At 45.9% G+C, this 230,686-nt stretch carries 197 protein-coding genes and 4 tRNA genes (2 of these 201 only partly in view); 67 read left to right on the forward strand and 134 right to left on the reverse strand.

Annotated features, from left to right (window positions below; translation table 11 throughout):
* Both MCG46_RS16035 and MCG46_RS16040 read right to left on the reverse strand, forming a co-directional pair.
* Positions 1 to 645 carry the 5' end (the start) of a peptidoglycan DD-metalloendopeptidase family protein gene (locus MCG46_RS16035; protein WP_240280867.1) on the reverse strand. The gene continues 1,827 nt to the left of window position 1, outside the view, so only the first 645 of its 2,472 coding nucleotides appear in the window; the start codon lies at positions 643 to 645; its stop codon lies off the left edge, out of view.
* Positions 646 to 664: 19 nt separating this feature from the next.
* A complete protein-coding gene (locus MCG46_RS16040; RefSeq protein WP_240280868.1) occupies positions 665 to 1,198 on the reverse strand; it encodes an FMN-binding protein in 534 nt (177 codons plus the stop codon).
* 326 nt (positions 1,199 to 1,524) lie between these two features.
* Here MCG46_RS16040 and MCG46_RS16045 point away from each other — a divergent pair, with 326 nt between their 5' ends.
* A complete protein-coding gene (locus MCG46_RS16045) occupies positions 1,525 to 2,238 on the forward strand; it encodes a hypothetical protein (RefSeq protein WP_240280869.1) in 714 nt (237 codons plus the stop codon).
* Between the two features lie 49 nt (positions 2,239 to 2,287).
* Entirely contained in the window at positions 2,288 to 3,001 is a 714-nt protein-coding gene (locus MCG46_RS16050) for a hypothetical protein (protein ID WP_240280870.1), read from the forward strand.
* 2,803 nt (positions 3,002 to 5,804) lie between these two features.
* On the opposite strand, the gene MCG46_RS16055 is transcribed toward MCG46_RS16050, so the two are convergent.
* The 15 genes from MCG46_RS16055 to MCG46_RS16125 all read right to left on the reverse strand — a co-directional run bounded on the left by MCG46_RS16055 (position 5,805) and on the right by MCG46_RS16125 (position 19,396).
* On the reverse strand, positions 5,805 to 7,589 hold the full coding sequence (locus MCG46_RS16055; protein WP_240280871.1) for an FAD-dependent oxidoreductase: 1,785 nt from the start codon (positions 7,587 to 7,589) through the stop codon (positions 5,805 to 5,807).
* Between the two features lie 348 nt (positions 7,590 to 7,937).
* Complete coding sequence (locus tag MCG46_RS16060) at positions 7,938 to 9,680, reverse strand: FAD-dependent oxidoreductase (protein ID WP_240280872.1); 1,743 nt, start codon at positions 9,678 to 9,680, stop codon at positions 7,938 to 7,940.
* Positions 9,681 to 10,010: 330 nt separating this feature from the next.
* A tRNA-Thr gene (locus MCG46_RS16065) sits at positions 10,011 to 10,086 on the reverse strand.
* A 104-nt stretch (positions 10,087 to 10,190) separates the two neighbouring features.
* Positions 10,191 to 10,895 carry a CBS domain-containing protein gene (locus MCG46_RS16070; protein WP_240280873.1) on the reverse strand — a complete coding sequence of 235 codons (705 nt, stop codon included), beginning with the start codon at positions 10,893 to 10,895 and terminating at the stop codon, positions 10,191 to 10,193.
* 45 nt (positions 10,896 to 10,940) lie between these two features.
* Positions 10,941 to 11,639 carry a 2,3,4,5-tetrahydropyridine-2,6-dicarboxylate N-acetyltransferase gene (dapD, locus tag MCG46_RS16075; protein ID WP_240280874.1) on the reverse strand — a complete coding sequence of 233 codons (699 nt, stop codon included), beginning with the start codon at positions 11,637 to 11,639 and terminating at the stop codon, positions 10,941 to 10,943.
* Positions 11,636 to 12,445, reverse strand: coding sequence for a diaminopimelate epimerase (dapF, locus tag MCG46_RS16080; RefSeq protein ID WP_240280875.1), 810 nt, complete (start codon positions 12,443 to 12,445; stop codon positions 11,636 to 11,638). Before dapF ends, dapD begins: the two co-directional genes overlap by 4 nt.
* A gap of 3 nt (positions 12,446 to 12,448) precedes the next feature.
* The gene (locus tag MCG46_RS16085) at positions 12,449 to 13,450 is read right to left on the reverse strand and encodes an aspartate-semialdehyde dehydrogenase (protein WP_240280876.1); all 1,002 of its coding nucleotides are present in this window, start codon (positions 13,448 to 13,450) and stop codon (positions 12,449 to 12,451) included.
* Positions 13,451 to 13,568: 118 nt separating this feature from the next.
* A complete protein-coding gene (locus tag MCG46_RS16090; protein WP_240280877.1) occupies positions 13,569 to 14,324 on the reverse strand; it encodes a carboxymuconolactone decarboxylase family protein in 756 nt (251 codons plus the stop codon).
* A gap of 235 nt (positions 14,325 to 14,559) precedes the next feature.
* Positions 14,560 to 15,729 (reverse strand): MalY/PatB family protein, encoded by a 1,170-nt coding sequence (locus tag MCG46_RS16095; protein ID WP_240280878.1) that lies wholly within the window; start codon positions 15,727 to 15,729, stop codon positions 14,560 to 14,562.
* Positions 15,730 to 15,787: 58 nt separating this feature from the next.
* Positions 15,788 to 16,141 carry a cyclophilin-like fold protein gene (locus MCG46_RS16100; protein WP_240280879.1) on the reverse strand — a complete coding sequence of 118 codons (354 nt, stop codon included), beginning with the start codon at positions 16,139 to 16,141 and terminating at the stop codon, positions 15,788 to 15,790.
* Between the two features lie 171 nt (positions 16,142 to 16,312).
* A complete protein-coding gene (locus MCG46_RS16105) occupies positions 16,313 to 16,855 on the reverse strand; it encodes a flavodoxin family protein (RefSeq protein WP_240280880.1) in 543 nt (180 codons plus the stop codon).
* Between the two features lie 42 nt (positions 16,856 to 16,897).
* Positions 16,898 to 17,137, reverse strand: coding sequence for a hypothetical protein (locus MCG46_RS16110; protein WP_206671285.1), 240 nt, complete (start codon positions 17,135 to 17,137; stop codon positions 16,898 to 16,900).
* 23 nt (positions 17,138 to 17,160) lie between these two features.
* Positions 17,161 to 17,901 carry an amino acid ABC transporter ATP-binding protein gene (locus tag MCG46_RS16115; protein WP_430622669.1) on the reverse strand — a complete coding sequence of 247 codons (741 nt, stop codon included), beginning with the start codon at positions 17,899 to 17,901 and terminating at the stop codon, positions 17,161 to 17,163.
* Between the two features lie 10 nt (positions 17,902 to 17,911).
* On the reverse strand, positions 17,912 to 18,571 hold the full coding sequence (locus MCG46_RS16120) for an amino acid ABC transporter permease (RefSeq protein WP_240280881.1): 660 nt from the start codon (positions 18,569 to 18,571) through the stop codon (positions 17,912 to 17,914).
* Positions 18,572 to 18,592: 21 nt separating this feature from the next.
* Positions 18,593 to 19,396 (reverse strand): amino acid ABC transporter substrate-binding protein, encoded by an 804-nt coding sequence (locus MCG46_RS16125; protein WP_240280882.1) that lies wholly within the window; start codon positions 19,394 to 19,396, stop codon positions 18,593 to 18,595.
* A gap of 229 nt (positions 19,397 to 19,625) precedes the next feature.
* Here MCG46_RS16125 and MCG46_RS16130 point away from each other — a divergent pair, with 229 nt between their 5' ends.
* The gene (locus tag MCG46_RS16130) at positions 19,626 to 20,513 is read left to right on the forward strand and encodes a LysR family transcriptional regulator (RefSeq protein WP_240280883.1); all 888 of its coding nucleotides are present in this window, start codon (positions 19,626 to 19,628) and stop codon (positions 20,511 to 20,513) included.
* Between the two features lie 92 nt (positions 20,514 to 20,605).
* Here MCG46_RS16130 and MCG46_RS16135 read toward each other — a convergent pair whose 3' ends face one another.
* From MCG46_RS16135 to MCG46_RS16145, 3 genes are all read right to left on the reverse strand, one after another.
* Positions 20,606 to 21,388 (reverse strand): helix-turn-helix domain-containing protein, encoded by a 783-nt coding sequence (locus MCG46_RS16135; protein WP_020225575.1) that lies wholly within the window; start codon positions 21,386 to 21,388, stop codon positions 20,606 to 20,608.
* 63 nt (positions 21,389 to 21,451) lie between these two features.
* The gene (locus MCG46_RS16140; protein ID WP_240280884.1) at positions 21,452 to 21,958 is read right to left on the reverse strand and encodes a GyrI-like domain-containing protein; all 507 of its coding nucleotides are present in this window, start codon (positions 21,956 to 21,958) and stop codon (positions 21,452 to 21,454) included.
* 20 nt (positions 21,959 to 21,978) lie between these two features.
* Entirely contained in the window at positions 21,979 to 22,698 is a 720-nt protein-coding gene (locus MCG46_RS16145; protein WP_240280885.1) for a GntR family transcriptional regulator, read from the reverse strand.
* Between the two features lie 155 nt (positions 22,699 to 22,853).
* Between MCG46_RS16145 and MCG46_RS16150 the strand changes: the two genes are divergently transcribed.
* Genes MCG46_RS16150 through MCG46_RS16160 form a run of 3 tightly spaced genes read left to right on the forward strand, consistent with a single transcriptional unit; the run spans position 22,854 to position 25,121 of the window.
* Positions 22,854 to 23,624 carry a PTS mannose/fructose/sorbose/N-acetylgalactosamine transporter subunit IIC gene (locus MCG46_RS16150; protein WP_240280886.1) on the forward strand — a complete coding sequence of 257 codons (771 nt, stop codon included), beginning with the start codon at positions 22,854 to 22,856 and terminating at the stop codon, positions 23,622 to 23,624.
* Entirely contained in the window at positions 23,617 to 24,414 is a 798-nt protein-coding gene (locus MCG46_RS16155; RefSeq protein WP_240280887.1) for a PTS system mannose/fructose/sorbose family transporter subunit IID, read from the forward strand. Before MCG46_RS16150 ends, MCG46_RS16155 begins: the two co-directional genes overlap by 8 nt.
* Complete coding sequence (locus tag MCG46_RS16160; RefSeq protein WP_240280888.1) at positions 24,411 to 25,121, forward strand: SIS domain-containing protein; 711 nt, start codon at positions 24,411 to 24,413, stop codon at positions 25,119 to 25,121. Before MCG46_RS16155 ends, MCG46_RS16160 begins: the two co-directional genes overlap by 4 nt.
* Positions 25,122 to 25,841: 720 nt before the next feature.
* On the opposite strand, the gene MCG46_RS16165 is transcribed toward MCG46_RS16160, so the two are convergent.
* The 3 genes from MCG46_RS16165 to MCG46_RS16175 form a co-directional block, all read right to left on the reverse strand.
* Positions 25,842 to 26,339 (reverse strand): hypothetical protein, encoded by a 498-nt coding sequence (locus MCG46_RS16165; RefSeq protein WP_240280889.1) that lies wholly within the window; start codon positions 26,337 to 26,339, stop codon positions 25,842 to 25,844.
* 709 nt (positions 26,340 to 27,048) lie between these two features.
* The gene (locus MCG46_RS16170) at positions 27,049 to 28,815 is read right to left on the reverse strand and encodes a flavocytochrome c (RefSeq protein WP_240280890.1); all 1,767 of its coding nucleotides are present in this window, start codon (positions 28,813 to 28,815) and stop codon (positions 27,049 to 27,051) included.
* Between the two features lie 75 nt (positions 28,816 to 28,890).
* Positions 28,891 to 30,522 (reverse strand): sensor histidine kinase, encoded by a 1,632-nt coding sequence (locus MCG46_RS16175; protein ID WP_240280891.1) that lies wholly within the window; start codon positions 30,520 to 30,522, stop codon positions 28,891 to 28,893.
* Positions 30,523 to 30,581: 59 nt separating this feature from the next.
* Here MCG46_RS16175 and MCG46_RS16180 point away from each other — a divergent pair, with 59 nt between their 5' ends.
* Positions 30,582 to 31,259 (forward strand): response regulator transcription factor, encoded by a 678-nt coding sequence (locus MCG46_RS16180; protein ID WP_240280892.1) that lies wholly within the window; start codon positions 30,582 to 30,584, stop codon positions 31,257 to 31,259.
* 381 nt (positions 31,260 to 31,640) lie between these two features.
* Here the strand turns inward: MCG46_RS16180 and MCG46_RS16185 are convergent, their stop codons facing one another.
* The 8 genes from MCG46_RS16185 to MCG46_RS16220 all read right to left on the reverse strand — a co-directional run bounded on the left by MCG46_RS16185 (position 31,641) and on the right by MCG46_RS16220 (position 55,119).
* Positions 31,641 to 32,816 carry a DNA glycosylase AlkZ-like family protein gene (locus tag MCG46_RS16185; RefSeq protein ID WP_240280893.1) on the reverse strand — a complete coding sequence of 392 codons (1,176 nt, stop codon included), beginning with the start codon at positions 32,814 to 32,816 and terminating at the stop codon, positions 31,641 to 31,643.
* A gap of 262 nt (positions 32,817 to 33,078) precedes the next feature.
* A complete protein-coding gene (locus MCG46_RS16190) occupies positions 33,079 to 34,155 on the reverse strand; it encodes a PD-(D/E)XK nuclease family transposase (RefSeq protein WP_240280894.1) in 1,077 nt (358 codons plus the stop codon).
* A gap of 406 nt (positions 34,156 to 34,561) precedes the next feature.
* Positions 34,562 to 35,413, reverse strand: coding sequence for an HAD family hydrolase (locus tag MCG46_RS16195; RefSeq protein ID WP_240280895.1), 852 nt, complete (start codon positions 35,411 to 35,413; stop codon positions 34,562 to 34,564).
* 159 nt (positions 35,414 to 35,572) lie between these two features.
* Complete coding sequence (locus MCG46_RS16200; RefSeq protein WP_240280896.1) at positions 35,573 to 49,414, reverse strand: S-layer homology domain-containing protein; 13,842 nt, start codon at positions 49,412 to 49,414, stop codon at positions 35,573 to 35,575.
* 320 nt (positions 49,415 to 49,734) lie between these two features.
* Positions 49,735 to 51,093 carry a dipeptidase PepV gene (gene pepV / locus MCG46_RS16205; RefSeq protein WP_240280897.1) on the reverse strand — a complete coding sequence of 453 codons (1,359 nt, stop codon included), beginning with the start codon at positions 51,091 to 51,093 and terminating at the stop codon, positions 49,735 to 49,737.
* Between the two features lie 159 nt (positions 51,094 to 51,252).
* Positions 51,253 to 51,840 (reverse strand): GNAT family N-acetyltransferase, encoded by a 588-nt coding sequence (locus MCG46_RS16210; RefSeq protein ID WP_240280898.1) that lies wholly within the window; start codon positions 51,838 to 51,840, stop codon positions 51,253 to 51,255.
* A 106-nt stretch (positions 51,841 to 51,946) separates the two neighbouring features.
* Positions 51,947 to 53,296, reverse strand: coding sequence for a hypothetical protein (locus MCG46_RS16215; protein WP_240280899.1), 1,350 nt, complete (start codon positions 53,294 to 53,296; stop codon positions 51,947 to 51,949).
* Between the two features lie 170 nt (positions 53,297 to 53,466).
* Positions 53,467 to 55,119 carry an FAD-dependent oxidoreductase gene (locus MCG46_RS16220; RefSeq protein WP_240280900.1) on the reverse strand — a complete coding sequence of 551 codons (1,653 nt, stop codon included), beginning with the start codon at positions 55,117 to 55,119 and terminating at the stop codon, positions 53,467 to 53,469.
* Positions 55,120 to 55,267: 148 nt separating this feature from the next.
* On the opposite strand from MCG46_RS16220, the gene MCG46_RS16225 reads away from it, so the two are divergent.
* Positions 55,268 to 56,140, forward strand: a complete 873-nt coding sequence (locus tag MCG46_RS16225; RefSeq protein WP_240280901.1) for a LysR family transcriptional regulator — start codon at positions 55,268 to 55,270, stop codon at positions 56,138 to 56,140.
* 99 nt (positions 56,141 to 56,239) lie between these two features.
* Here the strand turns inward: MCG46_RS16225 and MCG46_RS16230 are convergent, their stop codons facing one another.
* Positions 56,240 to 56,998, reverse strand: coding sequence for an exodeoxyribonuclease III (locus MCG46_RS16230; RefSeq protein WP_240280902.1), 759 nt, complete (start codon positions 56,996 to 56,998; stop codon positions 56,240 to 56,242).
* 168 nt (positions 56,999 to 57,166) lie between these two features.
* Between MCG46_RS16230 and MCG46_RS16235 the strand changes: the two genes are divergently transcribed.
* Positions 57,167 to 57,355, forward strand: coding sequence for a hypothetical protein (locus MCG46_RS16235; protein ID WP_240280903.1), 189 nt, complete (start codon positions 57,167 to 57,169; stop codon positions 57,353 to 57,355).
* Between the two features lie 113 nt (positions 57,356 to 57,468).
* Here the strand turns inward: MCG46_RS16235 and MCG46_RS16240 are convergent, their stop codons facing one another.
* The 4 genes from MCG46_RS16240 to MCG46_RS16255 all read right to left on the reverse strand — a co-directional run bounded on the left by MCG46_RS16240 (position 57,469) and on the right by MCG46_RS16255 (position 62,802).
* Positions 57,469 to 59,178, reverse strand: a complete 1,710-nt coding sequence (locus MCG46_RS16240) for an FAD-dependent oxidoreductase (RefSeq protein WP_240280904.1) — start codon at positions 59,176 to 59,178, stop codon at positions 57,469 to 57,471.
* A 91-nt stretch (positions 59,179 to 59,269) separates the two neighbouring features.
* Positions 59,270 to 60,136: a LysR family transcriptional regulator gene (locus MCG46_RS16245; RefSeq protein ID WP_240280905.1), complete on the reverse strand. Its 867-nt coding sequence runs from the start codon at positions 60,134 to 60,136 to the stop codon at positions 59,270 to 59,272.
* Between the two features lie 57 nt (positions 60,137 to 60,193).
* On the reverse strand, positions 60,194 to 61,051 hold the full coding sequence (locus MCG46_RS16250) for an HAD family hydrolase (protein WP_240280906.1): 858 nt from the start codon (positions 61,049 to 61,051) through the stop codon (positions 60,194 to 60,196).
* A complete protein-coding gene (locus MCG46_RS16255; protein ID WP_240280907.1) occupies positions 61,021 to 62,802 on the reverse strand; it encodes an aminopeptidase P family protein in 1,782 nt (593 codons plus the stop codon). The genes MCG46_RS16250 and MCG46_RS16255 overlap by 31 nt, the downstream gene beginning before the upstream one ends.
* Positions 62,803 to 62,990: 188 nt before the next feature.
* Here MCG46_RS16255 and MCG46_RS16260 point away from each other — a divergent pair, with 188 nt between their 5' ends.
* The gene (locus MCG46_RS16260) at positions 62,991 to 66,344 is read left to right on the forward strand and encodes a glycoside hydrolase family 2 TIM barrel-domain containing protein (RefSeq protein WP_240280908.1); all 3,354 of its coding nucleotides are present in this window, start codon (positions 62,991 to 62,993) and stop codon (positions 66,342 to 66,344) included.
* A 189-nt stretch (positions 66,345 to 66,533) separates the two neighbouring features.
* Here MCG46_RS16260 and MCG46_RS16265 read toward each other — a convergent pair whose 3' ends face one another.
* From MCG46_RS16265 to MCG46_RS16285, 5 genes are all read right to left on the reverse strand, one after another.
* Complete coding sequence (locus MCG46_RS16265; protein WP_240280909.1) at positions 66,534 to 66,998, reverse strand: GNAT family N-acetyltransferase; 465 nt, start codon at positions 66,996 to 66,998, stop codon at positions 66,534 to 66,536.
* Positions 66,999 to 67,386: 388 nt separating this feature from the next.
* Positions 67,387 to 68,754, reverse strand: a complete 1,368-nt coding sequence (locus MCG46_RS16270; protein WP_240280910.1) for a sulfatase family protein — start codon at positions 68,752 to 68,754, stop codon at positions 67,387 to 67,389.
* 2 nt (positions 68,755 to 68,756) lie between these two features.
* Positions 68,757 to 70,301, reverse strand: a complete 1,545-nt coding sequence (locus MCG46_RS16275; RefSeq protein WP_240280911.1) for a DUF3604 domain-containing protein — start codon at positions 70,299 to 70,301, stop codon at positions 68,757 to 68,759.
* 116 nt (positions 70,302 to 70,417) lie between these two features.
* Entirely contained in the window at positions 70,418 to 71,230 is an 813-nt protein-coding gene (locus MCG46_RS16280) for a PTS system mannose/fructose/sorbose family transporter subunit IID (protein WP_240280912.1), read from the reverse strand.
* The gene (locus MCG46_RS16285) at positions 71,223 to 72,017 is read right to left on the reverse strand and encodes a PTS mannose/fructose/sorbose/N-acetylgalactosamine transporter subunit IIC (protein WP_240280913.1); all 795 of its coding nucleotides are present in this window, start codon (positions 72,015 to 72,017) and stop codon (positions 71,223 to 71,225) included. The genes MCG46_RS16280 and MCG46_RS16285 overlap by 8 nt, the downstream gene beginning before the upstream one ends.
* Before the next feature lie 202 nt (positions 72,018 to 72,219).
* Here MCG46_RS16285 and MCG46_RS16290 point away from each other — a divergent pair, with 202 nt between their 5' ends.
* Positions 72,220 to 72,945 (forward strand): GntR family transcriptional regulator, encoded by a 726-nt coding sequence (locus tag MCG46_RS16290; protein ID WP_240280914.1) that lies wholly within the window; start codon positions 72,220 to 72,222, stop codon positions 72,943 to 72,945.
* A gap of 290 nt (positions 72,946 to 73,235) precedes the next feature.
* Here MCG46_RS16290 and MCG46_RS16295 read toward each other — a convergent pair whose 3' ends face one another.
* Complete coding sequence (locus tag MCG46_RS16295) at positions 73,236 to 74,051, reverse strand: TraX family protein (protein ID WP_240280915.1); 816 nt, start codon at positions 74,049 to 74,051, stop codon at positions 73,236 to 73,238.
* Positions 74,038 to 74,415 carry a helix-turn-helix transcriptional regulator gene (locus tag MCG46_RS16300; protein WP_240280916.1) on the reverse strand — a complete coding sequence of 126 codons (378 nt, stop codon included), beginning with the start codon at positions 74,413 to 74,415 and terminating at the stop codon, positions 74,038 to 74,040. The genes MCG46_RS16295 and MCG46_RS16300 overlap by 14 nt, the downstream gene beginning before the upstream one ends.
* Before the next feature lie 385 nt (positions 74,416 to 74,800).
* Between MCG46_RS16300 and MCG46_RS16305 the strand changes: the two genes are divergently transcribed.
* The 6 genes from MCG46_RS16305 to MCG46_RS16330 all read left to right on the forward strand — a co-directional run bounded on the left by MCG46_RS16305 (position 74,801) and on the right by MCG46_RS16330 (position 84,244).
* Complete coding sequence (locus tag MCG46_RS16305) at positions 74,801 to 75,358, forward strand: nitroreductase family protein (RefSeq protein ID WP_240280917.1); 558 nt, start codon at positions 74,801 to 74,803, stop codon at positions 75,356 to 75,358.
* A gap of 181 nt (positions 75,359 to 75,539) precedes the next feature.
* Entirely contained in the window at positions 75,540 to 78,098 is a 2,559-nt protein-coding gene (locus MCG46_RS16310; protein ID WP_240280918.1) for a heavy metal translocating P-type ATPase, read from the forward strand.
* On the forward strand, positions 78,099 to 78,365 hold the full coding sequence (locus MCG46_RS16315; RefSeq protein WP_020225536.1) for a metal-sensing transcriptional repressor: 267 nt from the start codon (positions 78,099 to 78,101) through the stop codon (positions 78,363 to 78,365). It begins immediately after the preceding gene.
* A 306-nt stretch (positions 78,366 to 78,671) separates the two neighbouring features.
* Positions 78,672 to 80,045, forward strand: a complete 1,374-nt coding sequence (gene trkA / locus MCG46_RS16320; RefSeq protein ID WP_240280919.1) for a Trk system potassium transporter TrkA — start codon at positions 78,672 to 78,674, stop codon at positions 80,043 to 80,045.
* Positions 80,042 to 81,511, forward strand: coding sequence for a TrkH family potassium uptake protein (locus tag MCG46_RS16325; protein ID WP_240280920.1), 1,470 nt, complete (start codon positions 80,042 to 80,044; stop codon positions 81,509 to 81,511). The genes trkA and MCG46_RS16325 overlap by 4 nt, the downstream gene beginning before the upstream one ends.
* 150 nt (positions 81,512 to 81,661) lie before the next feature.
* A complete protein-coding gene (locus MCG46_RS16330; protein ID WP_240280921.1) occupies positions 81,662 to 84,244 on the forward strand; it encodes an NYN domain-containing protein in 2,583 nt (860 codons plus the stop codon).
* A gap of 431 nt (positions 84,245 to 84,675) precedes the next feature.
* Here the strand turns inward: MCG46_RS16330 and MCG46_RS16335 are convergent, their stop codons facing one another.
* The 6 genes from MCG46_RS16335 to MCG46_RS16360 all read right to left on the reverse strand — a co-directional run bounded on the left by MCG46_RS16335 (position 84,676) and on the right by MCG46_RS16360 (position 91,948).
* On the reverse strand, positions 84,676 to 85,506 hold the full coding sequence (locus tag MCG46_RS16335) for a class I SAM-dependent methyltransferase (RefSeq protein WP_240280922.1): 831 nt from the start codon (positions 85,504 to 85,506) through the stop codon (positions 84,676 to 84,678).
* Between the two features lie 280 nt (positions 85,507 to 85,786).
* On the reverse strand, positions 85,787 to 86,278 hold the full coding sequence (locus MCG46_RS16340; protein WP_240280923.1) for a hypothetical protein: 492 nt from the start codon (positions 86,276 to 86,278) through the stop codon (positions 85,787 to 85,789).
* Between the two features lie 846 nt (positions 86,279 to 87,124).
* Complete coding sequence (locus MCG46_RS16345) at positions 87,125 to 87,910, reverse strand: hypothetical protein (protein WP_240280924.1); 786 nt, start codon at positions 87,908 to 87,910, stop codon at positions 87,125 to 87,127.
* Between the two features lie 277 nt (positions 87,911 to 88,187).
* Positions 88,188 to 89,930: an N-acyl-D-amino-acid deacylase family protein gene (locus MCG46_RS16350; protein WP_240280925.1), complete on the reverse strand. Its 1,743-nt coding sequence runs from the start codon at positions 89,928 to 89,930 to the stop codon at positions 88,188 to 88,190.
* 819 nt (positions 89,931 to 90,749) lie between these two features.
* Complete coding sequence (locus MCG46_RS16355; RefSeq protein ID WP_020225523.1) at positions 90,750 to 91,052, reverse strand: hypothetical protein; 303 nt, start codon at positions 91,050 to 91,052, stop codon at positions 90,750 to 90,752.
* Between the two features lie 164 nt (positions 91,053 to 91,216).
* Positions 91,217 to 91,948 carry a sugar isomerase domain-containing protein gene (locus tag MCG46_RS16360; RefSeq protein ID WP_240280926.1) on the reverse strand — a complete coding sequence of 244 codons (732 nt, stop codon included), beginning with the start codon at positions 91,946 to 91,948 and terminating at the stop codon, positions 91,217 to 91,219.
* 456 nt (positions 91,949 to 92,404) lie between these two features.
* Between MCG46_RS16360 and MCG46_RS16365 the strand changes: the two genes are divergently transcribed.
* Entirely contained in the window at positions 92,405 to 94,207 is a 1,803-nt protein-coding gene (locus MCG46_RS16365) for an FAD-dependent oxidoreductase (protein WP_240280927.1), read from the forward strand.
* A gap of 121 nt (positions 94,208 to 94,328) precedes the next feature.
* Positions 94,329 to 95,177: a MerR family transcriptional regulator gene (locus MCG46_RS16370; RefSeq protein ID WP_240280928.1), complete on the forward strand. Its 849-nt coding sequence runs from the start codon at positions 94,329 to 94,331 to the stop codon at positions 95,175 to 95,177.
* A gap of 122 nt (positions 95,178 to 95,299) precedes the next feature.
* On the opposite strand, the gene MCG46_RS16375 is transcribed toward MCG46_RS16370, so the two are convergent.
* From MCG46_RS16375 to MCG46_RS16385, 3 genes are read right to left on the reverse strand one after another with little or no spacing between them, the layout of a single operon-like run.
* Complete coding sequence (locus tag MCG46_RS16375) at positions 95,300 to 96,091, reverse strand: ABC transporter ATP-binding protein (protein WP_240280929.1); 792 nt, start codon at positions 96,089 to 96,091, stop codon at positions 95,300 to 95,302.
* Positions 96,084 to 96,962, reverse strand: coding sequence for an ABC transporter permease (locus tag MCG46_RS16380; protein ID WP_240280930.1), 879 nt, complete (start codon positions 96,960 to 96,962; stop codon positions 96,084 to 96,086). The genes MCG46_RS16375 and MCG46_RS16380 overlap by 8 nt, the downstream gene beginning before the upstream one ends.
* Before the next feature lie 26 nt (positions 96,963 to 96,988).
* Positions 96,989 to 97,978, reverse strand: a complete 990-nt coding sequence (locus MCG46_RS16385; RefSeq protein ID WP_240280931.1) for an ABC transporter substrate-binding protein — start codon at positions 97,976 to 97,978, stop codon at positions 96,989 to 96,991.
* Between the two features lie 668 nt (positions 97,979 to 98,646).
* On the opposite strand from MCG46_RS16385, the gene MCG46_RS16390 reads away from it, so the two are divergent.
* A complete protein-coding gene (locus MCG46_RS16390; protein WP_240280932.1) occupies positions 98,647 to 101,148 on the forward strand; it encodes a transglycosylase domain-containing protein in 2,502 nt (833 codons plus the stop codon).
* 161 nt (positions 101,149 to 101,309) lie between these two features.
* On the opposite strand, the gene MCG46_RS16395 is transcribed toward MCG46_RS16390, so the two are convergent.
* The 3 genes from MCG46_RS16395 to dapB form a co-directional block, all read right to left on the reverse strand.
* Positions 101,310 to 101,756, reverse strand: a complete 447-nt coding sequence (locus MCG46_RS16395; protein WP_240280933.1) for a GatB/YqeY domain-containing protein — start codon at positions 101,754 to 101,756, stop codon at positions 101,310 to 101,312.
* A 104-nt stretch (positions 101,757 to 101,860) separates the two neighbouring features.
* Positions 101,861 to 103,012, reverse strand: coding sequence for an AfsR/SARP family transcriptional regulator (locus tag MCG46_RS16400; RefSeq protein ID WP_240280934.1), 1,152 nt, complete (start codon positions 103,010 to 103,012; stop codon positions 101,861 to 101,863).
* Between the two features lie 195 nt (positions 103,013 to 103,207).
* Entirely contained in the window at positions 103,208 to 103,915 is a 708-nt protein-coding gene (gene dapB / locus MCG46_RS16405; protein ID WP_240280935.1) for a 4-hydroxy-tetrahydrodipicolinate reductase, read from the reverse strand.
* Between the two features lie 115 nt (positions 103,916 to 104,030).
* On the opposite strand from dapB, the gene MCG46_RS16410 reads away from it, so the two are divergent.
* The gene (locus MCG46_RS16410; protein ID WP_020225511.1) at positions 104,031 to 104,303 is read left to right on the forward strand and encodes a hypothetical protein; all 273 of its coding nucleotides are present in this window, start codon (positions 104,031 to 104,033) and stop codon (positions 104,301 to 104,303) included.
* A 172-nt stretch (positions 104,304 to 104,475) separates the two neighbouring features.
* Here the strand turns inward: MCG46_RS16410 and MCG46_RS16415 are convergent, their stop codons facing one another.
* A complete protein-coding gene (locus MCG46_RS16415; RefSeq protein WP_240280936.1) occupies positions 104,476 to 104,679 on the reverse strand; it encodes a hypothetical protein in 204 nt (67 codons plus the stop codon).
* A 195-nt stretch (positions 104,680 to 104,874) separates the two neighbouring features.
* On the opposite strand from MCG46_RS16415, the gene MCG46_RS16420 reads away from it, so the two are divergent.
* Both MCG46_RS16420 and MCG46_RS16425 read left to right on the forward strand, forming a co-directional pair.
* Positions 104,875 to 106,617 carry an ABC transporter ATP-binding protein gene (locus MCG46_RS16420; protein WP_240280937.1) on the forward strand — a complete coding sequence of 581 codons (1,743 nt, stop codon included), beginning with the start codon at positions 104,875 to 104,877 and terminating at the stop codon, positions 106,615 to 106,617.
* A gap of 48 nt (positions 106,618 to 106,665) precedes the next feature.
* A complete protein-coding gene (locus MCG46_RS16425; protein ID WP_240280938.1) occupies positions 106,666 to 107,418 on the forward strand; it encodes a TIGR02206 family membrane protein in 753 nt (250 codons plus the stop codon).
* A 49-nt stretch (positions 107,419 to 107,467) separates the two neighbouring features.
* Here MCG46_RS16425 and MCG46_RS16430 read toward each other — a convergent pair whose 3' ends face one another.
* The gene (locus MCG46_RS16430; protein WP_240280939.1) at positions 107,468 to 107,746 is read right to left on the reverse strand and encodes a chorismate mutase; all 279 of its coding nucleotides are present in this window, start codon (positions 107,744 to 107,746) and stop codon (positions 107,468 to 107,470) included.
* Between the two features lie 60 nt (positions 107,747 to 107,806).
* Here MCG46_RS16430 and MCG46_RS16435 point away from each other — a divergent pair.
* A tRNA-Ala gene (locus MCG46_RS16435) sits at positions 107,807 to 107,882 on the forward strand.
* Between the two features lie 185 nt (positions 107,883 to 108,067).
* Here the strand turns inward: MCG46_RS16435 and MCG46_RS16440 are convergent.
* The 6 genes from MCG46_RS16440 to mgtE form a co-directional block, all read right to left on the reverse strand.
* A complete protein-coding gene (locus MCG46_RS16440) occupies positions 108,068 to 111,088 on the reverse strand; it encodes a bifunctional diguanylate cyclase/phosphodiesterase (protein ID WP_240280940.1) in 3,021 nt (1,006 codons plus the stop codon).
* Positions 111,089 to 111,115: 27 nt separating this feature from the next.
* On the reverse strand, positions 111,116 to 112,576 hold the full coding sequence (locus MCG46_RS16445; RefSeq protein ID WP_240280941.1) for an extracellular solute-binding protein: 1,461 nt from the start codon (positions 112,574 to 112,576) through the stop codon (positions 111,116 to 111,118).
* 275 nt (positions 112,577 to 112,851) lie between these two features.
* Positions 112,852 to 113,448 (reverse strand): manganese catalase family protein, encoded by a 597-nt coding sequence (locus MCG46_RS16450; protein ID WP_240280942.1) that lies wholly within the window; start codon positions 113,446 to 113,448, stop codon positions 112,852 to 112,854.
* Between the two features lie 4 nt (positions 113,449 to 113,452).
* Complete coding sequence (locus MCG46_RS16455) at positions 113,453 to 113,698, reverse strand: spore coat protein CotJB (RefSeq protein ID WP_020225503.1); 246 nt, start codon at positions 113,696 to 113,698, stop codon at positions 113,453 to 113,455.
* Positions 113,691 to 114,317: a spore coat associated protein CotJA gene (locus MCG46_RS16460; protein ID WP_240280943.1), complete on the reverse strand. Its 627-nt coding sequence runs from the start codon at positions 114,315 to 114,317 to the stop codon at positions 113,691 to 113,693. Before MCG46_RS16460 ends, MCG46_RS16455 begins: the two co-directional genes overlap by 8 nt.
* Before the next feature lie 173 nt (positions 114,318 to 114,490).
* A complete protein-coding gene (mgtE, locus tag MCG46_RS16465; RefSeq protein WP_240280944.1) occupies positions 114,491 to 115,822 on the reverse strand; it encodes a magnesium transporter in 1,332 nt (443 codons plus the stop codon).
* A 444-nt stretch (positions 115,823 to 116,266) separates the two neighbouring features.
* Here mgtE and MCG46_RS16470 point away from each other — a divergent pair, with 444 nt between their 5' ends.
* From MCG46_RS16470 to MCG46_RS16480, 3 genes are all read left to right on the forward strand, one after another.
* Positions 116,267 to 116,776 carry a hypothetical protein gene (locus MCG46_RS16470; protein ID WP_240280945.1) on the forward strand — a complete coding sequence of 170 codons (510 nt, stop codon included), beginning with the start codon at positions 116,267 to 116,269 and terminating at the stop codon, positions 116,774 to 116,776.
* Positions 116,766 to 117,056: a hypothetical protein gene (locus MCG46_RS16475; protein ID WP_240280946.1), complete on the forward strand. Its 291-nt coding sequence runs from the start codon at positions 116,766 to 116,768 to the stop codon at positions 117,054 to 117,056. Before MCG46_RS16470 ends, MCG46_RS16475 begins: the two co-directional genes overlap by 11 nt.
* A gap of 495 nt (positions 117,057 to 117,551) precedes the next feature.
* On the forward strand, positions 117,552 to 117,731 hold the full coding sequence (locus MCG46_RS16480) for a DUF6440 family protein (RefSeq protein ID WP_240280947.1): 180 nt from the start codon (positions 117,552 to 117,554) through the stop codon (positions 117,729 to 117,731).
* Here the strand turns inward: MCG46_RS16480 and MCG46_RS16485 are convergent.
* The 10 genes from MCG46_RS16485 to MCG46_RS16530 all read right to left on the reverse strand — a co-directional run bounded on the left by MCG46_RS16485 (position 117,685) and on the right by MCG46_RS16530 (position 123,834).
* Entirely contained in the window at positions 117,685 to 117,978 is a 294-nt protein-coding gene (locus MCG46_RS16485; RefSeq protein WP_240280948.1) for a hypothetical protein, read from the reverse strand. The two genes, MCG46_RS16480 and MCG46_RS16485, sit on opposite strands and share 47 nt — an antisense overlap.
* A gap of 47 nt (positions 117,979 to 118,025) precedes the next feature.
* A complete protein-coding gene (locus MCG46_RS16490; RefSeq protein WP_240280949.1) occupies positions 118,026 to 118,550 on the reverse strand; it encodes an AAA family ATPase in 525 nt (174 codons plus the stop codon).
* A gap of 391 nt (positions 118,551 to 118,941) precedes the next feature.
* Positions 118,942 to 119,250, reverse strand: a complete 309-nt coding sequence (locus tag MCG46_RS16495; RefSeq protein ID WP_240280950.1) for a type II toxin-antitoxin system RelB/DinJ family antitoxin — start codon at positions 119,248 to 119,250, stop codon at positions 118,942 to 118,944.
* Positions 119,251 to 119,616: 366 nt separating this feature from the next.
* Positions 119,617 to 119,967, reverse strand: a complete 351-nt coding sequence (locus MCG46_RS16500; RefSeq protein ID WP_240280951.1) for a YobA family protein — start codon at positions 119,965 to 119,967, stop codon at positions 119,617 to 119,619.
* 64 nt (positions 119,968 to 120,031) lie between these two features.
* Positions 120,032 to 120,595 carry a YdeI/OmpD-associated family protein gene (locus tag MCG46_RS16505; RefSeq protein WP_240280952.1) on the reverse strand — a complete coding sequence of 188 codons (564 nt, stop codon included), beginning with the start codon at positions 120,593 to 120,595 and terminating at the stop codon, positions 120,032 to 120,034.
* Between the two features lie 202 nt (positions 120,596 to 120,797).
* Positions 120,798 to 121,376, reverse strand: a complete 579-nt coding sequence (locus MCG46_RS16510; RefSeq protein ID WP_240280953.1) for a flavodoxin family protein — start codon at positions 121,374 to 121,376, stop codon at positions 120,798 to 120,800.
* Positions 121,377 to 121,425: 49 nt separating this feature from the next.
* On the reverse strand, positions 121,426 to 121,875 hold the full coding sequence (locus MCG46_RS16515) for a GNAT family N-acetyltransferase (RefSeq protein WP_240280954.1): 450 nt from the start codon (positions 121,873 to 121,875) through the stop codon (positions 121,426 to 121,428).
* 67 nt (positions 121,876 to 121,942) lie between these two features.
* Positions 121,943 to 122,338 carry an iron chaperone gene (locus MCG46_RS16520; RefSeq protein WP_240280955.1) on the reverse strand — a complete coding sequence of 132 codons (396 nt, stop codon included), beginning with the start codon at positions 122,336 to 122,338 and terminating at the stop codon, positions 121,943 to 121,945.
* 375 nt (positions 122,339 to 122,713) lie between these two features.
* The gene (locus MCG46_RS16525; protein ID WP_240280956.1) at positions 122,714 to 123,697 is read right to left on the reverse strand and encodes an alpha/beta hydrolase family protein; all 984 of its coding nucleotides are present in this window, start codon (positions 123,695 to 123,697) and stop codon (positions 122,714 to 122,716) included.
* Positions 123,694 to 123,834, reverse strand: coding sequence for a hypothetical protein (locus tag MCG46_RS16530; protein ID WP_240280957.1), 141 nt, complete (start codon positions 123,832 to 123,834; stop codon positions 123,694 to 123,696). Before MCG46_RS16530 ends, MCG46_RS16525 begins: the two co-directional genes overlap by 4 nt.
* 142 nt (positions 123,835 to 123,976) lie before the next feature.
* Here MCG46_RS16530 and MCG46_RS16535 point away from each other — a divergent pair, with 142 nt between their 5' ends.
* Positions 123,977 to 124,480: a TetR/AcrR family transcriptional regulator gene (locus MCG46_RS16535; protein ID WP_240280958.1), complete on the forward strand. Its 504-nt coding sequence runs from the start codon at positions 123,977 to 123,979 to the stop codon at positions 124,478 to 124,480.
* Between the two features lie 449 nt (positions 124,481 to 124,929).
* On the opposite strand, the gene MCG46_RS16540 is transcribed toward MCG46_RS16535, so the two are convergent.
* From MCG46_RS16540 to MCG46_RS16560, 5 genes are all read right to left on the reverse strand, one after another.
* Positions 124,930 to 125,397, reverse strand: coding sequence for a hypothetical protein (locus MCG46_RS16540; RefSeq protein ID WP_240280959.1), 468 nt, complete (start codon positions 125,395 to 125,397; stop codon positions 124,930 to 124,932).
* Positions 125,398 to 125,424: 27 nt separating this feature from the next.
* On the reverse strand, positions 125,425 to 125,844 hold the full coding sequence (locus MCG46_RS16545; RefSeq protein ID WP_240280960.1) for a GNAT family N-acetyltransferase: 420 nt from the start codon (positions 125,842 to 125,844) through the stop codon (positions 125,425 to 125,427).
* A 149-nt stretch (positions 125,845 to 125,993) separates the two neighbouring features.
* Positions 125,994 to 127,106, reverse strand: coding sequence for an N-acetylglucosamine-6-phosphate deacetylase (locus MCG46_RS16550; protein ID WP_240280961.1), 1,113 nt, complete (start codon positions 127,104 to 127,106; stop codon positions 125,994 to 125,996).
* Complete coding sequence (locus MCG46_RS16555) at positions 127,103 to 128,053, reverse strand: sensor histidine kinase (RefSeq protein ID WP_240280962.1); 951 nt, start codon at positions 128,051 to 128,053, stop codon at positions 127,103 to 127,105. The genes MCG46_RS16550 and MCG46_RS16555 overlap by 4 nt, the downstream gene beginning before the upstream one ends.
* Positions 128,050 to 128,730 (reverse strand): response regulator transcription factor, encoded by a 681-nt coding sequence (locus MCG46_RS16560; protein WP_240280963.1) that lies wholly within the window; start codon positions 128,728 to 128,730, stop codon positions 128,050 to 128,052. Before MCG46_RS16560 ends, MCG46_RS16555 begins: the two co-directional genes overlap by 4 nt.
* A gap of 213 nt (positions 128,731 to 128,943) precedes the next feature.
* Between MCG46_RS16560 and MCG46_RS16565 the strand changes: the two genes are divergently transcribed.
* Both MCG46_RS16565 and MCG46_RS16570 read left to right on the forward strand, forming a co-directional pair.
* Entirely contained in the window at positions 128,944 to 129,750 is an 807-nt protein-coding gene (locus tag MCG46_RS16565; RefSeq protein ID WP_240280964.1) for a PTS sugar transporter subunit IIC, read from the forward strand.
* Positions 129,737 to 130,561, forward strand: a complete 825-nt coding sequence (locus MCG46_RS16570; RefSeq protein WP_240280965.1) for a PTS system mannose/fructose/sorbose family transporter subunit IID — start codon at positions 129,737 to 129,739, stop codon at positions 130,559 to 130,561. Before MCG46_RS16565 ends, MCG46_RS16570 begins: the two co-directional genes overlap by 14 nt.
* Positions 130,562 to 130,703: 142 nt before the next feature.
* Here MCG46_RS16570 and MCG46_RS16575 read toward each other — a convergent pair whose 3' ends face one another.
* The 15 genes from MCG46_RS16575 to MCG46_RS16645 form a co-directional block, all read right to left on the reverse strand.
* A complete protein-coding gene (locus tag MCG46_RS16575; protein ID WP_240280966.1) occupies positions 130,704 to 132,569 on the reverse strand; it encodes a metallophosphoesterase family protein in 1,866 nt (621 codons plus the stop codon).
* Between the two features lie 2 nt (positions 132,570 to 132,571).
* Positions 132,572 to 133,996 carry a glycosyltransferase family 2 protein gene (locus MCG46_RS16580; RefSeq protein ID WP_240280967.1) on the reverse strand — a complete coding sequence of 475 codons (1,425 nt, stop codon included), beginning with the start codon at positions 133,994 to 133,996 and terminating at the stop codon, positions 132,572 to 132,574.
* Complete coding sequence (locus tag MCG46_RS16585) at positions 133,996 to 135,240, reverse strand: HEAT repeat domain-containing protein (protein ID WP_240280968.1); 1,245 nt, start codon at positions 135,238 to 135,240, stop codon at positions 133,996 to 133,998. Before MCG46_RS16585 ends, MCG46_RS16580 begins: the two co-directional genes overlap by 1 nt.
* A 10-nt stretch (positions 135,241 to 135,250) precedes the next feature.
* A complete protein-coding gene (locus MCG46_RS16590) occupies positions 135,251 to 137,431 on the reverse strand; it encodes a hypothetical protein (protein WP_240280969.1) in 2,181 nt (726 codons plus the stop codon).
* A gap of 21 nt (positions 137,432 to 137,452) precedes the next feature.
* Complete coding sequence (locus tag MCG46_RS16595) at positions 137,453 to 139,000, reverse strand: CotH kinase family protein (protein WP_240280970.1); 1,548 nt, start codon at positions 138,998 to 139,000, stop codon at positions 137,453 to 137,455.
* A gap of 12 nt (positions 139,001 to 139,012) precedes the next feature.
* A complete protein-coding gene (locus tag MCG46_RS16600) occupies positions 139,013 to 139,690 on the reverse strand; it encodes a DUF4956 domain-containing protein (RefSeq protein ID WP_240280971.1) in 678 nt (225 codons plus the stop codon).
* Between the two features lie 15 nt (positions 139,691 to 139,705).
* Complete coding sequence (locus MCG46_RS16605; RefSeq protein WP_240280972.1) at positions 139,706 to 140,416, reverse strand: polyphosphate polymerase domain-containing protein; 711 nt, start codon at positions 140,414 to 140,416, stop codon at positions 139,706 to 139,708.
* Entirely contained in the window at positions 140,413 to 141,297 is an 885-nt protein-coding gene (locus tag MCG46_RS16610; RefSeq protein WP_240280973.1) for a hypothetical protein, read from the reverse strand. Before MCG46_RS16610 ends, MCG46_RS16605 begins: the two co-directional genes overlap by 4 nt.
* A 949-nt stretch (positions 141,298 to 142,246) precedes the next feature.
* Positions 142,247 to 143,035 (reverse strand): response regulator, encoded by a 789-nt coding sequence (locus tag MCG46_RS16615; RefSeq protein ID WP_240280974.1) that lies wholly within the window; start codon positions 143,033 to 143,035, stop codon positions 142,247 to 142,249.
* Positions 143,032 to 144,321: a sensor histidine kinase gene (locus MCG46_RS16620; RefSeq protein WP_240280975.1), complete on the reverse strand. Its 1,290-nt coding sequence runs from the start codon at positions 144,319 to 144,321 to the stop codon at positions 143,032 to 143,034. Before MCG46_RS16620 ends, MCG46_RS16615 begins: the two co-directional genes overlap by 4 nt.
* Before the next feature lie 254 nt (positions 144,322 to 144,575).
* Positions 144,576 to 147,449: a leucine-rich repeat protein gene (locus MCG46_RS16625; RefSeq protein WP_240280976.1), complete on the reverse strand. Its 2,874-nt coding sequence runs from the start codon at positions 147,447 to 147,449 to the stop codon at positions 144,576 to 144,578.
* A gap of 383 nt (positions 147,450 to 147,832) precedes the next feature.
* Positions 147,833 to 148,528, reverse strand: coding sequence for a metallophosphoesterase family protein (locus MCG46_RS16630; protein ID WP_240280977.1), 696 nt, complete (start codon positions 148,526 to 148,528; stop codon positions 147,833 to 147,835).
* A 139-nt stretch (positions 148,529 to 148,667) separates the two neighbouring features.
* The gene (locus MCG46_RS16635) at positions 148,668 to 150,542 is read right to left on the reverse strand and encodes an ABC transporter ATP-binding protein (protein ID WP_240280978.1); all 1,875 of its coding nucleotides are present in this window, start codon (positions 150,540 to 150,542) and stop codon (positions 148,668 to 148,670) included.
* On the reverse strand, positions 150,529 to 152,745 hold the full coding sequence (locus MCG46_RS16640) for an ABC transporter ATP-binding protein (protein ID WP_240280979.1): 2,217 nt from the start codon (positions 152,743 to 152,745) through the stop codon (positions 150,529 to 150,531). Before MCG46_RS16640 ends, MCG46_RS16635 begins: the two co-directional genes overlap by 14 nt.
* Positions 152,746 to 152,759: 14 nt before the next feature.
* Entirely contained in the window at positions 152,760 to 153,218 is a 459-nt protein-coding gene (locus tag MCG46_RS16645; protein WP_020225477.1) for a MarR family winged helix-turn-helix transcriptional regulator, read from the reverse strand.
* A gap of 345 nt (positions 153,219 to 153,563) precedes the next feature.
* Here MCG46_RS16645 and MCG46_RS16650 point away from each other — a divergent pair, with 345 nt between their 5' ends.
* From MCG46_RS16650 to MCG46_RS16690, 9 genes are all read left to right on the forward strand, one after another.
* Positions 153,564 to 155,564 (forward strand): HTH domain-containing protein, encoded by a 2,001-nt coding sequence (locus tag MCG46_RS16650; RefSeq protein WP_240280980.1) that lies wholly within the window; start codon positions 153,564 to 153,566, stop codon positions 155,562 to 155,564.
* Between the two features lie 460 nt (positions 155,565 to 156,024).
* Positions 156,025 to 156,819, forward strand: a complete 795-nt coding sequence (locus MCG46_RS16655) for a PTS mannose/fructose/sorbose/N-acetylgalactosamine transporter subunit IIC (RefSeq protein ID WP_240280981.1) — start codon at positions 156,025 to 156,027, stop codon at positions 156,817 to 156,819.
* Entirely contained in the window at positions 156,816 to 157,646 is an 831-nt protein-coding gene (locus MCG46_RS16660) for a PTS system mannose/fructose/sorbose family transporter subunit IID (RefSeq protein ID WP_240280982.1), read from the forward strand. The genes MCG46_RS16655 and MCG46_RS16660 overlap by 4 nt, the downstream gene beginning before the upstream one ends.
* Positions 157,647 to 157,659: 13 nt before the next feature.
* A complete protein-coding gene (locus MCG46_RS16665) occupies positions 157,660 to 158,097 on the forward strand; it encodes a PTS sugar transporter subunit IIA (RefSeq protein WP_240280983.1) in 438 nt (145 codons plus the stop codon).
* Complete coding sequence (locus tag MCG46_RS16670) at positions 158,094 to 158,606, forward strand: PTS system mannose/fructose/N-acetylgalactosamine-transporter subunit IIB (RefSeq protein ID WP_240280984.1); 513 nt, start codon at positions 158,094 to 158,096, stop codon at positions 158,604 to 158,606. The genes MCG46_RS16665 and MCG46_RS16670 overlap by 4 nt, the downstream gene beginning before the upstream one ends.
* Before the next feature lie 4 nt (positions 158,607 to 158,610).
* Positions 158,611 to 159,498 (forward strand): ChbG/HpnK family deacetylase, encoded by an 888-nt coding sequence (locus MCG46_RS16675; protein ID WP_240280985.1) that lies wholly within the window; start codon positions 158,611 to 158,613, stop codon positions 159,496 to 159,498.
* Complete coding sequence (locus MCG46_RS16680; RefSeq protein WP_240280986.1) at positions 159,488 to 160,342, forward strand: ChbG/HpnK family deacetylase; 855 nt, start codon at positions 159,488 to 159,490, stop codon at positions 160,340 to 160,342. The genes MCG46_RS16675 and MCG46_RS16680 overlap by 11 nt, the downstream gene beginning before the upstream one ends.
* 172 nt (positions 160,343 to 160,514) lie before the next feature.
* Positions 160,515 to 160,599: transfer RNA gene (locus MCG46_RS16685), tRNA-Leu, on the forward strand.
* A gap of 306 nt (positions 160,600 to 160,905) precedes the next feature.
* Complete coding sequence (locus MCG46_RS16690) at positions 160,906 to 161,880, forward strand: alpha/beta hydrolase (protein WP_240280987.1); 975 nt, start codon at positions 160,906 to 160,908, stop codon at positions 161,878 to 161,880.
* Between the two features lie 150 nt (positions 161,881 to 162,030).
* On the opposite strand, the gene MCG46_RS16695 is transcribed toward MCG46_RS16690, so the two are convergent.
* A complete protein-coding gene (locus MCG46_RS16695) occupies positions 162,031 to 162,267 on the reverse strand; it encodes a helix-turn-helix domain-containing protein (protein ID WP_020225474.1) in 237 nt (78 codons plus the stop codon).
* Between the two features lie 128 nt (positions 162,268 to 162,395).
* Here MCG46_RS16695 and MCG46_RS16700 point away from each other — a divergent pair, with 128 nt between their 5' ends.
* The 4 genes from MCG46_RS16700 to MCG46_RS16715 all read left to right on the forward strand — a co-directional run bounded on the left by MCG46_RS16700 (position 162,396) and on the right by MCG46_RS16715 (position 165,269).
* Entirely contained in the window at positions 162,396 to 162,644 is a 249-nt protein-coding gene (locus MCG46_RS16700; protein ID WP_240280988.1) for a helix-turn-helix domain-containing protein, read from the forward strand.
* Positions 162,645 to 162,899: 255 nt separating this feature from the next.
* The gene (locus tag MCG46_RS16705; RefSeq protein ID WP_240280989.1) at positions 162,900 to 164,126 is read left to right on the forward strand and encodes a helix-turn-helix domain-containing protein; all 1,227 of its coding nucleotides are present in this window, start codon (positions 162,900 to 162,902) and stop codon (positions 164,124 to 164,126) included.
* A 479-nt stretch (positions 164,127 to 164,605) separates the two neighbouring features.
* Positions 164,606 to 164,980 carry a DUF6809 family protein gene (locus tag MCG46_RS16710; protein ID WP_240280990.1) on the forward strand — a complete coding sequence of 125 codons (375 nt, stop codon included), beginning with the start codon at positions 164,606 to 164,608 and terminating at the stop codon, positions 164,978 to 164,980.
* 1 nt (position 164,981) lies between these two features.
* The gene (locus MCG46_RS16715) at positions 164,982 to 165,269 is read left to right on the forward strand and encodes a hypothetical protein (protein ID WP_240280991.1); all 288 of its coding nucleotides are present in this window, start codon (positions 164,982 to 164,984) and stop codon (positions 165,267 to 165,269) included.
* 554 nt (positions 165,270 to 165,823) lie between these two features.
* Here MCG46_RS16715 and MCG46_RS16720 read toward each other — a convergent pair.
* Positions 165,824 to 167,245 carry a 6-phospho-beta-glucosidase gene (locus MCG46_RS16720; protein ID WP_240280992.1) on the reverse strand — a complete coding sequence of 474 codons (1,422 nt, stop codon included), beginning with the start codon at positions 167,243 to 167,245 and terminating at the stop codon, positions 165,824 to 165,826.
* A gap of 573 nt (positions 167,246 to 167,818) precedes the next feature.
* Between MCG46_RS16720 and MCG46_RS16725 the strand changes: the two genes are divergently transcribed.
* Both MCG46_RS16725 and MCG46_RS16730 read left to right on the forward strand, forming a co-directional pair.
* Complete coding sequence (locus MCG46_RS16725) at positions 167,819 to 168,031, forward strand: hypothetical protein (RefSeq protein ID WP_240280993.1); 213 nt, start codon at positions 167,819 to 167,821, stop codon at positions 168,029 to 168,031.
* A gap of 3 nt (positions 168,032 to 168,034) precedes the next feature.
* Positions 168,035 to 168,751 (forward strand): hypothetical protein, encoded by a 717-nt coding sequence (locus MCG46_RS16730; RefSeq protein ID WP_240280994.1) that lies wholly within the window; start codon positions 168,035 to 168,037, stop codon positions 168,749 to 168,751.
* A 554-nt stretch (positions 168,752 to 169,305) separates the two neighbouring features.
* Here the strand turns inward: MCG46_RS16730 and MCG46_RS16735 are convergent.
* The 10 genes from MCG46_RS16735 to MCG46_RS16780 all read right to left on the reverse strand — a co-directional run bounded on the left by MCG46_RS16735 (position 169,306) and on the right by MCG46_RS16780 (position 178,246).
* Positions 169,306 to 169,752 carry a zinc-ribbon domain-containing protein gene (locus tag MCG46_RS16735; RefSeq protein WP_240280995.1) on the reverse strand — a complete coding sequence of 149 codons (447 nt, stop codon included), beginning with the start codon at positions 169,750 to 169,752 and terminating at the stop codon, positions 169,306 to 169,308.
* Positions 169,753 to 169,778: 26 nt separating this feature from the next.
* Entirely contained in the window at positions 169,779 to 171,104 is a 1,326-nt protein-coding gene (locus MCG46_RS16740) for a replication-associated recombination protein A (RefSeq protein WP_240280996.1), read from the reverse strand.
* A 79-nt stretch (positions 171,105 to 171,183) separates the two neighbouring features.
* Positions 171,184 to 172,212: a GGDEF domain-containing protein gene (locus tag MCG46_RS16745; RefSeq protein ID WP_240280997.1), complete on the reverse strand. Its 1,029-nt coding sequence runs from the start codon at positions 172,210 to 172,212 to the stop codon at positions 171,184 to 171,186.
* Positions 172,213 to 172,228: 16 nt separating this feature from the next.
* On the reverse strand, positions 172,229 to 172,792 hold the full coding sequence (locus MCG46_RS16750) for a DNA-3-methyladenine glycosylase I (protein WP_240280998.1): 564 nt from the start codon (positions 172,790 to 172,792) through the stop codon (positions 172,229 to 172,231).
* Between the two features lie 184 nt (positions 172,793 to 172,976).
* Positions 172,977 to 173,618 (reverse strand): CBS and ACT domain-containing protein, encoded by a 642-nt coding sequence (locus MCG46_RS16755; protein ID WP_240280999.1) that lies wholly within the window; start codon positions 173,616 to 173,618, stop codon positions 172,977 to 172,979.
* Between the two features lie 4 nt (positions 173,619 to 173,622).
* The gene (locus MCG46_RS16760; protein ID WP_240281000.1) at positions 173,623 to 174,327 is read right to left on the reverse strand and encodes an ABC transporter ATP-binding protein; all 705 of its coding nucleotides are present in this window, start codon (positions 174,325 to 174,327) and stop codon (positions 173,623 to 173,625) included.
* 1 nt (position 174,328) lies between these two features.
* The gene (locus MCG46_RS16765; protein ID WP_240281001.1) at positions 174,329 to 175,102 is read right to left on the reverse strand and encodes an ABC transporter ATP-binding protein; all 774 of its coding nucleotides are present in this window, start codon (positions 175,100 to 175,102) and stop codon (positions 174,329 to 174,331) included.
* Positions 175,099 to 176,061 carry a branched-chain amino acid ABC transporter permease gene (locus MCG46_RS16770; RefSeq protein WP_240281002.1) on the reverse strand — a complete coding sequence of 321 codons (963 nt, stop codon included), beginning with the start codon at positions 176,059 to 176,061 and terminating at the stop codon, positions 175,099 to 175,101. The genes MCG46_RS16765 and MCG46_RS16770 overlap by 4 nt, the downstream gene beginning before the upstream one ends.
* Before the next feature lie 4 nt (positions 176,062 to 176,065).
* The gene (locus tag MCG46_RS16775; RefSeq protein ID WP_020225455.1) at positions 176,066 to 176,944 is read right to left on the reverse strand and encodes a branched-chain amino acid ABC transporter permease; all 879 of its coding nucleotides are present in this window, start codon (positions 176,942 to 176,944) and stop codon (positions 176,066 to 176,068) included.
* A 78-nt stretch (positions 176,945 to 177,022) separates the two neighbouring features.
* Positions 177,023 to 178,246 carry an ABC transporter substrate-binding protein gene (locus MCG46_RS16780; RefSeq protein ID WP_240281003.1) on the reverse strand — a complete coding sequence of 408 codons (1,224 nt, stop codon included), beginning with the start codon at positions 178,244 to 178,246 and terminating at the stop codon, positions 177,023 to 177,025.
* Positions 178,247 to 178,451: 205 nt separating this feature from the next.
* On the opposite strand from MCG46_RS16780, the gene MCG46_RS16785 reads away from it, so the two are divergent.
* Both MCG46_RS16785 and MCG46_RS16790 read left to right on the forward strand, forming a co-directional pair.
* On the forward strand, positions 178,452 to 179,186 hold the full coding sequence (locus MCG46_RS16785; protein WP_240281004.1) for a hypothetical protein: 735 nt from the start codon (positions 178,452 to 178,454) through the stop codon (positions 179,184 to 179,186).
* 261 nt (positions 179,187 to 179,447) lie between these two features.
* A complete protein-coding gene (locus tag MCG46_RS16790) occupies positions 179,448 to 180,269 on the forward strand; it encodes an HAD-IIB family hydrolase (protein WP_240281005.1) in 822 nt (273 codons plus the stop codon).
* A gap of 192 nt (positions 180,270 to 180,461) precedes the next feature.
* On the opposite strand, the gene MCG46_RS16795 is transcribed toward MCG46_RS16790, so the two are convergent.
* From MCG46_RS16795 to MCG46_RS16820, 6 genes are all read right to left on the reverse strand, one after another.
* Positions 180,462 to 181,655, reverse strand: coding sequence for an N-acetylglucosamine-6-phosphate deacetylase (locus MCG46_RS16795; protein WP_240281006.1), 1,194 nt, complete (start codon positions 181,653 to 181,655; stop codon positions 180,462 to 180,464).
* 149 nt (positions 181,656 to 181,804) lie between these two features.
* Positions 181,805 to 182,608: a ChbG/HpnK family deacetylase gene (locus tag MCG46_RS16800; protein WP_240281007.1), complete on the reverse strand. Its 804-nt coding sequence runs from the start codon at positions 182,606 to 182,608 to the stop codon at positions 181,805 to 181,807.
* A 140-nt stretch (positions 182,609 to 182,748) separates the two neighbouring features.
* Positions 182,749 to 183,567, reverse strand: a complete 819-nt coding sequence (locus tag MCG46_RS16805; RefSeq protein ID WP_240281008.1) for a PTS system mannose/fructose/sorbose family transporter subunit IID — start codon at positions 183,565 to 183,567, stop codon at positions 182,749 to 182,751.
* A complete protein-coding gene (locus MCG46_RS16810) occupies positions 183,560 to 184,339 on the reverse strand; it encodes a PTS mannose/fructose/sorbose/N-acetylgalactosamine transporter subunit IIC (protein WP_240281009.1) in 780 nt (259 codons plus the stop codon). The genes MCG46_RS16805 and MCG46_RS16810 overlap by 8 nt, the downstream gene beginning before the upstream one ends.
* A 36-nt stretch (positions 184,340 to 184,375) precedes the next feature.
* Positions 184,376 to 184,873, reverse strand: coding sequence for a PTS system mannose/fructose/N-acetylgalactosamine-transporter subunit IIB (locus MCG46_RS16815; protein WP_240281010.1), 498 nt, complete (start codon positions 184,871 to 184,873; stop codon positions 184,376 to 184,378).
* 238 nt (positions 184,874 to 185,111) lie between these two features.
* Complete coding sequence (locus tag MCG46_RS16820) at positions 185,112 to 187,052, reverse strand: helix-turn-helix domain-containing protein (protein ID WP_240281011.1); 1,941 nt, start codon at positions 187,050 to 187,052, stop codon at positions 185,112 to 185,114.
* Positions 187,053 to 187,198: 146 nt separating this feature from the next.
* Here MCG46_RS16820 and MCG46_RS16825 point away from each other — a divergent pair, with 146 nt between their 5' ends.
* Together MCG46_RS16825 and MCG46_RS16830 are read left to right on the forward strand one after the other, a co-directional pair.
* On the forward strand, positions 187,199 to 187,588 hold the full coding sequence (locus MCG46_RS16825; RefSeq protein ID WP_240281012.1) for a PTS sugar transporter subunit IIA: 390 nt from the start codon (positions 187,199 to 187,201) through the stop codon (positions 187,586 to 187,588).
* Between the two features lie 186 nt (positions 187,589 to 187,774).
* Positions 187,775 to 187,858 (forward strand) — tRNA-Leu (locus tag MCG46_RS16830).
* 242 nt (positions 187,859 to 188,100) lie between these two features.
* Here the strand turns inward: MCG46_RS16830 and MCG46_RS16835 are convergent.
* The 8 genes from MCG46_RS16835 to MCG46_RS16870 form a co-directional block, all read right to left on the reverse strand.
* Entirely contained in the window at positions 188,101 to 188,763 is a 663-nt protein-coding gene (locus tag MCG46_RS16835; RefSeq protein WP_240281013.1) for an ABC transporter ATP-binding protein, read from the reverse strand.
* Positions 188,764 to 189,321, reverse strand: a complete 558-nt coding sequence (locus MCG46_RS16840; protein WP_240281014.1) for a hypothetical protein — start codon at positions 189,319 to 189,321, stop codon at positions 188,764 to 188,766.
* Between the two features lie 39 nt (positions 189,322 to 189,360).
* Positions 189,361 to 190,566 carry an ABC transporter permease gene (locus MCG46_RS16845; protein WP_240281015.1) on the reverse strand — a complete coding sequence of 402 codons (1,206 nt, stop codon included), beginning with the start codon at positions 190,564 to 190,566 and terminating at the stop codon, positions 189,361 to 189,363.
* A gap of 2 nt (positions 190,567 to 190,568) precedes the next feature.
* Positions 190,569 to 192,101, reverse strand: a complete 1,533-nt coding sequence (locus MCG46_RS16850) for an HlyD family efflux transporter periplasmic adaptor subunit (protein ID WP_240281016.1) — start codon at positions 192,099 to 192,101, stop codon at positions 190,569 to 190,571.
* Between the two features lie 101 nt (positions 192,102 to 192,202).
* Positions 192,203 to 193,345: a sensor histidine kinase gene (locus MCG46_RS16855; RefSeq protein WP_240281017.1), complete on the reverse strand. Its 1,143-nt coding sequence runs from the start codon at positions 193,343 to 193,345 to the stop codon at positions 192,203 to 192,205.
* Between the two features lies 1 nt (position 193,346).
* On the reverse strand, positions 193,347 to 194,021 hold the full coding sequence (locus MCG46_RS16860) for a response regulator transcription factor (protein WP_240281018.1): 675 nt from the start codon (positions 194,019 to 194,021) through the stop codon (positions 193,347 to 193,349).
* A gap of 466 nt (positions 194,022 to 194,487) precedes the next feature.
* Entirely contained in the window at positions 194,488 to 195,276 is a 789-nt protein-coding gene (locus MCG46_RS16865; protein WP_240281019.1) for a nitroreductase family protein, read from the reverse strand.
* Positions 195,269 to 195,709, reverse strand: a complete 441-nt coding sequence (locus MCG46_RS16870; protein WP_240281020.1) for a MarR family transcriptional regulator — start codon at positions 195,707 to 195,709, stop codon at positions 195,269 to 195,271. The genes MCG46_RS16865 and MCG46_RS16870 overlap by 8 nt, the downstream gene beginning before the upstream one ends.
* 282 nt (positions 195,710 to 195,991) lie before the next feature.
* Here MCG46_RS16870 and MCG46_RS16875 point away from each other — a divergent pair, with 282 nt between their 5' ends.
* Both MCG46_RS16875 and MCG46_RS16880 read left to right on the forward strand, forming a co-directional pair.
* The gene (locus tag MCG46_RS16875) at positions 195,992 to 198,559 is read left to right on the forward strand and encodes a bifunctional diguanylate cyclase/phosphodiesterase (protein ID WP_240281021.1); all 2,568 of its coding nucleotides are present in this window, start codon (positions 195,992 to 195,994) and stop codon (positions 198,557 to 198,559) included.
* Positions 198,546 to 200,144: a sensor domain-containing diguanylate cyclase gene (locus MCG46_RS16880; RefSeq protein ID WP_240281022.1), complete on the forward strand. Its 1,599-nt coding sequence runs from the start codon at positions 198,546 to 198,548 to the stop codon at positions 200,142 to 200,144. The genes MCG46_RS16875 and MCG46_RS16880 overlap by 14 nt, the downstream gene beginning before the upstream one ends.
* 150 nt (positions 200,145 to 200,294) lie before the next feature.
* Here MCG46_RS16880 and MCG46_RS16885 read toward each other — a convergent pair whose 3' ends face one another.
* From MCG46_RS16885 to MCG46_RS16895, 3 genes are all read right to left on the reverse strand, one after another.
* Positions 200,295 to 201,053: a glucosamine-6-phosphate deaminase gene (locus tag MCG46_RS16885; protein WP_240281023.1), complete on the reverse strand. Its 759-nt coding sequence runs from the start codon at positions 201,051 to 201,053 to the stop codon at positions 200,295 to 200,297.
* A gap of 1 nt (position 201,054) precedes the next feature.
* Positions 201,055 to 202,230, reverse strand: coding sequence for an N-acetylglucosamine-6-phosphate deacetylase (nagA, locus tag MCG46_RS16890; protein ID WP_240281024.1), 1,176 nt, complete (start codon positions 202,228 to 202,230; stop codon positions 201,055 to 201,057).
* A 137-nt stretch (positions 202,231 to 202,367) separates the two neighbouring features.
* Positions 202,368 to 202,733: a hypothetical protein gene (locus MCG46_RS16895; protein WP_240281025.1), complete on the reverse strand. Its 366-nt coding sequence runs from the start codon at positions 202,731 to 202,733 to the stop codon at positions 202,368 to 202,370.
* Between the two features lie 313 nt (positions 202,734 to 203,046).
* Here MCG46_RS16895 and MCG46_RS16900 point away from each other — a divergent pair, with 313 nt between their 5' ends.
* The 3 genes from MCG46_RS16900 (at position 203,047) to MCG46_RS16910 (ending at position 208,633) form a co-directional block, all read left to right on the forward strand.
* Entirely contained in the window at positions 203,047 to 204,417 is a 1,371-nt protein-coding gene (locus MCG46_RS16900) for an MATE family efflux transporter (protein ID WP_345893088.1), read from the forward strand.
* Between the two features lie 262 nt (positions 204,418 to 204,679).
* Positions 204,680 to 205,540 carry a DegV family protein gene (locus tag MCG46_RS16905; protein WP_240281026.1) on the forward strand — a complete coding sequence of 287 codons (861 nt, stop codon included), beginning with the start codon at positions 204,680 to 204,682 and terminating at the stop codon, positions 205,538 to 205,540.
* 354 nt (positions 205,541 to 205,894) lie between these two features.
* Complete coding sequence (locus MCG46_RS16910; protein ID WP_240281027.1) at positions 205,895 to 208,633, forward strand: putative bifunctional diguanylate cyclase/phosphodiesterase; 2,739 nt, start codon at positions 205,895 to 205,897, stop codon at positions 208,631 to 208,633.
* A 188-nt stretch (positions 208,634 to 208,821) separates the two neighbouring features.
* Here the strand turns inward: MCG46_RS16910 and MCG46_RS16915 are convergent, their stop codons facing one another.
* Entirely contained in the window at positions 208,822 to 209,169 is a 348-nt protein-coding gene (locus MCG46_RS16915) for a DUF1622 domain-containing protein (protein WP_240281028.1), read from the reverse strand.
* Between the two features lie 244 nt (positions 209,170 to 209,413).
* On the opposite strand from MCG46_RS16915, the gene MCG46_RS16920 reads away from it, so the two are divergent.
* Positions 209,414 to 211,231: a GGDEF domain-containing protein gene (locus tag MCG46_RS16920; RefSeq protein WP_240281029.1), complete on the forward strand. Its 1,818-nt coding sequence runs from the start codon at positions 209,414 to 209,416 to the stop codon at positions 211,229 to 211,231.
* Between the two features lie 87 nt (positions 211,232 to 211,318).
* Here the strand turns inward: MCG46_RS16920 and MCG46_RS16925 are convergent, their stop codons facing one another.
* Together MCG46_RS16925 and MCG46_RS16930 are read right to left on the reverse strand one after the other, a co-directional pair.
* On the reverse strand, positions 211,319 to 211,825 hold the full coding sequence (locus tag MCG46_RS16925; RefSeq protein WP_240281030.1) for an HIT family protein: 507 nt from the start codon (positions 211,823 to 211,825) through the stop codon (positions 211,319 to 211,321).
* A 100-nt stretch (positions 211,826 to 211,925) separates the two neighbouring features.
* Complete coding sequence (locus tag MCG46_RS16930) at positions 211,926 to 213,533, reverse strand: amidohydrolase (RefSeq protein ID WP_240281031.1); 1,608 nt, start codon at positions 213,531 to 213,533, stop codon at positions 211,926 to 211,928.
* A gap of 158 nt (positions 213,534 to 213,691) precedes the next feature.
* Between MCG46_RS16930 and MCG46_RS16935 the strand changes: the two genes are divergently transcribed.
* Complete coding sequence (locus MCG46_RS16935; RefSeq protein WP_240281032.1) at positions 213,692 to 215,032, forward strand: HdeD family acid-resistance protein; 1,341 nt, start codon at positions 213,692 to 213,694, stop codon at positions 215,030 to 215,032.
* A gap of 136 nt (positions 215,033 to 215,168) precedes the next feature.
* On the opposite strand, the gene MCG46_RS16940 is transcribed toward MCG46_RS16935, so the two are convergent.
* Positions 215,169 to 215,639, reverse strand: coding sequence for a hypothetical protein (locus MCG46_RS16940; protein ID WP_240281033.1), 471 nt, complete (start codon positions 215,637 to 215,639; stop codon positions 215,169 to 215,171).
* A gap of 120 nt (positions 215,640 to 215,759) precedes the next feature.
* Between MCG46_RS16940 and MCG46_RS16945 the strand changes: the two genes are divergently transcribed.
* The 7 genes from MCG46_RS16945 (at position 215,760) to MCG46_RS16970 (ending at position 219,905) form a co-directional block, all read left to right on the forward strand.
* Positions 215,760 to 216,188: a GNAT family N-acetyltransferase gene (locus tag MCG46_RS16945; RefSeq protein ID WP_240281034.1), complete on the forward strand. Its 429-nt coding sequence runs from the start codon at positions 215,760 to 215,762 to the stop codon at positions 216,186 to 216,188.
* A 95-nt stretch (positions 216,189 to 216,283) separates the two neighbouring features.
* Positions 216,284 to 216,679 carry a hypothetical protein gene (locus MCG46_RS16950; RefSeq protein ID WP_240281035.1) on the forward strand — a complete coding sequence of 132 codons (396 nt, stop codon included), beginning with the start codon at positions 216,284 to 216,286 and terminating at the stop codon, positions 216,677 to 216,679.
* A gap of 399 nt (positions 216,680 to 217,078) precedes the next feature.
* Complete coding sequence (locus MCG46_RS16955) at positions 217,079 to 217,528, forward strand: hypothetical protein (protein ID WP_240281036.1); 450 nt, start codon at positions 217,079 to 217,081, stop codon at positions 217,526 to 217,528.
* A gap of 91 nt (positions 217,529 to 217,619) precedes the next feature.
* Positions 217,620 to 217,796: a hypothetical protein gene (locus tag MCG46_RS19580; protein WP_345893100.1), complete on the forward strand. Its 177-nt coding sequence runs from the start codon at positions 217,620 to 217,622 to the stop codon at positions 217,794 to 217,796.
* Positions 217,797 to 217,843: 47 nt separating this feature from the next.
* Positions 217,844 to 218,374, forward strand: a complete 531-nt coding sequence (locus tag MCG46_RS16960) for a PadR family transcriptional regulator (RefSeq protein WP_240281037.1) — start codon at positions 217,844 to 217,846, stop codon at positions 218,372 to 218,374.
* A 96-nt stretch (positions 218,375 to 218,470) separates the two neighbouring features.
* Positions 218,471 to 219,184 carry an ABC transporter ATP-binding protein gene (locus tag MCG46_RS16965; protein WP_240281038.1) on the forward strand — a complete coding sequence of 238 codons (714 nt, stop codon included), beginning with the start codon at positions 218,471 to 218,473 and terminating at the stop codon, positions 219,182 to 219,184.
* A 4-nt stretch (positions 219,185 to 219,188) separates the two neighbouring features.
* Positions 219,189 to 219,905 carry an ABC transporter permease gene (locus tag MCG46_RS16970; protein WP_240281039.1) on the forward strand — a complete coding sequence of 239 codons (717 nt, stop codon included), beginning with the start codon at positions 219,189 to 219,191 and terminating at the stop codon, positions 219,903 to 219,905.
* 277 nt (positions 219,906 to 220,182) lie between these two features.
* Here MCG46_RS16970 and MCG46_RS16975 read toward each other — a convergent pair whose 3' ends face one another.
* From MCG46_RS16975 to MCG46_RS16985, 3 genes are all read right to left on the reverse strand, one after another.
* Positions 220,183 to 220,869 (reverse strand): hypothetical protein, encoded by a 687-nt coding sequence (locus MCG46_RS16975; RefSeq protein WP_240281040.1) that lies wholly within the window; start codon positions 220,867 to 220,869, stop codon positions 220,183 to 220,185.
* 50 nt (positions 220,870 to 220,919) lie between these two features.
* A complete protein-coding gene (locus MCG46_RS16980) occupies positions 220,920 to 222,083 on the reverse strand; it encodes an iron-containing alcohol dehydrogenase (protein ID WP_240281041.1) in 1,164 nt (387 codons plus the stop codon).
* Positions 222,084 to 222,251: 168 nt separating this feature from the next.
* Entirely contained in the window at positions 222,252 to 224,318 is a 2,067-nt protein-coding gene (locus tag MCG46_RS16985; protein ID WP_240281042.1) for a serine hydrolase domain-containing protein, read from the reverse strand.
* A gap of 287 nt (positions 224,319 to 224,605) precedes the next feature.
* Here MCG46_RS16985 and MCG46_RS16990 point away from each other — a divergent pair, with 287 nt between their 5' ends.
* The 3 genes from MCG46_RS16990 to MCG46_RS17000 all read left to right on the forward strand — a co-directional run bounded on the left by MCG46_RS16990 (position 224,606) and on the right by MCG46_RS17000 (position 226,333).
* A complete protein-coding gene (locus MCG46_RS16990; protein WP_240281043.1) occupies positions 224,606 to 224,908 on the forward strand; it encodes an ArsR/SmtB family transcription factor in 303 nt (100 codons plus the stop codon).
* Positions 224,909 to 224,987: 79 nt separating this feature from the next.
* Complete coding sequence (locus MCG46_RS16995; RefSeq protein WP_240281044.1) at positions 224,988 to 226,001, forward strand: permease; 1,014 nt, start codon at positions 224,988 to 224,990, stop codon at positions 225,999 to 226,001.
* A 17-nt stretch (positions 226,002 to 226,018) separates the two neighbouring features.
* Positions 226,019 to 226,333: a thioredoxin family protein gene (locus MCG46_RS17000; RefSeq protein ID WP_275890987.1), complete on the forward strand. Its 315-nt coding sequence runs from the start codon at positions 226,019 to 226,021 to the stop codon at positions 226,331 to 226,333.
* Positions 226,334 to 226,592: 259 nt separating this feature from the next.
* Here the strand turns inward: MCG46_RS17000 and MCG46_RS17005 are convergent, their stop codons facing one another.
* Positions 226,593 to 226,982 carry a hypothetical protein gene (locus tag MCG46_RS17005; protein WP_240281045.1) on the reverse strand — a complete coding sequence of 130 codons (390 nt, stop codon included), beginning with the start codon at positions 226,980 to 226,982 and terminating at the stop codon, positions 226,593 to 226,595.
* 102 nt (positions 226,983 to 227,084) lie between these two features.
* Between MCG46_RS17005 and MCG46_RS17010 the strand changes: the two genes are divergently transcribed.
* Entirely contained in the window at positions 227,085 to 227,417 is a 333-nt protein-coding gene (locus tag MCG46_RS17010) for a helix-turn-helix domain-containing protein (protein ID WP_240281046.1), read from the forward strand.
* A 488-nt stretch (positions 227,418 to 227,905) separates the two neighbouring features.
* On the opposite strand, the gene MCG46_RS17015 is transcribed toward MCG46_RS17010, so the two are convergent.
* The 4 genes from MCG46_RS17015 to MCG46_RS17030 all read right to left on the reverse strand — a co-directional run.
* Positions 227,906 to 228,403: a hypothetical protein gene (locus MCG46_RS17015; RefSeq protein WP_240281047.1), complete on the reverse strand. Its 498-nt coding sequence runs from the start codon at positions 228,401 to 228,403 to the stop codon at positions 227,906 to 227,908.
* Positions 228,404 to 228,503: 100 nt separating this feature from the next.
* A complete protein-coding gene (locus MCG46_RS17020; protein ID WP_240281048.1) occupies positions 228,504 to 229,151 on the reverse strand; it encodes an HAD family hydrolase in 648 nt (215 codons plus the stop codon).
* Positions 229,148 to 230,524 carry an MATE family efflux transporter gene (locus MCG46_RS17025; protein ID WP_240281049.1) on the reverse strand — a complete coding sequence of 459 codons (1,377 nt, stop codon included), beginning with the start codon at positions 230,522 to 230,524 and terminating at the stop codon, positions 229,148 to 229,150. Before MCG46_RS17025 ends, MCG46_RS17020 begins: the two co-directional genes overlap by 4 nt.
* 22 nt (positions 230,525 to 230,546) lie before the next feature.
* Positions 230,547 to 230,686, reverse strand: partial view of an SIS domain-containing protein gene (locus MCG46_RS17030; protein WP_240281050.1) — the 3' portion only. Its footprint extends 937 nt past the window's final position; the window shows 140 of its 1,077 coding nt (coding positions 938-1,077); its start codon lies beyond the right edge, outside the window — the gene reads right to left on this strand; its stop codon occupies positions 230,547 to 230,549.

Consider the following 230,686-nt stretch of genomic DNA (forward strand, 5'->3'; position numbering starts at 1 on the left):
CAGATCAGGTCTTTTCTTTTGATCGCTGAAGCCAAGTACAAAGAGGTTTGTTGATGTAGTGAGCTGGCGCTGCAGGTTTTGATACTTGATCCTTTCTGCAGCCGTCAATTCCTTTTCCACAGCCGCATTACAGCGCTGCTCTAAAATTTCAGTTCCAATGCTGTAAAGCAGATAAGCTCCCGGATTAAACCAGAAAAGCATTCTCAAAAGACCGAAAGCTAATTTTAGGTAATGGTGATTGTGTCTGATATGGTAGAGTTCATGGGCAAGAATCCAGCGCTTCTGGACTGCCTCAAGATCAGCTGGAAGAACAATTTTAGGCTGTTTTTCGCAGGTCACAAACGCCGTCGGCAAATTTGTCGCGTATACAGATGTCTGATCAATTCTTTCAGCTTTAATTCTATGCACAAGCCGTCTATCATGGAAGAAAAAACCAACGGATACCGCGATTCCCATGACCCACAGAGTAAAGATTGGCAGCCAGAAAAGACAAGGGATAAAACAGAGGAAAATGAAGGTGCTTTCCCCAATTAAAAGCCGACTGGAACTTTTTCTACGCAAAAATTCTGATTGAGCCAGCTTTGGATCCATCAGAATATAACTCAGAATTCCCAAAACTGCCGAAATGATAATAAATTGATTCATGTTCATGAGCTCCCTTCGCTTATTTCCCCTCCAACGACAACGCTTGGTTAACCGCGTTAATCATGGCATTAGAACTGATCGTCGCACCGCCTAAGATATCCACTTCTGTGGACTGCGATTCAATCATTCGTTTCCCAATTTCATCGCAGGCAACATCCCCAATCCCCTTGGTTTCATACTGATCCACAGCGATGTTGGTAATTAATCCGTTCTCTATTTTTACTGCTACTGAAATTTCTCCCCAGCGTCCGTCGGCAGAGCCATAGTAAAGACCATCATCCGGAAATTTAGAGACCATGCGGTTGATTTCATCTTCCGACATGATGACACGGTCTTCCTTCGGATTCTTCACCTGATCAAATTCAGGATCTGCCGGGATTGGCGTTTGTATTGTTTTATCTTCCTCTGTTTCTTTATCCGTTTTTACATTAACTTTCGATTCTGGCAAAGGTGTATCTGCATCCTTCGAGACACAGCCTGAAGCCATATATAGAACAAGCAGCGAAACTCCCATCCTCTGCATTGTCATTAAAACTTTCCGCTTTTTATCCATCTTCGGTTCCTCTTTCTTTATGATTAAAATGACACTGATACACTTTAAATCTACATCTATAGACCCAAGATGTCAAACTAAAATAAATAATAAAAAGTCTTAATATAAAACTAGATTTTTTAGCTAATGACGTTCTATCTTCTGTTTCATATTTTTCATTCTTCTCCTCTTTGATTTTAGAGATTAGACCTTCCATCACTTATTCTTTCGTGATATAGTATAAGCGAAGTCTAATATTGTAGACCTTAAGTTATATAGATAATGTGGAAAAATTAAAGAATCCAATTGTTCTATAGACCGTTATTTATACTTATCGAGGTGATCTCATGTTTCTTCGTAATCGCTCTTTTCGCTTTTTTAGCATTCTTCTCATTGTATTCTCGTCGCTTTTTAACCTGTTTCTTTCTGCTCCTCGCATTTATATGATTTATTTGTATTGGAAGTCTGAAAACATCCTTTATTATTTCAAGGAACCTTCTGATTGTTATTTCAATCCTGCTCTACCTGTTGCCCTTTGCTCATATGAAAAAGACACAAATACCGACATAAGTAAAATTCCTGATTATAACTACACGCATCATCCTAGCTGGACTTTATTTGATTTTCTGTCAAACACTCCCATTGAATGTACGCAGGAAAATATGATCTCCATTCAGACTGAAATCCTTTCCCATGTTTACTGTTCGGAAATAACGAGAGGCTACTCGGATATTGGCTGTTATCTGGAACGGTTTGGTGATTCTTCTGAGCCCAAAAATGTCTCTCCAACGCGCATCAAGAAAAATAAAACTGGGGTTTATCAAATCAACCTCGTTGTTCATGAAGGTACGTTTGATGAGAAAGATGAGATTATCATGATGGAAAGAATTATCAGGATTTTCCCTAGCCGTTTTCATACAAAAGCCTGTTTCTTTGATTATGTTGACAATAATACAATCATTGAACCTATTTTGAAAGAATTCGGAGCTTATAGAGAAAAGAGTATAAAACACTTAAGCTTAAGTTCCCGTGATTCCTATTTCAGTAATCGACAGCACTAAATCACCCGAATTCATTTCCTTTTTGTTATAAATTTTTAGAGGTGATCTCATGTTTCTTCGCAATCGCTCTTTTCGCTTTTTTAGCATTCTTCTCATTGTATTCTCGTCGCTTTTTAACCTGTTTCTTTCTGTTCCTCGCATTTATATGACTTATTTGTACTGGAAGTCTGAAAACATCCTTTATTATTTCAAGGAACCTTCTGATTGTTACTTCAATCCTGCTCTTCCTGTTGCCCTTTGCTCGTATGAAAAAGACACAAATACCGACAGAAGTAAAATTCCTGGTTATTTCTACACGCATCATCATAAGTGGACTTTATTTGATTTTCTGTCAAACACTCCCATTGAATGCACGCAGGAAAATATGATACCCATTCAGTCTGAAATCCTTTCCCATGTTTACTGTTCGGAAATAACGAGAGGTTACTCGGATATTGGCTGTATTATAAAGCGAGTTGGTGAGTCTGATGAGCAAAAAAACATCTCGCCGACACATATCAAAAAAAACAGAACTGGGGTTTATCTCATCAACCTGGTCGTTCCTGAAGATACGTTTGATGAGAAAGATGAGATTATCATGATGGAAAGAATCATCAGGATTTTCCCTAGCCGTTTTCATACAAAAGACTGTTTCTTTGATTATGTTGACAATAATACAATCATTGAACCTATTTTGAAAGAATTCGGAGCTTATAGAGAAAAGAGTATAAAACACTTAAGCTTAAGTTCCCGTGATTCCTATTTCAGTAATCGACAGCAGTAAATAAAGGCTCTTCAAAATAATCTATTTACTTATTCGTTCTTTTAGTCTAAATTGTTGAAGAATAAAAGAAGTTCCTTCTTTTTCGTTATTGTTTCATACTGTGGAAAAATACTTCATGCGTAAAGCTTAAATTACCTATCAATTATTAAGCAAAGAAATTTTTCAGTGAATATTACATTTCTGATTTTATAATTCATACTTTCCTAAATAAACTTTTCGCTTAGCAGGCCATATATTTTAATTATTGGTTTTCTAATATTTTTACACGATCTTATACATCTAAATAATATACCAATCAAAGCCGCCTCCAGCGTTAACTATATTCCAGAAAGTCCACCAAAATATAATTTTATATAATATGGATAGAAACCAGTTGTTTTCTGTTTTCAAAAAGATGATTGAAGAAGGAATTTCTGAAAACAAAATAAAAAAGTGCACATCTGTCAGTACTAAATTACTGAATATATTAATCTCCAGATGAGGCGAATATCCAATGGATGGAATACAATGCATCAATATAGGAATGATAGTTGGAAAGTATAAATATAGAAATACATTGATAAATTTATTACAAAAACTAGATTCTAATAAGTATTTTATGTAATATAGTGGGAAAATCAGAAAAACCACAGTAGTAAAAAAAGATAATAAAATACTATATAACAAAAACTCAAAAAAATGCCGACTAAGATTTTCGACAATATTTATGATTAAATATTTCAGAGACATAGAATCATAGAAAACCAATGTACATAATGAACTCAGAATAAATGAACTTATTAATATTAGGGGGATGAATTTATAAAAAGTCCTACTCCCTTTTTCTTTAAGCGAAATTTTCAATTTAATGCACGCTAGGAAAACAGGAAATAGAATTAAAGGGGCAAAAACATAAAAAGGATAGCATAATCTTGTAGGAAAAATGAAACGTAAACATATAAGCAAATAAAACAGAAAACAAATCATAGCATCAAAAATATAATAGAAAGTTTTTATTTTTATGTCTTTTAATTTAAATAAAATTGCTGCTGCACTTCCAACTATAAAGAGATTAACTAGTAAAATATTACCCTTTAACGCAGCCATTATACTAAAATGAAAAATGATTATAAGAGATAAGAGTTTACATCCTAGTATTGAATTCATATAATTTAGAACACCTTTCATTTATTAGAGTTAAACTGGTCAGGTTAGAAAACAGGTCATCATCCATTCCATGACACTTATATAATGAGTTAATAAAAATATTATAACATAATTACATTCTTTAGTTTTATGAATCTAATGGATTTAAAGCGTTTGACAACCTATTTTTAATTGCATATAATTATTTCAAATTTACTATTATATTTTTGCAAATTAAGCAGTTTTTTGGCGAACTTACTTTCAAACTATTTCACTGATACAACGCTTCGCAATTTTAACAGGAGTAAACAATGAAAAAGGCAGCACAATTTCTAGGCTTAATTTTGTTTCTTTCTTTATACAATAATTTTTTTTCTTACTCGATTATTGAAGGAACACATTTTTTCAATGTCTTTATGTTCTGTTTATCTATTTTCTTCTTGTTTAAGCTGCGTGCTATTAAAATCAAAAAAGGGCATTATCTATTTGCGATCTTCTTTTCTTTCGTTTTCATAATTTTAGTTTACCTTAAAGATGCAGTTTATTTTTCCGAAGATGGATTAGCCTATTTCAATCTTGCATTTATTTTCATTCCAATTTATATCGTATGTATTAAGTTAAGAATTAAATTCCAAATAAAGGAGTCTTATGTATATCGCGATTTTAAAATTACGTGTCTTGTTTATATTTTAGCTATTGTCTGCGGTTTTCTTATCTATTATCGACCAGATAGTAATATTTACCAATATATCCAATATCGTCTCTTATTTGTTCATTATACCTATGTGTTTTTAATTTATAGTTTTTTTATTTCTACTTTCCTCTTTTTCACATTTTTATTATTTCCAACCTTAATAATCAACGAAATAATGCCCGATTTTTATAACCATCGCTGGGTCAAGTTCATCTTCTATTTCTATTTCGCATGGATATCAACAGTAATGATGCATACCCGTCCCTTAGAGGGTTTTTGGGAGCATAATGACATACTTCAAGTTATGTTTTTCTCAGAGCTGCCGACGTCTTTAATTTATTCATTTTCAAAAAATAAGCTATTTAATCCGATCTTTTTTAAAACGATTATTTGGTGGGTTGTTTTCGGATTACGGGTTATGGGAACATGGTCTCATTGGATCATCTTGTAATTATTTCGGATGTTATGACATCCGAAATCCTTAACTGATCATATCCTGGCCTGTGTCGGCCAACCCTTTCAGACCATTTCAAATCATTACAACAGCCATGATCTCACTCCGTATCCATCAGTCAAAACATAGTAAATAACACCTTTCAAAAGCTTAGATATTCCTTGGTTAGTCGTCAACTGGTCATTACTCCCCGCAATCATTTCTGAAGTTTTCTATCTATTTTATCAAGCTTTCCTGTGTTCACTGCAGAATGGTTAAAATATACCCCATAATCAGAATCTTAGAAACATCGGTATTCCTATCATTATTATTACTTCAAGAATTCTACTTTCTCTATCATACAACTATCTTTAGAAAATTTTTGAATATCCATGGATCTACTTTAAATCCATCATTAAAGATCCGACATACCAATTTAAATTCAGTTCTAATCCTTATTAATTAACAGAAAAAGCCATAACCTTCCTTTTAATCCAATCGGATCAAAATTCCATTTATGACTTTTACTTTACATCAAATTGAATTGGTACTTATTTCGCAATCGCTTCAGAAGCCGCGTTGCCTGCGTTATAACCGCTGGTTACTGCCCAGCCGAACAGCGTCGCGCCCATGTAGACGTCGCCTTCCAGACCGCCGACGACTTCACCCGCTGCATATAAACCTTCAACCGGCTGCTTTTCAGCATTCAGAACCTGCATGCTGTCATTGATACGCAGACCGCCCAAGGTAGCATAGTAACGGATGTACTGCTGCAGAGCATAATAAGGACCTTCCGCACTCAACGGTGCAGTCAGTTCACGGCCGAATTCATCAGTTCCGCCCGCGGCTGCTGTTTCATTATACTTCGCTGCCGTTTCGGTTAAAACACCTTCCGGCAGATTCATCTTCTTTGCGAGATCTTCTAACGTATCTGCTTTAACCATAAATGGATTGCCTTCGCCGTCATTGGCCAGCCACTTCTCGACATCCTCTTCAGAATAAATCTTCGAGCCTGTCATGCCTTTATTGAAAGCATCAAAGGAAGCCTGATCCATGATCAGATACTGCGCTGTATTCTTTTTCATATCCTGCATCAGATCCCATGCGTTCCCCTTTTCATTCGAGAACCGCACTCCATCCTGATTGACCAAGAATGCTCCGGAAGCCGCATAAGCTCCGCCGACACCCGGGTTGCAATACTGACCTAAACCACTTGGCAGAATCATGGAGTTTGGCTGCGTATTGACAAATTCCATATTGAACGTATCTGCGTTAACCGCTTCCGCCATCTTCAGGCCATCGCCCGTAGCTCCAGCATGTCCGGCATAAACAAACTGTTTGTATTCTTCTGGAACCATCGTATCATTTGCACCAAATCCGCCGGTTGCCAGAATTACAGCTTTTGCATTGATCGTATAATTCTTTGTTTCATCACTGGCTTTTACGCCCTTAACAACGCCGTCTTCAACAATCAGCTCAGTCGCCGGGGTATTGGTCATCAATGTCCCTCCGCCCGTTGTAAAGCTTTCCGATAAGCTGGAAACCACGCCTGCACCGCGGCCTTCGCCGGAATAACTGCGGGTTGGCTTGCCATCTCTCTGATAAGGAACATTAGCACCGTCTTCCGATACCAGCCAGTCAAATGCCGCACCGGTTGTATTAACGTAAATATCCAATGTCGCTTCGTCATTGTTATTGTGTCCGTTTTTCAGCATATCTGCTTTCAGCTGTTCCGGAGAATCTTCATAACCGTCTTCCTTCTGCCACTGGCTCCCAGTGGCCATTGTTCCGGCTCCGGCCATGGCACTGGCACCGCCGACAACGCCTGTCTTTTCCAACAGAATTACACTGTTGCCGTTCTGCTGTGAAGACAGGGCTGCGGTCAGACCTGCAGCTCCGCCGCCGACAACGACGATATCCGCATCCAATGTAACTTCCTCTTTGGTTGCAGAAGAAGATTCTACAGGTTTTGTCATTTTATCCATATCTGCACCTGCCTGGGTTAAAGCATCTTCCATCGCTGTTTTGAAACCATTGGAAGTGACTGTCGCACCGGAAATTCCATCAATTCCAAGGGTCTGATTATCCAAAACCTTGGTAACCAACTCTGGTAAAGCGGCTGCGCCGATTCCTTCTGTTTCGGTCTGTTCAAGAATTTGAATGTCAGTAATCTTTTCTGCGTCAACCGTGACTTCCAGCGTAATATCGCCATGAAATCCCGCTGCCGTTGCTTTATAGGTTCCTGCTTTCATTCCGCCGGTGGCTTCCGGTGCTTTGGTCGAGCACCCTGTCATCAGCAGCATCGCCGCAAGAACGATGGCAACTAATTTTTTCATTTCTTCTTTCCTCCTTGATAGACGATCGTCTACCCTCTACTATTTTATTGATTCCTAAAGTTATGTCAATCCCTTTTTGTGAAAGTTTTATATTTTCAACAGTATACAGAAAAAGCACTGGAATTTTACAAACCTTTTCCAATGCTTTGCAAATCTATTCATAAGTAAGATTTATCCTGCCGCTTCCAGTTTAATGATTTGATCAAAGACTGCAGCAAGCTCGAAAGCCGCGTCTTCCTTCATTCTGTTTGACCTGACAGCTAATTTTATTTTCTAACCCAGCTCATCGCATTCAGCGTATTTAAAAAGACAGCGCCGCAGCACTGCCTTAAGTTTAAATCGTATTGTTTATTTCTGAATCAAAGACGCAGCCTGAGCCGCAGCCAGACGCCCGGAATTGGCCGCAAAAGAAATCCCGATGCCTACTCCCGGATAACGGGAATCAAAAGCATTTGATGCGATCAGTTCGCCTGAAGCAAACAATCCGGATACCGGCTGCCCTTCGCCACTAAGCACCTGAGCTTTGTCATTAACCTCAATACCAGGAATTGTTCCGAATGTTCTGACCACTGCAGTTTCCAGATAAAACGGTGCCGTTTCAATCTTGTTTGCCTGATCCGCTTTCAGACCAAAGCCAGGGCTGACCTGATCATCAATTGCTTTGTTGTATGCCGCAACCTCAGCTTTTAATGCCTCGGCATCCATCCCAGCGGCCGCTGCCAGATCATCCAACGTATCATACGCTACGGCCATGTTGGAATCCAACGCCTTCTGCAGTCCTTCCGCATCCGCGTATGTACTATCCGCAATCACAAAGGCCTGATGTTCCGGCAGATCCGCAACCGCACGCTGAATAACATATTTCGGAGCTTTTTCGTTGGTAAACCGCACGCCGGCTTTGCTGACCATGAACGTTGAAGCCAACAGATCGGAACGATCCGGATTTACGACTGAACCCATTGTTCCATCTCCGAAGACTTGGGTTCCAAACTGTTCGGTCAGCAGGATACCATCGCCTGTCGCTCCGGCATTGGTTGCGATGACCCCATCCGCATAGTTCGGAGCCAGTTTCTGCATCAGTTCCGGATTGCTGCCGAATCCCCCGGTAGCCAGGATGACCTGGCTGGCTTCGATCGTATATCGTTTGTTTTGATCTTCAACCTTGACGCCTTGAACTTCACCATTTTCTACAATCAGTTCTGTCACCGTGGTTTCCAGACGCAAGTCAAACGGCATTTTATCTTCGACTTCCGCCTTGATGAAATCATAGAAGCCCTTGCCCTTGTTTTCCATCCGCAGCGAGAACAGTTCATCGTTAGATGGATCTACCTTTTCGGTCTTGCCCGTGTAAGGTGCATTCAGGTTTTCCAGCACGTTCAGTGTATCCGCAGAGCTTTCATACACATTGCGGACCAGCTGTTCATTTGCCGGCTTGGAACCAGACGTCTGTTCAAAGAAATTCACAATCTGATCAATTGTACTCTTAACGCCATCGGCCTGATGAATGGAAGAATCCGTACCGAAGATTGCACCGCCGGTTGCCGGCAATGAACCGCCGACTGTCGGCAGCTTTTCAACAAGGATGAATTTGATTTCCGGATGATTCAGCGTCAGCTCATAAGAAGCCATAATGCCGGAGATGCCGGCACCGACAATAACAACATCTGTTGTTTCTGTTTCGCCTTCTGCAATTTCCTTTTCAGTGGAGGCTTTCAGCGCTTCCAGATCCCCGCCGGCTTCGGTCAGCGCTTTTTCTGCAGCCTCCAGAATGGCCTTGCTGGTAAAGGTAGCCCCGCTCACCGCATCCAGTGCCAAAGACTGCTGATCAACGATCATCTGCGGCAGCTTTTCAATCGCGCCGTCACTGATGCCCGGCGTTTCATTATGCTCATCGACCGTAACGCTGACGATTTTGTCCTGATCCACCGTTACCGTTACTTTGACTGCACCGTTCATGCCCTGAGCTTCAGCAGTATATGAGCCAGCCTTATAGCTGCCCGTTCCTGACTGCGGTGCCGGTGCCTTGGCACAGCCGCTCAGCAGCAGGACGGAAGCCAGAAGAACTGCCCCCAACTTTTTCCATGTGTTCATTCTTTCCCTCTTTTCTTTCTGCATAATATGCCTGTTTATTCTGCCGGATTCGGTCACGATTGTCAAGACTTTTACAAATGCAAATGCTCCGGATGCGAACTAAATTGGCAGTATTTTATATCCTTTATTTTTCAGCAAATTTTCTCTTTCGAGAGCTGGATGGATGCGCAGCAGAGCGGGTTCCTGATTGCTTCTCTGATTCAAGTTGGGAATCCTTTCCTTCTGCTGCCAATTGATTTTCTTTCCAGAAATTAACATGTTAATCCTGTGCTTTCTTGGGAATCAAAATAAAAAATTCCGCGGATCTCTCTGCGGAATGTTAATTTCTCATGGTGCCGACTATAGGACTTGAACCTACCACCTACGCGTTACGAGTGCGTTGCTCTACCGGATGAGCTAAGTCGGCGTAAATATAGTTTATAAAAACTGTGTGCTTCTGTCAAGTTTTTTTGTGCTTTTGCCGCAGTTTTTGCATCAAAAAAGGGAAATTCGTATTCCCCATTTTTTGCCTTATTTCTCCAGTTCATACAACAGCGGCAAATCAGCCACGGTAATGATTCCAATCGGCTTCTGATGAGCGTTGCCGGACTCGGTAATCAGAATCGCAGAAATGCTGACGCCGCGGTGCAGACTTTCCTCAAATAAATCCTGAGCTTCCGTGACATCAGCGGTCCGGGGCAGAAACAGCACGCGTTCCTTCTTATCCTTAAAATACAGACAGTCGTTGACACAGCCAGTCAGCGGTTTGTCGGTTCGGCTTTGATGCAGTGTCCAGCGGGCAATCATTTCCATCGTTAATAAAGCATGAAACCCGCCCTGAGCGTAAACCGGAAGCTTGGATGAACCCATCGTTTCCATAATCGTTACCGCTTCACGAATTTCCGTCTGAGGATCGCAGATCTTTACCGGTTTGAGAAAATGCGCGCTGATTTTCGGCGGTTCGCAGATCTTGCGGGCCAACTCCTCAATTTCCTCGACGACCTCGTCAATTGGGATCGCGATAATATGACCTTCATCGGACCGCTGATGCACAATCGCATTGCGCAGGTCGGCATATTCCTGCAGCTCCATTTCATATTTACGAACCAATTTACTGGTTCGGGACGCTTGGTTTAACAGCTGATAAAACCGTGAATACCGCGTAACACCGCTGATTTGTTTCAGCTGCTTTTCGATCATTGCGAACGCGTTGAGAAACCGCTGGGCATTGTCCATGAAAAAAACCTCCTGATGGATTCTATTATATCAGGTTTTCCGTTTTCACCGAGAACTATCCCTTAGCTTTTCCACAATTTTTGTTTTTTTCATCGTCTGTTCATCTTTCTGCTTGATTAACCGTGCCGGAACGCCTGCAGCCAGCCATCCGGCGGGAACATCCTGCGTCACGACCGATCCGGCGGCCACCACCGCTCCCCGGCCGATCCGTATTCCTTCCAGAACAACCGCATTCGCGCCGATCAATACTCCTTCTTCAATGATCACCTGCTGAGCACTGGCCGGCTCCAACACCCCGGCAATGACCGCGCCAGCCCCGATATGACAATGAGCTCCGATTTCCGCCCGCGCTCCCACGACGGCATTCATATCAATCATAGTTTCAGCACCGATGCTCGCTCCGACATTGATCACCGCTCCGCTTAGGATCACAGCATTTTTTCCGATCTCGACTTCATCCCGGATCCAGGCTCCCGGTTCAATCCGGCAGGGCAGATCCTGAATCGCCAGCTGCGGCCAGGCGCTTTGACGCTGCGGACAAACGATCCGCAGATCCCGTAACTGCCGGCGCTGATCCTCAAGCTGTGAACGCAGAATTTCCCATTCCCCAATCACCAGCTTAAACTGATCGCCATACACCGCCGCTTTCTGCCAATGGGTCGGCTGGATCTCGTTAAACATCAACAACACTTCTGTACTGCGTGAATGATCGTGCAGTTTTTGAATCAATTCCTCAGTCTTCATCCACAATCTCTCCCTTCCACCCTTCCTATAAACTGCGACGGTCCGCTCAGAAGACAAGCTTGATCCTCGGCTTGTTCTACACTCAGTAATCCGCCCGGACAGCGCACCTGCGCAGGCAGCGGACAAAGGCCGAAGATGGCTGCCGCTACTGCGCTGGCACAGGCGCCGGTGCCGCAGGCCAATGTCCAGCCTACACCGCGCTCCCACGTTCTGACCTGCAGTTCACCATTTTCCCGCCAGCGCACAAAATCCACGTTGGTGCCTTCCGAAAAGAAGGGATGCGTTCCGATGGAACGAGCTTGATCATCACTGATCCGATCAGGATCCGCTGTAAAAATAACAGTGTGCGGTACCCCCAGCCAGAAGCTGCAGGACTGCTGCTGAGATAAAAACGGCGCGTGAAGCAGGCCCGGAAGCAGCGGCTGCTGTGTAATCCGATGCGCATCAAAGTCCGGTTTCCCTGCCTCCACCTTACAGATAAACGGTTCGGTTGAACAAATCCAGGCTTGTCTGAGCCCATCGCCCGTTCCAATCACCCAGGTGTGATCGGCATCGATCCAGCCCTTGCGGTAAGCATAATGCACAAAACAGCGCAGACCATTGCCGCACATGTTGGCGCGCGACCCATCCTGATTCCACAGCTCCATGCTTAACGGATCACGGTGAGCAATGATCAGTCCGTCCGCCCCAAACCCACGATGGCGGTCACACAAAGCAGCCACTTGTGCGCAGTCCATAACTGGAGTTCGGCTACCGTCAACGATCAGGAAATCATTGCCGCACCCCTGATACTTTTCGAGAATCAAACGCTACACCCCTTTCTTCAATAACCCATTCTGCCACGCCCATTCTCCGATCTGCACGGCATTGGTCGCCGCGCCTTTGCGCAGCTGATCGCAGCAGCACCACAGATGCAGTCCTTTTTCACAAGCTCCATCCCGGCGCAGCCGTCCGATCATGACGATATCGCTGTCGGTGCATTCTTTCGGGGTCGGGTAGGGAGCTTCGTTCAGGACAATCCCAGAACAGTCTTCAGCAGCCTGACGAATAGTCTGCAAGCTCACCGCATCACGCGTTTCGACGTAAATCGATTCAGAATGACAGCGGTATACCGGCACCCGCACACATGTGCAGCAAACCTGCAGCGAAGCTTCATGCAGGATCCGCCGGCCTTCGTTCTGCATTTTCCACTCCTCACTGCTGATGCCTGCCTCATCGAACTCACCAATCTGCGGAATCACGTTAAAAGCGATCGGAAACGGAAAGACCTCCGGGGCGGCGGATGGATCGCGGATCTGCCGTTCCAGCTCATCCATCCCCTTCATTCCTGCCCCGCTGACAGCCTGATAGGTGCTGACGATCATCCGCGTGATCGGCGTCAGCTTCAAGATCGGCGAAAGGGCCATCATCGCCAGAATTGTCGCGCAGTTGGGATTGGCAACGATTCCATGATGCCAGCGGATATCCCGGGCGTTGATTTCAGGGATGACCAGCGGGACATCCGGATCCAGCCGAAACGCACTGCTGTTATCGACAAACAACGCGCCGCTGCGGCGAATCAGCGGAGCATATTCCGTTGCTAAATCATTGTCTACCGCCCCGAACACCAAATCCACATCTTTTAAGGCGGCGGCAGAAAATTCTTCAACCACACCGCTTTTTGATCCCAAATCAATCACCTTGCCGGCACTGTGGGGACTGGCCAGCAGCTTTAACGACCGCATTGGGAAATGGCGTTCCTGCAGGACCCGGATCATCGTCCGGCCGACCGCGCCGGTCGCTCCCAGTACGGCAACATTTACTTTTTCCACATTCTCACTCCTGTCTGTTCACTCTAAGATAGTAAAAAGCCCGGGTTTGACCTGGGCTTTTGTCCTTCCTTGTTGAATTTCGAGTCTTTCGTTGCAGGTTAAAGAAGCTGTTTCATCATCAGACTTTGTTTTCAAGTGAATCCGGCAAGGCTTTATAATGGGCCTCGTCCACCGGCTCGCACCATTGGGTTGAAGTTTTTGTGCCTGGTGCTTCGAAGGCTAGATGGGCAAACCAGCTGTCCTTGGCAGCGCCATGCCAATGCTTGACGCCGGCGGGAATCTCGACGATATCGCCCGGCTTTAAAGCTCTGGCCGGCTCACCCCATTGCTGATACCAGCCGTGCCCATCGGTACAGATCAGAATCTGACCTCCGCCCTGCTCAGCCTGATGGATATGCCAGTGATTCCGGCAGTCCGGCTCAAAAGTAACATTGGCCATCGCGATTCCCTGAGATACCACCGGATTCAGAAAGCTCTGGCCGATGAAATACGGTGCATACGCATCGTTGGTTTTGCCTAGTCCGAACATCGGGTTAAACACAGCGGAAACCGTTTCTTCCTTCCAGATTTCCTTTGCCATCCGAAATGCCGCCCAGGCCTTTGGCCATCCGCTGTAAAAGCCTAGCTGGGTCAGCACTTCAACAATTTCGGTTTGGGTAACTCCGTTCTCCTTCGCTTTGCGCAAATGAAATTCCAGAGATGAATCCAGAATTCCACCGGATAAAAGAGCTGTTACTGTGATCAGCGAACGATCGCGCGGGGATAACTGGGCTTCGCGGGCCCAGACTTCGCCAAACAAAACATCATCATTGTAGTGAGCGAACTGCGGAGCGAATTCACCTAAAGCTTCAAAACCGGCTGATACTTTTTCCATGGTTATATTCCTTCTTTCTTTTGTTTGTCATTCAGTGGGATTGGGAAGACCTGCGCAGGGGGGCCGGATTTTTGTGTGTCTGTAAAAGAAAGTTTTCCTTTGAAGAATCTGACTCGGAATTCCTTGCCGTGTCATTAACGAAAGACCGGTCTGGCGCAATATTCTTGCTTGTAATGATCATGGCCGTTCATTGGGGTAAAAGTCACTTCCCTGCAAATTTAGTTAATGCACGGCTTCATGCCTGCTTGTTTTCACAAAAGATCTGGATACCGCGGATCAGACGCTGCAAGCCCTCGTTCAGACGAGCTGGGGAAACGGCGACGTTCATGCGCAGAAACGCCTTGCCAGCTTTTCCATATTCGGAACCTTCGTTGAGGATCAGCCCTGTTTCCTGGCGGAGAAATTTCGCCAGCCCTGCGCTGTCATCACTGACCGCATGGCAGTCGAGCCATACCAAATACGTGGCCTTAGAAGGGATAACCTTAAGCTGCGGCAGGGCTTTGTGCAGCACTTCGATTAAATGCTGCTTGTTTGCATAAATCTGCAGCCGCAGGGCCTCCAGCCAGGCTTCCCCCTGATCAAACGCCGCAATCGCGGCTTCCACTGCAAAGACATTCGGTTCGGCAATTTCATCGGTATTGACCGCCCGCCATACCTTGTGGCGCAGATTGGGATTGGGAACCACGATCGCCGCCGTCTGCAGCCCAGCCAAATTGAATGTCTTGGTCGGCGCCAGACAGGTGACTGACAGGTTTTCGCAAGCGGAGGAAACCGAAGCAAACGGAATATACTCCGCATGCGGATCGGTCAGATCACAATGGATCTCATCGGCGATCACGGTAACCTGATATTTTGCGCACAGCTCGCCGATTCGTAAAAGTTCTTCACGGCTCCACAGCCTGCCGATCGGATTGTGCGGATTGCACAGGATCATCAGCGTTGTCTGCGGATCAGACAGCTTTGTTTCCAGATCCTTAAAATCAATCGCATACTGATCTTTATCATAGATTAACGGACTTTCCAGCACCTGCCGGCCATTGTTCACAATGGAGTTAAAGAAGATATTGTAGACCGGCGTCATCACCAGAACCTTTTCCGCCGGTGTGCTCAACTTGCGGATCACGCTGGAAATGGCCGGTACCACCCCGGTACAGAATAACAGCCAGTCTTTCTGTATCTGCCAGTGATGGCGCCGCTGCCACCAGCTTTGATACGCCTGCGCCCAGGCCTCCGGAACAACCGTATAGCCATAGGCACCATGCTGCGCGCGCTGCAGGATCGCGGCTTTGATTTCCGGCGCTGTTTCAAAATCCATATCCGCCAATCCCATCGGCAGCTCGCCCTCACGCACATCCCACTTCATCGAAAAGGTATTCCGGCGGTCCAATGTTTGATCAAAATTCATCATGTCCCCTCCTTATTCTCCACTTACTTTATAGCTTGTAACTTGCACAGAAGCAAGATCACTCCGCCCGTTCAATTGTCACCTCAGCCTGACCTGACCCCACCGCTTCCGCCAACCCGGAAACCTCGCTGATTGAGCCCAGCGCGGTGTAGGAATAATCCGTCGTAAAACTCTTGTAAAACAGCACCAGACAGCGGTTGCCGAACAACATCAGATCGCCAGCCGACACCGAACCAAAGGCGACGGAATTTGTTGCCAGCTTCTCATCAAGATCAATGTATTTTTCATTGCCGTTTAAGTCTTCCATCATGAAGGTCACCGGCAGCTGATACAGCAGGGCCTGAGCCGCCGCGCTGTTGTTAAGCGTTGCCGGGAAAGACTGACCGTTGATAGTAATTTGAATTTTTGTCATGATTTCCTCCTGTTCCTCCGAATTGTTTATTGGGTTTGTTGTCTTTACGGGGTCGAGTGTGGAAATGGGCGTTGCGGAAGGAAATGCAGCCGAAGGGGAAGTACAGCCGCTCAGAATGCACAGTAGGGTCAAAGCGCTGAATCCCCGATAAAAATTCACGTTCACCTCCCCTCAGCAATGAAGTCCCAGCTGATAGGCTTCCTGATAGGCTTTTGTATCAGGACTGACAGCCGAAGGTTCACTCAGTCCGCCCCCTGCAACAACCCCGGCCAGTTGGGCTTGTTCAAAGCAGGAAATCCAGCCTTCCAGCTCATGAACAATGGGCTGCAAAGCCTGCGGATCTTCTTCAGCAGCGCTCATCAACAAGTACACATCGCGAAAAGCACAGCTTTGCGTAAACAGCGGATTGGTACGATCCAGCAGTATTTTAAGCTGTCCGCTCATGGCGTAAAAATACACCGGGGTGGCAAAGACAACGACTTCCGCTTCTTTCAATTTGGCATTGATCGCGGCGCTGTCATCCTGCATCCAGCAGCGGGCAGTGCTTTGACAAGCCAGACATCCTGTGCAGAAGCGCAGGTCCTTTTCTTTCAAAGAAATCTCTTCTACGATATTTCCAGCCGCCTGCGCGCCTTGGACAAATGCTTGTGCCAAGACTTCGGAATTACTTCCTGAGCGCAGACTGGAGCTGATGACGACAACTTTTTTTCGCATTGTTTTTTCCTTCCTTCCTGATCAGGTCCGCTGACCTGACCGTTATTTCATTTTGTTTTTTGCTTTTTCCAGCTGATCGACGAGATAATCCAGACAGTCAATACGATGTTCATCATCGTGAATTTGTTCCAGCAAACATCGTCGATGCTGCTTCAGCAGCTTCATTGACTGGCGATCGCTGCCGCTTTGGCAGCAGGCAAGAAATTGGGAAATCGTTTCTTCATCACATCCGGCATCCTGTAAATTTCGGATCACTTCAGGATTCATGTTTTCCTTTTCCACTTTCTTTCACCTCACTTTATGAATCAGTGTTCCCGCAGTGTTTTCAAAAACTGTTGGGTCTGGACTTGTTGGGGAGCGTCGAAGAACAAGTCCGGCGGATTCTGCTCAACGATCACCCCTTCATCCATGAACAGAACCTGACTGGATACCTGCCGGGCAAAGTTCATTTCATGCGTTACGATCAACATCGTCATGCCTTCCTGAGCTAACTGCTTCATGACCTGCAGGACCTCGCCGATCAGCTCCGGATCCAGGGCTGAGGTCGGTTCGTCAAACAAGATCAGCTCAGGTTGGGTAGCGATCGCTCGGGCAATCCCAATCCGCTGCTGCTGACCGCCGGAAAGCTGATGCGGATAGGCCGCCGCCCGATCCCGAAGCCCCACCTTTTCCAATGCCTGCAAAGCGATGTCAACAGCTTGACTTTCAGGTGTTTTGCGGGCGATAATCAGTCCTTCCGTCACATTTTCCAAGGCCGTCTTATTGCGGAATAAATTGTAATTTTGAAATACAAACGCGGTTTTCCGGCGAATTCGGATTTTATCCTGGCGGCTCACACGGGCCAGCTCAAACGTTTCCTGATCCAAGGTCATCGTTCCCTGATCGGCCTGTTCCAAAAAATTAATACAGCGTAAGAGCGTCGTTTTCCCCGAACCGCTGCGGCCCAGGATCGTGACAACGTCGCCCTTGTTCACTTTCAGATCCACTCCTTTTAAGACCTCCCGGTCTGCAAAGGATTTATGGATATTGCGGACTTCCAGCATCATAACATCCCTCCTAATCCAGTTTCAGTTTCGCTTCCCAAGTGCGCTGCAGTCGGGTCAGCACTGTACAGAAAAGCAGATATACCAGTCCGACCTCGCAATATAAGGCGAATGGCTCATACGTCCGGGCGGCAATCCGCTGCGCGGCCATGAACATTTCCATGATCGTGATGTTGGCCGCTAGTGAAGTATCCTTAATCAAGCCGATCAGTGAATTGCTTAACGGCGGGAAGGCCGTGCGCAAGGCCTGCGGCAGAATAATCCGGCGCATGCATTGGGCATAGGTCAGACCGACACAGTAGCCGGCTTCCATTTGACCTGGCGGCACCGCTTCAATCGCAGCCCGGATTGTTTCCGACGCATACGCCCCGGTATTGATGGAAAAGACGATGATCGCTGAAGGAAATGCATCCAGCACAATCCCCAGACTGGGCAGACCATAGAACACGACGAACAGCTGAACCAATAACGGTGTGCCGCGGATGATCCAGATATACAGCCGGGCTAAGGGTTTAAGCATCGGTACCTCGGCAATTTGGACAATTGCGGTAAACAGTGCGATGACTAACGCAATCGCAAAGGAAATCACGGTCAGCGGTATTGTCATCGTTAATCCTGGCAGAAGAATCTGCCAGAAGGATTGAATAAAGATCGTAATCAGTCGTTCGCTCATGGTTGCCCACTCCTTTTTCGTTTACTGCGAATTGGTTATATCTGAACCAAAGTATTTTTCTGACAAGGCGGTCAGCTCACCGCTGCTTTTCATTTCATCCAGCGCTTTATCGATCGCTTCCAGCAGCTTCGCATTGCCCTTGCGAACCGGAATTAGCGAAGAAGTCGTGGAATCGCTCAGGGCTACAATTTTCACTGGTGCCTCCGGATGTTGATTCAAATAGTCGTAAAATGCGGTTTCGGCATTGAGGGTAGCGTCAGCTCGGCCGGTATTTAAAAGATCAATGCATTGCGCCAGCGTATCCACGCTGACTAGTTCAGCGCCGTAGCTTTCCGCCTGCAGACCCCAGCTGCTCGTCAGATTCTGGGCGCTGCGGCGACCCTTCAGATCGTCAAAGCCCTGAATTTCATCCTTGTCCGCAGCGACCAGCAGCGCGCCGTGAACATAGGTGTAGGGCTGAGAGAAATCATATTTCTGCGCCCGTTCTTCGGAGTATTCAACTTCATTGATCACCACATCGATCCGCCCGGAATCCATCCCGGCAAACAGTGAGTCCCATTCGGCTTCCACAAACTGAGCTTCCACCCCGAGTTTGGCAGCTACCGCCTGCGCGACTTCGACATCAAAGCCGACCAGCGCACCGCTTTCATCATGGTAGCTGTTGGGGGAATAGGTTCCCTCAGTCCCAATGATCAGTGTCCCGCGCTGTTGAATCTCATCCAGCAAATCCAGATCCGTGTCCGGCTGCGGCAATGTTGACGCACATCCCGTGAACAAGCCCAACATCAAAACCAGCGTCATTGTTTTGATCATAAATTTTTTCATCTGCTTTCCTCCATATCCTGATTTCAGTTTAGTCCTCGCTTCCACAAATATCAAATACCTATGTCTAATACCGTCCCATACCTAAAAACTATACGAAATGTGAATTGATCGATATTCTAGTTCTGCTTTTTGTTTTTTCAGCAATAGCATTCTTTTATATCTAAGCATCTTCCATGCTTGAAGACTATACTTAAACTGTGTTATAGTCAAAGCGTCAGGAGGGTTATTTATGGAAATTCGTGTTTTACAATACTTCCTTGCGGTCGCACGGGAACAGAGTATTTCCGCAGCCGCTGAAGCTCTTCATCTCTCCCAGCCAACGCTTTCCCGACAGCTCAAAGATCTGGAAGAGGAACTCGGCAAGCCGTTAATGATCCGCGGCAACCGCAGGATTACGTTAACAGAAGAAGGCATGCTTCTGCGCAAGCGAGCTCAGGAAATTGTGGACTTGGTTCTTAAAACCGAGAATGAGCTGACTGTGCCGGAGGAGATCATTTCCGGCGATATCTATATTGGTGCCGGAGAAACAGATTCCATGCGATTGTTAGTTCAGGCTGCTAAAAATCTGCAGCAGGATTTCCCGCAGATTCATTATCATTTATCCAGCGGCGATGCCTGCGATATCCTTGAGGATCTTGACAAAGGTCTTTTGGATTTTGCCCTAGTCTTAGGGGAGGTGGACTTGTCAAAATACAATACTCTCCCGCTGCCCATGCGGGATACTTGGGGTATATTAATGCGCTGCGACAGTCCTCTGGCTGAAAAAAAGACCCTCACCCTAGAAGATCTGTTTGATTTGCCGCTGATCGTTTCCCGACAGCTAAGCTGCAGCGGAGAATTGATCAAACTGCTGGGGGATCAGGCTGAACATCTGAATATCTTTGCCACTTACAATTTGATTTACAATGGCTCACTGATGGTTGATGAAGGTTTAGGTTATGCATTGACGCTGGATAAGTTGATCTCAATGACTGGCAACAGTTCACTCTGCTTCCGTCCCTTAATGCCAAAAAAAGAAATCGGCATGCGTTTAGTTTGGAAACGATATCAGGTCTTTTCCAAAGCGGCTGAGCAGTTTCTTAAAGCGATAACCCAACAGCTGGAAACATCGGAGTAGCACAATTAACGATCTTCTTTACTTCATCATTGAGAACATCAAAAAAAGCACTACTGTAAGTGCTTTTTATTAACTCGCTCTGGTATTTCCGATTATCTCAAATCCAGCTTCGCTTTGATTTTCCGTTTCAACTGAAACAAAAAACGTTTTGAAAATTGTTCATTTTCGGTCAGAAGCTCATAAGCCTCCATCATTGCAGCACTGCTAACAAAACCAAACAAGCCAACACCCCAGACCAGAAAAATGAAAATATGATAAATCGACCAAGGGATAACGTTTTGCCCAGTGAAAATTAATATCAAAAGCCCAAGAATAAACAGAATTGTGCTGGGAAGCGCAATGATTCTATATTTCTTTTTACGGATTGCATATTCTGCGGAGATTTCCTTCAGAAATGCATAATCGAATATCAAGGGCTCTTCGCGTAATTTCTTATATTGTTCTTGATCTGAAAACATGCCAATGACCCACACGCAAATCCCTAGAATACCAAATATGGCTATTCCCAACCACCGCTTTGGTGGATCAGCCTCAAATAAAACATAGGGAATTCCTGCCCAAGCAGCACATAAAAACCCCAGTCCCAGATATCGGCTAACTTTTCGTTCATTATCAAGGAAGCCGTTAGCCATTTCCCGACTTACATACAAACCTTCATCTTCCGTTCTTTGTACAGTTTTTTCTTCTTTCAGCAGGACATCGGTCGACACTTCAAAAATATGAGAGAGTAAAAGAATTTTATCTGTTTCGGGATACCCCTGATTATTTTCCCACTTGCTGACAGCCTGTCGCGTTGTTTTCAGCAGGACTGCAAGATCTTCCTGCGACATGCCCTTTCCTTTGCGCAATTGAACCAATTTTTCGCCAAAATTCATAACTTATTCCTCCTCGGTTTTACCAATCCTATCTTAACAAAGACATAGATAGCGGTCTATCTCTCACCGAATGCACTTACGCAACTTTTCGTTGCAGTTCTGTTTAATTGGAAAAAATAAATACATCGCACCATTTTCCTGGGGACAATAATATTCCTGGATTGCTCCGCTTAACGCTAATCCCTGCCGCTTAATTTCCTCCAACCCCAGCTGAACCGCAGTCTGCGGATCGCCATCAACCTGACCGTATAAATAATCAAAAGCTGGGACAATCCATTTCACCCAGCCTTTTGGTGCTTCAGTTTCAACCGGAATCTGCACTCCAGCCAGATACAAGCCTACGGACAAATGATTTTCCCAAGGCTGAAAAGTGCGATCCAAGCTGGTCATAGCGCCCCAAAAACCTGCCAAATTTCCCTGATCATCCCGCAGCGCCAGCTCCGTAATCTCATTAAAATGACTGTTGGCTTCTGTCCAAAGCTGTTTAATCCATTCTGGGTTGGAAGTGTGTGTGCTGCCCTCTTTTCCTAATACGGCAAATTCATCCATTGTGCAGTGTAGAAATTCCATCTTTATTCATCCTTTCTCATTTACCCTTCATTAAGAGTTCTGACCATCGACAATTTACATCGATCCGTTCGATAATAATTAAATGCCAGCTCATAAGGTCTGTCCGAAGCGTCATAAAAGACCATTAATGAACGCAGCAGCGGGAATTGTTCATGAACCTGCAGCGCTTCAGCAATTTGTCCGGCCGCGCCGATAGCATCCAACTCCTGCAGACTGTAGACCGGAATAATCCCTTTTTCTTTCTTTAAATATTCAAACAAGGACTCAGAAGCTTTAACTTGATCTAAAGTTCCCACAATTGAAGCAATCCAATACGATTCTTCGTAAATTAGCGGAAAACCATTAGTCAATCGCGTTCGCCGAATTTGAATTAGTTTTTCCTCTGCGCCAATCCTAAGATATTTCATTAGAAAAGGATCTGGTTTTACCTCATCAATGGAGTGAACGATCGTAGATGGGATATCGCCGCGCAGTAAGGCCGATTTAGTAAAGCTGACGATCTCGTTCATCTTCTTGTAAGTAATCCGCTCGCTGATGAACGTACCTTTGCGGTAATCGCGGACCACATACCCTTCATCGATCAATACATCGATGGCTTTGCGTACCGTCACCCGTGAAACACCAAATCGATCCTGCAGTTCCTTTTCTGAGGGCAAACGGTCACGTGCCTGCAGTATGCCTTGATCAATATCCTGAATGATGGCCCTCACAATTTCATTGTATTTACTTTGCTTTTCCACACAGAACACCTCTTGGATTATTTTACCATGTTTTGCACAACATTCCACAAAAACAAAAAACATTACAAAATAATTACATAATGTATTGATTTTATAATACATATAGTCTATTATGAAATTAGTTCATGGTCCCTGAGGACCGGAAAGGAGAGGTTATGATTCAACCTTGGCAAATCGCTTTAATCACATTGTATGCTTTCATTCAGCCGAACGAAACCCGCTCCTTCAACATCGGCTTAAGTATGCCGATTCTTGCCGGCTGGTTTACCGGCTTGCTTCTAGGCAACCCGCAGACTGGATTAATGTTGGGAGGCACACTTCAGCTGATGACGCTGGGTGTCAATACTTACGGCGGCACCTCAATTCCCAATACAACCGTCGGCGCCATCGTCGGCACTGCGCTCAGCCTGAATTCCACACCAGAGTTAGCGTTGGGCATTGCGATTCCCGTTGCTTTGTTGATGATTCAGCTGGATATCTTAGCCCGTTATGCTAATATCTTCTTTCTTCATCGGGCTGATCATTATATCTCAGAACGCAGTTATGATAAAGCTGCATTCCAAAACGTATTGGGCATGATTGCACCCGGCCTTTCCCGTGCCGTTCCAGTCTTTCTTGTCCTCTGCTTCGGACAGCCTTTCATTGAAGCCGTCATGGGGTGGATTCCGCAATGGTTTATGACTGGTTTGCAAGTAGCCGGCGGCGTCATTCCGGTAGTGGGTATCTGTATCCTTCTCAATTACCTCCCAACACGATCAAAACTGCCATTCTTAATTCTTGGTTTTCTGATGGCTGCTTATTTAAAAATTCCGCTGATTGGTGTTGCTGGTTTCGGACTCGTCATTACTTTATTGGATTTTATGTATACTCGGCAGGCTGATAAGCGATGGGCAGCCGCAAAAAATGGAGGTGATCTGGATGAATAAACGTTTAACCAAGAAAGAACTTCGCCGGATTAATCTGCGTCACATGTTTGGTCTGCAGTTGGGGCATAACTACGAAAGAATGCAGGGAATGGGTTACTTCTATGCGATCCTGCCAGCGCTTAAAAAATTCTATGGGGATGATCCCGAAGCCTTGGACCGAGCCTGCCGGGCTCATATTCAATTTTACAACACCACTCCGCAAATGTCTGAAATCATCATTGGCATGAATTTGGCCATTGAAGAGGAAGAAGGCATTGCCGCTCTGGAAACAGCGACTTCTCTGAAAACGGCTTTAATGGGTCCGTTTGCCGGGGTGGGCGATGTCATCTTCGGCGTCATTGCCGGAACCATTTTCGGAGCCATCGCGGGCAACATGGCCATTGCCGGCAGTACCGCAGGCATGTGGATTTGGGTGGCTTGGAATATCGCAGTCCTCTTCATGAGAACCAAGCTTTTCGACCTGGGCTATGCTCAAGGCGCCAAGCTGATTACTACAATGAAAGATCAATTAAATGCCATAACAAATGGTGCTTCGATTCTAGGTTTGATCGTGGTTGGCGCCTTAATCCCTTCGGTTGTCAAATTGAAAATTCCATATACTTTCCAATCCGGCGAAGTCACGTTATCCGTACAGGAAAATCTGGATAAAATTATGCCCTATTTACCACAGGTCGTCTTGGTCGTGCTGTGTTATCGGCTTTCCAAGGTGAAAGGCATGACGGCAGGAAAACTCATCTTTGTGGTGATGATCGGTGCAATTATCCTTTCTGCGCTGAAGGTGATCGGATGATGGAACGCAATCGTTACTTTGAAACTATTGAAAATTTGCTGCAGCGATTAGAAAACAGCCAGCGGGAATCCATTCATCAGGCTGCCGCTTTCATCGCCGATGCAATCATGGCCGGCGGAATCCTGCAATCCTTCGGCAGCGGTCATTCTTATGCCGCAGCGATTGAGGTTGCGGGCCGGGCCGGCGGATTATTTGCAGCAAAAGTGATTAAAGATCCGGCGATGGGCATCTATGAAGTTCTTGAAGGCTCAGGTTCTATATTAATGCGGAAAGTCGAAGTCCTGCCTGAAGATGTGGTCATCATCATTTCCAATTCTGGCCGCAATCCTTTACCGATTGAAATTGCAATGAAAGTAAAGGCGGTTGGCGCAAAACTGATCGTCGTTACTTCTCTGGATGCCTCCAAAAAACTAACCAGCCGTCATAGCAGCGGAAAGCGGTTATATGAATTCGCAGATGTAATCCTAGATAATCTGTCAGTCGAGGGTGACGCCGCTGTCGCTGTCGATGGGCTGCCGGTTAATATCTGCGGTACCTCTTCCATCGCTGCTGCCGCGTTGCTTCAGGCAACCATTTTGGAAGCTGTTGAATTGATGTTAAAGCGAGGCTATACGCCGCCAGTTCGCCTCAGCGCCAATGTTGACGGTGGTACAGAACGCAGTCTGGAGATAGAAAAGCAATATAAACAGCGCATTTATCACCTTTAAGCTATTCTATTTCCAAGAAACATCCGTCAGGATTATCCTAACGTGCTGAGTTCCTGTTAATCAGGATTTCAGCACTTTTTATTCATTTCTTTCGATTATCTCACATTCATGAAACCGCATAAATCGATCCAATGTCCGGTCTAAAACTGCTCGCAGCACCTGACACTCACGGATCCGCAGCTCCCATCAGAATTGCTTTACTATCAGTTTTTCTCTGTCAATTTGTTTTCCAGCATAATCCGGTCGACAAAGTGCTGCTCTATCAATCGTCGATCCCACAAGACATTGTTCAGCGGCCCTGAAATTCCATACGTTTCCAATACACGTGCGCTTTCCAGTAAGTATCATATTTCCCTCACTGCATAAAACGTTTGGTTCCATTCTTCAATGTTAACCTGAAAAATCCCTTCTTGTCCCAATAAGAGCTCAAACACTTTCTGGCATAATGTTTCCAGCTGCTATTTACAGTATCCGTAAACCTTAGTCTGCGGCGCTAAATCAGCATTACGTCCGCAGATATTCATCAGGCCCAGCTGCCAGATCATCGCAAAAACCATAGCTTGAATATGCCAGCGACATAGGGGCCTGAAAGTTCCTGCCCCAATACAAAGAATTATAAAATTTGTTTTCCGATTAGTGTAATTCCAGAATTCCGTCTTTTATTGCTTCCAGTTAATCACAATACAGAGTTTTTCCAAGTCCTATTTTAAAAAAAATTGCCTATAATAGTTCTTTCAGTTCCGCAATTCTCTTGTTGATGTCCTCCGATTCTTTCCGACAGTTCAGAAAATCTTCCTCAACCTCAACCTGTTTATCCCAAGCACCGATATGGAGTCCTTCGGCAATGACGGAATCGCCTTCTTCCAATAAGAAATTCGTGAACTTTAATTCCACATCTGTTTGTTGAACACGCACAACACAAACTGAAGTTGGACTTCCATAATGCATCAATCGAACGCCGGGTTTGATGTTCAGCGCTGCAGTCCAATTACCTTCTGCCAGCTGAACAGGCAGCCCCGAGGTACATTGCAGAACGTTTCCGGTTTCCAGTACGATTTGTATCCCTTGATTTTCATAAAAAGTGATGACATTACGAATCCGTGCAGCCTGCGAAAAAGTCATAATCCGATCTCCTATTCGAACATCACACGCTGCTCTTTGAGTGCCGTCTTCCATTTGAATTCGTGCTGAACAACTAAAGTTCCCTTGCATATTCATCTTCTATTTCTCCTTTACCTGTTTTTTTATCAAACTTTCCATCTGAATCCAAGGGTGTGCCGGTTAAGAACATTGTCGTTATTTTCCTTTTTCACTCCCTTGTTGATGCAGAAGATATTGCATTTTTATCGTGTCATTATCAATTGTAGCCGACCTGCCGCAACCCCATTGGCAAGGCAGCAATACTGATATGCATAAATCTTCTTAAATTCCTTTGCAATCAAAATCCCTTCAATGATTTCAGCCGAAACGGAAGAAATGATGAAATGCTCAGCTTCAATATGCTGCCAGCCCTATTCGCTAACTCACCAAACTCCCTCCCCTGCCAGGATACAGCTTTCCATTCTTGCCTGAATTGACAAAATCACTACAGCGAATCAGTTCCATTCGATTCGCCTTGTTAAGCATCATGTACATATGCGTCAGAATTCCGTCCCTCTTCTGACTTTCTGCCAAAACAGTGACTTCATTTCAGAACTGTACCGATTCAATATTCATGGATGGAATAAAACTGAATTCCTGCATATCCTTAAGTGATAGAGTTCTATCAAAATCACAAATGATTTCACGGTTCGTTATTCTCAAAAACCATCCCTCATTTCCTGCTTTTCATTGTAGCATTATTTTTAACATTTCTCCATGACCTCCTATATCACAAAAAAAAACGGTATACAATGAAATCAGTCTACCGTTCTTTCTTTATATTTCCTTATTTTCCAGCTATATAATCCAGAGCTGAAGCTGCAGCAATCCGACCGAAGACAACAACATCCGTTACTGCATTGCCGCCCAGACGGTTTCCACCATGAACGCCGCCAGTTACTTCTCCTGCTGCATACAATCCCGGAATGGCCTGTCCTTCAGCATTTAAGACCTCGGCCTGCGGATTGATCCGGACACCACCCATGCAATGATGGATTCCCGGCGCAATTTTCGCTGCATAATACGGACCTTCCGCCAGATCATATTGAGTCTGATCCAGACCTTCGCGCTGGAAATCCGAATCCTCAGCATTCTTAACATAGGTGCTCCAATTTGCAAGTGTCTCACTAAGGGCTGCCGGATCGACCTCCATCGCTGCTGCCAGTTCTTCCGCAGTTTCACCTTTGACCATATATCCCTTTTCCACGTATCCCTGCACAACCTTGGAATCATCATACATTGCCTGATCCACGATCAGCCAGGCGAACGAGCCTTCTTCTGCAATGACACCGGCTGAAACCACATCGCGTGTCAGCAGTTCGTTGATAAAACGCTTCCCGCCGGCATTGACCAAAATTGCCCCATCGCCGCGCAGACTTTCAGAAATCAGATAACCGTCAGCCTGAATGACCGTTGGATGAATCTGGATCTGATCCATATCCACAAAATCAGCGCCAATGGCAGTTAAGAATGCAATCGCATCCCCTTCCACTGTCGGAGAGCAAGTAGATACATAACCAGCCAGATCCGGACGGTACTGCGTAACCAGATCCAAATTTCCGCCGAAGCCGCCAGTGCTGACAACCACCGCATCCGCATGAAGGGTATACTCTGTGTTTTCACCCTTAGCCTGAACTCCGGTTACTACTCCATTATCCAAGATGAGCGTATCAACTTCAGCATTGTAAATCACTTCAATATTTAACGCTTTCAGCTGTTCCTGGAACTTTTCCACCAGATAAGTCCCAACCGGAATGACTTTGCCTTCCGCATCAACCGGACGATGAGACCGCATATTGGTTGCCCCACCGGCAAATTTAATACTGGTCAGATTGGCTCCGAATGAATCCAGCCAATCGATCGCCGCTGCAGAATTCTCCGCCAGCGTTTTGACCAATTCCGGATTGTTTAACTGATGTCCGCCTTCCATTGTATCCTGAATGAAGACTTCAACCGAATCCTCAATTCCCTGTTCCTTCTGATAATGCGTTTCAGCAGCGTTCATGCCGCCGGTAGCCCGTGAGGTATTGCCTCCCACTGCGGCACCTTTTTCTACCAGAATCACCTGATGACCAGCCTGGGCAATCGAAATGGCAGCGCTCATTCCGGCTCCGCCGGCACCGACAACGACAATTTCTGTCGTTTTTTCCACTGTGGATGTTTCCTTCTCTACTTGTTTTGGTGTTAAGGCTGTCGGATCTACACCGGCAGCCTGCAGAGCTGCATTCACAGCCTGAATCAGCCCCTCCGATGAACGGGTAGCGCCGGAAATCCCATCGACCTGAGTAGACTGAACTTCCAGCATGCGGCCGACCAGAACCTCAATCGCAGAACCACCGACCGTCGGTGTTTCCTTCTCGGCACTCACTTCAATCGATTCGATTTTCTCAGCTGACAAAGTCACGACGGCACTGATTTCCCCGCCGTATCCGTTGGCCTTGCCTTCGTAAGTTCCCGCAGGCATTCCTGTTGACGTCTGCGGCTTCTGTGTCTGACAGCCAAACAAACTCAGCATCAGCAAGAAGCCTAAAATCATTGAACACGCTTTCTTCATTTCTTCCCTCCATTTGTGAATTCTATCACACTGATTATTGTAACAGCGAGTTCTGAATAAATTGTGAATCAAATCTTAAAGTCTGTTCATAATTCCCGAGAGCGGCAGCCGAATGACAAACCGCGTCCCTTGTCCGAGCGCACTTTCACACTGAAGTGTTCCGCCTAGATTTTGTACAAGCCGCCAAACAACGGTTAGTCCAAGCCCGGTCCCTTCCTGTTCTGACTTTGTCGTAAAAAACGGTGTATAGATCTTTTCCAGCGTTTCCTCATCCATGCCTTTCCCATTATCCTGAATCTGCAAAACAGCCTCGTTGTCCAATCGAAATAAAGAAACAACAATCTCTCCGCGATCCGTAATGGCTTGAAAAGCATTATTCAGCAGATTGATTAAAATCTGACTGATCATACGCTTATTGCCCTCGATCAAGCATAATTCATTGGTTATTTCGGTGTATAGTACGATCCGTTTGGGGACCAAATGCTTCAGGAAACGAAGATTTTCTTGAATAGCTTCATTAAAATCAATCATTTCCAGACTATCTTGAACACTTTCCTGACGGACATAATCCTTAAGCTGATTAGAGAATTCGCCGCAGTTGATCAGTGTTTGTTTCAACTGCACAGCGATTTGACGGGATGTTTCATCTTCAAGCTCATCCACCAATACATCACTGTACAGCAGCGCTGGTGTCAACAAATTATTCAATTCGTGGGCAATTGTACCGCTGAGGACGCCCAGCGTCTGCAGCTTGTCATATTTTTGTATCTGCATTTCCTGAGCCTGGAATTTCTCATTCATGCGGGTAAATTCCTCCGTGTATTCCAGCACCAATTCGAGCTTTTCCTTCTTCCGTTTTTCCTGCTGCCAAAAGAAGATCAGTGCGGCAAAACTGACAGCAATCAGACCGGCCAACAGCGAAGAATAAAGCAACAGAAGCTGAATCGGCCGAACTACCTCACGATAATCCATCACATTGGTTCCGACGAAGCGATGACCGTCAATCGTTACAGAAGCATAGCTGATCAATTTCTTAGCTTTTCCTTCCTCCGGCCGATCCCACCAATAAGAAGTGACGATATCGCAGCCATTGGGCTGACTGTACTGGTGGATCAAAAGCTGTCCCACATCATCCGGATCCAGCTGCGGATATTGGCGTATCCGGCCTTTGAAAGAATCCAGACCGATCTGTGAAGGAGCGGGATGCATAATTAAAATCCCATTTTCATCCTTCATCGCACAGTAGCCATTTTTCCCCAACTGCACCGGCCTGAGAATTTGATCATACACCAAGGAAAGCCGGATGCTCATCTGGGCAGTTTTTCCCATCAGCGGTTTCTGAATTCTCAGCAGATAATCGCTGCCGGTCAAATCCCAGCCGGTAATCTCTGCCGGCCCTAATTGACTTTCCGTCTGAGTCTGGATCGTAATCTGTTCCTGCTCACAACTGTATTGCTTGGCAATGGTATCTGCTTCTTCTCTCGTCAATTCTTGATCCATAAAAAGCATATCCATCGCTTCCATCCTGGATTCGAAATAGTATTTCATCGCGGCCATGTTATTTTCGGCGATGATGATCATTTTGTCCATTTCCTGGTTCACAATAATCTTTTCAAAATAAGCAGCCAGTCCTGTGATGGCAGAAGTCATGATCAGCAGGACCGCGATTAAAAGGATCCAATAGATTTTTCCATTCGTCTTTTTCATTGCCATTTCTCCCGGTTTGTTATTTAATTATTATATACTAGAAAAAGTGAAGGGAAATCATGAATCGTATACTCGTTGTGGATGATGACAAAGAAATACAGACCGCCTTACACCTCGTCAGCCGAAATGAAGATTTTCAGCTGATCAGTGCTTTCAGTATTGAACAGGCTCGCCAGCTTTTGAATTCAACACAGTTTGATCTGATTTTGTTGGATATCATGCTGCCGGACGGGAATGGTTTTGATCTGCTTCAAACGATTCGGGATTTTAAAATAACAACGCCCGTACTCTGTCTTTCCAGCAAAGATGACGAAGCGTTTAAAGTCGCAGGACTGGGAATTGGCGCCGATGATTATATGACTAAACCGTTTTCTGTCAGCCTGCTTAAATCCAAGATCAAGGCGCTGATTCGCAGAAGCACCGTTTACGCACAGCCTGCCGCTATGCTTAGCTGCGGTGATTTCATCTATGATCCGCAGAAAATGATTATCCGTCAAAACGATCGGGAACTTGATTTGACCTCCAAGGAGCTTCAGGTTTTGCGGCTTTTCCTGGAACATCCCAACCAGGTATTCACTAAAGAACAGATTTATTTCCAGGTATGGAATAATAATGTTGTCGATGATAATACGATTACGGTTTATATTAAACGGCTGAGGAATAAAATTGAGAAGGATCCTTCTTCTCCGCAGCATTTGATCACCGTATGGGGGATCGGCTACAAATTCAAACTCTGAGCTGATACGCTTCTCATCAGACATAATAATTCACCTTGCCAATTATAAATCTTGATTTCTCAGATCACCCAGTTTCGCAAAAGTGAAAAAAGAGGAGCTGTTTGAATTTACAGTGTAATTTTGGATAATCTGTCGGTCGAGGGTGACGCCGCTGTCGATAGACTGCTGATTAATATCTGCAAGTGCTCTTCCATCGCTGCTGCGTTGCTTTAAACAGTCATTTTAGAAATTGTTGAATTGATATTAAAGCGCGGCAATACGTCGTCGGTTCATCTCAGCGCCAATGTTGACGGCGATACAGAACGTAGTCCAAGAAACACCTGTCAGTCTTTTGATTATCCTAACGTGCTGAGTTCCTGTTAATCAGGATTTCAGCACTTTTTATTCATTTCTTTCGATTATCTCACATTCATGAAACCGCATAAATCGATCCAATGTCCGATCTAAAGCTGTCCGCAGCGCTTGACTGTCACGGATCTGCGGCTCCCGCCAGAATTGCTTTACAATCAATTTTTTCTCTGCCGGTTTGCTTTCCAGTGCAATTCGGCCGACAAAGCGTTCTCCCCACAAAACAGGCAGCACATAACTGTCATACTTTCGCTGCGCTTTCGGTGTATAAATTTCCCATTTATATTGGAAACCAAACAGCTGCTCGATCAGCCGACGGTCCCATAAGGCATTGTCCAGCGGGCCCAGAAATTCCATACGTCTGCGATACGAGGTTTCCTCACGTGCATTTTCCAGAAAGGGGCGTGTTTCCCTTACTGCATAAAGCGTCTGATCCCATCCTTCAACGTTAACCGGAAAGATCCGTTCTTGTCTCAATAAGAGCTCAAATGCTTTCTGCCGCTCAGCACTTTTCATTTTCTCTATTCCCAGCCAGGCGTCGGAAGGACGGTTCCAGCATAAGCCTAAGGCACGAATCCGACGTTCAATCCGCCAAGCATAATACTCTGTTTCATCAGGAAAAGGATCGGATAGTGGATCTAATCCGGGAAATCGTTTTTCTGTCAGCTGATAGTATCGAATTGTTCCCTGACGATGGTGAATCACCACCTCACCCCGATAAAGCATCATTTCCAAAGCCACAGCCGCCAGCGAAGCTGTTCTTCCCCATACCCAAACCAGATTTTCGTTCCAATTCACATCTTGAGAACAAATAACCGGATGGGTCTGCATAAAAGCTTTTACAGCTTGAATCGCAGTTTCAATTTGTTCAGTCACACGATGATATTCCATCGCTCTTCGACGTGTTCGGGCAAATTTAGGATAATCCCTTTGTGGATAAATCGCCATGTTTTTATCGAGGGCATCAATTAGCTGACAATCTTTGTATAATAACGTTTCCAACTGCTGTTTACGGTATCCGCGAACCCTGGCCTGCAGCACCAAATCAGCATTACGTCCGCAGATATCAATCGGATCGAATTGGAGGCAGCCCAATTGATGAATCAACATCAAAATATCAGCTTTAGTATGCCAACGATAAGGTCCCGACAATCCTTGCCACTGCACATAGAATTGACAAGCTTGCTTCTGAGTTAATGTATAGTCCATGAATTTATTCCTCATCTTTATTACTTCTAGTTAATCACAAAGCAGAATATTTTTCAAGTTAAGATAAATTAATGCTTTCTAAATTTACCCTCCAAATTAACAAACGAATAGAAGGTTATTTATAGGTAAAAAAATTCCCAGCTTATTAATAAGCAGGGTATTCAACTAGCTCTCATAGAAAGGATATAAAAGAACCGCAAGCATCACTGTTTGCGGTTCTTTTATAAACTCTTATGAATAGTGTTTTTACTTAGGATTTCTTTTAATCCAGTGGAGATACAAAGGTTAAAGCTTGATTTATCTGATCTTTCTGATTAATGGCAGCCATCTGCCGCTGTAAATCCTCCGGTGTCTGGATCTTATCCAACTGCAGTATAAAATCTTCAAGAGCTTCTGACTCTAAACTGTCAATCTGTTGCGCTTCAGCCTCGCTGAGTTTCATCCGCTGACCTAACACTAATTGAATCAAGGCTCGCTGACCTTCCAACTTTCCTTCTAGTTTTCCTTTAGCAATTCCTTTCTCGTAGACTCTTTGTTCATCCAGTTCGTCAAATTTAGCCCGCATTCTGGCGATCGCTAAACTCGTATCCCTTAAAAAATCTCTTTTCTTCTCTTCCATCATCGCTATGATTTCCTCCTTTTCAATTAATTTCTGAATGATTTCCTGCTTCTTTTCCACGTGGCTAAACCGAATCATGTAGTGAATTTTATCCGATATCCGCCATTCTTCTATCGGCTTTTTCTCCAAATTCACCAGTTTATCCATCTCCACCCATAGAATCCTGCCTTGTTCTTTTAACATCCATTCCCCACTGATTTCGTGAAAAAATCGGTGAGGATGAAGATAACCCTCGTAGCCCTTTTTTACTTGCGAAATATGATTGGTAATCATGATCTGAACTACCGGATCAAAATCATACCGATCACCTATGGTCATCTGATCCACAATCATTCTGGCCAGATACCCCTGAGAGCGATGCGACAGGGAATCACTCATCTGATAATTCTGAATTTCCAGATTCACCAGCTGAATCGTTCCTTCATCGTCTTCCGTTTCGAGCAGCAAATCAAATCGAACCCCTTTTTCATTACTGTGATCTTTCATCGGCTCCGTATTCTTAATGTCCGCTCGAATAAGCCGGCACTGAAGCAGATCGGACAGATACGCAATCCTGATTCTTCGCGATTTTTCATCTTCCGAGCCGAAGGTGTATCGAAAGACATCATTATCACGATAATCAAGGATATTCTGACGCTGATGAGGTGAGGCAGGTGTTAGTAATGAAACAGAATCTTGCTTTGGCACTTGTTTGTGAGGATAATTGGATATTTCCGACATATTTAAGCCCTCCCATGATTAATATTGCGGAAAATCAGAAAAAGCCCCACAAAAAATGGGAAAAAGCGAAATAACTTTCTTGAGTATCCTTTTACAAATTTATATTAACTCATTTGAGAGTGATATTCAATCCCTTCTCTCCCTATCCGTAAAATAAAAACAGTCAAACGAAAACAAAACTGTCTCTCATTGACTGTTTCTCTGCCTATTCTTCTGTTTAATCCCCTGACTACTCCCATGGACAAGTTTTTGGGTTTTCACCATTGAATTATAACCTTGAAGCACCGTTTCCTCGCCCGCTTTGCCCAGCTCTGTTTTGCCTTGAGTCCTCAAGACGGGACTTCTGTTTCCGCCTTCCTTGAGCAGCTTAAGAAACGCTCATTTTTTCTGCTGTCTTTCCCTTTTCCTATTTTTCTTTTTGCGGTGTTTTTTTCATCAGCCGCTCCATCTGTATCCGAGCTTCCGTGTAATCAATAATGCTCTTCACAATTTTATCCAGCTCCCGATTTTCGCTGTAATCCGCCGGCGCAATAAAATCCGCTCGATGGTCAGCTACCAGCTGCTGCGCAGTCGCTTTCTTCTTATCTGAGCCCTTGCCAAATACCGCAATGGACTTGCCGCCATTGACCGTCACCAGCTTCATACACGGGACATCGGTTAATCCATCACCAATATAAATCATATTGGTAAAGGGAATATCACGCAGCTGATCCGGTGTATACCGGTTAAGATCATTATCATTGTTTTCATCCAGCACGCCCTTGTTGATGCGAAAGATATACTGCGTTTTCGTCGTGTAATTGACAACTGTAGCTGGCCAAACTGCAACACCGCTGGCATTGTAGCAATACTTGCAGGCATAAATCTTCTTGAATTCCTTCGCAATCGAAGTCCCTTCAATAATTTCAGTCAAACCGGAAGAAATGATAAAATGCTCAACCTCAATATTATGCTGCCGGCCATATTCGTTAATTCGCCCAAACCACTTTTCCACACCGGGATACAACTTCACATTCTTGCCTAAAGCGACAAAATCACTCCGGCGAATGGGTTGTCCCATCAGATTCGCCTTGTTCAGCATCATATACATATACGTCAGAATTCCGTCCATCTTCTGACTCTCGGCCAAAGCGGTGACTTCACTCCAAAACTGGGCCGGTTCAATGCCTAAGGATGGAATGAAACTGAATTCCTGCATGTCCTTCGGCGATAAGGTCTTGTCAAAATCGTACATCAGAGCTAGTTTCGTTGCCTTCAAACTTAATCCCTCATTTCATCATTATTTCTATTGTAGCATTTTTCTCTGCTTTTTGCGTGAAGGAAACATCAATCATGGTCGCCCTGCAATCAAGCGGCTCGCATAAGACGCTTCTTTAAAAAGACAGCTGCACCCTTTCGAGTGCAGCGATCTTTCAGCTTATTTTTTAATAAACGCTTTTAACGCGGTCTGGATCTGAGTCCATTTTGCTTCATTCCGCTGGGCTCTTTTTCTTGGCTTTTCTGCTTCTTCCAAGGCTTTGTTCTGACAAACCCCATAAGCGTCAAAGGTATAACTCCTGCCTTGAATCGACAGTGTTTGATCAACCACCGCAATTCCATCAATATAGTACATCGACTGACCAGCATCGTTGACAAACCAACCGTCTGGTGACAGTAAACCCAGGACTTTTTCAATCCAGCGCTGCAGAATCATCGCAAATTCAGCCTGCGTGATCGGACTGTTCGGATCAAATTGACCTTGATCCTTCGCTGACAGAATACCCGCCTGCTGCAAAACCCTGACCGCCTGGATGGAAGCTTCAGAAAGCTGATCCTGATCCGTAAAGTCCTTTATCTCATAAATGTCTTCTAATGGTGTTTTTGTCAGTTTCGCAAACTGGACAAGAATCGAAGCCAGCTCCGTCCGCGAAATCATTTCCTGCGGATCAAAGCGATTTTCTTCTTCACAGGTAATCAACCCCTGCTTGACTGCCCATGCGGCATAGCCAGCCAACGTCGGATCCTCAACATCCTCATAGGAAGATTCCACGCTAGAATCTGGCTGGAAATGAGCCAATTGGCCTAAGGCAGCCGCTAACTGAATCCGCGTTATTGCCTGGTCCGGTTTGATTTCAGCTTCTTCGATAAGTCCCAGCAAGCCGCGGTTGTAGGCGAAATACAGTGCGGACTGAGCCCAATGACCGGCAGCGGTCAACGAATCACTTTCAACGAAAGTCAGACTGTATTGTCCAAAATGATCCACCGCCATGACCATTGCCTGAGCGTCTTGATCATAGGCTGAGAAGAGGACTGATGTTGCCTGATCTTCCCTCAGACTGAGGGCTATAAGATGAGCGGCCTGATCGGATTTCGATAATCGAACAGGAATTGCTACTTGGAGAGTTCCTTCCTTTAAATCCAGGATCTGACCATCAGCATAACTGGCACTCAGTGCATAGACCGGGAAATCCTGAACGACTTGTTGGATGCGGTTTGACAATTTAGAAGAATCCACACTCACAGCCGTAATCTGGACGTCATTCTGCGCTTGTTTGTAAATTTCTTCAATGGCCGCCAAGTCCAGTGACAGCTGCATTCCTACTTGATCCAGCACCAGCACTGTCGTATGAATTTGACGATCTAGAATCAATTCCTGTGTTGCCTTTGGCAGATTGAAGCTGAAGGATGCTGTCTTGACTGAGCTATCCCCCAAGTGCAGGGTCACTTTCTGATCTTCTTCACTGACCTTGCTAACCGCCTGTTTGAGTGCCTCTTCCACTTGCTTTTCCGTTACAATGACATCCTTGGATGCCGTTGGAGCTGTCGGTTTGCGGCTCGGTACAGGTTTGGCTGTCGGACTTGGAATGACCTCTGGAAGCGGATCTTCCACAACTTCATACGTACCAATTTTAATCGCTGCGATGAAGTCTTTGACAGCCTGTTCCAAGGCTTCTTTAGCTTTTAAAACTTCGGCTTTGGACTCCGGATCTTCCAATCTGTCAATCGCTTTCTGCAAGCTCTCATTCAAGGTATTCATCTCAGCAGCGCTCACAAATTTGCGGCCTTTCGCAACGGATGAAGCCGGACTGTCACTGACTGAAATGGGCTCCTTTGTTGTTTTTGCCTGTTGAATGGCTTGTTCCAAATCCGTCGTATCAATGGCTTCATAAACGGCTGTAATCGTCACCGCCTGGGCTGGCATCATGAAAGTTGTCACAGCAGCCTGCGGATTCGCCAAGGTCACAGACTGATTACTCGACCATTCAATGAATTCCTTCGTCTTCACTTTCGGAGCTGAGATCGTGACTTTTTCTCCTTCGAGGTAAAAATCAGATCCTTCCCCATTCACAACGCGAAGTTCATAAGCCGGCAAGACCGTCACTGAGCTGCTCGCCGTTTTTGTCTGATCAACAGCTGAAGTCGCATTGATCGTTAAGGTCGTACTTGTTTCTTCAGGGCCGATGGTTAACAAGCCTTGAGCATCCAAGGTTGTGCCTTCACTTAAATTACCTTCCAGTTTCCAGTTCACGGTCTGAGCCGGTTCAAATTCACCGCTGACCTGTGCCTTAAAGACCTGCGTCTTTCCGCGGCGAACTGAAACCTTCGCAGGATTGACTGTCACTTTTTCCACCGTCACGGCCGGATAAATCCGTCCGACCGAAGCAGAATCGTCAATCTGTAATAAGGTCTTTAAGTCTGCCGGCTTCACGCCTTCAAAGTAGAGAGCATAGCTTTTCTCTTCTGGATTGGCATTGGCAATTACAGCTTGATCTTTAACGGTCAGAAGGGTTTGCGTCAATGCTGAAATCTCGCTGAAGACGATCGTTTTCTTTCCATCATGCAAAACTTTAGCCTCGCCGCCGATCGTCAGAGTGGCTAAGCCGTGATTATGGATTACCTCTTTTTGTTCCGCGATCATCGTTCCATTCAAGATGATGAGCTTGCCATAGTTTTCTAACGCAATGCCTGCCTGGATGGATTGAATTTTTCCTTGAGTTTTACTATCTTGAATCGTTAAGGAGGCTTCCTTGCCCACCGTAAGCAAGGCCACAGTGCCATTCCCGCTGATGGTTAAACCATTGATATCCAGCGTTATTGCCTTTTTATCAAAAGTGATGCCTTCCTGCTTCAAATCAATCGCTTTGACCAGGCTGACTGTTTCTCCACTTTCCGCGGCTTCGATTGCCTCTGCCAAAGTTTCATAGCGATTTTTCATTGTTCCTGAAGCGTCCAAAATCAGGACATAAGCCACTTTCGGCTGCGGATAAATCTTTCCCATCTGAGCGCTTTCCGCAATTGCATAATACTGCGCAACATCGTAGGAAGTCATGGCCTTATCGACAAAGGCAGCCGCATAGCCATTGGCCGTATTGATCACTGCCGCTGTGTCTTTCACCGTGAACACGACTTCTGGACTGGTCAGAGACTGTTGATCCACAACAATTGTGCCTTCCGGATTAACCGCAGAGTTCGAATTCTTACTCGTAACTACAGCGTTGTTTTCAATCATGATCTTGCCTGAACCATGACTGCGCAAGGCCACGCCCTTACTTTCCGTCGCTTCGACTTTTCCGCCGGCAATCGTCACCGTTCCGCTACTCTGATTTTCAATCGCTGTTCCCGATCCCGTCACTATATGTCCGCCGCTCATCGAAACCTTTCCCTGGTTATCCATCGCTGCCGCCCCAGACTGCTTTGTGATTTCTGCGTCCTTACTGATCAAGACGCTGCCCATTTCCAAATTGACGATGGCAGGTTTCGTTTGATCCACTGATTTCAGTGTCCCCCCGGAAATGTCTGCGGTGCCCTGATTGATCAGCACTTCACTCACGGATGACGAAAGCTTTCCGCCGCTCATCGTAAGCTTTGCCGTTTCAGCATTTTCGATCACCGCAGCATCGGCATAGATCTGTCCGCCAGTGATCACCAATTCGCCTGCATTTTCAATCGCATGACCCTCTTCGGTATTCACGATCGTGGCATCCTTGCCGATTGTCAGCGTCTTGCCTTCTGGATTGACAATTGCGGATTTTCCTTCAGCCAGAGAATAAACGGTTCCGCCGGTAATGGTCATCGTGTTTTGATTTCTCAGCACAACATCCCCTTTTGAGGTTAACATGCCATCGGTGATTTCCAGTGTTCCCTGTGTCCAAATCACTTCTTTTTTCGCACTGAGTCCAGCACCGGCAATCTTGATTGGCGCCTTCATATAGTTTGCAATCGCGAAGTCCTCCAAAGATTCCAGGGTTCCACCCGTGATTTGTATCCCTGCTTTTGAATTATTTGAAATCACGCTTTTTTTACTGCGCAATTGACCATCAGAAATCAAAATGGATCCACCATAAGACCGGATATTGATCAAAATTCCATTCAACGCTTCTAAGGTTCCGCCCGCAATCGTGACTGAAGCCTTTCCCTGGTTATAAATTAAAGATCTATTGCTTGTGGTTTTAATAACGGTATCCTTTCCTTGAATCACGATCTGATCGTTTTCATTTTGAGAAGTATTGCTTATGACTTCAACAGCTTTTTCCTGGTTATTTCCTATCGATCCTCCTGAAATTAAGATTGAACCACTGTTTTTAATCATGGGATAAGTATCAGCACTGGACTCCAGGATTCCTCCACTGATCTTGATCGTTCCCGTATCGCTTCGCAGCAGCTCACCCGTCGCTAAGACGTTGTCACTGGTCTTCAGCGTTCCCTGACTGACTTCAATTTCCCCAGTTGTCGTCTTAATGCCTACTGCCTTAGTCACGATGGTTCCACCACTGAGGTGGACCTTACCAGCACCACCATCAATCGCAATAGATTTTCCTCTGAGGTCCTCGGTTTCAATCGTCCCCCCACTCAGTGTAATCTGTCCTGTCGAGGTATTTTGAATGCCGCGAACCGCTGCCAGTTTCCCCAACTTGGCAGCACTGCGGTCGTCTACGATCAAGGACGCGTCTTCCGATAATGTCAGGACAAAGTCATCCTCAGTTTTCGTGATTGTCTTTCCATGAAGATCTAGGGTCAGCTGTTTGTTGGCTAAAACAGTCGACTGTTTCAACGTTGTAAAGTCCTCAATTACGGTTAACGTATCCCCAGAAACAGCGTGATCTATCGCTTCCTGCAGCGTCGTATACTGCCCAGTTTCCTGCCCCTGATGCTTCAGACTGATCACCAACGGTGCCGGTTCAGGAACGATGATTCCTACTTTCGCTTTCTCATCGATCGTATAGTAAGACCGAACATTGTATCCGGTAATCGCTGAATACGCGAACTGAAGTGCAGTTCCCTTTTCTAATTGATGAATAACCTCGGTATCCGCAAGAATATTGAATTTTCCCGTCGAGGCACTGTAAATCACTACCGCCTGTTCCTTTTCCGCCTGAATGAAACTCTTGGAAATCGTAATTGGTTTCGTTGTGTTAGTATAGATCGCTCGACCTTGATTCCCTAAGGCTTGGATTGTTGCATTGGCAATGTTGAGCTCTTTCCCGGCATGATCATACAAGGCGATTCCAGTTTCACCTTCGGCAACCAGTGTGCCGCCTGTTATTTCCAAACTTCCTTGGTTGTCCACTGATGCGGTTCCATGAGGATTGAGAATCTGCGCATCCCCACTGATCTTCAATGTACCCTGCTCTGTATTGACCAACGTTGCTTGATTGGCAGCTAAGGATTTCAAGATACCGCCACTAATCATCGCCGTTTTCGTATTCTTCAAAACGACATCTTCTTCCGATTCCAATGTACCACCAGAGATCTCAACGTTACCTTTGCTTTCCACAACAGCCTTCTTCGCCGTGATCTTTCCACCTTGAATGATGACCTTGCCTGTTTCTGAATTATTCACAATTGCAGCTTGACTACCCCGGGATTGGATCGTTCCCCCGGAAATCGTGATATCTCCCGCTGTCGTATTATTAAGAATAACACCAGTATAATCACTCTTTGATTCAAGCATTCCACCGGTAATCCTTACCGAAGCCTTTCCCATGTTCATTATAACAGCGCTATCTTTAATATACATCCGCGTGGATTCTCCACCAATTTCAATCGTTACATTTGCATCTGTCGCGAGACTCTTAATGATTGGATTTCCCCTAGAGTCCGTTTTTTCAAACAATCCGCCAGAGATGAAGATCGAGCCCGCAGTTCTGATTAAAGGATCTGCAATGTTGGCAAAAAATGTACCATCCTTGATCGATACAGTACCCGTTTCGCTACCAATCAATGCACCTCCATAACCTTCTGTATTTACAATTCTTCCTTTAGAAATTTCGATATTCCCAGTGGTTGTCTTGATCCCTTCCAACTCAGTGATGATCGATCCACCATTGATATGAATCTTACCCGCCTGCCCTGAAATTGCGATCACTGCGCCGCCAGTTCCATACATCTTAGCCTCAATCGTTCCTCCAGTCAGAGTAATCGTTCCCTTGCCCTGATTTTCAATGCCTTGATTGGCGGTGATTAAACCCGTCTGCGCTTCACTGGCATCGTTCACCGTCAATGATGCCGCATCCTTTAAGGTTATCGCATAGCCTGTGCTTTCTTTCCTAATCGTTTTTCCATTCAAATCCAACGTCAGATTCTTGGATTGAATCTCAACTCCCGATTTAGCGAGCTGGAAATCTTCCAAAACTTTTAACGTGTCACCCGATTGCGCTGCCTGAATAGCTTCCTGCATCTGCGTATATTGTTTGACTACCGTTCCATTTCGTTCCAAACTAACAATCAATAATCCTGGTTCTGGATAAATTAGCCCGACTTCAGCCTTTTCACCAATCTGATAAAAATCTCGGACATGATCGCTGTCAATATTGGCAGAGTCTTGGAAATAAAGCGCATACCCATTCTCCGTAGTATTGTTGACGGTTGTTGTTCCGTTCAAGATCAGTTTGCCTGTCGAAGTACTGTAGATTGTTCCCTTGGTCGTTGTTGGAGAAGTTAGCGTACTGTCTTGAATCATAACGTCTTTTTCAGTGTTCACAGAAAGTGCTGCTCCCTGACTTCCCTTAGCTTCAATCACAGCGTCTTGAATTGTTAAACTCTTTCCTGATTGATCCAATACCGCAATTCCCGCTTCGGCTTCCGCCGTCATTGTCCCGCCGGTGATTTCCAAACTTCCCTGGTTATCCACTGCGGCGGTTCCCTGGGTATTGAGAATCTTCGCATTCTTGCTGATCTGTAACATGCCCTTGTCCGTATTGACCAACGTCGGCTTATTGACAGCCGTGGATTTTAAGGTACCCCCGCTAATCATCGCCGTTTTCGTATTCTTCAAAACGACATCTTCTTCCGATTCCAATATACCACCAGAGATTTCAACGTTACCTTTGCTTTCCAGAACGGCCTTCTTCGCGGTAATTTTTCCACCTTGAATCATGACCTTGCCTGTTTCTGAATCATTTAGAATTGCAGCTTGGATACCGTGCGATAGGATTGTTCCGCCAGTAACGATCAAATTCCCGGCCGTATTGCCATTTAAAACAACACCAAATAAATCACTGGTGGATTCAAGTGTTCCCCCGGCAATGATAACTGAAGCAGATCCCAGGGTCACTAAGACTGGGCCATCACTGTTATTCATCTTCGTCAACTCTCCGCCAATTTCAATCTTCACATTTCCCTGTGTGGCAAGACTGCTGATAGTCGGAAATCCAGCGGAATGAGTATGTGTAAATGTTCCGCCTGAAATATAGATTGACCCAGATGTTTCAATTAAAGGGAATGGAACTTGCGATATAAATGTTCCGTTCGTAATCGTCAAGGTCCCTGTTTCACTAACAATTAATTGAGTTGCATTATCCACATTCTCAACTTTTCCCTTATTGATTACAATCTCTCCCGTAGTTGTCTCGATAGCTCTTACCTCAGTTATGATTGATCCACCATTCAGATGAACCTTGCCAGCCTTCCCTGAAATCGCAGTTATACTGCTTTCAAATAAATACATCTTGGCCTCGATCGTTCCTCCAACCAAGGTAATCGTTCCCAGGCCTTGGTTTTCGATGACTTGTTGCGCACTGATTAAGCCCGTCTGTTCTGTACTGGAATCATCCATAGTTAATGAAGCGCCATCCTGTAAAGTAATGGCATAGCCGACGGTTTCTTTGTAGATAACTTTTCCATTCAGATCCAGCGTCAAGTCTTTAGCCTGTATCACCTGCGTAGCTTCCAAATATACATCTTCGAGCATTTCCAAGGTATCCCCGGATTTTGCATTCTGTACTGCCTCTTCCAGTTTTACATAGGAATCAATGACCTGCCCGGCTCTGCGTACATTCACGACTGGCTGTGTGGAGACGGGATAGATCTTGCCCACTTTTGCAGAACGTTCAATTGTATACTGTGCTCGGACATTCGACCCGGTAATCGCCGCATTATCAAAATAGAGTGCATAGCCATTTTCAGCGGTATTGCTGACATGAGTCATTCCATTGAAATTCAGTTTTCCTGTCGCTGTACTGTAGATCGTCCCCTTGGTTGTTGTTGAGGAGCTCAGCGTGCTATCTTGGATCGTAACGGCTTCTTCAGTATTGACAGAAAGCGCAATACCCTGATTTCCCGTTGCTTTGATTTCAGCATTTTGAATTGTCAGGTTCTTTCCTGACTGATCCAAAATGGCAATGCCTGACTCAGATTCCGCAAATATCGTACCCCCGGTAATCTCTAAGTTTCCCTGATTATCAATCGCTGCGGTTCCATTGGTATTGGAAATCTGCGCTTCGTCGCTGATCTTTAATGTTCCCTTCACACTATTGATTAGAGTCGCTTTATCGGCAGCATTTGATATTAATGTTCCACCTGTAATCTCTGCCGATATATTATTTGTAAATACCTCGGCTTCTTCTGATATCAGCATACCGCCGGAGATCTTAATCTTTGATCCAATAATTACATTTTCTTTGGCCGTAATCGTTCCGCCAGTAATGTTAACTGGGGCTCCACTAACATCACAACTTATCGCTGTGCGGTCAGATTCTAAAGTTCCCCCTGAAATCGTTACCGGAGCTTTTCCACCGCTCACAATGAGATCGTAATTTCCGCGAATGACTGTCGTTTCCCCGCTGATCTCAATGCGTGTCGTTGCATCGGCTGATCTTTGCATAATAATAGCGGCTGTATAACCTTTTTTCTCCAACGTTCCTCCGGAAATCAGGATTGAGCCATCCGTCCGGATAAGCGGATCCACATTGTGTGAAAGGAGTTTCCCTCCCGTAACGGTCACAGTTCCTGTATTACTTTTAATCATGCCGCCATTGGCTTGTTCCGTTGTATGCATTTCGCCTTGGGAAATCGTAATGTCGCCCGTAGTCGTTATAATCCCATATTGTCTGGCGCTGATCTTTCCTCCATCCAAATGAACCTTCCCGGCATTTCCTAAAATTGCGATTGATTTAGTTGGAACAGTCTCATTGATCGCTTCAATCAGTCCGCCACTAAGAATAATTTCTCCCTTTCCCTGGTTTTCGATTCCCTGATAAGTTTCCAATTTTCCCAGTTTTTCCGAAGTCCTGTCATCCACAGTCAAAGTGGCATCTTCGGTTAACGTTATCGCATAACCGGCACTCTTTTTGGATATTGTTTTCCCATTGAGATCCAACGTTAAGTTCTTAGCCTCGATTGTTACGCCGCTTTCCTCTACACTAAAGTCACGAATAACCTTGAGAATATCGTTATCAGCTGCCGCTTCAATCGCTTCTGTCAGTGTATAATGATCCGCTTTCTTCATGTTATTGCTGTCATAAAGCTCCAAAATCACTGGCTGCGGTTCAGGATAAATCTTGCCGACCTGCGTCGTATCCGCAATCTGATAATAATCCATTACGTTCCGCGGAGTAATGGAACTATCTCTATAATAAACCGCATAGCCATCCGCAGCTGTATTGATAACCTGTGCCTGATCTTGAATGATCAGGCTTGGTTTGTTTTGGTCATCTGAATTTCTAAACCAGATTGTACCCTTTGTAGAAACACTGTTCGCACTGGATACTAGCGCATTTTCACTCAAAGTAACGACACTTTTTTCTACAATATTGTCAATCGCCACAGCGCTTGAGCCCGTAACTTGGACAACCCCGTTTCCACCGATTGTCAATGTCCCTCTATTTGAAATACCAGAACTACTGGAACCCGTTGCCTCAACGAGTCCGCCAAGAATCTCTGCCGTTCCTTGATTATCAATGCTCTTGGACTGCTTATGAGAACTGGTTATCAAAGTTCCCTGTAGAATTGTTAGCTTTCCCTGATCAGCATTAAAAATCGAAGATGTTTCTGAAAATATTTTTGCACCTGATATCGTTATTTCTCCCTGATTATAAACAACTTCATTTTGAGAAGAGAGATTACCACTTTCCAGTGTCGCCTTTCCCCCTTCTGCAACATTAAGTACACTCCCCATGGATAAAGAATAAGTTCCCTTCGCACCCAAACTTGAATCCTGGAGCGTCAAATCTCCATTATAGAAAACGGTTAAAGGGGTAGAAGATCCTGTATAGTTAACCTCATGACCATTTAAGTCCAAAGTTAAAACCATGCCATCAGTGACATTCAACTCGGATGTATCCTGCTTAAAGTCCTGGACAAGCTTTAACAGGTCTCCGCTTTGAGCAGCAGCATAAGCTTCCGCCAAGGTTGTTTTTGCATCAGCTAGCGTACCACCCCGATAAATTTCAACCCCAGTTTCAGGATAAACCCGTCCTACCTTGGCCGAACCTACCACACTATAATTGCGTTTAACGTTCATCGGTGTGGCCTTAGCAAAATAGACAGCATAATTCCCCGTCGTATTTTTGACTTCGGCTGTATCCGAAAGTGTAAGAACAACGGTTGAGCTCGCTTCATTGAATCGAATTGTTCCAGACGTTTCATCCGCATACTGGCTGGAAATCACCGAGGTTCCGCCAACCGTTATTTTTCCACTGGAATCCTGCTGAATTGCAATTCCCTTCGCTCCTGTCGCTTGAATTTTAGCGTCATTAATTACCATCGATTGAGTTGTATTGCTTAAAATGGCTGCCCCTTGTTCCGCTGAACTTTGGATGGTTCCACCACTCATTGTCAGCTTTCCTCCAGAAGAAATCTCTATTGTATTAGCCTCCGAGCTCAGCTGTGCGTCCCCATCAATGACAAGCGTTCCCGCGGTGGTAATGGCGCCGGTTTTTCCTTGCAGTTTACCTCCATGAACTTGAGTTTCTAAAGCAGTAATTGTGCTGGAAATGACCGACTGATTGATCGAAGTGAGCTGACTTTGGGAAATATCAAGCGTTTTTCCATAAAGCGTTTGAATAACGTCATCTGTCGATTTCATCGTACAGTTTGAAATCGAAATTGTACCCGCCTTCATAGCATCAAAGATTACATTGGCATTTTCAGAGGATCCCTCTGGTCGAATCGCTTCTAATTTTCCACCAGTAATCAATACAATTTCACTCTTCATATTTTCAATAACTCTTTTTCCAGCTTGAAGATAGCCTCCTGAAATCGTTATGGAACCAGTGCTGACGGCTAAAATAGCAATTTTCTGAGCTTTCAGCGTGCCATTTTCGATCGATACCGAGCTATCTCCTTCTATGTTAACAGCGTAATTTATGCTTTCAATCGTTGTATCTTCGCCGCTTATCAAAACCGAACCCGTGTTATTTGTCGACTTGTTGTATATCGCAGTTCCGTTGGTATTCGTCGCTTTTATCGTTCCGCCCGAAACCTCGACAGAAGCTATTGTATCCAACACATAGTTTCCAGCGCCTTCCACAGTTCCGCCTTGGATCGTAACCTTGCCTTGTGAACTTTTAATGGCAGTATTATTAAAGCTAGTACCCGTTGATTTCACGATTCCGCCTGTCATGATAACCTCGCCCGTCCCGATGTTATCAATGACATTTTGGGTAGACTCCAATGTACCGGAGAGTATCCGAACTGTTCCTGTACCTTGATTGTTAATAGGTGAAGACGAACTGATTTTCCCCATTTGTGCTGTACTGGTGTCTTGGATTGTCAAAGAAGCTGTTCCTTTTAATGTAAAGTAATCCGATGTTGCTATCGAAGTCATTGTCTTCCCATTTAAATCTAACGTAATCGAAAGATTATTTATTGTTTCACCTTTATTTATCGTTACTGGACTCATCAACTTCACTAGATCGCCATTTTGAGTGGCAGAAATAGCATCTGAAAGTGACATATACCTTCCAAACACAGTACCATTACGTTCAATTCGAGCAACCTCCTCAGGATAAACTCGGCCCACTTTTGCGGTTGGAGATGCTGAATAATAACTATCTAGGTCATTGAGATTTAGCACAGTCGTTCTAAAATAGACAGAATAGCCTTCTGGATCTGCCGTATTGGTCACCTGAGCATTATCCTTGATCGCTAAAATGTTTGCAGCTGGGTCTGGCAGCTTTGTGAGGGTGATCGTTCCTTTATTTTCAGTGGCAGCAATATTACTGGTCACCTTTGCGTCACCACTAACCTGAATTGTTCCCGTTGAAGCGTTATAAATCGCAGAGCCGGTCGTTGATTGGACTGTCCCAGCGCTGACCTCAATCGTTCCTGTTGAAGAGTTATAAATCGCAGAGCCGGTCGTTGATTGGACTGTCCCAGCACTGACCTCAATCGTTCCCGTTGAAGCGTTTTTAATTGCAGAGCCAGTGGTAGTTGACTGGACTGTCCCACCCTGGATCCGGATTGTTCCGGTTTGCCAATTATATATCGTAGTCCCTGAAGTGCTGGAAATATCCGCAGTTCCTGAAATATTGATTGTGCCAGAGTTATAATTTTCAATTGTATTGCCTGACGTTGATTGGATCGTCCCACCGGAGATAATAATGGTTCCAGCACTGCTATTTTTAATTCCTTCCGCCTGGGCCGAATTAATCTTTCCACCGGTTACGTTAATTATGCCCGATGAATTATTTATGATAGCTTGTCCTGTAGTAATCGCTAGTTCACCACCACTGATCTTAATCGACCCTGCTCCTTCGTTATAAATTGTATTGGAAAATTCAGTGGTTATCGTTCCATTGTTGATTTCTACTGTCCCCGAAGTCCCGCTGCTGTTATAAACTCCAATGGCTCTCTTAGTAACAATGCTTCCACCATTGATGAACACTTTCCCTTCATTATAATTTTGAATAGCATAATTTGTTGGCCATCCAGATCCTACGTCCACATTCAAAGCTTCGATGATTCCGCCAGTCACCGTCAAGGTTCCTTCGTTACTTATAGAATGATATTTTGGCTTATCTGTCGTGATCTTACCCCCTGATATTGTGAGAGTTCCTCCGCTATTATTCTTTATTCCTATACCTGCACCGTTGGTCAATTCAGACCGGATCATCCCTCCTTGGATATTCATTATACCATTATTTTCCATCGTCCCCTTATACCCTGTATTGTTGACTGTACCGGTTTGTTCAGTACTGGAATCGATCAGGGTTAATGTTGAATCACTCCACACTTTAATCGTAGCTAAATTCCAGCTGGAATTGATTGCATGACCATTAAGATCAAGAATGATTGTTTGTTTATTTTTGATATCAATTGAATTTGCACCTGTATTATTTAGATCGACAATTAGTTTAACTGTGGATCCCGACGGTGCTTTGCTAATGAAACTATTCAGCTCCTCAAATGATGATCCTGAAAACTCATTCACAGTGGGAGCTTCCAGCGTTGTTGGACGATCACCCAGCAAGGCTTCAGAGATGCTCATCAGTTTGACTAACAAATCGCTGTGTTCTTCTGTGAACTGCTGGAATTGATCGTCTGGCAAAGCTTCAAAAGCGCTTTGGGCTTCTTCAAACTGCGTGAAAAGGGCTTCAATTTGAGCCTCATCGTAAGTCTTGATTTCTTCTAGACTTGGCAGCGCTTTAAAAAGCTGAATGATAGCCTCTAAAGCTGAAATCTGCGGCTGCACATAAAATGGACAGTCTGGGTTAGTATGTTCCCCTTCGCCTTCTATCTGCGGATCACAAAGGCATTGATTCTCGCTTGGTTCTTCGCTCGGTGTTAGCGATGGAGAAAGCGAAGGTTCAGGATCAGCGCTGGCCACAGGCGCTTCGGTAGGCGCTGGACTGGTCTCGATTGGCTTTTCCTCATCTTCTGTTTCATTCACGATTTCGGCCGGAGTTTCTTCCGGCTTTGGTGGATTTCCGGTCTCTTCCGCAAACACAGGTGTCGGCAGAAGATTCATGATTAAGCTTAAAGAAAGCAGCAAGGCGGTAATTCGGCGCTTCCCCTGATGCCATAAACTAGCTTCCCAAATCTCATCTTTTGGTTTCATCATAATTCATTCCTCCCCGAAATTTTACAATGATTCTCTTCTGACAATAATTGTACTTATTAGGGGAAAAAAAGATATACGTTTCACTTCTTTTGCATTCTGTGCACTTAAAATGCCAAAATTGACCTTTGAATTGACAAAAAATACTGTTTTAAGAAAAATTATATGTTACAATTCGAGATAATTTAAGAAGGCAGAAGTCGTGAAAAAACAGAAAATAATTCATGATTTAGTAAGCTAAAAAAGAATTTTAAATTCATCCAAAAAGGAGAAAAAAACCTGATCCCCTATGTGAAATCAGGTTTCTATTCTCATTCTAAAAATTAAGCTTCCAACAACTTCATCAGCGCATGCACGTAGATCTCAGCCTGCTGAAGCAGACAGTCGATCCGCACGAATTCATTGGCATCGTGAATGTGGCAGTCTTCGCCTTCAAACTCGCAGCCGAAAGCGATGCAGTTGTGGATTCCTTTGGCATACGTACCTCCGCCCATCGTAATTGGCTTGGACTGAACATCGCCCGTTACTTCCTGATAGGCTTCTAAGAGCCGGGAAACCAGCGGGGAATCAATCGGGAAAAACAGTGGTTCCATGTGACTGCGAACCGTAATTTTACCCTGAGTTTCAGAGGTTAGCGCCTTTTCAATCCTTTCAATAATCTGTTGGGATTTCATCGTCACTGGAAAACGAATATCGATTGTTCCGCGAATTACGCCGTGATCCATCTGAATTATGCCATTGCTGAAAGTCAGCGGGCCATACTCATCACTCACCTTGCAGCCGCACCCTGCGCCATCACAGCTTGTGCCAATCCGGCGATTGTAGAATTCAACGAAATCATCCTGCATTCCAGCTTCAGCCAAAGCCGCCATCAGCTCACCAATCGCATTGACGCCCAGCTTCGGTGTGCTGGCGTGAGCCGCTGTACCATAGACATCCACGATCAGATTGTCCTGATCCTGCTTCACTTCAAAAGTTACCGGATGCTTTTCCAAAGCTGAGCGCAGCGCCGTTTCCGAAACCGTACTTTGACTGACGGTTAACGTGCAGTGGTTGCAGACGACATTGGAAGCAACACCTCCATGAATATCCTTGATGGCCGTCTGCGTACTTTCAAAGTCCAGCCCCAGCGCGCCTTTTTCTCCATGAACGCCAGGGAACGTGCCGTCAGGCGTAAAGCCCATGTCAATGTGGCCTTCTTTTTCCACATAATGAGCTAAACACTTAGAACCGTTTTCTTCATTGGTTCCCATGATTAGACGAATTCGCTTGTTCAGCGGAATCTCCATATCCTTTAAAACTTTCATCGCAATCATCGAAGCAACCACAGCACCCTTATCATCGCTGGTTCCGCGGCCATAAACCCGATCTTGATCCCGAGTCAAGACAAAGGGATCGGTATTCCAGCCCTCACCGGCTGGAACAACATCCAGATGTGCCAGAACACCGATCACTGATTCACCTTCACCAATCTCAGCATAACCGGCATAATGATCCACATTTTTTGTTTTAAAGCCATACCCTTCTGCGATTTCCAGCGCTTTATCCAGACAGGCTGCCGGCACTTCGCCAAACGGCGCATTCGGCTTGGCTTCGCCCTGAACTGAATTATAAGAAACCAGCACTGCCAAATCCTTCAGCATCGCTTCTTCATAACTTTTTACCCGTTCCTTGATATCCATGAGTTCCTTTCCTCCTGTTTTCTGTTTTTTAGTTTAGCACGTTTTCCCACTTTCGCCAATGTCAAAGCTTTGATCTGGAAAAGCCTTAGTCCCATGGAAGAGAGTTCAGCCTAGTTCCTGCCCAAAGGATTACGCTGTATCTCGGTGCAGCAATGAAAATCAGACGTCTTCTTCGACAAAATGAATCTCAGAATGATCCCAGTATTTCCTGTAAACTCTGTCGTTTTGTCCATCAAGATTGATCTGATACATCCGAAAAGTAACACATAGGTCCTTCGGCTGCCATTGTTCTTCATAGGAATATTGATATTTCATTCCGATATTTCGCATCACGCCGCCGCTTCGCGGATTGTTGCGGTCATGAGTTGCCGTAATATACGGAATGCCCTCTCTTTTCACTTGTTCGATCACAGCTTTCCCGGCTTCCGTCATAATCCCCTGATGCCAGAATTCCTGCCGCAGTCCATAACCCAGATCATGAGGCTCATCCATATCCACGCACAGATAACCGATCGGATAATTATCCCGTTTCAGGCAGACAGCATAGGCATAAGCTTGCGGCAAAGCATACTTGGACGCATACCGTTTCTCAAAGAAGGCGCGGGCTTCCTCCCTGCTTTTTAACGGAAAGCAGGGAAGGAATTGATTGACTACCTCATCACTGTAAATCTGGTATATCGCTTCCATGTCATCGGCGGTAAACTTTCTTAATCTTAACCGTTCTGTTTCAAGTGTTGGTGTATTCATTTCTTCCTCCTGCTTCCCTTAAGTCACCCTGTCTGCCTGTTCCGTTTCCCAGCTATTGTCAGCTTGCGGAAAAATGTTAAACTTTTATGCTGCAGATCAAATCAGTTCAACGCAGTGGCTTTTGATAGATCAGCCGATAGAGCTGGGAAGCGTCGGCATTGGGCTCACAGGCGGTTTCCCAAATCACCAAAGGACAGTCTTCCGCCTGCAGCGTTTCCTGGATCATCGGCAGGTAATATTCATTGCCTTGATCATCGCGGACAAAGGCTGAATTTTCAATTTCAGTCACTTGGACATATTGTCGGATCTGACGCTGGCCTTCGGTGCGCTCATTAAGAACTAACGTCATCGGTGCCTCGTACGGCGCTTGTTCTTCCTCTATCCCATAGGCTCCGCGGATCAGCACATAACCCTCTAGTGTATCTGCATCATAGCGAATGCCATCCTGATCAAAAGAATTCAAGGGCAGCGTTCGACCCAACAGCGCTTGGGAAGCCTCCTCCAGATCCGTGATCTGGATCACCGCCAACAGATCATCCGCTGCGGCCTGGGGAAGATTAAGTGAGATCGTCGCATTCCCGGAGGTTGCAGCCATGCAGCTTAAAGTCGGGGAAGATCCCTCACAGACATAGGTCTTCACCGCGGCCATCAGCGTTAACATGACGGACACATCAGCCTCTATCTGAGCTGGATCGCTAAATTCCTTGCCTAACAGAGCCGCGAAGTAAAAAGCAACCTCATCAGGTGGCAGAGTTGGATTCAACTCACCGGTATAAAGCGTATACGTTGTCGCGGAGGATTCTTCTTTAAATCCGTTTGACGCCTGCGAATAGGTTTTCTGTTCAGCATATTCGTAATCCTGTGTATTCAGATAGACTGTTCGCAGCTCAAATAATGCTTTGTCGGCTTGTTGGCGTGCTTGTTCAATCTGATCCTGCTGCAGCTTGGCGGCTTGCTGGACGGCTTTTGCTAAAGCGGGGCTGACGCGCTCATCCGGAGCCTCCACCGGCCAGCGTGTTGTTTTGGTTGAAGTCGTTACCGCAGCGGTGCACGAAGCTTGAAAACCATCGCAGATCAGTTCCAGATAAGCCTGTTTTGTTACCCCATCTTCCTGATATTCCACGAGTTGTTGGTGAGTATAATTCACCTCCACCGTATCGTTAACCGGATCCCAGATTAAAAACGGATGATCGCGATTCTCTAGGTAGAGAACAATCTGATTTTTGACGTTGCGCCATAATTCAAAGGGCTTGGCTAGGCCTTGATCATCCGTAAAAATAGCGGCCTTATCCAATCGCTGAAACATCTCAAACATCGCCGCATTCGTCAATTTTGTTCCCGCAAGACGTTCGGTTTCAGGACTTGCGGAAGGGACCACGGCGGACTCAGCCGGGGTTTGGGCACAGCCCGTGAATAGAACACAGGCCGCGATGACAGCCCATAATTTATGTTTCATCCGTATTCCTCCTCGCTTCCCATCAGTCGGGAAATTCTGTTACCTTTATTATATCAGATTCCGCTTTGGGAATGGATGCAATCCCAAGATTTGGCAGAAATCCGAAAGAAAACGATCCGCAGTTTCCGATTTGATCAGAAACCAACGAATCGTTGATCCAATAGAGATTTCTATTTTGAAGCTAAGGTTTTCGCTACGTTGTAGCCGAAGGTGATGCAGCGGCTGTGAGAGATACAATTCAGATTATGCGGATAAGTCCCGTGGAACATTGAACCGGAAACATTACCGATCGCATACAGACCTTCAATGACGTTGAATTCCGTATCCAGCACTTCGGAGTTCGGTGTCACCTGCAGACCGCCGGCCGTACACAAAGCGGCTGCCCCTTCAAGGTTGGCATAGAACGGCGCGGTTTTAATCGGATGCATCATGCTCGGCACCATGTGGAAATCGCTGTCCTCACCGGCTTCGCACATTGCATTCCAATGCTCAATCGTTTCGACAAAGGCTTCCGCCGGTACGCCCATCAAACCCGCCAGTTCTTCTAGAGTATCCGCTTTTAAGGCATTCTCACTGGTTGCCGCTCCGACCCAGACTTCCTTCGGTCCATAACAGGAGGAAGACGGTGTCCACATCTTATTGATGGCATTGGCCGCATCGCCGTCGGTAATGTACCAGTTGATGCCGCCTGGCTGATTCTGCATTGCCAGCGCCAGATGATTGTATGGTTCATATTCCGGCGTGAACCGCTTGCCCAGCTTATTGACGCGCAGATAAGGCATTAACTGAGCCGGATCGAGCATCAGCGGATGCGGATATTCATCTTCGATCGCTCCGATCGCCTTGCCCATTTCATGACCGTCACCGGTATTGGAGGCGGTTCCGTTCATCCAGTGATTCAGAGCCAGATCCCGTGGGCGGCAACATTCCTTCAGCTTGGTTGGATTAAACTCATAACCGCCGGTCGCCAGGACAACCCCCTTAGCGCATAAATACTTGACGTAGCCTTCTGCCGTTTTGGCGATGACGCCGGCGACCTTGCCGTCCTCTTTGATCAGCTGGCAGGCTGGAGTTTCCATCAGCACTTCCGCTCCCGCTTCCTTGACTTTGTTTGTCAGCAGCTCCACAATTTCATTCGGTGCCATAGGAATGTTGATCGATGTATTCCAGGAACGGCTCAGCGAGGTTTTGTCATACGGATCATAGAAGTCCGGGAAATCCCCAGCCGCAAAAGTCAGCTTGAAATCGTCATCCGGCAGCGCGAACAGATCGAGAAACCAGTTGATCGCTTCTTCCTGGGTATCGATCCACCGTTGATAAATTGCCTGATTGCCGTAGAACATCGAGTTGACCATCGCGTCATCCAGCCATTCCTTAGTATCAAACTGAACGCCGTATTTTTTGTGAATCCGATCCGTCAGACCGCCGATCGTCGCCGAACGGTAAGTCCCAACCTGGCCTTTTTCCAGGACAACAGTTTTCAATCCCTGTTCAGCGCTGGCAATCGACGCCGCAAAACCAGCCGGCCCCATGCCGCAGACGACAACGTCGACGTTTTCCGTTCTTACGATTTCCCCCTCGGCAATCGGTTCCTTGACAAAGGCGACAACGCCTTCCATCGGAACATTCGGCTCTAACGCCTCAACGGCCGGCCAACTGTTGGTGGAAGAAGAAACCGGATCACAGGGCGGACATTCCTGTTTTTCCGGTGTGGAAGCACAACCGCCTAACAATCCGGCAGCCGCAACGCCCAATGCTCCAGCCGCGGTTCCTCTGAGGAAATCACGACGGCTGATGCCTTTGATTTTGTTTGAATTTGACATACTTTCCCTCCTGTTTGTCATTTCTTTTTCCATTATAAAAGGCTTGTTTGTGAATTGACAAACAGATAAAAGTTAGGGGATACAACTTTTTATTGTATCCCCTATCAGTTTATGCTAAGCTGAAATCAACAAAAGGAGACCCTTGCGCATGAATCCGAAACAACTGCACTGCTTCATCACTGCTGCCCAAGAAGGCAGTTTTTCCAAAGCGGCAAAAAAACTTTACCTGTCCCAACAGGCCTTAAGCAAAACCATCGACAAGCTGGAAGAGGAGCTGGACGTACCGTTATTCATCCGCGGTGTTGCCGGACTGCAGCTGACCCGCTATGGCGAAGCGCTGCGGCAGTCTGCCTTTCCTTATCTGCAGATGCATGACAACATCATTTCTGATCTGCAGGCAATGAAAAACGAAAGTCCCAAAACCCTGTCATTGGGCTATCCGACGGGCTTGTTAATCAACTTCCCCGATGATTTTCTGACCCGTTTCATCACTGCGCACCCGGACGTTGATTTTCAGATCTACAGTGCGCCGGATGATTCCTACAATCGTTCATTGCAGTCCAGTGAAATGGATATCTATTTCTGCACGATGCTTTACAATGCCCCGATGGTGCAGGTACAGTATCACTACCGGCATCCCGTTTTTGCGGTTTTAAGCAAGGATCATCCGCTGGCCGCCAAACCGTCTCTGTCGCTTGCGGATTTTCGCGGACAGAAATTGATCGGTCTGAATACTGAGAATGCCTTGAACACACACATGGAACAGGTTTGTCAGAAACATGGCTTAAAACCGACGATTATCTTATCTCCAGCCGAAATGAGCTTGGTTTTTAAGCTGATTGAAAGCACGCACTGCGTCAGCTTTTTTGGCAGTGATTCGATTCCCCTGCCATCCTCCATTGTCAAGCGGCCGATTGACGATCTTGATTTGGATTATGAATTCCTGATCATCACGCATAAAAACGCTCCGGTTACGCCGATCATGGAAGAATTTATTCGCTACACCCGCAGTTTCTTCTGATCTGATCGTCTATGCCAATAAAGTAAGTGTTTCAGCCTGCCAGAAAGAAACAAAGCCGCAGCGGAAATTAAACTTTTCGCTGCAGCCGATTGGGTTTAATTAAAGACTGACTTCTATTCCGACCGGGCAATGGTCAGAACCCAAAATATCACCGTAGATCACACTGTCTTTCACCTGATTCATCAACGCTTGAGAAACGATGAAGTAGTCGATCCGCCACCCGACATTCTTAGTCCGCGCTTGAAAGCGATAAGACCACCAGGAATATTCAACCTTTTCAGGATATAAGGTGCGGAAAGTATCCGCAAATCCCAAGCCTAACAAATCCCGCATCTTCTGTCGTTCCTGATCGGAAAAGCCCGGATTGAAATGATTGGTTTTGGGATTCTTCAAGTCAATCTCCTCCACCGCGACATTCAGATCACCGGTATAAATCACCGGTTTGCTTTGATTCAGCTTCGTCAGATGTCGCTGCATCGCATCCTCCCACGTCATCCGGTAATCCAGACGGGCTAATTCTTCCTTGGAGTTTGGCACATACGCGGTCACAAAATAGAACTTTTCAAATTCCAGCGTAATCACACGGCCTTCCTTCGGATGTTCCCCTTCCGCCTCATCAAAATCATATTGAACTGACAGCGGTTCCTGTTTGGTAAAAACAGCTGTACCGGAATAACCCTTGCGTTCAGCGCTGTTCCAAAATTGATGATAGCCCGGCAGCTCCAGTTCAATCTGGTGGGGCTGCAGCTTGGTTTCCTGCAGCGCGAATATATCGGCGTCCTGTTCATTAAAAAAATCTAAAAATCCCTTCTGCAAGCAGGCACGAAGCCCATTTACATTCCATGATATCAATTTCATAAAGCACCTCGTTTTTTCTGCTTTCATTTAACCAGATTTCGACAAAATAATCTACTGATTTGATTGAATCTAAACTGAAAGATGATATGTGATTAGACCTAAGATGCTGACAAATGTATCACACTAAGTTATATAATAGAGAAGCAGAAATTACGGGAGGTGCGTAGCATGGCCAAAACAATCAACACCGTATTACATGAATCAATCATCGAAATGAAACAGCCGCGCTATAATCTTGTGACAGAAGCAGCTATACAAGAAGCAAGAAATATCATAAATGGTGATATTTCTGCTAAAAGTTATTCTTCTGCTCATGAATTATTCGCCGATCTTGACACTGAAATAGATAATGAGTAATGACACAAAGCTTACTCATCTTTTGAAAGCTTCCTTATTGACAATGCGCAGAAGAAAACACAGCTTCCAAACCAGCTGTGTTTTCTGTTGATACGTTTTGTATGATTAAGCTTTTATTCCTCGCCCGCAATGACCTTAACAGCCTTGATCGCAAAGGTCAGCGTCCGTCCGCAGGCCAGACCTGGGAACAGTTCAGGATAGTTATTCGCAAAGAAGCTGCCGGAAGCGTTGCCGATCGCATACAGCCCCGGAATAACCTGTTTCTCTTTGTCCAACACCTGCATTTTGTTGTTGATCTTTAAGCCATCTCCGGTGCACAACAAGCTTGCGCCCAGCCATACGCCATAGAACGGGGCTTTCCGCAGCTGCGATAAATAATGACTGGACTTGAAGAATTCATCATCTTCCCCTTTGTCATAGATCGCGTTATACCGGTCGCACTGAGCCAGAAACGCCTCTTTCGCAGATCCTTCAAAACCCAGCTTATCCGCCAGTTCTTCCAGCGTATCGGCTTTCATGATGATGCCGTCGGCGACATTTTTTTCCATCTGCTCCGCCATCATATCCGGCAAAACACGAGTCAGTGATGAACAGCCTAACGTGTGGAACTTCTGCCAGTCTTCTTTAAAATCCGCATCATAAACCTGGCAGTAGACTCCGCCTTTCTGATTGGCAGCCGCAAAAACAATGTCGTTATATGGACATCCTTCATTCGCAAAACGAATGCCGTCGCGGTTAACTTTCATGAACGGCTGCGTCCCTGGATTCCATTGCGAGATCGTTCCCGGGAAGTGCTTTGCGCCATTGGAAGCGACGACATAGCCGGCATCCACGCCCGGGGCTACCGCGCCGCGGTCAAATAACATCGGTGCCGCTTCCTTGTCCATATCGGCACCAATCCACAGTCCGGCTTTAATGCCATCGCCATGGTTTGTGGCAAAGTAGCTGCTTGCGGTCGTACAGGAAACTGCCAGCGGCGAGAGGGCTTCCATCATCTCGGCATTGCCTTCATAACCGCCAGTCGCGATAATCACGCCTTGTGGTGCTAAAACTTTGATGTAATCACCAGCGCCATTCTGAACAATCGCGCCTTTGACCGCGCCTTCTTCACGAATCAGCTCGACTAAAGTATGTTCAAAATCAACATGATAGCCTTTTTTCTCGATATAATCGACAAACAGCTTGTTGCGCGGCGTGTCCTTCCATTCGCTGTCCGGACGGGCATTGTAATTGTGCTGCGTCGGGGCATGATAGTAATCGGTGCCCTCTTCCGCCATGCCGGTATCCGCTTCAAAGTAACAATCGTAGCCATAGGAATCCATGATCGCTTTGACATAATCATGCATTGCCGCTGATTCATCCAGCCAGACCTTGACGACACTCTGATCCAGTTTGCCCGATGCATAACGCGATAATTCGCTCATGGCGCGTTGGCGGTCAATCGGTTTTCCCGCCGCTAAAGCGTCGACGGAATCCGCTGCTGCATACCAGTTCCGTGTGTCGCAGACAAACGTGTTCTGCTCAATAATCCGAAAATCCAGACCCGCATCGGCGGCCTTCACCGCGGCCATCATGCCGCCGTTGCCGGCTCCGACAATCAGAACGCCGGTATTCCAGGTTTCTTTGATCTCGCTGTCCTGGATCTGCGGCTGCTGACCAAGCCAATCCTGCGCGGATGAGCCTGCATCTGGGGTTGGTTCCGTCGTTGTCGGCGTGCTTCCGGTATCCCCACAAGCGCTTAACAAGCCCATGGCCGCCAGCGATACAGCACCGGCCGCACTGCCCTTCAGGAACTCCCGTCTTGAAATTCCAGTTTTCTTCATCTTTCTTCCCTCCTGTTTGTGTAAATCCACACAATCACATTATAAAAGAAAAGAAAGCTTCTGCTTATTTCATTAACGGATGGGCTTATGCTCATTTCAAATATCGAAGCAGCTTCTTTAACGCGATGTTCTGAGAATCCCGGCGATAGACTAAACCCAGACGGATCAGCTCCGGCTGATCGGCTTGGATCGGTACCGCTTTGATCAGCGGACTATCCGCCAGGATTCCACCCTCCGGTGCCAAGATGACGCCCTGGTTTAACTCCAGCAGCCGTCGGGATGCCGGAACATCCTTGACCGGTGTTAAAACAATGTTCTCCCGCAGCGCCGGACTGAACTTTTCCAGATAGGCGGCATACCGCAATGGATTGCGACGGGCAAAGAGGATCTGCGGCAGTGCAGCCAATTCATCAAAAGTGACGCTTTCCCGTTTAGCCAAAGGATGATGAACATGCAGATAAGCCTGGGTTTCTCCGCAGAACATTTCCAGATATTCCAGCCGTTCCGGATTGACATCCTGCGGCCACATCATGCAGCAGTCAATTTCCCCAGTTTCCACCTGATTCAGTTCCGAAACAAAATCCACCGGAATCATTTCCAGCCTAACTGAAGCCTCATCCCGAGTCAGCTGTTCCAGCGCCTTCATCAGCCGGGCCTCCGCAAAACCAATGACGCCAACTTTGAGCGCAAGTCCAGCCTGACTGGCCTTGCGGGCTTCCTCAACCGCTGCCTGGTATTCACATAAAAGCTGACGGGCATGAGAATAAAAGATCTCCCCGGCTTTCGTCAGCACGACCTGATTTCGATTGCGTTCAAACAGATCAAAGCCCAGCTCCTGTTCCAACAGGTGAATAATCCGGCTGATCGAGGGCTGTGATAAATGTAAGACCTCGGCACTTTTAGAAAAATTCAGCGTCTTGGCAACCTGCACAAAACAATCCAGACGATCGACTTTCATCGCGGTTCTCCTTTCTGTTCTTTCTATTCATTTGATTCTTTGCAAGAAACAGAGCGGTTACAAAACCAACCGGCGCAGAGCTTCGCCTACACCGTCCTCCTCATTGCTCAGCGTAATATAATCAGCCTGTGCTTTCACCTGATCGGCGGCATTCGCCATCGCAACGCGCAGACCACAGCCTTCAAACATCGGCAGATCATTGATGCTGTCACCAATGCCTAAAATCCGTGCCGGATCCATCCCAAGCTGCTTCGCTGCCTGCCGAATAGCCATCCCTTTATCCGCCTTGGCGCTGATCACTTCGATATCGCCATAAGGGTAGACAAACAGCCGCACGCCTTCAACATTGCGCAGCTGGTCGGCAATCCGCTCTGTTTTGCCTTGAGCCCGAATCAGCAGTTTATAGACAGGCTTTGGATTCTGGGCAGCGACGGCTTCCAGGTCCTGGCTCGGATAATAACTCAGCCGGTGTTCCGCAGGCAGATCTGCCGTATAGGCGACATAATCCGTGGTCAGCTGATCGGCATGACTGCACCAAATCGTGTTCAGCTGCTTCATGAAGGTGCAGCAGTTCTCCGCTTTCAGCCGCTTCAGCAGCATCATCAAGGCCCCTTGGGGAATCGCTTCCCCCTCCGACTGGCCGCGGAAATGACGGTAAGCACCGACAAAGCCGATCACTGCGACCCGCGGGTCAATCAGCTGAGCTGTCTTGTAGGCAAATTGAAAGGCCCGGCCAGACACAACAGCCACCTCAATTCCCTGATCCAGACACCGTTGGATCTGGCGGCGGCTCAGCTGGCCGATCTGCTTGCTGCGGTTGAATAAAGTTCCATCCAGATCCAGACAAACCATCGCCACCGGCTGAGGCTGAACGCTCTCCCTGCTTAAATCGACCGCGCAGCGTCTTTCAGCCATGCGGCTTCCTCGGTTGTCAAATAGGGTGTCAGAGCCTTGCGTACCCGTTGGTGATACCGGTTCAGGGCTTCCCGTGCAGAAGGCGTCAGAATCTCTGGATCGACGGCGTCCAGATCAATCGGCGCCAGCGTCGTCGTTTCAAATTCCATAAACTGGCCATAGAAATTCTTCTCACCCAATTTGACGATCAGCTCGTTTTCTATCCGAATACCGTATTGTCCTTCAACATAAACACCCGGTTCATCCGTGACGACCATTCCGGCTTCCAGCTGCTGCATCTCGCTTAAGGCCGCTGTCCGCTTCCAGCGAATGCCATGTGGCCCTTCGTGCACGTTGAGCAGATAGCCTACGCCATGGCCGGTGCCGCATTGATAATCCAGATTCAGCTGCCACACTGGCCCCCGTGCCAGAATATCCAGATTGATGCCGCTGCAGCCGTATAAAAACCGGGCTTCCGACAGGTTCAGCATCCCCTGCAGTACCGTCGTATACACTTTCTTGATTTCCGAAGAAATCGGCCCCAGCGCAAAAGTTCGGGTGATGTCGGTCGTTCCTTCCCAATACTGACCACCGGAGTCGATCAAAAGCAGACCGTCGGCGTCCACCGGCACATCCTGCTCAGGATCAGCACTGTAATGCATCATCGCGGCATTGGCCTTGTAAGCGCAGATCGTGCCGAAGCTTTCTTCTAAAAAGCCCTCCTGCTGAGCGCGCAGCTGATGCAGCTTTTCCTGAATTGAACATTCGCTCATCGCTTCCTTGCCGACACGGGTCTTCAGCCAGTACATCAGCTTGGTCACCGCGATTCCGTCTTTTAGATGTGAAGCGCGCAGATTTTCTATTTCAATTGAATTCTTAATCGCTTTTTTCAGACTGATCGGGCTGGTCTTTTCAATCCGGGTGCAGGATTGAGGAATAGCCCGGATAATCGCATCATTGAGCTTCTGCGGATCGGCCCATACGTTTTGATCCTTCAGCTCAGCCACATCCAAATAAAAAGTCTCATACGCGCGGATTTCAATGTTCTGCTTCTGCAGCTGCAGCTTATCCGGATCCGACAACTTGCGGGTGTCAAGATACAGCACGGCCTGATCCTGCGTCAGCCAGCCGTAGGCCAGAACGACAGGATTATACTGCACATCTGTGCCGCGCAGATTAAACAGCCAGGCAATGTCATCCAAGGCCGAGATCAACAAGACCTGTGCTCCTTCCGCTTTCATGATCGCGCGGATTTCTGTTAACTTATCCGTTGTTGACTGTCCACTGTAACGCTCATCTAAAAGCACGGCTTGAGCCTCTGACAGTGCTGGACGATCTTTCCAGATCAGATCCACTAGATCCTCATTAATAATCCGCGCCTGTTTCTTTGCCAAGGCCGCTTCCAGTTCACGCCCCATTGTCGCGCTGACCATGCGGCCATCGTAAGCCAGACAGCCGCCCTGCGGCATTTGATCCACGATGAACTGAGGAAAATCGATAACGCCTTCCTGTCCCATTTTATATAAGGTAATCCCGGATCCATCCAACTGCCGCTCTGCCTGAATAAAGTAACGGCCGTCGGTCCACAACCCAGCCTGATCGCGTGTCACGACTAAAGTCCCCGCTGAACCGGTAAAACCAGACATCCAGGCCCGGGCTTTAAAATAATCGCCAATGTATTCACTGCCATGAAAATCGGATGACGGAATCAAGACGAGATCGACTTGTTTCTGTTCCATCACCTGCCGAAGCTGTACTAATGTTTCTTTCATATCCACTCTCCTCAATGATCCTTATTGTAGCTCAAAAGCTGGAAAAATGCAGCCTGCCCGCTGTCAACTTCTGCTTTTTACAAAAGTTTCCCTATAGGAGAAAGTCCGTTTTTAGAGCTTTGGCCAGCCCTGCCGTTTTCTCGGCGTGTGAATTATGATATAGTGAGGATAAGCTTCAGGAGGTTTTCATGAAAAAAATCATCGCTGTTTTATTATTCAGCTGTCTGATTCTGGGCGGCTGTTCGTCAAAAATTGATCAGTTTACAGAACCGGAAGGGACACCGCGGCCAAGTATTGAGCCGTTGCCGACAGATACTTCCTTTGCCGGGGAAGAATGGTACGATCAGATGGAAATCTGGCAGCTTCACCGTGAACCTGCCCGCGCTTCACTGACGCCTTATCCTACAGCTCAACAGGCGCTATCAGCGGAAATCAGTGCCCTGGATGAGCTGGACGCTTCCACTTCTGAGCGGATTCAGTCGCTCAACGGAACCTGGGCATTCTATTATGCCGCCAAACCGACCGACCGCTTAAAAAATCTTGCCGGCTACGATGCCCAATGGTATTGGGAAGACTGGGATACTTCGGATTGGGATACAATGGAAGTCCCGTCCAATATTCAGACGCAGTGGGATGAAAATGGTCAGTTTCGTTATGAACCACCGATCTATGTCAATCAGATCTACCCATGGCTGAACTATGAAGCCATCCAATATGGAGCGCAGGGGCAGCCGGTCGCCGCCACCGCCTTCAACAGCGTCGGTCATTACAAACGGGAATTCACCCTCGATGAAGGCCTGCGGAACAAACATATCTTTCTGCGTTTTGAAGGCGTGGAGTCGGCGTTTTATGTCTATATCAACGGCCAACAGATCGGTTACAGCGAGGACAGCTATACACCGGCAGAATTTAACGTTACACCCTATTTAAAAGAGGGAACCAATACGATCGCAGTTGAGGTTTACCGCTGGTCGGACGGCAGTTATTTTGAAAATCAGGATTTTATCCGCTTGTCCGGCATTTTCCGCGATGTGACGCTGATCGGCCGGGAGGATGTGGAAATCCGCGATCTTTTTGTCCAGAGCGAGCTGTCTGAGAATTACGATCAGGCGCAGGTGCAGGTCGACGTCGATCTGCGCAATCTGTCAGCCGAGATCCAATCCGGCTGGACGCTGGAGCTCAACCTGCTGGATCAGGGAACGTCCATCCTGGATCAGCCGCTGGTTGTAAACAGTCCGGATTTATCCGTGTTGGAAACCACAGAGAATCAAACCGGAACCCGGCTTTCGGCAAGCTTCAGCGTCGATGATCCGAAATTGTGGTCACCGGATAAGCCGCAGCTGTTTCAGCTGATCGCCACGCTGAAAAATCCCGAAGGTGAAATAGTGGAAAGTGTCTGTCAGCGGATCGGCTTCCGCAAGATTCAGATTGAAACCCAGGATGGGGTTCAACAGATTCTGCTGAATGGAAAATCACTCATGCTGAAAGGCGTCAACCGCCATGAAACCGATCCGGTCAAGGGCCGGGCATTGAGCGCGCAGGAGATCGCAGCGGATCTGAAATTGATGAAAGCTTACAACATCAATGCTTTCCGCACTTCCCATTATCCGAATCATCCGCTGACCTATGACATAGCGGATGAACTGGGACTGATCGTCGTCGATGAAGCCAACATTGAATCCCACATCGGCGAGAAAGAACTGGGTGTTCCGGGCAACAATCCGCTGTATAACGGTTTGATTATGGATCGGACTGTCAGTATGGTGGAACGAGATAAAAATCATGCCAGCGTGCTGTTCTGGTCGCTGGGCAACGAGTCCACCTACAAGGAATATGAAATGAATGAAAACTATCCGTTCTACAACACCTCGATGTGGATTTTGCAGCGGGATCCGAGTCGGCTGCGAGTTTATGAGCGCGATAACCGGATTGGCCAGACCCGCGAAACGTCGATGGTTGACGTCGCCAGCAGTCAATACTGGACACTGGATCAGCTCAAGGATTACGCCCGGAAAAACAAGAACGCTTTTTTCCAGTCCGAATACATCCACGCGATGGGCAACGGCGTCGCCAACCTGGAGGAATACTTTGAAGTATTCCGTACTTATCCGCACCTGCAGGGTGGCTTTATCTGGGATTTCATCGATCAGACCATCCTGACCGGCGATCCAGCGACAGGCCAGTTTTTCTACGGTTACGGCAGCGATTGGCAAACACCGCTGAACGACGGAGATTTCTGCGGCAATGGGCTGGTAAACGCGGACCGTACGCCGAGCGCCGAGCTGCAGGAAGTCAAGAAAGTCCAGCAGGACGTGCGGTTTCTCTATGAGGCTTCCACTTCTCAGTTAACGCTCATCAATGATTTTTTGGCAACGAATCTCGATGAATTCATCGTGGAACTGAACTTTTATCAAAATGGCCAGCTGTTTCATCAGGCGCTGCTAAGCGATGCACAAAAGAAAATTGCCCCGGCTGACTCCAAAACATTGAAGGTTGAGCTTCCAAAATGGGATGAAAACGCCGAAATTGTATTGGAAGTTCTTGTCAAGTACCAACAGGATCAGCTTTGGGCGAATGCTTACGGCGGCCGGCAGGGTGATAGTTTAGCCTTTGAGCAATGGGTTCTGCAGAAAGCGAAGCCGCTGGCTTCCCCTGCTTCCACCTCAGCTTTAAGCATAACGGAAGAAAATGATAAACTTGTCCTCAAAGGACAAAGCGATCAGAATCAGAGCTTTGAAATTTTTCTGAATCCTGCCGCGATGGAAATCGAATCCTACCGCCTTGATCAAAAGTCCTTTCTCACAGGCGGTCCGCAGCCTTCGTTCTACCGGGCTGTAACTTCCGGGGATCCGCAGTTTTCTGAAGCGGTAAGGCAGGCGGGCAAAGCCGTCGTTTACAAGACACCCACGATCCAGAAAACGGAAGAAAACGGGGCAGTGAGCCAGCTTACGCTCACAGCTGAAGGCACGATCAACGAGTTTGATACCCTAGTGGAAACGAAAATCGTGATTGATGGAAACGGAACAATCTGCGTATCCATGACGATGAAAGTCCCTTCCGAGAAAAAGATCGGTCCTGTCGCCCGCGCAGGTCTGACCTTAAACCTGGATTCTTCTGTCGAACAGATTCGTTATGTTGGAAAAGGCCCGGAGGAAAACTACGTTGACCGAAACACGGGTTCCCGTCTGGGTCAATGGACACAAAAGATTACGGACTTCTATAATGATCAATTGTTAAAGCCGCAGGACAGCGGCAACCGCACGGATGTCCGCAGTCTGACTCTGCTTGGTGAAAAAGATACATTGAAGCTCACGTTCAGCGAACCAGTGGGCATGAACATTCTGACCTGGGATGAACTGTCACTGTCCCAAGCCGCTCATCTCAAGGATGCCAAAGCGTTAACCCAGCCGCTGCTTCATCTGGATGCCGTTCAGCGGGGATTGGGGAATGGCAGCTGGGGCGCTGAACCCTTAAAACAATACCAGATCCAACAGAATCAATCCTATACGGTTTCCTTCACCCTTGAACCCGGCAGTCACTAACCTCATCCATCTCCGTGATGAATTGGAAACTCGTTCTCCCGTCAAGGATTGTTCCCTGTTATAAAGCGATAGCCCTGCAAAAAGCCATCCAGGTTTAAAACCGGATGGCTTTTTTACAGCTGAATTGAGCGATGAATAAGCGCTTGCTTCTTGATCGATTGATGTTTACACAAATAGTATTTCTGCGGATCATTTCTCATAGAAAACCAAGGTCATACGCGAATTGACCACCCGTGTTTTTCCGGTTTTCTTGTATCCCATTTTTTCATAAAGATAGGCAAGCTTCGCTTCCTGTAAAATGGTATCCAATTCCCAACCCTGTTCGCCATAGATCTTTTCAATCTGTCGAATTGCTTCCTGAGCATATCCATGTCCCTGAAACTCAGGCAAAACAAAAATCGGCGACAACCGTTTCAGACTTCCGTCTTTCCTGTCTGTCACGCTGAGGACGCCCACGTGAATGCCGTTGACATCAATAAAATAATACTTGCGATCCTTCTGTGAACATCGCTGCTGCATTTGTTCCAACGTTTGATTGGCCGGACTGGTATCATAATCCTGATAACGTTGAAGCATACCACTGAAAGCGATTTTCTGCAGGGCCAAAATTTCAGCGGCCTCTGTTTGCTTGGCTAATTTTAATTCAACTTGCATGTCTGCTCTCCCTGGAATTCATTTGGAATTCATACTTAATCTGATCTGATTCATACTTTTTCCGGCATTTCTTTATTTGTAACCAAAACTCTGAAATCATGGAATCAAAAGATCCGCTTCATCCGCAGCATAAGATCCATGGATCTCAGACTGAATATCTCGAACGCATTGAATATTCTGTGTTTCCAGATAAGCATAGAATCAATTTCATGACTTTTCAATGATTTTAAGCCGGTTAACGTATGACTTTTCAATTATATTTTCATCCTAAACTGACCACTTTTCAAAATTTTTCTTCTACATTGAAAAAATCTCCCCTTTTCCAACAGCGATTTACCGCTGCGTACTTAAGAGAGATGGATTTCAATTTAAAGATTTTTCTGTCCGTTTACTGCCACCGTCCGCGCGGATCGTAATCCTGCGGCTCTTTGCTTGAAGCATTGATGCATTCCTTTTTATTGACCTTATACGTCGGCTTCATTTCCAGTTCTCCATCCAAAATGGGATCGTGTGTCCGAAGCTGGAATTCCCGAAGTTTTTTGCGCATTTCTTCCAGAATTTCCTGATACCGCAAGTCCTGCGCCAGATTCTGTCGTTCATCGGGATCATAGTAACAGTCATACAGGGCTTCCATCGGCTTCTGCTGCTGAGCTAAATCGTGACGCATATAGAAATCCTTGGAAAGGGAAGAATCCATGTTCGACAGATTCAGCTTTGTCCAGCTTTCATCATAGTACCGAATGTATTTATACCGGCGTGTACGCACGCAGCGGATCGGCTCATAGCTGGTGTGAAAATTCACTTCGGCAAAAATCTCAGAAATCGGCTCAGCACTCACATCATCAAACACTTCCGCAAACGAGGTGCCTTCCAGATAGTCCGGTTTTTCCAACTTTAACAGATCGCATAAGGTCGGCAGTACATCGACGTGCGAAACCAGAGCGTCGATCACTTGTCCATTCGCCACAGCGTGAGGGACACGCATGATCAGCGAAACCCCGATGCCGCTGTCCGTCAGATTGCATTTATTAAACGGCAGCGCGACGCCATGATCCGTCGTAAACAGCACAATCGTCTTTTCCAGTAAGCCGCTTGCCTTTAACTGGGCAATCACCTTGCCGAAATTCTGATCCATGTAATAGGCAGAAGTCAGAAACTGCGCCTGATCATGCCGTGTTTCCTCATTGTCATCAATGGGAAACGGCGGGCGCACATAGCGTTCATCCACCACCTCACAAATCTCAAGCGGATACGGCCGATGCGTGCTGTGCATGCCATAGCTTAGGAAGAACGGTTCCTCCGGATTGGCCTGTTTCAGCCATTGGCATACGCGATCCGCATTTTCCCCGTCCCACCGATGCAGGTCTTCTTTTTTATAGGCATCCGCGGACGCGGTCAGCACTTCATGATAGCCCAGTTTCCCCGGCGCTTCCCCATCCAGATACCAGCCGGATTCATGCTGAATCCCGCACAGGACGGTGTGATAGCCGTTCCGGCCCAGAAACTGCGCCAGATGACGTTGGTAATCATTTAATCCAAAGCCCCGCTGCGCCAGGCCCAGCATCCCGTTTTGGTGCGGATAGGTGCCCGTCAGCAAGGCTGCCCGGCTTGGCGAACAGGTCGGCCCGGCGCAGTAGGCCTGCGTGAACACCGCCGCCTCCTTCGCAAAGGCCAGTAAGTTGTCCGTCGGCGCCGCAGCCCCATAAGGACTTAACATCCGTCCGCTGTCATGCGTATGGATATACAGAATATTCATGCCTATTCTCCCTTCTTTTCAACAAAGACCGGGCTTGTCCAGGCGCATCCTCCGTTTCTTTCCCAGATCCGTAAGCGCAGATTCTGGACCTCGCTCAAATCCAGTGTTCTTTCCAGCTGCACATGGTAGCCGCTTTCCGGTACAGCCTGACCGATTTTGAATTTATACGCGTTATGCCACCATGGGTCGGTTCGATAATAGTCTGTGAACTGGAAGCGATCTTTAACCAACTGACGGGCTTCTTCTTCCAGTTCGACAACCCGCGAAGTCTTAAGCAGATCTGCCACGGCTAACGGATATTCCACGCCGTCGACAGTCAGAATGACCATTCCGTCCTTTTGCGTTTCGACTTCAAAGATAAAGCCTTCCGTCGTGACTGCCGAAGGACCCATCCACTTGCCGGTCGCCGTTGTCTTGTAGGTTGTTAAATCAAATTCGCAGCGGTTGTCCGTCACATCATGCAGATCCTGGCCAAAGTTGCTCCAGCACTTTTCAATGCTCAGCAGCTTGCCTTGCGGCACTTCCAACGCTCCCTGCCATTGACGGGAAGCGATATCCGGGAAAATCCGGCGGTCAGGGCCCCAGCCGAATTCCACTTTGAACTTAAAGCGGATCGTATCGCCCAGCGGCAGCCGTTCCCAGGTCGAGGTGTGCGGAATCATTTCCACGACCTGATTGTCTTCGATCACTTCGATGCGGTCAATCGCATCGCTGCCGATCACATCCAGAGAAAGCTTGGCTTCCTGATTCGGTTCGATCACATCACCCATCATCCGGCCGTCAACCTGCATCCGAATCTCAATCTTATCCTTAGATACGCCATAGGTATGACGTTTCTGCATCGCGTCCCAAATCGCTTCCTTGGTGTTGTCCTCAGCCAGACAAGCCATGTAGCCGAAACCGTAGACACATGGGGCAGAATGATTGTCGCCGGAAGCGATAACACCAAATTTGTAACCCTTTTCCCAACCGCGTTCAACACAGGTTTCTCCCGTCCGCGGGCCCATGTGGACATGGCGGGTCATTTCAATCGGCCCATTGTCGTTTTCACTGCTGCCATGGGAAGAATAGATTTCCACAAACGGCGAGAAGCTTTCGTCATGCGTTGCCCAGTTCTTGCCGCGATTCTCTAACTGATAAGCCAGATGATGCGGAATGCCAATGACGTCCTTGCCGGCATACGCTTTCACTAAATCCGCATAGCGCAGCGGATATTCCATTTTCTGCAGGTTGTCCTTGCAGAAGACATTGTGATCGCCATCCTGACCAGCTCCCTGCCATTCATATCCCATAAACATCGGGAAACCTTCGGCATTGACCTGATCAGTAAATTGACGCAGAATTTCCCAGTCCTTTTCAATCACATCCAGCGGATATCGATCTTCTACACCCAAGCCGGTTTCATCCTTACGCATTGTATAAGGATAATAGGCAATCGGCCAGAAATCCATTGTCTTTTGTACCTGATCAAACCACTGCGGCAATTCGTTCATCTGTTCATGATGAATGTTGCTGTGCATATCCGTCCAAAGAATCTTATAAGCCATGCGTTTTTTCCTCCCGTTTTTTCGTATCGCTTTTATTTTACTTCTGTTTCATCAGAGAATGAACCGTCATTTTCTGATGAAACAGACAGGCGTATTCACGCCTGACTGTTTTTGAATTACATAATGCCTAACAGAACCATGACGGCAGCCAGACCCAGGATGCCCAGAATCAGCTTGTTGCTGTTCCAGCCCTTGCGGTCAGCCATCAGCCAGCAGCCCACGGTGACCAGCATCGGTACCAGTGTCGGCATGATCTTGTTCAGGATTTCCTGAATGGAAACGGTCATTTCGCCCGCGGTGAAGACAAATTTAATCGGAGCCGCAACCGTTGTGGAAGCGACGCCGCCGATAACGATCAGACCAACCATGGTCAGAGCAGTCGTAATCTTATCTTTGATTTCCTTATTCATTAACAGCTTGACGGCATCCATACCTAAGTCATAACCCTTCATGAACATGAAATATTTTAATGGAATGACCGTACCCAGCCAAGCAATGACAAAGAAGATTGCACCGATCGGGGAACCGCCGGTTGACAGACCAATTGCGATCGAAAGCAGGATCGGGCTGTACGTCCCCATTAAGATCGAATCGCCGATACCGGCAAACGGACCCATCAAGGCATTTTTAGTACCCATGATCAGTTCAGCATCGACTTCTCCGCCATTGGCTCTGGCTTCTTCCAAGGCGATGGTGATGCCTGGAATAACGCTGCCTAACTGCGGTTCTGTGTTGAAGAACTGCATATGCCGAGTCAATGCGGCTTTTAATTCTTCCGGATTATCTCCATATAATTTTTCCAAAGGTTTCGACATCGTATGGCAGAAGGCCAAACCCTGCATACGTTCAAAGTTCTGCGCGCAGTGGTGGAAGAACATCCACGTCCATGCGGCGTTCTTAACGTCCTTGCGGTCCAGTTTCTTACTCATCGTAATCTCCTCCTTCATCTGTGGAAGCGCCAGCACTGGCTCCGTTATATTTAGCCATAACAAACAGCAGCGCAACGCCGACAGCCATGATGGTCAGTGCCGTTGTGGTCATGCCTGTAGCCTGGGTAATGATCCAGCCCATTAAGAACAGAACGATCATCCACTTTTCGGCAACGATCTGCTTCAGCAGCAGCGCGAAGCCCAGAGCCGGAAGCATCTTGCCGGCAACCTGCAGGAATTGCAGAACGATTGGCGGCAGAGCATGTAAGATTGCTTCCGCAGCCGGAGCGCCGAAGTAGCAGGCAATGGTGACAACGGTAACCCGTTCAACCAAATGCAGAATTGTACCGCACAGATTGTTGCGGGCAATACCCGAAACGTTGCCCTGTTCCGCACACTTGTCGCCCTGGTGTACCCAGTACGAGTTGACAGTCATCGTGAAGTTATGCATTGCGGTTCCCAAAGCGCCTAATGGAATCGCCAGGGCAATCGCCGCTTCCGCACCGCCGCCGGCCACCATCGCTAACGGAATACCGATGAACGCCGCATAGTTGACATCCGATGGCATCGCACCGCCGGCAACAATCTGACCCAGATACATAGCCTGAACGGCAACGCCGCACAATACGCCGGTGGTGACGTCCCCCAAAATCAAACCGACGATGGCGCCAGCCACCAGGGGTCTGCCAACACAGTAGAATCCGCCAGTCGTGCCAAACAGCCACGGTACCTGGTTTCGGCCGAGATAAGCAAAGATGCCTATCAGAAGTGCCTGAATTAAAGACATAAGTTTTTCCTCCCTATTTCTCATAAACCTCTTCAGGTTTATTGCCATTATCATTGTATTATCATTATCTTAACTTATCAATACAAATTTTGCGTTTTTTGGAAAAATAATGCATATTTTGTAAATTTGTATTATATTAAACCCCTTTCTTTCTTGATATAGTAATACAAATATGCTATGATTGGCCCAGAAGGTGAAATTCATGGCAGCTGCAAAACAAACACGCATCCCACGTTACAAACAAATTGAGAACGATTTAATTGATAAAATCAACAGTGGTGTTTACGTCACTGATGATCTGCTTCCCACCGAAGCCGAATTATCCAAAGAATACAACGTATCACGCGTTACCGTCCGTCAGGCTTTAGGCAATCTGACTACGAAAGGTTATATTTACCGCAACCAAGGCAGCGGTTCCTTCGTCGCCAAACCCAACGTCATTCAGCGTACCCCGCTGATCAAAAGCTTCAGTGATGATATGCGGGATATGGGCAAAATTCCAAGTTCCATTGTCAATACCTTTTCTGTCACTACGGCAGGCAAAACCGTAGCGCGGATTCTGGGCATCCGGCCGGAAGACCGAATTTATTATATTGAACGCACACGTATGGCAGACGATGTTCCGATTATGTTTGAGCGCACTTATATGGCTGTCGATCTGCATCCGGATATGTCGATTAAGATTCTGGAATCCTCAAAATATGACTATGCTGAAAAAAAAGGTTACGATATCGACTGTGACTACCAGAATATCTCAGCGATCTTTCCCCCTGAATACATTGCGGAAATCCTGCGCTGCGATCCGAAGATGCCGATCATCAAAATTGCCAATACTGTTTACATGAAAAGCGGACAAATTTTTGACTTCGATGAACTGTATCTGCATCCTGAACTGTACCAGCTGAACATTGTTAAACGCCGGGAATAATCTCGGCGTTTTCTTTTCATATAAGATTTTGAATGACAGAATTTCTGAATATCTGTTCCTGTGCTTTCTTGAATGATTTCTTCAAAAATCGTTGAAAAAGGGTGAATTTTCAGTTAATCATTCATTTTCAGTTTACCCTGTCATAATCATGATATAATATCAGTCATTTTCAAAGCTGATTTTTGAACGATTTTATTAAAAAGCACCCGTAAACTGTGAAATTTAGATTTATCTTTCATTTTCAATTTTTTTCGGTATATTGTGCTATAATTATTGGCTGTTTTGCAGCTTTATAAAACCCAGGCAGAGATGAGATAGAGAAGGCCTAAATGAACGGGATAGAATAGATAGAAGAAATTCTTCATTCCTTTTCCGCGCTCACCATTATACATCGCCATCCCAATCGCAGCCAAAGCCATCAGACATTGAATTCTGCCGCCGGCAATACCTACAACGAAAGATAAAAGCAGCAGACAAAGAATCTGTATAATCCTATGCTCTCTGAAAATGTAGAAAACCAGGCCTAAAACAACAAGTGAAAATCCACCTTCAACCGTCAGAATATTGGGGATAAGCAAAGCGATAGCTGAAAGAAGCTGAATGGTTGAAGCCGGAATGTGTTGATTGAACGACAACAAGGCAACAAAGTAAATCGGAAGCGCGCACAAAATCGGAATGAAACAGCACAGAACAGCCTTTGCGATTTTTCCAGGGGATTTTTTCTGAACGCCTTCCTTAAACCAATCCCAAAATAACATATAGAGTCCTGCGACAAAGAAAGTGCTGAATGCGTTATTCATCAATACAACATTTTCATTGGGAACGATTCTTTGCAGCACAAGTGTAAAAAGCGTCATTGCCCAGCTCGCAACCAGAAGCCGCTGCAAATACTTCTTCTTACTGCGGGTATAATGAAAACTCTCGGCAGCGGCAAATAAGAATAAAGGAAATACCGGCCGGCCCAACATCGTCATCCACAGAGGAGCGCCGGCAGCGGCGAACATCTGATGAATATGATCGATCAGCATCAATCCCGCGGCAATCAGCTTCAATGTCGTCACGTCTAAAATCTGCCACCTGTGGCTGTTCAGTTTAATCCCCGACATTTTTTCCACCTCCGGTACTGACATTTTTCAGCAGTTCTTCCGCGGATATTCCATACAGCTTGGCAAGCGCCAATAAATTGGAGGTGCTGGGGTCAACGATGCCGTTTTCCCATTTGGACACCGCCTGCCGGCTGACGCCCAGAGTTTCTGAAACAAATTCCTGAGTCATCTTACAGCGAAGTCGATTTTCCTTAAGCTCCTCGCCTAAAGTTTTTTTCATCGCGCTTTTTTCTTCACGAACATCCTTGGAATGAATATATTTCTTCAAGGCTTTAATAATTAAGACAAGCAAATAAAGGGCTACGGCTGACGCCGCAATCAAAAACCCAACATACAAAAGTGCCGCTGCTTTATAAATCGTCATCTTCCTTCTCCTTTCAAAGATTTCTGGCTTTATTGTAAAGAAGGATTGAAGTAGCGTCCACCACTTATTGCGCACTTATCCGTTGATTTCTGGTTGCCTATGCGGTTTTTCTTATGGTGGAATACTTTTGTAGGAAAAAACAGAAGAGAGGCGATTCATTCCAGGAGGTATCAAAGGCAGAATGCCGAAAATCAGAAATGACTGAATCGTCCCTCTGTTATTAATATTGCGCAAAATTGAAAAAAGCCCCGCAAGTTTTTTAAATTATTGAAAATTTTTTAAATTTCCTCGGCATCAGCATGATTTATCCTAAGAATTTCATGTTTTTCTCTGCCAAATCCCTTACAATAAAATCAGGCTTACAAATAAGCAGGAGGGTTCAGTGATGGAATTAGAAGAAGTGATCCGACAGCGCAGAAGCATTCGCAAATTTAAATCAACACCCATTGAAGAAGCAAAACTGGAAAAGTTAATTGAAGCCGCAAGGCTATGTCCATCCGCCAAGAATCGTCAGCCATGGCAGTTCATGATTTTAAAAGCTGAAATCAAAGATCAGATTGCGGACATCATGCTTCAATTATTTGAATCCCATGATGAGAAACTGCCGGGCTATGTCAACAGCTCTCGATACACAGCCGAAATCATCAAAACAGCTCCAGTGTTAATCCTAGTCTTAAGAGAAGCGGATGAACTGTGGACAACCGGTGATTTGTTATCCATCGGCGCAGCGATTGAACATATCGGATTGGAGGCGGTGAACCTGGGTCTGGGTTCGTTATGGATTCGGGATACAGAATATACTGAGAAGGAAATCACAGAATTGATCGGCTATCCAGAACTACAGCTAGTCTCCGCCATCGCTCTGGGTTATCCGGCAGAACACCCTGAACCCCGCCCGCGCAAACCGCAGGAAGCGCTATTGCTTCACTATCGCAAACATTAAGCGACAATGCTGATTTACTTTTATAAAACGACTGAATGAATTATCCGTTTCGTTTCATCCTAATAAAGAGCTTTATGGAAAAGCGCCCAAAAAAGAGAAGGCATCATCATTGACAGAAAAAGCGATGTGCGATATTCTAAAGCTGCACACCCCCTAGGGGTGGGGTATGAGAGGTGATGGAATGAAAAAAACCTACGATGTGACAGGGATGAGCTGTTCCGCCTGCAGCGCCGCTATTGAGCGCAGTGTACGCAAGCTGGATGGGTTAGAACAATGCGATGTTAATTTATTAGCCAATAAGATGACCGTCAGCTTTGATGAAAATCAGCTCAGCAGTGAAACAATTATGCAGACTGTGGAACAGGCGGGATATCACGCGGAAGAACATGGCGCTCCGACCGCTTCCGCAAAACCAGCAGCAGAGAATCCGATGGAAAAACAGATGAAAACGATGAAGAACCATCTGATCATCTCGGTTATCTTTATGCTTCCCCTGTTTTACCTGTCGATGGGTCACATGATGGGATGGCCGCTGCCGTCCTTCTTCCTCGGTCATGCGAATACGATGAACTTTGCGCTGACGCAGTTCTTGTTATGCCTGCCGATCGTGATCGTGAACGGGCATTATTTTACCCATGGTTTTAAAAATTTATGGCGGCGTTCGCCGAACATGGATTCGCTGATCGCCATTGGCTCCGCCGCAGCGATTATCTACGGCATCATCGCTCTGTATGAAATCGGCATGGGCCTGGGGACAATGGATATGACCAAAGTTCACAGCTGGGCGATGGATATGTACTTTGAAACGTCCGCGATGATTCTGACTTTGATCACGTTGGGCAAATATCTGGAGACCCGTTCCAAAGGCAAGACCTCAGAAGCGATTGCCAAGCTGATGGATTTAGCGCCGAAGACCGCCTGGGTTCTTCGTGGTGAAGACTTCACGGAAATTCCGGTCGAAGAGGTTCGGCCAGGGGACCATATCCGTGTCAAACCCGGACAAAGCGTGCCGGTAGACGGCGTGATCGTAAAGGGCAGCGCGTCCTTTGATGAATCTGCCATCACTGGGGAAAGCATTCCGGTTGAGCGCACGGTCGGTGAAAAAATCATCGGCGCCATCGTCAATAAAAGCGGTGTCGTGGAGATGGAAGCCACGTTAGTCGGGGAAGATACGACCTTATCGCAGATCATTCGTTTAGTTGAAGAAGCGTCCTCTTCCAAAGCACCGATTGCCAAGCTGGCGGATAAAGTCAGCGGCGTCTTTGTGCCGGTCGTCATCACAATTGCGATCGCGGCCGCTGTGATCTGGCTGGTTTTGGGAGAATCAATCAGTTTTGCGGTTTCAATCGGGATCGCTGTGCTGGTGATTTCTTGTCCTTGTGCTTTGGGCTTAGCCACGCCGACGGCGATTATGGTGGGAACGGGCAAAGGGGCAGAGAATGGAATTTTGATCAAATCCGGCGAAGCGCTGGAAACCGCCCATTCCCTTCAGACCGTGATCCTGGACAAAACCGGTACGGTCACGACCGGTAAGCCGGAAGTTGTCGAGGTCGTCGTCTTAGGTGAAAGCGAGAGTGCCTTACTGAACACTGCGCTGTCCCTGGAAATTGTTTCTGAGCATCCGCTGGCGGAAGCCATCGTTCGTTATGCGAAGCAGCAAAATGCCTCTGCCAAACCAATCGAACAGTTTGAGAATATCGCCGGACAGGGGATTTCAGCTGCGATTGACAATCAGCCCTGCGCCGCCGGCAATCTTAAAATGATGCAGGCAATGGGGCTGGCCGATACGCAGATCGAAGAACTGCATCACCAAGCCGCCAGTCAGGGCCGAACGCCTTTGTTCATTGTCCAAAACGGTGCAATTCTGGGCATGATCGCGGTTGCGGATACCATTAAACCAACCAGCCGGGCAGCCGTAGCGGAACTGAAACGCATGGGGATCGACGTCGTGTTGTTAACCGGCGATAATCCGCAGGTCGCTCAGGCGATTGCCCAACAGGCTGGAATTGACAAGGTGATCGCTGAAGTCCTGCCTTCCGATAAGCAGCAGGTCGTCAGTCAGGTTCAGGCCGAGGGCCGCAAGGTTGCAATGATCGGCGACGGCATCAACGATGCTCCGGCACTGGCACAGGCCGATGTTGGAATTGCGATCGGCGCAGGAACCGACGTCGCAATTGAATCCGCGGATATCGTCTTGATGAAAAGCGATCTGTGGGATGCGGTCACGGCGATCAAGCTGTCCAAAGCGGTTCTGCGCAATATCAAGCAGAATCTGTTCTGGGCTTTGATCTACAACAGCATCGGCATTCCGCTGGCCGCCGGCGTCTTCATTCCGATGTTAGGCTGGAAGCTGAATCCGATGTTTGGCGCCGCCGCGATGAGCTTAAGCTCCGTCAGCGTCGTTTCCAATGCCCTGCGGCTGAAATTGTTCTCCAGCCCACGGCCAAATGAACCGAGTGAAGCCACATCGGCGCCTGCTCTGCAGACGACCGTCACAAAAATCGAATCGATAACAAAAGGAGAAAAGAACATGACAAAAACAATGATCATCAACGGAATGGCCTGCGCCCACTGCAAGGCCCGCGTCGAAGCCGCACTGAAAGCGGTGGCCGGTGTCGACAATGCGGAAGTAACTTTGGAAGAAAAGAAAGCCGTCGTTTCCTGCAGTCAGCCTGTCGAAGACAGCGCACTGATTCAAGCGGTCACGGATGCCGGCTACGAAGTCGTTTCCGTTGCGTAGATGAAAGCTGATGCTGCACGCACCCTGCAGCTGTTAAAAACAGCCCGGGGTCAGATTGACGGAGTTATCCGGATGGTCGAAGACGACCGCTACTGCATCGACATTTCCAACCAGATCCAGGCTGCTTCTGCGATTTTAGCCAAGGTCAACCAGGAGATCCTAAGCGCCCACATTCACGGCTGCGTTAAAGAAGCGATGCAGGAACAGCCGGAACAGGCGGAGGCCAAGATTGAAGAAGTGCTGGCGATTCTGGATCGGTGCTTATAAGACTGTCAGAATGATGAATAACCCCCCAGGTTCGGAAATTTCCGAACCTTTTCTCTGGGCAAAATCCGGTTGAGAGGAATCCTGACCAGCCCGCTTTACGCCGTTCTCAGCACAGACAGCCGCTACAACCCGATATGGCGATTCATCGATTTTTGACGGAAGATGCAAGATTTTACGTTCCCGCGAAAAGCGGTTTTGGCAGTGAACCGCCGCCGTGGTATAATAAAATTATGAATAACCCGCAAGGAACAGTCGGCCTGTTATCCCCGCGGGAAGCCTTCCGTTTTTCTGACTGGGGGAATACTTATGAATATCATTATTTCCGGCTGCGGCAACGTCGGCTATCATCTGGCGCGTACCTTAATGAAAGAGGGTCACAGCGTCACCGTGATCGACGCTGATGCCGAAGTCTGCCAGCGGGTCAGCCGTCAGCTGGATGTGCTGTGCCTGCAGGGATCCGGCATGGATCTGGATGTTTTAAACGAAGCCGGAGCAGCCTCGGCTTATTTGTTTATTGCGGTCACCCGGGATGAGAAAGCCAACATTCTCAGCGCCTTAATGGCCCGGCATTTAGGCTGCCGCATCGCGCTGATTCGGCTCCAGGAATCAACCGGACTGAAATCTTTATCCCTGCTGAGTCAGGATCTGAAATTGTCGCTGTCACTCAATCCTGACGAACTGGCAGCCCGGGATATTGTCAGAATTCTGGAATTTCCGGCATCCGTCAATGTGGACAGTTTTTCCGCAGGCCGCATTGAACTGATGGAATTTGAAATTGATGACGATTCACCGTTGATCGGCAAAAATCTGATCGAGGTTCGCCAAGCCTATCCCGGCCGTTATTTGTTCAGCCTGTGCGTGCGCCGCGGCGTAGCTTCCATTCCCCGCGGTAATTTTATCATTCAGGCTCAGGATCATTTAACGCTGAGTGCCTCGCGCAGTCAGGCGTTGGGCTTTTTCAGTCGGCTGAAACTGCAGACAACTAAAATTCGCCGGATTATGATCCTAGGCGGAGGCGATCTGGGACTGTCAGTCTGTCAGCAGCTTGCCGGACAGAGTCTTCAGATCACGCTGGTGGAAAAGGATCCGGCACGCTGTGCCTTGATCAGCCAGTGGTTCCCGGACATGGATGTTTGTCAGGGCGATATTACCAATCATCCGTTTTTACAGACCCTAGGCTTTGACGCAATGGATGCTCTGATCGCTGTAACCGGCAGCGATGAAGTCAACGCCATGCTCGCTCTGTATGCAAAGGCACGGAAAATCCGCTTAGTGTTCTGCCGGCAGAACACCCATTCTTATCTGCCGATTCTGCATCAGGCCAAAGTCCGCACCGTGCTGCCAAAAGATTTAGCTACTGAACAGATTCTGGGTTATGTCCGTTCGATTGACAGTCGGGATGACAACCCAATTGTCACCCTGCACGCTCTGGCTGACAATCAAATCGAGGCTCTGGAATTTGAAATTGGCCCGGATGCCAAACGGATCATCGCCGCCCGGCTGATGGATCTGCCGTTAAAGAAAAACATCCTGATCACTGCGATTCTGAGATCTGCCCAGATCCTCATTCCCACGGGCCAGGATCAGCTTCAAACCGGTGATTTTATCATTGTTTTAGCGCCTTCCGGCCAGGTTCGCCGGCTAGCGGATCTGCTTGAGGATTCGCCGCGGCTGTTATGAACCGGAAATTTGCCGGCTGGATCGCCGGCGGATCGCTGTTGGGATCAGCTGCGGCGATGGTTTTTCCGCTGCTTTTCGCGCTTTTGCAGAAAGAACGTCCAGGTATCTTTTTAATCCCGATTCTGCTTTGTGCTTTGCCGGGGTTCCTGCTTGTCCGCCGTTGTTATGGCCAGCGGATCCTTTCCGCCCGGGAAGGGTTGCTGAGCATCGCTTTATGCTGGCTGATCCTGTCGCTGACCGGCATGCTTCCGCTGCTGCTTCACGGCCAGATTTCCGCCATCGACGCCTGGTTTGAAATCATTTCTGGATATACAACGACGGGAGCCACGGTTTTGGTTGATGTTGAAGCTCTGCCCCGTTCGCTTTTGTTATGGCGCGCGCTGACGCAGTGGATCGGCGGCATCGGGTTTGTCGTCTTTATGGTGATGGCCGTGCCCGCTTCTCAAGGCAGTACAATGAATTTAGCGGAGGCAGAAGCCAGTCCGGCTGCCGAGAAATTATTTCCGCGCTTTCGTCAGAATGCCGCCCTGCTGTGCCTGGTGTACTGCGGGCTTACCGTGCTGGAAATGATCGGTTTATGCTTAGCCGGCATGCCGCTGTGGGAAAGTGTCTGTCATGCTTTGGCCACGGCCGGTACCGGCGGCTTTTCAACCCGCAATCTGGGCATTGCCGCCTTCCAGTCTCCCGCCGTGGACACCCTCATCGCTGTTTTCATGTTGCTTTTCGGAGCTAATCTCAAGCTGATCTGGCTGATTTTGATCGGCAAAGCCGCGCAAGCTTTCAAAAATGAGGAACTGCGCTGGTATATCCTTATCTTTCTGGGATCCTGGCTGTTGGTTGCAAGCAGTCTGATCTTGGATGGAAAGGCTTTATTGGATGCGTTGGGTCTCGCCTTTTTCCAGACTTCCAGCGCGGTCAGTACGACCGGATTCGCCAATGCCGATTTTAACGGTTGGCCGCAGTTATGCCGGCTCTTGCTTCCGCTGCTGACGATGTTGGGAGCGTGCGTGGGATCCAGCGGAGGCGGATTAAAGATCAGCCGGGTCATCCTGGCTGTCAAAACGATGAAACGTGAACTGCACCGCAGCCGTCAGCCGCAGCTTGTCAAATCCGTGATGCTGGACAGAAAACCCGTTCCTGAGGTTACGATTCAGCGTACGTTAACGTTTATTTTGATTTATCTGACGGTGCTGATTGTCGGCTGGGTTTTCCTAGCGGCGATGGGCAGTGATCTGGAAACGGCCGGCAGCGCAGTTTTAACCTGTATGAACAATTCCGGCACCGGATTAAACGCGGTTGGCCCGCTGGGCAGTTATGCTGCTTTCCCAGCCTTTTCTAAATTTGTACTCAGCCTGGTCATGCTGGCAGGACGGCTGGAATTTTATCCACTGCTGCTGTTATGCCTGCCCAAAACATGGTCGTCAATGGCTTTAAAATCCCGCACTGAAAATTCCTCTTCAATCTGACTGCAGGAAGATAGGATAGGCCGTATGTAAAGCAATACTTCTGTACTATCGCCTTCAACAAATACCCGAGGGAACCGCTGTCCGCTGAAAGCTGCAGGAAACTCTGGCAAAAGACTTGAACAATCTCTGAAAGTGAAATACAATTTTTCTATGAAATCGATTATTCTTGGCGCTCTGGCGCACGTCGACGCCGGCAAGACCACTTTGTCGGAAAGTCTTCTTTATTTATCCAACCAAATTCGTAAGCGCGGCCGTGTGGATCATCAGGATACCGTTCTGGATTATGACAGTCAGGAACGCAGCCGAGGTATTACGATCTTTTTAAAGCAGGCCATTTTCCCCTGGAAAGAGACCGAATTCACACTCCTGGATACGCCCGGTCATATTGACTTCAGTGCGGAAATGGAGCGCACGCTGCAGGTGCTTGATTACGCTGTCGTTCTGATCAGCGGCATCGACGGTGTTCAGGCGCACACGCACACGATCTGGAAGCTCTTGGAAACGTATCATGTTCCAGCGTTTGTGTTTGTCAACAAGATGGATATCGCCTACACGGATGCTGCTTCAGTCATGGCAGCACTGCAGAAACAGCTGGATCCGCGGATCCTGGATTTTACGCATGCAGAAGAACAGATGGAAAACATCGCGATGCAGCGGGATGATCTGCTGGAAAGCTACCTGGAAAACGGAACGTTATCCGTCGAACAGATCCAGAGCGCCGTTGCCGACCGCTCCCTGTTTCCGTGTTATTTTGGTTCGGCGCTTAAAGACGAGGGCATTGAAGCCTTGTTGGATGGACTTGATGCCTACACACAGGAAAAAATTTATCCCGAAGCCTTTGGAGCCCGTGTCTTTAAGGTATCCCGTGACCGTCAGGGTACGCGGTTAACCCATGTCAAAATCACCGGCGGCACCCTCAAAGCCAAGCAGGTGCTGGACAACGGGGAAAAGGTTGATCAGCTGCGGCTGTATTCGGGTGAACAGTTTACCATGGTCAATGAAGTGTCAGCCGGTCATGTCTGTTGTCTGAAAGGTCCGATGAAGCTGGGAATTCATGATGGCCTGGGTTTTGAGCAGCCCGCCCGTTCCCCGATTCTTTCGGCCTGTCTGAGCTACAGTCTGATTCCGCCGCAGGGCTGCGATCCCTTTGCCCTGTACCGCCAGCTGAAACAGCTGGAGGAAGAGGATCCCCAGCTGCACCTGCAATTTCATGCCCCTACTCAGGAAATTCGCATTCAAATGATGGGTAATGTCCAGATTGAAATTCTAAAACAGCTGATCAGCGATCGCTTCCATCTGGATGTAGAGCTGGATGAAGGCAAGATCAACTATAAAGAAACGATTCTGGAGCCGGTGGAAGGCGTTGGTCATTATGAACCGCTGCGCCATTATGCGGAAGTTCATCTGTTGTTAGAACCGCTGCCGCCTGGCTCCGGGATTCAGATTACTTCGGATTGCCCGGTTGACTTCTTAGCTCTGCCATGGCAGAAAATGGTTCTCAACTGTCTTGATGAAATGGAAGTGCCGGGGGTTTTAACCGGATCGCCGATCACCGATATCAAAATCACCTTGATCGCCGGCAAAGCTCATATCAAACATACTGAAGGCGGCGATTTCCGACAGGCAACCCTGCGTGCTCTGCGTCAGGGACTGCGCTCCGTTTCCTGTCAGCTGCTGGAGCCCATCTATCAATTTCGAATGGAACTGCCTTCGGGACAGCTTAGCCGGGCGATGTTTGATTTGGAAAGAATGCAGGCCCAGTCGTCCATCACGCAAACGCGGGAAGAAACCGTTATTCTTGAAGGAACGTCTCCAGTTGCCAAAATGCGCAATTACCAGGCGGAACTGACCGCGTACACCCATGGCTTAGGCCGCTTAACCTGTACCTTTGATGGTTATCAGCCCTGCGCTGATCAGGAGGCTGTAATTGAAGCCATCGGTTATGACTGCGACGGCGATCTGGATTTTCCTGCCGATTCGATTTTCTGCAGCCATGGCGCCGGCTTCCTTGTTCGATATGATGAAGTCAGCGAACACATGCATCTGGAAGCCCAGTGGCATCCGCAGACCCCTCTCAGCAGCGATTCCGGTTATCATCATAACCGTTATACAGTGGATGACGCCGAACTGAAACGGGTCATGGAGCGAACGCACAAGCCGAAAGAAAAAGCTGCCGTTCACTCACCAGTCCGGCGCAAGGAAATGCCGGAGCATGTTGAAATTCTGCAGCAGCAGCCCAAGACAAAATGTCTGTTAGTGGACGGCTACAACATGATTCATTCCTGGAGTGAACTCATTCCCCTGGCTGAGGCAGATCTTTCGGCAGCCCGCGAACAGCTGATCCAGCGCTTATCCAGCTTCCAGAGAACTCGAACGGGAATCCTGATCATCGTCTTTGATGCCTATCAGGTTAAAGACAATCCCGGCTCCATTCAAAAGCTGCATAATCTTTATGTTGTCTATACGAAAACGTCTCAGACCGCGGATTCCTACATCGAAAAAGCAACGCATCAGCTTGCCGATCAATTTGAAGTGACTGTAGCGACGTCCGACGGTATGGAACAGCTGATCATTCTGGGGCAGGGCGCAATGCGGCTCAGTTCCCGTGAACTGGAAGCACAGGTCAATCAGCTGCGTCATCAACATCGCCTGCAGGAACAAAGAAATTTGGAGCCTCACCGTCCGTTAAAAGAACTAAAAACCCTGCTTCCCGATCCCGATGAGGATCAATAACGCTCTTTCCTGATAAAAACAAAAAACGCAGATCCAACAGCATTGTCTGTTTCCGGTCTGCGTTTCATTTTTTATTGTCTGAAAGCGAAACAACTGCTTAAAGACTATGCAAGTTTTTGCGGGAGCGTTCCGCAAACTCATATAAAATCAAAATTTGAATATATACCCTAAAAACGGGTACGTGTGCTTATACAGCCGGGCTGTAAAAAGGCAAATTCAGCAAGTCCTTGTCCAGCTTGCTGACAGGCCTATTAAACCGCATCTTCCTCTGAAAATCAATCCGCGAGAAGCTAATGATGAGTTGCAGGTTCGGCTGAAAAGGGTTTGTAATGGAACATACGACCTTTAATATCTTTTCAAACGTCAAACCGTTTGGGTTGAAAACAACTAGGCAGCATAGTGCGTCCAATACCAATAAAACCTAGTGAAACCTACTTTGTAAAAACACCACAAATCGTTTCGTCATTGTCCGACAAGGACTTTCCTGCTACATCACCATAGAATTCAAAACTGCTGAAGCCTACGGTTTGAATTTCTGATAACAGCTTTTCTTTGGAAAAGAAATGATCCCATATATTGTAGCAATTTATCACTTCATCGGTCAAAACAACACATTGACGAAGCTCTGTGGCATCCTCATCATCATACTGGTATACAGACTCCAAACAAATATGCGGCTTTTCACACCAGAAACCACCTTCCTCGCAGCATTGCCAGGAACGGCTTTCGTTTTTTCTCATTTTTGGTGTAAAAACATCAACAATAAACTTCCCGTTTTGTTTTAACGCCTTATAAATCTTCTTTAATAAAAGAAGTCTGTCCGCTATCGGCAACGCGGCATAATCGCAGTAGATCAATGTAACGACATCAAATTGATTTTTGTAATCAATCGTCAGATAATTTTGATAATGGTACTCAATAGTACTGTTTTGCTGCATCGCCTGTTCTTTTGCATAGGCAATCGAACGTCTGGAAAAATCTACGCCCGTAACGCAATATCCGGCCGCATGAAACCGCTGTGCATAAAGGCCGGGACCACAACCCAAATCCAATAAGGACTTATATTGGGCTGGCGGTGCAATTTTAGCAATCCATTGAACCGATCGATCAAGAAATTCATGCTTTCGAGTTGCCGCATCCTCCTGCGGATTAAGATGTGCCGCCAGCATCCCTTTGGATATATGCGCGTCATTCCAGAACTCTCCAGTACTGGAAGCATATAATTGCGGCTTTTCAAGAAAACCGCTTAATTGTCGAATCATCAATACTCTCCTCCTTGTCTAAGCCAACCTCCTTGTGCAATTCGGTTAAGACACGTTCATGGAATATCTCTTTTACCAGAAAATCACCAACTCCACTTTCTTTGCCTAAGGTGAATTATTTTCATTCTAAAGGTAGGCCTCCTAAAAGTCAAATTCAAAGCAACATAGTTAAAATCGTCACTTATTTCTGCAAGACTTTAAACCGTTTTAGTCAATTTGGAAAGCATTGGAGGCATCTAATGACCAATATATAAATTACGCATTCAACAAAGCCCTACCTTCATTCCACGCTGTTCATCCACAGCCTGAATCCGCTGATCCGCTCCTGTTCTTCGGTTTCAGTTAACACCTTTGAGCTGTCCCGATCTTCGATTCTATGCGTCTTGATGATTTTCGCTCCCTGTTTATAATGAACGGACGGGAATTTTGTGATGGAATACCGTTCCATAAACGCAATAAAATCCAATGCGGCCTGTTCCTGTTTTGCTGACGCGTTCATCAGCGTTTCGGTATCCAGAAAATAGTAGGCGCTGGCTTGATGAAGTTTCAGCTTTTGCGTATCCTGAATAATTGCCTGACAGGTGATGTCTTTAGCACTGCAGTACAAAATAAAATAGGTCTCCTCGGTATCCATCAAACTTTCCAGTTCATCCTCAGTAATCGTCTGCATCTGTGGCGAACGGCTGATCTCAGCGCCCAGACTGGATTTCTTCACCGCGGTGCAGCTGATTAGAAACAGGCAAACTGTGGCCAAAACAATTGCTTTTCTCATAAAATTCATCCTCTGTTTCTATAAAACCTGCAGTGATATTTAAAATGATTTGAAAATCTGAAATAAAAGACGAAGTGTTTTGCCCAAATGGACTTGCTTCGTCTTTTCTATTTATTTCATTGGCTGAGAATTCAGCGTTATCAATTCAGATTAAACCTAAATTGGAAGCCTCGCTTTCTTCTCTCTTTGATATAGGAATAAAAACCAAAGACCTGATTTATTCACTTAGACCTTCTTCATCCTTGTCCATTGGTATGCCCTCTCCAGACTCACTTTCTATTCATGATTCAATTCAAGAGTTTTCTTTTCAGTTTCCTCTCCCCGTTCTGGTAACGAAGAAGGAAACGGCTTAAAATTCGAGCAACACCTTTTTCATGAGAACCTCCTGTGAGATCGATCGGATCTTTCTGCTTGATCCTCATCTCTTTCTATATCTATATCATAAACGATTATAAATCAGAAAACAGTCTGTTTTTTTAAATTTTTTTCCTGTATAATTAAAGTGTTGAGGGCAAAGAAAATCTTATTTACATCATCTTTAAACAGACAGAATACTCTCTTTTAAGTATTCTGCTTTGATTACAACCAAGAAACAGAAATGGGTTTTTCATCGGCATCCATTCGCTTTGTATTCAACTCATGGAATGGATGCTTTTTTGATTGCAGGTCTTTAAGCTGCATGTTTTATCATCCTAGAGCTTAGGAGGAAGAGAAGCCGCTTCTCTTTCCCCACTGCACCTACATCGCCGGTCATTTTCATTCCTCAAACTGATTTTGAGTCGTAATCCACACTTCTAATTTGTTCTCAATTATGTGATACACCGAAATAATTGAGAACGCCCTTATTTATTGTACAAAATATTTCAGCTGATATTTCCCAATTTCATTTTCAAAGATGATATAATGTTCACCTATTTCATTTGGAAAACGCTCTATTTCTTGGCCATTCTCATAGGCAGTAAAACCCTCTGAAATAAAGTCATAATCCTTTATAGAATCATAGGGTGGTATCCACCCATCATAATATTCTCCTGTTATTGTATAATTTTCATTCACAATAAGTAGTGGCACTAGGCTAAAAACACCACTGTTATTCTTAAATGTAACTAATACTCCGTCAAAATACTGATTCATAGTGGATCCTATAATTGATTCTTGACTTGAAAGATAACCATACAAAATAGAATCACCGTTTACTTTCATTTCAATCGTACAACTACTCGTAACTTCTTTATAAAAGTATTGTTCATTTTCGTCATTAGTAATCGTCATAATAGTACTAAAGCCTCCGGCACCATGAACAATTTCATAATCCGTACTCATTTCTTGATTTTGAATTAACTTTATAAATTGCATTGCTGCTTGCTTATTAAGGATCACAAAGACATGAGATCCAATATCACTTTGTTGCAAAGTAAGTCCCACAACATTATTGGGAATTATGTCTTTAAAAATGATATCACCCTTTGGGAAATCATATGGAGTTTTATCAGAAATTGAGGGCATAGGAGTAATACTAGGTTCAGCTGAAATAGAGGGTTGTATTTCAGCAGGCTTTTCACATCCTGTTAATAAAATTAGCAATAGTATCCAAAGTACCCGTTTTAACATATCTGAATTATCCTTGTCCATGGGTATGTCCTCCAGACTCACTTTCTATTCATGATTCAATTCAAGTATCTTCTTTTCAGTTTTCTCTCCCGTTCAGGTAATGAAGGAGGAAACGGCTTAAAATTCGAGCAGCACCTTTTTCATGAGAACCTCCTGTGAGATTGATCGGATCTTTCTGCTTGATCTTCATCTCTTTCTTTGTCTATATCATAATGATTATGAATTAGAAAACAGTCTATTTTTTTTAATTTTTTTCCTGTATAAATAAAGTGTTGAGGGCAGCGAAGCAGGCTGCCTTTTATTGTCGGTTTTTCCTTAACATCCGTCCAGCCGCCGCCTGCGTATGGTGCTTATGATCAATCGTCACAACGCCATTCACCAGGACATAATCAATGCCTTCCGGGTATTGAAAGACGTCTGTATCCCGATCATAGCTGTGCAGCTGTTCCCGATCCAGAATCACGATATCCGCATAAGCGCCAGTTTCAAGCACGCCCCGCTTTTCAATTCCAAAGCGTTCGGCTGGTTTCTGGGTGATTCTGTGAATCAGTTCTTCCAGCGGCAGCTGCTTTTGATAGCGTGTCAAATACCGGATGATAAAGCTGAAATTCATCGGATTCGGGGTCATCTGAATATCTTCATTTAAACCAAAATTCATGGTTTTATCTCCGGTAAAGCCATCTGAGCAAGGCATCGCAAGACGGTGCATGCACAGGATATCATTGGATTCGACAGCTCCCGGCATCGCCATCTCCGCGCCCATATCGCAGTCTTCCGCAAACAAATCCATCACCAGATCCAGCGGATTCTGCTTACGTTCTTCGGCATAGGCATAAAGATTTTTACCAATATGCGCAGCGTTTTCATGCCGAGAAATCGTCAGGATCGGGTATATACTGCTCATCAGATTCCGATGATCCAAAAACGGATAAAGACCGGCTTCCACCACGGTGTGGATCATTTTGCGGAAATCCGGAACTTTGAAATTTTCTGCCAGATGCTGACGGCTGCCGCTCATTAAGACAAACGGACGCAGAAATGTCGCAAAATAGGGTACAGTCATATCCATGCTGTAAGGAGAAGGAATCACATCATAGCTGAGGTCACAGCCCTGCTTTTCCATTTCTTCAAAATAAGCCAGTGTTTTCCGCGCCGCTTCTGCATTTGTCTTTTCATCAACACCCATGCCCAGCGTATGCACATGCGAAACATTGGCGCGCACGCCGGCAGCCATGGCCTGTTTCAGCATATCCTCATAACCTCCCATGCGGTCAGGTTTGCCCTCACTGTCAGTGTTGCGGGTGTGCGAAGCAAATATCCCGTCATATTCCTTGACTATTTTCAGCATTCTGACCGTTTCATCAAATGTCGCAAACGGTCCTGGGACATATTGCGGATCCGTTCCTGTTGACAAGCCGAAAGCTCCGTCTTCCAAACATTGACGAGTTAATTCTTCCATTTTTACGATTTCTTCTTCCGTGGCTTCCCGGCAGCAGTCCATACCCATTACCGTTCCGCGAATCGCACTGTAACCTGCCAGGGAAGCAATATTGCCGTCCAGCGGCTGCTGATCACATTTATCCAGATACTCTTTGAATGAATGCCAGTCCATCTCAATGCCGTATTGTTCTTTTAAGGCCTTCACTGCTTTTTCCTTCGGCAAAAGCAGCGCTGTCATTGTAAAATAGGAAGGTTCTGCCTGAAAAGCCACCTTAGGATCAATAATCGCGCTGCGGTACAGCTCATCCCCCACCGGACCATACGAATGTCCGCAGTTGCCTCCCACCACGGTCGTCACGCCCTGCATCAGATAATTCGTCATCGACGGCTGAAATAAAACAGATAAATCAGAATGAGAATGCGGATCAATAAAACCCGGTGTGATCACTTTGCCTTCTGCCAGAATTTCCTGCTTTGCGGACTCCTGGCTCAGATCTCCAATCGCACAGATCCGATCCCCAACTATCCCCACATCACCAATTCTGCCTGGCTTTCCTGTTCCATCGACGATCAATCCGCCGCGAATAAGAATATCAAACATAACTAATCCCTCCCTTTTTCCTTCATTATAGACCGGAACTTCCGGAATCCAAAGCAAATTCATCAACGAAAAAAGAGAACAGCTTCAGATCGCCATTCTCTTTCATCATTTAACTTTTCGTTTCTAATTTCTCTAAGCTTTTCCTTGGACAGCGGACATAACTTAAAGTGAAATTCTAACTTCATTTTCTGAATCTGTTATTTCTTTTAGAAACTGATTCTTTTCATTCCTATGATCTTCAAAATCTAGCTTATCACCTTCTTTTGAAATTCAAGTTATGAAAATCTATTTTTTCTTGTCCATTGGTCTGTCCTCTCCAGACTCACTTTCTATTTTTAATTCTTTGTTTTCGCAATTTGAGATTCAGTTCCCTCTCCTTGTTCTGGTAACAAAGAAGGGAACGGCTTAATATTCGAGAAGTACCTTCTTCATGAGAACCTCCTTTTGAGACCACGGGATCTTACTACTTGATCCTCATCTCTTTCTACACCCATATAATACAATATATAAAATAAGGAAACAGTCTGTTTTTTAAAAATTTTTTGAGGTATAATTAAACTGTTGAGGGCAGTTTCATCGAAGCTGCCCTTTCTTGTTGCCATTTGTCTTTCAGCAACCATATTTTTAATGAAACTTAACATAAGAAAATTCACTTTATCTTTAGCAGGATTCTGACAAAAATCCACAGAGGGATCACTGTAATCTCATTTCATTTTTATATCAACATGAGCACATCCAATTTCCGCAAAGTAAATTTATGCCATATATCCAATTTCAGCATTAATCATATTAATCTAACAAAAAAAGGACGCGAAGTCCTTAAAGAAAACATGAAAAATAAGCCAGAGCCAGAGGCAGAATGATCAACAGAAACCCTTTCAGGGAAATCCAATTATATTTACTTTGTTCCTTCGCCTGCTCCTGAGCAAACTTTACTGGCATAGAATTCATCGTATACGCCAGCGGAACTTTGGAAAAGAAATACAGCGCCAAAATTACAAAAGCAGCACTGCCGAAAAATTTTCGGATTCCCAGCACCAGAAAATAGTCAGCAAGCGACAATCCAATAACCGCTAATAAATACAGTAGATAAATAACGCCTAGAAGTTTGTTTTTCCGCATGCTCCAGCCTCCTCTCCCGCACAGAATGATCTTCCTTATTTAATGCTATACACAACAAAGATTACCTTAATTTCATTATAGAACACATCAAACAAAAAGAGAAGAATTCCCCCTTGAACTTTCAGGAATTCATTCTCTTCTCTTAAACTTTTTGGATTCCGTCCTTACCAGCCGAATTCCTTATAGTGTGGATAAACTTCGGCGTTGTTGTACTCGGTTCCGCCTGGGAAATTAGCACTCTTTAACAACAGCGGTGTTTTCCCGCTTTTTTGCATTTCTTCCAATACTACAGCCGTGACAGACCAGAGAATATAAGAACTCGCAATACCGCTGGCTGCGGCAAAATTCGCTTCGATGCCATCCACTTCCAACATGGCTTCTGCTGCCGGGGCGCAGTTATCCAATGTCAGATCGACAAATTCATACAGTTTCTTTCCTGAAGAATGAACCGCATCAACCGTTTGAGCATAACTCATGGAGCTCATTGCAATCACCTTGATGCCCATCTTCTTGGCTTCCCAAGCTAGATCCACAACCCCTTTTGTCCGGCCGGAAACCGAACCGACAAATAAAATATCACCCGGACGGATCGTGGAGGCTTTTAAGATATACGCGCCCAAACCTTCCATATCCGTGTCCAGATCGCTGCGGTCACGTTCACGGGCATCCGACTGAACATCTAATTTATAATGAAATGTCCGGTAAAAAGCCGGTCCGCCGCCGCGGTTAAACAGATCCATTTCGATGGAATGACAAATGCCGCTGAGATAGATATTGCCGCCGGCGTCAATGGTTTCCGCAATCATTTTGCCCGCTGTGATGATGTTTTCCCGCTGTGTTGTTTTGATTTGTTCAAACAGTTGATCGACACGCTTCTGATAATCGTCCAATATCATAATTTCTTCTCCTCTTTTCAGCCTTATCATAGCAAACTCGAATCAAGATTACCATAGGAATTGGTTAATTAATTCAATTTCTACAGTCTTCATTCGGGTTATAAATACATTACTGAAGCAGCCGGATTGCGCGATTTAATCCTTAATCAAAGAAGTGTCTAAGTCTGTCTGCAGATGCTTTCCGCTAAACTGTACGGATTAAATTATCGCTTACCTCCAGCAAACAAGCCGCCTTTGCGATAACGTTGAACCTGAAATCATTTCTCAATTCTCTGATACCAATAATTGTCAGGAAATTTTGAAAGTGCCGAACAATTCAAAGAAGGCGGACCAGTTTGTATCTCTGCCAAATCTGTGGGGTACTTCATTGTTGAATTCAGTTTGTGATTGTTTTCATTTTCTTATTGACTCGACAGCTGCTGTCGGGTTTTTAATAAACGCATGGGAGGAAGAAGAATGAACAACTTTAAAAAAATGCTTTTAACGATGTCAGCAGGACTGCTGATCCTGGGCGGCTGCACGCCCAAACCTCAGCAAAATACATCCGCGGCGCTGATGAAAGCCGGAACCTACACCGCAAAAGCCAGCGGTTATGCCGGTGATCTGGAAGTGACTGTCACGGTGGATGAAGAGAAGATCCTTTCCGTAGAGATTGGAGACAATCACGAAACACCGAGTGTGGGCGGGATGGCGATTGAACAGCTGCCCAAGCAGATTGTCGATGCCCAAAGCTTAGCCGTAGATGGCATCAGCGGAGCCACGTATACATCCAACGCCATTTTTAATTCTGTTAAAGACTGTCTGACTCAAGCCGGCGCAGATCTTGCTCAGTTTGAAAAAGCGCAGACCGCGAAGACCGGAGAAGAAATTAACCTGCCGGCAGACGTAGTCATCATCGGAGCCGGGGCAGCGGGATTAAGCGCAGCTCTGCGGTTAAATGAACTGGGACAGGAAAGTATTCTCGTTCTGGAAAAGATGGCTTATACCGGTGGTGCTTCTGCCACCTGCGGCGGCGGTTTTTTAGCGTCTGGATCAAAATACCAAGCCGAAGCAGGCATCGAAGATTCACCAGAACTGATGGTTGAAGAACTGCTGAAAAAAGGCCACAATCTCAATGATATTGAACTGACACGGCTGCATGCTGAAAATTCCGCAGCCGCGATCGACTGGCTGATCGATGACATCGGTGCCCAGTTTAATATCCCGCAGCCAAGTGAAAAAGGAATTGCCCGGGATTTCACTGCCGTTGGCGGCGGTGCAGGCCTGATGCAGACCTTGCACGATGCTGCCCTGAACCGCGGAATTGAGATCCAGCTCAACACACAGGCCACGGCTCTGATCTATGAAAACGGAAAAGTTACCGGCGTAGAAGCGAAGGATGATCAGGGAAATCATTACACCATTCCGGCCAAAGCGGTGCTGTTAGCCACTGGGGGCTATGGCAACAATCAACAGCTGATACAAAGCGCAGATGCCGGACGGGTTATCTATTACGGTCCGGTGTCCTCGAACGGTGAAGGCTTGGAAATGGCACAGAAAATCGGCGCAAAGGTTACAAACCTTCAATATTTAGGCGTTAAGCCCAATGGCTTGGAAATCAGTGCCGGAGTAGGAAAATACACTCAGCCGGCAAACAATGCGATGTGGAAAGCTTCAGCCGGAATTCTGGTTAACGATGCAGGGCAGCGCCTGATTAATGAAACCAGCAGCGAACAGGATCTGGTGGAAATTTATAAGCAGCAGAATGACTGGGCTATGTATACCGTGATGGATCAGGCTGCTTATGACGTTTTCTATGCTACCGCCATCGACAAGCACCTGTTTTCGGAGGCTGAAGCTGCATCGTGGATCAGCGAAAAAGGGACTGGGACCACTATCTTTGTTCAGGGTGAAACCCTTGCCGATGCCGCACAGCAGGCCGGGATTGACGCCGATCAGCTGACCGAGACGCTAAACGCCTACAATCAGGGTTATCAAACCGGAAATGATGAATTTGGACGGACACTGACTGCCGAATTCAAGATGGACGGTCCGATTTACATCGTCAAACAGAACCTGCGCTTTGCGACCAGTCTGGGCGGTCTGGATATCAATCCTGACTGTCAGGTTCTAACGGAGAAAGACGAAGCAATTGAAGGCCTGTATGCCGCCGGCGAAGTCGTCGGCAACGTCCAGGGCGATGCATCCAGCGCTTATCTAAGCTGGAGCGCCACTTCGGGAAAAATTGCGGCCGAAAGCATCGATGCTCTGCTGAAATAATTCACACAGGTACGGAAATTCCATTTTCGTGCCTTTTCTTTTGATTTCTCTGACCATGATCTTTCCTGCGCTTGACTTCTACCGTTTTAACGATAAACTTGAACATAAGTGAGGAAAGACCATGGCTAAATTTAAAATCGGAGAATTATCCAAACTGCTGAATATCCCGGAAACGACAATTCGTTACTATGATAAGATGGGCATTGTCGATTCCCATAAAAATAATCACAGCGGATACCGGGTGTTTAACGAAGTGGACATGCATAACCTGATGCACTATAAGCTCTATCGTTCGTATGGTCTGAATCAGAAACAGGCCCAGCAGTGCATTTATGATTTGAATCTGGATGAAATTGATCAGGTTCTAAGCGAAGATGAACAGGACATTGCCCGCCAGATTCGTTTTCTGACGGAAAAGCAGCGAATTGTCCAAGCGAAAAGACAGTTTATTGAAGCGCTGGATCATCAGTTAGGAACGCTGCAGGTAATCGAAAGGAAGGCCTGCTGCCTGATCGGCTACCGTCAGCGAAACGGCGGACAAACCGCTTTGATTCAGAAAAAAGAGAACTATGATATACTCTCTGACTGGATGGAACGTTTTCCGCTGGTGTCGATGACGCCGTATTTTTTGGAATCTGATTTCCGCAGTCAGCTTGAACAGGAATACAGCGGACTGATCGTCGAGAAAAAAATTGCTGAGGAATTTAATCTGATCTGCGATGAACGCGTCATGGAACTGCCTCCTGCCCGCTGCATCAGTTATGTGTTCCATCGGCAAAAAGCAATGACTGTTCCTTTTATCCGCTACATGGAACCGGTCTTCCAGTATCTTGATGAGCATCAATATGAAGTCTGCGGCACCGTGACTTTTGATCATTATATTGCGCTGAAAAAACACAGCGAGCATCTGTTTTATGGTCGGGTTCTCGTTCCGTTTCGTTCGATCAACACCCCTGCCTCAACACTTTGATTTCATTGTCCTCTAAGCTCAGCTCGTATTCCTTGCTGAGTAAATTAAAAAACCGGCTTTCTTTTGATCAAGTCCCCCTGGACACCAATCATGTTGAAGCCGGTATTTTTAATTTAAACGAATTACCTTCCCAAAATCGTTCGGTCCGATAAGGCCGCGTGTTCACTGGCATACAGCGCCATGACGTCCTTCACCGTCAGCCGGCGGCGTTCTTCACCTTGATAGATATGCAGAATCTTGCCTTCATTCATCACAATCGTTTTATTGCCATAAGCAAGTGCATTTTCGATGTTATGCGTAATCATCAGTGTCGTGATATGATCCCGTTCGATGATTTGCTGGGTCAGGGCCATAATCGACTCCGCTGTTCGCGGATCCAGAGCCGCGGTGTGTTCATCCAAAAGCAGAAGTTTCGGCGTGACCACAGTCGCCATCAATAATGTCAGCGCCTGACGCTGACCGCCCGACAGGTGACCCGCCGGTGTTTTCATCCGCGTTTCCAATCCGAGATTTAAGGATTTCAGCAGATCGTAAAAGAACTGCTCATCTTTACGGCTGACGCCCAGCTGCAAAGACCTTCGCTTTCCTCGACTGTATGCCAGTCCCAGATTTTCTTCAATCGTCATCGAAGGCGCTGTTCCCTTGAGCGGATCCTGAAACAGCCGTCCGATCGCATGCGAACGGCGATGTTCCTTCATCCGGGTCAGATCCTGCCCGTCCAGCATGACCTGTCCTTCGCTTAGCGGCAGACTTCCGGCAATCCCGCCTAAAAGGGTGCTTTTGCCGGCGCCGTTGGAACCGATCACCGTGGCGAAATCTCCGGCTTCTAAGGTCAGGCTGACATGATCAAGCGCAATTTTTTCATTTACCGTTCCGGCATTAAAGACCACCGTGGCTTCCCGTACTTCAAGCATGGCGTTTCCTCCTTGTTTTCATTTTTCCCTGGATCTGCGGCACCGCCAAGGCCAAGACGACTAACGCGGAAGAAAATAATTTCAGATCGCTGGCCGCCAATCCCAGAGAAAGAGCGAACGTCAGCACGAACCGATAAACGATCGTCCCAGCGCAAATCGACGTCAGATGATGAACCAAGCCGCCCCTGCCAAACAGTGTTTCTCCGATAATGATTGACGCCAATCCCAGCACCAACATGCCCAGGCCGCCGTTGTTGTCCGCAAACTGCTGCTGCTGCGCCAACAGGCCGCCTGATAAAGCAACCAAGCCGTTGGCCAGCGCCAGGCCAAGGATTTTCATGGAATCCGTGTTGATCGAGGAAGCCCGCACCATTTCCTCATTGTCCCCCGTGGCCCGTAACGACAGTCCCAGCTGGGTTTTCAAAAACACCGTCAACAGGATCACCAGCACGACGACGATCAAAATCAGAATCCCGGTCGTCGCCTGCGGAAATTTCCCTTCAAACAAGGAAAACAACGTGGTCTTTTTATACAGCGATAAATTCGGCTTGCCGCTCATAATTCTCAAGTTGACCGAATACAAGCCCGTCATCGTCAGAATCCCCGCCAGAATCGGCTGGATTTTTAAACGGGTATGCAAAAGTCCGGTAATCCCGCCGGCCAGGATGCCGCCTACAAAGGCAGCTGCCAGCCCCAGCAGCGGATGGCCTGCCAGTGCCAAAACAGCGCTGATTGCCATTCCGGTCACAAAACTGCCGTCCACGGTCAGATCCGGCGTATTCAAGATCCGAAAAGACAGAAACAAACCCAATGCCAGCACAGAATAAACCAGTCCCAGCTGCAATGTGGAAAAAAATGTGTCCAGCGACATGTTTTAGCGCCTCCTTCCCTTTCTCTTTACTGCGGATCGTTTAACAAGACTAACTGCGGATCCGCGGCCACGCTGTCCGGCAGCGTCAGCTGCAGCTCTTCTAAAGCATCCGCATTGACGTAAATACTGAGATTCTGGTTAAATACCTTCACTGGAATTGCGCTGACCTCCGTCCCCTGAAGCACCTGATCCACCATCCGTGCCGTTTCCTTGCCCAGATCCACATAATTGATGCCAATGGTCGCCGTTCCGCCATCCATCACCATCGAATCGGCGCCGACATACACAGGAATCTGCGCTGAACGAGTAATCTGGGTAACGGTGCTCATCGCCGTTGCGACTGTGTTGTCATTCGGCGAAAACAAAGCGTCGCATTTTTCACTCAGCACCTGCACCGCCTGCGCCACCTCAGAGGTGTTGGCGACCGGCGCTTCCATCACCGTCAGTCCCCGTTTTTCGGCAGCGGCCTTGGCCTTGGCGATATTGGTTTGGGAATTGACCTCACCGACGTTATAAACCATCCCCAAGGTCTTTAAATCCGGCTGCAGCTGCAGTGCCAGATCCAGAATCTGTTCCACTGCCACTTCATCGCTGGTCCCAGTAATGTTCTGATCCGGATGTTCCAGGCTCGTAGTCAGTCCGGCCTCCATCGGATCGGTCACCGCCGAGAAGATCACCGGCGTCGTTTCCGCCAGCTTCGCCGCAGACTGGGCTGTCGGCGTGGCGATGGCCACGACAACGTCCAGCTTTTCCGATTGGAATGACGAAACGATCGAGCCGATATTGCTTTGTTCCCCCTGGGCATTTTTAAACACAAGCGTGCAGTTTTCCCCATCCTTATAGCCCAAAGCTTCCAGTTCCTCTTTGAAGCTGTCGTAAATCATATTCAGCGAGGTATGCTCCATCAGCTGAATGATGCCGATCCGCGGACCCTCCACGGTCTTTTTCGAACATCCGGTTAAGCTCATCAAGATTCCTAACGCTAACACCATCATCAATTTTCCTGTTTTTTTCATATTCTTTCTCCTCCGGTTTTCATCCTTTTTTTCTCAAAATACTGATGTTTGTTTACAGACGGCTTTTTCAGCCCGTCCCTCACTCCACATGCGGATGTTATCCATCCTCATCGCCTCCTGTTCTTCTGGCTTTTAAGCGAGAGGATCCCGGATCAATAAAAAAGCCTGCCCTCGCGGAAAAGTATAAAACTTTCCATCAAGGGCAGGCTGAATTTCCTGCGGTACCACCTTGTTTGAAAAAAGACGTTCACACAGTCTTTTCTCCACTCACCAAAAATGCCAACACATTTTCTGCCTTTTAACGTCGGCTCACGTCCGCAGCTACTCGATTTCTCTTTCACTTGGCCCTCTGAGGTCCATTTACCCAGCGGCATCTCTGTCTGGCTTCCACCTTACCCAAACTCTCTTGAAGCGCCTGTCTGTGCTTGATCTCCCCATCACTGGTTTATCTTCATTCTACACGTCAGAAAGGAAAAGTCAATGGGATTTTTACCCGGATATTCCTGGTTTTTTCTGCTTTTTCAGCTTTTTTCCCAAGAAAATGGCGCTTTTTACCACTTTTCCTTCTCTCTTTTTTGCCAATCTATAAGATTGTGGTAAAATAAAGAATGATTCATCAAAATGGATTTCTGCGGAAGTCCCCCACAGAGTAAGGAGAATCAAAGCGAATGTCAGAACAAAACAAATCTATGGATCCTCAAGAATCCCAAAATAAACCGAAGAAAAAAAAGCGCAGAGGTTCATTAGGGAAGAAAATTGCGATCTTCTTCGTTTATTTTCTTCTGATTGCCGGTCTGGCGGTTGGCGGAGGCGGCTTATATATCGCTTCTGAAATGATCAAGGATGCGCCTGAAATCAGTTTAAACGATTTTGAAGGATTGGAGTCATCCCAGATCTATGATCAGGATGGAATTTTGATTACCGAGCTGGGCGCGTATCTGCGTGAAAATATCACTTATGAAGATATGCCCAATTCGTTAGTTGACGCGTTTGTCGCGATTGAGGACTCACGCTATTTCGAGCATCCCGGCTTCGATGTACCGCGGTTTGCGAAAGCGGCGCTGGAAAATTTAAAATCCAAGAGCTTCGGTCAGGGCGGTTCCACCTTTACGATGCAGCTTGTAAAAAACACCTACTTCCAGGTGGATGATCTGGAAAACTCCACAATTGCGGAAAAGTCCGTTGATCGTAAGGTCCAGGAAATCTGGACAGCGCTGAAGCTGGAAAAACAGATTGATAAGAAGCAGATCTTTCAGCTGTATTTGAACAAGCTGAACTTCGGCGGCAATATCCGCGGCGTGCAGAAAGCGGCGCAGTATTATTTTGGCAAGGACGCAAAAGATCTGAGCTTGGGTGAAAGCGCGCTTTTGGCAGGGATTATTAACCGGCCTAACGCCTATAATCCGTATGAAAATCTCGATTATGCCACCAACCGGCGCAATACGGTGCTGGATATGATGGTTTATCATGGCTACATCACTGAAATGGAGGCCGATCTGGCCAAATCCATTCGCGTAGAAGATCTGTTAGTTGGTGAGGACTACACCATTTCGGAAAGCGGCGGACCTTACCAGGCTTATGTCGACGCGGTGATTGAAGAAGTCAAGCAGATCACCGGCAAAGATCCGGCCCTGACGCCAATGAAAGTTTACACCAACATGGACCGTACCGTTCAGGAACAGATCGACGCGATCCAGAAAGGCGAAAATATTGAATATCCGGACGAGCTGATGCAGATCGCGATCGTATCGATGAACAATCAGACCGGTGAGATCCGCGGCTTAGGCGGCGGACGGAATTATTCCGGAGCGCGTCTGTTAAACCGGGCGATCAGTCAGTTTAAACAGCCGGGCTCAGCGGTAAAACCGTTCCTGTCCTATGCATTGGCCTTTGAACATCTGGGATGGGCCACCGATCATGTGATTACCGACCGGCCGATTGTATACCGCGGAACCAAAAAGGTCATCAATAACTTTGACGGACAGTACCGCGGCGACGTAACGCTGCAGCAGGCTGTGGGTCAGTCGCTGAACACACCGGCAATTCAGACCTTGCAGGAGGTCATCGATACGATTGGACGTTCCAAGGTCGTCGATTATCTGCAGAGCTTAGGCTTCTCGCAGGTCAACAGCGACAACTTTGATACCGGCTATGCCATCGGCGGTTCCAGCTTCCAGGCCAGCGCGACAGAAATGGCCAGCGCGCATGCCGCCATGGTCAACGGCGGACGTTATGTCCAGCCGCACACCGTATCCCGCATTGAATTCAATGACGGTACCGCGGATTACGTCGCCGATCACAGCGGCAAACAGGTGATCAGTGAAGAAGCGGCCTACATGTCCAGCACGCTCATGCAGTACTGCGTTGAAGGTCCTTATTTCAATTACATGCAGGTTTTAAAGCGCAGTTATCCGGTCTATGCCAAAACCGGAACGACAGACTGGGGCAAAGACGGCCTGCGGTTCGGAATCCCGGAAGGCGCGGCTAAAGATAAATGGATGATCGCTTCGACCAGCCAGACGACCAATGTGGTGTGGGTAGGCTATGATAAAGGCGTGAAGGGTGAAAGCACCTATTTCGACAACGCGAAAAGCAAGCTGAACATTCCAGGTCAAATCTGCGAACTGCTTCTGGATGCCAATTATGATGAAGCCGATCCGCCGAAAGCGCTGACCCGTCCGGATGGGGTGGAGAACATCACTCACATTATCGGAACTTTCCCATATGCTTCACTGGATGGTGTCGATCCAAGTCTGTCGACAACCGGTCTGATCAAGAAGGAATACAACAATCTTGTTTCGCCATGGGGCAATTCTGAACAGAAGCTGGAAAGCACCGTCAGCGGCTACATCGATGAATGGGGCGGACTGACGATCAACTGGGGCGGCTATCGCGGCGATCTTCCGGCCAATCAAAAGGAAATCAGCTTATCGCAGGGTGACATTTACGTTTACGCTGTCGGACAAAAGCTATTTGACTGGAACTGGATTCTCGGCAATCCGTACTACTACGCCAAAGTCTATCTCAACGGCAACCTGTATCATGAAGTCAGCTCCGATCAGCCCACTTACTATGACTGGGTTGAAGGCGGCGGCAGCGTTAAAGTCTGCGGCTACTATGTTTACAGCACCGGCTTACACAGTGAGGAACAATGCGTCACCGTACGCTAACAAATAAAACCGTTTTCCGAAAAGGAGACGGTTTTTTCATACTTTTTTGTCCTCATTTGACCCTTTTCCTTTGGCTATGACCAATTAGAAACCTTTCTTCCAAGGCTTTTTGAAACAGAAAAAAGAACCTGCCCTAGGCAAGTCCTGATTTGAAGTCTTTGTTATTTCAGAATACGGCTGATCGCGGCATTGACCGATTTGCCATCCGTTTTTCCCTGATATCGGGCCATCATTTCTTTAATCAGCGTCCCTTTGTTTTTCACAATCGGCTCCAGCTGCAGCTCAGCCATCAAAGCATATACCGCTTCATTCAGTTCCTCTTCGCTCATCTGCGCCGGCAGATAGGCTTCGATGATCTCAATTTTGCGCTGAGTTTCGGCAATCAGATCCGGCCGGGAAGCCGATGTCTGGGCCAGCGAATCCTTGGTCTGCTTCAATTCCTTCTGTACGTACGTCAGCTCTTCTTCTTCACTTAAAGGTTTTCCTGCTTCCTTTTCCGCTAGGGCAATCGCGGAGATCAATAAACTGCAGACACCATTTTTCACGGTATCTTTTTCTTTCAGGGCCTGCATCTTATCTTTTCTTAATGTCGTTAATAATACTCCCATAAAATCATCCTTCTTTCCGTCTTTTTATTTATTATACCCCGTTTTTGAGCTGGGTTTCAACAGCCTTGCCAACAAACCTCCATGCGCCGCAGACCAAAGACTGATCAGACTGCTGAAGTTGAGGAGGATTGTTCGATTTTCTGCGCATGATAATAAATTCTGACCTGCGTTGTCGGATATTTGTGATTCAGCCGCTGACTGAGCCGTTTGACCACCTTATGCACATCTTGTTCCGCGCTCAGCATCAACATCACCGCTAACTGGCAGGCCGCTGTTCGGGTGAAAATATCACAGGAGCGCAGCTGATTCTTCACAATCCGAATCAAAGCATCCGTGGCCTGATTGCCAAGCTCTGCCGAAACACCCTGGACATCCAGAACTAACAAATAAGAATTGATGTCCAATCTTCGGCTTTCGCGCATCCGTGCCTGATACAGCTTGCGGAAAACCGGCTGCTCGCAGAAAAAAGCGGTGCCGTCTTCCTGAGTATTCATTTCCTCAATCAGCTCCTGAATGGTGTGCGTCGGCTCCCGTTCTGAGCTGAGGAAGTAAATCAAGGACTTGGACCGGCCTTCAAACTCTACGCCGAATTCGTGATAAAACCGTTCGGAAATCTGATCAAAATGTTTTAAGGCCCGATTATACTCCTTGGCTTTAACCAGTCCAGATAAATATCGGTAATTGAGATCATCTGAATACGGATCCAGCGCCAGCGCCCACTGTGTGATCCGCAAAACTGCTTCTGACTTCCCGTTTTGTTCTAACAGCGCCGCCGTATCCTGAACTAAGTTCTTCACTTTTTCTTTCCAGAATTCACGCAGCGGAAGAATCCACAGAGAAGAATAACCGGCCATCAGCTCACCGCGGACCAGCATTTCAATCCATTCCGGCTTTTCAGCCAACGTTTCCGGCTTCAGTATATCGAGCTGATGCAAATCAGAATCCACCGGCGCCTGCAGCGAAAATAAATATCCGCGGCTGCCGGTCACGATCCACTCCTGATCTTTTGTTTCAGCATAAGCCTGAGTACATTTACGTAGACGATGAATCGCAAATTTCAGGGCATTTTGAGGATTGACGGATTCCGGCCAGAACAGTTCAATTAACCGTTCATGACTGACTAACTCTCCGCGATGAATAAGGAAATAACAAAGCAGCTCGGTCAGCTGTTTCCCTAAAATTTCGCTGAGTGCGCGGGACTGACCGTTTTCCTGCAGTGTTGGAACTCCCCAAAGTTTAATAAAATAGCGTTCCACTTTATTTCCTCCCACAGAATCAGAAGACTTTCGTCCAGTAAACCTCTGACAATGACTTTATTTTATCAGATCGCCCTGGCAACCTCAAGCATCCTTTATTGCGCATCTTTCGATTTCTGACTCGCCAAGAACGAGAAGAAGCAGAAAAGTCAGGGTGTTGTCCCTGACGGATTGAACGGTGTTTTGCTTGTTTCTTCAGCGGCGAAGTCCAAGCCGCTGTGTCAGTAAATCTTCCATAGAATACAGACCGGCACCCAGCATCGGAATGGCCTCCACCGCTTCCAATATGCCGCGGATAAAGATTTCACGGCTGTCTGCGGTATGGGTAATCGTGATCTGTTCGTGATCCCCGCACAAGATCACCGTGTGTTCTCCTGCAATCTGCCGATGCCTCAGCGATGTTACAGAAATCGGTTTTTGATAGCCATAGCGGTCCGTTGAGAGTCCCTGCAGCGTTTTCTTGAGCATTAGAGCACTGCCGCTGGGCTTATCCTTTTTCTGTTCATGATGAATTTCAAGAATATCACAGTCAAAATACTGAGCAATTTCCTTCTGACAGCATTTCAGCATCTTATTGACGATCGTCATGCCAATCGAAAAGTTACTGGCCATGACTACCGGTACACTTTTCGCCCAGACTTCAATTTTCTGCTTCTGCGCTTCGCTGTACCCGGTGGTTGCCAGAACCAGAGGAATTCGCTGGGTCTGCATCGCCCGCTCAATCTTGACGAAATTATCCGGATGGCTGACATCGATGATCACCTCGGGATGCTGCGGCAGTTCAGCAATCTCCCGATAATACGAGGAGGCGATCAACCCAACACACTGCAGATCTTCCTTTTCTTCTATCTGGCTTAACAACAAATGGCCCATCGTACCATAACCAACGATAACAATTTTCATGATCATCCCCCCTGATCAGTGTATGATGCCCGGAACTTTTCCATAACCTCGGGTCGTTGGCCCGGGTCCTTTTGCCCGGATGGAATACGATGTCAGTGTAAGGAGGAATTAACTTATGGGAATGCCTGAAATTAAAAGTAGTAACGTCACCCGTTCACAAGCGATTACCGATATTCTGCAGTCGATTGCTTTGGAGGAAGCCGCGCTTGCGCACATCCTCAATGCCGAAGGGGAAAAACTGCAGTGTGCAGTTTCCATGGAATGCATTACGATTGATAAGCTGATCGAGGTCAATGAAACAGTGCAGAGTACCATGGAAGCGGCAGCAAAATTTGAGCAGGCGCTGCAGGCGAAGCTGGCCAGTTTATTCCAGGACTGCTACAAATAACTTTAACCGTATCCACAAGGACAAAGCACCGCTGCCCACAACTGGGCCCGCGGTGCTTTTCCTTTCATTCGCTTCTTTGATCGCTGTTGATCAGAAGTTCTCAATCTGTTTTTTGTTACCGATTTGTCTAAGCAGTACATACAGCGAATTCCCATTCTTCAATCCGAACTCTTTAGTTCAAGAAAATCCCCGTGATCAGCAAGACGACGAGCAATTCCAGCCCCATAATAACCCATGACCAGGGATTTCCTAAATTCATCGTCCAAGCGTATAAACCTCTTTTTCTGACAAAGATACGAGCATCCTCACGGTTGATATAAATCCGACCGCTCATTGGCTGATTCCCTTCTTCCTGACTGTATTTTCGTTTAGCCATAGAATCCTCCTTCGTGTTCTGCATCCGGACGATGCCTTCCTATGCTTTTTCTTTATCTTATCAAGGGGCGAGCAGCATCGCAAGGCTTTGCGGCTTTGATGATGCAAAATCATCAAAAAGCGGTCGGAACGGTTCGGAAAGATTGAAGTTTCCGCGAATTTGGGCTACACTTATGTCTAACTAAAAGGGGGAATTGTGTTGCTTAATGCCCGAGGTAAAAAATTTCTTTCGTACTATCGGCCTTATCTGAGGCTGTTTATCGCCGATATGGTCTGTGCCTTCATCGTGGCGGCGATTTCACTGATCTTTCCGCTGCTGACACGCTACATCACCAATACTGTGTTAGTCGGTTCGCAGTCCGTGCAGCTGGATCTGATTTTCCGTATCGGCTTAGTCATGGTCGCGTTAATTCTCATTGAACTGCTCTGTAATTTCTTCATTACTTATAAAGGTCATTATATGGGCGTCATGATGGAACACGATATGCGCAATGAGCTGTTCAGCCATTATCAAAAGCTGTCGTTCAGTTTTTATGATGAACAGAAGACCGGCCAGCTGATGTCGCGGCTGACCAACGATCTGTTTTCATTAACTGAACTTTACCACCATGGACCGGAAGATGTGGTGATTTCGATCATCAAGTTCTTCGGTGCTTTCTTTATTCTGCTTTCAATCAATGTTCCGCTGACGCTGATCATTTTCTCCATCCTGCCGGTCATGCTTCTCTTTGCGCTGTACTTCAACAAGAAGATGGGCAAAGCCTTTAAGCAGAACAAAGAACGCGTTGGAGATATCAATGCCCGGATTGAGGATAACTTATCCGGAATCCGTGTCGTCAAATCGTTTACCAGCGAAGGCAGTGAAATGGAAAAATTTGATGTGGAGAACAACCGCTATGTCAAATCCCGCAAGAACAGTTATCGGATCATGGCCTATTATCACTCTGGGCTGAACGCGTTTACCACAATGATCACCGTCGTTGTCATTCTGGCTGGGTCTACGTTCATCTCGATGAAATGGATCCTGTTGGGGGATCTGTTAACTTATCTGCTTTATATCAACAATCTGACGGAACCCGTGAAAAAGCTGATCAACTTCACAGAACAGTTCCAGGAGGGAATCACCGGTTTCCAGCGCTTTATGGAAATTATGGAAGTCGAGCCGGATATTCAGGATAAGCCGCATGCTCGGACGCTGGCTCAGGTCAAGGGCGCAGTGGACTTTGAAGACGTAGGGTTCCAGTATGCTTCCGCTTCCGATTACGTGCTGAAACATATCAATCTGCATGTGGAACCGGGTGAATATCTGGCGTTAGTGGGTTCCTCGGGGGCCGGCAAGACCACGCTGTGTTCGTTAATTCCGCGTTTCTATGAAGTCAGCGAGGGCCGGATTTTAGTCGATGGTCAGGATATCCGCGATGTCACGATGAAATCGCTGCGCAGCTGCATCGGCATTGTTCAGCAGGATGTTTATCTGTTTGCGGGCAATGTCATGGAAAACATTCGCTATGGACGGCCCGATGCCACGGAAGAAGAAGTCATTGCCGCGGCCAAAGCCGCCAATGCGCATGATTTCATCATGGAGCTGCCGGATGGGTATAATACAGATATCGGGCAGCGGGGCGTGAAACTGTCCGGCGGTCAAAAGCAGCGCTTATCCATCGCCCGGGTCTTCTTAAAAAATCCGCCGATCCTGATTTTTGACGAAGCGACCAGCGCTTTGGATAATGAAAGCGAAAAGGTGGTTCAGGATTCTCTGGAACGCCTGGCCCGCAACCGCACAACGTTTGTCATCGCGCATCGCTTATCCACGATCCGCAACGCCCGGCGGATTGTCGTTTTGTCAGATGAGGGTATTTTGGAACAGGGCGATCATGCGGCGCTGATGGCAGCCGACGGTGCTTATGCCCATTTATACCGCATGCAATTTGAACATTGATTCTAAGGAGGTTTTACTATCTCACAATTCTTCTGTTTCTGGGATGAGGTGCTGCCTGGAACAGCCTATGGTTTCTTAAGTCTGCCGCACATGCTGGAAATTCTGTTCATTCCCTTAAGTCTGGGACTGCTTCTACATTGGACGCAAACCCATTCGCGGCAAGCGGCCAGAAAATTACTCCACGGATTGGCCATCGCTGTCCCATGTCTGGAACTGACACGGATTGTCTGGCTGTTTCTGTTAGGTGAAGGGTATTGGGTCAAGCTGCTTCCGCTGCATCTGTGCGGGCTGCAGGTCTTGTTTATTCCGCTTGCCGTCTTTACCCGCTCAGAAGCCCTGCGCAGTTATGTGTGGGCCACTTCCATTCTCGGCGGAATCACGGCTATCGTTTATCCGGCCGGGATTGTCGGTACTTATCCCTTTTTCCACTTTCAGACATTCCAAAGCTTTGCCCTGCATCTGCTTCTGATTTTAGTTCCCATCTTAATGTTTCTGTGCGATGGTTACTCCCCAACGTTTAGACAGCTGCCTTCCGTCACGGTGATTCTGAGCCTCAGTGCCCTGTGCGCCTTCGCTGTGGACTGGATTTGGGGACAGAATTACATGTTTCTTCGGGAAGTCCCGGACATTGGCTTTTTACAGGAGATCCTGCGCCTGGGCGGATATCCCGCTTACTGGCTGACCTTGGGTTCGGCTGTGCTTGCGGGCTGTGCCTTGTTACTGGCTTGGGGACAGCGCTGGGCTCAACATAGACAAACACATCAACATGAGAAAAGAGGAATGACGCGGACGGGGATGTGACCCGTCTGCAATCTTCCTCTTTTTGTTATCCAGCGCCTGTCTGCGTTCGTTATTCTGTTTCCAACAGAACTTTTTGATATCTTCGCGACAGCTCCATCTGTTTGATCAGCAATTCTTCATAATAGGGCTTTAATTCCGGATCTTGGATCAGGGCACAGCCCTTTTCAATCACAATCTGTTCGCGGGATGCATCGAGAATCGGCAGCTGATGTTCCCGCTTATAAGCCAGAACCTGTCTGACCGCTGTCATTCGCTTTTCAAATAATTCTGCCATCTGGGCGTCAATTTCATTAATCATTTCCCGGGCCTGTTGTAAACTATCCTGCATAACTTCCTCCTCAATCATCTTGACAATTCCTTAATTGGTGATAAAATTAATATCGTGTCTGGGGCCGTAGCTCAGCTGGGAGAGCGTTGCGTTCGCAATGCAAAGGTCGCGAGTTCGATCCTCGTCGGCTCCACCAGATTTCACGATCAGACAGGAACAAACGTTCCTGTCTTTTATTTTGTATTATACACTGAAAAATCCCAAAGATGGAGTTTTTTTTATTCAATGTTCCTGTTTATCCGCTCAACCTACACAGACTGAGATTTTTACTGAACCCGAAGAAAAGGATACTTCACGAATGAGGTGAAATATCCTATTTTTTTATTCCTTAGACGGCTGTTCTTTTTTCGCTTTTTTCTTTACCGCTTTGCGCAGTTCTTCCATCGCTTCCGGATCCGGCTGCGGCGGAGTCAGTTCGCCTTTGCGGAAATAGAATCCCTGCATGTAATCCGTACCGCATTCGATCAGCACTTCCATTTCTGCCCGGGTTTCTACACCTTCCGCCAGAATTTTGATATGACGGCTGCGGAAATAGACAACCAGCCCCTCATAGAACTCGCGGCGGTTAAGATCCTGATCAATCCCACGGATAATGCTCATGTCGATCTTCACGTAGTTTGGCATCAAGTCGAGCAGCGTGGCTTCCCCATTATAGCCCGTTCCATAATCATCCAAGGCTATTTCCTGATGCTGCTCAACGCAGCGTTTCCGTTTATGCAGCGTGGCCTGTTCACCCATCTTCTCACTTTCTGTCAGTTCGATGACAACCTGGGAATTGTATTGACCAAAGCGCCGATCCAGTTCCGCCAGATCCTCCGGCGTCAGCCGCAGACTGGAAATGGAATTGATGAACAGTTTCTTCCCTTTCAGATGTTCATGATAGCGATCAATCGTTTCCATCGCTTTGAACCAAGTCAGATGTTCAATCTGATACAGCCGTGACTGGGCCCGGGCAATCCGCAGCACTGCCGAAGGTGTCGGTAATTTTTCCATCTTTGGCCGCATCAGCATTTCATAGCCATAGACCGTTTGCGACGCAACATCAATGATCGGCTGGAATACAAAGTCAATCAGTTCATTTTCAATCAGCCGGTTGAGATCTTCACTGCTGTGCAGCATAAACGAATCCTTCTGATAGCTTTCAATTTCAAAATCCTTGATTCCGCCCTTCACGGAATTCTTGATTTCATACATCGCAAAATCAGCGTATTTGATTAATTCTTCCAGATTCCGGCTGTCCTTTGGATACCACGAAACACCAAAAGAAGCACGGATCCGAATGCGTTTGCCATCCGGCAGATCCATCTCATAAGCCGCCATAGCCTTGCGGATCTGTTCGATCTTCTGACGAATCTGGAAGTCCGTATCATAGCCATAGAACAAAACGTAGAACTCGTCGCCGGACATCCGCGCCGCAATTTCATGCGAGCCGGCATTGCTGCGCAGAACATCAGCCGCACTGCGAATATAGCCGTCGCCGCAGTCATGTCCGTACGTATCGTTAATATACTTCAGGTTATCGAGATCCATCATCATAAAGGCTGTAATTTTCAGCCGTTCCGGATGCTCAAAACGCTCCTGGGCAAACCGCTGGAACGCCCGCCGGTTTAACAAATTGGTCAGAACATCATAATCCCGTTCATATTCAATGCGGTGACGTTCCACCATTTCCGCCGTTACATCCTGAATCACACCCAGGATCGTCTGCCCCAATGCCGCAGTTTTCAAACGCAACCAGCGGGCTCCACCGCTCTGTGGCTCCAGTTTGATCAGTTTCTCACGCTGCCGGCCTAAATCCCCGAGATCCAGATTCAGCTGATGCAGGTGATCGCTGAACTGATCCAGGGTCAGCATCTGATCCTCATGACTCTGCTGCGGCTGCAGCGCGTCAAAGAACCCGGAGGTGCAGAAGACAGAATTTTTTGCCGGATCGATTTCAAACGCACCGATCTGGATTGAAAGCATGCCGATAATCTGCGACAGCCGCGAGCTGTTTTCAGCAACGCTCTTGCTCAGTTCTTCAATGGCCTGACTGAGCTGATCAATTTCCGTGATGCGGATCGGATCCAGATGAATCGGCCGGTTCGGATCGGAATTGCGGACTTTGCGGGCCAAGGCGCCGATCTGTCGGGAAGGCCGGTAACTGGCATAGATGGTCGCAGTCAGTCCCACCAGCATCGACAGAATCATAAAGGTCAGAATTGTATTCTGGATTTTCCGCGAGAATCCATACAATGCATCCCGGGACTCCAGACCGACTAAGACCCAGCGCTGATGGGAAAACGGAGCATTGGTATTATACAGATCCAACGGCTGCAGACTGCCGTAAATCCGCTGCTTCAGCTTTAACGCTTCGGTATGAATCAGCGCTCCGGAACCGGATATTTCCTGATCCATCTGAAAGACCAGCTCTTCCGCTTCGCCAAACATTGCGATGAACACACCGCCGCTGTGCGTCACCTTCTGCAAGGTTAAGCCCTCCGCTGCCGCCTGGGATTCATCGAGAATCGCCAGCATATATGAACCGGACTGATCGGAAAGCAGTTCCTTGGCCGGCAGCATCGTCTTCAGATAATCGTCCGCCAATGAAATTCCAAGGACGCCCAGCACCGTGCCGTCACTGGCGACTAATGGTTGGGAATAGGTCAGCGTTTTGATCATTGCTTCATTTAACGTTGATCCATAACCCCAATACCCGGCATCCTCCCGTTCCAGCTCCGGAACGGACCGAATTGCCTGGACAGGATTGTTGTAGAAGTAACTTTCCGCTGTAATTTTAAACCGCGGGCTCCAGCCGACGTCCATCGCAATGCCTAAAGCCTGCGCCACATCTGTCGGTGAGCGTTCCATCAGAAGATCAGAATTATCATAAGGATTGTTGATCGGATCCAAGTCGCGCAGGTACAGCCCGCTTTTCTCAGCCGACTCCCCTTCGCCGATTTCCACCGGCGTTCCTTCAAAGACCAGAAAAACACCGGTCACGGTGTTTCGGCGCATTAAAGCGACCAGATCCGGACCGATGGTTTTTAAGATATTGCTGGTCAGTTTGGCTCCCGGCACCAGATCCGAAACCGTCATCTCAGCTTCAGCTAACTGCTGCTCGATTTCCTCTTCAATTTTCGTCTGGTAGATCGAAAAATTACTCCAGCGCTGGATCATTTCATTTTCCAGATAATTCTTCCGATTGATGACCCGTTCGTTCAGGATTTCCTCAGCATTTCGATCAAGCTTGGTAATCACGCCGCCGTTAAATACCAACATCCCAAACAAACTGATCTGAAAAATTTGAACGATGATCAAAGGGATCAGAATACGATTGAAAACACTTCTTTTTTTCAGCATATTCCGGTTACTCCTTTTCTACAAACGTTATTTCTTTACAATTTCCTGCATTTGCTGCGTCAGCGACGTAAACCAAGCGTCAAAATAAGCTTCGGTCTCAAATTCAGCGGCCGCCTCATCCAGGCTCATCCCCTGTGCCAGCTTCGCCTTGACCTGTTCGCGATCCGCTTTCGCCAGATCCTGCATCGACGTGTCCAATAAAGAGCGGGCATCATTGCCGCCTTCAAAGGCTTTTGTCGTATACAGTTCAACTTCATTCAGCTGCTTTTCCGCGACTTCAACCACATCGATCATCTCAGCGGAAGCCAGTTCTTCATGACTGTCCATGACTTTTTTTATCGCTTCAAAATCATTTGCAGCTTTTTTTACCGGCAAATAACCTGAAGCCAGTGAAAATTCAATGTTTCGTTCTTCTTCCGTAAACCATTTTAAGAATACAACCGAAGCATATTCATGCGCGGCATCCGAGCGGGACACAACCATGCCGGCGCCCTGCTGAACCGCGATTTTATCCCCGTCCGCAAACATCGGCGCGGCTGCCAGAACAGATTCGATCGGATAGCTTTCAACATCACTGACCGCCACTTCCTTCGGGAAATAAGCTGCTCCGCTGCTCGATCCGACTAAGGCGATCAGATCGCCGGTTTTCGCATCATCCGAACGGAAGCGTCCCTGGGCTGTAAAATAGCCGCGAATATAAGGAATATAATAATTATCCCACAATTTCTTAAAGATCTCACGATCCAGATTCAGTGTCACCTGATCCCCTTCAACTGCAAAAATTTCCTTCCCCAGCTGACGGCTGCCGATAATCATATAATTCGCCATCGCATCCCGGCCAAAGAAAGCCTTGCCGTCATTGGGCTGCGGTGTCAGACTGTCCGTCCACTCATAGTATTCCCGGGCTACCTTCGTCACGCCCTCCAATGTATTTAACTCATCCAAGGTGGCACCGGTCTCGTCCGCAAACCGATCCCAATCCGTCTTGTTCAGCATCATCAATTCCGTGGATTTGGCAATCGGGAATATTTTCAGACTGTCGTCCTCACCGATCCGACCTTCGCTCAAATACTCATCCCGATAGGATGCCAGGTCTTCTTCGCTCATATACTGATCAATTGAAGCGACCAGCCCCAGCTTGTCAACCTTAAACGCGGTATCGGCATAAGCCGCAAAGATATCCGGAATTTCCCCGGCTCCGACCTTCTTTTCCGCCGATTCTTCAACCTTCTTGATCAAATCGTTGACATTGCCCTGACTGTACGCTTCGACCACAATCCCCTTTTCAGCCCCAATCGTTTCGTTAAATTCAGTCACCAATCCGTCGAAAGCTGCTTTCTGCGTCCCGTTATAATAAGTCCAGATTTCCAGCGTAACTGGCTTGTTTGGATCCAGCAAACGGTCATAGTTTTCCTTTTTCGCTCCGCAGCCCTGCATCATGAGCATTGCCGCCATCACGATCATCCCAAATTTAGTTTGTCTTTTCATATTCTGCACCTTTTCTATATATTCAACATTATAGTAGTTTCATATTCAAATTACCATGATTTTACAGTAATATGAAACGTTATTACCTAACCAAAAAAGCAGAAAAAAGGAAAGGGAAAAGGAAAGTTCCGCATTCCACTGTACAAAGTTTCTCTGAAATTTTCCATATTTAGTGCACAGTTACAAAAATTCTTTCCCCATCTCCGACGCTGTTTCCTTTCTGATTCCCCACGATGTGATGTAAGGACGGGAATCCTCCCGTCCACGGCCTTCAATCAGCGATCAAAAGCCGGATTGTAGCGATAGTAGTTGCGGCAGTCCAAATCCTTGCGGACAAAGTCAAGGGCTTCGCCAAAACGCTGGAAATGAACAATCTCACGTTCCCGCAAAAACAGCAGCGGTCCGTAAACTTCCGGATCTTTTGCCAGCCGCATCAGATTTTCATACGTCGTGCGGGCTTTCTGTTCGGCTGCCAGATCTTCTGACAGATCCGTAATCGGATCCCCCTTCGACTGAATATAGGCGGTAGTATAAGGAACGCCGTTAGCTCCCTGCGGATACACGCCGGCTGTATGATCGACATAGTAATCGGCGGCATTGGCAGCTTTGATCTGCTGAGCGGAACAGCCTTTTAACAGCTGATAAACCATCGTAGCGATCATCTCTTCATGCGCCATCTCTTCGGTGCCGATGTCCGTCAACAGTGCCCGAACTTCAGGATACGGCATCGCGTAACGCTGGTTCAGATAACGGTCAGAAGCTCCCTTTTCTCCATCCGAGCCGCCCAGCTGCGAAATGATCAGCTTTGCCATTGCCGGGTCCGGCTTCTGGATATTCACAGGATACTGCAGTTTTTTCTCATAGATCCACATGGATTTATCCCTCTCTTTCCCACGGCCATGGACTATTGACCCAATCCCAGCGGCGTCCGCGGCTGTCCCGGCTGGTCAGCGGACCGCAGACACGGTTGTATTCGTCCGCAGCCTTGCGGCGCAGACCGGTGACATAGCGATAATAGCTCAATGCGACTTCATTGTGAGGATGGGTGTCCAAAAATAAAACCGCTTCCTGAATCGCAAAATCCAGTTCCTGCAGCTCGCGCAGCAATTCCTTCTTATTCATCCCGGCTGCCTCCCTTCCCCGTAAACGGCTTGTCCAGTTCGACAAACAGCGTGCCTCTTAATAAAGCGCGCGGACGATTGTAGATTTCCCGCTTTCCGGTCCAGCGCTGACGAATGACATACGGCATAGCCAGACTCCCGTTCCGGCAGTCATTCTGATGTCCGCAGTCCGGATCTGGATCCTCTTGACAACCGCAGTCATGACCGCAGCCGCAGTCTTCCTGATCCCCGGTATCCTCGTCACAGCCGCAGTCGTCATCGTGATGGTGGCCGCAGCCGCAGTCCTCATCCGGGCAGCCACAGTCATGATGACCGCAGCCACAGTCATCCGGTTCTTCATCGCAGTCACAATCGCAGTCACAGTCACAGCCGCAGCTCGGCGGACAAACTGGAGGCTTCGGATGGCAGCCGCAGCCGGCTGAAGAACTGACAGCCTCCTCGATTTCATCCTCCAAAAAATTCACTTCGTCAAAGCGAGTGCGGAAATCATGACTTCCGTTTGGACATTGAGGTCTGCACGGCGGAGTTGGACGATGCGGACGATCACATTCCGCTGCGAAATCCGCGTCGGATTCCATCCAGCTGCGCGGAATCCGGAGCGCTCTTTCTACGTTTCCCATTTGACATTCTCCTTTCCGGTCAAACTTTCGTTGACCCACTGTATAATATTGTGCAGACGGGCCAGGAGTTGGGGAGATAGCCGTGATGGAAAACAAAAAGACACTCACTTTTTTGTGAATGTCTTGAAATTGGAGATGGAATTGAATTTTTCTACACCGTTGTCGGTTACAGCTTACAAAGCAAACAGATGCGTAGCGATCGCAAAATAGATCATGATGGAACAAGTATCCACAATGGTTGTGATCAGCGGCGCCGCCATGATGGCTGGATCCAAATGGACTTTCTTAGCCAGCAGCGGAAGCATGCAGCCGATCAGCTCCGCCAGATAAACCGTACACATTAAGGAAACTCCCAGCAAGACCGCCAGCCGCGGATCCTGATACATCAAGATGATCCGCAGACCGTTGACCAGAGCCAGCGCTGCGCCGACAATCAGGGCAATCCGGCTTTCCTTAAACGCGACTTTAAACAGATCGCCGAAGCGAATTTCATCAGTCGCAATCCCGCGAATGACCAGGGTTGAGCTTTGTGTACCGCAGTTTCCCCCAGTATCCATCAGCATCGGGATAAATGAAACCAAAAGCGGGATCGCCGAAATCGTTTCTTCATAACGGGAAATGATCGTCCCGGTAATCGTAGCTGAAAGCATTAAAAACAACAGCCACAAAATCCGATGTTTGGCATGATTGAAAACGGAAGTGCCGAAGTAGGAGTCATCGCTGGGCTGAACCGCCGCCATCAAGGCGATATCCTCGGCCATTTCTTCCTGATAGACCTCCATCGCATCGTCAAAGGTAACGATGCCGACCATGCAGTTCTCAGTATCGACGACCGGAATGGAAATCAGCCGGTACTTTTGGAACAGTTTGGATACTTCTTCCTGATCATAATGCGTCCGCACGGAAATCACATGGGTTTCCATCAGATCGCCGATCCGGACATTCTCATCGTTTAAAAGCAGGCTTTTCGCTGTGACGATCCCCAGCAGTTTTTTATTTTCAATGACATAACATGTGTAAATCGTTTCCTGATCAATGCCAACGCGCTTGATTTTCGCAATCGCTTCCCGCACGGTCATCGTCTTTTTCAAATCAACATACTCGGTCGTCATGATGCTGCCGGCGCTGTCCTGCGGATACTGAAGCAGCTCATTGATACGCGAACGGGTTTCCTTATCGGTAACATCCAAAATCCGTTCCACAACATTCGCCGGCATTTCTTCCAGGATATCGACGGTATCATCCATAAACATATCCTCAAAGATATCTTTCAGTTCTTTTTCCGTAAACGTGCTGATCAGCGCCTGCTGCATCTCCGTGTTCATGTTGGTGAACACCTCCGCCGCCGTTTCCTTGGCGATCAGACGGAAAAGGATGACCATGCTTTCCTGGGGAAATTGTTCAAGCAATTCCGCCAGGTCCACGCTGTTCATCTCATTGAGTTCTTTTTTGATCTGAGCGTATTTTTTTGCATATAAAAGCTCGGTGATGGTTTTGACTGTCATACTTTGCCCTCCTTCAAGTTTGTTCTTCAAGTTCGCAAAGCATGAATAAAACGTCCTGGAGCTTTATTTTTGGGCAGACTCGCCCTCCAGAAGCGGAAAGAATGAATTTCCCGTTTTATTGATGCCTTGCCTGCAACTACTACCGCCCGGGTTATCCATTCGTTCCACCTCCCTCTTTTGCCGAAGTCCAGCTTCAGCCACTGTTTTTAGTGTATTTCCAATTTGTTAGATTGTCAATATTTTTAACAAAGAATTGATTGAATTCTTTTTCTTCTCCGCTTAAATTTTTCTTCGCTTTCGAATCTTGTTGTTTCTCAAGATCTTGATGCAGCGCTTCTCTCGTCTAACCGACTTTCTGTCCTTCCCCACTCTGTCTTTTTTTCAATTTTAGCTTTATAATAAAAGCAGAAACAGGCCTCATGTGTTAATAAAAGAAAGGCATTTATGAAAACACGAAGCTGGAAGTTATTTCTTAATCCTGATGGGATGATTCTCCTCTTTCTGGTTATCCAGCTGGGATTGTCCTGGAACGAAAAGCGGTGCTGGCCAGTTCCCGTAAGCCTCTGTCCCATTCAAAATGGACTGTCTTGTCAAAGTATAGATCTGGTCACGCCTTACTGCACAGACATCCATGTCTATGATTATGCCTTTTTGTTTTCCTGCTTTTTTCTTTTTCTTGTTTATCGGTTTTGGAAAACGCGGAACCGATGGCTGATCTTAGATTTGATTTACTGGCTGGCTGTCGCACTTTACGCATGGAGCGCCTGGTATACTCAATTTTACGTTGTTAGCCAAACTTCTTGGCTTTATCTGGCTTTTCTGCGCTGGATTACGCTGACCTTTTTTCACGACCCGCTTAATTTCAGCCTCTTTTTATTGATGTCCATCTGTTGTTTAAAGTCATTGTTTGTTCTGCTTTCTGGAATTCAAGGAGGAACCGATCATGAAGAATAAAATCACCTGCCCGCACTGCGGCCACACTCTGCCGCTTAGGCCTCTATCATTCTTATTCCAGCGAATCGAATGTCCGCATTGTCACAGCCGGTATCGCCTTTCCTTGACATGGCCGGTTTGCATTTTGATCGCCATTCTGGCACTATCTCTTGCAGGTCTGCATTTTTTCACCGGCCTGATCGTCTACCTTTTTGTGATTTTTATCCTTATTTACTTCTTTCTGCCATTTTGGATCAACAACAATCTCATTCGAATTCAAATGCGGAAAAGACAAGATTAAAAAACTGCAGTGTCCCTGACACTCCAGTTCCATTATTTCCATCCTACACCTAGGGCCTAATCCAATAAGCCGCATAGAAACCAACTCAATAAGCGGATTGTTATTGTCATAACTATCCCCTTATCAAATTCTAATTTAGAAGGATTAACCAATACTACAAAAATTCGTATTTATTATGGTCAAGATGCTCCTAGGTATATAGAAGAAATTTTCAATAAAAAATAGTGTTGTTACCAGCTGGTAAAGACAGCCTAAACAGCCGCAAGTACGCATAGTTACCTAAAGCATGAGAAGCGGACTATGGACTTAATGGAACAAAAGTGTCCTATTGGGTGCCCAAAAGAAAATGGTGTCTTGCAAGAACCGCTAAAGCAATATAAGATTTAATTCGAAAGATACGCGCTGAAACATTAGAATTGAAAAAACGCGGAGCGAATACGCTATAGGAGGAAAAGGCGTACTCAGCAAACTATAACTTGAAAGGGAGGAATTGCTATGTTTGAGAAAAAGGAGAAAAGATTTAGTCTAAAGGAAGAAGATAACTATACTTTCGGAGCGATTAGGGTTATAGTTGATACAATAACTGGTGTTAATTATATTATGACAGTAGGTGTTGGAGGTTCGTCAATTACGCCTTTGCTTGATAGCGATGGTAATGTAGTTGTTGATAAATAACTTCCAATTTATCATTTTGATAATCTGCGGTCAGCTCCTTCATTTCGTTCTCAACAAGTTCCTGCTTCTGTGTCTGAAGCATACGATAGTAATATTGGGACGAAATATTACGCTGTAAAGTTCTTACGCTCCAAGTTTGCATAGTTGCTTCTTTCTCATACCAAGCAGGTAAGAAAAGCAATAAACCCACAAGGAATATTCCAAATATAAACTTTTTAATTGCCCTAAAAAACAATTTCATTACCATAACCATCTCCCCATTTTATACTCAGCAACTTCTCGTTAAGCGTGAATTTAGAGTCTTATTTGCTCAATAATAAGTTTTGTGTTTTCGCCTACGGACTTTGTTCCATCCACTCGTATAATAGGACAGTTTAAAGATTGCAGCCATTCTTCAACTTCATTTTCAGCTCTAAGTTGAACAAGATGAAAGAAGTTATTTTCCTGATCATGTAAATCTCCGCCCGGCAGCATTCTATTACCAAATTTCTGAAAAGAACGATTTTTAACGCGTTGTATCCGAACAGCTTTCGGAACATCAAGCAAAATGACATACTGAAAATAGGGATAGAACCATTCTCCGTAATCCCCTTTTACGGAAGCAAGAACAAAATTTTCATACATTTTAATTTCATTGAAAAGGAGCTTTGCAGCTTCTTCGCGGGTGCGCGGATATGCATAAATACCATGAAGATCCGCCGCAGGAAAATACAGTCTTTCGTTATCAATAAAATGAAAATTTAATTTCTCTGCTAAGACTTTTCCCAACGTACTCTTTCCAGCCCCATTTAGGCCGCATACAATTATTCCTGTTCCCACAAATTTTTCTCCATTAAACACTGATTTTGCAATCAGTTTATCACTCACGATAAACTGGAATTGTTTAGCTTACTGCTTTGTATACTTTCTTAACTGTATATCAATATCCCTACCTCCATACATCACACGGATTATCGTAACGACAGCATCCTTTGGATCTGGAATGTAAAGCACGCAGTAATTGTCTACAGGCATGATACGCAGCCCTCGGCTGTGCCACGGCTCATTCTCGTATGCACGAAAACGCTCTGGCATCTAGTCAAGTTCCATGATACTTTCTTCCTGTCGGTCAAGCTGGCCTGCCGCATTTTCTGGGGACTGGAGTTCAAATGCAATATATTCATAAATATTTCTAAGATCTCTGTCTGATCTAAGATCTCAATTTCAAAGATCATAAATTATAATCCTTGCGAATATCTGAAAATACCTTACTTGCTGGCTTTGTACGGCCAGCCTTCATGTCTGCATAACCTTTCTCTAATTCTTCATTTATCTGTTCCTCTGATAAAATGCTCATATCTAATGATCTTGCAGAAGGTATCTTGACCTCAAAAGGCAATCCTCTGTGAAGGATAATCTGCTTATAGAACATATTGATTGCATTGGATGCAGGAATGCCAAGTGCGGAGAGAATTCCCTCTGCCTGCTCCTTTACCTCTGGTTCAATTCTGGCATAGAGATTTGCTGATTTTGCTGCCATCGTAATCGCTCCTTCCAAAAACGTATATTTTTTCTTCTATTTATAGTATATTCACTTGTCAGTACAATAGCAATACATTTTTGAAGTATGCAATCATTCATTAAAATCTGTCGAAGCTCTTACATGTTGTGACCTCTCTGTACCTGTAATCATCATTTCTGATCTCTGCATACATATCGTTGACCGTACCAATTGTGAGTAAGTCCAAGCTGCGAATAGAAAGTCCAAGCTGTACGCATCACAGCAGAAACAAGGGAGTTGTCATTTCTCGATCAGTTGAGCGAAGTTTTTTTTAGACTGGACGTCCGTCTGCATATTCAATCCCCAAAGCTGGATCAGTTGTGAAAGAACATGATAAATATAAATTTATTTAACATCTTGATTTGCTGGAGTTTTCAGTGTAATACCATACACAGTATTTATTTGAAGTGGAGCACTTTCTGCTATTTCACCATTGTAATACACAGTAATTTCATCTCCAACAGAAACATCTGTATAACTGTCTTTGTTTTCCACATTTAATGAAACTTTACAGCTCGACCCATTAGGATAACCCTCTGTATTGATATAGATGACAATAAAGTTATCTTGTACTTTTTCTACAATTCCAGTAATACTTGGCTCATTTTCTATGATATAATTCATAGTTCGACTGCTACAACCTACAATACCTATTACGCAGGCCAATGCTAAAGTGAACACTAAACACCTTTTCATATATATCCACCTCATAAATCTCAACATTTTTAATTCTTCCATCATGATAAATCTTTCAAAATGATCACATGGGTTTTAGATTTTTATTAAGCCGATCTACCATCCAAGCAATGCGCTTTTCCCGTCCAGCATCTGTTTTTGCATCAAGATATGCCCGTGTATAAGTTTTCTTGACGGATAGAGACATGGCTTGAAAATTTGTGTGAGCGAGTTCATGCTTCTCCAACAGTGCGGACAGACAGGCTATTTCCTCTTCTGTAATGATGGCCAGAGGGTTAGAAGCTTCCCACTGGCCGTTCTTTTTAGCCTCATCTATTTTCTTCCTGCCCAAATCCGTCATCAGCCCTTCTTCTTCAAGTTTTTTCACCAATGCCTTATTCTTCTCTGACCATTTGCTGTTCTTTCTGCGCAGAGAAAAATATTTCTTATATGTCTTATCATCAATCTTCTCCATCTGTCCGTCAATCCAACCAAAACAGAGAGCCTCTTCCAACGCTTCTGCTGCTTTAATAGTTTTGGGTCCACCCGACTTGCCGAACAAAAGCCAAATACCGTCCTCTGATAAACAATGTTTACAGAGCCATTCACGAAATTCTTCTCTGTTGGCAAATTTCATTGTTTCGCTCATCTTGTGTCCTCCTTAACATCTACTTTGACAAAGCTCGCAAATTTCTATATAATCTTGCAACCTATTAACACCATAGTATGGATACGATCCTTTTTCTCTATTTTTTGAAGTAATTAGAATTCTTTCAGAGCCCAATATCTCACAGCAGTCATTCCTGAATTAGTTTCATTTTCTTTCCCACAAATTTAAATTTACATTATTCTTAATAAATGGATTTTCCAAACTCATAAGCTTCTGTTAAATGCTCTGTTTTATCTATCTGTGGTCTTCCATTTGTGTCACCGCAGCCACCAGCTAACACCATTCCTTTATCATTGAAACCAATATAATTTATAATTGTAAACTTATAATAAGATACCGCCTGTTCATATGTCCAGAAGAAGTTATCTGCCGATGTCATTAGTAATGCTGCATCTTTTACTGGGTATTTTTCATATCGTCCATATGATGGATTACTATCTTCTTCTGCAATACAATAAAACCGTTCAATAAATGCTTTTAGTTTTGAGGATATTGTCCAAAAGAGAAGCGGAGATGCAAATACAATGCAATCCGCCGATATAATTTTATGAACGAAATCATTAAACGCATCTTTTTGAACACAGGGTTTGCCGTAACGGCAAGCATTACATCCAATACACCCTTTCACTTCAAATTTATTCAACGATACTTTCTCTACTTCATGACCAGCATCAAGAGCCCCTCTAATAAATGCATTCACTAATTGATTGGTATTTCCATTTGGACGTCCACCACCAACAACGACTAATATTTTTTTCATCATTTACCTCCACAAATACCGATTTTCCGATACGAAAAGCTGAAATTTGTCATTTCAGCTTTTTCTGATAGAATACAAAGCCATCCTCTCGTTTTACTTCAATATAGCCTAACTTCTTATAAAAGGAGTTTGTTCTTATGTTCCAAAGAGGAGTATCAAGATTTATCTCCTTTACATCAGGATAGAAGTTTTCTATACATTCCATCAGAGAGATACCATAACCCTTTCTGTGATATACACTATCTATGAAAATTCTTCCGATATATAAATTATTATTATTTTCGTTCAAAAAGAGAATTGTGCCCCCGACAACCTTATTCCCCTCCACAGCCTGATATAAATGATCTTCCTTTAACATTTGTTCATGCCAGATTACTGAATCGTATTCGGGCGGATAGCCATCGAAAGAGCCGCCAACTTCAACATCAGTTTCAAATGCTCTTTTTGACATACTCACAATTTTTTCAATCTGTTTGTTTTCTACTTTTTCTAATTTCATATAGCGTTCCTCTCCCAAATTTTGTTTTCATAAAGTGTACAAGTTCGATAAACCAAAAGCTGTCAAATCAGCTTAGACACCATTTTGCAATATCTGAAATCAATTGGGTTGGCAATGCTTTATCATAAGGAAAATAGATTGCATTTTTCTTAATAACAAATTCATTTAACTCATCTGCAAATTCTTCTATCACTTCAATACCTGCATAAAAACTAATATGTTTTTTACAAGCAGAAAAAGAAATGGATTTTCCATCTTTTTCATAATACGGCATACTCCATAAAATCCGCTCATGGATGCAGGGAACACTATTCTTCAGCGTAATCATCATTTCCATTAAATGAGAATGGGTTTCCAGGGGCTGCGAATTGATATATTCTAATACTGTTTCAGGGGCTTTTCCGCAATAATGTCCCTGATTTTTTCTTTTAAACGCTCTTCCGCATTGGGGACAGATCCACATCTCTTATTCCCTCCTCAACCTCGAATAATCTAATACGCCTTTTTTAGCTAACGGCCGATTAACCTGACTTCTTTTTTCCATTCTAATATCAACGTGCAGAAATGTCAAACCGCCGGCTTTGCGGCCTGAATTCAATTCAAATCCCGATTATAGAGGCACACTGCGATAGAACTGCCTTTTATAATTTGAACCTGATACTCTCCCTTTGTCAGATACGTTTTTTCACTCTGTCTGCCTATTTTAACTTCTTTTGAATAGTTCTTAGAAGTCACATTGGCAGATGAAGTATCCACTAGCTCAACTAATAAATAGGTATTAAAATTATGATTGCAACCGTATTCTAATTCTTTACAAAACTTTTTCTATCTTCCTGCCTCACTTTACAGGCAAATATAAATCCAAATATTCTTCCACTTTGTTCATATACTCTATATACATTTTTGTATCATTTTGTAATCCATGTCCAGAGTGTTCAAAGACAATATATTGGTGCGGTACACCACAAGCCGTTAATTTCTGATCAAGTCTCACAGAACTGTCAAAGGGCTGTACCTTATCATATTGTCCATAAGCAAGCACCGAAGGAACTGTATTTTCATCTACCCACAATAATGAAGAAATGTCTTTCATCTGCTCATCATACTCATCAGTTCCAAATATACTTGATGGAATCGTTTTTCCCAGCATAACACCAAAGAGAGAAGCTGCATTCTCCTTATTTTCTTCCTTGTCAAATCCATAACATTTCCAGTCTTCTGGATAAAAGCTTGATGGTCCAACCGCTTCAAATAGCATGGTTACGGGTACAGGGGAAGTGTTCGCATCACGATATGCATAGATCATTGCAAGAGCTCCGCCAGCAGAACCTCCAGCAATGGCCATAGAATCGATGTTGTATCCTTTTTCTTTTGCGGCCTCAATAACCTTAGGCATTGCTTCCTTGATTTCCATCGACTGCGAATATACACTTGCGTCTGGATGCCCATCATCTCTTAGCGTGTAATTAATTCCAACAGCGACATATCCCTTGGAGCAGAGCCATTGCAGCATCTCTTTATCATCGGTTTTATCACCGGAAGTAAAACCACCTGCGTGAAGGTATACCACAAGATTATAATTACTCTTAGATTGATCTGCTGGTACATACAAATCAAACTTATTTGCATCCTGATCGCCATAAGAGAGATCAATATATCCTTCCCCAACACTTTTATTCCAGTCAACCGAATACCTCTTCATAGCAGCCGGCTTATAGTTCATTTTAAATAAAGCTGATCCTACAAAACTGATCACAAAGACCAAGATACAAAGCAAAACAAACATTCCGTTTTTCTTTCCTCTCTTTTCATTCTTTATCACAGAAAATCTCCTCCAAACAAAGTTCCGCCCAGCATTGCATTAAGTACCACACGAACTGCCAGGCGTCCTAATACAATTCCAAGTAAAATGATGAATAGCAAAATAATGATTCTTTTATGTGTGAAAAAATTTTCCATGCTGATTCCCTCCAAATCAAAATAATATTGACATTGCGTCGAAGTGATGGTACATTCGTCTTGTCAGTACAAATGTACCATCCTAAATATCTAAAGTCAACGATATGAAAAAAATGGTACAAATAGGAGGCTTTGTACCATCATGAATAATGAAGAGAAGAACACATATGCCAAAAATCAAATAACCGTTATCACTCTTAATTTACTAAAAGAACATCCCTTAGAGGAACTAACCATTGGTCAGATTGCAAGTGAAGCTCAGGTAAGCCGTAATACATTTTACAGAAACTATACTACAAAAGAAGATATCGTATATCAATATGCAATAATGCTCATGAAAGAATTTGAGACAGGATATAATGGCACTCATAAAGATTCGGGTACAGAATTTTATCAATGCCTGTTTCAGCATTTAAGTGATCACAAGGATTTCTATCAGCTTCTCAAAGAAAGAAATCTCTTTCATTTAGTTTTGAAATCAATCATTGCACTCTTCGGAGATTTGAAGAAATGCGACAATATTTCTGCCTATTCAGTTGCCTATGTTGCATATGGTACTTATGGCTGGATTGAACAGTGGATAGAGCGGGGAATGCAGGAATCACCCGAGATGATTGCTGCAATACTTGAGGCTAACAGAAAATAGACATTCTAATTTATTGTTCCATTGATTGAAAATCCTAATGCCTTGCATTTGTTGGAACTTCAGGAATTTCACCAAAGAATGAAGTCTTATTGGGTATCCATGCCCTTTATTAATAATCTAACCAAGCAAGTCCCTATTCGTTTGATTTGAATAAGATCTTTCCATACCTTATCTTCTAAAAATCACTCAAATAGACTATCCTATTCTTTCTGTATTCTTTCAGCGGATTTACCGGATCGTTATCAAAAAGTCCTGTTTCGGCCCTGATCCTCATAGGAATATGAATTTGATTGAAAGGCCTAGTTCTTTTCCCTTTCTCAATTAAATCCTTGCTCCAAAGTGATTACCAGTTCATCATTCGTAGGACTAAGAGAAAATTCCATCTTGTGAATGTCCGCAATTATTATTTTATGCTCCACAAATTCTTGGCAAACGTGAAGTTACAGCTCTTAGAATAAAGGAATACCCCCTTCATAATTTTCCGCTTTTTCTAACAGGGGTCCTTTTGCTCCCATAGTAAAAGCAATATCGCTACTACGGATTGATAATAATGGCATATTCGGTTTAATATTCAAAAATTTCATCATTTCTTCTGTCAAGACTATTTCCCCTGTTTTCGAAATATCTACCCAGCAATACGAACGACCTTTGTACTTAATAAACGCACCCTGCATTGCAGTATAATTTAGTAGTTCTGGTGTTTCTAACAGAATATGTCCAAGTTTTGATGCTTGCAGCAAACCTTTTCGCGTCACACAAAATCCGCCAGTGATCTTGCTTCCCGTAAATAAATAAACTTTACCCTCATCGGTAATATGATATTCACTTATTGCTTGAGCAGGAAACTGAACTGTACCATCAATTTTGATGATCGACTTTCCAAAAATAAACTTCCCGCCTTTATTCATTTGCGGCATAAAATCACCTCCGTAAATCCGAATATGTTAAATTGCTTTGATTAAGAACATTTCCATGGGCTGAGCATAAACAGGAATATCAATCACCAAGCTGCCACAATCCTTATAACCCAATTTACGATAAAAGTTCTGTGATGTTTCATTCACTTGTGTTGATACTAATAACATTCCATATCCCTTTGTTTTCATATCATATTCCCAATATTCTATTAATTGTTTGCCATAACCTTTTCCACGATGAATTTCATCTATTATAAGCATTGTACAAAACGGAGTATTATCCCAAAATAGATTATATCTCAGCAGTCCTATCGGTTGATCATCGATTAAAATAACATAGCCTCTTTGGGAACGAACCTTGTTTACAAATTCAGCTTCAGCTAAATGTTTATCAAGACGATACCAAAACTGCTTATCAGAATTTTGCAAATATCTAATTTCTATCATATACGACCCCTATTCCATTGATCTAACTATGCTTTTTTGAGCTAAAAGCAGACAGCCTGACTTCGTTTTTCCCATTCTAATATCAACGTGAAGAAATGTCAAACAGCCCACTTTGCAGTCTGAATTCAAATTCCTGTCCATACCCTTTTTTATTTTAGAAGACAAAGCTGTTCATCCATAAGCGTTTCAACAAATTCCAGATCCCGATTATAAAGGCTCCAGGCGATAGAACTGCCGATTCGGGTTGATCCCCAATCCTTTAAGCAGAGCTTTTGGGCGGCATTTAAAGAAAGCATTCTGGCAGCTTCGGGTAATGAAATGCCTAACTTCAAAACGAACATTTTCAAGGCATCACTTAAATCACAGGTACTTCCGGCAATGACTCCGTTGGGCTGCACCATCGCTCCGCCATGAAGAACACAGCCATCAGACAGCACCGTTCCCTCAGGATAGGCAAAGCCCGAGTCCTGCCCGCTGTCGGAAACACAGAGAATATGCTCAGTTCCTTTCGTCTGTGTCAGCAGTTTCATGATCGGCAGCTGCAGATGGTAGCCGTCGCTGATCATCTCACAGTCCAGTTTGGGATTGATTAAAGCGGAAGTAATCAATCCCGGATTGCGATGATGCAGGCTTTCCATTGCGTTAAATGTATGCGTAACCTGAGTCAGTCCGAAGGAAACCGCTGTTTCACATTGCTCATAGCTGGCTGCGGTATGTCCTGCCGAAGCGATCACGCCATATTGCTTCAGCAGCCGGATCGCAGGCAAAGCGTTGGGAAGCTCCGGAGCGATCGTCATAATCTTAACGATGCCGGCGCTTTGAATCAGAAAGGATTCCAGTTTTGGCAAATCTATTTTCAGCATGGTATCCGGATCAATCGCTCCCGCTTTTTCAGGATTCAGATAGGGACCTTCTAAATGCAGTCCCAGAAACCGCGCTCCTGGATACGGCGTCGAAAAAGCTTTCCGGTACTCGTGTATCACTTCAAGATAGTAGGATAAGGGCCGCGGTCCCAGCGTAGCACAAAAGCCGCCGATTCCGCGTTCGGCATAGGCCAATGCCAATCGTCGCAGATCTTCTGCCGATTCTTCACTGCTCCATCCCCGAAAGCCATGGGTATGAAGATCTATCAAAGCCGGCATCGCAATGAAGTCCGGCTGTTTTGTTGTGGGTTCAACGGATATGATTTTTCCTTGGTTCCATTCAACACTTTTATCCCATTCTTGGTTTCCCTCAATCCAACGACAAACCTGCTTTTTCATTTTACTGCTCCTTTTCCAATGATTTTAAATTCAACGCCATAGGTTTTATTTTCAGCGATGACACGGTAATCATAGAGATCGGCAATGGACTGAACGATCGCTAATCCCAAACCGGATTTGCCTTTTTCCCCCTTCACATAAGGGTCAAAAATTTTGTGGATCATAGATGAAGAAAGTCGGATGCCGTCGTTATATATGGCTAAAGATTGCGGATAACAGCGAATTTTGATCGTTGTTTCAGCATAGCGGACAGCATTCTCCAACAGATTATCAATCACCGTTTCCCAATGCTCCGCCTTCCCCTTAAAAGTCACTGGATACAAGGCGAGCTCGATTTGGAGCTTGCGTTTTTCAATAAAGGGTGCGAAGGCCTCAACGCGATTTTCAATGAGCTCCTTCATTTGAGTTTCCTGGGTACACGGTTCATTCAGCGTAATCAAATGATTGATCCGATTCAGATCCAGCAGCCGCTGGATCTCCGTCAGCATCTTCTCCGAAACCTGATAAATTTGACGATAATAGGGCTGAACTTGAGTGGGTTCCACATCACCGTCCAATAACATTTCACAGGAAAGCATAATCACAGACAGGGGTGTTTTCAGATTATGCGAAATATTCTGGATCATCTGACTTTTGGCGCTGTGCATGCTTTGCAGATAGTCTTTCATCGTTGCAATTTCCTGATTTAAATCCGCTATTTCATCGTTACGGGAAAGAACAACAGGTTTCTGTTCATAGTTTCCGGCCCGGACCTTCTGGCAAAAAAGCAGCATCTTGCGGATATCCATCTGCAGAAAGACAATCCAGCAGAGAATCATACTGTTGAGCAGAATGATCAGAAGAGTCAAAGCCACAGCGGGCAGCGGCAGAGGATGACAAAGCATGAACACACAGAGAATCAGTGAGATCAACAGGAGTAAGTTGAGATCATGAATCGAACTTCTCATAAACCGCAGACCCGATAGCCTTCCCCATACACAGTTTCGATCTTCAGATCCGGCAGTTTTTTCCGGATGCGGCGGATTGTATCATCCAGCACCCGTCCGCTGCCATAATAATTGGTGTCCCAGACGATTCGTAAAATAGTGTTGCGGTCCATCGTCCGGCCATCATTTTGGATCAGCATTAAAATCAGATCGAATTCCTTGGCCGTTAAATTGATGAGCTGATCATCAAACCACAGCTCCCGGGAGCGCAAATCAGCCCGCAGTCGTTCCCGCTGCAGAATTTCCGGACTCATTTTAACTGGCGGAGGACAAGCCGTGCGCCGTAGGATGTTGGTAATCCGCAGCACAAGTTCCTTCTTGGAAAAAGGCTTGGTGATATAATCATCGCAGCCGATTTCCAAGCCGGTAATTTTATCCAGCTCATCATCCCGCGCAGACAAAAAGCAGATCGCCTGATTCGGATTTTTTTCACGGATTGCCTTCATCAGATCAAAACCGGCTGTCGGACTTTCCAGCATAATATCCAGCAGCCACAGATCAAAATGCTGACTTAAGCCTTGTTCCGCCATTCGTTTGGATGGATAGGAAACGGTTTGAAAGCCTGCATTATTCAAAACAAAACATATCAGATGATTCATCATCAGTTCATCTTCAACGACCGCAATTTTATATGTCATACGCCATCCTCTTTTCAAGTTTATTATATCGATTTTTGGTTTTTTTTCGAGTTGTTCCCCATCACAAAAAACCCAAGAAAACATTGAATTCCGGCTTGGATAAAGGCTTTTTCAGCAACTCTTGACAATGTGTGAAAATGTCAAAAAACGTTGAAGGCTCTTGTCGCTTCCTTCAAATCATGGTGAAATGAAGGCGCAAATGAAAGGGGTAACATGATGCAAAATTTATTCTTCGCTGCATTGATACTGGCTGTCTTCGTGTATTTTGAACAAATGCTGGTCAGTACCATGACCATTGGATCCAACCCACCTATACTAGGCGGCATTGTCGCCGGTCTTGTCCTGGGTGATATTCAGCTCGGGCTCTACATCGGAACGGTTCTGACCTTAATGTCGTTAGGCATGTACACGTTTGGCGGGGCTGCCATCCCCAATTATTTTCTGGGTTCCGTGCTGGGCACCGCCGTCGCCATTCTGATGATGCGTTCCAATCCTGCACTGGCTTCCTCAGAGGCCATCAACATCGCCATTTCCACGGTAGCGATTCCGGCTTCGATGATCGGCATTGCTTTGGGATCCATTTCGACAATTTTATGTACTGCCTTAGTTCAGATCATGGTTAAAGGGGCAGAAGAAGGCAATCTTCAGAAAATCAATCGTTCCTTCTGGATCAACTGCCTGCTTACCAATGGACCGCATATGGCAATCCCGGTTTTTATCGGAATTCTGTTCGGCAATCAATTAGTTTCGCTGATCAACATGATTCCTTCCGTACTTTTAGGAATCTTTGATTTAGCCGGCGGTTTGCTTCCGCTCATGGGATTTGCGCTGCTGATGTCCATGATCAACATCAAGCGTTACTGGCCGTTCTTATTGGCAGGCTATTTTCTGATCGCTTATACTTCATCGACGATTATCGGCCTGACCTTTGCCGCAGCCTCGATTTGTGCTGTCTATGCGATGCTGAAAAAGGAAACGATGAAACAGAATGAGGAGGTTGTCGGTGATGAAATTGACTAAAGAACTGCTGCGCAAAATTAAAATCCGGCATATATTCGGCATTCAGCAGACCTGGTCCTATGATCGAATGATGGGTTCCGGGTATTGCTGGGCGATGCTTCCTGGAATCGAACAGATCTATCGCGAGGATCCGGAAGGATTACGCCATGCCTGTATCGAGAATATTCAATTTTTTAACACCAGCGCGATTTTCTCGCCGCTCATTACCGGTGTTCATTTGGCTATGATGGAAGCGGGCCAGGAAGAAATCGGACAGAATATCAAGACGGCGATGATGGGACCGCTGGCAGGGGTGGGGGATACGCTGGCCGGGGTCATTATCAATCCGGTCACCACCTTAATTGCCTGTCAATTCGCGTTAACCGGCAATTGGCTGCTTTCGTTAGGCTTAATCCTGTTTGTTCGGATCGCCTGGATCGTCATCCAGTCCAAGCTGTTTGATTTCGGTTATACAAAAGGTGTGGAAGCGATTGAAAGTACGACCAAAAACAGTTTGGTTACCTCCGGGATTGAACTGGTAACCATGTTTGGCGCCGTTATTCTTGGCGGCTTTATTCCTTCCATGTTATCCGGAATCCAGATTGGCTTGGAATATACAAGCGCAATATCGCTTGAAGGTCAGCAGGCGGATAAAGTATTCCGGGTGCAGGAAATGTTTGATAATATCGCCCCTTACCTTGTTCCAATCATCCTGGTTTCTGCTTTATTATGGCTGATTAAAAAGAAGAAGCTGACGTCAACGCAAATCTTAATCTTGATTTTCGGCTTAGCGGCAATCTGTTACTTCACCAAAATCCTGATTGTCGCCTGACCGCTTTGCTTCATGCTCCCACAAAAAAACCCGCTTTATCAGGCGGGTTTTCTTATGGCTTAATCAGAATTTAAAGAATAAATCCGGTTTCTCTTTGAGCGCAGCGAAGCTGCATTGGACTCATTCAAAATTCTTTTTGCGGCTATTTCCGGATTTCACAGCGGTCGATCAGTTCCTGAGTCGCTTGCGAATAGGTTTCCAGAATCAGCTGATTTTTGGAAATTGTAATCAGCGACACCGTTGCCTGCTGCTCAGGAATACTATAAGCAATCCAATCCGGGGCTTCCCCCTGAAGTTCATAAAATTTACTTCCTGACGGCGTTCCTCCGGAAACATACAGCGTTTCCCCTCGGCGCTTCAGCCCTTCTGCCCGCTCTGTCGCTTCGGCCCCTTTCATCAGCCATGAGCGGCAGTAAACATGATCGTGACCGGACAGAACAACATCCACATTGAGATCAGAGAAAGCCTGTGCGTAGGCTTCCCGGGCAGCGATGACTTTTTCATCCTCAGAACGATCTTTTCTGCCGAACAGGGAATAATGCATCGTGACAATGATCCAGCGCGGTTCAGAACGGGCGATCACCTGACTGAGCTTATCCAGATGAGCCTGCGTATCCTCATCCATGCAGTTCAGCGCATAAAACAGTGTATCGCCGTATTCATAATAATAATCTGCCCCTTTATTCAGCCGTTGGAACTGACTGGCAAGCAGTTCTTCATTGCCCTCGTGATTGCCGATATTCACGGTAATCGGAAGCTGCTTTAACGCGGCCGGGCTGCGAAAAGCCTGGTATTCCTGCAACGCTTTTTCATCCTTGCTGCTGTTGACCTGATCGCCGGCGGTCAGAATGAAACTCATATCTGGGCGCAGCTGGATTAAAGTCTCCACGGCTTTCTGCCAATTTGCTTGATTTTCCTCTAAATGCTCCGTCCGAATCTGGACATCACCGACAAATCCGAAAGTCAGCGGCTGTTCAGGCTGAATTGTAAAGGCAACAGCTTCTGAACGCAGATCATGCTGCAAATCGACAATCTGATAGACAAACGACTGCCCGCCGGACAGATCCCTTAAGCTACCATGATAGCTAAATGTTCCGCCAACTCCCGTTTTCTGACCGCCCATTAATTTTCGGCCTGATGGGGAAAGCAAAGCATTTTTATCCTTGCCTGAAGCCCAGATTAATTCATAGGTTCCTTTTTTATCCGTCAGCCAGTTGACGATGACCTGCCCGGATTCGCTGCCCTGTTCCAGAATCAAGCCGTTCAGATCCAACGACTGCGTCCGGGATGATTCACTGGACGTTTCCAAGGTTTCCAGGTCAAAATAAATATCTGAACTGGAATCGTCCCGCTGATGCAGCTCGATTGCCAGAACATTGCGGCCCGGTTTTAAGGCATGGAGATTGCTGATGACAAACGCATCGCTTTCCGCTTCATTGACACGGGCTGCGGAACCGTATTGATTCTGCGGCGTATACCCGCCGTCAGGAACGTTGGAGGCATAGACTAGCTCACCGTTCAAATACATCATGACCGCGTCATCGTAATGAATTTTACCCGTTAAACACCGAACGTTGCCGAGATCACTGACATCAAATTCCGTGCGGAAATAATACACTGGAATCGCCTTTTGATCCGGCAGATAATAATTCAACAGATTCCGCGGGGCTTTCCGGTTGACCATTTTTTCCAGTCTGCCGTATTCTGACCCGAACGTTCCCATCCCCGATTTCCAGGCTGAATCATCATAATCCGGCAGGGTCCACTGCAGCGGATCCGTCTCTGCCGGCATTTCACCTGCGTCCCAATACCGCCAGACTGTCCGGCCGCTTTCCACCAAGGTGACCGTATTTTCCTCAGCCATGGTTTTCAGCGTTCCGTTTCGTTCTTTGCTCGTATAGCTTTGCCGGCTGATCACCGCAAAGAACAAAACAAACACAATCAAAAGCAAACCGAGCAGCGTGCCCAGAATTAACTTGCGGCGTTCCTGTTGATCTGTATTTCTCATCCTCATGCCTCTCTTTCCTGGGTTTCCTTGCGGTTATGAGTATAGCGCTGCAGATCGCCCCAAACATTTTTCTTTCGGCGGTAACCGATCAAAGCATTCATTCGTACAAGCATTAAGATAAACCGCAGACCGACCAGCTCAAAACCACTTAACAGAATTGTGCGGATCACGTCAAGCAGCGTCAGCCGGATATGCCGGGTATGAATCTGCGTGAAAAACGCGATGACGGTCAGAAGACAGCCGAATCCGGCATACACCGCAAAGAATAGAAGCATAAACGGAACATTGATGAGATTGAAGAAATACGACAAAACAATCGTAAACAAGCCGAATACTTCAATATACGGCGACATCAGTTCATACAGCCAGAAGTACAGGAAGGAAATGGTTCCCATCAATCCGTATTCTTTCTTCCCGATCGCATAGCGGTAATGCGTAAGACTTTCAAACAAACCGATATGCCAGCGCCGGCGCTGCTTCATCAGATCAAGCAGATTTCCTGGTCCCTGTGACCAACAGATGGCGTCCGGCGCATAACGAATGCTGTAATCCAGATGGTTGGCCCGGCAGAAAACGTGCAGCTTCACCACCAGTTCCATATCTTCACCCATCGTTGAAGGATCGTAGCCGCCGGCCAGGATCACCATCTTTTTCTGAAACAGGCCAAACGCACCGGAAATAATCAAATTCCCGTTGAAATGATCCATGAAAATCCGAGAGGCCAAAAAGGAGCGGTCATATTCCAAAACCTGCATCGCGACAATCATCCGCTTCGGCAGCGAATATTTTGTGACCTCGCCATCGACCATTTCAATGCCGTTGGAGATGCGCACCTGACCACCGCAGGCCACCACTTTATCATTTTCCAAAACCGGTTTGGCAATCTCGAAAAGGGAATCTTTCTGAAGCATGGAATCGGCATCCATGCAGATGAAATAGGGAAAACGGGAAGCGTTAATCCCCATATTCAGCGTATCGCCCTTGCCGCCGTTCTCTTTCATGATCAGGGTCAGCTGAATCTTGTTGGATTTTGTTTCATAGATCGCTTTTTCCGCTTTGCAGCGCAGCTGACGGCGAATCGGCCGTTCAATCTTCTGCATTTGAAAATAGTCAATCATGCGCTGAGCCGTTTCATCCTCAGAGCCATCGTCGATCACAATGATTTCAAATAAAGGATAGTCCTGTCTTAACAAGGTACAAACCGTATCCACAATCGTTGTTTCCTCATTATGCGCAGGCACTAAAATACTGATGGGAATGAAGAATTTGCGCTTCAAATTATTTTTCAGCTCATCATCGCGGCGTTTCTGATACAAATACACCGAGCCGACAATCACTGACAGAAACAGAAATGTACTGTAGCCAAATAAATAGGCAACGAAAAAAACATCGACACCAAACAGAAAAAGTTTAACAGCCTCTACCATCACTCAGTCCCCCATTTCTGCAGCGGCGGCAGTTCTTCCGCGGATGACTCTGAGAAAGTGAACGCATTCAGAAACTCGTTCTGCGTTTTCGTTCCCTGCCCGACCGGCTTATGCCCCACGGCGACTTCCAGTTCTTCCGAATTTTCCCGCACCCGCAAAAGTCCGGCGCTCACCGCCTTATAGCGAAGCATTTCGCGGCCATAGGAATCCTTCAGCTGATGAATGATTTCCAAAATAACCTGAGGGGCTGCCAGCTGAAGCAAGGAATCGGAAGCATTGTCCCGCACATACCAGTTATCGCTTTGGATCCCGATCAACAGGGCTTTCAGCGTGTCTTTCCCCGGATAGCTTTCCAGAGAAGCAGCGGCGATGGCCGCATATTCCCAATCCTGCTTCTCCCAATCGCTGACGGTTTGGCGCAGAATTATTCCGGCTGGGGCATAAGGGTACTTGCGAAAATACCGCATCACGGCAAACTTGACTTCCCGGTCTGTTTCCGGTTGGGTCAGAAGCGGCATGAGCACTTCCCGGAAGTTGCCGGAAATCATGCGGATAAAATCAATGAAGGCAACTTGATAATGCGGTGTAAACTCCGTCCAGTTCTGCCATAAAGCCCCGGCAAGCTGTTCCCGATCTCCATGAAATTCCAACAGTCCGTCACTCACCAGCTTGCGGCTGTGTTCAATTTCATGCCGGGCCATTAAACGATAAGCTTTGACGATATGATCAACACTGCCGTGAGCGTACAAAGCCATCAAAGCATTCTCCCGGCAATAGATCGAAGACAGGGCGGTCAGCTGAATCATCATCGTGGACAGCGGATCATTCGCCCCCTCGCCGCACAATCCAAAACGCATGACAAGATAAGCAAAATACGAACGTTCCATGACGCTTTTTTTCATATAAACATCAATCAGTTGAATAAAGGCCGGCTTCAGCGTCGGCAGCCAGTCCTGCAGCTGTTTTGTCGTCAGCGGGTTCTGATGGAGCGCTTCGACAGTGCCTTCCAGCACGATCAGCTGATGCGTATGCGTCAGCTTTTTCTTAATTTCATCATCCACCTTAGGCGATGAACGTTCAGGAAATAACAGAAAGGTCTTTAATCGGCGTGTCTGATCCCGGATCTGCTTTTCTGTCCGTTTCTGCATCCATTTGTTTTTTCCCAGATAAAACAGATTGTAGCCCAGCATGCACAGACACAGCGTCATGTAGACATAAATCAAATAATCAATTCGAATGATCATCCGTACCGCCTCACTTTCCTGCCCAGATATCCTGCAGGGCATAATACCCCTGCTTCAGACGCGGATGTGAAGTAGGATAACGGCCCCAGCCCTGCAGCGGCATCGCGGTCATGGGAATCGGCGTTGTACCGTCAGCGGCCAGTCCCACTCCGGCATAGATTTCATCAATTTTTAAGCCTTCAATTCCATAGTGTTCATAATAATCGTCATGGATCATCATCTCCGAAGGATTCAGAAAATTCAGCAGCGACCATGGCAGCCGGATTTCAATGTGATCGCCGTCAATCATAAAGTCGGCCAGGGAATCAAAATCCGGACTGTCCGGATTGGCATTGCCATAACGAAGATGTCCCGTATCGTAGGTCTGAGCGATATCGGCTTTGGTATTGGCCAGCTCATCATGCGGATCATCCGGAATTTGAAGCATGAGCTTGATGTCGACAAATTCAGAAGTCTCTTTTTCCGGCTCATTCAAATACGCGTCTTCGAAGTAAACGCGATGGGAATACATCGCCCGCAGCGCTTCATAGCGTTTCTGCACGATCAGCTTACTGTGATCAGTTCCGTCTAAAATCAGCACGAAATCCGCCGGGTGCGCAAACGACCGGGCAATCCCGTCACAGCGGGTACTGCCTGTTTTCGGCGTCGTATCGATCGGAATCCAGAGCTTATCCACCTCAGGATTATAATTTTCTTTATTGATATACAGATAGAAGAACTTTTCATCATACTTATAGCTGAGCGACAGCTGTCCAAACGGAGTTGCCGTCTGTTGTACCTGATCCGCCTGTGTCCACTCCTGGACATCCCCATCGACATAACAAACACTCTCCTCCTTGCCCGGATCAAAAGCCAGCACGCCGAAGAATTGTTCATTGGTCTGATAATCACTCCAGTAAGGAGTTTTATTCAGATCGGTGTAGGCCATCGTGTTCCACGTTCGTTTAAACCATTCGTCCTGCCACGTAAAAACGATGGAGCCTGCGCATTCGGCTGCCATGATATCTTCATAACAGGTCTTAAGTGCATCAGCCTGATCCGCTTCCGACATTCCGCCCTGCGCGCGGTTTGTATTGCGGTCGCTCTGGGCCCGGCCGCGGGAGGTCGGCACTCCGAATTCCGCAATGACCACCGGCATCGTATGATACTGGTTCAGCGTGGTCAGATAAGCTCTGTACGAATTGAAAACCCCCTCGCTGTTTGTAAACTGCCGCTTGTTTTCAACCTCAATCCCCATGACATCCATGAAACCATAATAGTCCGGGTAATAGGGATAGACATGATAGGACGCAAACTGCCCGGACAGAAAGCGATCCGTCGCCTTGATATGTTCAACATTCACCTGTTCAAATTTACGGAAATAATACTCCACCAGTGAATCCCATTCCAACGGATCCGTGGTCGGCCAGTTGGCAAAGGAGATCAGCCGCTGGGATTTATACGTCTGAGTTTCATATTCTATAATTTTATCTCCCACCTGCGCCAGCATCGCTTCAAACGGCGATGCTTCTTCCGTGGTGGTCATGTACTTTCCATGATATTGATTTTTCTGATCCTGCATATGATCGGTATACGCCACGGTGGTATCTTCCCACTCCACACCCAAAATATAACCCAAAACCCATTGTGAAATATCGTGGTTGTAAGAACCGCTGCCCAGACCTTCCCCTAAGGAAAAGCGTTTATTTCCATGAATGATGTCCACCAGCGTCCGGCTGTCCTGAATCATCGTATTCATAAAATCTGGATCATAAGCATCCCGATGGGAAAACAGCGTATAATCATTCACCCATAGTCCATGGATCAAATACAGAGGTTGTTCACGATCTTTGTTATATTCCCAAAACGCATTGTAGAAATCATCCTGAAGCAAGGTATAAACGCGGATGCAGTTTGCCCCCATGGCCTGAATTTGATCAAACCACTGCAGATAGGTTTCTTTATCAATCGCATAATCCGTCGCGAAATGGCCAGGAATCCCGCTGCCGAGATTCACGCCGCGAATCTCAAACGGTTCCATCCCCTGCCCCTGATCCACCAGGATTGTTTTGCCTTCTACGGTCGTAAACGTTTCCACCGATGTTTTCTGCAGACTTTCCCACTGAAAGGTCATGCCGATGCGGGAAGCCAGAAACAGCCAGCCGGCAGCGAACATCACGATCGCCGTGCAGACAAGTATAAATTTTTTCATGAGTTCCCTCCTCCTTCCGGCTTAATGATTGTACTTTTTGACTGCCGATTCATGACAGTATTGCTTTAGCACGTCAATATTTTCGTCAAGCCAGGCCAGACGTTCAAGATAGGCATCATGGAACTGCTGCACTGCTTCTTCATAGGAACGGGGATTTTTTTCTTCCGGCGATAGCTTGTTGCGTTTATCCAGATTTTCCGGATCAAAGCTGTAGCCCCAGACGGCAAAATTCCGATCGACGGCCGGGCCCAGATAATCAACAACCGACTGAATGTAGTCACTGACCTGCGCATCACTCAAAATTCCCTGACGCAGCTGCCGATACCGATGAATCACCTGATTGATGAATCCTTCATCCTTGATCAGCATGGTAAACCAAGGAGCCTGCACCGAAACAAATTGACGGATTCGATAATCATCGTCAGAGCTGTCGGAAACATTGCCCAGACTGTTATTGAAATCCCAGACAACGGGCTTAAATTTTCCGTTGACGTCTTTGTAAAAGAACGTCGACAGATTGCCGGTATCATGCTGTACAAAGACCTCCATCAAAATAAAGTAATCGACAAACTCATCGACATCAATAAAATTCGTAAATCCATAGCGCTGCGTATCATAATCAAAAGAATATAACGCCTTTTCAAATCGGCTGAGATCCCGTTCGATATAATCCTTCAGCGGTGCTGTCAGCGCTTCATTGCGCGGATAGCGGATATCGAAGAAGGCATTTTTCCGCAGAATCTGCGTGTATTTTGTAAAATTGTTCATTTGAGTCAGCGGATCCGGCTGGGTGTCATTGTCCAGTTCAACAAGATAGCCGGTAACGTTTCGGGTTTTATTGGGTTCTTTAATTTCGATCCGGCCTTCCCCGCGGCTGACGGTTTCCATCATCACATACACACCGCGATATTCATGATTGACAATCACTTCGCAAAACCGCACGTCAGGGGCATAATCCATCAGCTCGCCCGCCAGATTCATCGCGACATAATTCCGCATCAGAGTTTTATCGAGAAAAGGACCGTGCAGCGCCCAGTCGTGATTGGCCTCCATGCCCATGATGGAAACTTTTTTATTCTCACCATTATGATGGATCGTTTTGATCGCAAAGGATTGCTTGTCAAACCAGCGGGAAGTATTGCCGCGCACGCGGATCCGGATCTGGGTCTTTAAGGACGGCGTATCCTGCGGTGAATTCAGCTTGTCATCCTGATTGATGATTTTCATGTTGCCGATCAGAAATTCTTCTCCGGTGGAAGTCAGCGTCATCTGACGATGGGACTGGTCATCGGTATAATAAGGAACGCCTGGTATTGCTTCATCTGTTTCGATGACAACCAGCGGCAGATGGGTACTCAGCTTTTCAATATCCACGACGGTCTCGTCATATTGATATTTTGAAGTTTCCGTTTCCTGAACACAGTCCAGTGCTGTTTCCGGATCGTAAACCAGACTCGCTTCCCGATGCTGATGAACTCGCGTCTGGATTTTCCCCAAAGTCAGCTGAGCTGCCGTACTGACTACAACCGCGGCTGCCAGAGTCAGCCACGCTGCTGTCCGTTTACGCATGGTCTTCCCCCATTAACTGCTGATATCATCGTCTTGGGCGACGATATTCACATACTGGACATGTTCAATCTGATATAATTCTTCATCAATCCCCGACATCTTCCGTAAATTCTTCTCATAAGTTTTCCGCGGTATTTCGTAGATCAGCTCAATCGTATCGCGCGTCGTATTCTTCACCCGCAAATCCAGCCGGCCTTCAAAATAATGTGTAATCACCGACATAATCCGTTCTTCCGTACTGCGGGCGCCGCGCACGATCAGCAGCATCCGATTTTCATTTTTGATCCGGCCCAGAAGCAAAAGCACCAGAAAGACTCCGGCCGCGCCCAGCCCTGCCGTCATGTAATCTCCAACACCGCACGAAAGACCGGTAACAATGGCCCAGAAGATGTAAACCGTATCCCGCGAATCTTTGATCGCTGTCCGGAAACGCACGATGGACAGCGCGCCGACCATGCCTAACGATAAGGCGACATTATTGCCGATAGCCGTCATGACAATTGTCGTCAGCAGCGTTAAAACGACCAGACTGACATTGAACTTCCGGCTGTAAACCGTGCCGGCATGCGCCAGATAATAGGAAAGATAGATGACAAAGCCCAACACCATGGCAATGAAAATCTGAGCCAGAATCTGGCCCGCATTCAGCGCTTCAATTTGCTGCAATAAATTCGATAAATAAGAACTCATCAAAAATTCCCCCTTTTAATAAAATTCGGTATATCGCAACCCGATTCGCCGCGCCATACAGTATTTGCTGGCGGACAATTCACTTTGGTTGCAGCTGCGGATGATATCACGGATATAGGTGAGCAGAAAACGGTTATATTTGACTTCAAGAATTGTTTTCCATGGATCCAGCACCGGCGCCATCGCCAGCGTCGGATCAAAAATATCATAGCGGAATTCATTGGCCTGGATATCGCTGTCCAGCGTAATCCGGATGCTGTTTTCCGGCAGCACATAGGCTTTGCGCCGATATTCAACCACCGTCTTGGGCCGGTAATGTTCGCGGTTCAGGATCGCATAGCACTCCGCCGCAAAAGCTTCATGATAATGCAAAAGCGGTTTGTAATTTCCTTGAATCAACTGTTCTGCATCCTCACGGCTCACCGGCAATGAGCGCTTCAGCTGGTTGGCTCCCTGCTTCTGCTTCATCTCCAGATAAGCTATTTCATCCTCAGGGTGATAGATGCGCAAACGCAGCTTCCGCCGTTGTTCAACGCCGTCCATCTTGGCATGGAAATCCCGATCATTCAAGGTATCAAAATACAAGGAACGTACTCGATAACCGCCTTGCTGCAGATCTATATTATGCTGATCCTGATGGAGAAGAGCATCCAGCTGGCCCTCGAAACGCGCCCGCTGGGTCAAAGATATCAGGAATTTTCGCTCCTGTCTGAGCACTTCGTTCATTCGCTTTCCTCCCTCATCATTTCGATTAACGGCATCGACCAATGATAATCATGGACAATCCGCATTTCCGGAAACGTTTGATCGACTTGTTCCCAAGCCGCTTCGGCAGCCGTTAAGCCTTTATTCCGATACGTCTTATCTTCGGTCAGCCCATGTTTTCCAACTTCCTGAAATTCCAGGATGCAGTGCAGAACTTTATCATACTTCGCTGCCAATTGAGCTTCCGTTTCGATTTTCTCAGCTTCCGCTCCGCATTCATAATCCATCACCGCAACCTCATCGCAGCCATCCCGAATCAAAACTTCCAGCTGCTCTGTCAAACCCTGATCGTCATAATGACGGGGAATGCAGGCGATGAAGATCAAATCATGCTCCTGCGCAAATCGATAGGCCGCGATCATTCCGGAAACATAAGTTTTCATATTCTCTTCCGGATCTTGTTTCCAGCGGGAACGGGTATACGGTTCAACGTCAACCATCACTCCGTCAAATCGTTCGGCCGGCATTCTCTGTTTGTTGTACTGCACCAGTTCTTCTAAATATTGAATCAATGACTGACCCTCTGACTCAAAACCCCAGTCTGTTTCCCCAACCAGCGCATAGACGTTCACATTTTGTCCGTGCAGTTGTTTTACAAATTTAGCTGTCTTTTTAGGTTCTATCGGAAGGCCCAATTCCTGATACCAGTCCGTGATTTGAAATTGATCGATAAGCTCGCTTACATTTTCAAGCTGTTCGATCCGTTCTTCCTTCCATTCAAACATGCCTTTGCGGTGTGAAGGTGACTCGATATTTTGGGACTGCGGTTTCAAGAACAGAGCAGCACCCACACTTATTCCCAGAATGGCAAATACCGCCGCTCCCCATTTTCGCTTCCTCATAACTTCCCCCCTTCCTTCTGTCTTAAAAAGATTACTTTTTGTGTTAAATAAAAATTTCAGTTTTAGCTTAAGATCGGCGGAATTTATCCGTCTTTTTGATTCTGATTCAATAGGAAACACGAACTATCCGCGCTGTCATAAAAAGTAAGCTTTAATTGACAGCTTAATAAACACTAACCGACTTCTAATCATAAAGAACCGTTTCCAGACTATTTTGGATAGTGATTCAATCTTCCGTCTGAGGATTACATCCAAAATCAGCCCCTACTAGTTTAATCCTTATTTCATCCCTTCGCGATTGGATTTTCTGAAAGAATATCTCAGATATAGTAATTTTTGCGGATCATCGCCATCATTCAAGAACAATTCCGTACTTCGTTGTTTTCAGCTAACAACCAGCTAACCTTTTTTCTGCAGGACTTCTTTTCCATATAACCAAAATCCGCATTGATTATAACTGAAATAAACTATAGTAGAATTTCGACTCTTTTTCAAGAAATTGGCGTTAAGTTGCAGATTCAGGCTTTCTAATTCACGAAACGAAGCTGATGAATCTGCCAACTTCAATTTTTTTCGTATTCATAAAGGGATGAGAAATTCACAGATGCTTTATTCTTAGACATCGCTTTAAGTGAGTCCATAGTCTGCTTGATGATCCCGATCCATCGCATTCTTTTAAATCCGATGCCCTGTCATTCAGAGCTAAAAAAGCGAATACCTTGTCACTTTTTCATCAGGATTGAATCTGCTTGGGAATGTGGATCGAGGTCAGTCCAGCTTTTAAATGAAGTTGTATTCCCAAGTCATGATTGTCTGGGGACTCCCCTCGCCTGTCCATCATTAAAATCGGCATTGATCTCACCACCTTTGTTTTTTATCTTAGCATATCGCCCGTTACAAACCCGTTACAAATAGGAGCCAATGAAAAAGAACTTCCGCTTAGAAGTTCTCACTCGTTCTTGTATAAGACTGAACCCAGGCTGAACTCGGCCCATTCGTAGCAGCATAAATAGTCATTGCGATAGCTGTTTACAAATTGAGGATCGCCCTCCAGAAAATGATAGCTGTCGCAGTCCAGCTGATCGGGGATAATCGCAAGGCTGTTCCAGGAACGAAGCAGAATGTCTTCAATCCCAGCCGTCCGCAGGGCTTCCCGCAAGCCTTTCACCACAATGCGGAAATACCCTTTCTTGCGTGAATCGATGGAAGCATCTCCCCACAATACCGCACAGGCTTCCGCCGCTGTCACACTGATCCCGCGCCGGTCGATCAAATAAGCAAGCAGCTCTTTGGATTTGGCCCGTTTGAATAGAACTGGATTTTCATCCACAAAGATATCGAAGCCGCCGAATGTCTGCACCCTTATCTGCCGGTGCGGTGAAACATCGCCGTAAATAAAGGTCAGTTCCCGTTGCAGATCCTCCACCGTAACGGGTTTCATCAAATACCCGGTGGCATGCATCTGAATAGCACCCAAAGCATATTGTTCATGACTGGTTACAAAAATGATATGCGCTTGGGGACAGATATCTTTTATTATCTTTGCCAGAACAAGTCCATTCATACTGCCCAGCTCAATATCCAGAAAGGCCACATCAATCGAGGTGCTGCGGATATAGGCTAAGGCTTTGCTGGGGGCAGTAAAACAATGCAGCGTTCCTTGAGGAACAGCTTCCTTCAGGGCTTCTTCAAGATCTTTTAATACGAAAGGTTCATCATCAACCGCAATCAAATTCATTCGATCACCCCCTCTTTGGGAATCGTGATCGTGACGACAGTTCCTACGCCCTCCCTGCTTTGCAAGGTCAATGTTCCCCGGCAGAGAATTGCCAATCGATTCCGTACATTTTCAATACCGATGTGGGAATGCGAATCCCCCGCCATGCTGTCATCCGAAATTCCCGGTCCATCATCAGTAACCTGAACAAGAAAAGCTTCCGCTGTTTCCTCTGTATGAATGATAATTTGTCCGCCTTCCTCCCGTTTTAAAACACCATGGCGCACGGCATTTTCCACAATCGGCTGCAGCGTCAGGGAAGGGATGGAAAAATCCCGGGCGGTAATCTCATAAACGACGCAAAGACGATCCTGGAACCGCTGCTGTTCAAGTGCTAAATAGTTTTCCGCATGATAAAGCTCTTGTTCAAAAGGAATCGGTGCCTTACTTTTTAACGCATCCATATTTCCCCGCAGAAAGCAGGAAAAATCATGAATAGCCGCCTTCGCTTGTTTGGGATCTGCATCGCAAAGCTGACGAATCGTAGTTAAGGCATTATACAGAAAATGCGGCTGAATCTGAGAAAGCATGATTTCAATTCGGGATTCCATTAATTCTTTTTCCTGCTGCTTAATCAACAGATCCCGCTCTGACTGAATGTTGACAAAAATAAACAACAGCGCCAGCGTAACGCCAACGTTGACAACCGCAATTCCCCGAAAAAACATCTGCAGAGCACCGGCTCCCAAAGGTATAAAAATATACAGCAGAAAGAAAATTAATTCCCGGTACGTCAGTTTTTTCCGACACAAAATGACCAGAAAAGTAAAGGAGAGGTAACAGAATAACGGTACCAATTGGGAAATCACAAACAGCGAGCCCCGTTGATATCCATTTTCGGTAATATGGAAAAAAGCGCCGGTCCATGGACTGAGTACCGCAAAAAATATCTGGACTGCGCACAACAATGTAACAACAGTCAAAAAATTTCTCCTTGTTTTGGTTGTCAGCTTTAGATATTCGGCAATATATCGGGCAAAAAAATACAGGACAAAGGCAGAACTAACGTAAAACAACAGAGAAAGCAAAGCGAGAATCCTGCTCAGATTCTGTGTTGTGACATCTCGAATACACCAATCTGCCAAATCGCCTATGATCATTGTGCCGTTGGCAATACTGATCCCTAAAAAGTAACGATTTAGCTTGTATTGATAACGCCGGTCATTCACTAGGTATATAATCGGAATCAAAGATAAGATCAAACAGAAAAGATCCAGCGCAATGTTGGCAATGATCAGATTATCCATAACCAATTCCCCCTGTCTTCATAACCGAACTGAGAACATTATAACAAAACAACATAGAAATTGAACAGTAAGTCACATGATAAAAGAAGCCTCTGCGCGCCCATCCAAGGACTGCTTTAAAAATAACGCTTTATCTTGGCTTCTTGAAGTGCTCTTACAGTTTTGAATCTTACGTTTTCCTATTAAAAAATCAGCGCAGCCGTTTGTCCAGCTGCGTTGATGAGAATTAAAATTGAATTGATGATGCTTTCAGATCAGCCTTGCGATTTGTCAATCTGACGCTTCAGGAACACGGCTCCGACGATCAGAACGGCGGCCGCAAAGACCAGAATCCCAATCGCAAACGGAACGATGCTTCCGGTTTTTTTCGTCTCCGGTGCCGGGTCTGCGGCTTTTTCCTTCACCTGTGCTTTCAGACTGTACTGATCGCCTTCTGCCGAATAGGTGCATGTTGTTTCTCCTACCTGCAGAGCTTTTACCGTGAAGCTGTCATCGTTCTGTGTTACTTCCAGAATGGAGTGGTCATATTCCCAGGTTCCGCCCGATGGGACAGGTTTTAACGTAGTTTGTTCACCAACCGTTAATGACAGCGAACCCGGCAGACCGCTGATCTTCACCGGCACTTCCGAAAGTCCAATATAATCCGGCCAGGTTTTCAAAGTGATCGAAACTGTTCCTGACTTGACCTTCTTCGTTTCCTTCACCAACGTTTTATCCTGGCAGATCCACAGTTCCACTTCGGTTCCGTCTTTTTTATCCGTTGTGATTTCGACGGTCAGATCGCCTTTGTACTTTCCGGCTTTAAGCTGCAGACGATGACCCGTGAGCCAGCCGGCAGCTTTTTGTTGTTCACGGATCGCGTCGCAGGCATCGCAGGTTCCTTCTTTATGCGGTAAATCAGCGGTTGTCGCCAGACTGGCATTGGCAGAAAAATCACCGCGGATCTCAAGCTGAGCTTCCTTAGATTTCAGCGTTTTGAATGTGTATTCCGGACCTGTTGCCGGGATGGCCTGCCATTCCAGCTGTCTTCCGCAGACGGTGCAGACTTTCTTTTTACTTCCAGCCTTGGTCGCCGTCGCCTTTTCAATAATAATCCAATCGCTCGGCGTATGCTCCGCGATTTCGGCCTTCGCCCCGTCGCCGTCCACACATTCGCGGTAATGCCACGTCGGATCGGACTGCATCGGCCCGTAATCATGTTCATGTGCCGGCTGAGGGGTTGGCGTTGGCGTCGGGGTTGGCGTTGGGGTTGGAGATGGGGTCGGTTTCGGAGTTACCTTAACAGCCTTTTCCGCCCGCTGAACCCAGGTTCCCCAAGTGACATCACATTGATAGGTTCCGCCATGGCTGACTTGAGCCTGATCAATTTTTAGTGTTGAATTGGTTTGAGAGGTCATCGCGGTCCCGTTAAAACTCCATTGATACGTCACATTGATGCTGACTGGAAGCTTAACCGTCAGCTCCAGCGTTTCACCAGCCTGAATATCCTTACCTTCAATGACCGGAGCTGCCGAACCGTTTGGCAGACCGGACAAATCTGAATACGCCTTGCCGTTTTCAAACATCAACAGAACCGCCGGAACATTTTCAAAGGAATCTGCACTCCAATTCGGCTTGTTCTGCGGCAGGGCCAGAACTTTGAGTCCCGTGCAGTCTTTCAAGGCTTTCGCGCCCAGTTCTGTCAGCTTAAGCAAATTGACTTCGCTGATCGACGTGCAGCCCACAAAAGCTCCCTCACCGATCGTTTGGACCTTGGACAAATCAATCAGACTCAAGGATGAGCATTGAGCGAAGGTCCGCTTGCCGATTGCGCTTAAATCTGGATTCAAGTTCGTCTGCGCTTTCAGCTTCAACGAACCGCAGCCTTCAAAAGCGGAATCCCCCAGGGTCGTGACCTGGGATAAATCGACTTCGCCAAGCTTGCCGCACTGATCGAAAGCGCTGGCTCCAATGGAGGTGACATGCGATAAATCTACAGTGGTCAGACTGCTGCAGCCATAGAAGGTCGAATCATTAATTGTTGTATAATTTTCATTCAATCCGGTTCCGGCTTTTAATGTCAGCTTTTCGCAGTTCTTAAACGCACTGGCACCGATCTCCGCAACCTGAGACAGGTTGATTTCTGATAAATTTTTACAGCCTTCAAAAGCGGATTCACTGATCTGCTTCAGCGCTTCGTTGAATTGCGTATTGGCCGCCAACGTCAGCTGTGTGCAGCCGGCAAAAGCTTTCTTTCCCAGCGCTTGTACCTGGGAAAGATCCACAGCCCCTAAAGCGGCACAGTCCGCAAAAGCACTCTCGCCGATGGACGTGACCTTGGACAAATTCAAGGATTTTAATTGGGTGCATCCGGCAAAAGCTTGGGCCTCAATCTTCGTTAACGTATCTGGCAAAACAACGGTTTCCAGCTTTGTCATCCCCTGAAACGCCTGGGCTGAAAGCTTGCTCAGAGATGTCTCTTTCAAGTCCAGCGTCTTCAAATTTGTCAGGTTTGCACGAAGATACTGGATATCGGTATCATTCATTTTGCCTTCAATGAACAACGCTTCAATCTTCTCCGGTTTTACCTGTTCTTTTTGGATTCTCTCTTCCAGCTCGCCGGGCTGCATCGTCAGCCGCACATAGTTTTCCGGCAGTGTCGTTGGCTGGAAATTGGTCACTGTCACAGTGATTTCCGGCAGACTGGCCGTTTCGCCAAGACGATATCCCGCGCTTAATTCGGCAACGAACGTATAATCTTGAACCTTGGAAGGATCATAAGCATCGCCTTTGCTTTTCCACGTTACCTCAATCTTCACTGCCAAGTCTTCAAGTGACTCCAGACCGGTCAAAGTCTTTGGCAAATTCAGCTTATTCTCCGGTGTACCGACAGCTACGCTCTGTTTTGCTACAGCAGGCGGCAAAGGGTCAAAGGAAGCGATAATCACCTCACCGTTAGTTTGAGAGGTTTGTTTCTTTGAAAGATCGAGATTCGTATTCCAATTCAAATGAACCGGATCCGCAAAACGAATTGAAGCCTGATCCTTCTGTTCCATGGACGGCGTTTGAGCTGCAACAGGCTGCAGCGCGAAGAACATGCCCAGCGACAATCCTGCGATCAAAATCGAATGCCCTCTTTTCTTTTTCATGATATCCCTCCTTTGCATTCAAGTTATTCGGAAAACACCTGAGATGTGATTCATCCTGTACTGACGAACATGACGCTCAACCTTGAGAAAATACCGAAAAAGTGCTGATTGTTCCTTTCAGCAGAGATCCTAAAGTTCTATGATTCTATTTTATGATTTCTGCTTTCGAGGATCATTTCGTTCATCAGTCTTTGCAGAATAGGTTCAGAGTTCTTTCCTAATTTTATTATACACGGTATTTTTTCGGTTGGATGCTGCGCCGGCGCAAAGTCATGGAAATGTAAGACTCTCATTCGTTTTTTGAAATTTTTAATCCTGCATCTTTCACTTTGAATTCATAGAAAAACCCGCAGAACTCAATTTGCGGGCTGACAAGAACGAAATCACAGGCTGAATTCTTTAATGTTTTCGAACATGATTTCTAATTGATCTATTTCTTTTTCGGTATGATAATGTCCGGCATACCATTTTCTATAAGTGAGTCGGCTTTCAATCTGATCCAGCCACTGTTCCGTCGATTTATCGACCTGACTTTGATCAACGCCCTCCAAAAACATTTCTGTTGGCTCATATTTTAACGGCACAGTATGACTCAGGACGACATCGACATTCCAATTTTGTTGTTCTAATTGCCGCTGGACATCCGCCTTGATCGCATCGGTTGGCTGTTCGTCCGGCCACCAGCCGAATCCATACATTAACCGAGTCCACTTATCCACACTGTAGGCTCCGCCGATGACCAGCGTTCGTTTTCCATCCAGATCAAAGAGCTCGCCATCTTTGGCAAAACAGAGATGAGGATACTCCGCTTCCACGTAAACCTGACCACCGTGCCATTCTTGAAGTTGATAGCCTGCGATGGTCTGAGGCCGTTTCTCATGGTTGCCATGGATGCAGAAAAGCGTGATCGGAAGAGAACTGAGAAATTGCTTCTTTTCCTGATCCCGCAGTCCTCCGCTGAAGTTAATTCCAGCGTCGCCGAGAATGATTAAAATGTCCTGAGGTTTTGTCTTCTGACTTTTACAAAACTGCTCGACGCGCTCAAACCGGCCATGCGTATCGCCTGTAATATAAATCATCTTTCCCCCTCCTTGCTGGGCTGGCTTCAGCCTTATCTAGCTTCATGATATTCATTTGAATTATTGATGTCAAGCGTTTGTTCCGCAATAAGAAAAGACCTGGCCGTCAGACCAAGTCTTCAATGAAACTGAGTGATGATTATTCACAATCTTCAAACTGTGAATTATACAGGGAAGCGTAGAACCCATTGTCCGTCATCAGAGAATCATGCGTTCCGGCTTCGACGATGTCGCCTTCTTTCATAACCAGAATCAGATCGGCATCCCGAATCGTTGACAGACGGTGGGCAATGATGAAGCTTGTCCGGCCTTTCATCAAGGTTTCCATTCCCTTCTGAATCAGAACTTCGGTCCGGGTGTCTACAGAGGAAGTCGCTTCGTCAAGAATCAGAATCTTCGGATCCGCAAGGAAGGCCCGCGCGATTGTCAACAGCTGCTTCTGACCCTGAGAAATATTGCCGGAATCGCCGTCGATCATCGTCTGATAGCCGTGATCCAGCGTCCGGATGAAGTGATCGACATGCGCTGCCTTCGCCGCCGCGATGACTTCCTGATCCGTCGCATCCAGCCGTCCGTAACGAAGGTTCTCCATCACCGTTCCGTTAAACAGCCAGGCATCCTGAAGCACCATGCCAAACAACGAACGCAGATCAGACCGCCGGTAATTGCGGATATCCTGACCATCCACATAGATCGTACCACTGTTCAGCTCATAGAAGCGCATCAGCAGCTTAACTATCGTCGTCTTGCCGGCGCCTGTCGGACCGACGATCGCCACACGCTTGCCGGCATTGATGAACATTGAGAAATCATTGATGATGATCTTATCCGGATTGTAGCCGAAATGGACATTTTCAAAAGTAACCTGTCCCTGAATCAGCGATTTTCCATGCCGGTCGCGAACCGGAACCGGATTTTCGGTTTCTGCTATTTCTTCTTCTTCATTTAAGAATTCAAAGACACGTTCCGCTGCCGCGGCGGTGGACTGCAGCACATTTACTGCCTGCGACAGCTGATTGATCGGCTGGTTAAAGTTGCGGACATACTGGATGAACGCCTGAATATCACCGATTTCAATAGCGCCCTTAATCGTCAGCCAGCCGCCCAAGATACAAACGCCGACATACCCGATATTGCCGATCAAGGTGGTCAGCGGCTGCATCATGCCGCTTAGAAACTGAGATTTCCAGGCTGAATCATACAGCTTCTGGTTGTGCTCGCTGAATTCTTCAATTGAACGGGCTTCACCGTTGAAGGCTTTCATGACGATATGCCCGGAATACATTTCTTCAATATGTCCGTTTACCGCGCCCAAAGCCGCCTGCTGACGAGCGAAGAAACGCTGCGAACGCTTGACGATCTGCAGAACCAGAATTGCCGAAAGCGGCAGGACACAGAAGGCCATCAAGGTCATTTCCCAACTGATCGACAACATGATGATCGTAAAGCCGATGAGCTGAACCATAGCGGTAATAATATTAGCCAAAGATTGATTTAACGTCTGCGATACCGTATCGACGTCGTTGGTCGCCCTAGACAGAAGATCACCATGGGAATGACCGTCGAAGTATTTAAACGGCAGCCGGTCAATCTTTTCCGCCAGCGCTTTACGCAGATCATAGGAAGCTTTCTGCGCGACGCCGGCCATCAGCCAGTGCTGGAAATAATTAAACAAGGCGGATAAGCCGTACAGACACAGTAAGAAAATCAGAATTTCAGCGATCCGGCCGAAGTTGATTCCCCCTGTACCAACCGCTTTGGCATGCAGTCCAACAGCCAGCTCCGTCGTCGCTTTGCCGAGTATCTTCGGTCCGACAACGGTCATCACCGTGGCCACCGCCGCAAACAGAATGCCAAAGAACATCGACAGCGAATAAGGCTTGATATAGCGCAGAAGCTGTTTCATTGTCCCATTGAAATCTTTGGCTTTTTCGCCTGTGCCGCGCATTCCATGACCCCCGCCCATCGGACCGCGGCGCATTGTCGGTTTCGGATTATGTTTAGTGTTCGTCATGACCCAATTCCTCCTTTGACAGCTGCGAATACGCAATTTCCTGATAGACTTCGCAGGTTTTCATCAGCTCATCATGCGTGCCGATGCCGGCGATGTGGCCTTTATCCATGACCACGATCTGATCCGCATGCATGATCGATGAAATCCGCTGAGCGACCAACAGTACAGTACTGCCGGTCTTCTCACACAATTCATTCAAAGCCTTGCGCAGCGCGGCATCGGTCTTGAAGTCCAGCGCCGAGAACGAATCGTCAAAGATATAGATTTCCGGATTGCGGACTAACGCACGGGCAATTGACAGCCGCTGCTTCTGACCGCCGGACACATTGGTGCCGCCCTGAGCGATCGGGGAATCATAACCTTCCGGCTTGGAATCAATAAATTCACTGGCCTGAGCAATTTCCGCCGCGTTCTTCAGCTGCGTCCAGTCGGCATTTTCATCGGCATAGCGTAGATTGGATTCAATTGTTCCGGAAAACAGCATGCCCTTCTGCGGAACATAACCGATTTTATGCCGCAGTTCCTGCTGACTGACTTCCCGGATATCCACGCCGTCAACCTCAATCGAGCCGGCCGTGACATCAAAGAAGCGCGGCACCAGGTTCACGATCGTTGACTTGCCGGAACCGGTCGAGCCGATAAAGGCCGTTGTCTGTCCCGGACGAGCTAAGAAGGAAATGTTTTCTACGACATTTTCTTCAGCACCCGGATAGCGGAAGGCTACATCCTTAAATTCCACATAGCCATGCTGAGCAGGATCGAAAGCCTTCGGCTGTTTCGGATCTTTGATGGAAAGATCACAGTTGAGCACTTCCATGACCCGCTTGATCGAAACCGCTGCCCGCGGCAGCATAACGGAAACCATCGTAATCATCAAGAACGCCATGATAATCTGCATGCTGTATTGGATGAACGCCATCATGTTGCCAACCTGCAGCGTTCCCATATCAATCTGATGACCGCCAACCCAGACGATCAGAATGCCGACGCAGTTCATCACCAGCATCATCATCGGCATCAATAAAGCCAAGGTCCGCTGGACAAAGAGATTGGTCTTGGTGACTTCGTTATTGACCTTGTCGAAGCGCTTTTCTTCATGTGCCTGGGTATTGAAAGCCCGGATAACCGGCAGACCGTCCAGGAACTCACGCAGAACCGCGTTCATCTTATCAAGCAGCTTCTGGATGATCGAGAACTTCGGCAGAACAACCGCAAAGGCAATGCCCATGATCGCCATGATAATTACGACGACCAAAGCAATAATCCAGGTCATCGACGCATTCGTATTGAGCACCTTGATAATCGCTCCGATGCCGATGATCGGCGCGTAGACGACAATCCGCATAAACATGACCAGAACCTGCTGAATCTGCTGGACATCATTGGTCGTTCGGGTGATCAGCGTGCCGGTGGAGAACTGGTTGAACTCCGCCGAAGAAAAGTTCTCAACCTTGCTGAAAACCGCTAAGCGCAGGTTGCGTGAGACGCCGGCGGCAATCCTTGATGCCAGGAAGGTGACGACGATCGCGCAGATCGTGCCGAACAAAGCAACCCCCAGCATGCGCAGACCGCTGCTGAAAATATAGTTGAGCTGAATGGAATCAGTATTGATGCCGATCGCCCGATATTCCATTTTGACAAATTGAGCCGACGCTACCGTTGAAGCATTCTCAGCCGCATCCTGAATGCCGGCGTTGATCTGCGTCATAACCGCGTCGAATTGTTCCTGCGGCATCTGCGAAAGCAGGGAAAACAGATCTACGTCCTCCGGCAGATTCAATTCCTGAAAGGCCTCGGTTTCTTTAAGGCTCGGAATTGTCAGAACAATCATTTCCGCTGGCGACAGTGCCGCGCTCAGCTGGCTGCGCTGCTCCTCCTCCAGCGAATTCAGGAAATAAACCGGCTCCTGTTCGGCCGTCGGGGCTTTCTTGATCTGCTGAGCACTGGCTTGACCTGCCTCAACTAAAGTATAGCTAGACTGAAACAGCTGTCGGTCTTCTTCATTCATAAACAGAAACAGCTTTTCCGCTTCGCTTTCCCGGATGACTTCCGGAACCGCGCTGCTGATCCCGCTGCTTTGAATTCCGACATCGACGATATCGGCCATGTAATCCGGCAACGCCAGTTCACACTGAGCTTGGGCAAACAACAGCACAATGACCGCCGCGATGGATAACGCGAACGGCTTAAGATATTTGACCATAGGTTACTCCTTTCTCACATTTCCTTAGAACCGCAGTTCGCAGGGTTTTGACAATAATCGACCGTCCGCTCCAGAATTCGGACCAAAGCCAGACTGTCGGCTTCGCCCAGATAGCGGAAATACGCTCCGATCTGTTCGCAGAACTCCTGTTCCCGCTGCTGCATCAGCTGACGTCCCTTTTCTGTAATCTGAATGTAGACGCTGCGCCGGTCGCTGTCAAGAATGACTCGTTCCACCCAGCCTTGCTGCTCAAAGGAGCGGATGCCCTGGGAAACGGCGGCTGGACTGACATGAAAATAATCCTTGATCTGACTCATCTTGATCATCCCTTCGGGATTGAGATGGATAATGCCATGCAGAATCATCATGTCGCGGGGGTTCATCGTCAGTTTCTTCCGGCCGCGGGGTTCGCTGCGCTGACGAAAGACATAAGCCAGCCGCAGAATCTTCTGAGCGATTTCCTGTTCATTCACGTCGATCACCTCTTTTGTCTAAATAGTTAAGCACCTTAATATTTAACTATGTGAACAGATTATACTCCACTCTCTATAAAATGCAAGAGTGTTTTTCATGTTTCCTACAAACTGGGGAAATTGTCAATTTACGTTAATTCTATCAGCTTTAGAATTTGATCTTCATCGTATCCATGAAAACATTTTTCTCATTGCCACAGCAAACATCCAAACAAGGTTAAAGTAGACTTATCAGCTCGCAATATTTATAATTAAAATAATTACAAACGCTTTAACAAAAGCATTTATTACCATAAAACTCAACCAAATAAAAAGTGGAAAAGCAACAAAAGGAGGAATAATGAAATGGAAAATGATCGCATTTTAGAACTGATTCGTCTATTAAAAGAATGTGCCGATCCTGTTTCCGGTGAAATCCTGGCTGCGAAGCTTCGAATTTCTAGGCGCACACTAATCAAAGATATCCAAGCCTGTAACTTAAGTATGCATGAAACCGGAATTAAAATTATATCCATGCGCCGGAAAGGCTATCAAGGTATCATTCTGGACAAAGCAAAGCTGGAACTTTTTTTAAATAGCAACGGAATGGAACAGCGCTCACTCAATCTTGAATCCGATATGGATTACCGGAAAAGACAATTACGCGCAGCGCTGGCTTTACAAGATTCACCGCTCAGCGTCAATGCTCTATCTGAAATCATCCATGTCACACCAAATGTAATTTTTTCTTACTTAAAAACATTCCGTGAAAACAATACATTTTCTCGTTTTAACTTAAAGCTGGTTACCCTTCCAAAAAGAGGTATCGAGCTGGAAGGTGAAGAATTTTACAAAAGATTTTATGTAATTCATACGACGATCAAGCTTGAATACACCAATTTAACTGTCAGTGCGGTCCATGATCTGGATATATTGTTTAATGATCCGCAAGCGGAAGAAATCAGAAATTTTCTGATCACACAGTTAGAATTTGAAACTTTCGCAATCTCTGACTACTCTGCCGCCTGGCTTGTTTGTTATCTTCTGCTTGCTCAAAATCGCATAAGCAAAGGTCAATTCTGCCGCTTAGACATCTGTTCAGCAACACTGAAAGCAACACCTGAATATCACGCGGCAGCCAAGATTGGCCGGCATTTTTTCGCAAGTCAGCCGGAGCCTATCCTCTTTAGTGAAATTTTGGGTTTGACCGTTCTTTTGTTGTTATATAACGAGAAGAACTACACACTAGAAGAATTAATGATTTACGGCGAATATACAGACAAAGCAAAACATTTTTTGCACAGTATCAACACTAGTCTGAAAAAAGATTTTAATTTCGCTTTCACTTCCGTTAAGCACTCAGAATCAGTCATGCTCAACGTCTTACTCCGATTGGTCTTTTACTTTGAATTTGGCTTGGAAAAAATTTCTGTCCAGCCGGTAGGACTTCGTGGTTATTATCCGCGTGTAATTCAGGATCCGGTGATCTGCGAACTCGCTCGCTATGCCCAGCAGGTCACGCTGATAACTAGCAATAAAAAAATGTGGTCTTTTACCACCACACTGCTTGCTCAAATGTTTGAAACTGTGATTACTTTAATTCCCTGCAGTCAACCATTAAACGCCGCCCTGTTAGTTGGTGAAGGCATGGTCTATGGTGAAGGAATCCTCACTTATCTTCAACGGAACTTTCCAACGATGTTCGCGCGAATTGATTTCATTCATTCCTTTGATGTCCGCAATCAAAACTTCCAACAATATGATCTTGTTCTGACCACTGCCAGTCCCTCAGCAATTAAGTCCAATATTCCAACCTTTAAAATTCCTTTTTTTGCAGAAGAAAATTTTAGTTATCTGGCTGAAATTATTCCAACGCTGGTAAAAATGCAGAAAATGAAAGCCTTTAAAAACCTTGAAATAAAGCTGTCTGCGCAATATCTCCGGAATTATCATTATACGAACAAGCAACTCTTAATTAGTCAGATTTTCTATGCTGTTACTGATTCCTGGGACGCTTTGCAGCAAAAAATTCAAAGGTTCGCAATCAAAGATAAAATAAAAAAATACAATCCGATGAATGAAGTCTTATTTATCTTTGATATGGAAGCTGATGCGAATGAAAGTATCGTTTTTGTTCAATTTGATAATAGTTATAAATGGTATGAATACACCGTTAAATATGTTCTTTACCTGTCTTACAATCCTGCCGGGAATCTAATAAAACTGAAATTCATGCATTTGCTCTTTAACGAATTAGCATCAGCCCCCGTACTAATCGACGAAATCATGCAGAAGCAAGAGAAAAACATTGATCTGATTCAAATGTTTGAGTTAATTTCATTCCACTGTCCTGAAAAGGATAATTAAATATCTCTATTGCTAAAACCTCATTCAATTGCAACTCTGATATTGGGTATGAGTTTTTATATTATCCGGCCTTTTTACACGAAGATGCCAGAATACTCTTTTCATTCATCGTAATTTTATAATATTTCTCCTTTCTTTATTATTCTTTACCTAAATTAAGCTGATCGCTCCATCATCGGCTTTTTTCTTTATGCCAAGCTTTTTCTTAAAACAAACTACTGATATACATCGTAAAACTTCTATATAAATATCCCTATGCGAGTTCACTTCCATCTCAGTTCACTTCAAATTGTGAAGCTCATCTGATTACGCTGTAAAGTGTGAAACTGCCGAGATTTACATCCCTTCAGAATCCTCTACAATGAAATCAGAGAGCAGAGGAAAGTTAATTTTCTGATCAGAAAGCAGACAATAGCTTTCCTGTCTTAATCTATGACAAGCAAGTTAGGAGGGATAGATCATGAACATGCTTGTACCTGCCCTGCTGGTGACATTCGGCCACTGGCTTACCATCCGGCTTGAAGCACTTACCTGGACTTCCGGCAATATTACTCGACCGATATTAGTCGGTCCGCTGATCGGCCTGCTTCTAGGCGATGTAAAAACGGGTATTATCCTAGGTGGAACGTTGGAAGCCATTTTCATGGGCGTCAATGCGATCGGAGGTCAGAAACCTGCCGATCAGAATATCGGAACCTGTATCTGCGTAGCCTTTGTCATTCTGACAGGTGCCGATATGGAAGCAGCCTTGGTTTTAGCCGTACCTGTTGCAACCTTAATCAAAAATATTACCAACTTGTTAAAGCCAATTAAGAATTTTCTGGCGCCGCTACTTCAAGGCTATGCTGCCAAAGGTGACCGGAAACATTTCGAATTTGTAAACTGGCTGGGCGTCCTGGGTGTCTTCGGCTTAGATACATCTTTGATTTTATTCCTATGTATCTTTTTAGGCGTTAATTCTCTGGATGCCGTTATGGCGGCGCTGCCGGCCTTCATCATGACCGGACTGAGTACTGCAGGAAACATTCTAGTCGCTGTCGGCTTGGGACTTACTTTATCGATGATTTGGAGCAAAGAGCTAGGAATGTTCTTCTTTATCGGATTTTTATTAAGCAAAGCCGTTGGTATGACACAGATTCAAATTGCAGTTATGGGCGCCGCAATTGCGATCATCTATTACTTTATTTCTGTTGCGATAGCTAAAGCGGCAAAAACAGGTGCCGCAATTGATGAAGAGGAGGATATATTTCAATGAGCGGAATTCTGGACGTTAAGTCTTCCATGTCGAAAGAGGAAAAGAAAACACTGAATAAAATCCTTTCCCGGTCACGTTTTATCAATGCTGTCGGTACCCAGGCTCAGTCACAAGGCAACGTCTTCTTAATGTCTTTAGCTCCAGTACTCGATGAACTATACAAGGATAACGATGAAGAACGGATTGCCGCCTATGTCCGGCATACACAATATTTTAATTGCCAACAAACAGGTACTGTATTCTTGATCGGCATGGCCTATGGACTTGAAAAACAGCATGCTGCAGGCAAGATTCCAGGCTCTGCCGTACAAGATGTCAAGCTTTCTCTCATGGGTCCACTGGCTGGCATTTTGGATCCAATCTATATGACCGTAATTCGTGTTATCGCTGCTGGCATAGGTATGTCGCTGGCAGCAACAGGTTCACTCTTAGGGCCTATCGTGTTTTTCCTGATTTACGGCGGTACTCAATTCTTTGGCAAATATTTCGGTATCCGTTTAGGTTATACACTAGGTGACAAAGCTTTGGAAAAACTGTTTGGTTCTGGTCTGGTAAAACAGTTGACCAGTGCTGCCTCTATTCTTGGTTTGATGATGATGGGATGTATGACTTCAACCACGGTCAAAGCAGACTTGGCATGGATTATTAATGCCGGCACGGTATCTGTCGATGTTCAGGCAGTTCTCGATAGTATTTTTCCAGGGTTGCTTTCTGTAATTATTACCTTAGTTGTCATGAAATTAGTGAAAAACAAAGTATCCGTGATGAGTCTATGTTTGTGGATCATTGGCATTTGTATTTTACTCGCAGCGATCCATATCATTTAAGGAGGATAAAACCATGAACCAAATCTTTTTGGCAACGCATGGTCACATGGCCAGTGGTGTAAAATCTTCTTTAGATTTACTGATTGGAACAACCCAGCATATTACAACTTTTGATGCTTATGTGGATAATAGAAATCTTGAGGAAGAGCTGAATCAGTTTTTCCTTACCTGTACAGAGGAGGATGTCGCCCTCTTGATCACCGATCTTTACGGCGGCAGCGTTCACAATCAGCTGACAGCCTATATCACAAGACACAATACCTTTCTGATCAGCGGCTTTAATCTTGCGTTTTTATTAGAACTTTGTGTTAATCCACAAATAAACATAACCTTGGAAAAGCTGCTTGCATTAATTGAAGAAAGCAAAATGATGTTCCGTTATGTTTCCACAACAGATTTTCAAACCGAAATCGCTGATGAAGATATATTTAATGAGGAGGTCACTTCATGATTACGATCGTAAGACTGGATGAACGTTTAATCCATGGCCAGATCGGTGTCGCCTGGGCCAGCCGAATGGGAACGGACACTGTTGTTGTGGTCAATGACAAAGCCGCTTCCAATCCCCTCTCTAAGCAAACCTTATTGGCTGCGGCACCGCGCAACAATAAAACCGTAGTTAAAACCGTAGATCAGGCAATTCAGATTTTGAATGATCCGCGCTGTGAAACGAAGAAAATCTTTGTTATCGTCGGCAACTGGGATGATCTCTATACAATCGCCACGCGTGTTCCAGACGTTACTTATTTAAACATCGGCAATTATGGACGCATGGCGCCATCAAATCCGGGCCTTACCCGCCAGGCTTATTCCGCTGATATCTTCCTAGATGAAATTGAAATTGAGAAAGTAAAAAAGATCATGGCGCTGCCATTGCGCTGCGAATGTCAGACAATACCTGAAAATCCAGCTGTGCCGCTGGCTGATTTACTTACAAGAGGGATTCAAAAGAAAGGGTGATTTAATGAAGCTTTGTTATAGAGCAGACGATTTTGGCTACACAGTGCCATTTAACGACGGGGTATTTAAAGCAATTGAACAAGGCATCATCACCCATGTGGATATTATGCTGGATACACCGGGAGCCGAAGATGCAATGGTAAGAATCAAAGATTATCCTTGGATCAGCATCGGATGGCACACTCACTTTTGGGGGCGGCCTGTACTGGATCCAGCCCTTGTTCCTTCGATGGTCAATGAGGAAGGTAAATTCAAGTTCCGGAAAGATCAATCTCTCCGACTCAGCGTTGATTATGATGAAACGGTGGCTGAATTCCGTGCTCAACTTCAAAAAATGATGAGCATTACCGGACGCATTCCGGATACCGCAAATATCCGCAACCAGGGCAATTTCGAAAGAGCGAAAAAACAGGTCTGTGATGAATATCATATTTGCTACAATTTCGCTGACGGTATGACTGAGCGTCAAACTGGAAAGGCCATGCCGATTGAAGAACGTTACAAAAAGTACAATATTCAGCAGCTCAAAGGGGCGCAGAAAGGCGGTACAATATACGATATGGAATATTTCTGGGATTGTTATGATCCAGCCAAAAAAATAATGAATATTGATGTTGAAAAACATATAAATTCCAGTTTTATCGGCGCCTGTCATCCTGGATTTTTAGACGATATTATTCTAAGCGAATCCAGTTGTCAGCTTGCACGAGTTCGTGACTGTCAGGCAATGTGTGACCCTGCCCTTCGCCACTGGATCATTGAGCATCGTGTTGAACTAGTTAACTGTCGGGATTTACTATATGGAACACATGAATATCAAAATCATTTACAAGCTATCGGAAGTGATTTATTTATTAATATAAAAGAAGGAGAAATGAGCAATGGGTATTAAATTGATTGTCCGCGGTGCGGACATGGGCTATACAAAAACTTTTGATGAAGGTGCGCTGAAGTCGATGACCGATGGTGTTGTAACCAGCGCAGATGTGATGATGGATACGCTGAATTCCGATTGGATGCTGCAGAAGCTACGAGAAATGCCATGGATTTCCGTTGGCTGGCACATGCATTTATGGGGCCGCCCGGTAGCTGATCCAGCTTTAGTTCCTTCTATGATTAACGCTGAAGGAAAGTTTAAATTCCGCAAAGACAGTTCTTTGATGAATACTGTAAAATATGAAGAAGCTTTGATAGAATTACGAGCTCAAATCGAAAAATGTATCCGGATTCTTGGCCGTGCCCCAGATATGACCAGTGTTCGCGGCAATGGACCGATAGAACGTGCAAAGCGCAAGGTCTGCGAAGAATTTAATATTAAAATGAATACAACATATGGTGCTGGCCGCCGCAAACCTTATTTAAGTGAACCGGATGAAGAATGGAAGCCTTTAAAAATTTATGAAGTTCCTATTCATGACCGGGATGATCTCTCTTTTGAAATGAGCAAATTTAAAGATTATAATCCGGCAGCCGTCATGAAATCCATTGATTTAACCCAAACGGATAGAATCTGGCTTCGTGGAGGACACCCAGGATATCTTGATGATTATATTTTGTCAGAGTCTACTTGCCATGTCCATCGCGTCGCTGATTTAAAAGCTCTTTGTTCTCAGGAAATTAAAGACTGGATTATAGAAAATCAAATTGAGTTGATCAACCATCGTGATGCTTTATATGGAACAAGTGAATATCAAAATCATTTAAAAGCAATCAACAGTCCGCTAGCTATTAAGTAACAAACAAAATTTTTATAAAAACGAGCGCACTAGCAGCTCGTTTTTATATAGGAATTAAGAAAGTTGAAAATCTGACATTTTTTTGATTATTAGCATCAAAAAAAGCTTGCAAAACATTAGATTTTAGTGTAGTATATAAAAGCAGTCGGAAAATCGGCTGTTTAATATACATGCGGTAGTGGCGAAATCGGCAGACGCGCACGTTTCAGGGGCGTGTGGGTAAAACCATGTGGGTTCAAGTCCCACCTACCGCACCATATAGATCATTCAGCTGAACGCAGTGAGCGGGCAGCTTTTTTGTTTTTAATCCGTCTTTACTCTCCGCTGGACAATTCAGCCGAGATCCGTTCAGGCAGAGTCCTCGCAAATTCCTTTGGATATCAATGCGTTTCCTTTTACTTTCCCCTGTCTTTCCTAACAAACGTTATTTCTTCCCTTAAACTTGTATCCAATTGTGTCACGGCGAACACCCGAATTTTATTTTGACATACAAATTATTTTCTGATATACTGTTTCCTCGTTCAGGTTCCTTGTGAACCAACCTGAAAAGAGGATGAATCATCATGAAGAAAAAAACAAAAATTTTAATATCCGTTCTGGTTCTGGCGGCCGCAATTCTGACAGCCGGCAGCTTTTGGGCCGGCAACTATTTAGTGGACTATGCTCTCTATCGGACAGATCAGGCGCCGGAGTCTGCCCATGACGGCAAAGCTCCGGTTGGAGAAACGTATGGAAACGAAGAAGCCAACAAAGCTCAGGAACAGGCCTTGACTGATGCTTGGCTGGAAACTGTCAGTATCGAAAAAACGGAGATTGTCAGTGAAGACGGACTGACTCTGCGTGCCCTGCAGTATACCGCTGATCCGTCCGCTCATCGTTATGCCCTGGTCATTCATGGCTACACGTCCAACAAAGAAGCGATGCAGACTGAAGCACGGCACTTTTCCGAACTGGGCTATACTGTGATCACGCCGGACAATCGTGCGCATGGTGAAAGCGACGGTTCGTATATCGGCATGGGCTGGCTCGACCGCAAGGATCTGCTGCTTTGGATTCAACAGATCGTGAATCAGGATTCTCAGGCTGAAATCATCTTATATGGGGTTTCCATGGGCGGCGCAACCGTCATGATGACGGCAGGTGAAGAATTGCCGGACAACGTCAAAGCTGTGATTGAAGACTGCGGCTACACCTCTGTCTATGATATGTTTAAAAATCAGTTAGACTATCGCTTCGGCCTTCCGGAATTTCCGTTTTTAGCCACAGCCGATGTCATGACCGGAATTCGTGCAGGTTATCATTTCAAGGAAGCCTCCGCTCTTGAGCAGCTGAAAAAAGCATCCGTTCCAATGATGTTTATCCACGGAAGCAACGATACCTATGTGCCGACAGACATGGTTTATCAGGTATATGAAGCCTGTCCTACTGAAAAAGAATTATTAGTCGTTGAAGGCGCCGCCCATGCAGCCAGCGCGGATGTTGATCCTGAATTGTACTGGAATTCTGTTACCGCCTTTCTCAACCGCTTCCTTAATTAAATTGTCAGAATGACTTGCTTGCAGATCATTCAATGGTGAATAAAGAAAAGAAAGAAACCATGTCTTCGCTGTATAGCTAAAGGCATGGTTTTTTAATCTGGAAATTCCATCTCAATATTTCTTTTTATAGCTTTTTATATTATATGGATCTTAATCATCATCGACATCATCAAAAATTTTCGAATCGAAAAATTCAATCATAGACATGTTCATGCCTTTGCATATTTTAAATAAGATTTTAATCTTTATATCATCATGAATCCCCTGCATAAACTGCCTAATCGTAGGGTCTGGAACACCTGCATTTTGAGCAAGAGCATGCAGTGATATATTAAACTCCTCACAAATTTCTTTTATTCTATATCTAACGGCGTCATTTATTTTCATATCACATTTCCCTACTTACCCTTTAAAGGCATTATATAATCCTCGGAAAATATAAATAGACTAGCATTTCTAAAAATTGACTTACTTCATTCGAACGAATATACTAGAATAAAAGTGAGGAACTTATTATGCAAGCAATAAATGATAAACAAATAGATTCCCATCTTGAGGAGGAAGAATTAAAAATAAAATTGAAATATTTGTTTAATCAAAGAAAAATGTCTTATACGAAATTAGAGATCATAACGGGTTACTCTCAAGAAAAGCTAAGAAGCATCATAAAGGGCGAAGCCGATCCAGGAATTAATGAATTAAATACTATACTTAAAGCTCTAGGTTCTAGCTTGATTGAAATTTATAGAAAGAGGCCTCTTTAATTTTTTATTAGTTAGGCATGTAGACTGTATGACCGTACATCATAACAGGATTTAACGGAGTCCCTGTTAAGAAAATCGCGGTTAAAACAATCAAAAATGTTTTTCTCATCTGTACCTCCTTTTTAACAAGCGCTTGTATGATTTGATTATATTAACGTATTCTCTAATTAACAATGACTTATGGTTGCACAAAATAGGTGCCAGAGAATAGTTTTAAGCTAAGGATGTAAGAACAAATTTCAAAAGAGGTAATATATGAATAATAAAGAACTTATCGGCTTGATCATTAGAAACAAAAGGAATGACCTTGATTTAAAGTCTTTGTATGTAGCCAAAAAAGCCAATATATCTGCACCCTATTTTAGTCATATAGAAAATGGACATGTTCATGCCGATCCCTTAGTTTTATCTGCAATATATGATATATTGCAGATCGAGTTTAATAATGACGAAAAATGGCTGAACAAGAAAATCAAAGAAATCAAAATGTTGCACCAATCTATTTATGATTACGACATAGAACATAGGAATAAACTATATGAGAAGATGATCCACGATGAGGAAAAATTGGTTAGCTCTATCTTAATCCTCGATTATTTAATTGCGAAATTAGCCTATAATTCAACAAGTTATAAAAGCGACGAATGCAAAAAAATCATGAATTTTTTAGATCGTGTCCAAGATAGAATGACGGCAGAACAGCAAAACTTCTATATTTATTATGTTGCGGTTTATTATAAAAATGAAAATCAACTTACTAAATCCAAAATTATGTTATATGATTTGTTACAAAAAGGATCGCAAGAAACAATAATTCCAATGATATATTATCAGCTAGGACAAATTGAAACACGATTAAATAACTTAAGCCAGAGTTATTTCTGCAATAAGCAAGCCTTAACTCTATTTGAAAATACCGGAAATATTCGCAGGATATTTCAAGTATTATCCGCTATGGCCTCGATCCAGACGTATGAGAAAAATTATAAAGAAGCGGATAAAAAGTTTCAAGAAGCCATCAAAATGACAAAGATATTAGCTGTTTCTAGTCTTGAAAAAAACATCGTATATTGCAACGCTAGTTGGAATGCGATTTGTTCTAAGGATTATAAAAAAGCATTAAAATATATAGAGCATGTTACAGAACTGAATAATAACCCATCAGAATATTATTTTAACAAAGCATGGAGTTTATATCATCTTAAAAGAAATCAAGAATTAGATGAATTCTTAAAAGATGTATCTAAACAACAAGTTAATGATAAGTATATATGGGATTGCCTGACCTTTGTCAAATTATTAAATTCTAAAGGGAACAGCAAAGTTATTGAAGATCACCTGCTTCAGATGGAAAACTATATTAGTGTAGAAGGGGATTACGAAGCAAAGGCCTTTCTTTATACGCAGCTAATTAGTTTTTATAAAAGAACTCGTCAGTATAAAAAAGCCTTACACTTTGCAGAAAATTATATTAACAGCTAATCAGTATTCTTTCTGTTGAATCGGGCAATGATTTTTCAACAATGTATTAATCTTCATTCGATCATTTTTGAATTTAGTTATAGCAGTCTATGGATAAGCAAGATTACTGTCCAATGAGAAATTTTGACTTGGGGGGAATCAAAAAAAACAATCATAACCCCGATAATGACCTAAATCTTAACTCCCTGGGCATTCATTTGCTTTCTTATTTAATCTTGAAGTTAAGCGATCTCTGATAAAATTTAAGTCATCCGTCATCCGTCATCAGTCCCGCTTTCTATCATGCTCTCCCTTGGACTCTAAGCAATTTCTTTACACAAACAGACTTTTTAAAAATCGCGTTTTTCTGTTTTGAATATAACCTGTTTAAACTAGCTTGCAATACCGAGCGAACATTTATCTCGGACTTTAAAATTATAAATAACATGATCATTCTATGTGAATAACAAAAAAGCTTATATATTAGGAGGGATAATGCAATGGAAATAAAAGAATTATTTGCACAGATCACAGAAAGCAATAAAAAAACTGGAAACGAAAATGGAAAGTGGATGAAAAATATATTTGATCTTCTTTATTATGGAGACCTACGCCCATCCGAGGCTGTGCCCAAGTCAACAGAATATAATGATGCCGTAACGGAAACGTCTAAACTCAGTGAAGAAATTGTTGATTATTTACAAAAAGTAATGCCAGATCAAGAAGCTTTAGATTTATTCCGCAACTATGAAGCGGCAGAAGCCAATGTTACAGACTTAGAAAAAAAATATGTGTTCGAGCTAGGTTTTATGTTAGCCTATAAAATTCATCATCAGATGGCACTAGATGAATTCGGAACTCAGGAAGAAATATAGTATGGAAAAAGAACTCATAAGAGAACTTTATCTTGGAAATTTTAGGCCCTTTCATACAGCCCAATCCCAGACAGAACAAATCTGTAGAATAAAAGAAGAACTGGAAGAAATAATGAACGAAATTAAGCACACTAAGGACAATGTGGAAATAGAAAATTTATTGTTCAAACTAGACGAATGCATAAATCAACTGGTCGATGAAAATGGACTTTTCTATTTTAAAGCAGGAATTAAATTTGCAACTGATTTTTATACAGAGATTAACGATGATGCATTGTATAATATTTAATCGTTGAACAAGTCGGTTAGGAAGTGAAGAATGCCTCTTCTCCTTAGCTGAGTGCCTTCCATACTTGCCTGCAGTCCCAAATATCGTTTTTAAGACTTGGCACATCCAACACCAATAGTTTGACTATTGATCTTGAGACGGGATTTTGGTTTTCCCTTCGACTCGCAGGTGTTCCCTCAACATTTTTCGCTGAGTTTTCTCTTAATTCACTGCCGGTATTCCCCATAAAAGCTCCTTTTTTAATGCTATGTTCGTCATTGTCCCCTACTTGCTAGATAAGTCGGAACGCACTTTAGTAACCATCACTAGAGTTGCACAAACTGTTTATAAGAACTATCAATAACTAATAATAATTTAATAAGAAATTTCAACACATTTCAAAAGCGAAGAATAAATGCATTAATAAAAACTAATATACAAAAGATGAATAATACAAAAAGTCGTTTCACTGAAATTGTTAATAACGAAATAAAACATAAAAAAAGAAAGAAACCATGTCTTCGCTGTGAAGTTGAATGCTCCCTTTGAAGGCATGGTTTTCTTAATCCGAAAATTCAGTCTAAGTCTTCGCCGTTGGAGGCAATAACCTTTTTATACCAGGCAAAAGATTTCTTTTTAGACCGCTGAAATGTCCCCTGACCGAAATCATCGCGATCGACATAAATGAATCCATAACGTTTGGACATTTCACCCGTTCCGGCGGATACCAGATCAATCGGCCCCCAGGTCGTATAGCCTAATAAATCAATTCCATCCTGTTCAACCGCATCCTTCATCGCCTGAATATGCGCACGCAAATATTCAATTCGATAGTCATCTTGAATCTCACCGGTTTCATCCGGAACATCCATGGCCCCTAAACCGTTTTCCACAATGAACAGCGGTTTCTGATAGCGGTCATATAACTCATTCATGGTGATCCGTAAGCCCAGCGGATCGATCTGCCAGCCCCATTGCGAAGCTTCCAGATAGGGGTTTTTAACTCCTTTCATCATATTGCCTTCCCCTTGGAGCTGCGGATCACTGCTGGCAACACGGGAAGAATAGTAGCTGAAGGAAATGAAATCGACCGTATTTTCTTTCAGCAGTTTCTTCTCTTCCTCACTCATCGGCAATTCAAAATGGTGCCGTTCAAATTCTTTTAAGGCGTAAGCAGGATAGGCTCCACGGCTCTGAACGTCAATGAAAAAATAGTTTTTATGATTTTCCTGCTGCGCAGCGAACACATCTTCTGGCTTACAGGAATAAGGATAATAACTGCCTGCCGCCAACATGCAGCCCAGCTTGTTTTCCGGATCAATTTCATGTCCGATCTTCACAGCCCAGGCACTCGCGACCAGTTCATGATGCGCCGCAGTATAGAGCGTTTTAAATCGATCCTCATCAGATTCAAAACAGATGCCGGCACCCATAAACGAACCATGAAGCAGCACGTTAATCTCGTTAAATGTCAGCCAGTAATGAACCAACCCTTTATACCGCGTAAATAACGTGGTGACCAAGCGCTTGTAAAAGGTTACCAGCTTGGGATTCCGCCATCCGCCGTAAGCCTTAATCAAATGCATTGGACAATCAAAGTGGGTAATTGTGACTAACGGTTCAATGCCATAACGGTGACATTCGCGGAAGACCTCTTCATAGAAACGCAGCCCTTCTTCATTGGGCTGTTCTTCATCTCCCTGCGGATAAATCCGGCTCCAGGCGATGCTCATGCGATAGGTCTTAAATCCCATCTCCCCGAACAGCCGAATATCTTCTTTGTAATGATGATAAAAGTCAATGGCTTGTTTGGCCGGATAATAATAGCCTTCTTCAAAATCAAGCATGCGTCGATTGCCGGAAACAACAGCCCAGCGTTCACTGCCATGGGGAATGACATCGACGTTGGCCAGTCCGCGCCCACCTTCATTATAAGCCCCTTCGCATTGGTTCGCCGCCGTTGCACCGCCCCATAAAAAATCCTTTCTTAGTGGCATGTTTTTCCTCCTTTACCCTACCTGCCGCAGGATCATTTCTGCTTTCATTATAAGAAGATTAAGATCTTTTTTCCATGTTCTTTTTATAAATTTTAAAGCAAAAAGTATAGCATCCAAATTATCAGCTCTTGCAAAACTTATTTTTATGGAATTATGGGTTAGCTCAAAACTAAAAACCTATTTAATAATACTGCATTAAACATAATTTATACCTATAATTATGAAGCAACAACTATAGGTAATGAAGAAAACACTGGAAATTGAAAAGTTCTGTTATAAGCATTCTTTCATTTTATAACAGAGAGAAAAATAGAAGAGCGTTGTTTAATTCGCTTGATGTAACACATTTAATAACTAAGGAATCTTATGGTAAAGAATTCACGTCAGGATATGATATAAAAAATGATATGATTACAGTCTATGATAGTTATGATTATTGATGATCCTGTTCTTAATTTTTAATTACACATCTGTTTCTTTCAAGTTAGAATATGATGGTGTACGTTTACACAGGCTAGTATACTTCTTAAATCCTATAAGTTATAATTTAAATAAAAGAGGAGGATATTTTTAATGAAAAAAATATTTTTAACCTTGACTATCATCACAATGCTAATGGGAGGAATTACATCAGTAAGTGCTGAAACAAACTGTCCGCATGTTCATGATAATAAATGTGGATACGATGAAAAGACAGGAATTAGATGTACACATGATTGCGAAAGAGGTGAGCATCCAGAATGTGATCCGCGGCTTCGAATGGGATGTATGTATTGTAAGAGATAATTAATGGATCCGTTAGTTGGGAAAAGATTAGGGAAAATCATTATGACTATTAAAAATTTATTAAAATTGCTTCTAATTACAACTTTATTAATAAGTTGCTCAAATCGCAAAATAAGCATAAATGGCTATATGGACTTGCCTGAATTCAAAGTGTATAAACGAGAAGGAGTATTTCAGAGTAATCACAATGATATGTATCCAGCTATTGTTGTCAACAAAGAAGGCTGTGAAGATTCCATAGAAGAAGTTTTTGGAATAGGTAAATCATGGGGAAACTGTTACAAAATAAAAGATGATCAAAAGTTAAGCTATGGAAGCTATTTGCAAGCTTTACCAGACTCTAACTTAGATATTTATTTAGTAAAATTAGGAAACACAGGATTGGAAGATATACCTATAGGAATAACTGAATTTTATAAATATATAAATGATACTGATCTTTATGTTGAAATACCAATAATTTTTGATCTCAATGTACATTCAGATATTATAAGAAATAGTATAAGGCAAGTCACTTTCACTCAATATGACGAAGATAAAAGGAAACAAAAAACATTTACATTTAGCAAAGTAAATAAATATGGATTTTATCTAAGGATAATGCAAGTTGAACTTGATGAAGAAGGACATTATTTAAATGAAATTACAAAGTCTTTTACATTCTTCATAACATCAAAATATTATAGTTCTGATTATGAATTAGAAATTGTCGGCTTTTGAAGAATTTTCATAATAATTTAAATTTAGTCTACACCATAAATATTCATTAAACAAATGATTAAAATTAATAAGAGCATCCAATACCCTTATTAAATAATTTTGTTCATGTAGCCTTAATAAGACAATGATAATCTAATTTATTAGGTTGGTAAAAAGGAAAAAAGATAGAAAAGAAGACGATAAAAAGTCGGAAATTTCTATCTTTCAATATTGTAGGTAAAGAGAGAAAAGAAAGCGATTATATTTTGTATTTACCTCTGCGTTTGCCTTGACGACAATCTGATTTAAGAAAGGCTGTGGCAGAATAAAAGATGTGATGATTTAGGGAATAAACAACTTTCTGCGAAAACGAGTAAAATTGGAAACACCACTGGAGATAACGATCCTTTAACCGCTTTTCTTTTATCATACCAAAATTATTACAAAATGCACAATTAAGCGCTGATCTAACTTTTAGAATAAATTGGGAAAAGCACTTATCAATAAAAAATACCGTACTTCCACGAAACGGAAAACGGCATTGACTGAGTTCAATTCTAACTAGGAATACACGATTAATAAAACTGCCGGAACTGATTTTCCCGCTGGGCTGCCTGCCTTAAGGCCTTGACGATTTCCTCAAAAGAACGATCATCGACATGAAAATCAAAGCGCAGACGGACCCGCTCGCGCAGCGTTTCGTCATCCAACGCTCCGCTTGCCTGAAGCTGTACGCCGATGTATTCGATCATTTCGTTCATCTGCTTTTCGCTCGGCATCCACTGCGCCTGCTTCAGACAAAAATCCTTTTCCGTTTCTTCGATTTCAAAACCTGCTTTGCAGCGTGAACAGGCGATTCCCCAATGTTTGCCCCAGCGCACAACTGGGACAAAAAACAATGAAACCTGCTGTGCTTGTTCCATCAGGTAAAAGTGACTTAATTTCCCGCAGTGCGGACAAATCCGAACTCCCAAATAAGCTTTTTTGCGATGCCCAGAACCGGCACCGATCATGATCAACATGGCGTCCCTCCTTGTTTGCTGTTTTCTTATTTCTTACGGTGCTGCTTCTGCCACGCTTCGATCTGTTCCATGCGCTCTTCAATCCGGCTTTCCCGTCCCTGTCGGGTCGGCACATAATATTTCCGATCCAGCAATGCGTCCGGAAGACACTGCAAGGTTGTCAGTTTTTCTTCCGTATCGTGGGCATATTGATACCCTTCGCCATAATGCAGCTCCTTCATCAACGATGTCGGGGCATTGCGGATCGCCAGCGGCACCGGCTCCGCCAAATGCTCCAGCGCGTCCTTCTTGGCCGCTTCATATGCCATATACAAAGCATTGGACTTGGGCGAAAGCGCCATATACACCACGGCCTGCGTCAGATTGACGCTGCACTCCGGCATACCGTTAAAATGACAGGCCTGATAAGCCGCAACCGCGACCTCCATCGCCCGGCTGTCCGCCATTCCGATATCCTCGCTGGCAAACCGCACAACCCGGCGCGCCACATACAGCGGATCCTCGCCTGCTTCCAGCATCCGTGCCAGCCAGTAGATAGAAGCCTGGACATCGCTGTTGCGCATCGACTTGTGCAGCGCGGAGATCAAATTGTAATGTTCCTCGCCCTTTTTGTCATATAACAAGGATTTGCGGTTGATGCACTGTTCCAGATGTTCCTTTGTTACATGAATTTCCTCACCGTTCTTCTCACCGTTGAGCACGACCATTTCCAGCGTATTCAGTGCCGTTCGGGCATCGCCGTTGGCAAAGTTGGCGATCATCCACAACAGATCATCGTTGAGATCGACCTGATAATTGCCAAAACCCCGCGGGTCCTTTAATGCCCGGCTCAGCAGTTCCATTAAGTCTTCGGTAGATAAAGCCTGCAGCACAAAGACCTTACAGCGTGAAAGCAGCGCCGCGTTGATCTCAAATGATGGATTTTCCGTGGTCGCGCCGATCAGAATGATGCTGCCCTTTTCCACAAATGGCAGAAACGCATCCTGCTGAGCCTTGTTAAAGCGATGGATTTCATCGACGAACAGAATCGTTTTCTCCCCCATCTGACGGTTCAGCTCTGCTTTATTCATGACTTCTTTAATTTCTTTGATTCCGCTGGTCACCGCACTGAAATCCACAAAATGCGACTGCGTGCGTTCGGCGATAATGCGCGCCAATGTCGTCTTGCCGACCCCGGGTGGACCCCAGAAGATCATTGAGGACACCTGGTCCTGTTCGATCAGCTGCCGCAGAATTTTCCCTTCGCCCAACAAATGTTTTTGTCCGGCAACTTCTTCCAGCACCTTCGGCCGCAGCCGGCTGGCCAGGGGACTGTTCAGATCGCGATCGTCAAACAAGGATTTCTGTTCCATGATCATCGCCTCCTGTGCTTATTATACATCATTTTTATCCATTTCAGCGCCTCAGTTTGAATTTTATTCAACTTCAGTTCTATTCCGCAACGATCTGATCTTTTCCCTGCCGTTTGCCGCGGTACATTCGTTCGTCTGCCAGTTTGACCAGATTCTCAATGTCCTTATCCAACAGACCGCAGGTTAAGCCAAACGTCATCGTAACGTGGATCTGATAGCCGTCATAGGAAAACGGATAGCTGCGGATGCTTTCGGCGATGACCTGAAGCTTTTGCTGAGCCTGCGTCAGGTTGTCATCCGCAAACACAAGCAGAAATTCTTCCCCGCCCCAGCGGCAGACCAGTGTTTCTTCACTTTCCCGCATCAGTCGGGATGCCGTTGCCAGCACGTAATCCCCGCAGATATGTCCATATGTATCGTTGACCAGTTTAAAATCATCCAAATCTCCTAGGGCAACGCAGATTGATCTTCCCTGGAGTGAAGCTAACTGATCGTTCAGCCCGTAACGGCTGAGCGCACCGGTTAAACCATCCACGGAAGCAGCTTCCTGCAGCTCTTCATTGCGGCGCTGCAGCCGTCCCTGAATTAAAGAAGAGGAAACGTTGAAAATCGCTGAAGAAATCAAAATGATCAGAAAACTAGCTAGGGAGTTGAACAGATAGATACTGTTGATTACAATGGCAGGAAGCTCCACGCTTGCCTCAACCCAGCTGCCTCCCAATTTCAAACTGAAAAACAGAATGATCTCCAGGATAGAAAACAGATAGGGAACCGCACTGCGGCGATATGGCCGGATATACACCAGAGAGGCCATGGCGATCAAATACATCGGCATTCCGGCTTCCCAGCCCAACGTGACCGTACTGACTGTTACAAACACTCCGACTTCCAGATGAATCAATGTAACCGCTAACCGATAGCGGCTATAGTAGACTAACAGCGACATGATCATATAAAAGACGGTGCTGAAAACATTATAATAAACTAACAGCGTGACCTGCAGCCAGCCGCCTAGGGCAATATAAAGCATGTGCACAAGCATGCCGAGAACGATAATCTGTTGATAGACACGGCCGACGGTACTTGGATTATCTATTTTTCCGCTCACTGCTTATGCCTCCTTCCTACCTTTGAGACTGAACTTGAGCTGCACAGAAACAAGCCGGCTCATGACCATCAAGAAAACCGGCGGCTTCCAGAAAGGCTTCGACTGTGACCGAGCCGAGGAAACGCATCCCTTTTTGTTTCAGTTTTCGAGCCAGATCATCCGACCAGACAGTCGTGGCCCGGGGAATGTCCTGCAGCTTCACTACTTCCTGCGGCATAACCGTTTGAATGAAAGCCAAAAATGATCCGTATTCCTGCTGGATGGCAAGAAAGCTGCGGGCATTGACAATCGCGGCCTGGATCTTTCCGCGATGACGGATCAGCTGCGGATTCTGCATGAGCGAATCTACCTTTGCAGCATCATAGTTCGCTATTAAATTCGGATCGAAATGATCCATCGCGGATCGAAACGCCTCCCGTTTATGCAGCACAATCTGCCAGGACAATCCGGTATGGAAAGATTCCAGAATCAATAATTCAAACAATTCCCGATCCCCGCGAATCGGTTTTCCCCATTCTTCATCATGATAGGCCTTCAGCTGCAGCGATCCGCATTCAGCCCAACGACAGCGTTGTTTCATCTGATCGATCCTCATGGCAGCCGCTTTGCCACCTTTCCTTTTTCTTTCTTTTATTATACCAGAAATCTTTCTTCCCGCACCAAAGCAAAGCCAATCCAGGATTTCAATTTTACTCTGCTTCAGACATTCTTCGATGAACAAAAGAAAAGGCAGCCTGGATCTCGACTGCCTCACCGTCAAATTTTCAGTCTGCACGCGTAATCAGAGAAGCCACGGTATAGCCATGATCCTTCAATAACTTCTGCATCACCTGCGGCTCAACACCGCGGGCTCGGATGACAACATCGGTCTGTTCTGCTTTTCGATAAACCGCCAGATTGGTAATCTGAGCTTTTTCACCGAAGAACAGCCCTGTCAGATCCGCCAGAATTCCCGGCTTATCTTCGACAGGAATCACATATCGGCTGCCTTCTTCATAATAGCCTAAAAGATCAATAAAAGCTTCAAAGATATCATTCTGTGTGATAATGCCGACAACTTTGGACCCTTCCGTGACAACCAGACATCCGATATCATGCTGACGCATCAGCACCGCCGCTTCTTCCAGCAAGGCATCGGGATGAATCGTTACGACGTCCTTGATCATGACCGATTCCACGGTGCTCTTGGCTAACAGATAATTAAGCTCGTACACCGAAAGACTGGTGGCCTTGCTCGGTGTGTTCTCGGCAATCGTGCCTTCGGTTACCAATCCGACCAGATTTTGTCCGGCAACCACCGGAATTCGATGGAAATCCCGTTCCGCCATCAAATCCAGTGCCGCACTGATTGAGGTATCCTTACTGATGCAGTAAGGATTCGCGGTCATGCGATCTTTCACCAACATACTCTTATCCTCCTAAATAGGCTTTCTTAATGTCTTCACTGGCTGCCAGTTCCGCTCCGGTGCCGCTTAACACAACACTGCCGGTCTCCAGCACATAAGCCCGATCGGCAATCCCCAGCGCCATCTTCGCGTTTTGTTCAACCAGCAGTACCGTCGTTCCCTGGGCATTGATATCCTGAATGATCGAAAAGATTTCCTTGACCAGAAGCGGGGACAGGCCCATGCTCGGCTCATCCAGAAGCAGCAGCTTCGGTTTGGCCATCAAAGCCCGGCCCATCGCCAACATCTGCTGCTCACCGCCGGACAACGTCCCGGCCAGCTGTTTCTTGCGCTCTGCCAGCCGCGGAAAGCGCTGATACACACTTTCCAGATCCCTTTCAATTTCGGCTTTATCCTTGCGCAGATACGCCCCCATCTGCAGGTTTTCGGCAACACTCATATCCGGGAAAATTCTTCTTCCTTCCGGTACCTGTGTAATCCCGGCTTTTACGATATCCCGGGCATTTTTCTTTGTCATCGGCTGCCCCAGAAATTCAATCTCGCCGCCGCTTTTTTTCAGCAGGCCGCTGATCGCATGCAGCAGCGTTGTTTTCCCAGCTCCATTGGCGCCGATCAGCGCAACGATTTCCTTTTCCTGCACTTCCAGGGATACGCCTTTTAAGGCTTGAATAACACCGTAATGGACACTTAAATCGGTTATTTTCAGCATCTTAATCCTCCCCCAGATACGCTTCGATGACACGGCGATTATTTTTGATTGCTTCCGGTGTTCCATGCGCAATGCACTTCCCATAATCCAGGACGTAAATCCGCTCGCAGATCTTCATAACTAGCGACATATCATGTTCAATCAAAACCACAGTTAAATTGAATTGTTCCTTAATCTGATGGATCAGCTCGGTCAGTTCGGTAGTTTCCTGCGGATTCATGCCGGCTGCCGGTTCATCGAGGAATAAAATCTTCGGTTTGGCGGCCAAAGCCCGGGCAATTTCCAGCTTGCGCTGCTGTCCATACGGCAGATTTTTAGCCAGCACCTGCTTTTTCTCAGCCAGGCCGACCACTTCCAACAGTTCCATGGCTTCATTCAGAATGCGCTGTTCTTCGCGGTAATACGAAGGCAGCCGCAGCACCGCCGCCAGTGCGGAATACCGGACCGATTTGTTCATCGCCAGTTTGACATTGTCCAGCACCGTCATATTCTTAAACAACCGAATATTCTGGAATGTCCGTGCCAGCCCCAAGCCAGTGATCACATACGGCTTCAATCCGCCGATGCTTTTCATCTGACCGTCTACGTTCAGTTCGATTTTGCCCTCGCTGGGCTCGTACACGCCGGTCAACAGATTAAACAGCGTCGTTTTGCCCGCACCGTTCGGCCCGATCAGCCCGATCAGTTCGCGTTCCTCAATTTCCAAATTGACGTTGGAGACCGCGGCCAGACCACCGAAGTTTTTTGTCAGACTGCTTACCTTTAATACGGTCATTCGCGCACCTCCTTTCGCCGGCTGAACCGGTTAAACAGAGCGGAAAAGGTGAATTCCTTCGTTCCCAACAAGCCGCTTGGACGGAAAATCATAATTCCGACCAGCATTAAGCCATACAGGATCATCCGAATATCGGAAAACTGCTGCAGGACTGTGTTCAGCACGCCGATCACCCCAGCAGCGATAAAGGAGCCGGTAAAGCTGCCCATGCCGCCAAAGACGACCAGGACAAGGATATCAATGGATTTATTAAACGTAAACATCTCCGGCTTAATGACATAGAACGCACCGGCATACAACGCTCCGGCTACGCTGGCAATCATCGCCCCTAAGACAAACGCCATGATTTTATACTTAGTCGTATTGATGCCCATCGCTTCGGCGGCGATTTCATCTTCACGCACGGAGATGCAGGCTCGCCCCTGAGCTGACCGGCAAAAATTGATAATAATCACCGTACAGATGACGACTGCCGCAAAAATGATTCGCCAGTCGACCAGCTTCGGCAGAATCAAGCCGGCCGCGCCGTTGGTGATTTTCATATTCAGAATTACAATTCGGATAATCTCGCCAAAACCGAGCGTTGCGATGGCCAGATAATCCCCGCGCAGCCGCAGCGTTGGAATTGCCACGATGAGCGCGACCAGTCCGCTGATCACGATTCCGATCAGCATGCCGATGAAAATTCCGCCTAAACTCGCGGAGATTTGTTTCACGGCAACCCCGGCGCAGTAGGCCCCGATGATCATAAATCCAGCATGCCCCAGCGAAAACTGACCGGTCACCCCGATGATTAAATTCAGACTGATTGCCAGAATGATGTTGATGCCGATGGTCATCAGCACGGTCAGATAGACATTATTGACCACACCGGCACTGATTAACAAGGAGATCAAACCATAGCTGCCCGCAATCAGAAGCAGCCAGCAGGCATTCTTTTTATTCAACAGATTCTTCATGCGCCTACACCTTTTCCTTTACGTTTTTCCCCAGCAAGCCTGCCGGTTTAACCACCAGAATGATGATCAGAATGATGTAAACGACAGCGTCCTTATACAGCGAACTGCCATAGCCGCTGACCAGTGTTTCGACGATGCCGATGAAGAAGCCGCCGAACATTGCGCCGGGAATAATCCCGATGCCGCCGAAAACCGCAGCGATAAACGCCTTTACGCCTGGAAGCATGCCCATCAGCGGGTTGATGGAATTATAATACAGGCCGACTAAGACCCCGGCCGCACCAGCTAACGCGGAGCCGATCGCAAACGTATAGGAGATCGTCATATCGACATTGACGCCCATTAAGCGCGCCGCATCGGCATCGACCGAGACCGCCCGCATTGCCCGGCCGACCTTGGTCTTGCGGACAATATATTGAAGCAAAAGCATCAAGACAATCGTAATCACAAAGATCGCGATCTGTTGGGTTGTGATCATGACGCCGCCAAGCATGATTTTCTGATTCGCCAGCACCTGCGGAAAGGTTTTGACGCCGGTTCCCATGACTTTCTGGGTACTGGCTTCTAAGAAATAGCTGACGCCGATCGCCGTGATCAGCGCGGTGATCCGGGTGGCATTGCGCAGCGGCTTATACGCGATCCGCTCAATCACAACGCCGATCAAAGCACACAGGGCCATCGCTGTGATCAGCGCGGAAAAAAAGCCCATGCCTAACTGTGCAGTACAGATAAATCCAATATACGCCCCCAGCATATAAATATCCCCATGGGCAAAGTTGATCAGTTTGATGATGCCGTACACCATCGTGTATCCCAGCGCGATCAGGGCATAGATGCTCCCCAGCGACAATCCGTTGATCAGCTGCTGCAAAAACTGGGTCATAGTGTTTCCTCCTCTTCTCAATGGGAAAAAATAGGAGAACGGCTTCCCCTATTTTTCTTTTGTTTTGCTTTGCGTGCGTTAGTCCAGCTGCGGAGTGACCGCAACCGCATCCGTCTGGACACCATCAACCAGATTGACGACCAGCACCGGCTTGATCGGCGTATGCGTCGCATCAAAGGTAAATGAACCCGTAACACCGTTGAAGCTGATCTTGGCCAAAGCCGCCTGAACCGCTGCGCCCTCTGACGAACCGGCTTCTTCAATCGCCTGAATCAAAACGTTAGTTGCATCGTAAGCCAAAGCCGCAAACATATTCGGTTCTTCATTGTATTCTGCTTTGTAAGCATCGATGAAGGCCTGCAGCTCCGCCGAAGCGCCAACCGTTGTGTACGCCGTCGTGAAGTAAACATCATTCAGATTCTCAGCGCCGCCCAGCTCAACCAGGGTAACGGAATCAAAGCCGTCAGAACCAACAACCGCCTGATCAATCCCCATATCCCGCGCCTGCTTGATGATCAGGCCAGCTTCATTATAATAGCCAGGGATATACAGGACATCAAAATCCAAACCCTTGATCTTCGTTAAGACAGAGGAGAAATCCGTATCCTTGCTTACATAATTTTCTTTTGCAACAATCGTGCCGCCCAGCTTGGTAAACTGCTTTTCAAAGGCTTCCGTCAGACCCTTGGCATAATCGGTTGTGGAATCGCCATAGATCACCGCTTTGGTCTTGCCCAATGTATCGTAAGCATACTGCGCCATGGCCGCGCCCTGATATGAATCTTCAAAGCAGACACGATAGACATAATCGTATGGAGCGCTGTCAATCTTATCCGGATCTGTCAGCGTTACATTGTTCTGTGTCGCGGATGGTGATAAGACAGGAATTTTCGCATCGTTTAAAATCTGATACGAAGCAGCGCTTGCACCCGATGTGGCCGGGCCGACTACGCCGGCTACTCCATCCGAGGCCAGCTGAGCTGCCAAAGTGACGGCTTCAGTAGGATCGGACTTATTATCATATTTAACATAACCATATTTTTCACTGCCGGCAGCGGCATTCGCCTGTTTGATGGCCAGCAGCGAGCCATTCAACTCAGCTTTGCCATAATCTGCGACTTCGCCCGTCAGTTCATAATGCAGACCGATCTTCACAGCCCCCGCTGCATCTGATCCTGTGCTGCCCCCAGCATCCGGGGTTGTTGCTGAACCATTTCCTGAACCGGAATTCCCGCATCCAGCCATGGAAACTGCCATCATCAGAGCAGCAGCGCCCATGAATACTTTCTTCATTGTTTTCATCATTTCATCTCCCATTTCTTTCTAAAACCTGCAATACAAAAGGTAATAGTGGCTTTATTATAGCGCTGCCATTTCACGATTACAACACATTTTTTCATTTTTACAAGTTCTTTTCATGAAAATAGTTTCAGTTTTGTTAAATTTCTGAATCTTTTTTCCATCTCGGCATGCTTTTGATTATAATGATGATAAGAGGTGAATAAAGATGAAAAACGACATATCTCGGATATTAGATGAACTCCATCGCCGCAAACAATTTTTCACCCTTCAGGCTGAACTTGAAACAAGGCAGACCGATATCCTGGCTTTGGATTATGAAATTGATCATGCTTCCGGCCCATTTCAATCTAAGAAAAAGAAGTCGCTGATGCAAAAACGAGAGGTTCTGCAGGCGCAGCTGACCTCCCTGAAAGAGGAAATCTCACGTTCTGTCCTCCCGTCGTTGCGATCTCTAGCGGATCAGTGGGATCGCCTAATGCATAAAGATCCTACTCTCTCAGGTCAGAATATCGCTGAGATTCTGCATTTTGCCATCGCTACTGAACGCTATTATGAAGCTTTAGAAGGATTGGATCAAGCACTTAACGAATGCTTTGTGGAACTGATCCGCGTTCCCAATCAAGCCGCCATTACCAACAAGGCTGTAAATCTGACTCCGGTTCTTTCATTGCTCCCTGAATTTTTGCAGCACGATCAACAATACCGCCGCGCCGTCCATCAATTGAATCAGAAAGCCTTGCTTCCCGCTCCGCTTCGTTTGTACCGCGTGGATTTTACCGGAATTCCGGAAATCGACAAACGCAGTGAACTGCGCTTTATCGGCAAACAATGCCAGAAATTAAAAAACAATCTCAGTGATATCCTCCGGCAACTGGAAGATCAGGCAATTTGTTTGATTTCCGAAATAATTCAGGAATCCTGCGGTGACGAAAAAGCATAATCTTTTCACTTCATCCTGCTTTTAAAAAGTTTTTCCCCATCTTTTAATGAAAATGCCCAAAGTCCGTCAAAGGACTTGCTTCCTTAAGGAAATATAAGAATGAAAACCCTCTGTTCCGCCACTTTCATCGCGGTTGATTTTCGATAATCCATTTCATTCCCATGTTAAAATTTCAAAAAATTCCTCATTAAAATGCATTTCAACCGCTCCATAATTCCGCGAATCTGATACACTATATTATTAATAGGGGATGAGAATTTTATGAAACCAATTCAGCTTGTAATCTGTGATATCGACAATACGTTAGTTCCCAAGCATCACAATGTCACCCCGCGGGCCCAAACCTGCATCAATCAGCTTAAGAAAAAAGGCATTGGATTTGGCCTGGCCTCCGGCCGCTCCATTGATCAGCTCCACATCTTAGAAGAAATGTGGAATATACAATGCGAAATCCTCATCGGTCTGAACGGTTCAGAGATCTATGATGGAATAGCCGGAACTACAGAAAGTCTGTATTCCATGGAACCAGAATGGATCCGTCAGTGTCTGGAAATCATGGCGCCTTTTCCCTGCAATCCCACGCTGGGCAGAAACGGCGTCGCTTATGTCCGAAGTCTGGATCAGAACGTTTCTTCTTCATCAGCCTTTGTGAAAAACAAAGTTCTTCCGCATGTGGTCAAAGATGATTCTGAATTCTGGCAGCAGCCCGCCGCTAAGATCGGCTTTCGGGTTCGGGCAGAAGATATGGAAGCCATTGAAAAGCGGGTTGCGGAATATCCGATGTCGGGGTTTGTCGGATTTAAAACGGAGAACACCATGTTTGAGTTCTGCAATGCCAAAGCTTCCAAGGGAGCACTGCTTCTGAAATTCTGTCAGGATCATCACATCGATACTGAATCAGTCTGGGCTTTCGGCGATATGACCAACGATATCAGCATGCTTCAAGTGGCTGGCGTCGGTGTTTGTATGCTGAATGGTTCAGAAGACACCAAAGCTGCCGCGGATCTCATTACTGAAAAATCAGTGGAAGATGAGGGCTGGGCTGATTTCGTGGAAAAGCATATTTTAGCCAAACTCGATTAAATTAAAAATTTTGCCGTTGATGAAACGGCTTTTTTAATCCTTTTCGGTCAGCGGCCCGACATGGAATTATTCTTAGGCTTGCCTGTTTTCTTTCATTCCCACAAGAAAAAAGACGAGCAGGGTATGTGAGAACTTCTCCTTTCACTCGTCTTGTTTTCATCGTTCCGCTTTTTGATCGTCTTAGCTCATCAATCAGTCGATCTTATACTCCTGCAAAAAGCTCTCATTGAACGGACTCTTTTCTACGGCCCGGTCAAAGACCTTGCGTCCTTCAACATACGTGGCTACAACGTTATAATCCTCATCGATGACGACCAGATCCAGATCTTTGTCCACAGCCAGTTCACCTTTGTTTTTGAGGTTATATTTGCGGGCTGGATTTGCGCTGCTCATCCGCACGACTTCTTCCATCGGCATATGCAGTTTCTCCACCAAATTGCCAATGCCATACAAAACCGGCATGCTGGAACCGGTCAACCGTCCCGTCTGACTCAGCACAAACCCTTCCGGGGTGACTTCCAGCACTGCACGGTCACTGTTTTCATTCTTTTTGCCGCCCTTGTAATGGCCTACCGGTGCGCCTAAGAAAGCCCCATTATCCGAAACTAACATAATCCGGTCATGGTCTTTCATTTTCATGACCAGCTGAATCATCGGCAGACAGACATGCAGACCGTCACAGATCAATTCGCAGTCCACCTCATCCCGCAGGATGCACGCTCCCATTGTACCGATATCCCGATGATGCAGGCCTGTCATGACATTGCCCAGATGTGTCGCTACCGTAATGCCATGATCGATGCCGCGATTCGCTTCCGCATAGTTCGCATTGGTATGATAAGCGGCTACCGTAACACCTTGAGAAACAAAATAATCGATCGCTTCTAAGGCACCCGGCACTTCCGGTGCGATATCCACAAGCACCAATTTACCATGGGCTTCTTCGATCATCTTTTTCGCATGGTCAAGATCTACAGGCGGATAACCGGTATTAATCCCTTTTTCTCCGACTCGGGCACCCCAAGGACCTTCTGAATGAATACCCGCGATTCGTGCCCCATCCAACGTTTCCTCTGCTAGTTTAGCTAAAATCGGAAACTGAGTTACGATTGTCGTCGTTGGCAGAATCGCCGTTACGCCATGCGCTGCCTGAGCTTTCAGCAGCTGTTTCAGTTCTTCTTCATTCGCATCATCAAAGCGATAACCGGCAGCTCCATGATTATGCGTATCAATAATTCCCGGAATAATCCGCTGATTCCCATAATCAACATCGGCTTTCAATCCCGCTTCCTTGCCGGCAATGGCTTTAATTCTGCCGTTTTCCTCAATCAGATAAGCAGGTCGGATTCCATCTGGAAGACAAACACGTTCAGAGTAAATAATCATTCCAATTTCTCCTTCTCTAATCAGCTCTGTCGTCAAAATCCAAATCCTATTCAAATTTTGGCCCGATCCAAAATCAAAAATCGCCTGAGGTTTCCGACAGCCCTGCCTGCCCTCCTTCCGTTCTCCTTCGGCTATACGGAAACCGTCAGTTAAATCCTATAGTCTTTATCAGAAGTATCCTTCAGATCTCGATAAGATATCAGCTGAATATGATGTTTATCAATCCATTCTTTCATAAAATCCGAAGTCATCATTTCATGATCCTTGCAGCGAATTAAGCTGTATGTACTCCAACGGAAAATGTCAGCATCGATGAAACCTGCATGCCCTCCGATCATAGCATATTCATAGTCAAGCAATTCGTCTGCATGCGCTTTAACGTATTCCAAGGCACTCGTTTTCATTTGATTTTCCAGGGAAAAAGGCTTAATATTCCAGCTTCCTTTCATTCTCCCTACATTAAATTGGTTTAAAATCTTTTGCGAGTAAGGAATTCCGCTTTCCACAGATAAAGCTTCAATTGCCTTGATATAAGCTGGTGATACCCGACTGATTGAATGGCCATGCAGATATTCTGGATTTCTCCCGGTCAAATCGCGATATCGTTGAAGCTGCGCCCGAATTTCTACCAATACTTCTTCGTAAGGCCATAGCTCTGCCTGACCAAAATTCGGATCCGCATATTTAACAGTGGATCGAATAAAGATTCCATCTGCATCCACTAAATGGGGAATCTGTTTTGGATCCGCGACGCAGGGACCTGAGACAATGTTAAAATCAATGCCAAAACATGTTTCTGGATAGTCTTGAATACGAGAAGCAGCATACGCACTTTCCGGCATATTGACAAACAGACCCGTGCAGGTAACTATTCCTCGCTCCACCGCATCTAGGATTCCTAACGTAATTCCACGCGTAAAGCCATAGTCGTCAGACTGAACAAGCAATTTCACATTAAGTCCTCCTCTATCTTCAGTTATAAACGAGCAGGCTGTCATTGTCCAGACTTAAACAAGAAAAGATTTTCTTTTTAACGTCTGGAACTATTCTGCCTTTTTTCACAATGGCTTTTTCTCACCATTAAGATCAAAACTTAAAATATACCAAAGAAAGCTAAAACAACACAAACTCCCATGATCAGGAAAACAAGCTTTGTCGGCGTCATCCCTTTTTGCAAGGCCTTGAAAACACCCCACCACAAGATCAGGCTTAATAGGCCCGGCATCACTCCATCCAATATTGATTGGACAGAAAAGCTTGCACCATTAATAACTGGTTCCAGAACAATATTCACTTTTACGCTTGTGGCTATTAATGTGCCTATCATTACTGAACCTAAAACACCGCAGGCTTCCATAATCAACGGCACAATTCCTTTTTCGAAGGCAACGTTAACCAAACTGACGCCATTTTTATAGCCTTCAATTAGGAAGAAGTATTTAGCCAGCAGCAATCCCCCGCCGTATAAAATAAGAAACAGGAGTGGGGCTAGAATACTGCCGTCAGCTGCCAATCCAATACAAATACCGGCAATTATAACGCGGATGCAATTGAAGAAAAAGGAATCACCTACACCAGCTAATGGGCCCATCAATGAAGCTTTCAGGCCGGAAATGGCGCCTTCATCCAACGTTCCTTTTTCAGCTCGCTCTTTTTCCATCGCCGCGACAATCCCAGTAATCAATCCATGCATTACTTGATGAGTATTAAAGAATTCATTCGCATTTCTGGCAAACGCTTTCTTTTTCTCTTCAGGATCCTGATAAAAAGAATCAATAGCCGGCCAGACTGACATGCCGAAAGCTTTACCCTGCATAACAACTTGATTGAAGGCCATAAACGTATTCAAAGAGTAGTAATAACAGCGATTAAGCATTCTTTTTTCTTCTTTGGACAATACATATTTAGCCATAGAAATCATCTCCTCCGCCTGTTGATATTTTCTTTTCTATTTCCTGCATTTTATAATTTCGAGTAAAGCCTACGTAAGCCAGAATAAGCGCCAGAATAGCGATTGGCAAAGTGCTTAATCCCAGATATTTAGCGAGAATAAAACCGAGCAGCACATAGAACGGTGTAGACTGAGAAAAAATAGCCTGAGTAGTAAGACACAATCCAACGACCACCAACATTCCACCGGCAGCGCTGAGACCGTTAAGAAGCCAGGCAGGTACTACTTGGAACATAATCTCAACAGCTTCCGAGCCATAGAAGCAGCAAAGGAAAATAATAATTGCCGGCAGAGTAAACCGAACAAACAACATCTCCAAAATCATAACCCATCGAAATTTCTGAACCTCCCCAGCATTTGCCAATCGTGTAGAAATTGGCTGGATGGAGTTAGAAATCGCCTGCGTAATCGGATTCACTGAATTCATCAGGGCACCGATAGGAACAGCAATGGCAAGTCCCTGTTCAATACTAATTCCTGATAAAATGGTAAGACCAACACCTACTGCTGTACTGGTACGATAATCGGCAGCCACAACTCCGCCAATACCGGAAATTCCCATGTAAATTGCCTCCAGTTCAGCTCCCATAATTACACCTGTTTTAAGATCTCCGCAGACTAATCCAGTTACAGAACCTAAAATAATCGGCCGAGTTGCAGTTTGGAAACCAACAAAGCCATCGATGCACTGACAAATATAATAAGTCAGAGCAATGAGAAGAGCTTGAATCATAACCTATTCCTCCTTTAGTTAAACAGAGATGCCTTCTTACTTGTTTTCTGGTTTTGCTTTAACTAATAATTCTGAAAAATTCTCCTTGGGCACAGAGGGAAGCATCTGGCAGAAAATAGATTCTGATATAGAATTCAATTTCTTAAACAACTCAAAGTCTTCCGGATCTGCACTGCAATAGGCATGAATCACAGTTTTATCCCGTGACTTCTTCTTTCGATAGTTAGCCACATTCACTTCGTGAATAGGCAGAGCCTCAACCAAACGAATTGCATCTGCAGGATTATCCACAATCAATAAGATACGCATTTTGTCTGCCCGTGGGTCTTTTAACAAACGAATCGATTCATCAACGCCACGAACATGAACCTTTTTACCCGCAGGCGCTGTCATTAACAACATCTTTACTTTCAGCTGATCTTTGATAACCTCATCATTGGCAACCATCAATGTATCAGCATTCAATGCACGGGACCAAGCGGTTACTACCTGGCCGTGAATCAATCTTTCATCTAGTCTCAACTGTAAGATCATGCATGAGTTCCTCCTTTCTTAAGTCCCCTAAAATTCCATGACTCATACCCCGGCCGGACAGCAGAGATACGGAATGTTAGCGCTTTCTGATTTCATTATAAGTAGTCAACTGCCTACTTCCAGTTCGTGCTTTTTTATTCTCTATTTAAAAAATTCGCATGAAAATTAATCTCGTCCAAGAAAAGTTAATATTTGATATTTACAGCTCTCTTATCTATATGTAGTTTCCACCTCGCATTCATTTTAAAATCAAATTCATCTGTTCGTTGACAATCTGCTGACTCGGTTCATTGATCAGCCGTTTAAGGAAAGTATTTTCGCAGACTAATTCATGCAGCAGCACATTAAAAAAGCGCATATTTTCTGAATCCAGACGAGCTATTAAAAAGATATAAGAAAAACAGCGTACTCCTCCCCGAAGAACTTTTCGGCTGATATTGCCAACGATGAGCTGATTCCGCATAATTTGAGAATGATGGAGTATTGTCACAATTCTGCCATTATAATTCTCGGAAGCAACAAATTCATCTTTGACTGATAAAGCTAAAGGCGGCAGCTGCTGTCTAATCCTGTTAAACAACCGTTCAACACTGTCACGATTGTTGAGATCTAAAGGGAGTGATACAATCTCGTGAAGCACGTCCTCACATAAATCTCGGTTCTTTCGAATGAAGTCATTCAAATTGTTCAGATGATAAGGTAATACATCGTGCGGAAATACCTTACAGTTGAATTTCTGAGTCACTGTATCACTTATGATCAGATCATATTGTTGACTCTGCCAGTTAACAATTTCGTTGTAGCCCAGACAATTCAGATCGCTGTAATAGTCATGATCCACTTCTTTTTCGATCAATTTTTTGATGAATGTTGGTTCCATGCGGCTGGTTCTGGATATGATCGCAATTTTCTGCCGATGATATTTTAAAGACGTCAGTTGGATGCTGAACGATAAGATTTCAGCCAGCGATGACGCTTGACTGGAAGCTACCGGACATTGAAAAAAATCTTCAAGCAGATGAGTTACTTCTCGTGTTAGCCAGCTTAACAACGGGTACTCGGTCGTCAGCGAATCACGGCCACCTAAATTAGTAGCTTTATTCATGAGCATATTGAACTGATACTTTAATATGATTTGACTTAATGCATAGCTTAGATAGCGATCTACCAGCGGTTCCTGGATTAAATTCAAATTGAAATTATCAGCAAAATAATTACAAATTTGTTCAGTTAAATCCGCCAGTGATTCAGGAAAAAAATGCCGAACCAAATCGACGTTTTCATCAATATTTGGATTTGCAACGAGAAGTAAAATCGCTGCAGAACAGATCTCAGTTTGATCATACGGGCCTAAATTCAGTTCACGTGTTAGCTTTTCTAATAATGTTTCCGCAATTGAATACACAGGTAAATTCCAAACCTGCCTTAACAGCTTCTCATGGCAGTGCTCAAACTTGGTTAACGGAAATCCCGCCCGAATTCTTGCATTCTGGATAATGAGATAACTAGTCAGCCTACGCTTTTCAATATTGAGAATAGGATAAGAATTTTGATCCAAGACAGTTTCAATCATTCGAATAATTGTTTCATAAGTTTCGGTCTGATAACCCCACAGAATATTCGGATTGTCCGGACTAGGAATAATATTAATATCGAACAGAGAATACAAAGAAATGAAACAACGTCGAATATCAAATTCATTACCGCGGACTTTCAGGCCATAATAAGGTACATTCTCTACCCAAATATCGAAAGTTCTGACAAATTCCCGTGCTCCCCGGACAGCATTGCGAATACTGGATCGTGAATATCCAATTGTATCTGCTAAGGTTTCGACACTGATTGAATTTCTGGACCAAAGCAACAGTTTTCCGATACAAGCCTGAAGCAGGATATCCTTATTTGATTGAAAACTATGACGATGTCGATAATAAAAAGCTCGGCAATACCGAAATTTCATGTCGAATCGAGATTGATCAATTATTTCGAAAGTGATCTTGCGGGTATTGACAATCAGTGAAATCCCAAAGTCAGCGGCGATTTCCCTCAGATTATTTAGGTCCATAGTCATTTCATAGTTACTCAGATCAAAAAAAGCCTGAAAACTCGAAACATCCGTTTCTCCATTGACAATCAGATGACAGAGTTCAATATAATTTCTAAGAAAAAAACGATTCATTGCGAATTCCCCCGCTCCCTTGTCTTTTATCATATTTGACCCCGGCTTCATCTTTATGCGATTGTTTTTAGTATTCTCATACAATTTTTTTGCATAGAACTGATAATTGTTCTGAGATAGAATAATCCAGAAAAGAGGGAATGATCATGATTGGAATCATATTAGTCAGTCACGGCAAAATGGCAGAGGGAATCATAAATTCCGCAACTCTGTTTTTTGGAGACAAAATTGAGCAGATGGCAGCTGTCAGTCTGCAGTTAGAAGATACTCCGGATGATTTTTTAGAACGATTAAAAGCACAGATCGTCCAGAATGATACGGGTGAAGGGGTATTGATTTTAGCCGATCTTTTAGGGGGAACACCCTGCAACTTGGCAGCAACTCTGATGAACGAACATATACATATTATCAGCGGCATGAATTTAGGTTTGATACTGGAAGTTCTCGGATTAAGGGAATCCGGAAATCTTGATTGGAATGAATTAGCAGAAACTGCCAAAAATGGAATTATGCATCTGAATACACTGTTAGACTAAGAGTAAGTTACTTTTTGATATTTTTCAGTCCGCAACATTTGTCCGAGTATATAATCACATCTTTTATCCTGTGTTTCTCAATGTTTTTTCTGATAGACTACCAATTACAACATACCGAAATGATGACTAAAATCGCTTTGCGTATTCTTGTCAAAATCCAGAAGTCTTGTTATAATATTTGAGCATGCGCGTGTGGCGAAATTGGTAGACGCACCAGACTTAGGATCTGGCGGTTCATCCATGGGGGTTCGAGTCCCTTCACGCGCACCAAATTGGTAAGATAAAAGCTATAACGTGGAAAAAGGTTATAGCTTTTTTTATACAACAATACCTTTTAAATAAAATGGGAAACTGCGCAAAAACTCTCAATATCCTTAAAACACAGGTCTTGCCTTCTGCTAAAAAGTAAAAATCCCGGCTGCCCACAGAGCAGTCCCGGGATTATCAATGAAAAGTCAAAACGAGGGTTAAAGAAGCAAAACAGATCCTCATTTCTAGGCAGACCCTCCTCTTCACGAACTTAAAATTCCATCCTGAAGATACAGAATTCGGCGTCCGGCGTTGGCGACATTCAGGTCATGGCTAATCTGAATGATCGTATTTCCTGCTTCATTGAGCTGTTGAAACAGGGATAGGATTTCCTGGCCGGTTTTTGAATCCAGCGCTCCGGTCGGCTCATCGGCCAACAAGACAGCCGGTTTGGTGATCAGTGCCCGCGCGATGGCCGCTCGCTGCTGCTGACCACCCGATAATTCCTTCGGCAGGTGCGTGCGCCGATCCCAAAGACCTACCTTCCGAATCGTTTCTTCAGCTTCAGGCAGCGCGGAAGCCCGCGTTTGTCCGCGAATCAGCAGCGGAAGCATGACATTCATCAGGACATCATACTGCGAAATCAGATGATACTTCTGAAAAATAAAACCGATCTTCTGATTGCGGATCACCGCCAGCTCATCCTCATCGCAGCTGTCAATGCGGACTCCATCCAGTTCATAAGTGCCGCTGTCAGCCTTATCCATGCAGCCGATGATATGCATCAGTGTACTTTTGCCGGAACCGGAGGCTCCTAAAATTGTGATGAATTCACCCTTGGATACGGAAAGGGAAACTTCTTTAAGCACCGGAAGCTGACTTTCTCCCATCGGATAGGCTTTGTTGATATGGCAGAGTTTCAGCATTTATTCCCAGATCTCACACAGACTGACCTGACCTTCCTGATCGGTCACAATTTTCAGCACACTCATTTTGTGAATGCTGGACAATCCGCCTTTACCTCCGGTATTATCTTTAATTTCTATCCCGGCCGGCAGTGTAAAGACTTTGGTTTCGCCAGTATATTCCAGCACCGAGGATAAAGACGCAGCTGAGCCGTCGCTGCTGGTATCCGCCGCTGTGTCTGACCGGTCCGCCCCTTCCGGAATATCCGTGACTCCGCCAGAACCTTCGCCTGGCTTGGTTCCCCCTGCTGGACCGTTTTCTTTTCCATCCTTTTCATTTTCACGTTCCTTCAGAAACTCAGGAATTTCAGCCAGACTCAGTTCCACTTCATTCCCGGCGATACTCTTAACGGTGCCGAAGTACAGCGTCTGGCTGTCCGCGGCCGGCGCCTGCGGATTATGGGTGGGCGTTACCGAGGAAGGTTCATTCACCGGTGTTTTTTTCTGATTGTTTGTGCCGCAGGCGGCAAGGGATAAGACCGTAATCATGCAGAGCGTAAGTTTCAATAAAGTTTTCATCGTTTTTCTCCTTTTTTTCTATATATAAACACCACTGCGTTATTCAACGTTGAGTGCGTTTACCGGGATCAGTTTAGAAGCGCAGTAAGCAGGATAAAATCCGAATAATGTTCCCGTTCCGACAGCGAAGATCAGCGCTATGATCATTCCCTGAGGAACCGGGACAATCGGAATATTGGCTGAACGCTCCAGCAAGGGCAGAGCGATAAAGCTCAAAAGTACGCCCACGCATCCGCCGAAAACACCAATGGCTGAAGACTCCAGCAAAAACTGAACTAGAATATCTTTCCGACGGGTTCCCAGGGCTTTGAGAATACCGATTTCACAGGTTCTTTCCCGGATCGTGACAAACAGAACATTCATGATTCCGATACCGCTGACGACAAAGACAATGGCTGCCATCGAGATTAACAAAGCATTCATTGTTCTGGCTGAGGCGGTAGCCGCTTCAATTCGGCTTCCGGCATCTTCAATGTCATACAGCTCACCGTGCTGCAGATAATAATCCAGTGTGCTGCGAATCTCCTGAATCGCAAGTTTGATCTTTTTCACACTCGAGGCTTTCCCGACCGCTTCCGGAAAGTCATATTCATTCGAGAATCCCTTTGCCTGATAGTTAGCATAAGGAATAAATAAAGCATCGTCGGTGCTGATACCCTGCAGGCCGTCACCGCTGCGCTGAAGCACGCCGATGACTTGATATCGCTTCTGCTGAATTGTCAGCGTCTTTCCCACCGCTTCTTCTTCATTTTTGAAATAGGTTTTAGCGACGTTATAGCCCAAAATAACAGCGTTGGCGCCCTGTTCATAATGAGCTTCTGAAAAATCGAATCCCGCTGTCAGTGCAAGATTGGAGATTTCCGAATAGCCCTCTGTCACGCCGACGATGGTAAGATCAGCCTTTTCTTTTCCAAATTTCACTTGTTTCATCGTGCTTTGCCGCAGATACATTCCGGTCAAGACCGAAGATTCATCGAGAATATGCTGAAGCAGCTCCGGGGTCAGCGGTTCCACGCGGATCTGCTTGGCTCTCATCGCCGCTCCGTAATCGACTTTGAGATACAAGGTATCCGCGGACAGACTGGAGTACTGCCTGGCCGCCTCCTGTTCAGCGCCCTGACCGATGGCAATCACCAGGACAATCGTAATCGTACCCACGATAATTCCTAACGAGTTCAGCAGGACCTTCAGCCGATTCTGGCGGACATGAATCCAGACCAGCCGCAGTAATTCCGTCAGCCGCATCGTCAGTTCTCCACAATGACAACATCATTTTCCGAAAGGCCGCTCACAATTTCGCTGACTTGCCCGTCGGAAAATCCAGTAACAATCTCTACTTCACTGATCGTGCCGTCTTCACTTTTCAGCTTTACTTTCTGCTTTCCATCCTTTAAGAAAATCGCCTTGTTCGATAAGATCAGAATGTCTGATTTCTCTTTAGCGATGATCGTCGCGCCCGCAGTCATTCCTTCCTGGATCTCCAGATCTCCGCGGTCCAGTTCAACGACAACGGTATATTTTCCCTCCGCCGCGACAAGCTTGCGGAAAACAACGCGGCCTTTCACTGGCTGATCAGGAAAAACATCAACGAGAATGGAAACTTCCTGCCCCGTCTGCACCTCATTGATCTCTGCGGCTTCCACTTCTAAAGTCAGACATAACTGATCGCGGTCTCCCAGCTCGATCACCGGTTTCTCGGGAACTGTTTTTTCGCCTTTGCTGTAACCCGTAGTAATCACGATGCCGTTTTGCGGCGCATAGAGAATGACCGATTGGGATAAGTCCTGAGCTGTCTTCAATTCTTCTTTGGCTCTTTCCAGTTCACCCTTGGCCTTGTCTATCGCGGCCTGAAGATTCTCCAGCTGCAGCTGATTCAGCTGATTCTGAAGCGCTGCATTTTCATTCTCACGCTGGATCTCCGCCGCTCGGGCGTCATTCAGGGAATCCCGTTCCTGCATGGCGGTTTTCAGCTGAAGTTGAAGGCTTTCGATCGTTTCTTCGGAGTTCAAGATTTCACTGGCCTGGGCCTGCCTGTTTTTCAGCTGGGAAAGCAGCGCGGTCAGACGCTCCATCTCTGCTTTCGCTTTTTCTTCATTGAGCTTTAACTGCGCCCGCTCCTGTTCATCGCTTCCGGAATATGTTGACAGCGTTTCTGCAGCGTGCTGCCAGGCCGACTGTGCTGTTTCATATTCCTGCTGTGCGGCTTGGATCTCGCTCTGAAGCTTCGCCGCTTCCGCCGCTGCCGCTTCCAGTTCTTTCAGTTTCTTTTCCAACTGTTCAATTTGATTGAGGATGGGTTTCATGCGTTCCTCAAACGCCGCTTTGCTCGCTTCGGTAATTTGCCGGGCATTTTTTTCAGCTTCAAGCGTAAAAGCGGTCTTTGCGTTTTCTGCCGACTGCAAAGCAGCCTTAGCATTGTTGTAAGCAGTCTGCCGCTCACGGATCAGCGCCTCCAGGGCTTCTTTGGATATTTCGGCCAAAGGCTGACCTTCCTGAACCTCATCCCCCGGCTGGACCCAATAGCGTTCAAAGGTCAAATTTTCCGGAAAGCTCAACGGCAGACGGGTTGTCTCGATTTTACCGCTGCCTTCCACCCCGACGGTAATGGTGCCGCGGGTCACCGTATATTCGCGCTGCCGGAAGACCGGTTCTGATTTCCGACTGTTCATCAGGCTGACTGCGATAGCACCGATAAGCAGCACGGCACAGCCAGAAATAAGCAGCATTTTCCTTTTTTTCGATTGCGGCTGTTGGAAATACCAGCTTAATCCTTTTTTCATACATGACCTCTCTTTCCTGATTTCTTCGTCAGTATAAAGGGTCCAAGGTTAAGAATGGGTAAAGAAAAAGTGACCGTCTTTGCAGTCACTCCGATTCACATTCACTCTGTAGAATGTTGATGGACAGGCAGCGTTATTGTAAACAGGCTGCCGCCCTCGGTTGGTGTTTCGGCCTGGATAGTTCCCTGATGCAGCTCAATCATTTCTTTCGCCAGAGCTAACCCCAGCCCCGCTCCGGCAATGGAGCGGGATCGTGAAGAATCCACCCGATAAAATGGCTCAAAAATATGTTCGATGTGTTCCTGCAGAATACCCGGACCCCAATCCTGAATCCGGATCCGGCAGGTTTTCGCCTCCGCGTTCAGGGATATCCTGAGCCGTCCCTGAAAGGAATTGTATTTCACGGCATTTTCAATCACATTGGATAACGCATGTTTGATGACCACCGCATTGCCCCGGATCTGCGCCATTTCCAAGGAAACATCGACCTGAAGCTGCTTCTGCTCCATCGCGGGTCTCAGTTCCTGCACAATTTCCCGAATCACGCCGCTCACTTCCACGTCCTCATTCATCGGACATCCGGAATTGGAGGAAAGTGAAAATAAATCGTCAACCAGAGAGATCATCCGTTCGGTTTGATTTCGAATGACATGAAGTGCCTTTTCCACTTGCGGAACAGTGGGATCAGAGGTCAATTCCAAAACTTCCAGCCGCGTCCGGATGACTGTCAGCGGTGTTTTCAGTTCATGGGCGGCGCTGGAAGAAAAGCGTTTTTCCCGCTGGAAAGCAGTTTCCAGCCGGGAAAGCATCTGGTTGAAGGCGACGGCCAGCGACTGCAGCTCTTGATCAGCCGTGAATTTATGAACTCGGAACGATAAATCGCGTTCATTAATCTGTTCTATCTGTTCACTGAGCTGATGGATAGGTTTCAAGGCATAATCTGACATGAAGTAGACGATCAGTGTTCCGGTCAAAACGGCCAGTCCCATAAAAAGAAAACTTGTATTCGTAAAGCTTTTGGCGCCTTCGATGACTTGCGTATCGCGAGCAATATCGGTGACTTGAGGTCCTTCCGTCTTGAAGGGCTCAGAGGGGAAAAAATCTTGGTTGCCCGTCTGATCGATCGCTTTGGATACAATCATCTGATTCGCGTTATGCACAGAAGATAAAGTCAGAAGAATGCAGAAAATGGAGAGAACTCCCGCTGTGGTAAGCGTGATTCTCATTCTTAAAGGCAATTTCATATCAATCCTCCGAGCGGATCAAATAGCCGCTGCCCCGTACAGTGGTGATGATTTCTTTGCCGCAGGCACTCATTAACTTTCTTCTCAGGGTACTGAGATGAACTTTAACCGAAGCCGAAAAATAGTCGGTATCGCTGTACCAGACATGTTCAATCAACGTTTCGGCACTGATTGTCTTATCCCTATTTAACAACAAATATTCCAGAATCGCATATTCTTTGGGGGATAAAGCCAACGGCTTGCCGTTGACCGACACTTCCCGCGTATTGGTGTCCAATCGGATTCCATGACAAGTCAAAACGGAGTCTTTTTGAATATAGGACCGACGGAGCAGTGACCGCACCCGAGCTTCCAGTTCAGCGAAGGCAAAGGGTTTCGGCAGATAGTCATTGGCCCCCAGATTCAGGCCTTCCACCCGCTCGGCAACGGATGATCGGGCGGATAGAATGAGTATCCGCTGATCCTGGCTGTGACGGCGCAGTTCTTCTAATACTTTCAAACCATCCAGCTTGGGCAGATTTAAGTCCAAAATAATCAGATCATATTCATTGACCAGGGCCATTTCCAGACCTTGTTCTCCATCGAGCGCATATTCGGCGATATAACCGCAGCTGCGGAATCCTTCGATAAGCGCTTCTGTCAGATCATATTCATCTTCAATGATTAAAATTTTCATAACATACGACCTCCATCCTTTTTATTTTATCGGACGGATGGTTAATAAAAGGTAAAGTTTTGTACCCTCGAACAAATTTCCTGAAAAATCCTTATCCCTTTTATCCAACAGTTTCTGATGTGTTTTGCTAAACGCAGCTTTCTTATATGATCAAGCAAAATAAGGTCAGCATCGGTCAGCCCCTTACTCCAGCATTTTGTTTTTCAATCACGCTGCATTTATTCTTTCTGTTCTTTCGGATCCATCATTTTAATGACCCTCGCCGAAACACCTGCTGCCACCGCATAATCCAAAATATCTTTGTTAAAATCATCGTGAATCGATATCATTCTGACTTCCAGCAGTGATTTAAAAAGTCATCCGGTCTTCCCGGCAATGGGGGATGAATGGATGACTTGTTTATCATAAAAACAACGGTTTAATAAAGCTCGTTTCTGTATCTCTTGTTGATATTAACCAACGGATATTATTTCTGAATCAAGCCCTCGGCGCTGAACCCCGGCCGCTCACCCAGCAGTTTGGAGCGGATCAAACAATCACATAAATCCTGATAGACTTGTTCATCGTACCACTCGATAAACCATTCGTTAAAATACCAATCCAGGGCATGCTTGTATTGATCACTGATATATTCCGGATAAACCTGATCCATCTCCGCAATCATTTCCTGGACTTCCGCTTCCGAGGCAGGTTCATAGCGGTCATAATGCAAGACATGCTTCACCGCCAGCCGACCGCGGGTCTGTTGAGGATCCTTGTCGGTATAGCCCAGCACGACCTGAATTACAGGAAAGCAGTATTCCTGCGGCATATTCAGCAGCTTCATAATTTCCTGCGGCTTATGCCGATGCGAAAAATTGGTCATCAATGAATCGATGCCCATTGATTTGGCCGCAATGACCGCTGTTTGGGCAGCCGCGCAGACATCCGCCATCATGATGAAGAAATTATACAGCCGGTGCCAGGGCTGATACTCATCGTAACCTAACGCTTTGGCGCATTTGATGATCCGCGTCTGATCGATGGCATACACCAGACAGGTCAGGGCCTGGCCGCCGGACTCCCCTTCTGTAAGCTGGCTGAGGATTTTAGGATCTGTCACGGCAATCACGGAATAATCGGTCAGATTATCACTGTTGGCCGCGTGCAGGCTGTGCTCAACAATCGTTTCAACATCCTCATGGGAAACCGGTTTTTCGTTAAACTGCCAATGGATTGAGCGCAGGGACTGCAGTGTTTTCAGCGTTTCATTCATGATCATTTTCCTCCTCATAGTTTTGCAGAATTCGTTTTAACATCGTTTCAAATTGCTGAATCTCTAATTCGGTAAAGCCGGCATAGAAGATTGCATTGTTTCTTTCCGATACCTCATCATAAGCCTCCTGCAGCTGTCTGGCTTTGGGCGTCAGCTGAATCAGAATCCGCCGGCGGTTATGCTGATCAGGAATCCGAACAACCAATCCCTGTGCCTCCATCCGATCCAGCATTCCCGTCAGCGTCGTATTGGCCAGCGAAGTCAAACGGGCGATATCGGATATCGACAACTCTCCGTGTTCCCACAGCACATACAAAATTCTGCCCTGCGGCCCGTTAAAGGCGTCGATGCTTTTTTCCTTTAATATTTTTTCAAAGGTACGGCTGCTGAGCTGACGAATCTGCGATATCAGAAATCCTCCGTATGTTTTCATGATTTCTCTCCTTACTTCAAAGGATATTCCTATATAGTAATATTGTCAAGGAAGATGGGATCTCTGTATCCGTAAGGATTGGCGTCAAATGCAGCTTGTTTTTTCAGGAATTGCGAACTGACGGTCAGGCCTTTGGAATAAACCAGGAAAACCGGGATAAGAAGCTTGCATTCAGCCGGCTTGGGATTTGTTTTTTAGCCCTGAGTGTGCTAGTATTTAGTTTAGAAATGAACATTTTAACATCCAAATTTCTAATCCTGAAAAAGAAAGAAGGCATGGTCGATGCGAACTGTCAGCTTTTTATACGAAGACGAAGATTCTTTAAAAGCGCTGATTGAGAAACAGGCGCTGGACTGCACTGTGCCTTATCTGATCCGAATTTATACTGCGATTGCCAGCCGCAAAGAAGCCGCTTCGCTGGCCCGAACACTGCAGACTCAGTTTCCGCAGGCCCAGATCATCGGCTGCAGCGCCAGCGGAATCATTTTCCGGGATCAGCAATATTCAGATCAAACTTTAGTCCTTATCGATGACTATGAAAAGTCGCATTTTCAGACGGCGTTTTTCACGTGGAAAAATAAATCGGCGGCCGAAGTCGGACGCGAACTGGCGGCGTTCGCCAACCGCACCCAAGCCAAGCTCATGCATGTGCTTTGTTCTGATCATTATTACGATATTCATGCCTGCATTGAAGCATTTAACCATTTCAATTCCACAACCAAGCTGGTCGGAGGAATTGCCGGCGACATCCTGCCGCTGAATGTCACTTCCTATGTTTTTAACGGCAGCGGTGTTCTGGATCAGGCGATTGCCGCGGCAGCCATCGGCGGCAGTGCGCTGACAGTTTACAATGAGGTCAACATCTCGCATGAACCGGTCAGTGAAAAATATACACTGACTGGCTGTGATGGTTCCTATTGGGACAGCGTCGACGGAATTCCTGCTGAAGCTTGGCTGCGTGAACAGCTCGGCATTGAACAGGCTGCCGGTTACAGCAGCTGGCAGGAAATTGCTGAAAATGATGAAATCGTTCGCTTCCCGATGATCCTGGAAAACCATCACGGAGCCAGCCGGATGTTGAAATATGATGCATCAGCGGGACGAATCAGCCAGTATTTCAGTCGGATTCCGGTTAACACCGAATTCCGCATCGGCTATACCAGTCCCACCGCCTGCATTCAGCGCTGTTATGAAATCTGTTCCACGATCAGTGATATCCCGATTGAAAACCTGTTTGTTTACGACTGCCTGTTCCGCCGTCTTTACCTGCACAACTGCGCGGAATGGGAGCTCAGTCCCTTCCGGGGTTACGGAGTCTGCGGCGCTTTCATCCTCGGTGAAATCTCCAACCTTAACGGCGTCAACGAATTTCTCAACGGCGCCTGCTGCCTTGTCGGCACCGCGGAAAACCAGGTTTATCTGAGACCGGACAGCCGCGTCTTCGATGATTTGGGCGAAATTGCGGATGACACGCAGGATCTGTTGAATTATGTTCTGAAAAAACAACGTGAGGCTGTGACGCGGAAAAATGAATACCTGATGGGAGAACTGCTGAAAAAGCAGCAGGGCTTTCAGGAAAAGCTGACGGTGGACATCCATACCGGACTGGGCAACTACATTAAATATAAAGAAGAAAACAAACGGCGGCCGTATGACAAGCTGGTCATGATTCAAATTGAAAACGCGGAAGCGATTCGCTCGCAGCTGGGTCAGGATCAGTATTTAGCGCTGCTGGGACAGGCTGCCGATCAGATTCAGACGTTTCTGCGCTCCATCGTGCAGGAGCCGGGACTAACCAGCTATCTGCTTAACGAAGAAACGCTGTTTGCCGCGGCCGGGCCGGCCATGAGTGAAGATCAGTTTCTGAGCCTTGTTCATGCGCTCTTTGACAAGTTTCAGTTTATCAAAATTCAGGCTATCCAAAAAACAGTTCTCTGTCGTTTTGTCGTCGTGCTCCATCAGCAGGACATGGTGGAACGGGCCTTAAATACACTTCATGCCAACCGGCATCGTCAGACTTCCTTTCTGATCTGTGATCACGAAGCCGATGAACCGCTCAGCAGCATTGAAGAGTTCAAAATCATCGACGTCCTGACCCGGGCTCTGGAAAATGACGGTGTCGTCCCTTACTTTCAGGGAATCTGGGATAATCAAACCCAGTCGATCAGCCATTATGAAGCCTTGATGCGGATCATCGATGTGGATGGCACGGTTTATGCACCGGCGTTCTTTATGGATACAGCGAAAAAATATCATCTGTATTCCTATCTCAGCGAACGGATGTATGAACGGGTATTCTCACTGTTTGCCGGACGCGGTGAAAGTGTTTCACTGAACTTTTCCGCTTACGATATCAATTCCCAGAAAATGCAGCAGCTGATTTTTGAGCAGCTGGAAAAAGCCGCTCATCCGGAACACTTCATTCTGGAAATTCTGGAGGATGAGCCTTTCCGCGATGTGGAAACACTCCGCCGCTTCATCCATAAAATCCGTCAATATGGTGTTCAGATTGCGATTGATGACTTCGGCTCCGGGTATTCCAATTTCCTGCAGCTGATGGAACTCAATCCGGATTATCTTAAAATCGACGGTGAGATCATCCGCCATCTGCATCAAAGTGAAACCCACCGCAAACTGCTGCGGGCAATCACCGTTCTCGGCCGTGAATTCAACATGAAGATCGTCGCTGAGTTTGTGGAAAACAAAGCCATCCAGGATCACATTCTGGATTACGACATTCAATATTCTCAGGGTTTCTATTTCTGTAAACCTGCCGGCTTTGATCAGCTGGCTCTGTCCGGTATGGATGCTGCGGCGCAGCAAGGAGGATCCCGCGATGTTTCATTGTAAATTACAGGTTCTGATCATCAGTTCAAGCTCTGCCTGGGAACGCGCGATGTCTCTGGCCCTGCCGCCCCAACGTTTTGAAATAGAAATTAAAACCTGTCCTGAGCTTGCGGATCGGCCGCTGGCAAAGATCGACATGCTGATCCTGGATGAACCAAATCAGGAAGATCTGCCTGAATTGCGCGAGCGCTGCGGCAGCCAAACGCTGCTGATCGTCTGCACCGAAGCCTCTGCACAGGCTCCAATCTGGACAACACTGTGTCCGCTTTGTGATGATATCTGGCGCAAACCGATGCCCCAGCCGTTGATCACTCAGGCTTTTCAACGCTGGCTGGATGCGCTGAAAACCAAAAAAGAGCTGTGGCTGACGAACAATTATCTGGAATCAACGATCAACAGTATTCCGGATCTTGTCTGGTTCAAGGATATCCGCGGCGTTCATGTCAACGTCAACGATGCTTTCTGCCATGCCGTCGGCAAGACGAAAGCGGATGTCATCGGACGGGGTCATTATTATATCTGGGATCTGAAACAGGAAGAATATGAGAAAGGCGAATATGTCTGTCTGGAAACGGAAGAAATGGTGCTGAAGGCGCGCAAAACCTGTCTGTTTGATGAAAAAGTCAAAAGCAAACATGGGCTGCGTCAGTTCAAGACCTACAAAACCCCGATCCTGGACGAAAATGGAGAACCGATGGGAACCGTCGGCATCGCACATGACGTCACCGATTTAGAAAACATGGGAACCGAAATGGCGATCCTTCTGCGCAGCATGCCTTTTTCCATTCTGGTCGTCAACAGCGACAATGTGATCATCAATGTCAATGAACGCTTTGAGGATTACTTCTCAGTTCAGGCTGAGGAAATCCTCGGCCAAAATTACAGTCAATGGCAGGCTCAGGTCCTTCCCCATCTGCACGGCGCGGAAGCTTCAGAATTTCGGGAAGCGACTATCCAGGATGAAAAAGGCGAACGGCTGTTGGAAATCCGCAAAGAACCGATCTACGATATATTCATGAATCTGGCCGGACAGCTGTATATCTTCCGTGATATCACAACTCAGCGTCAGATGGAGCAGCAGATTCTCTTTAATTCCAACACTGATTTTCTCACCGGATTGTTCAACCGCCGGCATTTCTATGAGATTCTGGCTAAGGAACGAGGGGATCAGCGGGTCAGTCTGATCTATGTGGATCTGGATTATTTCAAGCTGCTCAATGACACCCAGGGACATCAGGCCGGCGATGAAGCGCTGATCTTGACCTCGGATTTATTAAAGCAATGTTTCCCGGACGCTGTGCTGACACGGCTAGGCGGCGATGAGTTTCTGATTTTATATCTGGGGGATTGGGAATTGAATGACCTGAAGCAACGATCCGAGATTTTCCTCAGAGAAATGAGCGAACAATTCCGCTCGCATTCAGAACTGCCGCACTTAACCGCCAGCATCGGCATTGCCCAAACGGATGATCCGCAGCTTTCCGTGGATCAGTTAATGCAGCGCAGCGATCAGGCGCTGTATCAGGCAAAACAACGGGGCCGTGATCAAATCTGCATCTATGGAGCTGAAAACGGGCAACCCTTCTGATTGGGAGTGTTGATCCTCCGTGCATCCCTTTCCTTCCCAAACAGATAAACGGAAGGATGGAAGTTCATCTGGCTCTGTCCTGTTGAATCAATACGCAAAAACGATCCCTCGTCAAAAGCTGACGAAAGGATCGTTTTTTTGATTGGAGCTTCAATGAATCTTCTGCGCGCTGATCTCATCCAGATACAAAACAGCGTGCGGATGCGTACGCAGAATGCTGGCAGGACAGGCAGTGGTCACCGGACCGTTGATCGTCTTGTCAATTGCGGCGATCTTGGTTTCTCCCGGCACCATGCCAAACAGCTGCGGGATCCGCATCAAGACCGGAATGGTGAGCGTAAACGCCTGCTTCGGAACTTCATCCAGCGCCGCAAAACAGCCGTCGTTGACCTGTTGCTGTCGGCAGATGGCATCCAGCTCGACCAGTTTGACAATTTTGGGATCCGCAAAATCCGCGACCGGCGGATCGTTGAACGCCAGATGCCCGTTCTCTCCAATTCCATAAATGCAGATATCCGGCTTCGCCGCTTCCAGCAGGGTTCCATAACGCAGGCATTCCTGCTGCGGATCAGCGGCTTGGCTGTCAAACAAATGTACCTGTTTCAAAGGCACGCGGTCATACAGCGAGCGCTTGAGAAAAGCGCCGAAACTCTGCGGGGCAGCGGGATCGATGCCGACGTATTCATCCATATTGAACGCGGTAATTCTGCCCCAGTCAATCGCTTCCTGTCCTAAAGAAGCGAGAAACTCATTCTGCGAGGGGGCGGAGGCAAAAACAAGGCTGATCTCCGGCTTGATCTGCAATAAACTTCGTATTGCCGCGGCAACCTCCGAGGCGGCCTGACGGCCTAATTCCTGACGTGTTTCAAAAATCTTAACCGTAAGTTCTTCTTTTTTTATAGTCCGCATATTAATCCTCCCGCTTATCCAGAACAAGCTTTCCGTTTTTTAGGATCAGAATCGGCCGCAGATCGTCGTTGAGCAATAGACAATCCGCATCATACCCCGGCTCAATTCTGCCTTTATTCGTTAATCCCATAATTTCAGCCGGTGTTTTGGTCGCCATTTTCACTGCGTCGCGCAAGGGAATATTGCAGCGCTGCACCGCAATCCGAACGACTTGGCTCATCGAACTGACACTGCCCGCAAATGATTCAAAGTCCGGCATCCAGGCCACGCCGCCGCGCACGATTACCTTATGATCACTTTCCTTGGCTCCTAATACGTATTCCCCTTCAGGCAGTCCGGCAGCCCGCATCGAATCCGTAATCAGACAGACCTTATCCGCGCCCTTGCAGCGATAAGCCAGTTCAGCCAGCTCCGGCGGCAGATGCATGCCGTCTGTGATCAGCTCTGCGGTCGTGTCTTCCATCAGGTAGGCCGACTCGACTAATCCGCCATACCGCCGCCCCTGCCGGCGATGGACACTGCTCATGCAGGAATACAGGTGCGTATAATGGCTGAATCCCCAGCGGTTGGCTTCCATTGCCTGCTGCGCATCGGCGTCGCTGTGCGCATAAGCAACCAAAATCTGGTGCCGTCGGCACTCACGGGCAAAGGCTTCCATCCCTTCCAGTTCGCTGGCTGCGCTCCAGCGGCCGATCAAACTGCCGTATTTCTCCAAAATTTCGCCATATTCCTCCGGATCCGGAGTGCGCAGATATTTTTCCGGCTGCGCGCCTTTCTGCGATGCCGCAAAATAAGGTCCCTCAAGATGAACACACGGCATATCCGCACGGCCTTCCTGACATTTCTCAGTTTCGCTGTACACCTGCAGAAATTTCAGCGTGGCTTCGCGGCTTCCCGCCAGCGATGTCGGAATGATCGTCGTCGCTCCCTGCATCAAATGGGCCCGCGCGATGTTGTCAATCGCTTCCTCCGTGCAGTCCATAAAATCATAGCCCATCATTCCATGGGTGTGAATATCAATGAAACCGGGGCAGAGATAAGCGCCGTGAGCATCGATGATTTCACATTCCGTTGTTTCCTCATTGGGTGCGACAAACTTGCCCTGATCTATGAACACCGTCTTTTCTTCCTCAATCCCGCGGTCACTGATTCCTCGTGCATGAATAATTTTAAGCATCCTGTCCCTCCTTGATCAGAAATAAACTGAATCTGAATAAATCTGAAATGAGAATCCTATTCTATGCTGGTTTACCCATGAACACAGCTTATCCCAAACTGAGCCGGGACCCGCTGCGCGTTCCAGGAAAAGCTAGGTTAATCCGCCGTGGCTTCCGCCTCAAAGACAAACCACTTTCCCTCGATTTCGATCTCAATGGTGTCCTCGGATCCGGTTGTTTGATAACCATATCCGATTCCAAAATTAGACTGATTGTTCTGAGTCGGTTTTTCACTGCGGTCAACTTCGGATGTAATCGTTCCATCCATCGTTCCGCAGCGCAGCTCCGCCTCACTCTCACGGCCTGTATCCAGATAAATTCGATCGTTAATCATCACCATCGGGATTAAGTCAACCTTCTTTACCGGATCTTCAGATTCAGGTTTATTGGATGGAGCCGCAGTGCAGCCTGTCAAGGCAAGCAGAACGAGTACTACGATTCCGTACAAGATCTTCCTTCTCATTTTTCTCCTCCTTATTGGTCAAGCTTGAGCTTCTCATTTCAATAAGCGTCTTCTTTAACAAGATTATATCATAACAAAAGAGAAATCCTTCACGCTCCTCATGAAAGTTTCCTGCCATTTTCCAGCTTCCTGACATCGGTTTCGATTTTCCATCTCAATCTGAAAAATCAGGGGTGCAAAAATCGGTGAACTGAACCTGTATGTCGGAATTTCCCAGGAAATAAAGCAGAAGGCAGGCTGCCGTTTTTCTTTGCTTGAAATTCCCGGACAGGGGCGTATAATACTTTCGAGACTTAAGGGGGAACTTTTTACTGTGAAAAAATCTTATGCCGTGGATATGGTCAACGGTCCGCTGTTCAGCCGCATCCTCATCTACGCCTTTCCGCTGATTTTATCAGGGGTGCTGCAGCTTCTGTTTAATGCCGCAGATATCGTCGTTGTTGGAAAGTTTACCGGCAGCCATGCCTTGGCAGCTGTGGGCTCTACCAGCGCTCTGATCAATCTATTAGTCAATCTGTTTATCGGAATTTCGATCGGCACCAACGTCATGGTCGCTCGGTATTGCGGAGCCCGGGACTGGCAGAACTGCGAAGACACAGTTCATACATCCATTGCCATTTCAATCATCGGCGGAATTTTGATGATTTTTGTCGGCGTATTGTTTGCCAAGCCGTTGTTGGAACTGATGGGTACTCCGGCCGACGTCATCACGCATTCCGTTCTGTATATGCGGATTTATTTCCTTGGCATGCCGGCGTTTATGATCTACAACTTCGGCGCAGCCATCCTGCGGGCAATCGGCGATACCAAACGGCCGCTGTATTTTTTGACCGTTGCCGGTGTGGTCAACGTGATTTTCAATTTGTTCTTTGTCATTGTCTTCAACATGGGCGTAGCTGGGGTCGCCGTCGCCACTGTCATTTCTCAGGTGATTTCAGCGGTGCTGATCTTGATGTGCCTGTTAAAAATGGATGGGATGTGCCAGCTGCATAAAAACAAGATTCGGCTGCATGCCGACAAGGTGAAGGAAATGCTGCGGATCGGGATTCCGGCCGGACTGCAGGGAATTGTTTTCAGCATTTCCAACGTCCTGATCCAGTCTTCCATCAATTCCTTTGGTTCTGTCGTGATGGCCGGCAACACGGCTGCCAGCAACATCGAAGGCTTTGTCTATACGGCGATGAATGCGATCTATCAGACCTCGCTCAGCTTCACCAGCCAAAACCTGGGCGCCGGCAATACCACACGGATCAAGAAAATCTTGTTTTACTGTCTGGGCATTGTCACGGTGATCGGTCTGGTTTTGGGTCAAGGCGCCTACCTGCTCGGCCGGCCGCTGCTTTCGATCTATTCTTCCGATCCGGCGGTTGTGGATTTCGGCTTGGTTCGGCTTTCGATTGTCAGTGCTTCCTATTTTTTCTGCGGTCTGATGGACGTCTGCTGCGGAAGCATCCGCGGTCTGGGCTATTCCATCATGCCGATGCTGGTCTCCCTGACCGGTGCCTGTGCCTTCCGCGTATTGTGGATCTTCACCGTTTTCCAGATCGAGCATACTTTGTTCAGTCTGTATATTTCCTATCCAATCTCCTGGATTCTGACCTTTGCGGTTCATCTTCTCTGCTTTATTTACGCTTACCGCAAACTGATGAAAACAAAGCTGAACCTTCAGCCTGCCGAAGCGTGAGCGTAAAAACCACAGAGAATTTCGCATCGTGGTTTAGACGCTTAGAAAATTTTCATAAGTTGTTCACATTCTTAGACTACACATTTTAAAAAATGTGTGGTCTTTTCTTTTCTCGATGAAATTCTTTTTGTTTTTTTCCAAAAGAAGACTTTACTTGACACGCGGTTCACGGTACATTATAGGTGTCTGGTTTTCCTTAATTAGATGTTCTAACTTTGTAAACCAGAAGAATCAGAGTTGATAATAAGTGGGGGGCTTTTTGATGAAAACAATCATTACAACTGAGAGCTGTTCTGACATCCCGGTTTCCATGCTGGAAAAATTAAATGTTCCAATGGTACCTTTCAGCGTCAATTTCCCAGATCGGACTGTGCTTGACGGCGAGCTTCCAATTCAGGAAATTTATGATTTCTACGATTCCACGCGGCAGATCCCAAAGACCTGCGCGATCAGTCCTTATCAATACAGTCAGTTTTTTAACCGGCTGCTGGAAGATCCGGAAGTGGAAATCGTCCATATCGGGTATTCCTCAGCGTGTTCCTGCTCGTTTCAGAATGCGACGATCAGTTTGCAGGACTGCGATGAAAAGCGCATCCATCTGATCGACTGTCTGAATGTTTCCGGCGGTTTCGGTTTACTGACACTGAAAGCCGTGGAACTGCATACCCGCAATCCGCAATGGAGCGCCGCAGAGCTGGCAGATGAAATCCGCAAGTGGGTGCCGCGGATTAAAACCTTGTTCATTCCGGAAAAGCTGGATTTCCTGGCAGCCGGCGGCCGTGTCAGCAATGCCGCAGCACTGGGGGCTTCTCTGTTAAGGATCAAGCCGCGGATTGACATTCTCAAGGGCGAGCTGATCAATACGAAAAAATATTACGGCACGATGAAAAAAGCGGCTTCCCAGCTGGTTGAGGATTTCCTCAGCGAAGAACCGCTGGACCGCACTTTAGCGCTGATCATCTATGCCAAAGGCGCCGATCCGGATCTGCTGGAAAAACTGCGTCAGCGTGTGCTGAACGATGGTTTCCAGGAGGTACTGGTATTTGAATTGGGCGCGGTCATGACTGTGCATGGCGGCAAAGGGGCGATGGGCATCACCGGCTTCCGCAGAGAAGCGGCCTGATTTCTTTCTTGTTGAGATCTTCTTTGGATTTCTGTACGCTAAAAAGAATTCTAAAAAAGATCAGCGGATTTTTGTTTATCCTGTGACTGGACGTTCCGTCCAGTTTTTTCAATTATTAAATGGTATCAAAACGGACTACTTTGTACAAGCTTATCCGTTTCTGACCTTGTTTTAAGATTGATCATTTTCCGACCTTTCTCAAAACAACGAATTTGAGCAGGCGGATTAGCGAATTAGTCTTTTATTCCCCATAAAAAGCAGTATAATGGAAGTAACAAGCTCCCTGTCCGCCCCCTGGAGCCGGCCCAGTTTCCCGCGGAATGTCCGTGCAGGATTGAAGAAAGCTGTATCGTTATGAAAAACAATAAAAATGTCTACTCCACGCGTTTTTTACTCGTTCCTTTAAGCTTATCCCTGGTTCTCACCGGGGTTCTTTCATTATTTGCGATCCGGAATTTACAAGGCAACGCCCGGGTGATCAATTATACCGGCATTGTCCGCGGGGCAACCCAGCGTCTGGTCAAGCAGGAACTGAATCATCAGGCTGACGATGCGATGATCGGGAAAATTGATCTGTTATTAAACGAACTGGAAACCGGCGAAGGTCCGGATGCGCTGATCCGATTGGATGACGAACAATTTCAAAGCCAGGTCCAGCGGCTGCAGGAGGCGTGGATCCAGCTGAAAGCTGCGATTGTTGATTACCGCGGCGGAGGTTCTGCCGAGAATCTCTACCAGTTAAGCGAGATCTATTTTGATCTGGCCAACGATGCGGTAAGTTTCGCGGAAACCTATTCTGAAGCCAGCGTTCACCGCGCTCAGACTTCTTTGCTTTTCGTCAATGTCTTTTTTCTTCTGCTTACGCTGGCGCTGCTTTATTTCAGCCACATCCAGCACAAACGACAGAAGCTGCTGGAAGAGAAAGAAATTGAGACCCGCAGAAAACAGGCGGAACTGGATCAGCTGAACCGTGAGCTGCAGGCGCCGATGAACGAGATCAGCGAACTCATTTATATCTCCGATCCTGAAACCTATGAACTGTTATTCATCAACGAAAGCGGACGTCAGGCCTTCCATGTCGACTCGATCGAAGGCCGGAAATGCTATAACGTGCTGCAGGGTCTGGATCATCCTTGTCCGTTCTGTACCAATGCTATTTTAAAGGAAAATGAAACGTACACCCAAGAGATGGATAATCCCCTGACGCATTGCCACTATCTGCTTAAAGACCGCCTGATTACCTGGAACGGACGGCGGGCGCGGCTGGAAATTGCTTTCGACACAACCCAAAGCGAAGCGGAAAAGCAGCGGCTGAAGCGGATGCTGGAGAATGAAAAACTGATTGTAGACTGCGTGCGTGAGCTGTACGAGGATGAAATGCTGGAATCCGCCATCCCTGAAATGCTGCGGCGATTAGGTAAGTTTATGGAAGCTGACCGGATCACGCTGTGTTCATTAAATCCGGTTCATTTTACCGTCACTTCACGCTGGTCCAGCGATCCGCAGGATCCGACCCGATTATTTTCCGATGCCCGCGTCAAGCCGCTGATCGGCCGCTGGCTGAAACAGCTGCAAAAGAATCAGTCTTATGTTGTGGAAAATATCGAGGAATTGAAGACTTCCTCCCCTGAAGAATATGCTTTGCTTCATTCCCTGGGCATCGCGCGGCTGATTCTGCTGGCCCTGGAAGTCCGCGGCGAAGTCACCGACTGCATCTGCATTCATAATCCAGCTCCGGACAAGCTGCAGAATTCCATCGTCGTCCTGCAGACGCTGCGCTATTTCCTGCTTCTCGCGCGGCATCGTGCAGCGGATAAAATCAAACTGGCTCAGCTCAGCTATACCGACAGCCTGACCGGCCTGTTCAACCGCAACCGCTATATTCAGGATCTGGATAAGAAGATGCAGAGTCCGGAAGCGGCCGGGGTTTTGTTTGTCGATCTCAACGGGCTTAAGGAAATCAACGATCAGTTTGGTCACGACTGCGGAGACCAGGCGCTGAAAAGCTGCGCCGATCATCTGCGCGCCTGCTTCGCGGCGGATTCGTGTTATCGGATCGGCGGTGATGAGTTCGTCGTCCTGACGCATGATCTGAACGAGGAAGAGTTTTTTGATCAGGTCCATCATCTGCGGCTGCGGCTGCAGAACTCCGCCAGGCTGCACCTGGCCCTGGGGACCGACTGGGCTTCCTGCGGCTCGCTGCTGCCTTCGGCCATCAAGGCTGCCGATGAAAAAATGTATAAGGATAAGAAAGCGTATTACTACCATGCGACCCAGCCTGGCCGTTACCGGCATCATACCGATGAGGTCCTGCCGTTGGCCAATCTGAACGTCCTGCGGCAAAAGATTAACGAAAGCCGCTTCCTCGTCTATTTCCAGCCGAAGATCGCCATTGAAACCGGACAGCTGGTTGGAGCGGAAGCACTGGTGCGGTATCAGCTGGATCAGAATCTGATCCTTGCCCCGAACGCCTTCATCCCGCTGCTGGAAGAAACACAAACGATCAGTCAGATCGACTTCTTCGTCTTTGAATTTGTCTGTCTGCGGCTGCAGAAATGGATCCGTGAGGGACGCCGAATCACGCCGGTATCCGTCAACTTTTCGCGGTATACCGTGCTGGAAGAGACCTTCTGTCAGCGTTGTATTGAACTGAGCGATCATTATCACATCGACCGCGGCCTGTTGGAAATTGAAATTACGGAAAACGCGCTGGACGTGCAGGAAGAAGATCTGCGGCATACGATTGATACCGTGCGGCGGGCTGGATTCAGCGTGTCGATTGACGACTTCGGCGTAGAATTTTCAAATCTCTCGTTATTTTCCGGAGCTGACTTCGACATTCTCAAGCTGGACCGCAGCTTGATTCAGGACATCGCCTCCAATGCCAAAGCCCGCGCCCTGATCGAAGCGATGAGCGACGTCTGTCAGAAAATGAAAATTAAACTGGTGGCCGAAGGTGTTGAAACTGAAGAACAGCTGAGTATCCTTGATCAGTGCCATGTGGAAATCGCTCAGGGCTTCCTGTTCTCCAGGCCGATTCCGGTATCCGACTATGAAGCAAAATATCTGCCTTTGCCCCATCCGGAAGAATAATCTGTTCTTCCATTTTCCCTTCGCTTCGTTTGGCTAAGCTGTTGTTGTAAGCGGGCAAAACGAAGCTTTTTTCATGACAAAAGCGCAGCTCTCACTGCGCTTTCGTTTCTTTTCATATTTGCCTGCACCGCCGGAGTCCTCGTTGTCTGAGAAGTCCGCGGCTGAGTTTTCCCCTTCAGGCGGAAGGATTAATCCTTCTGTTTTTCGATCAGTTCCATTTCCCGTTCGTGCTGTTCCTGCTTCATTTCCCAATGGATCAGGATCGATAACGCCACCCGCATCGCAATTACGCCGCCGACCATCATCAGCTCGCTGACTTCCTCCAGGGCGATTGTTTTCAGGATCTCGGCGCCTAACAAAAAGGAAAGACCCGTCGAGAATCCTTTTAACAGATCCAGGGCTACGTTGTCATCTTTTTTGAACAGGGAAATTGCCCCTTTGCATCCGGCATAAATAATCATAATTAAGGCCAGCAGTTCAAAAAACAGGACCGCGACTTCGCCGCCTTTTACAATAAGCTCTTTAAATTGTATCATCTTTCTCAACTCCGCCTTATAGTTTACCATGATCAAAATCGAATGCCAAGCGAAAGCGCTTAGATTTAACCTTAATTTGAATGAAAATTGATGAAACAATCCGGAATCAAGCCTGATTTTCGTAATTCATGTTGTATTTTTTCAATTTGTTGAATATAATTTTCATAGTAAAGTCACAAACCTGTCATTTCTTCTTATCGATCCGATCTTCTCGCTTTCCATCATCAGAACGGATGTGAACAACATGCAGAGAAAAAGCAGAAAAACCAGCTCGCTGCTGATTCTTGGTACTTTGATATTTGCGGGCATCATTTTTATATTATTCAGCTATTATCAAAACTGGCTGAACGTCAAGTTTGAGCAGCAGGTCATGGAAAATTATACCGCTTACATTGAGAGCGAAGGCGCTCAGTTTTCGGGTGCCGTCGTCGATATTCAGGATACGCTGGCAACGCTGGCGGCGCTGATCCCTGCGAACAATCAGGATTGGGATGCGGATACGTTAAATCCCCTGCTGGCAGATTTGACGCTGCAGAACACGCATTTTGAAATTCATGTGCTGACGTTATCGGAAGCCGGACTGGATGCGGCGCAGCAAGCCCAGCTGATTCAATCCGGAACACTCATTACCGCAATTGAGAATCATCCTTCCGGCAAAGCTTTTTTCCAAGTCCTTGCGCCGTTAATGCGCCAAGCTCAGTTAGAAGCTGTATTGCAGGCACAGGTGGATATTACCCAGCTGCTGTCCAAAAGTCAGTCGGACCGGGTCAGCGCTCCCTTAAACAGCTGGATCATTCTGCCGGAGGGCTCGTTTATCTACACCACCTCTCCGAGCACCAGCGATTACTCCAACTTCTATGCCCTGTTGGAAGGTAATCACAATCCGGAAGCCACGCAAAAGCAGATCCGCAACTGCCTGCAGGCGCAGACTTCGGGTACCTTCCGTGTTCAGACACGCAAAGCAGGCATGCTTTATGTTTCACTAACACCATTAGGTTTTAACAATTGGACACTGGTCAATTTTATCCATGCCAACGAAGCTTCGGAAAGCTCACAGATGATTCTGCTTTTCACGATGCGGATTGGTTTATTTCTGATTCTGATCACCGCCGGCATCGCCTATCTGTTCTATGCTTTATTGAGTCATCAGCGCCGCCAGATCAATCTGGAACAACGCCGTTATGCTTTTCTGTCGCGGTTTTCCGATACCTTAATCTTTGAATATGATGTTCTCAAAGATACGCTGGAGCTGACCAGCAACGCTGAAAAAATCCTGCCGATCAAAGCCCGATCCTTCAGCAATGTGAAAAAGAACCATGGATTGTCGTTGTATATTCACGCGGAAGATTTTTATAAGCTGGAGGAAGCATTCAAAACCGTGCATCGGTTTCAGGAATTCGGTACGGTTCAGCTGCGAATCAAGACCCGCGACGAGAGCTATCATTGGTTTACCTGTCAATTCCAGGCTGTCTATGAACGGTTCCATCGGGATCCCGTTATGATTATCGGCAAGCTGACCGACATTCAGGAACAGAAATACCGCGAACGGCAGCTGATTGAAAAGTCCAATTACGACGGACTGACTTCTGTCCTCAACAAAAAAGCCGCTGAGCTGCAGATTTCCCAAGAGCTTGGCGAAGGCATGAGCGGCTGTCTGTTTATGATTGATCTGGATGATTTTAAGGTAATTAACGACGAGCTGGGTCATTTTGTCGGGGATCAGGTTTTGACCACGATCGGCGCTCTGTTAAGAACCTGTTTCCGGCAGAGCGATTTGATCGGCCGGATCGGCGGTGATGAATTTGTCGTCTTCCTGCGCTCTACCGATCACGATGTCATTCATCAGAAAGTGACCCAGATCATGCAGACCTTGCCGCAGCTTCTGCACCGCCAACAGATCAACGCCGCCGTGACGCTCAGCATCGGCGCCGCCCTCAGCCTGCCTGACGATACCTATCCAAGCTTATTCAGCCGTGCAGATCAGGCGATGTACGTTGCCAAGCAGCAGGGCAAGAATCAATTTTATCTCTACTCGGATTCCAACGATGAAACAATCCAATAAGCAGAAACTTACAACAGAAAAACCAGCCGCGGCTGGTTTTTCTTGTTTCTTTCCTATGATTAGTTTTGTTTTCTTTGATTGCCCGGTTTATTTGCTTTCGGTCAGCAGCCGCTCTATTTCCTCACGCAGCTGCATAATCCATGCCTGGCGCTGGGCTGGGGAAATCTGGGCCTGCGGACCATGCAGAACTTCCTTCGGCGTCCGCCAGACAGGGCCGGGAACCGGCGTGTCGTGGGCATGACGGGGGAACAGATGCCAATGCATGTGCAGGCTTTTGCCGATCCCCAATAATTCATAGTTCATTTTTTCCGCATGGAAAACCGCTGCTGTCGCTTTTGCGGTCAGAACCATTTCCTTCAGAAATTGGGCCTGAAACTGCGGATCCAGCTCAAACAGCTCGGTGGCATGCTGCTTGCACAGAAACAACGTATAGCCGCGGATGTATTGATCATCGCCCAAAACGACATACCCCGTGGAGAGTTCCGCAACAAAATTGGGATTTTCATGCCGTTGTATCTGCCGCAGCCGGGCGCACACATCGCATTCCGCATCCGACAGCCACAGTTCGGATAGAGCCTTGTTTATTTCATTCATATCTTGATCTCCTTTTATTCAGGATACCGGTTCTTTCCTTTTTATGCAAGAGGCTGCGGACTTTAGATTTGGCATAGATCCAGCATTTTGGCCATAGGATTTAAGGATGGCGGTATACAGTCGTGCCTTCCTTGATCGTTTCCAATACCTGAATGGTTTTCAGCTGATCAACCGGGCAGGTCAGAGGACTGCGGTCAAGAATTACCAAATCCGCCAACTTTCCAACTTCCAAGGAGCCTTTGTGGTCTTCCTCATGGTACTGCCAGGCGGCGTTGATCGTGATCGCCTTCAGTGCCTGTTCCACAGACAAACATTGATCCTGATTCAACAGAACGCCGCTGCGGGTGATGCGCTGACAGGCACACTGCAGAGTTTCCAGCATATCCGGAAGAAGGACCGGTGTATCCTGATGGAAGGTAAAATTGACGCCTTCCTCCAAGGCCCAGCGGGCAGGGCTGATGTTTTCCGCCCGGGCCCGGCCGAAGTTCTTTAGGTGGATATCTCCCCAATACCAGCTGTGAGCTGTGAAAAAGGAAGCAGTCAGGTTCAGCGGCGCCATCGCTTTCAGCTGATCTTTGCGCACCAGCTGGGCATGGATCATCACCGGCCGCCAGTCGCCGGATACTCCGCATTTCTGTTTCTGGCTTGCAATGGCGTCGATGTACTGCTGGGCAGCAGCATCGCCGTTGCAGTGCGCCAGCAGCTGCCATCCGTTTTGCATCGCTTCACTGACAAAGGCCTCCACCTGGGCATCAGTATAGACCGGATATCCGCAATACCGCGGATCTTCTCCCAGATAAGGTTCGCTCATCCAGGCCGTTCGTCCCTGCGGGGAGCCATCGAGGAAAATCTTAACGCCGCCGATCCGCAGATGATTCTGATAATCTTGAGTATAGGCTGGATTCTCCTTGATTAAAAACAGGTGATCCTTCATATCCACATAACTGACGACATCCACCTTTAGCCGCTGCTGCTTGGCCATCGTGCTCAGCATCTTCCATTCCGCACTCTTAGTAATACCGTCCTGTACCGTCGTGATGCCGTAGGACAAATAGACATCCTGAGCCTGTTCCATCTGGCGCAGAATTTGATCGGGATCCGGCGCGCCCATGACCCGGGCGCTCATCGTAAAGGCCGTTTCTTCAAGATAGCCGTCCGGCTGACGGCTGTTGGCTTCCCGTCCGATACGTCCGCCTTCCGGATCCGCGGTTTCTTCTGTGATGTTCATCGCTTCCAATCCGGCGGTATTCACAACGCCCATGTGTCCGGAAGCATGCGAAATCATGATCGGATGCGCGGTACTGACCGCATCCAGCTCCTGTCGGGTCGGATGCCGCTTTTCCTGCATGAAATTGTGATCATAGCCAAATCCAATGACCCAGGTTCCTTCCGGAACTTGACGCTGTTGGATAAACGTTCTGATTTTTTCCTGCAGCTGGGCAATCGAAACAACGTCGTCAAAGTGAACAAGATTGATCGTCGCTGAATAAGAGCTGATATGACTGTGTGAATCAATGAATCCCGGCAGCAGTGTATGTCCTGCCAGATCCCTTTCCTCCATCCCTTCCGCGCTGTGCTCAAGCTGCCAGGCCTGAGCTTGTTTTAAGCTTCCGACAAAGACGATCCGCCCGTCTTTTTCAATCAACGCTTCGGCGGTGGAATTGTCTGCCATCGTGATAATTGTGCCGTTTTTATAGATCACTGCCATGCCTTATCCTTCTTTCTTTTCCTTTATTATACCCGGCTGTAAAATTTCAACGATAGTCATTTTCAGGCTTTTGTCAATTGGAGGGGGATTTGCTTTCTTTCACTCCCATTTTGTTTTATAATAGGTAGGAATTCAGCGCAGGGGAAAGGAGGATGACGATGCTTACAAATAAATTCAGCAGTGCTTCATCCTTGTTGACCGGTTTGTTTTTTATTTTTCTGGGTGCTCTGTTTTTTACAGAATACACCGGCATATGGACATTGATCTATATCCTGTTTATGATTGGGTTTGTGTGGATCGGAGTCAATCAGATCCTGCGGACGCTGACCGACAAAAAGAAAGCTCATCTGAATCTGTCCACGGTTCTGACCAGCCTGTTGTGTATCGGGCTGGCCATTTATACGTTTTTCAACCCCGGACTGTTTTTCCGATTCATTCATTATGTCATCGGCTGGTGGGCGCTATTGAACTCGCTCATCCAGTTTATCAACTTTTACGTCTATCGCCGCGACTGCCTGAAAGGCACGTATTTTATCTTTCTGAAAGGTCTGGTCGATCTGATCTTCGCGGCCATGTTGATGCTGAGACCGATCAACAAGCTGTGGATCGTCGCCTACATTGCCGGAGCTTATCTGATTTTTTACGGCGGCGTGATGGTTTTTGAGGCGGCTAAAGATCTGTTAAGCGTCGGCATGAGTCTTAAAATCCGCGAACATCTGCGAATTTCCATTCCGGTTTTGATCTCAGCGATCATTCCGCAGCGGTTCTTCCTGTCGATCAATGCCCTGATCAAAACTAATAAGCTGAACCCGGATGCCCACGTGGCGCCGCAGGCCAGCACAGATCTGGAAGTGTTTATCTATTTGAAAGAATCCGGCCCAGAATCCTTGGGCCATGTCGATATCAGTTTTCAGGATAAAATTTATTCCTATGGTTGTCATGATCCGCATCACCGCGGCCTGTTTGGCACATTGGGAGACGGCGTTCTGGTGGTCTCGGACCGGGAAGCTTTTCTGAAACATGCATTAAAATCCGAAGACAAAACCATCATCAGTTATGGTTTAACCTTGAATGAAGAGCAAAAGAAACGTCTGCGGCAGCGGATCGATGCGATGATGGAGCGCGCGTACACATGGCGTCCGGATGCCCAGCTGCTTGCGGAAGGGGAACCGATCGAGGGCGAAGCGAAGGATTATGCCTCACGGGTTTGGAATGCAACCCAGGCTCACATGTACAAATTCGCCAACGGCAAGTTTAAAACTTATTTTGTCTTCAGCACCAACTGTGTTTTATTAGCCGATGAGCTGCTGCATTGCAAAGAACTGAACCTGGTTCCGATCAGCGGCATCGTCACGCCCGGCACTTATCTGGAATTTCTCAATTCGGAATATCTCAGGCCCGGCGGACTGGTTGTGGAACGAACGATTTACAAACGAGCCCATGGCAAAGGCGGGGAACATGGCGGATCCTTTGGTTCCTCCTTCCCTTCCTCCTCTTAGCTTTGCTCAGACACCGGATTCAGCTTATTCCAAGGACTTCAATTGGATTCTAAACAGTCAGAAGGATGAATCAGATCTCATAAAACAGAAAAAATCTGAAGGCTTGTCGGAAAGCTCCGGCAGACACTTCAGATTTTTATTTTGTTTCGTTTTTTGCTTTCAGCTCAATCTCTGCCCGTTCCTGCTCGTACCGTGTCAGCATGGCTTCCACATCATCTCGCTGGGCTGTCGAAAAATAAATGAAACGGCTGACCTTTTTCACAGTAAATTCAACCTTGATTTCTTGAGTTTCTTCCGCGTCAATGACATCGGCCTGTGTAATTCTGTCCCAGGTATAAAGATTGCCAAGCAAGACAATCCCCCTGTCGCTGAATCCGCTGCGCATCTGACTGTACAGTACACCTAACAGTACGATCAGCACAGTCTGGACGATTGAGAATACCGAATGATCCTGAAACAGACGAATGATTCCGATGACAATAAAAAACACCGTAATGATCCACGTCGGTCCCAGCTTGCCCGCGACTTGAACCTGTCGGGAATGTATGGCCATCCGTGTAAAATAGAATAACAAAATCAGATTGACGATAACAATCGCGATTTCCATAAAACTTCACCTCATGGTGAACATTATAGCATGATCCGCCGGCTTTAGAAAGAGCGGCAGCCAGGATTGACAAGCGCTGCAAATCAAGTTAGGATAAAACAAGACAGAGGAGGTATTTTCATGGAACTGCATTTCTTTACCGGGAAGCAGGCCGGCTTTGAGCAGGCAGCCGCTATCCGTCAGGCTGTCTTTGTTGAAGAACAGGGATTTCATAATGAATTTGACGAAATTGATGAAACCTGTCTGCACTGCATTATCTCGGATGACGCTCAGCCCGTCGCCACCTGCCGAGCTTTTGAAAAACCGGGAGAATCCGGACGTTGGATCATCGGCCGGGTTGCCGTCAGTCTGAATTACCGCGGTCAGCACCAGGGTGAAGCCGTCATGAAGGCCATGCTGAGTGAGCTGGCAAAACGAGGTGTACAGGTAGTGGAGCTTTCCGCGCAGTGCCGGGCTGCCGGTTTCTATGAAAAGCTCGGCTTTACCTCAACCGGTGAAACGCACATGGATGAATACTGTCCGCATGTGACGATGGTCAAAAAGCTCTGACGAAGGATTCCTGGCAAAAATGAAAACTGAACACTTTGCTGAGCATTTCCATACAAAGGGAATAGAAACAGATTGATCTGGCCAGGGAGGAAGAAATGAAAAAATTTTTGTTTAGTTTCTTGGTATTAGCCTTGTTAGCGGGCTGCGCAAAGCCTGTTGTGGATTCAGAAAATGAGACTGAATTGAATCCTGAGGAAATAATCGCCGGAGATTTTTCTTCGATTGCTGGTGAATATATCAATTCAGAAGGAAAGATAACAATTCTGGATAAAGAAGATATTAAAAGGAAATTATTAGATGTTATCCACGCAGATAATGAACATTGTTATTTAAACGTACGCACGGATGATGGATTCGGTGTTGGTCTTTTTATCTATAATGTTGGTGTAGAAATTCCTAATTTAGAAGGATTAACCGATACTACAAAAATTCGTATTTATTATGGTCAAGATGCTCCTAGGTATATAGAAGAAATTTTCAATAGAAAATAGTATTTGTTTTTTTGCTATCGAGAAGTTGTGAGCTGTGAAAACCATGTAAATACTGACTTTTTTACACATTGAAGCATACAAAAGAACAATGATTTTTGACGCTTTGGTGACCAAATGGTGACCAAATTTCTTGTGACGATATAATACGATTCAGACAGAATAAGAAAAAATATACTATGCAAAAGCGAAAGCAACGAGTGCTTTCGCTCTCTTGTCTGTCACATAAGCAGGGACAGACGCACTTGTCAGCGGCGGGCGAGACCCGTTCATCTCGACCGTTGACAAGTGTGGATGGCTCTGCTATCTCGTACAAATGAGGAATGTAATAGAAAAATTTATGCAGGGTGCTATAATATTTCTATACAAAGCGACAATTTTGAATTTGTAAGGAATAAAGATATGAATTGGATAAACTTTTATGGGCTCATCTTTATGCTTGTCATAATGATTCCAAATGTGATTTTTGCTATCAAAAATAAAGAGGGATTCCAAAATCTCTGGAAAAATAAGATTATTGAAGCTTTGGAGCAGATTGGAAGAATAGGTTGTTTTGGTTTTATGGTTCTAACAATTCCAGGATGTGGATTTGGCTTTTCGTCAGATGAGAGTTTTTTCTTTTATTTAACAGTTAACGTTGTGTTATTAACAGCATACTGTTTGATCTGGATTATTTGCTTTAAGAGAAACAGCATTTTCAGAGCACTGGCATTATCAATCATTCCGTCAGTGATTTTTTTGGCGAGCGGAATATTGAGTCGATATATACCTCTAATAGTGGCTGCTGTTATCTTTGTTCCGTGCCATATCACAATTAGTTATAAAAATGTCGAGCTGGAAACAAAGCGATAACTTCCAGTTTGGTGTGGGTTTAGGATATTCCCAACAATCAAAAAGCTCTCTCTGTCATAGATGAAAACGAGTGATTTTTACGGAAAGGCCGGTGGATATTGGCACAATCCTTAAACCAGAAAACGGCCCTTTACGGCACGTTAATTTTGACAGACGGGAGTTTGTGGAACAGGGCCAGTTTAAGGCATGGAGATACCTTGTGTATGACGCGCCACTAACGGAAAAACAGATTGCCGATGATAAACTTCGGGCCGCCTTGACAAAATAAAATTTACGCCGTATACTCAACATTGAGTAAAGCGAGGTGAATATATTTTGACAAGATTGCTTGTGCTTGGATTATTAGACGCTCAACCAATGTCCGGCTATGATATTCAACAAATGATAGGCATGATGGACGCTGAACGGTGGGGCGGTGTTTTGGTTGGCTCGATATACCATGCGCTTAAAAAGTTGGAACAGGAACATCACATAGAGATTACGAGCGTAGAGCAGACAGGACACAGGCAAAAAGCGGTATACCAGATAACACAACAAGGGAGAGAACACTTAAAATCTTTAGTGATTGACTCTTTACGAACATCATCTGTCTTATATCCTACGACACTATATAGCGGATTGACTTTTATCGAAAAAATCCCACGGGAAAATGCCCGGCAAGCGTTGGAAGAACAAAAACAGCGACTTGACGAGGAATATCGCGCACTTGAACAAGGATTAAAAGAAAAAGAAACAGCTATGCAAAATGATGTTCCACAGTTTTCAAAAATTACATTTGACAATATGTTTTCAATTATCCGACAACAGCAACAATTCATTGACAAATTATTAGATGCACTGAAATAATAGTGCAAGCTAAAAACTCTCCCTCTATAAGAGGGAAAAAAAATAACTATTTATTCAACATTGAATAAACAACGTTAACTAAAGGAGGCATATATTTTGCATACTCTAATCGAAGCAAAAAATTTATCAAAAACTTACAATGGGCACGAGGTTGTAAAAGGAATTGACCTTGAAATCCGTAGTGGTGAGGTACTTGCCCTTATAGGCCCAAATGGAGCCGGAAAAACTACCTTAATATCCATGTTGCTTGGAATAATCAATCCGAACGCGGGAAGTGTCCAATACTGGTGCAAAGACTATAAATCACATATTGGTGCACAGCTTCAATCCACGCCTTTTTTTGAGGGTTATACTGCCGTGGAAAACCTTATGTTTTTTTCTGCTCTCTACAATGTGAAATTAGACAAAGAGCAGTTACACAATAAATTGAATGATTGCGGTTTAGGTGCGGCAGAGAAAACACCTGCTGTACGATTGTCACTTGGTCAACAAAAGCGTTTGGCAATCGCGGTAACGACTGTCCACTATCCCGACATAATTATACTTGATGAACCGACTTCCGGCCTTGACCCCCGTGCTCGTCACGAAATCAGGCAAATGATAAAAGAATTACAACAAACAGGCGTTACGGTTTTGTTTTCTTCTCACGACATGGAGGAAGTTTCTAAAACTGCTGACCGTGTGGTTTTATTGGAAGCTGGTCGGATAATAGCGGAGGGAACCCCCGAACATTTACTAAATGAGCATGAGGTAAAAAACTTAGAGGAATTGTACCTGACTTTGACCGATACCAGTTTAGAAAGGAATTAAGAGAATGAAAACAATATTCGGACTTACTATAAAATCGGCAACCCGTGATTTGTTTTTACTGCTTTGGTCACTTATCATCCCAATCGGAGGCAGTATCGCTCTTGGATTTTTTATCAAGTCCCCCGAATATCCACAGCGGATTGTAATTAGCATGATGGCGGCGAGTGTTTTATTTTACACTTTTATAACTACCGCATATACAATTATGGGACAGCGCAAACGAGGTGTGTACAGCTTACTTCGAGTAACCCCCATGCAATTATGGAAATATGTTTTTAGCGTATCAAGTGCATGGACATTGATTGCCGCGTTTTGCGGTATACTCGTTATAATCGTATGTGTCCCGATTTTCAAGCTGGCTATTTCAATATCATCTATAGCGGCGATTATCCCGGTCATATTGATAGCGGCGGTTGGATTTGTATTTTTCAGTTTCTTTATTTCAAGCCTTGTCCGTACAGAGTCACATATGAGCATGATTACTAATCTTATAGCTATGCCAATGTTGTTTTGCAGTGACGCTTTTTATTCACTGGACAATGCACCGGCATTTTTACAAATGATAAGCCGCTTTAATCCATTTCAATGGTTTATCAATGGATTGCGTAATGCTTTAAGCTTAGATGTTAATGGATATTTAATAAGTATCGGATTATTGCTTGTTCTACTTATCGTGGCTTTACTTTTAGCATTGAGGACATTTAGGTACACAGATAAATAGTGTTAGTATTCTATAAATCTGCCATGTCAAAAAATAGACAAGAGACTGCAGGCCTCCTGTCTATTTTTTTCATAACAGAATAACAATTCTCAATATCAAGCTAAAGCTAGCCATTGGACTCTTGGATGGTACTCGTAATCACTAATATTCTTTAAAATAAATTCCTGGAAAGATTTTAACAATAGCTCTCATTCCTACAAAAACAAGGTTGACTGCGCTTTCTGCACTTCTACATGATAATCCAATCCTGATTTGCGGAATACTTATTGCGCACCTCTTAACGTTCTGCCACCAAGGCGAGATTTTCTTCCAGCATCTGCCGGATCATCACTTCCCAAGCGGTGCCCTGCAGCTTTTCTTTGGCTTGTTCCAACAGCTTGCGGCAGTTTTCTTCATCCTGTTTAAAATAATACAGCTTTGCCGCCCGATAAAGAAAGATTCCCTGGTAGAACGGATTGGACATTTTCCCCGCCAGATCCAACAGTTCATCCAGAATTTCCGTATTGTGATGAATATAGATTTCAACTAAGAACGTACATTCCTTAAGAATGCTTTCGACCTGCGGGTTATTGAACTTCGCCGCAATCTCCTTCAGCGTATCATACGCTTTTAACGCCTTATCAAACTGCTTCGTATCGATATAGAAGGAAACTTCCTTCTGTGTCAATCCCAGCTTGTTGCCCGGATTCATCTTCACCGCATCCAGCTGTTCAAAGATTTCTTCAATCTTTGTCGTTTCATTCTGCATTAACAAAGCGTCGATCGCCATTAATGAACGTGTCTTTTTGGAAAAGAACATCTTCCCTTTCCAACCGTTGAGTACCTGAAGATATTTCTCCGGATTGACTTCCTTATACAAGATCTCCGATAATTCGACCATCAGCTTCTGCATCATCCGATTTAACAGAAAATACAGAATCAGACCGACCGCCAGAATCAGAACAAACTGAATGATTTTATTCATGATTTTCCCTCGACTTTACTTTTATAACTATAGCATAAAATGCTGATTTCTTACAGGCAGGCGCGGTAAATTTCCAGAATATCCTCTCGGGTCAGCGGCTGGAACGAACGGCTGAAATCACTCTCGGCTGCTTTCTCTGCCATTTCCTCCAACCGACTTTCATCAATTCCAACTTCGTGCAGCGTCATCGGCAGTCCCATCGAAACGAAGAACTCGGAAAGCCGTGCAATGCCTGCCTCGGCCGCGGCCCAGCAATCCAACTGCGGATCTACTTTCCAGACATGCAGGGCAAAGCGGGCAAAGACGTCAACCGTCTGTTCGTTGAGAACATGCTTCATCCAGCGCGGAGTTAAGATCGCTAACCCAATACCATGGGTAATATCGTAATAAGCGCTCAAGACATGCTCCAGCGGATGGCAAGTCCAGGCACGGTTTTTCCCTAAAGAGTTCAGTCCATTGATCGCTAGCGAAGCCGCCCACATCAGATTCGCACGCGCTTGATAATCATCCGGTTTCTTTAAGGCAATCGGCGCGGATTCAATGCATGTTTTTAACAACGCCTCGGAAATGCCGTCCTGAACGGAGGCATCGCGTACCTGATCAAAATAAGACTCCATTATATGCGACATGATATCGGCTGTTCCCGCCGCTGTCTGCAAAGCCGGGACACTGTAAGTATAAGTCGGGTCCAGAATGCTGAACTTCGGATACATACCATAGCTGCTAAAGCCTTTCTTGTCCTGGGTTTCAGGATTGGAAATGACTGCAATATTGTCCATCTCTGATCCGGTGGCCGCCATCGTCAAGATCGTTATGAGCGGCAGACACGTTTTAACTTTCGTTCGATCCAGCACCAGTTCCCAGGGATCACCATCATACTTAACCCCGGCGCAAATCGCTTTTGCACAGTCCAGCGTGCTGCCGCCGCCAACTGCCAGGACACAGTCCAGCTGATGTTCGCGGACAATTTGGATGCCTTGGCGCACGGATTCAATTTTCGGATTGGACTGAACGCCGGACAACTCCTGGCTTTCAATGCCGTTTTCCTTCAGCAAGCCTATAATCGTGTCATACAGTCCGCTCTTTTTTATGCTTCCTCCGCCATAGACCAACAAAACTCGCTTTCCGCATGTGCGGATCAATTCCGGCAGATGGGCAATCTGGCCTTCGCCAAAATACACCTTAGTCGGAATATCATAAATAAAATTATTCATTTTTTTCACCTGTCCTTTTCTGTTTTCAGTGTACCACAAACCGTTTGTCAAAGCGATGGTTGTTTGCGCAGCGCACACGGAATGACAAACAAAAAGCTGTTGGAAGGAATCTGACTTTCCAACAGCTGAATGCTGAACTGATTCAATCATCAAGAGTGAACTTCTGACTTACTCAATCGTAAGCGTAAAGACCGTTCCTGCTTCTCCTGCCAGGCCGAGTGTCCCGCCGGACGGCAGTGTTATCGTCTTTTCTCCATCGGTGACACGATTATAGAGACAAATCATGGTCGCATCGTAGACAAAGACACCCTGAGAATCACTGCTGACCGTCAGCGTTTTTCCTTCCAGTGCCGGATCCAGTGTCAGCCACTGCGTATGGCCCTGATCATTCAGCGTTACATTCATTGTTCCGACTTCGGCTTTCACCGCGCTGTCTTGGCTGGCATATAGATCCCCAGCTGCTTGAAGATACTCAACACCATCCTGAGTGAAGAATGTATAGTCAAACTGGTCCCGGCTGCCGCTGCCCGGAATCTGCACGATCGCCGCGGCACGGTTTTCATCTACGATCTGATGGGCATTGACATATCCTTCGGCAAAGCTGCTCAGCGGTACTGGAGCAATAGGCAGAATCATCTCATAGATCTGAGAATGCAGATCTTCACTGATCAATAAATAAGTCTTTGTACTGCGCGTCTGCCAAGCTGACTCCACCGCATCAGGCAACGGATTTTCCTCCACCTTCATCGCATAATAGACCGTCGTGGCAGAATAGCCTAAGCCCGGAATTTCCGTAACGGCTTCGACTTTCAAATAGGTGTGGCCGCCGTTTTCTTCAAAGCTGAACAGCTGGTTTGTCATCGGGGAAGGCAGCAGGAACTGACCGTCACCGACATGCGTCAGCGGCGTCGGCGTGTCCGGCATCTGTTCGATTGTAAAATTCAATATTCCTTCATCGGTAAAATCAATCCGATACAAGGAAGTGGAATCCGCATACAGACCAGCATAGGCCTGGACTTCTTCCGGGATGGCCGGTACCGTTTCCGGCGCCGTCGGCAGCTGATAATGCGGCAGTGCTTCGCTGATCACGCCTTTTTCCATCAAGGCCTGTTCCAGCAGTGTAGAAGCCATCATCTGATTGTAAGAGCTGAGTCCGCCTGAGCTTAATACAGCACAAGTCAGGCCCTGTTGAGGAAGAACGACAAAGGCTGTATGGGAATACATCGTATCGCCGCCTTTGCTCAGCGCCTGGATTCCAGCCTGGGCAAACGGTGACAGTTCAACGCTGTCCCAGCCTAATCCATAGCCAATGCTGTTCGCCTGTTCGGTCGGCCAGATGCCTTTTTTCGCTTCATTGACAGACATCGCACTCAGCGCATCCGCACTCAAGATCGCGGAGGACGGCATGAAAGCCAGTCCCCAGCGGCACAAATCCTCCGCGGTTGAATATATTCCGCCGGTACCGATTACAGAAACAATGTCGGCCGGCAGCGCACGCTGCGGCTGAGTCGCTGAATAGACCTTCGGCATGGCATTAAAATCGACATTTCCTACCGATGTCTGTGTGCGCGTCATCCCCAGCGGCTCTATAAACTGCGTGCGCAGATAACTTGTAAAATCCTGACCGCTGACTTTTTCAACCACCAGTTCAGCCAGCATGAAGCTGTCATTGGAATAGACTGAATACGCTCCCGGATCGGCCTGCAGATGCAGCGTCTTCAGATTCTCCAAAAAAGTGTCATGAGCTGTGGTGTCCGGCACAAACATAAAGCCTTCGCTGAAACTGGAACCCGGCAGTCCTGAACTGTGATTCAGCAGCATCCGCACAGTAATCTCGGAATACCGCTCATCTGCCATCGTGAATTCCGGAAGCAGCTCCGCGACCGGCTGATCCAGATCTAATTTTCCTTCATCCTGAAGCTTCATTACCGCAGCAGCGGTGAACATCTTGGACACGGAGCCAATGGCATACTGATCCTGGGCGCTCAGCGCCTGATCCGATTCTTTCGCAAAAACACCAGCCTGTCCGGATACAATCACTTCGCCGTTATCCATTAAGGCATATTGAACACTAGTTGCCCCCAACTGCGTAACCAACGCGTTGGCCAGCTGATCTGCCGTCTGTGTCAGATTTCCGGTTTCCACGGTCGGCTCCGTACTGGGTGAAACCGCAGGCTGCGCCGTGCAGCCAGCCATCACTAACAACAGTGCCAGCGAATATTTTCCTATTTTCATCTGTGATCCCCCTTTAATTCTTTCTATGGATACAATTAGAACACAGATCCCCCTGAAAAACAAGCGCAGACCTGCCAACGGAGAAAATCCGGCCTTCACCGGAACCCGGATCTGCTTTCTAACACCTTCATTTCCTTCAATCTTTTCCTTTATGCTTACGTGATGAAATTGGAAGAAATTATTGATCACGCATATCATATCAATTTTTTTTGATTTGATAATTGACAAAATACCGGAGAGAAGTTATGATATTCATATCAAATTATTTTGATATAAGGAGTGAGTCTATGTCAGATTTTTCAAGGGACGCCAAAATATTCAAGGCCTTGTGTGATGAAAAACGCCTGGCAATCTTAGATCAATTAAAAAGTGGTGAGAAATGCGCCTGTGTTTTAATTGATCGCTTGCATATTGGACAATCAGCCTTGTCTTATCATATGAAGATTCTTTGTGAGTCCCAGATTGTAGTCAGCCGGCAAGAGGGAAAATGGACTCACTACAGGCTGAATGCAAGCGGAAGTGAATATGCCGCAAAGCGTCTTTTAGAGCTGACAGCCCCCCATGAAGCGGGTAGTGAAACCCAATTGTAAACGTTGGAAGTCATCTTCGGATGACTTTTATATCGCTCTATCGCATCAAAAAATTTTGATATGAAAAGGAGGAATTCTATTGGAAATCTTCAAATCGATCGGACTGTTTTTTCAGGATCAAATCTTGGGCATGAAATGGTTGAACAGTCTGATTGGAACTCTCTTATCTGGATTGGGACTCGATATCCAAAGCCGTTTCGGCTCCAGCCTTCAGTTTTTTATTTACGATATCATCAAGATCACCTTTCTGTTATGTTTACTGATTTTCGTGATTGCCTATCTCCAAAGCTATTTTCCACCGGAAAGAAGCAGGAAGATCCTCGGACGGTTTCATGGTATCAAAGCCAACATTATGTCCGCCCTGCTTGGAACGGTTACTCCTTTCTGTTCTTGTTCATCCATTCCGTTATTTATTGGGTTTACAAGTGCTGGATTACCTATAGGCGTTACCTTTTCCTTTCTCATTTCTTCTCCCATGGTCGATTTAGGCAGTCTGGTCTTACTCATGAGCATATTGGGTACTAAAATTGCGATCGCTTACGTCATTCTCGGTTTAGTGATTGCGGTGATCGGCGGTACGCTGATTGAGAAAATGCAGATGGAAAAAGAAGTCGAGGATTTTGTTAAAAAGGCAGCCGCAACGGAGTTCAGTTCGCCAACGTTGACAAAAAGGGACCGCATCCAATACGCTCAAGAACAAATGACAGAAACATTGAAAAAGGTCTTTCCTTATATTTTGATTGGCGTGGGGATTGGAGCGGTTATTCATAATTGGATACCGCAAAGCTGGATCGAAACTGTCTTAGGCAGCGGAAATCCGTTCAATGTCGTTTTAGCTGCTTTGGTGGGTATTCCCATGTACGCTGATATCTTTGGTACCATTCCGATTGCGGAGGCTTTGCTTGCCAAAGGGGCTCAGTTGGGAACTGTTCTTTCTTTGATGATGGCCGTCACGACGCTGAGTCTGCCGTCTTTGATCTTGTTAAAGAAAGCCGTAAAACCCAAATTACTGACTTTGTTTATCCTGATTTGCACCACTGGAATTATCCTTGTAGGCTATCTGTTTAATCTGTTCCATGGATTCTTAATCTAAAATAGGAGGAAAATCGAATGAAATTATTTGGAAAGAAAACTTGCTGCAGCGGAAACTATACCTCCGAAGCCATGGCAAAAGCTGAAAACACAAAATCAAATACAGGTATTAAAATCCTAGGCTCTGGCTGTGCAAAATGTCAGGCTTTAGAAAAAGCTGTCCGGATCGCGCTTAAAGAACTGGAATTCGATTTAGAGCTTGAACATGTGACTGATTTTGCCGCGATTGCAAGCTATGGCGTTATGTCTACACCCGCGCTTGTTGTAAACGGAAAAGTCGTATCCTATGGAAAGGTATTGTCTGTTGAACAAATAAAAACCTTATTAAAATAGATGAAATCAGTCCTGCGCAGACACCTTGTTTGTACAGTTTTTTTCTGATCATAACAGGAACAAAACGGAACTGACGAATTCTTCATTCCGCTTTTTTGTTCATCGGCATTCTATGCGTTGCATCGTTGCAACGCAAAATGCAACGAAAGAGTTTGCGTTGCATTTTTGTCAAAATCACAGATGCGTAGGGAGCATCGCAACAATATATTCATTTCTTTGAGCTTTATTAAAGACTAAGCACTTATTCTTCTTGAAAAGTTTACTTCACAAATGTGAATTTCACGAAAAAATCTTTATCATAAAATAGAAATAGATTACAAAATATATCAATTGGATAATCTAAATTTCCTGATTCTATATCACATAAAATCTTCTCAGAAATATCGGTACGATTAGAAACAAATTTTAGATTGTAACCTTTGCTTAATCGGTAATTGACCAAAATAGAAGGTAAATTTTCCAGCCTTATTTCAGTCTTAACATGTTTGTAACTACCATTGCACAAATATAATTTTTGCTGAATTAAAGCAGAGTTATTAGAAGATACTGAGTGAAGAACCTTTGAAGCAGATTCATCGGACATTAACCTGGAATCTATAGGTTTCTGTGATACTTGTTCAAAATTTGAATTCAATACGATATCATTCAATTATATTCACCACCATTTCAAAGGAATATATTCCCATATGGATTATTATAATCACATGTTATACAGATTACAATATTCTCATAGAGATTGAGTGAGGAAAATATGATTGATTATTACAGCCTTGGAAAAAGAATCAGAGAACAAAGAACTAAGTTAGGGTTAACTCAAGAAAATGTAGCTACTTACGCTAACCTCGCTAATAATACTGTCAGTAATATTGAAAATGGAAAAACGAAAGTCAGTTTACCAACGTTAGTTGAAATAGCAAATTGCCTTCAAACATCTGTTGATTATTTACTCTACGAAAGCTTGGATTATGCTGAACATGTTACGGTTCAGGAAATAGAAAGGATTCTCAGCGAATGCAATTCAGAAGAGAAACAGATTATTTCAGAGACAATTACCGCATTACATAGAGCGTTAAACAAGAAATAATTGCAGTGTTTTACAGTTTTTTAATTTTAAAAGAAGCAAAAGAATGCTTGTATTCAGTTAAAAGTACAATCATATTTTTTGACTGATATATCATCATATTTTATATAAGGATTGAGAAAAATTAATTTCATTGATTCCTATATTTTTTGTTAAGCTTAAATTTTATGCGTTGCATCATTGCAACGCAAAATGCAACGAAAACTCTTTCGTTGCATTTTCCTTACCCTAAAAGTAACGCTCTGTCTTTCAACAGAGCGTTATAAGCATTTTAATCCCTAACATGGTTAACTCGCTAATCGGGAAGCGAACACTATTTTATAAGGAACTTTCTTTCTCTTACACTATTGTAAATGAATCTGCTCTACTTATGTCAATGAATTGAATGCTGGCCTTTATTTTGTAATAATCAATCAATTCTTATTTTAAAAAGGAATGATTTGACAGCCTTTGTCTTTTGTAACGTTATCAACGAATAACAAATATCAGTATTATATCCCAGCCAATGTTTCGGGGAAATTACCAACCGTATCGATAAAGAAATAAATCATGTCCTGTAAATCATATTCTTCATCAACGCCGTTTTCTTTTACCTTGTCTAAATCATCAAAATTTTCGATCCACGCTTTAATATCAGCATAACCGTTGAGAATAACATCTAATTCCTTTTTAGCTTCGTCATATTTAATATCATCAACGTTTATAAAAGACTGATCAAGTTCCTTGAATGTTTCGTACTCCCCTAACATATTTTCGTAGGTGGAATCAAAGTCAATATTAGTGTTACTTTCACCAAAAGTAAGAACTTTAACTAATTGATTCCCATTCTGTACGGCCAAACCCGCCGCAATATTGGCAGCGCCGATCGCAGTTATATCAACGGCAGCTTGTGTCGGTTCGATAGTTGGCTTCGGGGTTGTTTGTTGCGACTCAGTGGAACAAGCAGAAATAAAGATTAAAACACAAATTAAACAAACTACCTTCTTCATCTTTATGTCCTCCCATTTGGTTTTATATCATATACTCTATCGGACCTCCTGTCAATCCAAGATATAAAGAAAGATTTCAACTATAATTAAATTTTTCATATTATAGATCTTTTAAACGATTTTTAATCAGCTCAAAGATCGCTGCCGGATGATCTAATTTCAAACATTCATGAAATGGCTGTGGTGTGCTTATACCCCATTGTGCCAAGACAAACTGAATTCCCGCCTGCTCGGCACATTGCTGATCGACAGGCTGATCGCCGATATAGAGCATTTCTTCCTTCCTGCATCCCGCCTTCTGCTGACATAAAAGCAGCGAATCGGGTGCTGGCTTAGGATGGGAAACTTGATCGGAAGTCACTACAAAATCAAACAAATCATAAGCTTCTTTCAGCTGCAGCTGAGCCTCTCTGATTGTTTTCTGGGTTCGTGAAGTATTGATTCCCAGCCGAATGCCTCTGGCTTTCAGTTGAAATAAGACCTGATTGATTTCCGGGAAAGCGTGGAAATGATCGGCAATGGAAGAACCGTTCAGGCAGAATTCAAAGAAAGAAGCTTGATGCTGGGGCAGGATATTCAGCATTCTGAAATTCACTTCATCAGGATTGCCATGACAAGGAACAAATTCTACTCGATCCTTGCGCGGACGGTCCGGATACAAACGGTGATAGCCGTCATAAAACAGGTCAATCATTGCCCGGCTGTCCACCAAAGTTCCGTCACAGTCCCAAATCATCGTCTGGATCATCGTGGACTCCCTTCCGGCTGAACGGTTACCTGATGAACCCAGTGTCCCTGATGAATTCGCCAGTTCCCGACGAAGGCTTTGATCACATCGTCGCAGCGCAGGATAAAGAAAACAAGGAATAACGGAATTCCAGCCTGCTGGCAGCACCACCAGCCTAACGGAATACAGAACGTCCATAAGTAAAACACGTCATTGAAGAAAACAAACCGGGCGTCACCGCCTCCGCGCAGGATGCCCACATTGTTGACAAAGCCCATACAGCGGAAAATTTCGATGAATCCGCCGACAATCATGATCTGAATCAGCACGGAAAACGTTTCCGGCGTGATGTTGTAGATCTTCGGCATCAGCGGAATGATCGCCAGAATAAACAGACAAGCCACAGTCCCGCTGAGCGCGCCGATGTGCTGAAGCAGACGAATCGGCCGATCCAGTTCATCCCGTTTTCCTTCTCCGATCAAATTTCCGACAACGACGGCGGCCGCCGCGGCAATGCCCTGGGAAAGAGCACAGGAAATCTGAGCTACAACATTGAAAATCGCATAGGCCGTGGCAAACGCAAAAACCATGTGTCCGGAGATCATGGTCAGCACAGAGCTGCCCAGCACCCAGGTCAGCTCGTTGGCCACCACCGGCGCACAGTTTTTGACAAATGAAGGCCACAGCGCTTTCTGCGAATGAAACAAACTGCTTAAACGAAAACGAATCTTTTTCTCAAACCAAGCCAGATACACAACCAGAATCAGACATTCCAGAATCCGCGCCAGAATATTTGCCAGGGCGCTGCCCACAACCCCCAGGGCTGGAACTGCCCAGCAGCCAAACACCAATATCCGGTTAAACAATACGCTTGCGGCAATGGATACCAGCGAGGCTCCCATGGCGACATTGACATCCCCGACTGCGCGCAGCGTATTGCCGATGACCGTCGTAATCCCAAAAAACAGATACGACAGACTAACGATGCGCAGATACTGTGTTCCGGTTTCGATCACCGCTGGATTGTTGGACAGCAGCGTCATGACCTGATGGGGAAATACAGCGGCAATTCCAATCAAAATCACCGCCGTCCCCAGCATGATCCGAAACGTATAGCCGATGACAGACCGGATGGCTTCGCGATCCTGTTTTCCCCAGTATTGGGCGATCAGCACATTCGCTCCGCCGGTCGTTCCAAACAAAGTCAGCTGAAAGATGAAGAACAGCTGACTGGCTTGAGAAACGGCTGTCAGCTGCGTTTCTCCCAACGCGCCGACCATCATCGTGTCTACCATGTTGATGCCGACGGAAATGATCGTCTGCAGCGCTACTGGTATCGCCATCAGCAGGATTGCTTTTAACAGAACGCGCTGCTGAGGGATGAGAAAAAGCACGTTCCCGTGCTTCCTCTCCGCTTTATTCATCGTGGGTATTGAAATACTTCATTTCCGGGAGCGGATCCTGGGTTTTGATATCCTTCAATTCAATGCCGTAGTCCACTGCCAGCCGGTAAGCCAGAATTTCTACAACTGGTGCATATTCCAGGCAGGCAAAAT

This window comes from Holdemania massiliensis (genome assembly GCF_022440805.1).
GTDB lineage: Bacteria > Bacillota_I > Bacilli_A > Erysipelotrichales > Erysipelotrichaceae > Holdemania > Holdemania massiliensis_A.

Bases quoted from the DNA above. Each gene is read 5' to 3' on its own strand.
- MCG46_RS16790 (WP_240281005.1), top strand. From the start codon at position 179,448: ATGAAACCAATTCAGCTTGTAATCTGTGATATCGACAATACGTTAGTT.
- MCG46_RS16780 (WP_240281003.1), bottom strand. From the start codon at position 178,246: ATGAAAACAATGAAGAAAGTATTCATGGGCGCTGCTGCTCTGATGATG.
- MCG46_RS16220 (WP_240280900.1), bottom strand. From the start codon at position 55,119: ATGTCAAATTCAAACAAAATCAAAGGCATCAGCCGTCGTGATTTCCTC.
- MCG46_RS16175 (WP_240280891.1), bottom strand. From the start codon at position 30,522: ATGAAAAAGACGAATGGAAAAATCTATTGGATCCTTTTAATCGCGGTC.
- MCG46_RS16915 (WP_240281028.1), bottom strand. From the start codon at position 209,169: ATGATACAATTTAAAGAGCTTATTGTAAAAGGCGGCGAAGTCGCGGTC.
- MCG46_RS16940 (WP_240281033.1), bottom strand. From the start codon at position 215,639: ATGGAAATCGCGATTGTTATCGTCAATCTGATTTTGTTATTCTATTTT.
- MCG46_RS16345 (WP_240280924.1), bottom strand. From the start codon at position 87,910: ATGGACAAGGATAATTCAGATATGTTAAAACGGGTACTTTGGATACTA.
- MCG46_RS16970 (WP_240281039.1), top strand. From the start codon at position 219,189: ATGAAAACAATATTCGGACTTACTATAAAATCGGCAACCCGTGATTTG.
- MCG46_RS16510 (WP_240280953.1), bottom strand. From the start codon at position 121,376: ATGAAAAAAATATTAGTCGTTGTTGGTGGTGGACGTCCAAATGGAAAT.
- MCG46_RS16640 (WP_240280979.1), bottom strand. From the start codon at position 152,745: ATGGTCAAATATCTTAAGCCGTTCGCGTTATCCATCGCGGCGGTCATT.
- MCG46_RS16200 (WP_240280896.1), bottom strand. From the start codon at position 49,414: ATGATGAAACCAAAAGATGAGATTTGGGAAGCTAGTTTATGGCATCAG.
- MCG46_RS16515 (WP_240280954.1), bottom strand. From the start codon at position 121,875: ATGAAATTAGAAAAAGTAGAAAACAAACAGATTGAAAAAATTGTGAGT.
- MCG46_RS16165 (WP_240280889.1), bottom strand. From the start codon at position 26,339: ATGAATATGCAAGGGAACTTTAGTTGTTCAGCACGAATTCAAATGGAA.
- MCG46_RS16495 (WP_240280950.1), bottom strand. From the start codon at position 119,250: ATGGCAGCAAAATCAGCAAATCTCTATGCCAGAATTGAACCAGAGGTA.
- MCG46_RS16335 (WP_240280922.1), bottom strand. From the start codon at position 85,506: ATGATTCGACAATTAAGCGGTTTTCTTGAAAAGCCGCAATTATATGCT.
- MCG46_RS16125 (WP_240280882.1), bottom strand. From the start codon at position 19,396: ATGAAAAAATTTATGATCAAAACAATGACGCTGGTTTTGATGTTGGGC.
- MCG46_RS16615 (WP_240280974.1), bottom strand. From the start codon at position 143,035: ATGAATTTGATTGCGGTTGATGATGAACCTTTCGTATTAAAAGATCTT.
- MCG46_RS16565 (WP_240280964.1), top strand. From the start codon at position 128,944: ATGATGCAAAATTTATTCTTCGCTGCATTGATACTGGCTGTCTTCGTG.
- MCG46_RS16520 (WP_240280955.1), bottom strand. From the start codon at position 122,338: ATGTGGATCTGTCCCCAATGCGGAAGAGCGTTTAAAAGAAAAAATCAG.
- MCG46_RS16225 (WP_240280901.1), top strand. From the start codon at position 55,268: ATGAATCCGAAACAACTGCACTGCTTCATCACTGCTGCCCAAGAAGGC.
- MCG46_RS16460 (WP_240280943.1), bottom strand. From the start codon at position 114,317: ATGGGAAACGTAGAAAGAGCGCTCCGGATTCCGCGCAGCTGGATGGAA.
- MCG46_RS16605 (WP_240280972.1), bottom strand. From the start codon at position 140,416: ATGAACGAAGTGCTCAGACAGGAGCGAAAATTCCTGATATCTTTGACC.
- MCG46_RS16140 (WP_240280884.1), bottom strand. From the start codon at position 21,958: ATGGAATTTCTACACTGCACAATGGATGAATTTGCCGTATTAGGAAAA.
- MCG46_RS16215 (WP_240280899.1), bottom strand. From the start codon at position 53,296: ATGAAACATAAATTATGGGCTGTCATCGCGGCCTGTGTTCTATTCACG.
- MCG46_RS16850 (WP_240281016.1), bottom strand. From the start codon at position 192,101: ATGAAAAAAGGATTAAGCTGGTATTTCCAACAGCCGCAATCGAAAAAA.
- MCG46_RS16760 (WP_240281000.1), bottom strand. From the start codon at position 174,327: ATGCTGAAAATAACCGATTTAAGTGTCCATTACGGTGTTATTCAAGCC.
- MCG46_RS16730 (WP_240280994.1), top strand. From the start codon at position 168,035: ATGGATCCGTTAGTTGGGAAAAGATTAGGGAAAATCATTATGACTATT.
- MCG46_RS16410 (WP_020225511.1), top strand. From the start codon at position 104,031: ATGGGAATGCCTGAAATTAAAAGTAGTAACGTCACCCGTTCACAAGCG.
- MCG46_RS16285 (WP_240280913.1), bottom strand. From the start codon at position 72,017: ATGTCTTTAATTCAGGCACTTCTGATAGGCATCTTTGCTTATCTCGGC.
- MCG46_RS16670 (WP_240280984.1), top strand. From the start codon at position 158,094: ATGATTACGATCGTAAGACTGGATGAACGTTTAATCCATGGCCAGATC.
- MCG46_RS16585 (WP_240280968.1), bottom strand. From the start codon at position 135,240: ATGATCATTCGAATTGATTATTTGATTTATGTCTACATGACGCTGTGT.
- MCG46_RS16445 (WP_240280941.1), bottom strand. From the start codon at position 112,576: ATGAAAAGACAAACTAAATTTGGGATGATCGTGATGGCGGCAATGCTC.
- MCG46_RS17020 (WP_240281048.1), bottom strand. From the start codon at position 229,151: ATGATCCAGACGATGATTTGGGACTGTGACGGAACTTTGGTGGACAGC.
- MCG46_RS16935 (WP_240281032.1), top strand. From the start codon at position 213,692: ATGCTTACAAATAAATTCAGCAGTGCTTCATCCTTGTTGACCGGTTTG.
- MCG46_RS16650 (WP_240280980.1), top strand. From the start codon at position 153,564: ATGGAAAATGATCGCATTTTAGAACTGATTCGTCTATTAAAAGAATGT.
- MCG46_RS16560 (WP_240280963.1), bottom strand. From the start codon at position 128,730: ATGACATATAAAATTGCGGTCGTTGAAGATGAACTGATGATGAATCAT.
- MCG46_RS16250 (WP_240280906.1), bottom strand. From the start codon at position 61,051: ATGGCTGAAAGACGCTGCGCGGTCGATTTAAGCAGGGAGAGCGTTCAG.
- MCG46_RS16620 (WP_240280975.1), bottom strand. From the start codon at position 144,321: ATGGATAATCTGATCATTGCCAACATTGCGCTGGATCTTTTCTGTTTG.
- MCG46_RS16475 (WP_240280946.1), top strand. From the start codon at position 116,766: ATGAAGAATAAAATCACCTGCCCGCACTGCGGCCACACTCTGCCGCTT.
- MCG46_RS16505 (WP_240280952.1), bottom strand. From the start codon at position 120,595: ATGAGCGAAACAATGAAATTTGCCAACAGAGAAGAATTTCGTGAATGG.
- MCG46_RS16750 (WP_240280998.1), bottom strand. From the start codon at position 172,792: ATGAAACAACGCTGTCGTTGGGCTGAATGCGGATCGCTGCAGCTGAAG.
- MCG46_RS16040 (WP_240280868.1), bottom strand. From the start codon at position 1,198: ATGGATAAAAAGCGGAAAGTTTTAATGACAATGCAGAGGATGGGAGTT.
- MCG46_RS16390 (WP_240280932.1), top strand. From the start codon at position 98,647: ATGTCAGAACAAAACAAATCTATGGATCCTCAAGAATCCCAAAATAAA.
- MCG46_RS16825 (WP_240281012.1), top strand. From the start codon at position 187,199: ATGATTGGAATCATATTAGTCAGTCACGGCAAAATGGCAGAGGGAATC.
- MCG46_RS16975 (WP_240281040.1), bottom strand. From the start codon at position 220,869: ATGAATAAAATCATTCAGTTTGTTCTGATTCTGGCGGTCGGTCTGATT.
- MCG46_RS16905 (WP_240281026.1), top strand. From the start codon at position 204,680: ATGAAAACAATCATTACAACTGAGAGCTGTTCTGACATCCCGGTTTCC.
- MCG46_RS16240 (WP_240280904.1), bottom strand. From the start codon at position 59,178: ATGAAGAAAACTGGAATTTCAAGACGGGAGTTCCTGAAGGGCAGTGCG.
- MCG46_RS16735 (WP_240280995.1), bottom strand. From the start codon at position 169,752: ATGTTGATCATGATCGGTGCCGGTTCTGGGCATCGCAAAAAAGCTTAT.
- MCG46_RS16150 (WP_240280886.1), top strand. From the start codon at position 22,854: ATGATTCAACCTTGGCAAATCGCTTTAATCACATTGTATGCTTTCATT.
- MCG46_RS16070 (WP_240280873.1), bottom strand. From the start codon at position 10,895: ATGGACAATGCCCAGCGGTTTCTCAACGCGTTCGCAATGATCGAAAAG.
- MCG46_RS16870 (WP_240281020.1), bottom strand. From the start codon at position 195,709: ATGAAAACATACGGAGGATTTCTGATATCGCAGATTCGTCAGCTCAGC.
- MCG46_RS16300 (WP_240280916.1), bottom strand. From the start codon at position 74,415: ATGACGATTTATAAAGCAGCGGCACTTTTGTATGTTGGGTTTTTGATT.
- MCG46_RS16310 (WP_240280918.1), top strand. From the start codon at position 75,540: ATGAAAAAAACCTACGATGTGACAGGGATGAGCTGTTCCGCCTGCAGC.
- MCG46_RS16600 (WP_240280971.1), bottom strand. From the start codon at position 139,690: ATGAGTTCTTATTTATCGAATTTATTGCAGCAAATTGAAGCGCTGAAT.
- MCG46_RS16120 (WP_240280881.1), bottom strand. From the start codon at position 18,571: ATGAGCGAACGACTGATTACGATCTTTATTCAATCCTTCTGGCAGATT.
- MCG46_RS16105 (WP_240280880.1), bottom strand. From the start codon at position 16,855: ATGCGAAAAAAAGTTGTCGTCATCAGCTCCAGTCTGCGCTCAGGAAGT.
- MCG46_RS16765 (WP_240281001.1), bottom strand. From the start codon at position 175,102: ATGACCGTATTAAAGGTAAGCAGTCTGACAAAAAACTTCGGTGGTCTG.
- MCG46_RS16180 (WP_240280892.1), top strand. From the start codon at position 30,582: ATGAATCGTATACTCGTTGTGGATGATGACAAAGAAATACAGACCGCC.
- MCG46_RS16340 (WP_240280923.1), bottom strand. From the start codon at position 86,278: ATGAGAAAAGCAATTGTTTTGGCCACAGTTTGCCTGTTTCTAATCAGC.
- MCG46_RS16290 (WP_240280914.1), top strand. From the start codon at position 72,220: ATGGCAGCTGCAAAACAAACACGCATCCCACGTTACAAACAAATTGAG.
- MCG46_RS16610 (WP_240280973.1), bottom strand. From the start codon at position 141,297: ATGAGGAAGCGAAAATGGGGAGCGGCGGTATTTGCCATTCTGGGAATA.
- MCG46_RS16095 (WP_240280878.1), bottom strand. From the start codon at position 15,729: ATGAATTTTGATCAAACATTGGACCGCCGGAATACCTTTTCGATGAAG.
- MCG46_RS16415 (WP_240280936.1), bottom strand. From the start codon at position 104,679: ATGGCTAAACGAAAATACAGTCAGGAAGAAGGGAATCAGCCAATGAGC.
- MCG46_RS16740 (WP_240280996.1), bottom strand. From the start codon at position 171,104: ATGGAACAGAAATCCTTGTTTGACGATCGCGATCTGAACAGTCCCCTG.
- MCG46_RS17000 (WP_275890987.1), top strand. From the start codon at position 226,019: ATGAAATTATTTGGAAAGAAAACTTGCTGCAGCGGAAACTATACCTCC.
- MCG46_RS16115 (WP_430622669.1), bottom strand. From the start codon at position 17,901: ATGATGCTGGAAGTCCGCAATATCCATAAATCCTTTGCAGACCGGGAG.
- MCG46_RS16385 (WP_240280931.1), bottom strand. From the start codon at position 97,978: ATGAAAAAAACAGGAAAATTGATGATGGTGTTAGCGTTAGGAATCTTG.
- MCG46_RS16840 (WP_240281014.1), bottom strand. From the start codon at position 189,321: ATGAAAACTTTATTGAAACTTACGCTCTGCATGATTACGGTCTTATCC.
- MCG46_RS16100 (WP_240280879.1), bottom strand. From the start codon at position 16,141: ATGACAAAAATTCAAATTACTATCAACGGTCAGTCTTTCCCGGCAACG.
- MCG46_RS16485 (WP_240280948.1), bottom strand. From the start codon at position 117,978: ATGGTAATGAAATTGTTTTTTAGGGCAATTAAAAAGTTTATATTTGGA.
- MCG46_RS16255 (WP_240280907.1), bottom strand. From the start codon at position 62,802: ATGAAAGAAACATTAGTACAGCTTCGGCAGGTGATGGAACAGAAACAA.
- MCG46_RS16270 (WP_240280910.1), bottom strand. From the start codon at position 68,754: ATGAATATTCTGTATATCCATACGCATGACAGCGGACGGATGTTAAGT.
- MCG46_RS16350 (WP_240280925.1), bottom strand. From the start codon at position 89,930: ATGTTTGATATTCTTATTCGCGGCGGATTGATCGTCGATGGAACAGGA.
- MCG46_RS16985 (WP_240281042.1), bottom strand. From the start codon at position 224,318: ATGAAAATAGGAAAATATTCGCTGGCACTGTTGTTAGTGATGGCTGGC.
- MCG46_RS16755 (WP_240280999.1), bottom strand. From the start codon at position 173,618: ATGTTGGTGAAAGATCGCATGACCGCGAATCCTTACTGCATCAGTAAG.
- nagA (WP_240281024.1), bottom strand. From the start codon at position 202,230: ATGCTTAAAATTATTCATGCACGAGGAATCAGTGACCGCGGGATTGAG.
- MCG46_RS16130 (WP_240280883.1), top strand. From the start codon at position 19,626: ATGGAAATTCGTGTTTTACAATACTTCCTTGCGGTCGCACGGGAACAG.
- MCG46_RS16330 (WP_240280921.1), top strand. From the start codon at position 81,662: ATGAAATCGATTATTCTTGGCGCTCTGGCGCACGTCGACGCCGGCAAG.
- MCG46_RS16690 (WP_240280987.1), top strand. From the start codon at position 160,906: ATGAAGAAAAAAACAAAAATTTTAATATCCGTTCTGGTTCTGGCGGCC.
- MCG46_RS16785 (WP_240281004.1), top strand. From the start codon at position 178,452: ATGAAAAACGACATATCTCGGATATTAGATGAACTCCATCGCCGCAAA.
- MCG46_RS16795 (WP_240281006.1), bottom strand. From the start codon at position 181,655: ATGATTATTTACTCTGAACGTGTTTGTCTTCCAGATGGAATCCGACCT.
- MCG46_RS16655 (WP_240280981.1), top strand. From the start codon at position 156,025: ATGAACATGCTTGTACCTGCCCTGCTGGTGACATTCGGCCACTGGCTT.
- MCG46_RS16680 (WP_240280986.1), top strand. From the start codon at position 159,488: ATGGGTATTAAATTGATTGTCCGCGGTGCGGACATGGGCTATACAAAA.
- MCG46_RS16210 (WP_240280898.1), bottom strand. From the start codon at position 51,840: ATGAATACACCAACACTTGAAACAGAACGGTTAAGATTAAGAAAGTTT.
- MCG46_RS16535 (WP_240280958.1), top strand. From the start codon at position 123,977: ATGAATAATGAAGAGAAGAACACATATGCCAAAAATCAAATAACCGTT.
- MCG46_RS16450 (WP_240280942.1), bottom strand. From the start codon at position 113,448: ATGTGGATCTATGAGAAAAAACTGCAGTATCCTGTGAATATCCAGAAG.
- MCG46_RS16820 (WP_240281011.1), bottom strand. From the start codon at position 187,052: ATGAATCGTTTTTTTCTTAGAAATTATATTGAACTCTGTCATCTGATT.
- MCG46_RS16370 (WP_240280928.1), top strand. From the start codon at position 94,329: ATGGCTAAATTTAAAATCGGAGAATTATCCAAACTGCTGAATATCCCG.
- MCG46_RS16630 (WP_240280977.1), bottom strand. From the start codon at position 148,528: ATGATTTATATTACAGGCGATACGCATGGCCGGTTTGAGCGCGTCGAG.
- MCG46_RS16480 (WP_240280947.1), top strand. From the start codon at position 117,552: ATGTTTGAGAAAAAGGAGAAAAGATTTAGTCTAAAGGAAGAAGATAAC.
- MCG46_RS16155 (WP_240280887.1), top strand. From the start codon at position 23,617: ATGAATAAACGTTTAACCAAGAAAGAACTTCGCCGGATTAATCTGCGT.
- MCG46_RS16530 (WP_240280957.1), bottom strand. From the start codon at position 123,834: ATGGAAAATTTTTTCACACATAAAAGAATCATTATTTTGCTATTCATC.
- MCG46_RS16955 (WP_240281036.1), top strand. From the start codon at position 217,079: ATGAATTGGATAAACTTTTATGGGCTCATCTTTATGCTTGTCATAATG.
- MCG46_RS16440 (WP_240280940.1), bottom strand. From the start codon at position 111,088: ATGCTGAAAAAAAGAAGTGTTTTCAATCGTATTCTGATCCCTTTGATC.
- MCG46_RS16245 (WP_240280905.1), bottom strand. From the start codon at position 60,136: ATGAAAGTCGATCGTCTGGATTGTTTTGTGCAGGTTGCCAAGACGCTG.
- MCG46_RS16430 (WP_240280939.1), bottom strand. From the start codon at position 107,746: ATGCAGGATAGTTTACAACAGGCCCGGGAAATGATTAATGAAATTGAC.
- dapB (WP_240280935.1), bottom strand. From the start codon at position 103,915: ATGAAAATTGTTATCGTTGGTTATGGTACGATGGGCCATTTGTTGTTA.
- MCG46_RS16045 (WP_240280869.1), top strand. From the start codon at position 1,525: ATGTTTCTTCGTAATCGCTCTTTTCGCTTTTTTAGCATTCTTCTCATT.
- MCG46_RS16885 (WP_240281023.1), bottom strand. From the start codon at position 201,053: ATGCGGACTATAAAAAAAGAAGAACTTACGGTTAAGATTTTTGAAACA.
- MCG46_RS16925 (WP_240281030.1), bottom strand. From the start codon at position 211,825: ATGAATGAAATAAACAAGGCTCTATCCGAACTGTGGCTGTCGGATGCG.
- MCG46_RS16315 (WP_020225536.1), top strand. From the start codon at position 78,099: ATGAAAGCTGATGCTGCACGCACCCTGCAGCTGTTAAAAACAGCCCGG.
- MCG46_RS16660 (WP_240280982.1), top strand. From the start codon at position 156,816: ATGAGCGGAATTCTGGACGTTAAGTCTTCCATGTCGAAAGAGGAAAAG.
- MCG46_RS16470 (WP_240280945.1), top strand. From the start codon at position 116,267: ATGAAAACACGAAGCTGGAAGTTATTTCTTAATCCTGATGGGATGATT.
- MCG46_RS16325 (WP_240280920.1), top strand. From the start codon at position 80,042: ATGAACCGGAAATTTGCCGGCTGGATCGCCGGCGGATCGCTGTTGGGA.
- MCG46_RS16575 (WP_240280966.1), bottom strand. From the start codon at position 132,569: ATGAGAAATACAGATCAACAGGAACGCCGCAAGTTAATTCTGGGCACG.
- MCG46_RS16815 (WP_240281010.1), bottom strand. From the start codon at position 184,873: ATGATCTTACAGTTGAGACTAGATGAAAGATTGATTCACGGCCAGGTA.
- MCG46_RS16540 (WP_240280959.1), bottom strand. From the start codon at position 125,397: ATGCCGCAAATGAATAAAGGCGGGAAGTTTATTTTTGGAAAGTCGATC.
- MCG46_RS16380 (WP_240280930.1), bottom strand. From the start codon at position 96,962: ATGTCGCTGGACACATTTTTTTCCACATTGCAGCTGGGACTGGTTTAT.
- MCG46_RS16675 (WP_240280985.1), top strand. From the start codon at position 158,611: ATGAAGCTTTGTTATAGAGCAGACGATTTTGGCTACACAGTGCCATTT.
- MCG46_RS16910 (WP_240281027.1), top strand. From the start codon at position 205,895: ATGAAAAACAATAAAAATGTCTACTCCACGCGTTTTTTACTCGTTCCT.
- MCG46_RS16060 (WP_240280872.1), bottom strand. From the start codon at position 9,680: ATGAACACATGGAAAAAGTTGGGGGCAGTTCTTCTGGCTTCCGTCCTG.
- MCG46_RS16855 (WP_240281017.1), bottom strand. From the start codon at position 193,345: ATGAAATTGCCTTTAAGAATGAGAATCACGCTTACCACAGCGGGAGTT.
- MCG46_RS16365 (WP_240280927.1), top strand. From the start codon at position 92,405: ATGAACAACTTTAAAAAAATGCTTTTAACGATGTCAGCAGGACTGCTG.
- MCG46_RS16810 (WP_240281009.1), bottom strand. From the start codon at position 184,339: ATGATTCAAGCTCTTCTCATTGCTCTGACTTATTATATTTGTCAGTGC.
- MCG46_RS16055 (WP_240280871.1), bottom strand. From the start codon at position 7,589: ATGAAAAAATTAGTTGCCATCGTTCTTGCGGCGATGCTGCTGATGACA.
- MCG46_RS16360 (WP_240280926.1), bottom strand. From the start codon at position 91,948: ATGATATTGGACGATTATCAGAAGCGTGTCGATCAACTGTTTGAACAA.
- MCG46_RS16625 (WP_240280976.1), bottom strand. From the start codon at position 147,449: ATGAAAAAGAAAAGAGGGCATTCGATTTTGATCGCAGGATTGTCGCTG.
- MCG46_RS16295 (WP_240280915.1), bottom strand. From the start codon at position 74,051: ATGTCGGGGATTAAACTGAACAGCCACAGGTGGCAGATTTTAGACGTG.
- MCG46_RS16230 (WP_240280902.1), bottom strand. From the start codon at position 56,998: ATGAAATTGATATCATGGAATGTAAATGGGCTTCGTGCCTGCTTGCAG.
- MCG46_RS16860 (WP_240281018.1), bottom strand. From the start codon at position 194,021: ATGAAAATTTTAATCATTGAAGATGAATATGATCTGACAGAAGCGCTT.
- MCG46_RS17010 (WP_240281046.1), top strand. From the start codon at position 227,085: ATGATTGATTATTACAGCCTTGGAAAAAGAATCAGAGAACAAAGAACT.
- MCG46_RS16880 (WP_240281022.1), top strand. From the start codon at position 198,546: ATGTTTCATTGTAAATTACAGGTTCTGATCATCAGTTCAAGCTCTGCC.
- dapD (WP_240280874.1), bottom strand. From the start codon at position 11,639: ATGAAGACTGAGGAATTGATTCAAAAACTGCACGATCATTCACGCAGT.
- MCG46_RS16545 (WP_240280960.1), bottom strand. From the start codon at position 125,844: ATGATAGAAATTAGATATTTGCAAAATTCTGATAAGCAGTTTTGGTAT.
- MCG46_RS16990 (WP_240281043.1), top strand. From the start codon at position 224,606: ATGTCAGATTTTTCAAGGGACGCCAAAATATTCAAGGCCTTGTGTGAT.
- MCG46_RS16280 (WP_240280912.1), bottom strand. From the start codon at position 71,230: ATGAGTAAGAAACTGGACCGCAAGGACGTTAAGAACGCCGCATGGACG.
- MCG46_RS16590 (WP_240280969.1), bottom strand. From the start codon at position 137,431: ATGAAAAAATTTATACTTGTCTGCACGGCGATCGTGATGTTCGCTGCC.
- MCG46_RS16050 (WP_240280870.1), top strand. From the start codon at position 2,288: ATGTTTCTTCGCAATCGCTCTTTTCGCTTTTTTAGCATTCTTCTCATT.
- MCG46_RS16135 (WP_020225575.1), bottom strand. From the start codon at position 21,388: ATGAATTTTGGCGAAAAATTGGTTCAATTGCGCAAAGGAAAGGGCATG.
- MCG46_RS16090 (WP_240280877.1), bottom strand. From the start codon at position 14,324: ATGGAAAAAGTATCAGCCGGTTTTGAAGCTTTAGGTGAATTCGCTCCG.
- MCG46_RS16945 (WP_240281034.1), top strand. From the start codon at position 215,760: ATGGAACTGCATTTCTTTACCGGGAAGCAGGCCGGCTTTGAGCAGGCA.
- MCG46_RS16980 (WP_240281041.1), bottom strand. From the start codon at position 222,083: ATGAATAATTTTATTTATGATATTCCGACTAAGGTGTATTTTGGCGAA.
- MCG46_RS16845 (WP_240281015.1), bottom strand. From the start codon at position 190,566: ATGCGGCTGACGGAATTACTGCGGCTGGTCTGGATTCATGTCCGCCAG.
- MCG46_RS16875 (WP_240281021.1), top strand. From the start codon at position 195,992: ATGCGAACTGTCAGCTTTTTATACGAAGACGAAGATTCTTTAAAAGCG.
- MCG46_RS16770 (WP_240281002.1), bottom strand. From the start codon at position 176,061: ATGAAGAATCTGTTGAATAAAAAGAATGCCTGCTGGCTGCTTCTGATT.
- pepV (WP_240280897.1), bottom strand. From the start codon at position 51,093: ATGGATATCAAGGAACGGGTAAAAAGTTATGAAGAAGCGATGCTGAAG.
- MCG46_RS16865 (WP_240281019.1), bottom strand. From the start codon at position 195,276: ATGAATGAAACGCTGAAAACACTGCAGTCCCTGCGCTCAATCCATTGG.
- MCG46_RS16170 (WP_240280890.1), bottom strand. From the start codon at position 28,815: ATGAAGAAAGCGTGTTCAATGATTTTAGGCTTCTTGCTGATGCTGAGT.
- MCG46_RS16455 (WP_020225503.1), bottom strand. From the start codon at position 113,698: ATGAATAAGAAGGAATTGCTGCGCGAGCTGCAGGAACTGGATTTTGCG.
- MCG46_RS16305 (WP_240280917.1), top strand. From the start codon at position 74,801: ATGGAATTAGAAGAAGTGATCCGACAGCGCAGAAGCATTCGCAAATTT.
- MCG46_RS17015 (WP_240281047.1), bottom strand. From the start codon at position 228,403: ATGAAGAAGGTAGTTTGTTTAATTTGTGTTTTAATCTTTATTTCTGCT.
- MCG46_RS16580 (WP_240280967.1), bottom strand. From the start codon at position 133,996: ATGGTAGAGGCTGTTAAACTTTTTCTGTTTGGTGTCGATGTTTTTTTC.
- mgtE (WP_240280944.1), bottom strand. From the start codon at position 115,822: ATGACAGTCAAAACCATCACCGAGCTTTTATATGCAAAAAAATACGCT.
- MCG46_RS16695 (WP_020225474.1), bottom strand. From the start codon at position 162,267: ATGAAAATAAATGACGCCGTTAGATATAGAATAAAAGAAATTTGTGAG.
- MCG46_RS16375 (WP_240280929.1), bottom strand. From the start codon at position 96,091: ATGCTTGAAGTACGGGAAGCCACGGTGGTCTTTAATGCCGGAACGGTA.
- MCG46_RS16635 (WP_240280978.1), bottom strand. From the start codon at position 150,542: ATGACGAACACTAAACATAATCCGAAACCGACAATGCGCCGCGGTCCG.
- MCG46_RS16665 (WP_240280983.1), top strand. From the start codon at position 157,660: ATGAACCAAATCTTTTTGGCAACGCATGGTCACATGGCCAGTGGTGTA.
- MCG46_RS16275 (WP_240280911.1), bottom strand. From the start codon at position 70,301: ATGGCTTATAAGATTCTTTGGACGGATATGCACAGCAACATTCATCAT.
- MCG46_RS16805 (WP_240281008.1), bottom strand. From the start codon at position 183,567: ATGGCTAAATATGTATTGTCCAAAGAAGAAAAAAGAATGCTTAATCGC.
- MCG46_RS16725 (WP_240280993.1), top strand. From the start codon at position 167,819: ATGAAAAAAATATTTTTAACCTTGACTATCATCACAATGCTAATGGGA.
- MCG46_RS16595 (WP_240280970.1), bottom strand. From the start codon at position 139,000: ATGCGTAAACGGACAGCAGCGTGGCTGACTCTGGCAGCCGCGGTTGTA.
- trkA (WP_240280919.1), top strand. From the start codon at position 78,672: ATGAATATCATTATTTCCGGCTGCGGCAACGTCGGCTATCATCTGGCG.
- MCG46_RS16715 (WP_240280991.1), top strand. From the start codon at position 164,982: ATGGAAAAAGAACTCATAAGAGAACTTTATCTTGGAAATTTTAGGCCC.
- MCG46_RS16895 (WP_240281025.1), bottom strand. From the start codon at position 202,733: ATGAGAAGGAAGATCTTGTACGGAATCGTAGTACTCGTTCTGCTTGCC.
- MCG46_RS16930 (WP_240281031.1), bottom strand. From the start codon at position 213,533: ATGGCAGTGATCTATAAAAACGGCACAATTATCACGATGGCAGACAAT.
- MCG46_RS16555 (WP_240280962.1), bottom strand. From the start codon at position 128,053: ATGAGAAGTTCGATTCATGATCTCAACTTACTCCTGTTGATCTCACTG.
- MCG46_RS16265 (WP_240280909.1), bottom strand. From the start codon at position 66,998: ATGCAAGTTGAATTAAAATTAGCCAAGCAAACAGAGGCCGCTGAAATT.
- MCG46_RS16700 (WP_240280988.1), top strand. From the start codon at position 162,396: ATGCAAGCAATAAATGATAAACAAATAGATTCCCATCTTGAGGAGGAA.
- MCG46_RS16705 (WP_240280989.1), top strand. From the start codon at position 162,900: ATGAATAATAAAGAACTTATCGGCTTGATCATTAGAAACAAAAGGAAT.
- MCG46_RS16950 (WP_240281035.1), top strand. From the start codon at position 216,284: ATGAAAAAATTTTTGTTTAGTTTCTTGGTATTAGCCTTGTTAGCGGGC.
- MCG46_RS16500 (WP_240280951.1), bottom strand. From the start codon at position 119,967: ATGAAAAGGTGTTTAGTGTTCACTTTAGCATTGGCCTGCGTAATAGGT.
- MCG46_RS16720 (WP_240280992.1), bottom strand. From the start codon at position 167,245: ATGCCACTAAGAAAGGATTTTTTATGGGGCGGTGCAACGGCGGCGAAC.
- MCG46_RS16920 (WP_240281029.1), top strand. From the start codon at position 209,414: ATGCAGAGAAAAAGCAGAAAAACCAGCTCGCTGCTGATTCTTGGTACT.
- MCG46_RS16775 (WP_020225455.1), bottom strand. From the start codon at position 176,944: ATGACCCAGTTTTTGCAGCAGCTGATCAACGGATTGTCGCTGGGGAGC.
- MCG46_RS16190 (WP_240280894.1), bottom strand. From the start codon at position 34,155: ATGTCGGAAATATCCAATTATCCTCACAAACAAGTGCCAAAGCAAGAT.
- MCG46_RS16235 (WP_240280903.1), top strand. From the start codon at position 57,167: ATGGCCAAAACAATCAACACCGTATTACATGAATCAATCATCGAAATG.
- MCG46_RS16260 (WP_240280908.1), top strand. From the start codon at position 62,991: ATGAAAAAAATCATCGCTGTTTTATTATTCAGCTGTCTGATTCTGGGC.
- MCG46_RS16160 (WP_240280888.1), top strand. From the start codon at position 24,411: ATGATGGAACGCAATCGTTACTTTGAAACTATTGAAAATTTGCTGCAG.
- MCG46_RS16710 (WP_240280990.1), top strand. From the start codon at position 164,606: ATGGAAATAAAAGAATTATTTGCACAGATCACAGAAAGCAATAAAAAA.
- MCG46_RS16395 (WP_240280933.1), bottom strand. From the start codon at position 101,756: ATGGGAGTATTATTAACGACATTAAGAAAAGATAAGATGCAGGCCCTG.
- MCG46_RS16185 (WP_240280893.1), bottom strand. From the start codon at position 32,816: ATGGACTATACATTAACTCAGAAGCAAGCTTGTCAATTCTATGTGCAG.
- MCG46_RS16570 (WP_240280965.1), top strand. From the start codon at position 129,737: ATGAAATTGACTAAAGAACTGCTGCGCAAAATTAAAATCCGGCATATA.
- MCG46_RS16355 (WP_020225523.1), bottom strand. From the start codon at position 91,052: ATGCGGAAAAACAAACTTCTAGGCGTTATTTATCTACTGTATTTATTA.
- MCG46_RS16550 (WP_240280961.1), bottom strand. From the start codon at position 127,106: ATGAAAAAGCAGGTTTGTCGTTGGATTGAGGGAAACCAAGAATGGGAT.
- MCG46_RS16835 (WP_240281013.1), bottom strand. From the start codon at position 188,763: ATGCTGAAACTCTGCCATATCAACAAAGCCTATCCGATGGGAGAAAGT.